Source organism: Mycobacterium sp. NGS63, from assembly GCF_059812295.1.
Window position 1 is genome coordinate 166,678 of record NZ_JCALCJ010000006.1, and the last position, 230,686, is coordinate 397,363.

At 70.3% G+C, this 230,686-nt stretch carries 196 protein-coding genes, 1 tRNA gene, 1 other RNA gene and 6 pseudogenes (2 of these 204 running past the window's edge); 135 read left to right on the top strand and 69 right to left on the bottom strand.

Annotated elements, in window-relative coordinates; genetic code table 11:
- The 5 genes in view from cobC to AC5Y4Z_RS17200 are tightly spaced (at most 5 nt apart) and all read left to right on the top strand, a layout consistent with a single transcriptional unit that may run on beyond the window.
- Nucleotides 1-702, top strand: the 3' portion of a protein-coding gene (gene cobC / locus AC5Y4Z_RS17180; protein WP_499965657.1) for an Rv2231c family histidinol phosphate aminotransferase CobC. It extends 330 nt beyond the left edge of the window; only the last 702 of its 1,032 coding nucleotides appear in the window; its start codon lies beyond the left edge, outside the window; it ends in the stop codon at nt 700-702.
- Nucleotides 699-1,838, top strand: a complete 1,140-nt coding sequence (locus AC5Y4Z_RS17185) for a Nif3-like dinuclear metal center hexameric protein (RefSeq protein WP_499965658.1) — start codon at nt 699-701, stop codon at nt 1,836-1,838. Before cobC ends, AC5Y4Z_RS17185 begins: the two co-directional genes overlap by 4 nt.
- Nucleotides 1,835-2,572, top strand: coding sequence for a zinc ribbon domain-containing protein (locus AC5Y4Z_RS17190; protein ID WP_499965659.1), 738 nt, complete (start codon nt 1,835-1,837; stop codon nt 2,570-2,572). The genes AC5Y4Z_RS17185 and AC5Y4Z_RS17190 overlap by 4 nt, the downstream gene beginning before the upstream one ends.
- Nucleotides 2,569-3,666, top strand: a complete 1,098-nt coding sequence (locus tag AC5Y4Z_RS17195; protein WP_499965660.1) for a bifunctional RNase H/acid phosphatase — start codon at nt 2,569-2,571, stop codon at nt 3,664-3,666. Before AC5Y4Z_RS17190 ends, AC5Y4Z_RS17195 begins: the two co-directional genes overlap by 4 nt.
- 5 nt (nt 3,667-3,671) lie before the next feature.
- Nucleotides 3,672-4,265: a TetR-like C-terminal domain-containing protein gene (locus AC5Y4Z_RS17200; protein WP_499965661.1), complete on the top strand. Its 594-nt coding sequence runs from the start codon at nt 3,672-3,674 to the stop codon at nt 4,263-4,265.
- A gap of 2 nt (nt 4,266-4,267) precedes the next feature.
- Here the strand turns inward: AC5Y4Z_RS17200 and AC5Y4Z_RS17205 are convergent, their stop codons facing one another.
- Nucleotides 4,268-6,220: an aconitate hydratase gene (locus AC5Y4Z_RS17205; protein WP_499965662.1), complete on the bottom strand. Its 1,953-nt coding sequence runs from the start codon at nt 6,218-6,220 to the stop codon at nt 4,268-4,270.
- 407 nt (nt 6,221-6,627) lie between these two features.
- On the opposite strand from AC5Y4Z_RS17205, the gene AC5Y4Z_RS17210 reads away from it, so the two are divergent.
- The gene (locus AC5Y4Z_RS17210; protein WP_499965663.1) at nt 6,628-7,638 is read left to right on the top strand and encodes a zinc-dependent alcohol dehydrogenase; all 1,011 of its coding nucleotides are present in this window, start codon (nt 6,628-6,630) and stop codon (nt 7,636-7,638) included.
- A 62-nt stretch (nt 7,639-7,700) separates the two neighbouring features.
- On the top strand, nt 7,701-9,107 hold the full coding sequence (locus AC5Y4Z_RS17215) for an MFS transporter (protein WP_499965664.1): 1,407 nt from the start codon (nt 7,701-7,703) through the stop codon (nt 9,105-9,107).
- Here AC5Y4Z_RS17215 and AC5Y4Z_RS17220 read toward each other — a convergent pair.
- The 3 genes from AC5Y4Z_RS17220 to AC5Y4Z_RS17230 are packed head-to-tail and all read right to left on the bottom strand — an operon-like array spanning nt 9,085 to nt 13,201.
- The gene (locus AC5Y4Z_RS17220) at nt 9,085-10,302 is read right to left on the bottom strand and encodes a cytochrome P450 (RefSeq protein WP_499965665.1); all 1,218 of its coding nucleotides are present in this window, start codon (nt 10,300-10,302) and stop codon (nt 9,085-9,087) included. The genes AC5Y4Z_RS17215 and AC5Y4Z_RS17220 overlap by 23 nt on opposite strands.
- A complete protein-coding gene (locus AC5Y4Z_RS17225) occupies nt 10,299-12,020 on the bottom strand; it encodes an N-acyl-D-amino-acid deacylase family protein (RefSeq protein ID WP_499965666.1) in 1,722 nt (573 codons plus the stop codon). The genes AC5Y4Z_RS17220 and AC5Y4Z_RS17225 overlap by 4 nt, the downstream gene beginning before the upstream one ends.
- Nucleotides 12,014-13,201, bottom strand: a complete 1,188-nt coding sequence (locus AC5Y4Z_RS17230; RefSeq protein WP_499965667.1) for an amidohydrolase family protein — start codon at nt 13,199-13,201, stop codon at nt 12,014-12,016. Before AC5Y4Z_RS17230 ends, AC5Y4Z_RS17225 begins: the two co-directional genes overlap by 7 nt.
- A 472-nt stretch (nt 13,202-13,673) precedes the next feature.
- Here AC5Y4Z_RS17230 and AC5Y4Z_RS17235 point away from each other — a divergent pair, with 472 nt between their 5' ends.
- The gene (locus AC5Y4Z_RS17235; protein WP_499965668.1) at nt 13,674-14,141 is read left to right on the top strand and encodes a CAP domain-containing protein; all 468 of its coding nucleotides are present in this window, start codon (nt 13,674-13,676) and stop codon (nt 14,139-14,141) included.
- 19 nt (nt 14,142-14,160) lie between these two features.
- Complete coding sequence (locus AC5Y4Z_RS17240) at nt 14,161-14,358, top strand: hypothetical protein (protein ID WP_499965669.1); 198 nt, start codon at nt 14,161-14,163, stop codon at nt 14,356-14,358.
- Here the strand turns inward: AC5Y4Z_RS17240 and AC5Y4Z_RS17245 are convergent.
- Nucleotides 14,355-15,854 carry a molybdopterin-dependent oxidoreductase gene (locus tag AC5Y4Z_RS17245; protein WP_499965955.1) on the bottom strand — a complete coding sequence of 500 codons (1,500 nt, stop codon included), beginning with the start codon at nt 15,852-15,854 and terminating at the stop codon, nt 14,355-14,357. The two genes, AC5Y4Z_RS17240 and AC5Y4Z_RS17245, sit on opposite strands and share 4 nt — an antisense overlap.
- Nucleotides 15,855-15,966: 112 nt before the next feature.
- On the opposite strand from AC5Y4Z_RS17245, the gene AC5Y4Z_RS17250 reads away from it, so the two are divergent.
- Nucleotides 15,967-16,254: a DUF2510 domain-containing protein gene (locus tag AC5Y4Z_RS17250; protein WP_499965670.1), complete on the top strand. Its 288-nt coding sequence runs from the start codon at nt 15,967-15,969 to the stop codon at nt 16,252-16,254.
- Here the strand turns inward: AC5Y4Z_RS17250 and AC5Y4Z_RS17255 are convergent.
- Nucleotides 16,251-17,750, bottom strand: a complete 1,500-nt coding sequence (locus AC5Y4Z_RS17255) for an aldehyde dehydrogenase family protein (protein ID WP_499965671.1) — start codon at nt 17,748-17,750, stop codon at nt 16,251-16,253. The two genes, AC5Y4Z_RS17250 and AC5Y4Z_RS17255, sit on opposite strands and share 4 nt — an antisense overlap.
- A 59-nt stretch (nt 17,751-17,809) precedes the next feature.
- On the opposite strand from AC5Y4Z_RS17255, the gene AC5Y4Z_RS17260 reads away from it, so the two are divergent.
- On the top strand, nt 17,810-18,892 hold the full coding sequence (locus AC5Y4Z_RS17260; RefSeq protein ID WP_499965672.1) for a Zn-dependent alcohol dehydrogenase: 1,083 nt from the start codon (nt 17,810-17,812) through the stop codon (nt 18,890-18,892).
- Nucleotides 18,893-18,895: 3 nt separating this feature from the next.
- Here the strand turns inward: AC5Y4Z_RS17260 and AC5Y4Z_RS17265 are convergent, their stop codons facing one another.
- Together AC5Y4Z_RS17265 and AC5Y4Z_RS17270 are read right to left on the bottom strand one after the other, a co-directional pair.
- Complete coding sequence (locus AC5Y4Z_RS17265) at nt 18,896-19,090, bottom strand: ferredoxin (RefSeq protein WP_499965673.1); 195 nt, start codon at nt 19,088-19,090, stop codon at nt 18,896-18,898.
- On the bottom strand, nt 19,087-20,256 hold the full coding sequence (locus tag AC5Y4Z_RS17270) for a cytochrome P450 (protein WP_499965674.1): 1,170 nt from the start codon (nt 20,254-20,256) through the stop codon (nt 19,087-19,089). The genes AC5Y4Z_RS17265 and AC5Y4Z_RS17270 overlap by 4 nt, the downstream gene beginning before the upstream one ends.
- 110 nt (nt 20,257-20,366) lie before the next feature.
- On the opposite strand from AC5Y4Z_RS17270, the gene rnpB reads away from it, so the two are divergent.
- Nucleotides 20,367-20,767: RNase P RNA component class A (gene rnpB, locus AC5Y4Z_RS17275), an RNA gene on the top strand.
- A 228-nt stretch (nt 20,768-20,995) separates the two neighbouring features.
- On the opposite strand, the gene AC5Y4Z_RS17280 is transcribed toward rnpB, so the two are convergent.
- Entirely contained in the window at nt 20,996-21,562 is a 567-nt protein-coding gene (locus AC5Y4Z_RS17280) for a TetR/AcrR family transcriptional regulator (protein ID WP_499965675.1), read from the bottom strand.
- A gap of 181 nt (nt 21,563-21,743) precedes the next feature.
- On the opposite strand from AC5Y4Z_RS17280, the gene AC5Y4Z_RS17285 reads away from it, so the two are divergent.
- The gene (locus AC5Y4Z_RS17285) at nt 21,744-22,508 is read left to right on the top strand and encodes a hypothetical protein (RefSeq protein WP_499965676.1); all 765 of its coding nucleotides are present in this window, start codon (nt 21,744-21,746) and stop codon (nt 22,506-22,508) included.
- A 114-nt stretch (nt 22,509-22,622) separates the two neighbouring features.
- On the opposite strand, the gene AC5Y4Z_RS17290 is transcribed toward AC5Y4Z_RS17285, so the two are convergent.
- The 3 genes from AC5Y4Z_RS17290 to panB form a co-directional block, all read right to left on the bottom strand.
- Nucleotides 22,623-24,107, bottom strand: coding sequence for a CYTH and CHAD domain-containing protein (locus tag AC5Y4Z_RS17290; RefSeq protein ID WP_499965677.1), 1,485 nt, complete (start codon nt 24,105-24,107; stop codon nt 22,623-22,625).
- Nucleotides 24,108-24,123: 16 nt separating this feature from the next.
- Nucleotides 24,124-25,281, bottom strand: a complete 1,158-nt coding sequence (locus AC5Y4Z_RS17295; RefSeq protein ID WP_499965957.1) for a cellulase family glycosylhydrolase — start codon at nt 25,279-25,281, stop codon at nt 24,124-24,126.
- 90 nt (nt 25,282-25,371) lie between these two features.
- On the bottom strand, nt 25,372-26,205 hold the full coding sequence (gene panB / locus AC5Y4Z_RS17300) for a 3-methyl-2-oxobutanoate hydroxymethyltransferase (RefSeq protein WP_499965678.1): 834 nt from the start codon (nt 26,203-26,205) through the stop codon (nt 25,372-25,374).
- Nucleotides 26,206-26,337: 132 nt separating this feature from the next.
- Here panB and AC5Y4Z_RS17305 point away from each other — a divergent pair, with 132 nt between their 5' ends.
- The 8 genes from AC5Y4Z_RS17305 to AC5Y4Z_RS17340 all read left to right on the top strand — a co-directional run bounded on the left by AC5Y4Z_RS17305 (nt 26,338) and on the right by AC5Y4Z_RS17340 (nt 37,219).
- Nucleotides 26,338-27,726, top strand: coding sequence for a WS/DGAT/MGAT family O-acyltransferase (locus AC5Y4Z_RS17305; RefSeq protein WP_499965679.1), 1,389 nt, complete (start codon nt 26,338-26,340; stop codon nt 27,724-27,726).
- Between the two features lie 39 nt (nt 27,727-27,765).
- Complete coding sequence (locus AC5Y4Z_RS17310; protein ID WP_499965680.1) at nt 27,766-29,331, top strand: alpha/beta hydrolase; 1,566 nt, start codon at nt 27,766-27,768, stop codon at nt 29,329-29,331.
- 168 nt (nt 29,332-29,499) lie between these two features.
- A complete protein-coding gene (locus AC5Y4Z_RS17315) occupies nt 29,500-31,056 on the top strand; it encodes an alpha/beta hydrolase (RefSeq protein WP_499965682.1) in 1,557 nt (518 codons plus the stop codon).
- Between the two features lie 69 nt (nt 31,057-31,125).
- Nucleotides 31,126-32,466 (top strand): type I glutamate--ammonia ligase, encoded by a 1,341-nt coding sequence (gene glnA, locus AC5Y4Z_RS17320; protein ID WP_499965683.1) that lies wholly within the window; start codon nt 31,126-31,128, stop codon nt 32,464-32,466.
- Between the two features lie 39 nt (nt 32,467-32,505).
- The gene (locus AC5Y4Z_RS17325) at nt 32,506-35,490 is read left to right on the top strand and encodes a bifunctional [glutamine synthetase] adenylyltransferase/[glutamine synthetase]-adenylyl-L-tyrosine phosphorylase (RefSeq protein WP_499965684.1); all 2,985 of its coding nucleotides are present in this window, start codon (nt 32,506-32,508) and stop codon (nt 35,488-35,490) included.
- The gene (locus AC5Y4Z_RS17330) at nt 35,487-36,134 is read left to right on the top strand and encodes a PaaI family thioesterase (protein ID WP_499965685.1); all 648 of its coding nucleotides are present in this window, start codon (nt 35,487-35,489) and stop codon (nt 36,132-36,134) included. The genes AC5Y4Z_RS17325 and AC5Y4Z_RS17330 overlap by 4 nt, the downstream gene beginning before the upstream one ends.
- Nucleotides 36,131-36,991 carry a TIGR03619 family F420-dependent LLM class oxidoreductase gene (locus AC5Y4Z_RS17335; protein ID WP_499965686.1) on the top strand — a complete coding sequence of 287 codons (861 nt, stop codon included), beginning with the start codon at nt 36,131-36,133 and terminating at the stop codon, nt 36,989-36,991. Before AC5Y4Z_RS17330 ends, AC5Y4Z_RS17335 begins: the two co-directional genes overlap by 4 nt.
- A gap of 9 nt (nt 36,992-37,000) precedes the next feature.
- Nucleotides 37,001-37,219 carry a hypothetical protein gene (locus AC5Y4Z_RS17340; RefSeq protein WP_499965687.1) on the top strand — a complete coding sequence of 73 codons (219 nt, stop codon included), beginning with the start codon at nt 37,001-37,003 and terminating at the stop codon, nt 37,217-37,219.
- Nucleotides 37,220-37,300: 81 nt separating this feature from the next.
- On the opposite strand, the gene glnA (AC5Y4Z_RS17345) is transcribed toward AC5Y4Z_RS17340, so the two are convergent.
- Entirely contained in the window at nt 37,301-38,737 is a 1,437-nt protein-coding gene (glnA, locus tag AC5Y4Z_RS17345; RefSeq protein ID WP_499965688.1) for a type I glutamate--ammonia ligase, read from the bottom strand.
- 212 nt (nt 38,738-38,949) lie between these two features.
- Between glnA (AC5Y4Z_RS17345) and AC5Y4Z_RS17350 the strand changes: the two genes are divergently transcribed.
- Nucleotides 38,950-39,369: an RDD family protein gene (locus AC5Y4Z_RS17350; RefSeq protein WP_499965958.1), complete on the top strand. Its 420-nt coding sequence runs from the start codon at nt 38,950-38,952 to the stop codon at nt 39,367-39,369.
- Between the two features lies 1 nt (nt 39,370).
- Here AC5Y4Z_RS17350 and AC5Y4Z_RS17355 read toward each other — a convergent pair whose 3' ends face one another.
- The 5 genes from AC5Y4Z_RS17355 to sucB all read right to left on the bottom strand — a co-directional run bounded on the left by AC5Y4Z_RS17355 (nt 39,371) and on the right by sucB (nt 44,609).
- A complete protein-coding gene (locus AC5Y4Z_RS17355; protein ID WP_499965689.1) occupies nt 39,371-40,123 on the bottom strand; it encodes a DUF4191 domain-containing protein in 753 nt (250 codons plus the stop codon).
- Nucleotides 40,124-40,154: 31 nt separating this feature from the next.
- Nucleotides 40,155-41,087, bottom strand: a complete 933-nt coding sequence (gene lipA / locus AC5Y4Z_RS17360; protein WP_499965690.1) for a lipoyl synthase — start codon at nt 41,085-41,087, stop codon at nt 40,155-40,157.
- The gene (gene lipB / locus AC5Y4Z_RS17365; protein WP_499965691.1) at nt 41,084-41,758 is read right to left on the bottom strand and encodes a lipoyl(octanoyl) transferase LipB; all 675 of its coding nucleotides are present in this window, start codon (nt 41,756-41,758) and stop codon (nt 41,084-41,086) included. Before lipB ends, lipA begins: the two co-directional genes overlap by 4 nt.
- Nucleotides 41,759-41,920: 162 nt before the next feature.
- Nucleotides 41,921-42,832: a TIGR01777 family oxidoreductase gene (locus AC5Y4Z_RS17370; RefSeq protein WP_499965693.1), complete on the bottom strand. Its 912-nt coding sequence runs from the start codon at nt 42,830-42,832 to the stop codon at nt 41,921-41,923.
- Nucleotides 42,833-42,848: 16 nt separating this feature from the next.
- On the bottom strand, nt 42,849-44,609 hold the full coding sequence (gene sucB, locus AC5Y4Z_RS17375; RefSeq protein ID WP_499965694.1) for a 2-oxoglutarate dehydrogenase, E2 component, dihydrolipoamide succinyltransferase: 1,761 nt from the start codon (nt 44,607-44,609) through the stop codon (nt 42,849-42,851).
- Between the two features lie 140 nt (nt 44,610-44,749).
- Between sucB and AC5Y4Z_RS17380 the strand changes: the two genes are divergently transcribed.
- Complete coding sequence (locus tag AC5Y4Z_RS17380; protein WP_499965695.1) at nt 44,750-46,522, top strand: SDR family oxidoreductase; 1,773 nt, start codon at nt 44,750-44,752, stop codon at nt 46,520-46,522.
- Nucleotides 46,523-46,606: 84 nt separating this feature from the next.
- Here the strand turns inward: AC5Y4Z_RS17380 and AC5Y4Z_RS17385 are convergent, their stop codons facing one another.
- Entirely contained in the window at nt 46,607-46,954 is a 348-nt protein-coding gene (locus tag AC5Y4Z_RS17385) for an aminopeptidase (RefSeq protein WP_499965697.1), read from the bottom strand.
- A 142-nt stretch (nt 46,955-47,096) separates the two neighbouring features.
- Between AC5Y4Z_RS17385 and AC5Y4Z_RS17390 the strand changes: the two genes are divergently transcribed.
- Both AC5Y4Z_RS17390 and AC5Y4Z_RS17395 read left to right on the top strand, forming a co-directional pair.
- Nucleotides 47,097-47,564: an SRPBCC family protein gene (locus AC5Y4Z_RS17390; protein WP_499965699.1), complete on the top strand. Its 468-nt coding sequence runs from the start codon at nt 47,097-47,099 to the stop codon at nt 47,562-47,564.
- Between the two features lie 3 nt (nt 47,565-47,567).
- Nucleotides 47,568-49,160 (top strand): phytoene desaturase family protein, encoded by a 1,593-nt coding sequence (locus tag AC5Y4Z_RS17395; RefSeq protein WP_499965700.1) that lies wholly within the window; start codon nt 47,568-47,570, stop codon nt 49,158-49,160.
- 3 nt (nt 49,161-49,163) lie between these two features.
- On the opposite strand, the gene AC5Y4Z_RS17400 is transcribed toward AC5Y4Z_RS17395, so the two are convergent.
- Both AC5Y4Z_RS17400 and AC5Y4Z_RS17405 read right to left on the bottom strand, forming a co-directional pair.
- Nucleotides 49,164-50,711 (bottom strand): leucyl aminopeptidase, encoded by a 1,548-nt coding sequence (locus AC5Y4Z_RS17400; RefSeq protein WP_499965701.1) that lies wholly within the window; start codon nt 50,709-50,711, stop codon nt 49,164-49,166.
- Between the two features lie 32 nt (nt 50,712-50,743).
- Complete coding sequence (locus AC5Y4Z_RS17405) at nt 50,744-51,847, bottom strand: adenylate/guanylate cyclase domain-containing protein (RefSeq protein ID WP_499965702.1); 1,104 nt, start codon at nt 51,845-51,847, stop codon at nt 50,744-50,746.
- Nucleotides 51,848-51,882: 35 nt separating this feature from the next.
- Here AC5Y4Z_RS17405 and gcvT point away from each other — a divergent pair, with 35 nt between their 5' ends.
- The 6 genes from gcvT to AC5Y4Z_RS17435 all read left to right on the top strand — a co-directional run bounded on the left by gcvT (nt 51,883) and on the right by AC5Y4Z_RS17435 (nt 60,323).
- Entirely contained in the window at nt 51,883-52,986 is a 1,104-nt protein-coding gene (gcvT, locus tag AC5Y4Z_RS17410) for a glycine cleavage system aminomethyltransferase GcvT (RefSeq protein ID WP_499965703.1), read from the top strand.
- Nucleotides 52,987-53,042: 56 nt separating this feature from the next.
- Nucleotides 53,043-54,149: a branched-chain amino acid aminotransferase gene (locus tag AC5Y4Z_RS17415; RefSeq protein ID WP_499965704.1), complete on the top strand. Its 1,107-nt coding sequence runs from the start codon at nt 53,043-53,045 to the stop codon at nt 54,147-54,149.
- Between the two features lie 63 nt (nt 54,150-54,212).
- Complete coding sequence (locus tag AC5Y4Z_RS17420; RefSeq protein WP_499965705.1) at nt 54,213-55,463, top strand: glycosyltransferase 87 family protein; 1,251 nt, start codon at nt 54,213-54,215, stop codon at nt 55,461-55,463.
- Nucleotides 55,464-55,530: 67 nt separating this feature from the next.
- A complete protein-coding gene (locus AC5Y4Z_RS17425) occupies nt 55,531-56,031 on the top strand; it encodes a hypothetical protein (protein WP_499965706.1) in 501 nt (166 codons plus the stop codon).
- A 6-nt stretch (nt 56,032-56,037) separates the two neighbouring features.
- The gene (locus AC5Y4Z_RS17430; protein WP_499965707.1) at nt 56,038-57,588 is read left to right on the top strand and encodes a neutral zinc metallopeptidase; all 1,551 of its coding nucleotides are present in this window, start codon (nt 56,038-56,040) and stop codon (nt 57,586-57,588) included.
- Nucleotides 57,585-60,323 (top strand): hypothetical protein, encoded by a 2,739-nt coding sequence (locus AC5Y4Z_RS17435; RefSeq protein ID WP_499965708.1) that lies wholly within the window; start codon nt 57,585-57,587, stop codon nt 60,321-60,323. Before AC5Y4Z_RS17430 ends, AC5Y4Z_RS17435 begins: the two co-directional genes overlap by 4 nt.
- Here AC5Y4Z_RS17435 and AC5Y4Z_RS17440 read toward each other — a convergent pair.
- Genes AC5Y4Z_RS17440 through AC5Y4Z_RS17450 form a run of 3 tightly spaced genes read right to left on the bottom strand, consistent with a single transcriptional unit; the run spans nt 60,320 to nt 62,011 of the window.
- The gene (locus AC5Y4Z_RS17440) at nt 60,320-60,784 is read right to left on the bottom strand and encodes a RyR domain-containing protein (protein ID WP_499965709.1); all 465 of its coding nucleotides are present in this window, start codon (nt 60,782-60,784) and stop codon (nt 60,320-60,322) included. The two genes, AC5Y4Z_RS17435 and AC5Y4Z_RS17440, sit on opposite strands and share 4 nt — an antisense overlap.
- A gap of 28 nt (nt 60,785-60,812) precedes the next feature.
- Nucleotides 60,813-61,373, bottom strand: coding sequence for a 5' nucleotidase, NT5C type (locus tag AC5Y4Z_RS17445; protein WP_499965711.1), 561 nt, complete (start codon nt 61,371-61,373; stop codon nt 60,813-60,815).
- Nucleotides 61,370-62,011: an AAA family ATPase gene (locus AC5Y4Z_RS17450; RefSeq protein WP_499965712.1), complete on the bottom strand. Its 642-nt coding sequence runs from the start codon at nt 62,009-62,011 to the stop codon at nt 61,370-61,372. The genes AC5Y4Z_RS17445 and AC5Y4Z_RS17450 overlap by 4 nt, the downstream gene beginning before the upstream one ends.
- Before the next feature lie 121 nt (nt 62,012-62,132).
- Between AC5Y4Z_RS17450 and AC5Y4Z_RS17455 the strand changes: the two genes are divergently transcribed.
- From AC5Y4Z_RS17455 to AC5Y4Z_RS17470, 4 genes are all read left to right on the top strand, one after another.
- Nucleotides 62,133-62,906: a hypothetical protein gene (locus AC5Y4Z_RS17455; protein WP_499965713.1), complete on the top strand. Its 774-nt coding sequence runs from the start codon at nt 62,133-62,135 to the stop codon at nt 62,904-62,906.
- A gap of 253 nt (nt 62,907-63,159) precedes the next feature.
- Nucleotides 63,160-64,770 (top strand): zinc ribbon domain-containing protein, encoded by a 1,611-nt coding sequence (locus tag AC5Y4Z_RS17460; protein ID WP_499965714.1) that lies wholly within the window; start codon nt 63,160-63,162, stop codon nt 64,768-64,770.
- Between the two features lie 186 nt (nt 64,771-64,956).
- Nucleotides 64,957-69,417, top strand: coding sequence for an nSTAND1 domain-containing NTPase (locus AC5Y4Z_RS17465; protein ID WP_499965715.1), 4,461 nt, complete (start codon nt 64,957-64,959; stop codon nt 69,415-69,417).
- Between the two features lie 2 nt (nt 69,418-69,419).
- Complete coding sequence (locus AC5Y4Z_RS17470; RefSeq protein ID WP_499965716.1) at nt 69,420-70,541, top strand: TIR domain-containing protein; 1,122 nt, start codon at nt 69,420-69,422, stop codon at nt 70,539-70,541.
- A gap of 4 nt (nt 70,542-70,545) precedes the next feature.
- Here AC5Y4Z_RS17470 and AC5Y4Z_RS17475 read toward each other — a convergent pair whose 3' ends face one another.
- From AC5Y4Z_RS17475 to AC5Y4Z_RS17490, 4 genes are read right to left on the bottom strand one after another with little or no spacing between them, the layout of a single operon-like run.
- Nucleotides 70,546-71,286: an adenosylcobinamide-GDP ribazoletransferase gene (locus AC5Y4Z_RS17475; RefSeq protein WP_499965717.1), complete on the bottom strand. Its 741-nt coding sequence runs from the start codon at nt 71,284-71,286 to the stop codon at nt 70,546-70,548.
- On the bottom strand, nt 71,283-72,335 hold the full coding sequence (gene cobT, locus AC5Y4Z_RS17480) for a nicotinate-nucleotide--dimethylbenzimidazole phosphoribosyltransferase (protein ID WP_499965718.1): 1,053 nt from the start codon (nt 72,333-72,335) through the stop codon (nt 71,283-71,285). The genes AC5Y4Z_RS17475 and cobT overlap by 4 nt, the downstream gene beginning before the upstream one ends.
- Nucleotides 72,332-72,868, bottom strand: a complete 537-nt coding sequence (locus AC5Y4Z_RS17485; RefSeq protein ID WP_499965719.1) for a bifunctional adenosylcobinamide kinase/adenosylcobinamide-phosphate guanylyltransferase — start codon at nt 72,866-72,868, stop codon at nt 72,332-72,334. The genes cobT and AC5Y4Z_RS17485 overlap by 4 nt, the downstream gene beginning before the upstream one ends.
- Nucleotides 72,869-72,895: 27 nt before the next feature.
- The gene (locus AC5Y4Z_RS17490) at nt 72,896-73,579 is read right to left on the bottom strand and encodes a DUF3043 domain-containing protein (RefSeq protein ID WP_499965720.1); all 684 of its coding nucleotides are present in this window, start codon (nt 73,577-73,579) and stop codon (nt 72,896-72,898) included.
- 191 nt (nt 73,580-73,770) lie between these two features.
- Between AC5Y4Z_RS17490 and AC5Y4Z_RS17495 the strand changes: the two genes are divergently transcribed.
- A complete protein-coding gene (locus AC5Y4Z_RS17495; protein ID WP_499965721.1) occupies nt 73,771-74,847 on the top strand; it encodes a glycerate kinase family protein in 1,077 nt (358 codons plus the stop codon).
- Nucleotides 74,848-74,903: 56 nt separating this feature from the next.
- Complete coding sequence (locus tag AC5Y4Z_RS17500) at nt 74,904-75,260, top strand: HesB/IscA family protein (RefSeq protein WP_499965723.1); 357 nt, start codon at nt 74,904-74,906, stop codon at nt 75,258-75,260.
- A 19-nt stretch (nt 75,261-75,279) separates the two neighbouring features.
- Here the strand turns inward: AC5Y4Z_RS17500 and AC5Y4Z_RS17505 are convergent, their stop codons facing one another.
- The gene (locus AC5Y4Z_RS17505; RefSeq protein ID WP_499965724.1) at nt 75,280-75,906 is read right to left on the bottom strand and encodes an Rv0361 family membrane protein; all 627 of its coding nucleotides are present in this window, start codon (nt 75,904-75,906) and stop codon (nt 75,280-75,282) included.
- Between the two features lie 155 nt (nt 75,907-76,061).
- Here AC5Y4Z_RS17505 and AC5Y4Z_RS17510 point away from each other — a divergent pair, with 155 nt between their 5' ends.
- Entirely contained in the window at nt 76,062-77,036 is a 975-nt protein-coding gene (locus tag AC5Y4Z_RS17510; RefSeq protein WP_499965725.1) for a carbohydrate kinase family protein, read from the top strand.
- A gap of 67 nt (nt 77,037-77,103) precedes the next feature.
- On the opposite strand, the gene asnB is transcribed toward AC5Y4Z_RS17510, so the two are convergent.
- Nucleotides 77,104-79,047, bottom strand: coding sequence for an asparagine synthase (glutamine-hydrolyzing) (gene asnB, locus AC5Y4Z_RS17515; RefSeq protein WP_499965726.1), 1,944 nt, complete (start codon nt 79,045-79,047; stop codon nt 77,104-77,106).
- A 178-nt stretch (nt 79,048-79,225) separates the two neighbouring features.
- Here asnB and ctaC point away from each other — a divergent pair, with 178 nt between their 5' ends.
- From ctaC to AC5Y4Z_RS17535, 4 genes are all read left to right on the top strand, one after another.
- Nucleotides 79,226-80,233 carry an aa3-type cytochrome oxidase subunit II gene (gene ctaC, locus AC5Y4Z_RS17520; RefSeq protein ID WP_499965959.1) on the top strand — a complete coding sequence of 336 codons (1,008 nt, stop codon included), beginning with the start codon at nt 79,226-79,228 and terminating at the stop codon, nt 80,231-80,233.
- 8 nt (nt 80,234-80,241) lie between these two features.
- Nucleotides 80,242-80,661: a cytochrome c oxidase subunit 4 gene (locus tag AC5Y4Z_RS17525; protein ID WP_499965727.1), complete on the top strand. Its 420-nt coding sequence runs from the start codon at nt 80,242-80,244 to the stop codon at nt 80,659-80,661.
- Nucleotides 80,662-80,843: 182 nt separating this feature from the next.
- A complete protein-coding gene (locus AC5Y4Z_RS17530) occupies nt 80,844-81,734 on the top strand; it encodes an MmpS family transport accessory protein (RefSeq protein ID WP_499965728.1) in 891 nt (296 codons plus the stop codon).
- Nucleotides 81,734-82,372: a DUF2561 family protein gene (locus AC5Y4Z_RS17535; RefSeq protein ID WP_499965729.1), complete on the top strand. Its 639-nt coding sequence runs from the start codon at nt 81,734-81,736 to the stop codon at nt 82,370-82,372. Before AC5Y4Z_RS17530 ends, AC5Y4Z_RS17535 begins: the two co-directional genes overlap by 1 nt.
- 14 nt (nt 82,373-82,386) lie before the next feature.
- Here the strand turns inward: AC5Y4Z_RS17535 and AC5Y4Z_RS17540 are convergent, their stop codons facing one another.
- Nucleotides 82,387-82,743 carry a winged helix-turn-helix transcriptional regulator gene (locus AC5Y4Z_RS17540; protein WP_499965730.1) on the bottom strand — a complete coding sequence of 119 codons (357 nt, stop codon included), beginning with the start codon at nt 82,741-82,743 and terminating at the stop codon, nt 82,387-82,389.
- Between the two features lie 105 nt (nt 82,744-82,848).
- Between AC5Y4Z_RS17540 and AC5Y4Z_RS17545 the strand changes: the two genes are divergently transcribed.
- Complete coding sequence (locus AC5Y4Z_RS17545; RefSeq protein ID WP_499965731.1) at nt 82,849-83,217, top strand: DoxX family protein; 369 nt, start codon at nt 82,849-82,851, stop codon at nt 83,215-83,217.
- A gap of 90 nt (nt 83,218-83,307) precedes the next feature.
- Here the strand turns inward: AC5Y4Z_RS17545 and qcrB are convergent, their stop codons facing one another.
- Genes qcrB through ctaE form a run of 4 tightly spaced genes read right to left on the bottom strand, consistent with a single transcriptional unit; the run spans nt 83,308 to nt 87,657 of the window.
- Complete coding sequence (gene qcrB / locus AC5Y4Z_RS17550) at nt 83,308-84,966, bottom strand: cytochrome bc1 complex cytochrome b subunit (RefSeq protein WP_499965732.1); 1,659 nt, start codon at nt 84,964-84,966, stop codon at nt 83,308-83,310.
- Entirely contained in the window at nt 84,963-86,168 is a 1,206-nt protein-coding gene (gene qcrA, locus AC5Y4Z_RS17555) for a cytochrome bc1 complex Rieske iron-sulfur subunit (RefSeq protein WP_499965734.1), read from the bottom strand. Before qcrA ends, qcrB begins: the two co-directional genes overlap by 4 nt.
- Nucleotides 86,165-87,013 (bottom strand): cytochrome bc1 complex diheme cytochrome c subunit, encoded by an 849-nt coding sequence (qcrC, locus tag AC5Y4Z_RS17560; protein WP_499965735.1) that lies wholly within the window; start codon nt 87,011-87,013, stop codon nt 86,165-86,167. Before qcrC ends, qcrA begins: the two co-directional genes overlap by 4 nt.
- Before the next feature lie 32 nt (nt 87,014-87,045).
- A complete protein-coding gene (ctaE, locus tag AC5Y4Z_RS17565; protein ID WP_499965736.1) occupies nt 87,046-87,657 on the bottom strand; it encodes an aa3-type cytochrome oxidase subunit III in 612 nt (203 codons plus the stop codon).
- A 120-nt stretch (nt 87,658-87,777) separates the two neighbouring features.
- Here ctaE and trpD point away from each other — a divergent pair, with 120 nt between their 5' ends.
- Nucleotides 87,778-88,869 carry an anthranilate phosphoribosyltransferase gene (gene trpD, locus AC5Y4Z_RS17570; RefSeq protein ID WP_499965737.1) on the top strand — a complete coding sequence of 364 codons (1,092 nt, stop codon included), beginning with the start codon at nt 87,778-87,780 and terminating at the stop codon, nt 88,867-88,869.
- Here the strand turns inward: trpD and AC5Y4Z_RS17575 are convergent.
- Nucleotides 88,807-90,648: pseudogene (locus AC5Y4Z_RS17575) on the bottom strand (DEDD exonuclease domain-containing protein); the annotation flags it as partial. The gene trpD and the pseudogene AC5Y4Z_RS17575 overlap by 63 nt on opposite strands.
- Nucleotides 90,649-90,773: 125 nt before the next feature.
- Between AC5Y4Z_RS17575 and AC5Y4Z_RS17580 the strand changes: the two are divergent.
- The 4 genes from AC5Y4Z_RS17580 (at nt 90,774) to pimB (ending at nt 94,392) form a co-directional block, all read left to right on the top strand.
- Nucleotides 90,774-91,010, top strand: coding sequence for a hypothetical protein (locus AC5Y4Z_RS17580; RefSeq protein WP_499965738.1), 237 nt, complete (start codon nt 90,774-90,776; stop codon nt 91,008-91,010).
- A gap of 197 nt (nt 91,011-91,207) precedes the next feature.
- The gene (gene ripC, locus AC5Y4Z_RS17585) at nt 91,208-92,374 is read left to right on the top strand and encodes a peptidoglycan hydrolase RipC (protein WP_499965739.1); all 1,167 of its coding nucleotides are present in this window, start codon (nt 91,208-91,210) and stop codon (nt 92,372-92,374) included.
- A gap of 43 nt (nt 92,375-92,417) precedes the next feature.
- On the top strand, nt 92,418-93,251 hold the full coding sequence (locus tag AC5Y4Z_RS17590) for a gluzincin family metallopeptidase (protein ID WP_499965960.1): 834 nt from the start codon (nt 92,418-92,420) through the stop codon (nt 93,249-93,251).
- Between the two features lie 10 nt (nt 93,252-93,261).
- Nucleotides 93,262-94,392, top strand: a complete 1,131-nt coding sequence (pimB, locus tag AC5Y4Z_RS17595; RefSeq protein ID WP_499965741.1) for a GDP-mannose-dependent alpha-(1-6)-phosphatidylinositol monomannoside mannosyltransferase — start codon at nt 93,262-93,264, stop codon at nt 94,390-94,392.
- Between the two features lie 107 nt (nt 94,393-94,499).
- Here pimB and AC5Y4Z_RS17600 read toward each other — a convergent pair whose 3' ends face one another.
- Nucleotides 94,500-96,305: an AMP-dependent synthetase/ligase gene (locus AC5Y4Z_RS17600; protein ID WP_499965743.1), complete on the bottom strand. Its 1,806-nt coding sequence runs from the start codon at nt 96,303-96,305 to the stop codon at nt 94,500-94,502.
- Between the two features lie 113 nt (nt 96,306-96,418).
- Between AC5Y4Z_RS17600 and AC5Y4Z_RS17605 the strand changes: the two genes are divergently transcribed.
- From AC5Y4Z_RS17605 to AC5Y4Z_RS17625, 5 genes are all read left to right on the top strand, one after another.
- On the top strand, nt 96,419-96,808 hold the full coding sequence (locus AC5Y4Z_RS17605) for a polyketide cyclase / dehydrase and lipid transport (protein WP_499965744.1): 390 nt from the start codon (nt 96,419-96,421) through the stop codon (nt 96,806-96,808).
- 125 nt (nt 96,809-96,933) lie between these two features.
- Nucleotides 96,934-97,368 (top strand): SRPBCC family protein, encoded by a 435-nt coding sequence (locus AC5Y4Z_RS17610; RefSeq protein WP_499965746.1) that lies wholly within the window; start codon nt 96,934-96,936, stop codon nt 97,366-97,368.
- Nucleotides 97,365-98,636 (top strand): ArsA family ATPase, encoded by a 1,272-nt coding sequence (locus AC5Y4Z_RS17615; RefSeq protein WP_499965961.1) that lies wholly within the window; start codon nt 97,365-97,367, stop codon nt 98,634-98,636. Before AC5Y4Z_RS17610 ends, AC5Y4Z_RS17615 begins: the two co-directional genes overlap by 4 nt.
- Complete coding sequence (locus AC5Y4Z_RS17620) at nt 98,633-99,010, top strand: hypothetical protein (protein ID WP_499965748.1); 378 nt, start codon at nt 98,633-98,635, stop codon at nt 99,008-99,010. The genes AC5Y4Z_RS17615 and AC5Y4Z_RS17620 overlap by 4 nt, the downstream gene beginning before the upstream one ends.
- An 80-nt stretch (nt 99,011-99,090) precedes the next feature.
- Nucleotides 99,091-99,828: a lysophospholipid acyltransferase family protein gene (locus AC5Y4Z_RS17625; RefSeq protein WP_499965749.1), complete on the top strand. Its 738-nt coding sequence runs from the start codon at nt 99,091-99,093 to the stop codon at nt 99,826-99,828.
- On the opposite strand, the gene AC5Y4Z_RS17630 is transcribed toward AC5Y4Z_RS17625, so the two are convergent.
- The gene (locus tag AC5Y4Z_RS17630) at nt 99,829-101,121 is read right to left on the bottom strand and encodes a glycosyltransferase 87 family protein (protein ID WP_499965750.1); all 1,293 of its coding nucleotides are present in this window, start codon (nt 101,119-101,121) and stop codon (nt 99,829-99,831) included. It abuts the gene before it with no gap.
- 90 nt (nt 101,122-101,211) lie between these two features.
- Between AC5Y4Z_RS17630 and AC5Y4Z_RS17635 the strand changes: the two genes are divergently transcribed.
- Genes AC5Y4Z_RS17635 through AC5Y4Z_RS17645 form a run of 3 tightly spaced genes read left to right on the top strand, consistent with a single transcriptional unit; the run spans nt 101,212 to nt 104,021 of the window.
- Nucleotides 101,212-102,102 (top strand): hypothetical protein, encoded by an 891-nt coding sequence (locus AC5Y4Z_RS17635; protein WP_499965752.1) that lies wholly within the window; start codon nt 101,212-101,214, stop codon nt 102,100-102,102.
- A 1-nt stretch (nt 102,103) separates the two neighbouring features.
- Nucleotides 102,104-102,598 carry a polyadenylate-specific 3'-exoribonuclease AS gene (locus tag AC5Y4Z_RS17640; protein ID WP_499965754.1) on the top strand — a complete coding sequence of 165 codons (495 nt, stop codon included), beginning with the start codon at nt 102,104-102,106 and terminating at the stop codon, nt 102,596-102,598.
- A gap of 34 nt (nt 102,599-102,632) precedes the next feature.
- On the top strand, nt 102,633-104,021 hold the full coding sequence (locus tag AC5Y4Z_RS17645) for a class II 3-deoxy-7-phosphoheptulonate synthase (RefSeq protein ID WP_499965755.1): 1,389 nt from the start codon (nt 102,633-102,635) through the stop codon (nt 104,019-104,021).
- A gap of 83 nt (nt 104,022-104,104) precedes the next feature.
- Here the strand turns inward: AC5Y4Z_RS17645 and AC5Y4Z_RS17650 are convergent, their stop codons facing one another.
- Nucleotides 104,105-105,310, bottom strand: a complete 1,206-nt coding sequence (locus tag AC5Y4Z_RS17650; RefSeq protein ID WP_499965756.1) for a protein kinase domain-containing protein — start codon at nt 105,308-105,310, stop codon at nt 104,105-104,107.
- A gap of 80 nt (nt 105,311-105,390) precedes the next feature.
- On the opposite strand from AC5Y4Z_RS17650, the gene AC5Y4Z_RS17655 reads away from it, so the two are divergent.
- Nucleotides 105,391-105,795: an Rv2175c family DNA-binding protein gene (locus AC5Y4Z_RS17655; RefSeq protein WP_499965758.1), complete on the top strand. Its 405-nt coding sequence runs from the start codon at nt 105,391-105,393 to the stop codon at nt 105,793-105,795.
- Here AC5Y4Z_RS17655 and AC5Y4Z_RS17660 read toward each other — a convergent pair.
- Nucleotides 105,782-107,323 carry an alpha-(1->6)-mannopyranosyltransferase A gene (locus tag AC5Y4Z_RS17660; RefSeq protein ID WP_499965760.1) on the bottom strand — a complete coding sequence of 514 codons (1,542 nt, stop codon included), beginning with the start codon at nt 107,321-107,323 and terminating at the stop codon, nt 105,782-105,784. The genes AC5Y4Z_RS17655 and AC5Y4Z_RS17660 overlap by 14 nt on opposite strands.
- A 4-nt stretch (nt 107,324-107,327) precedes the next feature.
- A complete protein-coding gene (gene idsA2 / locus AC5Y4Z_RS17665; RefSeq protein ID WP_499965962.1) occupies nt 107,328-108,377 on the bottom strand; it encodes a bifunctional (2E,6E)-farnesyl/geranyl diphosphate synthase in 1,050 nt (349 codons plus the stop codon).
- A gap of 182 nt (nt 108,378-108,559) precedes the next feature.
- Between idsA2 and AC5Y4Z_RS17670 the strand changes: the two genes are divergently transcribed.
- Nucleotides 108,560-109,447: a mycobacterial-type methylenetetrahydrofolate reductase gene (locus AC5Y4Z_RS17670; RefSeq protein WP_499965761.1), complete on the top strand. Its 888-nt coding sequence runs from the start codon at nt 108,560-108,562 to the stop codon at nt 109,445-109,447.
- On the opposite strand, the gene lppM is transcribed toward AC5Y4Z_RS17670, so the two are convergent.
- Complete coding sequence (gene lppM, locus AC5Y4Z_RS17675) at nt 109,444-110,091, bottom strand: lipoprotein LppM (protein WP_499965963.1); 648 nt, start codon at nt 110,089-110,091, stop codon at nt 109,444-109,446. The two genes, AC5Y4Z_RS17670 and lppM, sit on opposite strands and share 4 nt — an antisense overlap.
- Before the next feature lie 120 nt (nt 110,092-110,211).
- On the bottom strand, nt 110,212-110,832 hold the full coding sequence (locus tag AC5Y4Z_RS17680) for a GNAT family N-acetyltransferase (protein ID WP_499965763.1): 621 nt from the start codon (nt 110,830-110,832) through the stop codon (nt 110,212-110,214).
- 333 nt (nt 110,833-111,165) lie between these two features.
- On the opposite strand from AC5Y4Z_RS17680, the gene AC5Y4Z_RS17685 reads away from it, so the two are divergent.
- The 5 genes from AC5Y4Z_RS17685 (at nt 111,166) to AC5Y4Z_RS17705 (ending at nt 116,714) form a co-directional block, all read left to right on the top strand.
- Nucleotides 111,166-111,567, top strand: a complete 402-nt coding sequence (locus AC5Y4Z_RS17685; protein WP_499965764.1) for an SCO2097 family morphological protein — start codon at nt 111,166-111,168, stop codon at nt 111,565-111,567.
- A gap of 405 nt (nt 111,568-111,972) precedes the next feature.
- On the top strand, nt 111,973-112,404 hold the full coding sequence (gene mraZ, locus AC5Y4Z_RS17690; RefSeq protein ID WP_499965766.1) for a division/cell wall cluster transcriptional repressor MraZ: 432 nt from the start codon (nt 111,973-111,975) through the stop codon (nt 112,402-112,404).
- Entirely contained in the window at nt 112,379-113,548 is a 1,170-nt protein-coding gene (gene rsmH, locus AC5Y4Z_RS17695; RefSeq protein WP_499965767.1) for a 16S rRNA (cytosine(1402)-N(4))-methyltransferase RsmH, read from the top strand. Before mraZ ends, rsmH begins: the two co-directional genes overlap by 26 nt.
- Nucleotides 113,545-114,711 carry a cell division protein FtsL gene (ftsL, locus tag AC5Y4Z_RS17700; RefSeq protein WP_499965769.1) on the top strand — a complete coding sequence of 389 codons (1,167 nt, stop codon included), beginning with the start codon at nt 113,545-113,547 and terminating at the stop codon, nt 114,709-114,711. The genes rsmH and ftsL overlap by 4 nt, the downstream gene beginning before the upstream one ends.
- Nucleotides 114,708-116,714 (top strand): peptidoglycan D,D-transpeptidase FtsI family protein, encoded by a 2,007-nt coding sequence (locus AC5Y4Z_RS17705; protein ID WP_499965770.1) that lies wholly within the window; start codon nt 114,708-114,710, stop codon nt 116,712-116,714. The genes ftsL and AC5Y4Z_RS17705 overlap by 4 nt, the downstream gene beginning before the upstream one ends.
- A gap of 109 nt (nt 116,715-116,823) precedes the next feature.
- Here AC5Y4Z_RS17705 and AC5Y4Z_RS17710 read toward each other — a convergent pair whose 3' ends face one another.
- Together AC5Y4Z_RS17710 and AC5Y4Z_RS17715 are read right to left on the bottom strand one after the other, a co-directional pair.
- Nucleotides 116,824-117,270: a TA system VapC family ribonuclease toxin gene (locus tag AC5Y4Z_RS17710; RefSeq protein ID WP_499965772.1), complete on the bottom strand. Its 447-nt coding sequence runs from the start codon at nt 117,268-117,270 to the stop codon at nt 116,824-116,826.
- Nucleotides 117,254-117,544, bottom strand: a complete 291-nt coding sequence (locus AC5Y4Z_RS17715) for an antitoxin (RefSeq protein ID WP_499965773.1) — start codon at nt 117,542-117,544, stop codon at nt 117,254-117,256. Before AC5Y4Z_RS17715 ends, AC5Y4Z_RS17710 begins: the two co-directional genes overlap by 17 nt.
- An 87-nt stretch (nt 117,545-117,631) precedes the next feature.
- Here AC5Y4Z_RS17715 and AC5Y4Z_RS17720 point away from each other — a divergent pair, with 87 nt between their 5' ends.
- From AC5Y4Z_RS17720 to AC5Y4Z_RS17790, 15 genes and pseudogenes are all read left to right on the top strand, one after another.
- The gene (locus tag AC5Y4Z_RS17720; protein ID WP_499965774.1) at nt 117,632-119,215 is read left to right on the top strand and encodes a UDP-N-acetylmuramoyl-L-alanyl-D-glutamate--2,6-diaminopimelate ligase; all 1,584 of its coding nucleotides are present in this window, start codon (nt 117,632-117,634) and stop codon (nt 119,213-119,215) included.
- On the top strand, nt 119,212-120,735 hold the full coding sequence (locus tag AC5Y4Z_RS17725; protein ID WP_499965775.1) for a UDP-N-acetylmuramoyl-tripeptide--D-alanyl-D-alanine ligase: 1,524 nt from the start codon (nt 119,212-119,214) through the stop codon (nt 120,733-120,735). The genes AC5Y4Z_RS17720 and AC5Y4Z_RS17725 overlap by 4 nt, the downstream gene beginning before the upstream one ends.
- Entirely contained in the window at nt 120,732-121,811 is a 1,080-nt protein-coding gene (gene mraY / locus AC5Y4Z_RS17730; RefSeq protein WP_499965777.1) for a phospho-N-acetylmuramoyl-pentapeptide-transferase, read from the top strand. The genes AC5Y4Z_RS17725 and mraY overlap by 4 nt, the downstream gene beginning before the upstream one ends.
- A 1-nt stretch (nt 121,812) precedes the next feature.
- Nucleotides 121,813-123,273, top strand: coding sequence for a UDP-N-acetylmuramoyl-L-alanine--D-glutamate ligase (murD, locus tag AC5Y4Z_RS17735; RefSeq protein ID WP_499965778.1), 1,461 nt, complete (start codon nt 121,813-121,815; stop codon nt 123,271-123,273).
- Nucleotides 123,274-123,338: 65 nt separating this feature from the next.
- Nucleotides 123,339-124,869, top strand: a pseudogene (gene ftsW, locus AC5Y4Z_RS17740) (putative lipid II flippase FtsW); the annotation flags it as partial.
- Entirely contained in the window at nt 124,866-126,062 is a 1,197-nt protein-coding gene (gene murG / locus AC5Y4Z_RS17745) for an undecaprenyldiphospho-muramoylpentapeptide beta-N-acetylglucosaminyltransferase (protein ID WP_499965780.1), read from the top strand. The pseudogene ftsW and the gene murG, both read left to right, overlap by 4 nt.
- Before the next feature lie 47 nt (nt 126,063-126,109).
- On the top strand, nt 126,110-127,519 hold the full coding sequence (gene murC / locus AC5Y4Z_RS17750) for a UDP-N-acetylmuramate--L-alanine ligase (RefSeq protein ID WP_499965964.1): 1,410 nt from the start codon (nt 126,110-126,112) through the stop codon (nt 127,517-127,519).
- Nucleotides 127,516-128,460, top strand: a complete 945-nt coding sequence (locus tag AC5Y4Z_RS17755; protein ID WP_499965782.1) for a cell division protein FtsQ/DivIB — start codon at nt 127,516-127,518, stop codon at nt 128,458-128,460. The genes murC and AC5Y4Z_RS17755 overlap by 4 nt, the downstream gene beginning before the upstream one ends.
- A gap of 209 nt (nt 128,461-128,669) precedes the next feature.
- Nucleotides 128,670-129,818 carry a cell division protein FtsZ gene (gene ftsZ / locus AC5Y4Z_RS17760; protein ID WP_499965966.1) on the top strand — a complete coding sequence of 383 codons (1,149 nt, stop codon included), beginning with the start codon at nt 128,670-128,672 and terminating at the stop codon, nt 129,816-129,818.
- 91 nt (nt 129,819-129,909) lie between these two features.
- A complete protein-coding gene (gene pgeF, locus AC5Y4Z_RS17765) occupies nt 129,910-130,635 on the top strand; it encodes a peptidoglycan editing factor PgeF (protein ID WP_499965784.1) in 726 nt (241 codons plus the stop codon).
- A gap of 4 nt (nt 130,636-130,639) precedes the next feature.
- Nucleotides 130,640-131,434, top strand: coding sequence for a YggS family pyridoxal phosphate-dependent enzyme (locus tag AC5Y4Z_RS17770; RefSeq protein ID WP_499965786.1), 795 nt, complete (start codon nt 130,640-130,642; stop codon nt 131,432-131,434).
- Between the two features lie 66 nt (nt 131,435-131,500).
- Nucleotides 131,501-132,139, top strand: coding sequence for a cell division protein SepF (locus tag AC5Y4Z_RS17775; RefSeq protein ID WP_499965788.1), 639 nt, complete (start codon nt 131,501-131,503; stop codon nt 132,137-132,139).
- Nucleotides 132,140-132,265: 126 nt separating this feature from the next.
- Nucleotides 132,266-132,556: a YggT family protein gene (locus AC5Y4Z_RS17780; RefSeq protein ID WP_499965789.1), complete on the top strand. Its 291-nt coding sequence runs from the start codon at nt 132,266-132,268 to the stop codon at nt 132,554-132,556.
- 219 nt (nt 132,557-132,775) lie between these two features.
- The gene (gene wag31 / locus AC5Y4Z_RS17785) at nt 132,776-133,591 is read left to right on the top strand and encodes a DivIVA-like cell division protein Wag31 (RefSeq protein ID WP_499965790.1); all 816 of its coding nucleotides are present in this window, start codon (nt 132,776-132,778) and stop codon (nt 133,589-133,591) included.
- Between the two features lie 90 nt (nt 133,592-133,681).
- Entirely contained in the window at nt 133,682-133,990 is a 309-nt protein-coding gene (locus tag AC5Y4Z_RS17790; protein ID WP_499965791.1) for a hypothetical protein, read from the top strand.
- 3 nt (nt 133,991-133,993) lie between these two features.
- On the opposite strand, the pseudogene AC5Y4Z_RS17795 reads toward AC5Y4Z_RS17790, so the two are convergent.
- Both AC5Y4Z_RS17795 and AC5Y4Z_RS17800 read right to left on the bottom strand, forming a co-directional pair.
- A pseudogene (locus AC5Y4Z_RS17795) lies at nt 133,994-134,686 on the bottom strand (phosphoribosyltransferase); the annotation flags it as partial.
- 104 nt (nt 134,687-134,790) lie between these two features.
- Nucleotides 134,791-134,876, bottom strand: a tRNA-Leu gene (locus AC5Y4Z_RS17800).
- A gap of 105 nt (nt 134,877-134,981) precedes the next feature.
- Here AC5Y4Z_RS17800 and AC5Y4Z_RS17805 point away from each other — a divergent pair.
- Together AC5Y4Z_RS17805 and AC5Y4Z_RS17810 are read left to right on the top strand one after the other, a co-directional pair.
- A complete protein-coding gene (locus AC5Y4Z_RS17805) occupies nt 134,982-136,337 on the top strand; it encodes a M20/M25/M40 family metallo-hydrolase (RefSeq protein WP_499965793.1) in 1,356 nt (451 codons plus the stop codon).
- A 26-nt stretch (nt 136,338-136,363) separates the two neighbouring features.
- Nucleotides 136,364-136,894 (top strand): YbhB/YbcL family Raf kinase inhibitor-like protein, encoded by a 531-nt coding sequence (locus AC5Y4Z_RS17810; protein WP_499965794.1) that lies wholly within the window; start codon nt 136,364-136,366, stop codon nt 136,892-136,894.
- A gap of 80 nt (nt 136,895-136,974) precedes the next feature.
- On the opposite strand, the gene AC5Y4Z_RS17815 is transcribed toward AC5Y4Z_RS17810, so the two are convergent.
- From AC5Y4Z_RS17815 to AC5Y4Z_RS17825, 3 genes are read right to left on the bottom strand one after another with little or no spacing between them, the layout of a single operon-like run.
- Nucleotides 136,975-138,039 (bottom strand): quinone-dependent dihydroorotate dehydrogenase, encoded by a 1,065-nt coding sequence (locus AC5Y4Z_RS17815; RefSeq protein ID WP_499965967.1) that lies wholly within the window; start codon nt 138,037-138,039, stop codon nt 136,975-136,977.
- Nucleotides 138,040-138,041: 2 nt separating this feature from the next.
- Nucleotides 138,042-138,296 carry a DUF5703 family protein gene (locus tag AC5Y4Z_RS17820; RefSeq protein WP_499965795.1) on the bottom strand — a complete coding sequence of 85 codons (255 nt, stop codon included), beginning with the start codon at nt 138,294-138,296 and terminating at the stop codon, nt 138,042-138,044.
- The gene (locus tag AC5Y4Z_RS17825) at nt 138,293-139,348 is read right to left on the bottom strand and encodes a YncE family protein (RefSeq protein ID WP_499965796.1); all 1,056 of its coding nucleotides are present in this window, start codon (nt 139,346-139,348) and stop codon (nt 138,293-138,295) included. Before AC5Y4Z_RS17825 ends, AC5Y4Z_RS17820 begins: the two co-directional genes overlap by 4 nt.
- Nucleotides 139,349-139,457: 109 nt before the next feature.
- Here AC5Y4Z_RS17825 and AC5Y4Z_RS17830 point away from each other — a divergent pair, with 109 nt between their 5' ends.
- The 16 genes and pseudogenes from AC5Y4Z_RS17830 to AC5Y4Z_RS17905 all read left to right on the top strand — a co-directional run bounded on the left by AC5Y4Z_RS17830 (nt 139,458) and on the right by AC5Y4Z_RS17905 (nt 166,948).
- Entirely contained in the window at nt 139,458-139,760 is a 303-nt protein-coding gene (locus AC5Y4Z_RS17830; protein WP_499965797.1) for a hypothetical protein, read from the top strand.
- A gap of 33 nt (nt 139,761-139,793) precedes the next feature.
- Complete coding sequence (locus AC5Y4Z_RS17835; RefSeq protein ID WP_499965798.1) at nt 139,794-140,558, top strand: histidine phosphatase family protein; 765 nt, start codon at nt 139,794-139,796, stop codon at nt 140,556-140,558.
- 94 nt (nt 140,559-140,652) lie between these two features.
- Nucleotides 140,653-141,240 (top strand): DUF3090 domain-containing protein, encoded by a 588-nt coding sequence (locus AC5Y4Z_RS17840; RefSeq protein ID WP_499965799.1) that lies wholly within the window; start codon nt 140,653-140,655, stop codon nt 141,238-141,240.
- Nucleotides 141,224-142,048: an SCO1664 family protein gene (locus tag AC5Y4Z_RS17845; protein WP_499965800.1), complete on the top strand. Its 825-nt coding sequence runs from the start codon at nt 141,224-141,226 to the stop codon at nt 142,046-142,048. Before AC5Y4Z_RS17840 ends, AC5Y4Z_RS17845 begins: the two co-directional genes overlap by 17 nt.
- Nucleotides 142,049-142,079: 31 nt before the next feature.
- Nucleotides 142,080-142,868 carry a 3'(2'),5'-bisphosphate nucleotidase CysQ gene (locus AC5Y4Z_RS17850; RefSeq protein ID WP_499965801.1) on the top strand — a complete coding sequence of 263 codons (789 nt, stop codon included), beginning with the start codon at nt 142,080-142,082 and terminating at the stop codon, nt 142,866-142,868.
- Between the two features lie 26 nt (nt 142,869-142,894).
- Nucleotides 142,895-144,139 carry a cysteine--1-D-myo-inosityl 2-amino-2-deoxy-alpha-D-glucopyranoside ligase gene (gene mshC / locus AC5Y4Z_RS17855; protein WP_499965802.1) on the top strand — a complete coding sequence of 415 codons (1,245 nt, stop codon included), beginning with the start codon at nt 142,895-142,897 and terminating at the stop codon, nt 144,137-144,139.
- A gap of 664 nt (nt 144,140-144,803) precedes the next feature.
- Complete coding sequence (locus AC5Y4Z_RS17860) at nt 144,804-145,835, top strand: AAA family ATPase (RefSeq protein WP_499965803.1); 1,032 nt, start codon at nt 144,804-144,806, stop codon at nt 145,833-145,835.
- A 91-nt stretch (nt 145,836-145,926) separates the two neighbouring features.
- Nucleotides 145,927-148,548 (top strand): annotated as a pseudogene (locus AC5Y4Z_RS17865) (LuxR C-terminal-related transcriptional regulator); the annotation flags it as partial.
- 584 nt (nt 148,549-149,132) lie between these two features.
- Nucleotides 149,133-151,814 (top strand): LuxR C-terminal-related transcriptional regulator, encoded by a 2,682-nt coding sequence (locus AC5Y4Z_RS17870; protein ID WP_499965804.1) that lies wholly within the window; start codon nt 149,133-149,135, stop codon nt 151,812-151,814.
- Nucleotides 151,815-152,159: 345 nt separating this feature from the next.
- Nucleotides 152,160-153,527: pseudogene (locus tag AC5Y4Z_RS17875) on the top strand (acyltransferase domain-containing protein); the annotation flags it as partial.
- A 111-nt stretch (nt 153,528-153,638) separates the two neighbouring features.
- A complete protein-coding gene (locus tag AC5Y4Z_RS17880; RefSeq protein WP_499965805.1) occupies nt 153,639-155,768 on the top strand; it encodes a chorismate-binding protein in 2,130 nt (709 codons plus the stop codon).
- A 28-nt stretch (nt 155,769-155,796) separates the two neighbouring features.
- Entirely contained in the window at nt 155,797-156,117 is a 321-nt protein-coding gene (locus AC5Y4Z_RS17885) for a chorismate mutase (RefSeq protein ID WP_499965806.1), read from the top strand.
- Between the two features lie 396 nt (nt 156,118-156,513).
- Complete coding sequence (locus AC5Y4Z_RS17890) at nt 156,514-158,058, top strand: AMP-binding protein (protein ID WP_499965807.1); 1,545 nt, start codon at nt 156,514-156,516, stop codon at nt 158,056-158,058.
- A complete protein-coding gene (locus AC5Y4Z_RS17895) occupies nt 158,055-158,429 on the top strand; it encodes a phosphopantetheine-binding protein (RefSeq protein WP_499965808.1) in 375 nt (124 codons plus the stop codon). The genes AC5Y4Z_RS17890 and AC5Y4Z_RS17895 overlap by 4 nt, the downstream gene beginning before the upstream one ends.
- Before the next feature lies 1 nt (nt 158,430).
- A complete protein-coding gene (locus AC5Y4Z_RS17900) occupies nt 158,431-165,609 on the top strand; it encodes an amino acid adenylation domain-containing protein (protein ID WP_499965809.1) in 7,179 nt (2,392 codons plus the stop codon).
- A complete protein-coding gene (locus AC5Y4Z_RS17905) occupies nt 165,602-166,948 on the top strand; it encodes a cytochrome P450 (RefSeq protein ID WP_499965810.1) in 1,347 nt (448 codons plus the stop codon). The genes AC5Y4Z_RS17900 and AC5Y4Z_RS17905 overlap by 8 nt, the downstream gene beginning before the upstream one ends.
- A 10-nt stretch (nt 166,949-166,958) precedes the next feature.
- Here the strand turns inward: AC5Y4Z_RS17905 and AC5Y4Z_RS17910 are convergent, their stop codons facing one another.
- A complete protein-coding gene (locus AC5Y4Z_RS17910) occupies nt 166,959-169,844 on the bottom strand; it encodes an MMPL/RND family transporter (RefSeq protein ID WP_499965812.1) in 2,886 nt (961 codons plus the stop codon).
- Complete coding sequence (locus AC5Y4Z_RS17915) at nt 169,841-170,260, bottom strand: MmpS family transport accessory protein (protein ID WP_499965968.1); 420 nt, start codon at nt 170,258-170,260, stop codon at nt 169,841-169,843. The genes AC5Y4Z_RS17910 and AC5Y4Z_RS17915 overlap by 4 nt, the downstream gene beginning before the upstream one ends.
- 423 nt (nt 170,261-170,683) lie before the next feature.
- Between AC5Y4Z_RS17915 and AC5Y4Z_RS17920 the strand changes: the two genes are divergently transcribed.
- The 4 genes from AC5Y4Z_RS17920 to AC5Y4Z_RS17935 all read left to right on the top strand — a co-directional run bounded on the left by AC5Y4Z_RS17920 (nt 170,684) and on the right by AC5Y4Z_RS17935 (nt 175,702).
- Nucleotides 170,684-170,902, top strand: a complete 219-nt coding sequence (locus AC5Y4Z_RS17920; RefSeq protein WP_499965814.1) for an MbtH family protein — start codon at nt 170,684-170,686, stop codon at nt 170,900-170,902.
- 401 nt (nt 170,903-171,303) lie between these two features.
- Nucleotides 171,304-174,459 (top strand): MMPL/RND family transporter, encoded by a 3,156-nt coding sequence (locus AC5Y4Z_RS17925; RefSeq protein ID WP_499965816.1) that lies wholly within the window; start codon nt 171,304-171,306, stop codon nt 174,457-174,459.
- Between the two features lie 36 nt (nt 174,460-174,495).
- Nucleotides 174,496-174,753 (top strand): DUF3761 domain-containing protein, encoded by a 258-nt coding sequence (locus AC5Y4Z_RS17930; protein WP_499965818.1) that lies wholly within the window; start codon nt 174,496-174,498, stop codon nt 174,751-174,753.
- Nucleotides 174,754-174,802: 49 nt separating this feature from the next.
- Nucleotides 174,803-175,702: an SDR family oxidoreductase gene (locus tag AC5Y4Z_RS17935; RefSeq protein WP_499965819.1), complete on the top strand. Its 900-nt coding sequence runs from the start codon at nt 174,803-174,805 to the stop codon at nt 175,700-175,702.
- A gap of 15 nt (nt 175,703-175,717) precedes the next feature.
- Here the strand turns inward: AC5Y4Z_RS17935 and AC5Y4Z_RS17940 are convergent, their stop codons facing one another.
- On the bottom strand, nt 175,718-176,581 hold the full coding sequence (locus AC5Y4Z_RS17940) for a PAC2 family protein (protein ID WP_499965821.1): 864 nt from the start codon (nt 176,579-176,581) through the stop codon (nt 175,718-175,720).
- A 279-nt stretch (nt 176,582-176,860) separates the two neighbouring features.
- Here AC5Y4Z_RS17940 and metH point away from each other — a divergent pair, with 279 nt between their 5' ends.
- From metH to AC5Y4Z_RS17965, 5 genes are all read left to right on the top strand, one after another.
- Nucleotides 176,861-180,595: a methionine synthase gene (gene metH / locus AC5Y4Z_RS17945; protein WP_499965824.1), complete on the top strand. Its 3,735-nt coding sequence runs from the start codon at nt 176,861-176,863 to the stop codon at nt 180,593-180,595.
- 114 nt (nt 180,596-180,709) lie between these two features.
- Nucleotides 180,710-180,991 (top strand): phosphoribosyl-ATP diphosphatase, encoded by a 282-nt coding sequence (locus tag AC5Y4Z_RS17950; protein ID WP_499965825.1) that lies wholly within the window; start codon nt 180,710-180,712, stop codon nt 180,989-180,991.
- Between the two features lie 2 nt (nt 180,992-180,993).
- Entirely contained in the window at nt 180,994-181,851 is an 858-nt protein-coding gene (gene hisG, locus AC5Y4Z_RS17955; protein WP_499965827.1) for an ATP phosphoribosyltransferase, read from the top strand.
- A gap of 57 nt (nt 181,852-181,908) precedes the next feature.
- Entirely contained in the window at nt 181,909-182,418 is a 510-nt protein-coding gene (locus AC5Y4Z_RS17960) for a DUF4126 domain-containing protein (RefSeq protein ID WP_499965828.1), read from the top strand.
- Nucleotides 182,415-183,785 (top strand): FAD-containing oxidoreductase, encoded by a 1,371-nt coding sequence (locus tag AC5Y4Z_RS17965; RefSeq protein ID WP_499965830.1) that lies wholly within the window; start codon nt 182,415-182,417, stop codon nt 183,783-183,785. The genes AC5Y4Z_RS17960 and AC5Y4Z_RS17965 overlap by 4 nt, the downstream gene beginning before the upstream one ends.
- A gap of 5 nt (nt 183,786-183,790) precedes the next feature.
- On the opposite strand, the gene AC5Y4Z_RS17970 is transcribed toward AC5Y4Z_RS17965, so the two are convergent.
- Nucleotides 183,791-184,660 (bottom strand): RecB family exonuclease, encoded by an 870-nt coding sequence (locus tag AC5Y4Z_RS17970; RefSeq protein ID WP_499965832.1) that lies wholly within the window; start codon nt 184,658-184,660, stop codon nt 183,791-183,793.
- A 73-nt stretch (nt 184,661-184,733) separates the two neighbouring features.
- Here AC5Y4Z_RS17970 and trmI point away from each other — a divergent pair, with 73 nt between their 5' ends.
- Entirely contained in the window at nt 184,734-185,576 is an 843-nt protein-coding gene (trmI, locus tag AC5Y4Z_RS17975; RefSeq protein WP_499965834.1) for a tRNA (adenine(58)-N(1))-methyltransferase TrmI, read from the top strand.
- Here trmI and AC5Y4Z_RS17980 read toward each other — a convergent pair.
- Nucleotides 185,573-185,866, bottom strand: a complete 294-nt coding sequence (locus tag AC5Y4Z_RS17980; protein WP_499965835.1) for a DUF503 domain-containing protein — start codon at nt 185,864-185,866, stop codon at nt 185,573-185,575. The two genes, trmI and AC5Y4Z_RS17980, sit on opposite strands and share 4 nt — an antisense overlap.
- A 7-nt stretch (nt 185,867-185,873) precedes the next feature.
- Nucleotides 185,874-186,449, bottom strand: coding sequence for a lipoprotein LppK (gene lppK / locus AC5Y4Z_RS17985; protein WP_499965836.1), 576 nt, complete (start codon nt 186,447-186,449; stop codon nt 185,874-185,876).
- Nucleotides 186,450-186,710: 261 nt separating this feature from the next.
- Between lppK and arc the strand changes: the two genes are divergently transcribed.
- The gene (gene arc / locus AC5Y4Z_RS17990) at nt 186,711-188,540 is read left to right on the top strand and encodes a proteasome ATPase (protein WP_499965837.1); all 1,830 of its coding nucleotides are present in this window, start codon (nt 186,711-186,713) and stop codon (nt 188,538-188,540) included.
- Nucleotides 188,541-188,555: 15 nt separating this feature from the next.
- Here the strand turns inward: arc and AC5Y4Z_RS17995 are convergent, their stop codons facing one another.
- On the bottom strand, nt 188,556-189,161 hold the full coding sequence (locus AC5Y4Z_RS17995) for a hypothetical protein (RefSeq protein ID WP_499965838.1): 606 nt from the start codon (nt 189,159-189,161) through the stop codon (nt 188,556-188,558).
- Nucleotides 189,162-189,170: 9 nt separating this feature from the next.
- Complete coding sequence (locus AC5Y4Z_RS18000) at nt 189,171-190,337, bottom strand: hypothetical protein (RefSeq protein ID WP_499965839.1); 1,167 nt, start codon at nt 190,335-190,337, stop codon at nt 189,171-189,173.
- A gap of 67 nt (nt 190,338-190,404) precedes the next feature.
- Between AC5Y4Z_RS18000 and dop the strand changes: the two genes are divergently transcribed.
- From dop to prcA, 4 genes are all read left to right on the top strand, one after another.
- Nucleotides 190,405-191,913 carry a pup deamidase/depupylase gene (gene dop, locus AC5Y4Z_RS18005; RefSeq protein ID WP_499965840.1) on the top strand — a complete coding sequence of 503 codons (1,509 nt, stop codon included), beginning with the start codon at nt 190,405-190,407 and terminating at the stop codon, nt 191,911-191,913.
- 84 nt (nt 191,914-191,997) lie between these two features.
- Nucleotides 191,998-192,192 carry a ubiquitin-like protein Pup gene (locus AC5Y4Z_RS18010; protein ID WP_067114400.1) on the top strand — a complete coding sequence of 65 codons (195 nt, stop codon included), beginning with the start codon at nt 191,998-192,000 and terminating at the stop codon, nt 192,190-192,192.
- Nucleotides 192,189-193,076 carry a proteasome subunit beta gene (gene prcB / locus AC5Y4Z_RS18015; RefSeq protein ID WP_499965841.1) on the top strand — a complete coding sequence of 296 codons (888 nt, stop codon included), beginning with the start codon at nt 192,189-192,191 and terminating at the stop codon, nt 193,074-193,076. The genes AC5Y4Z_RS18010 and prcB overlap by 4 nt, the downstream gene beginning before the upstream one ends.
- The gene (gene prcA, locus AC5Y4Z_RS18020) at nt 193,073-193,873 is read left to right on the top strand and encodes a proteasome subunit alpha (RefSeq protein ID WP_499965842.1); all 801 of its coding nucleotides are present in this window, start codon (nt 193,073-193,075) and stop codon (nt 193,871-193,873) included. Before prcB ends, prcA begins: the two co-directional genes overlap by 4 nt.
- On the opposite strand, the gene AC5Y4Z_RS18025 is transcribed toward prcA, so the two are convergent.
- Nucleotides 193,870-195,408 (bottom strand): HNH endonuclease signature motif containing protein, encoded by a 1,539-nt coding sequence (locus AC5Y4Z_RS18025; protein ID WP_499965843.1) that lies wholly within the window; start codon nt 195,406-195,408, stop codon nt 193,870-193,872. The two genes, prcA and AC5Y4Z_RS18025, sit on opposite strands and share 4 nt — an antisense overlap.
- A gap of 107 nt (nt 195,409-195,515) precedes the next feature.
- On the opposite strand from AC5Y4Z_RS18025, the gene pafA reads away from it, so the two are divergent.
- The 7 genes from pafA (at nt 195,516) to AC5Y4Z_RS18060 (ending at nt 203,790) form a co-directional block, all read left to right on the top strand.
- A complete protein-coding gene (pafA, locus tag AC5Y4Z_RS18030; protein ID WP_499965969.1) occupies nt 195,516-196,874 on the top strand; it encodes a Pup--protein ligase in 1,359 nt (452 codons plus the stop codon).
- Between the two features lie 8 nt (nt 196,875-196,882).
- The gene (locus AC5Y4Z_RS18035) at nt 196,883-197,881 is read left to right on the top strand and encodes a helix-turn-helix transcriptional regulator (RefSeq protein ID WP_499965844.1); all 999 of its coding nucleotides are present in this window, start codon (nt 196,883-196,885) and stop codon (nt 197,879-197,881) included.
- Nucleotides 197,878-198,846: a helix-turn-helix transcriptional regulator gene (locus AC5Y4Z_RS18040; RefSeq protein ID WP_499965845.1), complete on the top strand. Its 969-nt coding sequence runs from the start codon at nt 197,878-197,880 to the stop codon at nt 198,844-198,846. Before AC5Y4Z_RS18035 ends, AC5Y4Z_RS18040 begins: the two co-directional genes overlap by 4 nt.
- A 50-nt stretch (nt 198,847-198,896) precedes the next feature.
- The gene (gene tatA, locus AC5Y4Z_RS18045) at nt 198,897-199,151 is read left to right on the top strand and encodes a Sec-independent protein translocase subunit TatA (RefSeq protein ID WP_499965847.1); all 255 of its coding nucleotides are present in this window, start codon (nt 198,897-198,899) and stop codon (nt 199,149-199,151) included.
- A gap of 36 nt (nt 199,152-199,187) precedes the next feature.
- On the top strand, nt 199,188-200,153 hold the full coding sequence (tatC, locus tag AC5Y4Z_RS18050; protein ID WP_499965848.1) for a twin-arginine translocase subunit TatC: 966 nt from the start codon (nt 199,188-199,190) through the stop codon (nt 200,151-200,153).
- 90 nt (nt 200,154-200,243) lie between these two features.
- Complete coding sequence (locus tag AC5Y4Z_RS18055; RefSeq protein WP_499965849.1) at nt 200,244-202,988, top strand: DEAD/DEAH box helicase; 2,745 nt, start codon at nt 200,244-200,246, stop codon at nt 202,986-202,988.
- A 55-nt stretch (nt 202,989-203,043) separates the two neighbouring features.
- Nucleotides 203,044-203,790, top strand: coding sequence for a DUF4333 domain-containing protein (locus AC5Y4Z_RS18060; RefSeq protein ID WP_499965850.1), 747 nt, complete (start codon nt 203,044-203,046; stop codon nt 203,788-203,790).
- A 6-nt stretch (nt 203,791-203,796) separates the two neighbouring features.
- On the opposite strand, the gene AC5Y4Z_RS18065 is transcribed toward AC5Y4Z_RS18060, so the two are convergent.
- Nucleotides 203,797-204,753 carry a 5'-3' exonuclease gene (locus AC5Y4Z_RS18065; protein ID WP_499965851.1) on the bottom strand — a complete coding sequence of 319 codons (957 nt, stop codon included), beginning with the start codon at nt 204,751-204,753 and terminating at the stop codon, nt 203,797-203,799.
- A 103-nt stretch (nt 204,754-204,856) separates the two neighbouring features.
- On the opposite strand from AC5Y4Z_RS18065, the gene AC5Y4Z_RS18070 reads away from it, so the two are divergent.
- The 5 genes from AC5Y4Z_RS18070 to AC5Y4Z_RS18090 are packed head-to-tail and all read left to right on the top strand — an operon-like array spanning nt 204,857 to nt 211,473.
- Entirely contained in the window at nt 204,857-205,981 is a 1,125-nt protein-coding gene (locus AC5Y4Z_RS18070) for a M24 family metallopeptidase (protein WP_499965852.1), read from the top strand.
- A 10-nt stretch (nt 205,982-205,991) separates the two neighbouring features.
- Entirely contained in the window at nt 205,992-208,265 is a 2,274-nt protein-coding gene (locus tag AC5Y4Z_RS18075; protein WP_499965853.1) for an alpha/beta hydrolase-fold protein, read from the top strand.
- A 37-nt stretch (nt 208,266-208,302) separates the two neighbouring features.
- Entirely contained in the window at nt 208,303-210,858 is a 2,556-nt protein-coding gene (locus AC5Y4Z_RS18080; RefSeq protein WP_499965855.1) for a WXG100-like domain-containing protein, read from the top strand.
- A gap of 11 nt (nt 210,859-210,869) precedes the next feature.
- Nucleotides 210,870-211,163: a hypothetical protein gene (locus AC5Y4Z_RS18085; RefSeq protein ID WP_499965857.1), complete on the top strand. Its 294-nt coding sequence runs from the start codon at nt 210,870-210,872 to the stop codon at nt 211,161-211,163.
- A 46-nt stretch (nt 211,164-211,209) separates the two neighbouring features.
- On the top strand, nt 211,210-211,473 hold the full coding sequence (locus tag AC5Y4Z_RS18090; protein WP_499965971.1) for a hypothetical protein: 264 nt from the start codon (nt 211,210-211,212) through the stop codon (nt 211,471-211,473).
- 42 nt (nt 211,474-211,515) lie between these two features.
- Here AC5Y4Z_RS18090 and AC5Y4Z_RS18095 read toward each other — a convergent pair whose 3' ends face one another.
- Nucleotides 211,516-211,926 carry a F420-dependent biliverdin reductase gene (locus tag AC5Y4Z_RS18095; protein WP_499965858.1) on the bottom strand — a complete coding sequence of 137 codons (411 nt, stop codon included), beginning with the start codon at nt 211,924-211,926 and terminating at the stop codon, nt 211,516-211,518.
- A 35-nt stretch (nt 211,927-211,961) separates the two neighbouring features.
- On the opposite strand from AC5Y4Z_RS18095, the gene dprE2 reads away from it, so the two are divergent.
- Genes dprE2 through AC5Y4Z_RS18115 form a run of 4 tightly spaced genes read left to right on the top strand, consistent with a single transcriptional unit; the run spans nt 211,962 to nt 215,401 of the window.
- Nucleotides 211,962-212,711, top strand: a complete 750-nt coding sequence (gene dprE2, locus AC5Y4Z_RS18100) for a decaprenylphospho-beta-D-erythro-pentofuranosid-2-ulose 2-reductase (RefSeq protein ID WP_499965859.1) — start codon at nt 211,962-211,964, stop codon at nt 212,709-212,711.
- A 49-nt stretch (nt 212,712-212,760) separates the two neighbouring features.
- Complete coding sequence (gene cbiE / locus AC5Y4Z_RS18105) at nt 212,761-213,924, top strand: precorrin-6y C5,15-methyltransferase (decarboxylating) subunit CbiE (RefSeq protein ID WP_499965860.1); 1,164 nt, start codon at nt 212,761-212,763, stop codon at nt 213,922-213,924.
- Nucleotides 213,921-214,676, top strand: a complete 756-nt coding sequence (cobM, locus tag AC5Y4Z_RS18110; protein ID WP_499965862.1) for a precorrin-4 C(11)-methyltransferase — start codon at nt 213,921-213,923, stop codon at nt 214,674-214,676. The genes cbiE and cobM overlap by 4 nt, the downstream gene beginning before the upstream one ends.
- Nucleotides 214,676-215,401, top strand: coding sequence for a cobalt-precorrin-6A reductase (locus tag AC5Y4Z_RS18115; protein WP_499965863.1), 726 nt, complete (start codon nt 214,676-214,678; stop codon nt 215,399-215,401). Before cobM ends, AC5Y4Z_RS18115 begins: the two co-directional genes overlap by 1 nt.
- A gap of 149 nt (nt 215,402-215,550) precedes the next feature.
- Here AC5Y4Z_RS18115 and sigC read toward each other — a convergent pair whose 3' ends face one another.
- Nucleotides 215,551-216,105: an RNA polymerase sigma factor SigC gene (sigC, locus tag AC5Y4Z_RS18120; protein WP_499965973.1), complete on the bottom strand. Its 555-nt coding sequence runs from the start codon at nt 216,103-216,105 to the stop codon at nt 215,551-215,553.
- A 177-nt stretch (nt 216,106-216,282) separates the two neighbouring features.
- Nucleotides 216,283-216,912 (bottom strand): annotated as a pseudogene (locus AC5Y4Z_RS18125) (DUF2275 domain-containing protein); the annotation flags it as partial.
- Between AC5Y4Z_RS18125 and AC5Y4Z_RS18130 the strand changes: the two are divergent.
- The 3 genes from AC5Y4Z_RS18130 to AC5Y4Z_RS18140 are packed head-to-tail and all read left to right on the top strand — an operon-like array spanning nt 216,808 to nt 219,217.
- Nucleotides 216,808-217,053: a hypothetical protein gene (locus tag AC5Y4Z_RS18130; protein WP_499965980.1), complete on the top strand. Its 246-nt coding sequence runs from the start codon at nt 216,808-216,810 to the stop codon at nt 217,051-217,053. The pseudogene AC5Y4Z_RS18125 and the gene AC5Y4Z_RS18130 overlap by 105 nt on opposite strands.
- A complete protein-coding gene (locus AC5Y4Z_RS18135; protein WP_499965864.1) occupies nt 217,050-218,555 on the top strand; it encodes a PPE family protein in 1,506 nt (501 codons plus the stop codon). Before AC5Y4Z_RS18130 ends, AC5Y4Z_RS18135 begins: the two co-directional genes overlap by 4 nt.
- A 41-nt stretch (nt 218,556-218,596) precedes the next feature.
- Entirely contained in the window at nt 218,597-219,217 is a 621-nt protein-coding gene (locus AC5Y4Z_RS18140) for a flavodoxin family protein (RefSeq protein ID WP_499965865.1), read from the top strand.
- Between the two features lie 5 nt (nt 219,218-219,222).
- Here the strand turns inward: AC5Y4Z_RS18140 and AC5Y4Z_RS18145 are convergent, their stop codons facing one another.
- The 3 genes from AC5Y4Z_RS18145 to cobG are packed head-to-tail and all read right to left on the bottom strand — an operon-like array spanning nt 219,223 to nt 222,434.
- Complete coding sequence (locus AC5Y4Z_RS18145; RefSeq protein WP_499965867.1) at nt 219,223-220,695, bottom strand: precorrin-2 C(20)-methyltransferase; 1,473 nt, start codon at nt 220,693-220,695, stop codon at nt 219,223-219,225.
- Nucleotides 220,692-221,318 carry a precorrin-8X methylmutase gene (locus AC5Y4Z_RS18150; RefSeq protein WP_499965868.1) on the bottom strand — a complete coding sequence of 209 codons (627 nt, stop codon included), beginning with the start codon at nt 221,316-221,318 and terminating at the stop codon, nt 220,692-220,694. The genes AC5Y4Z_RS18145 and AC5Y4Z_RS18150 overlap by 4 nt, the downstream gene beginning before the upstream one ends.
- Nucleotides 221,319-221,327: 9 nt before the next feature.
- Nucleotides 221,328-222,434, bottom strand: a complete 1,107-nt coding sequence (gene cobG / locus AC5Y4Z_RS18155; protein WP_499965869.1) for a precorrin-3B synthase — start codon at nt 222,432-222,434, stop codon at nt 221,328-221,330.
- 80 nt (nt 222,435-222,514) lie between these two features.
- Here cobG and AC5Y4Z_RS18160 point away from each other — a divergent pair, with 80 nt between their 5' ends.
- Together AC5Y4Z_RS18160 and cobN are read left to right on the top strand one after the other, a co-directional pair.
- Nucleotides 222,515-223,192 carry an alpha/beta hydrolase family protein gene (locus tag AC5Y4Z_RS18160; RefSeq protein ID WP_499965870.1) on the top strand — a complete coding sequence of 226 codons (678 nt, stop codon included), beginning with the start codon at nt 222,515-222,517 and terminating at the stop codon, nt 223,190-223,192.
- A 3-nt stretch (nt 223,193-223,195) separates the two neighbouring features.
- Nucleotides 223,196-226,771: a cobaltochelatase subunit CobN gene (cobN, locus tag AC5Y4Z_RS18165; protein ID WP_499965871.1), complete on the top strand. Its 3,576-nt coding sequence runs from the start codon at nt 223,196-223,198 to the stop codon at nt 226,769-226,771.
- Between the two features lie 60 nt (nt 226,772-226,831).
- Here cobN and AC5Y4Z_RS18170 read toward each other — a convergent pair whose 3' ends face one another.
- Together AC5Y4Z_RS18170 and AC5Y4Z_RS18175 are read right to left on the bottom strand one after the other, a co-directional pair.
- Complete coding sequence (locus tag AC5Y4Z_RS18170) at nt 226,832-227,635, bottom strand: SDR family NAD(P)-dependent oxidoreductase (protein ID WP_499965872.1); 804 nt, start codon at nt 227,633-227,635, stop codon at nt 226,832-226,834.
- A gap of 30 nt (nt 227,636-227,665) precedes the next feature.
- Nucleotides 227,666-228,349, bottom strand: coding sequence for a TetR/AcrR family transcriptional regulator (locus AC5Y4Z_RS18175; RefSeq protein ID WP_499965873.1), 684 nt, complete (start codon nt 228,347-228,349; stop codon nt 227,666-227,668).
- Between the two features lie 109 nt (nt 228,350-228,458).
- Here AC5Y4Z_RS18175 and AC5Y4Z_RS18180 point away from each other — a divergent pair, with 109 nt between their 5' ends.
- Nucleotides 228,459-228,845, top strand: coding sequence for a PPOX class F420-dependent oxidoreductase (locus AC5Y4Z_RS18180; RefSeq protein WP_499965874.1), 387 nt, complete (start codon nt 228,459-228,461; stop codon nt 228,843-228,845).
- Nucleotides 228,846-228,859: 14 nt separating this feature from the next.
- Nucleotides 228,860-229,714 carry a type 1 glutamine amidotransferase domain-containing protein gene (locus AC5Y4Z_RS18185; RefSeq protein WP_499965875.1) on the top strand — a complete coding sequence of 285 codons (855 nt, stop codon included), beginning with the start codon at nt 228,860-228,862 and terminating at the stop codon, nt 229,712-229,714.
- 6 nt (nt 229,715-229,720) lie between these two features.
- Here AC5Y4Z_RS18185 and AC5Y4Z_RS18190 read toward each other — a convergent pair whose 3' ends face one another.
- Nucleotides 229,721-230,422 (bottom strand): dienelactone hydrolase family protein, encoded by a 702-nt coding sequence (locus AC5Y4Z_RS18190; RefSeq protein WP_499965877.1) that lies wholly within the window; start codon nt 230,420-230,422, stop codon nt 229,721-229,723.
- Nucleotides 230,423-230,495: 73 nt separating this feature from the next.
- On the opposite strand from AC5Y4Z_RS18190, the gene AC5Y4Z_RS18195 reads away from it, so the two are divergent.
- Nucleotides 230,496-230,686 carry the start of an FxsA family protein gene (locus AC5Y4Z_RS18195; protein WP_499965879.1) on the top strand. The gene runs 316 nt beyond the window's last position, so only the first 191 of its 507 coding nucleotides appear in the window; it begins with the start codon at nt 230,496-230,498; its stop codon lies beyond the right edge, outside the window.

Here is a 230,686-nt window from a genome sequence, read left to right on the forward strand (position 1 = left end):
GTCGCGCTGGCCGCCGCGGGCGTGCCGGTGCAGCACGTCGTCCTCGCGCCGCCCTTCGGCTTGGAGGGCGCGCGCGTGCCCGACGACGCCGACCTCGTGGTGGTGGGCAACCCGACCAACCCCACCTCCGTGCTGCACACCCGGGAGCAGCTGCTCGCGTTGCGCCGCCCGGGCCGGATCCTGGTGGTCGACGAGGCGTTCGCGGATGCGGTGCCCGGCGAGCCGGAGTCGCTCGCCGGTGACTCGCTGCCCGACGTGCTGGTGTTGCGCAGCCTGACCAAGACGTGGGCGCTGGCCGGGTTGCGGGTCGGCTACGCGCTGGGCGCGCCGGAGCTGTTGGCGCGGCTGACCGCCCGGCGCCCGCACTGGCCGGTGGGGACCCTGCAGCTGACGGCGATGGCGGCCTGCTGCGAGCCGCGGGCGGTCGCCGAGGCGGCGGCCGGCGCGGCGCGGTTGGCGGCGCTGCGCGCGGAGATGGCCGCCGGGCTGGCGTCTGTGGGCGCCGAGGTGGTCGACGGGCGGGCCCCGTTCGTGCTGTTCCGGACGCCGGAGGCCGCGCGGTTGCGAGAAAGCCTGGGGCGCAAGGGGATCGCGATCCGCCGCTGCGACACGTTCGTGGGCCTGGACGAGGAATACCTGCGGGCGGCGGTGCGGCCCGAATGGCCGCTGCTGGCCGGCGCGATCGCCGGGGTGCCGCGGTGAGCGTGCGACTGGCCGACGTCATCGCGGCCCTGGACGAGGCGTACCCGCCGCGGCTCGCCCAGTCGTGGGATTCGGTCGGCCTGGTGTGCGGTGACCCCGACGACGCGCTGGAGTCGGTGACCGTCGCCGTCGACGCGACGCCGGCCGTCGTCGACGAGGTCCCCGAGGGCGGCCTGCTGCTGGCGCATCACCCGCTGCTGCTGCGCGGGGTCGACACCGTGGCGGCCAGCACCCCGAAGGGCGCGCTCGTGCACCGCCTGATCCGCACCGGGCGTTCGTTGTTCACCGCGCACACCAACGCCGACTCGGCGGCACCGGGGGTGTCCGACGCGCTCGCCGAGGCCCTCGGGCTGACCGTCGAGGCCGCGCTCGAACCGCTCCCGGCGGCGGGCGACCTCGACAAGTGGGTCATCTATGTTCCGCGCGAGAACGCGGAAGCCGTGCGGGAGGCCGTGTTCGGGGCCGGCGCCGGCCACATCGGCGACTATTCGCACTGCAGCTGGAGCGTCAGCGGCATCGGGCAGTTCCTGCCGCACGAGGGGGCCTCGCCCGCGGTGGGCAGCGTGGGCAGCGTCGAACGGGTGGCCGAGGACCGGTTCGAGGTCGTCGCCCCCGCGCGGGCCCGCGGCGCCGTGCTGGCGGCGATGCGCGCCGCCCACCCCTACGAGGAGCCCGCTTTCGACATCTTCGCGCTGGCGCCCCCGCCGGGCGACGCCGGCCTGGGCCGCATCGGCACGCTGCCGCACCCGGAACCGCTGCGCAGCTTCGTCTCCCGCGTCGGCGCCGCGTTGCCGCCGACGTCCTGGGGCGTGCGCGCGGCGGGGGATCCCGACGCGACGGTGTCGCGGGTCGCGGTGTGCGGCGGCGCGGGGGATTCGCTGCTGGCCGCCGCGGCGGGTGCGGGCGTGCAGGCCTACGTCACGGCCGACCTGCGCCACCATCCGGCCGACGAGCATCGCCGCGCCTCGGACGTCGCCCTGGTCGACGTGGCGCACTGGGCTAGCGAATTCCCCTGGTGCGAACAGGCCGCCGGCATCCTGCGGTCCCGTTTCGGGGAGGCCCTGCCCGTGCGGGTGTGCACGATCCGCACCGACCCTTGGGACCTGGGCCATGACTACGGGGGAGGTCGGCGATGAAAGCCGAAGTGGCACAGCAACTGTCGCTGCTCGAGTTGTCGAAGCTGGACGCGGAGCTATCCCGCATCGCCCACCGGGCCAGCCATCTGCCGCAGCGGGCCGACCTGGAGCGGATCCGGGCCGAACACACCGCCGCCACCGACCGGCTCGGCGCGCTGCGAATCGCGCTGGAAGACCTGGACTCCCAGGCGTCGCGATTCGAGTCGGAGATCGAGGCGGTGCGCCAGCGCGAGGACCGCGACCGCGCGATGCTGAAATCCGGTGCGACGGACGCCAAGCAACTGGCGGACCTGCAGCACGAGCTGGAGACCCTGATGCGGCGCCAGACCAGCCTGGAGGACTCCCTGCTGGAGGTCATGGAGCGCCGCGAGGAACTGCAGGCCGAGCTGACCTCCGAGCAGGGCGCGGTGGAGGCGCTGGAGTCCGAGCTGGAAGCCGCGCAGCGCGCCGTCGACGCCGCCGTCGCCGAGATCGACGAGGCCCGCCAGACCCATTCGTCACGACGCGACACGCTGAGCGCGGGATTGGATCCCGCGCTGTCCGCCCTCTACGAACGGCAGCGTTCCGGGGGCGGGCCGGGAGCGGGGCCGCTGCTCGGGCACCGGTGCGGGGCGTGCCGGATCGAGATCGGCCGCGGCGAGCTGTCCCGCATTTCGGCCGCACCCGAGGACGAGTTGGTGCGCTGCCCGGAGTGCGGCGCGATCCTGTTGCGCGTCAAGGGGTTCGAGCAGTGAAGGTCGTCATCGAGGCCGACGGCGGCTCGCGGGGCAACCCCGGGCCGGCCGGCTACGGCGCGGTGGTGCGCAGCGCGGACCGGTCGGCCGTGCTGGCCGAGAGCAAGCAGGCCATCGGTGTTGCGACCAACAACGTCGCCGAATACCGGGCTCTGATAGCGGGTCTGGACGAAGCCGTGAAAGCGGGCGCCACCGAGGCCGAGGTCTTCATGGACTCCAAACTGGTGGTCGAGCAGATGTGCGGGCGGTGGAAGGTCAAGCACCCCGACCTGATCGAGCTGCACGCGCAGGCCCGCAAGCTCGCGTCGCGTTTCGATCGGATCAGCTACGCGTGGGTTCCGCGGGCCCGCAACTCGCACGCCGACCGGTTGGCCAACGAGGCGATGGACGCCGCGGCGGGCATCGAGGATCCAGAACCGGCAAAGCCCGCGAAAGCCGTTGCGGCCCAAGCCCCCGCGGCGCCCGGTTGGACCGGCGCGCGGGGCACCCCGACGCGGCTGTTGCTGCTGCGGCACGGGCAGACGGAACTGTCGGCGCAGCGCCGCTATTCGGGGCGAGGCAATCCCGCGCTGACGGAGGTGGGGCGCCAGCAGGCCGGTGCGGCGGCGCGGTACGTGGCCGAGCGCGGCGGGATCGCCGCGGTGTATTCCTCGCCGCTGCAGCGGGCCTACGACACCGCGGCGGCCGCCGCCAAGCCGCTGGGCCTCGACGTCACGGTCGACGAGGACCTGATCGAGACCGACTTCGGCGCGTGGGAGGGGCTGACGTTCGGCGAAGCGGCCGAACGCGATCCGGAGCTGCATCGGCGCTGGCTGCGCGACACCGCCACGACGCCGCCCGGGGGCGAAAGTTTCGATGCGGTGCTGGATCGGGTGCTGCGGGTGCGCGACCGGATCGTCGGCGCGCACCAAGGCGAGACGGTGCTGGTGGTGTCGCACGTGACGCCGATCAAGATGCTGCTGCGGCTGGCGCTGGACGCCGGGCCCGGGATCCTGTACCGGCTGCACCTCGACCTGGCGTCGTTGAGCATCGCCGAGTTCTATTCCGACGGTGCGTCTTCGGTGCGGCTGGTGAATCAGACGGGTTATCTTTAGGGGGTATGGAGGGATCGATGCACCCGTCCCATCGACCGGATGAGTCCATCCCACCGGACATCCGGGCCCGGGTGATGCCGGCGGTGATCGACGAGTTGGCCCGCTGGGGCGTCGAACGTTTCAGCGTGGAGGCGCTGGCCGCGCGCCACCACCTCGACACCGCGATGGTCTACCGCTATTGGGGCGATCGGCAACACTTGATCGTCGACGCCGCCATCGCCGATGTCGAAACCCAGAGTGCGCTGGCCGACACCGGCTCGTTGCGCGGGGACCTGCTGGCGCTGGCCCAAGCCCTGACCGACCGGCTGAACACCGACGTCGGGCGCACCATGGTGCGCGCGGTGGCCATGGAACGTCCCGGGCATCACGACGAGGAAACGCGGAAGATGTTCTGGGCGGCACGTTTCCACGGGGTGCGGACGGTGATCGATCGGGCCAGGCAGCGAGGCGAGTTGCGCGACGGCGTCAACACGTTGGCCGCCGTGCTGATGGTCCTGGCGCCGCTGAACATTCGTGCCCTGTACTCCGACGAGCCCATCGACGACGAGTACTGCGCGGCCATCGCCGACATGGCCTGGCACGCGCTCGCCCGCAAATAGGATCAGTTTTCTTCCTCGGCGAGCCGCGGGATCAGGCCGCCGGCCAACACATCTTTGACCTGCCGCGGCGAAAGCCGGTGCCGCACATCGAAGGATGTCTCCTTGGTGACGTTGTCGACGTGCAGGGTGTCCGCTTTTGCGAGGGCATCCAGGTTTTGGATGCGAAGCGTGTCACCCTGGTCGACCTCGTCGTAGTCGCCCGGATTTTCGAACTCGAGCGCGAGAATCCCGAAGTTGGCCAGGTTCTGCCAGTGGATGCGCGCGAACGACTTGGCGATGACGACCCGAAGCCCCAGGTGACGCGGTGCGATCGCGGCGTGCTCGCGGGATGAGCCCTGGCCGTAGTTGTCGCCGCCCACGACGATGTGACCGGTTTCCGATGCCTGCTGGGCCCGCTCCGGGTAGGACTCGTCGATCTGGGTGAAGCTGAACATCGCCAGCTTGGGGATGTTGGAACGAAGCGGCAGCGCCCGCGCGCCGGCGGGCGAGATCTCGTCGGTGGAAATGTTGTCGCCCACTTTGAGCAGCACCGGCGCCTCGATCTCGTCGGGCAGCGGCGACAGCTCCGGCAAGCTGGAGATATTGGGGCCCTTCACCGGCTCCACCTTCAGCGCCTCCTCCTCGTCCAGCGGAGGCACCAACATCGCGGTGTTGATCGAATTGCGGTCGGGCAGGCCGAGTTTCGGGTATTCCATGCCCACGTCGGCGGCCCAGTCGCGCGGATCGGTGATCACCCCCGTCAACGCCGATGCCGCCGCGGTCTCGGGCGAGCACAACCACACCGCGTCCTCCTTGGTGCCCGACCGGCCGGGAAAATTGCGTGGCATGGTGCGCAGCGAGTTGCGACCCACGGCCGGTGCCTGGCCCATGCCGATGCACCCCAGGCACCCCGCCTGGTGGATGCGTGCGCCGGCCTCCACCAGATCCAGCGTCGCGCCCATCTTCGTCAGGTCGGCCAGGATCTCGCGCGACGTCGGGTTGATGTCGAAGCTGACCTGGGGAACCGTCTGCCGTCCGGCCACCATCGCGGCCGCGATGGCGAAATCGCGGAGTCCGGGGTTGGCGCTTGAGCCGATCACCGCCTGCGCGATCTCCTCGCCGGCCACCTCCCGCACCGGCACCACGTTGCCCGGCGAGGTGGGCTTGGCGATCAGCGGCTCGATGGCCGACAAGTCGATCGTGTCCTCGACGTCGTAGCCGGCGTCCTCGTCGGCCAACAACTCGACCCAGTCGTCCTCGCGTCCTTCGGCGCGCAGGAAGTCGCGAACGGCCCCGTCGCTGGGAAAGACCGTCGTCGTGGCCCCGAGTTCGGCCCCCATGTTGGCGATCACGTGCCGGTCCATCGCCGTCAGCGTCGCCAGGCCGGGGCCGTGATACTCGATGATCCGGTTCACGCCGCCCTTGACGTCGTGGCGGCGCAGCATCTCCAGGATCACGTCCTTGGCCGAGCACCACTGGGGCAGCTCGCCTTCCAGCCGCACACCCCACACCTCGGGCATGCGGATGTGCAACGGTCGCCCGGTGATCGCGAGCGCCACCTCGAGACCGCCCACGCCGATGGCGAGCATGCCCAGCGAACCGGCGGCCGGGGTGTGCGAGTCGGATCCCACCATCGTCTTGCCGGGGATGCCGAAGCGTTGCATGTGGGTCGGGTGTGAGACGCCGTTGCCGGGCTTGGAGAACCAGAGGCCGAACCGTTGGGCCGCGGTGCGCAGGTACTCGTGATCCTCGGCGTTCTTCTCGTCGCCCTGCAGCAGGTTGTGGTCCACGTACTGCACGCTCACCTCGGTGCGTGCGCGATCGAGCCCGAGCGCCTGCAGCTCCTGCATGACCAGCGTGCCGGTCGCATCCTGCGTCAGCGTCTGGTCGATGCGGATCGCGATCTCCTCGCCCGGTGTCATGTCCCCGGACTCCAGGTGCGAGCTGATCAGCTTGTGCGTGACGTTGGTGGACATACCGCGTTCCCTTCTGAGAGCGTCCGCGATGATCGCGCGGCGAAAGGGGGGTACCCAGTCCGGCTTGTTCTTGCGCACTCAGTCGGACGGCGGATTAATCGCCACCGTCCCCTCCGTCCGCGCCAGGTGCGTGCCCGGGCACAGGTGTGGGCCGCCGCCGAAGCTGAGGTGCGCGGTTTCTTGCGGGTGCGGACGAAGCGGTTAATTCTGTCCGCAGTTCGTAGTCAGTAACCAGGCCGGGGCGCGGTCACGAGTGTCCCAAACTCTCAACTTTGTGTCTCATCCGCTCATTACCGACTGGCTGCGCCATTCCTACCGTGAAGTGATACGAACCCGACCCCTGGTCAGGAACCGTGACGCCGCCGATGTCGTCTTCCGTAACAGCCTTAGCACGAAGGAGATTCGATATGCCTCAACCGCAGACCTTGTCTGTACGTTCCCAGATCTCCGGGCGCAGCAGCCACACGTCGTTCGTGACCACAGTGCCGAGCCAGATGCGCGCGGTTGTCAAACAAGGGACTTCGGTGCAGATGTCCCGAGTTCCGGTGCCGGAACCGGGCCCGCAGGACGTCCTCGTCCGCGTCGAGGTTGCGGGGCTGTGCCGCACCGACATCTACGCCGCGCAGGGCAAGCTTCGGTGCGCAGACCCGTTGATTCTCGGGCACGAGTTCGCCGGTGTTGTCGTCTCCGTTGGTCCCGACGTCGACGGGTTTACTCCCGGGGACCGGGTCACGGCGATGCCGGCAATCCCGTGCGGCAGTTGTGGTCGATGTGCTAGCGGCATGGCGGAATGCTGTGCACGGCCTCAGTTCCTCGGCGTCGACCGGCACGGAGCCTTCGCCGAGTACATTGCGGTGCCCGCCGGGGTGGTGTACCACCTGCCTCAGTCGCTGTCGTTCAAGGAAGGCGCTTACGCCGAGCCGGTGTGCGCCTCCCTTGCCGTGCTGAAAGCCGGCATCCAACCCGGCGAGCGCGGCCTTGTCTTGGGCGACAACCGGATTGCGGGGCTGACCAAACGTGTCTTGTCATCGGTGGGCTTTCCGGCGATCGAGATGCACCCGATGGCGGTGTCGGCGCTGCTGGAAACGGATGCCTACGACTTCGCCATCGAAACCGTGTCCACCCGCGAGGCTTTCGACGAGTTGATCCGGATCCTGCGCCCCGGCGGGCGGATCATCCTCAAGAGCCGACCCCCCGCCCCGGTGGCCATCGATCTCACGGCGGTCCTTCGCAAGGAGCTCCGCTTCGAGGCGGTGTCATACGCGAACTTCGGCGAATCCCTTGAGTTCTTGGCGCGCCATGAGGTAGCCGACCTGCTCGGCGACATCCACCCGTTGGGGGACTTCGCCGACGTGTTCGCCGCGGATGAGGTCGGTGAGCACCTCAAGACCTTTCTGTCTCCCGGCCGACAGCGGTGACAACCACCATCGGGCAGAGCTCGAAACACACTGCCGGCACTGGCAATAACTGGCTGGCGTTGGTGGTGCTGCTGGCCGGCGCGTTCATGGCGCTGCTGGACAGCACCATCGTCAACGTCGCGGTCCCGACCATCCGCACCAGCCTGGGGGCGTCGAATGCGACGCTGTCGTGGATCGTTTCCGGTTACGCGCTCGCATTCGGTCTGGCGTTGATCCCCGCCGGACGGATCGGTGACCGGATCGGGCACAAGTGGGTGTTTGTCGGCGGCCTGTCGTTGTTCACGCTCGCTAGCCTCGCGTGTGGGCTGGCCCACGATGACGCGCAGCTCATCACCGCCCGCGCCGTCCAGGGACTCGCCGGCGGCATGTTTTACACGCCGATCAACGCGCTGATCCAGCTGATGTTCGTTGATCGGCAACGGGGGCGGGCCTTCTCGATCAGGGCTGCGACGATCGGGGTTTCGATGGCTTCCGGCCCGCTGGCGGGCGGCCTGATCATCGGGGCCTTCGGCGCCCGTGCGGGGTGGCGGCTGATCTTCGCGATCAACATCCCGATCGGGGTGCTCGCCGTGGTCGCCGCGCTGGTGTTGCTTCCGGCGCGGGCCGAGAATCGCGATATCGCAGCGGACTGGCCGGGGCTCGGTTTGCTCTCGGCCGGGCTGGTCGCGTTGTTGACCGCCCTCATCGAGGGGCAGCAGCTCGGGTGGCCGATATGGACCTATCTGTCGATGGCCGCCGGGGCCGCCACCATCGTGTTGTTCGGGTGGTGGGAGCGTCGAGTCGAAAGCCTTGGCGGCAATCCGGTGGTGCCGCCGCGCTTGTTCAAACAACGATCGTTCGCCGGCGGCGTGCTTATCGGCTTGGTCGACTTCGCAGCCTTCATGAGCATCTTCTTCACCATCGCGATGTTGTGGCAGGCGGGGCTCGGTCGCAGCGCGTTGCAATCCGGTCTGGTGGTAATGCCTTTCGCGCTCGGCATCATCGTCGGCGCCGCCCGAAGCGCCACCTTCGCGGCCCGGCTCGGGCGTGTCGCGCTCGTCGTCGCGCTGGGCCTCGTCGCCGGTGGCATGAGCGCGGCGTGGCTGGTTCTGGCCGTGACCCCGGCCACCTCCTACAGCGGCTGGCAACTGATCGCGCCGCTGCTGGTCGCCGGTGTGGGAAATGGCGTATTCATCGCTGCGAACCTCGATTTCGTCGTCGCGACAGTCGAACCCGCCGACGCCGGTGCGGCCAGCGGGGTCATCTGCGCCACGCAGCGTGTGGGCAGCTCGATCGGCACCGCTATCGCCGGCACGGTGCTGTTCGGCACGCTTCGCTTCGACCGCCAATCCAACGGCGTCGCGTTGGCGTTCGGTCACAGCGCGACCCTGGCCATGGCGGTGAGCGCCGCCCTCAGCGTCGCGGCCTTCGGGTTGGTGTTCGCGCTTCCCGCCGACGGGCGCCCGGCTAAAGGGGTTGAGCGGCGGTGAACTCCACCGGCAGCGCCGCCGGCGAGCGGAACGCCACGCCGACGACGTGCGGCGGCGGCGCGCCGGGGTCCAGGCGCAGGTCGGGCAGCCGGTCGAGCAACGCGTTGATGGCCACCGCGCCCTCCATGCGCGCCAGGTGCATGCCCAGGCACAGGTGCGGGCCGCCGCCGAACGTCAGGTGCGCGATGTTCTTACGGGTGGGATCGAAGCGGTCCGGGTCGGGGTAGCGGGCCGGGTCGCGGTTGGCGGCCGCGACGCTGACGCTGACGTTGGTGGCGGCCGGGATCGCGACCCCGCCGAGCTCGCAGTCGCGCACCGCGCGTCGCACCACCGTGGTGATGGGCGGCTCCCAGCGCAGCGCCTCCTCGAAGGCGCCGCGCAGCAGGCCGCGATCGGCCCGCAGCGCGTCCAGCAGCGCGGGCTCGGTGAGCAGCGCGACCAGCAGGTTGCCCGAGGCGCGGTAGGTCGTCTCGACGCCGGCGGGCAGGATCAGCAGCAGGAACGCGAAGATCTCGTCGTCGGTGAGCCGGGCGCCGTCGATCTCCGACTCGGCCAGCGTGCTGATCAGGTCGTCCCGCGGGCGGCGTCGCCGCTCGGCGAGGATCTCGGCGAGGTAGGCCTTCAGCGCTTTGGATGCGGCGATGCCGCAGTCCCAGTCGTAGACGACGTTGAGCAGCTCGATCGACAGCCGCTGGAAGCGCAGGTAGTCCTGCCGCGGCAGGCCCATGATCCGCGCGATGACCTGGACGGGGAAGGCGAAGGTGAACTCGCGGGCCAGCTCCGCGCGCCCGCGCGGCGCGAACCGGTCGATGAGCTCGTGGACGACGACCTCCACCAGCTCGGCGCGCCAGCGCTCCAGCAGCGCCGTGCGGAACGACGGCGACACCAGTGCGCGGCTGGCCCGGTGCTCGGCCCCCTCGAGTTCCAGCAGGGTGCGGCCCATGACCGGGCCCATGATCTGGTCGTAGATCGACGACGAGAAGGTCTCGGGGTGGGTGAGCACCGTCTGGCACTCGTCGTAGCCGAGCACCGTCACGCCCAGTTCGCCGATGTGACTGGCGCGAACCTCGGCGAACGGGTTGCCCACCATCACACGGTGTTTCGCGCGCGCCTCGCGCAGCCGCTCGTGCACATTCTCGACCTGGACGAGCAGCCCGGTCTGCAGCTCGGACGGATCGAATTCGTCGATGCTCACGAGACCGACACCGTTTCGGTGTCGCGCCCCGAGCGCAGCACCGTGCCGGGCAGCGCGCCGGTGGCGGCGCCGTCGCGGCAGACCTCGACGCCGCCGACCCACACCGAGGTGATGCCGTAGGCGTCGGCGACCAACCGCGGCGCCCCCGACGGCAGGTCGTAGCGGGTGCGCTCGGGGCCGTGGCCGACGGTGGCCGGGTCGAACAGCACCAGGTCGGCGTGCCAGCCGGGGGTGATCCGGCCGCGTTCGGACAACCCGTAGAACCGGGCCGGCACGTCGGTGATCAGCCGGACGGCCTCCTCGAGGGTGACCACCCCGTGCTCGCGCACCCCGCGGCCCAGCAGCGACGTCGTGTAGATCGCGCCGCACATCATGTCGAGGTGGGCGCCCGCGTCCGAGCCGCCGATCACCGCGCCGGGGTGGCGCCACACCTCGGCGCGCATTCTCCAGTCGTCCGCGCTATCACCGGTGAGCGGGGGAGTGAGCCCGGTGCGCAGCTCGTCGGCGGTCACGATGTCGCACAGCGTGTCGAAGGGCTCGCCGCCGCGGGCGGCGGCGACCTCGCCGACGCTGCGGCCGGTGGCGTCGGCGTTCTGCGGCGCGAACGTCTCGGCCAGGATCAGCCGGTCCCATTGCGCCAGCCCGCGCAGCATGCCGGCCTCCTTGGAGGCGGCGCCCTCGGCGAGTCGGCGACGGATGTCGGGGTCGGCGAGCGCCTTGATTCGCTCGGGCACCGGCAGGTGCATGGTGTCCCGCCAGCCCGGCAGCCCGTCGAGCACGAAGCCAGACAGGAACGACAGCCGGATCTTCATGGCCTGCGGCAGGGTGAGCGCCACCACCCGGCCGCCGCGCTGGGCGGCAATTTCCGACGCGCGCAACTGCTTTCGGTGCCCATCGGGGTTGGCGGCCGACACGCCCAGCAGGTTCCAGTTCAGCGGGCGGTCGGCGGCCACCGACATACCGGTGAGCAGCGCGATGTCGTCGTCGGTGAAGCCCGACAGGCAGCCGGGGATGATCGCCTCCAGCGTGGTGCCCGGATGGTCGCGCAACCCGGCCGCCAGCGTTATCAGTTCGTCGCGCGACGCGCTGCGCGACGGCACCGGTTGGCCCGCCCCGTCGTTGTGGGTGGGCGACTGGCTGGTGGACAGCCCGAGCGCGCCGGCGTCGAGCGCGTCGTGCAAGACCGCGACCATGCGGTCGATCTGTTGCGGCGTGGCCTCGGCGCCGACCCCGTCGTCGCCCATCGCGGCCAGCCGCAGCGCCGAATGCCCGACCAGAAAGCCGGCGTTGACGGCGACGCGCCCCTCGAGGCGGTCGAGCCAGTCGCCGAACGAGGACCAGCCCCAGTCCAGGCCGGCCTTTAGCGCGTCCAGCGGCATGCCTTCCACCCGCGCCAGCATCCGGGTGAGGTAGTCGTGTTGCTCGGGCGCCGCGGGCGCCAGGGTGAAGCCGCAGTTGCCGCCGAACACCGTGGTGACCCCGTGCTGCACCGACGGGCTCGCGGTCGGGTCCCAGAACAGCTGCGCGTCGTAGTGGGTGTGCAGGTCGACGAATCCCGGCGCCAGCGTCTGCCCCTGCGCGTCAACGGTTTTCGTGGCGGGGTTGTCGACTTCGCCCACCGCCGTGATGCGTCCGTCCTTGACGCCGACGTCGCCGTGCCGGGCGGGCGCACCCGTCCCGTCGACGATCTGGGCGTCGCGAATGAGCAGGTCTAACATGCGAGCCAACTCTCGTCGGGCAGGGGGTGGCGGAACAGCTGTGCGGCGTTGAGGTGGGTGATCCGGGCCGCGTCGTCCTGCGAGAGCTTCGCGACGTTGCGCGCCACGACCTGTTGGGTGTCGGGCCAGGTGGAGTCGGCGTGCGGGTAGTCGCTTTCGACGAGGATGCGGTCGGCCCCGATGGCGTCGAGCGCGCCGAACGCGTGCGGGTCGTCGATGGAGCAGAACCAGAAGTTGCGCCGCAGCACCTCGCTGGGCAGCAGGTCGCCCTTCCACGCCCCGCCCTCGTGGCCCGAAGCGGAGTGCGCAAGGACGTAGTCGGCGCGGTCGCCGAGCATGGCCGCCCAGCCCAGCCCGCCTTCGGCCAGGGTGATGTCCAGCTTCGGATAGCGCACCGGGATGCCCGACCACAGCATGTCGGCGCAGGCGACGAGGCCGTTGACCGGGAACAGGGTGGTGATGGTCTCAAATGGCGTGTCGGGGGCGGGGATTGGCGCCCATTGTGCCGAGCCGGTGTGCAGGCACACCACGGTGCCGGTCTCCTCGCAGGCGGCGAAGAACGGGTCCCACGCGCCGCTGTGCAGGCTCGGAATCCCGCATTGTGCCGGCAATTCGGGGAAGCTCACCGCCTTGAAGCCGCGCGCGGCGTTGCGGCGGATCTCCTCGGGTGCGAGCGTCGGGTCGGCCAGCCAGGGCAGCTGCAGCGGGATGATCCGGTCCGGGTATTTGGCCGCCCACACCTCGAGATGCCAGTCGTTCCAGGCCTTTAGCGTGGCCAGCCCGAGCTCCAGGTCGTCGCTCTTCCAGAACACGGTGCCGGCGAACCCGGCGATCAGCGACGGGAAGTTCAGCGACGCCCAGATGCCGGCGAGGTCCATGTCGGCGATCCGCGCGTCGATATCCCAACACCCGCGCCGCATCTCGTCGAACCGGGCGGCCTCCATGCTCCATTCCTCGCGGGGCCGGCCGATCACCGCGTTGAGGCCGATGTTGGGGTACTCGCGGCCCTCGTAGCGCCACACCTGGCGCCGGTCGTCGGTCTCGATGACCTTGGGCGCCTTGTCGGCGAGCGCGGCGGGAAGCCGCCCGACGAACATGTCGGGCGGCTCGATGACATGGTCGTCGACCGAGATCACGACGTGCTGTCGCTGCCGGGGATCGGGGTCTGGCAGCAGCGCCATACCTGACGACTATGGTCCGTTTTCGGGCGGTGTCAATGCTTCGCGGTCACACCCGTCACACCAGCACCCGGAAGCGTCGGCATGACTGCTTGCGCAATGCGATAGCGCATGCGATATCAGTCTTCGCTTTTCGGCGCGTCGATATCGCATGCGCCATCGTGTTTAGGAAGGCGGTGCCCACGCGCTGAGGGTGCGGGAGTGGCTGGTGTGGCTGCGGTGGCGCCGGGTCCCGGCGAGTGTGCCGAGTCTGCGTCCAGAGCGCGATTTCGGATTTTGCGCCCTCAGCGCAGCCTCGATCGCCGTGAGCGCACACTCGATTGCGGAGCGTCGACGCCCTGCGCGGGTTCTTCGTGGCCACGCCCGAACCCGCCTGAGGAAGGGACGACATGACGCCCCCCGACCCTTGACTTTTGTCAGCCGAAGGTGGATAGCATTGATTTGCTAGACAGCAACGCGCGCGGCAAGAGGCAACATGACGAGGCAAGTCAGGATCGTCGCCATCCTCTCGATCGGCGCTGTCTTGATCATGGCCCCCGGTTTCGTTGCGCGCGCGGACGATTCGGGGACCGCGGTGTACAGCGGGGTCAGCCGGGTTCGCCAGACATGCGGGGCGCTTGGCGACGACTCGCGGCTGACGGCAGCGGCGCAGCGGCACGCCGACGACATGCTGAGGAACGGTGTGGACGGCCACATCGGTTCGGACGGCTCTTCACCGCAGGCCCGCATCGCGGATGCGGGCTACGCCAGGGCCAACCGCACCGGCGAGATCGTCTACTGGGCCATCGGACCCGCCGCAACCCCGAGCGCGGCGGTCGACGGGTGGATGGCGAGTCCTCCACACCGGGCGATCATCCTGAACTGCGCCTTCACGGCCGCCGGCTTCGCCACCGCCTCGGACGGCAAAAAGATGACCGCGGTCGGTGACTTCGCGGGTCCGTAAAGCGCTTAGCATCCCTGGGATGAGAAGGACTTTCGTCGTTACGTTCGCGCTCGGGGTGATCGTCGCGCTGTTCGGCCTGATCTGGGCGCTGCAGGGATTCGGGGTGCTCACCGGCAGCCCGATGAGCAACACCACGACCTGGTCGGTCATCGGCCCCATCACGGCGGTGATCGGCATCGCGATCGCCGCGTTCAGCTGGCGCAAACTTCGCGCCTAGACCACGGTGAAATCCACCCTGTGCCAGCCGGTGGCGCCGTCGGGGACGGGGCTGGCCTGATCCGCGGTTTGGACGGCCCCGGTGTTATCGGTCGCGCGCACGGTAATGCTGTGCGCCCCAGGGCTTTTCGCCTGCCACGGAAAGCTCCACAACCGCCAGGTCTCGTTGGAATAGCCCGCGCCCTGTTGCGCGGGCTGCCACCCGCCGTCGTCAATGCGGACCTCCACGGCCCGCACGCCGCGATTCTGCGCCCACGCCACCCCGCCGAACACCACCGGCCCCGTCGGCACCTTTTGGCCGGCTTTGGGCACGTCGATGCGCGATTCGGTCTTGATGGGGGCGCGCGGGGCCCAGCCCTGCCGCGTCCAGTACGCCGCCGCCCTGTCGAAGCGCGTCAGCTCCAGGTCGACGACCCACTTGGTGGCCGACACGTAGCCGTAGAGCCCGGGCACCACCAGCCGGGCGGGGTAGCCGTGCTCGATCGGCAGCGGCTGACCGTTGAGCCCCACCGCCAGGAGCGCGTCGCGGCCATCGGTGAGCGCCTGCACCGGCGTGCCGGCGGTGAACCCGTCGACCGACGTCGACAGCACCATGTCGGCGTCGGCGTGCACGCCCGCGACGGCCAGCAGGTCGGCGACCCGGTAGCCGGTCCAGATTCCGGTCGAAATCAGGTCGCCGCCAACCGGATTCGACACACACGTCAAGGTGGTCGCCTTCTCGACGACGTCGAACCGGGCGAGGTCGTCGAAGCCGTAGGTGGCCTCGTGGTCGACCATGCCGTGGATGCGCAGCCGCCACTCGCCGCGGCTGAGTTGGGGAACGACCAGTGCCGTGTCCACCCGGTAGAAGTCGGCGCTGGGGGTGATAAAGCTCGGCAGCGCAACGCCTTTTGGCTGCACCTCGGCGGGTATCGGCGGCGCGGGCGTGCGCGGCCTGGGAAACGCGAAGCTGTTGCGGTCGGCGGCCACCGAATGCACCAGCCGGGTGATGACCAACCCCGCCACGCCGCTCGCCACTCCGAATCCCAGCAACCCCAACACGACCAGCCTGCGCCTGCCGGCGTCCGGCTCGTCGTCGGCCCCGTCTTCCGCGTCTTTCGCGCGGCGGGTGAGCACCCGCAGGGTCGCCACACCGCACGCGGCGCCCGCGACGGTGGGGATCGCGTCGAGTGCCGTCGCACCGTGCCGCGACAGCACGGCCAGGCAGCCGAGGACGCCCGCCGCGGCGATCACGGCGCTGCCGAGCGGGCGGCGGCGCGTTTCCAGGGTGCCGGCGATCGCGGCGATCGTCGCGATCGCCACCAGCACCACGATGCCCAGGAAGAGTTTGTCCAGGGAGCCCAGGGTCTGAATCGCCCATTCTTTGATGGGCCCCGGTGTCAGGTCGACGGCCACCGCGCCGATCGCCGAACGCGCGTCGGCCCGCGCACCGAAGGGGATGCCCACCAGCGCGGCCACTCCGAGCGAGACGGCCGCCGCGGTGACCCCGGCGATCATCCGATCATTGGAGGTGGCGGCCACCGGACTACTCTACGCCGCGTCCCCTTGGGGGCCTTGTCATTTCATCGTTCTCGCAGCCGCAATCGCGAAATGCGATAGCGTAGAAAACATGACTCAACCAGCGCCTGACTGGTACCCGGATCCCACCGGCAAGCCCGGTCTGATGTATTGGGACGGTCGGCAATGGCGCGAAGAGATGACGGCCGCTTCCCCGCCGCCGAAGCAGGCGCGAGGACGGGGACCAACGCTGCCGGTGGGTTTGTCGCTGATCGGGCTGGGAATCGTCGCCATCGCCGTGGGATTCCTGTTCCGCGTTCCCCTCGCATGGACCCTGGGGGTTCTCCTGTTCGTCATCGGCTTGGTAGTGACGATCGTTGGGCTGGTCACGCGGCGCTAGCCCGGCACCGGATGCCGCACGAACGCCCGCGGCTGGGTGAAGGCCCGAATCCCGTCGACGCCGAGCTCGCGGCCCAGGCCGGACTGCCCGCAGCCGCCGAACGGCAGCCTGGGGTCCTGGGCGGCCATGCCATGGCAGTTGACGCTGACCGTGCCCGCCACCAGTTGGGCCGTGACCCGATCGGCGAGCGCTTCGTCGCCGGTCCACACAGACGCGGTGAGGCCGAATTCCGTTGTATTGGCGGCGGTTACGGCGTCGTCGATCGACTCGTAGCCGAAGATCGGCAGCACCGGACCGAACTGCTCCTCGGTGGCCAGCCGTGAGTCCGGGGACAGCCCGGTGACGACGGTCGGCAACACGAAGTACCCGCCGGCGTCTTCGTCTTCCGCGCGGATGCGCCCCGCGGTGCGCACCGACGCCCCCTGAGCCTCGGCGTCGGCGACCAGCGCGGTGACCCGGTTGCGCCCGGCGGCGGTGTGCAGCGGCCCGAACGTCGTCTCCTCGGCGAGCCCGTCGCCGACCACCTCCCGCCCGCAGCGCGCGAGCACCGCGTCGGCCAGCTCGCCGGCCCGCCCGGCGGGCGCATACAGCCGCTTGATCGCCATGCAGACCTGACCGCCGGTGGTGTAGGTCGCCGTGACCAGCCGGTCGACCAGCTCGTCGGTGATCGCGATGTCCGGGGCGACGATCGCGGCGTCGTTGCCGCCGAGCTCCAGCAGCACCGGGGTGAGGCGCGCCGCGGCGGCCGCCATGACCGCGCGCCCGGTGGCCACGCCGCCGGTCAGCGAGATGAGGTCGATGCCCGGATGGGTGACCAGCGCCTGGGCGAGCTCGCTGCCGGGACCGGACAGCACGTTGACCACGCCCGGCGGCAGCGCGGTGGCCAGCGCGCCGGCGAGTTGCAGCGCCGCCAGCGGACAGGTCGGGGGCACCTTGACGACGGCGGTGTTGCCGGCGGTCAGCGCCGACGCCAGCTTGGTCATCGTCAGCGCGAGCGGCCAGTTGAACGGCAGCACGAGCGCGGCCACGCCGAACGGTTCGCGGTGCAGCTGCGGGTAGGTCGAGGCCGGGTCGATCTGCTCGGGCGCCACCGCGGCCTCGGCCATCGACCCGATCAGCGCGGCCAGGCTGGGGCCGGTGGCGATCTCGAACGTGGCCTCGCTAAGCACCTTGCCGTGTTCGCGGGTGTACAGCCGAGCCCCGTCGCGCGTGGTCAGGCGCTCGGCGGCGGTGGCCGCGGCGGTTGAGACCGCGGCGACACGCTCGGCGACGCCCAGCGCCCGCCATCCCGGCGCCGCCCGCCTCGCCGCGGCCACCGCGGCGTCGAGCTGGGCGCGGTCGGCCGCGGGCGCGTGGCCCACGATCTCCGACGGCCGGGCGGGGTTGTGCACGGGATAGGTTCCGGCGGCGCCGGGCTGCGGCGCGCCACCGATGGTCAGCACCGCCTGCTCGTCGGCGGCTTGGGCTTCCCGCGTGATCGTCGTTGATCCCGACATGACCGTCTCCCTTGACCCGGTGCGGTTGCCCCGCCATCGTAAGTCGATAGGAGGGCCTTATGAGGGCTGTAGTGCTGCGCGAGGTCGGCCAACCCACGGCGGTGGAGGACCTCGCGCTGCGACCCGTCGCCGACCACGAGGTCCGGGTGCGCCTGCGCGCCAGCGGCGTCTGCCACAGCGATCTGTCGTTGCGCGACGGGTCCATCCCGACGCTCCTGCCGTCGACCCTGGGCCACGAGGGCGCCGGGATCGTCGCCGAGGTCGGCGCCGGCGTCACCACGGTCAGCCCCGGCGACCACGTCGTGCTGACCTGGAACGTGCCGTGCCGGTCCTGCCCGCCGTGCCTGCGCGGCGAGGCCCAGCTGTGCGACCGCGGTTACGACCACGCCTACGGGGCGCCCTACGCGGAGGGCGCCGGCGGCCCGGTGTGGCCCGGGATGGGCGTCGCGTCGCTGGCGGAGGAGACGCTGCTGCCGGCCGCGGCGGTGGTGCCCGTCGACGAGTCGCTGCCGTTCGACCTCGCCGCGTTGCTGGGCTGCGGTGTCACCACCGGGGTGGGCGCGGTGATGCGCACGGCGGCCGTGCGGCCGGGGGAGAGCGTACTCGTGATCGGTTGCGGCGGAGTGGGTCTGGCCGCGATCCAGGGTGCCCGGCTGGCCGGCGCGGGGTGGATCATCGCCGCCGACCGGGCCGCCGGCCAACTGCCCGCCGCGGTGACCAACGGCGCGACCGACACCGTCGACGCCGGCCAGGTCGACCTCGTCGCCGCCGTCAAGGACCTCACCGGGGGCGCGGGGGTCGATCACGGGATCGAGGTGGTCGGCAAACCCGCCACCATGCGCGCCGCCTACGAGGCCACCCGCCGCGGCGGCAAGGTCACGTTGGTGGGCGCCGCCGGGATCGCCGACGAGGTGGCCTTTCCCGCGCTGTCGTTGATGGCCGACGGCAAGACGATCCAGGGCAGCGTCTACGGCGCCAGCGACCCGGCCCGCGACATCCCGGTGCTCGCGGGGCTCGCCCGAAGCGGCCGGCTCGACCTCGAGGCTCTGGTGACGCGGCGGATCGGCATCGACGACGTCGAGACGGCGTTTGCGGACATGACCGCCGGACGCGGCGCGCGCAGCGTGGTCTGCTTCCCGTAATCCTCAGCGGGACAGGGTGATTGCGCCTTCGGGGCAGTTCTGTTCGCCGATGACGGCCTGCGCCTCGAGTTCGCCCGAGACGTCCTCGACGAGCACCACGCAGTGACCCACCTCGTCGGCGTCGTAGACGCCGGGCGCCAGCGTGTAGCAGCGGCCGTGCCCGGTGCAGCGCTCAGCGTCGACAGCCACGCGCGTCATGACACCGGGAACACCAGCGGCAGCGACTCCACCGACCGCAGCGCCGCGGTGTAGGTCAGCTGGGTGCCGGGCTTGATCTCGTAATCCGGTATGCGCCGATGGAATTCGCGCAGCGCGACCCGCAGCTCCATGCGGGCGAGGTGGGACCCGAGGCAGCGGTGCGGCCCGCCGCCGAACGCGCGGTGCCGGTTGGGGCTGCGGGCGAAGTCCACCAGGTCGGGGTCGGGGAACTCGGCGGGATCGGTGTTGGCCGCGCCGAGCAGCGGGCTGACGCGTTCGCCCTTGCTGATCGGGCAGCCACCCACCTCGGTGTCCTGCAGGCAGACGCGGGCCACGCCGGGCACCGGCGTCTCCCAGCGCAACAACTCCTCGATGGCGCCGGGCAGGATGTCGGGCTGCTCGATGAGCTGGTGCCGGTGTTCGGGATGGCGCGCCAGGTAGACGAAGAAGCAGTCCAGCGAGTCGGTGACCGTGTCCAGTCCGGCGATGAGGAACAGGAAGCAGATGTCGAGCAGCTCCTCGCGCGACAACGGTTGGCCCTCGATGGTCGCCGCGATCATGGCGGACAGCACGTCGTCGCGCGGGGTGGCGATGTGGTCGTCGATGGCGCGGTCGAAGTAGTCGTAGATCTGTTGCGCCACACCCGCGGAGGACTCGTGGCGGCGGTCGTAGCCGGAGTCGCCCTCGGGGCGGATCACCCCGTCCTTCCAGACCAGGAACTGGTCGAGGTCCTCCAGCGGCAGCCCGAGCAGCTGCAAGAAGACGGTGCAGGGCAGCGGCACGGCGAACTCCTCGTGGAAGTCGCATTCGCCGCGGCCGGCGAACCGGTCGATCATCTCGTTGACCAGTTCGGCGACGCGGGGTTCGCGCCGGGCCATCTCGCGCGGGGTGAACAGCGGGTCGAGGATGCGGCGGTACTTCGCGTGCTCGGGCGGGTCGATCTGCAACGGGATTAGGGGACGCACGTTGCCGAGGTCGACGGCGTCCATGTTCGATGAGAACAGCTCGGTGTGCTTGAGCGCCATCTCGATGTCGGCCAGGCGGCTGAGCACCACGGCCTGCGGCGACCGGAACACAGGGGTGGTTTCGCGCAGCGCCTTGTACATCGGCTGCGGCTCGGCGAGCCCCATCATCGCCTGGTCGACAAAGCCTTCCGTTTCTGTCATGCGGTCAGCGTCGCACCAACATGTTTATTTAGCAATGATTAGTTAATTGCTGGAGAGCCAAATGCCGCTGGTCAGCAGCTAGCGCGGCGGGTACCGTGGACCGTCGCGGACGAGTTGGCCGGGCGGCCGCGGACCGTCGCGAGGCGGTTCGAGGAAAGTCCGGACTTCACAGAGCAGGGTGATTGTTAACGGCAATCCGAGGTGACTCGCGGGAAAGTGCCACAGAAAACAAACCGCCACCCTCGCGGTGGTAAGGGTGAAACGGTGCGGTAAGAGCGCACCAGCATTCTGGGTGACCGGAGTGGCTAGGCAAACCCCACCCGAAGCAAGGCCAAGAAGGCCGCACCCGGTGCGGCCGCGCAGGCGCTCGAGGGTTGCTCGCCCGAGCCTGCGGGTAGGCCGCTCGAGGCACCCGGCAACGGTGTGTCCAGATGGATGGTCGCCGCTCCGCCGCCGTTGCTTATGCCGCGGCGGCGGGGAACAGAATCCGGCTTACAGGCCAACTCGCCCGCCCCAGCCAGTTGACCAGCGCGTGCGCCGAGTCGATCGCGTCCCGCGTCCGGCCCCGTCAGAGTCCGGCCACAGATGGCTGCCGGGTGATCTCGCTGACGTCCCGCCGCAGGTCGCAGCAGAGTGGACAAAGCGCGGATTCGCCGAATCCGCTGAGCTATAAGCAGACCCAGAGCCCGAGCCAGAGGAGCGCGCTAGATCGAGAGGTAGAGGTGGCGGTGAGATCCGGTCAGCGATGCGCGTTGATCAGATCGGCAACCGCTTTCTGGGCGTCCTCGGTGGCCAGAGGGGGCGTGGCGAACATCTCGGCGATCATCATCGCGACTGGTGTCGTCCACAGCAGCATGCCTAACGCGACGGCGTGTTCACGATCGGCGCCGGTATTCAAACGGGCAAGCAGGGCCGCAAGGGCCGCGCCGAGACGTTTCAGGTGCCGCTTATCAAGCCCGATTCGCAACTCCTTGGATGCGATGAGAATCTCCAACCCTGCCATAGCTTTCGGGTTCGCTAATGCCTCCCACGTCGCCCGTACCAACTCCTCTGTGTCCGTGAATTGCGTGGGATCGGCCAACACCGCAAGTGATGCGACGAGACGGTCGACGGCATCTTCGATCACCGCAGTCAGCAGCCCATCGCGGTCTCCGAAGTGGTGCTGGATGACACCCCAACTCACCCCGGCGCGCTCAATGATGTGACGAGCACTAGCCGCCGAGAAGCCTTCCTCGCGAATGCACCGAACCGTCTCGTCGATGAGTAGGTCGCGGGTCCGGTCCCCCCGCTCCTGTCGCCCGGTCACCGGACGACGGGGGGCGGTGCGTCTGTGCCCCGTCATCTCCGCAATCCCCCCTGCGCGTTGTGTCGCCTCATCCACGACACCCTAAGTCAGCACCCTTGCCACGAAAACATGGCGTGTGCCATGCTCATGGCGTGTGCCATGCTTCGGTCATGCGGATAGCCGTTCGCCGAAGGCCCGGATCATGACCGACACACTCAACGCCACCGACAACGAGCAGATTTCACCGGCCAGTCGCGGACTCTCGTCACTGCAGAAATCGTTGTTGGGCGTCTTGGCGTTCTTCTTCGGCATCCACATCGTGTTCTGGTACCTCGAATTTCACGCCGGGGTGTCCCACGTCGCCGCGTCCACCACGCTGGTCGCCTTCGTCGTGGGCTGCTTCGTGGCCGCACTCGCGCTGCCGTGGCTTCCACTTCCAGGCCAGCGTGACTGGACCAAGTCGGAGCGATTGAGCGCGATGGTCATCGTGTGGGTCTTCATCGCCCTGATCCCACGATTCATCTGGGAACTACCGTGGCTGTTGTTCTTCGATCAGATCAGGAACGGCGTCCAGCACGGAGCGCTGTGGACATACATGTGGTCGCCGATCCTGCTCGGAGGCGACGCCCGTTACCTCAACGGCGACCCGCTGATCGTCGTCCTTGAGTGGATCGCCTTCTTCATTGGAGTTTTCGAGGCGTATGCGATGGTGCAGTTCTTCCGGAATGGCAAGCGGTTCACCAGCACTCAGCTCTCCTTCATCATGGGCGGGATGATTGTGGAGGTCACGCTGCCGGCGGTCTACTTCGGCGTAGAAATCGCGAACAACTTGCACAGTATGACGAGTCCCGTCGAGATGTGGGTCAAGTTCGTTGTCCTGAACCTGTTGTGGTGCACCATGCCGTTCGTCACCTACTTCTGGGGCGTTCGCAGGTTGACTCGCCAGGACCTTGCGGTGAAGTTCTAGCATCGCCGGTCATGGAAGCGCCAACTCGCCCGACCCGACCCCGGTCACGCGAGCAGACGCAAATTCGCACTGTTCGGTCCCCGAACGTGCGAATTTGCGTCTGCTCGCCAGTAGTCAGCGAACAGCCTTCGCCAGCAGGCGCAGGGCGTCGTCGAGCTGGCGGCGGCACCGCTCGGCCAGGTCGGCCTCCTGCTGGTAGAGCAGGCCGTAGGTGAAGGTGTCCTCGCCGGCGCCGCGCGCGGCGTCGGCCTGGTGGATCAGGTGTTCGCGGCTGACCACGCTGTCCTGGTGGTCGCCGAGCAGCGTCTGCACGGCCTTGGCCTGCTCGGCCGCGGCCGTCGCGCCGGTGGCCGCCGCGGTGTAGCGAAGCCGCTTGGCGCGCTTGCGGATTCGGTGCAGCGCCACGTCGCGTTCGTGCTCGGCATCCGGTTCCAGCTGGGCGGCGGCCCGCACGGCCTTGCGCACCTTGCGGTAGGCGGCCTGAATGGTGACCGGCGCGGCCTGCTCGCCCGACACGGAACTGCCGGCCACCCACGCGTCGAGCGCGTCGAGCAGGCGAAGGTAGCGCTGCGAGCGCATCGCGATCAACGACCGGCGCAGCCCGGTCCGGTAGCGGCGCCGCGCGCCCTCGACGAGGCGTTCGCGGATGCGGCCGCGCACCAGCTCGGGCGGCAGCGCGTCGAGCGCCTGCTGATAGCGCTCGGCGAGCACCTCGGCGTCGCGCGCCGCGCCGAGTATGTTGGCCAGCTCGCGCAGCTCGTCGAGGAGCCAGTCGGTCTCGGGTGCGCCGGAAGAGGCCTCGGCCACCAGGCTGCGGATCTTGCGGATGGTCACCCGCATCTGGTGCACCGCGTCGTCGGCGTCGGCGCGGACGGCCCGGTCCCACCCCAACAGCTCGGCGGCCTGCTCGGCCACCGCGCGGTGTACCGGGTCGTCGGGCGGGCGCGTCCCGTTGGGCGCAACCTGCGCGCCGAGCACGCGCGCCAGCTTGGAGGCGTGCCCGGCGGGCGCCGCACCGGCGTCGAGCAGCCGATTGCTGAGCCGGCCCAGCAGTTCGGTGTCGGCCGTCCCGTTGCTGAGCTCGAGTTCCCACTCGCGCCATTGTTGTTCGGTCTCGGCGTCCCCGGCGGCCCACGCGGTGACGCGGTCGTTGCTGAACTCCGCCAGCGCCGCCCCGTCGGCGCCGTAGAGCACCTGCGTTTCGCGGTCGGTGCTGATGCGCGCGACGGGTTCGAGCGGGCGGTCGCGGACGATCGCCAGCACGACGTCGCGCAGTTCGTCGGGCACGCTGTCCTGCGCCCCGTGCTTCGCGGTGTCCAGGGGTGCGCGGACCTCGGTGCGCGCGTCGGGCCCGGCCGGCAGCTTCAGGTGCCAGCCCGCGTCGTGGCCGCCGGTGCGGCGCCGCAGCGTGATCTTGTTGCGCGCCAGGTCCTGCGCCGGGGTGTCGTAATAGGTCGCGTCCAGCGACTCGATCGGCGCGTTCTCCACGTGACTGACCGCGGCGATGCCCTCGAACGACGGTGAAACCGTCGACTCCAGGACGTCGAACTTGCGCTCCACCTCCAGGTGACGGGAGGTCTTCGGCGCCTTCACAGGCATAGCCTGCCACACCCCCTTAAGGAGCCGGGTTGAGGTGCATCGCCACGCCCGTCAGCTGGCTGATCGTCTGGGTTTCGCTGTCCCGGAAGGGGCGACCGTCGGGCCCCAGCAGGTCGTGGAACCACACGTCGGGTGGCCTCGGGTAGGGGTGGTCCCACGAGTCCCACGGGAAGTACGTCTGCGTCTTGCCCGCGACCAACCCCCAGTTGAGGGCACCGACGTTATGCGCCTTGGCAATTGGCAGGATGCCCTCGACGGTGCTGCCCAGCGTGCGGGCCAGGTACTCGGTGCACAGGATCGGCCGCCCGTGCGGCTCCAGCTGGGCGATGCGGTCCTCGAAGCCGGCGGGCTCTTCGTAGGAGTGGAACGTGACGATGTCGGAGTTGTCGAGCTGGATGCCGCTGATCGTGTCGCGCAGGTCGGAATCCGCCCCGTCGCCGTCCCACACGCCGCTCGTCAGGGGCTGGCGGGGGCCGACGGACCGCGCCCACGCGAACACCTGCGGGAGCAGGTCCGCGACCAGGTTGAGCTTGTCGGGCCGCTCGACCGAGCGGTAGTGGTGCGACGGGTTGTCGGGCTCGTTCCACAGGTCCCAGCCCAAAACGCGGTCGTCGTCGCGGAATTGGGTCAGCACCGCGGTGACGTAGCCGCGCAGGGTGCGGGTGTAGGCGGGGTCACCGAGGCGCTCGGCGCCCGGGCTCTGCACCCAGCCGGAGTTGTGCACGCCGGGCCGCGGTTCGCGCTGCCTGCCCGCGCGGGGGAACGGGTCCCAGCACGAGTCGAAGAAGACGAACAGCGGCTTGATGCCGTGGCGCGCCGCGATGTCGACGAACTGGCCCAGACGGTCGTGGAACCCGCGGGGATCCTCGACCCACAGCTGATCGTGCAGAAAGACCCGCACCGTGTTGAAGCCATGCAGTTGGGCCCAGCCCAGCTCGGTGTCGATGCGCCGGGGGTCGTAGGTCTCGGGCTGGAACATCTCCAGCTGGTTGATGGCGTTGGACGTGATGTAGTTCGCGCCGACGAGCCAGCCCTGCGCTTGATACCACCGGTTGGCGCGCTCGGGTGACCATCGGCTCGACTCCGGGGTCCCGGCGGCGGCTCGGGGTGCCCGTGCGAGCGCGGCGCCTCCCGCCACGAGCAGCGGCAGCTTCAGGACGGTCCGGCGCCGCACGGGGTGCATGAAGCCACCCCCGATCACGATTCACGATTGTCTACAGGAACAATCGTACCACCATGGCACACAACGGTTTTCAGCAAACGATCAGAAGCAGTGCTCCTCGGCGGGGAAGGTGCCGCCGGCCACCTCTTCGGCGTATTGCACTGCGGCCCGGCGCAACTCGGCGCCCACGTCGGCGAACCGCTTGACGAAGCGGGCGGGCTTGCCGGCGCTCAGGCCGGCCATGTCCTGCCAGACCAGCACCTGGGCGTCGCAGCTGGGGCCGGCCCCGATCCCGATGGTCGGGATGGTGAGCTTGCCGGTGATCTGGGTGGCCAATTCGGCCGGCACCATCTCCATCACGACGGAGAACGCCCCGGCTTCGGCGACGGCGATCGCGTCGTGCACGGTCTGTTCGGCGGCGTCGCCGCGGCCCTGCACCCGGAAGCCGCCGAGGCTGTTGACGCTCTGCGGGGTGAAGCCGATGTGCGCCATGACGGGGATGCCCGCCGCGGTGAGGCAGGCGATCTGGTCGGCGACCCGCTCACCGCCCTCGAGCTTGACCGCGTGCGCCCCGCCCTCCTTCATGAACCGGGTGGCGGCGGCCAGCGCGGCGGCCGGGCCCGCCTCGTAGCTGCCGAACGGCAGGTCGGCGACGACCATCGCGTGCTCGGCGCCCCGCACCACGCCGCGCACCAGCGGGATGAGTTCGTCGATCGAGACGGGCACGGTGGTGTCGTAGCCGTACACGACGTTGGCGGCCGAGTCACCGACCAGCAGCACCGGGATTCCGGCCTCGTCGAAAATCCGGGCGGTGGAATAGTCGTAGGCCGTGAGCATGCCCCACTTGTGGCCCTCGGCCTTCATCTTCTGTAGGTGATGGGTGCGAATCTTGGTCGGCTTGGACGGGTTGGCACCGTAGACAGTCTGCTCAGACATCATTGTCCCTGGTAGTGGTCGGGTCGATCCTCGTGGCCCTGGCGGGTCCCCGGGTTCGTCTGACTCGAGCCATTCTGCCATCTGTTCTGCGCAATTGCACCGCGGTGTGGCGCGAGACATAGCATTTTGCCCATGCAGCGGCTCAGCGGACTCGACGCCAGCTTCCTCTACCTGGAGAACTCCGAACAACCGATGCACGTCTGCTCGATCATCGAGGTGGACACGTCGACGATGCCGGGCGGCTACACGTTCGACCGGTTGCGCGACGCGTTGTCGCTGCGGCTGCGGGCGATGCCGCAGTTCCGCGAAAAGCTCGCCGACAACCCGCTGAACCTGGACCACCCGGTGTGGGTGGACGACGAGTCCTTCCACGTCGACCGGCACGTGCACCGCATCGGGTTGCCTCCGCCGGGCGGGCGCAGCGAACTGTCGGAGATCTGCGGCCACATCGCCTCGCTGCCGCTGGACCGTCGCCGGCCGCTCTGGGAGATGTGGGTCATCGAGGGGGTGGCGGGGACCGACAGCCGCGACGGGCGGCTGGCGGTGATGACCAAGGTGCACCACGCCGGGGTGGACGGGGTGACCGGCGCCAACCTGATGTCGCAGCTGTGCGCCACCGAAGCCGACGCGCCCGCACCGGATCCGGTGGCCGGCGTCGGCGGCGCCAGCGGGTGGCAGATCGCCGCGGGCGGCCTGTTCCGCTTCGCCACCCGGCCGCTGCAGCTGACCAACGTGGTGCCCCAGACCGTGTCCTCGGCGGTCGCGACGGTGCGCAAGGCGCTCGAGGGCCAGGCCATGGCGCGCCCGTTCGCCGCGCCGCGGACCGCCTTCAACGCCAAGATCACCGGCCGGCGCAACATCGCCTACGCGCAGCTGGACCTCGAGGACGTCAAGCGGGTGAAGAACCGGTTCGGGGTCAAGGTCAACGACGTGGTGATGGCCCTGGTCTCGGGGGTCCTTCGCCAATACCTGGCCGAGCGCGACGCGCTGCCCGAGGCGTCGCTGGTGGCCTCGGTGCCGGTGTCGGTGCACGGCAAGTCGGATCGCCCCGGCCGCAACCAGGTTTCGGCGATGTTCTCTTCCCTGCACACCCAGGTCGCCGATCCCGCGGAGCGGCTGAAGGCGATCGCCGAAGCGAATTCGGTTGCCAAGGAACATAGTTCGGCCATCGGGGCGTCGCTGCTGCAGGACTGGTCGCAGTTCGCCGCGCCGGCGGTGTACAGCGTCGCGATGCGGCTGTATGCCAGCACGCGGTTGACCACGAGCATGCCGGTGCACAACCTGGTGATCTCCAACGTGCCGGGCCCGCAGGTGCCGCTGTACCTGCTGGGGTGCGAGGTCAAGGCCATGTATCCGCTGGGGCCGATCTTCCACGGCTCGGGGCTCAACGTCACCGTGATGTCGCTGTGCGGCACGTTGGACGTCGGGCTGATCTCGTGCCCGGAGTTGCTGCCGGACCTGTGGGCGATGGCCGACGACTTTCCGGTGGCGATGGAGGAACTGCTGGCGGCGGCCGGTTAGCCCGTTAATCAGAATCTCAGGATCGCTCTGGCAGCATAGGTGGGCATGGGGTCGTCTCGCCGCGGTACTTTCGCGCGCACGCTGCTGATCTGGACCGTGATCACCGCCGTGGCGCTGCTGGTGGGCGGCTGCCTGCGCGTCGTCAACGGACGCGCCGTCATGAAGGGGCCCAAGCTGGGGCAGGCGATCGAATGGACCCCGTGCCGCTCGTCCAACCCCAAGGCCAAGATCCCCGGCGGCGCGATGTGCGCCAAGCTGGCGGTGCCCGTCGACTACGACCACCTCGACAACGGCGAGGTGGCGGCGCTGGCGATGATTCGCTTTCCCGCGACGGGCGACAAGATCGGCTCGCTGGTGATCAACCCCGGCGGGCCCGGCGAGTCGGGCATCGACGCCGCGCTGAGCGTCGTGCAGAGCCTGCCCAAACGCATCCGCGACCGGTTCGACCTGGTCGGCTTCGACCCCCGCGGGGTGGGCTCGTCGCGCCCGGCCATCTGGTGCAACTCGGATGCCGACAACGACCGCCTGCGCACCGAGCCGAACGTCGACTACAGCCCCGCGGGTGTGGCCCACATGGAGGACGAGACCAAGCAGTTCGTCGACCGCTGCGTGGCGAAGATGGGCAAGAACTTCCTGGCGAACGCGGGCACGGTCAACGTCGCGCGGGACCTCGACGCCATCCGCGCGGCGCTGGGCGACGACAAGCTGACCTACCTCGGCTACTCGTACGGCACCCGCATCGGCGCCGCCTACGCGGAGGCCTACCCGACCAAGGTGCGGGCGATGATCCTCGACGGCGCGGTCGACCCCAACGCCGACCAGGTTGAGGCGGACCTGCGGCAGGCCAAGGGATTTCAGGACGCGTTCGATCACTACGCGGCGGACTGCGCCAAGCAGCCGACGTGTCCGCTGGGCACCGACCCGGCCAAGGCCGTCGACGTCTACCACAGCCTGGTCGACCCTCTCGTCGACCCCAACAACACGATGGTCGGCCGGCCGATGCCCACGAAGGATCCGCGCGGGCTGAGCTACAGCGACGCGATCGTCGGCACCATCATGGCGCTGTATTCGCCGTCGCTGTGGCACCACCTGACCGACGGGCTGTCCGAGATGGTCGACCACCACGGCGATACCATGCTCGCGCTGGCCGACATGTACATGCGCCGCGATCCGAAGGGCCACTACACCAACGCCACCGACGCGCGGGTGGCGATCAATTGCGTTGACCAGCCGCCGATTACGGACCGCGCCAAGGTGATCGACGAAGACCGCCGGTCGCGCGAGATCGCGCCGTTCATGAGCTACGGGCAGTTCACCGGCGACGCGCCGCTGGGCACCTGCGCGTTCTGGCCGGTCCCGCCGTCCAGCAAGCCGCACCCGATCTCGGCGCCGGGCCTGGCGCCGACGGTGGTGGTGTCGACCACGCACGACCCGGCGACCCCGTACAAGGCCGGCGTCGACCTGGCGCAGGAGCTGCGCGGTTCGCTGCTGACCTTCGACGGGACCCAGCACACGGTCGTCTTCCAGGGCGACAGCTGCATCGACGACTACGTGACGGAGTACCTGATCGGCGGCGACACGCCGCCGAGCGGCGCCAAGTGCTAGGGGCGTTTCGCCGAACCCTTTCGCCGAACCCTTTCGCCGAGCGTGCACTGGTGGCGAGATTTCGGCTGATTTCGCCGATTTTTTCGCCGTGGTTGCACGCTCGGCGAGCCGGGCCGAGACCAAGGCGTGACCATTTCGCGCTGTCACGGGTATGCGCGGCTGCAAACATTGACAGCCATGTCGCGCCGCAGATCGTTGAGCTCGGCGCTGGTTTCGTTTGGGCTGTTGATCACCGCGCAACCCCCCGTCGCCGCCGCGACGCCGGAGCCCGGCGCCGGCCAGACCCCGAGTCCGGCCCCGCCGGCCGCCGCGGCCCGGCCGCAGAACTGGGGCGGTTGCGACCAGTTCCTGACCGACACCAGCGACGTCCCCACCGCACAGTGCACCACCGTGTCCGTGCCCGTCGACTACGCCAATCCCGCTGGCGCGCAAGCCAAGCTGGCGGTCATCCGGGTGCCCGCGAGCGGGCGGAGGATGGGATCGCTGTTCATCAACCCGGGCGGGCCGGGCGCGTCGGCGGTGGACATGGTCGCCGGCATGGCACCGGACCTGGAAGACACCGACATCGGCCGCAACTTCGACCTCGTCGGGTTCGATCCGCGCGGGGTGGGCCACTCGACCCCGCAGGTGCGGTGCCGCACCGACGCCGAATTCGACGCGTTCCGGCGCGAGCCGATGGTCGACTACAGCCCGGCCGGCGTCGCCCACATCGAGCAGCTCTACCAGCAGCTGGCCCAGCAGTGCGCCACCCGGATGGGCAACGGGTTTTTGGCCAACGTCGGCACCGTCTCGGCCGCGCACGACATGGACATGGTCCGCCAGGCGCTGGGCGACGAGCAGATCAACTACCTCGGCTACAGCTACGGCACCGAGCTGGGCACCGCCTACCTCGAGGGGTTCGGCCCCCACGTGCGTTCGATGGTGCTCGACGGCGCCATCGACCCGACCGTGGACCCGGTCACCGAGAACATCAACCAAATGGCCGGATTCCAAACGGCTTTCAACGACTACGCCACCGACTGCGCCCGCTCGGCGGGCTGCCCGCTGGGCACCGACCCGGCGCAGTTCGTCAACCGCTACCACGCCCTGGTCGACCCGTTGGTCACCAGGCCGGGCCGCACGTCGGATCCGCGCGGGCTGAGCTACGCCGACGCGACCACCGGCACCATCAACGCGCTCTACACCCCGGCGCACTGGAAGTACCTGACCAGCGGCCTGCTCGGGCTGGCGCGCGGCACCGGCGCCGACGACCTGCTGTTGCTGGCCGACGATTACGAAGACCGTGATAAAAACGGGCACTACGGCAACGACCAGGACGCGTTCAACGCCGTGCGATGCGTCGACGCGCCGACGCCGACGGATGCGGCGACGTGGGTCGCCGCGGACCAAAAGATGCGCCAGGTGGCCCCGTTCCTGAGCTACGGCCCGTTCACCGGCCACGCCCCCCGCGACCTGTGCGCGTTGTGGCCGGTGCCCGCCACGTCGAAACCGCACGCCGCGCCGCCCGCCCCGCCGGGCAAGGCCGTCGTCGTCTCCACCACGCACGACCCGGCCACCCCGTACCAGGCCGGCGTGAACTTGGCCCGCCAGCTGGGCGCCCCGCTGATCACCTACGACGGCACCCAGCACACCGCGGTGTTCAACGGCGACCAGTGCGTGGACACCGCGGTGGTGCGCTACTTCGTCGCCGGGGCGCTGCCGCCCGCGCTGCGGTGCCGTTCCTGAGCCGGAGCGCAACGCGTCTGACCGGGAGTCGGTAACACGGATTTAACAGGCGTTGCCTAGTGTCGGGTCATGGATCGACAGAAGGAATTCGTCCTGCGCACCCTCGAGGAGCGGGACATCCACTTCGTTCGGCTGTGGTTCACCGACGTGCTCGGCTACCTCAAATCGGTCGCCATCGCCCCGGCCGAGCTCGAAGGGGCCTTCGAGGAGGGCATCGGCTTCGACGGATCGTCGATCGAGGGCTTCGCCCGGGTCTCGGAATCCGACACCGTGGCCAACCCGGACCCCTCGACCTTCCAGGTGCTGCCCTGGGCCACCCCCAACGGCCACCACCACTCCGCGCGGATGTTCTGCGACATCACCATGCCCGACGGCTCGCCGTCGTGGGCGGACCCGCGGCACGTGCTGCGCCGCCAGCTGCAGAAGGCCAACGACCTCGGCTTCTCCTGCTACGTGCACCCCGAGATCGAATTCTTTCTGCTCAAGCCCGGTCCCGACGACGGGTCGCGGCCCGTGCCGGTCGACAGCGCCGGCTATTTCGACCAGGCCGTGCACGACTCGGCGTCCAACTTTCGCCGCCACGCGATCGAATCGCTGGAATCCATGGGCATCTCGGTCGAGTTCAGCCATCACGAGGGCGCGCCCGGCCAGCAGGAGATCGACCTGCGCTTCGCCGACGCGCTGTCGATGGCCGACAACGTGATGACGTTCCGGTACGTCATCAAGGAGGTCGCGATCGAGAACGGCGCGCGGGCGTCGTTCATGCCCAAGCCGTTCGCCGAGCACCCCGGCTCGGCCATGCACACCCACATGAGCCTGTTCGAGGGCGACGTCAACGCCTTCCACAGCGCCGACGACCCGCTGCAGCTCTCCGATGTGGGCAAGTCGTTCATCGCCGGGATCCTCGAGCACGCCTCGGAGATCAGCGCCGTCACCAACCAATGGGTCAACTCCTACAAGCGGCTGGTGCAGGGCGGCGAGGCGCCGACGGCGGCGTCGTGGGGCGCGGCCAACCGGTCGGCGTTGGTGCGGGTGCCGATGTACACCCCGCACAAGACGTCGTCGCGGCGCATCGAGGTGCGCAGCCCCGACTCGGCGTGCAACCCGTACCTGACGTTCGCCGTGCTCCTCGCCGCCGGGCTGCGCGGGGTGGAGAAGGGCTACGTGCTGGGCCCGCAGGCCGAAGACAACGTCTGGGACCTCACACCCGAGGAACGCCTCACGATGGGCTACCGCGAACTGCCCACCAGCCTGGACAGCGCGCTCAAGGCCATGGAGGCCTCCGAGCTCGTCGCGGAAACGTTGGGGGAGCACGTGTTTGACTTCTTCCTGCGCAACAAGCGCGCGGAGTGGGCGAACTACCGCAGCCACGTCACGCCCTACGAGCTGAGCACCTACCTGTCGCTGTAGCGCACGCGGCCTGACGGGTCGGCCGGTTGCGCTACGGTCGTGGACGTGACCAAACCCGTGACGGAACGCCCCCGGCTGCCCAGCGTGGGCCGGCTCGGGTTGGTCGATCCCACGGCCGGGGAGTGGCTGACGCGGCTGGGATGGTACGAACGCGACGATGCCGAATACGTCGACCGGTTGTGGTCGTTGTCGCGCGCGCCCGACCCCGACGCCGCGCTGCGGGGCATGGTCCGGCTGTCGGAGGCCCTCGACGCGGGATGGGACGAGCTCAGCGCGGCGCTGCTGACCGAACGGGACCTGCGCGGCCGGTTGTTCGCGGTGCTGGGCTCGTCGCTGGCGCTGGGCGATCACCTGGCCGCCAACCCGCAGTCCTGGAAGTTGTTGCGCGGCAAGGCCCATCTGCCGTCGCGCGATGAGCTGCTCGCGACGTTCACCCGGTGCGCCGACGAGGCGGGCCCGGGTTCGGCTCCGGCGCAGGTGCGGCTGCGCACCCTCTACCGCGACCAGTTGCTGGTGCTGGCGGCGCTGGATGTGGCCGCGACGGTCGAGGACGAGCCGGTGTTGCCGTTCACCGTGGTGGCCGCGCAGCTGTCGGACCTGGCCGACGCCGCGCTGGCGGCCGCGCTGCGGGTGGCCGAGGCCGGCGTGTGCGGCGACAAGACGCCCCCGCGGCTGGCGGTCATCGCGATGGGCAAATGCGGTGCGCGCGAACTGAATTACGTCAGCGACGTCGACGTCATCTTCGTCGCCGAGCGCGCCGACGCGACCAGCGCCCGGGTGGCCGGCGAGATGATGAAGTTCGCCTCGGACGCCTTCTTTCAGGTGGACGCGGGGCTGCGGCCCGAGGGCCGCAGCGGGGAGCTGGTGCGCACCCTCGAGTCGCACATCGCCTACTACCAGCGCTGGGCCAAGACGTGGGAGTTCCAGGCGCTGCTGAAGGCGCGGGCGGCCGTCGGCGACGCCGAACTCGGCGAGCGCTACCTGGCCGCGCTGATGCCGATGGTCTGGGTCGCCTGCGAGCGCGAGGATTTCGTCGTCGAGGTCCAGGCCATGCGCCGGCGGGTGGAGCAGCTGGTGCCCGCGGAGGTCCGCGGCCGCGAACTCAAACTGGGCAGCGGCGGGCTGCGCGACGTGGAGTTCGCGGTGCAGCTGCTGCAGCTGGTGCACGGCCGCGGCGACGACTCGCTGCACGTGGCCTCCACGGTGGACGCGCTGGCCGCGCTGGGCGAGGGCGGCTACATCGGGCGGGAGGACGCGGCGAACCTGACCGCCTCGTACGAGTTCCTCCGGCTGCTCGAACACCGCCTGCAGCTGCAGCGGCTCAAGCGCACCCACCTGCTGCCCGAGGCCGACGACGAGGAGGCGGTGCGCTGGTTGGCGCGCGCGGCGCACGTCCGCCCGGACGGCCGGCACGACGCGGCCGGCGTGCTGCGCGAGGAGCTCCGGCACCAAAACGTGCGGGTCTCCCAGCTGCACGCCAAGCTCTTCTACCAGCCGCTGCTGGAGTCGATCGGGCCCGCCGGCCTCGAGATCTCGCACGGCATGACCTCGGAGGCCGCCGAGCGGCAGCTGGCCGCGCTGGGCTACGAGGGGCCGCAGACCGCGCTGAAGCACATGTCGGCGTTGGTCAACCAGAGCGGGCGGCGCGGCCGCGTGCAGTCGGTGCTGCTGCCGCGGCTGCTGAACTGGATGTCGTATGCGCCCGACCCCGACGGCGGGCTGCTGGCCTACCGGCGGCTGTCCGAGGCGCTCGGCGGCGAGAACTGGTATTTGTCCACGCTGCGCGACAAGCCCGCGGTGGCGAGGCGGCTCATGCACGTGCTGGGGACCTCCACCTACGTGCCCGACCTGCTGATGCGCGCGCCCCGGGTGATCCAGGACTACAGCGACGGCCCGGGCGGCCCCAAGCTGCTCGAGACCGAGCCGGCCGCGGTGGCCCGGGCGCTGGTCGCCGCGGCGGCCCGCTACCCCGACCCGGTGCGCGCGATCGCCGGTGCGCGCACGCTGCGCCGCCGCGAGCTGGCCCGCATCGGCTCGGCCGACCTGCTCGGCTTTCTGGAGGTCCGGGACGTCTGCCACGCGCTGACGTCGGTGTGGGTGGCCGTGCTGCAGGCGGCCCTGGACGCGATGATCCGGGCCAACCTGCCCGCGGGCGGCCGGGCGCCGGCGGCGATCGCGGTCATCGGCATGGGCCGGCTGGGCGGCGCCGAACTGGGCTACGGGTCCGACGCCGACGTCATGTTCGTGTGCGAGCCCGCCGCCGGCGTGGAGGATTCGCAGGCGGTGCGGTGGGCGACGACCGTCGCCGAACAGATCCGGACGCTGCTGGGCACCCCCAGCGTCGACCCGCCGCTGGAGGTCGACGCCAACCTGCGGCCCGAGGGCCGCAACGGCCCGCTGGTGCGCACCCTGGCGTCGTACGCCGCCTACTACGAGCAGTGGGCCCAGCCGTGGGAGATCCAGGCCCTGCTGCGCGCGCACGCGGTCGCCGGCGACGCCGAGCTGGGCCAGCGGTTCCTGCTGATGGCCGACAAGACCCGCTACCCGCCCGACGGGGTGTCGGCCGAGGCGGTGCGGGAGATCCGCCGCATCAAGGCCCGCGTCGAGTCCGAGCGGCTGCCGCGCGGCGCCGACCCCAACACCCACACCAAGCTGGGCCGCGGGGGACTGGCCGACATCGAATGGACCGTGCAGCTGATGCAGCTGCGGCACGCCCACGAGATCGAAGCCCTGCACAACACCTCGACGCTGGAATCCCTGGACGCGATCGCGGCGGCCGGCCTGGTGGACGCCGAGGAGGTCGACCTGCTGCGGCAGGCCTGGCTGACCGCCACCCGGGCCCGCAACGCGCTGGTGCTGGTGCGCGGCAAGCCCACCGACCAGCTGCCCGGGCCCGGGCGACAGCTGAACGCGGTCGCGGTGGCCGCGGGATGGCCGACCGACGACGGCAGCGAGTTCCTGGACAACTATCTTCGGGTGACGCGGCGCGCGAAGGCCGTCGTGCGGAAGGTATTCGGGAGTTGAGTCAGGAGGCCGGCGCGTTGGATGCCATTTTCGAGGTGCTCAGCGCGGACGAGGCGCAACGGGCGACGGCGCGGTATACGCCGCTCGCCGACGCCGTCCGGGACCTCATCGACGCCACCATCCGCACCGAGGCCGACGACGACGTCGTCGCCGACGCCCGATCCGCGATCGAGGCGGTCACCGCGTCGTTGCGGCAACGCACCCGGCCGGTCGGGGTGAGCTACCGCGTCGACGGCGCGCGGCCGTTGACGCTGGGCAACGCCGCGATCGGGTTGGGCAATCCGATCGCGCCGCCCGTCATCGTCCACCACGACGGCGGCGGGCGGTGCTGGAGCGAGTTCGTGCTCGGCGTGGCCTACGAGGGCCCGCCGAAGCTGGTGCACGGCGGGGTCAGCGCGCTGGTGCTCGACCACATGCTGGGCGAGGCGGCCAGCGAGGGGCTGTCCAAGCCGCGCTTCACCGGAACCATCACCGTGCGCTACCTGCGCGGCACCCCGCTGGGCCCGCTTCGCTCGGAGGCGTGGATCGACCGCAAGGAGGGTGTGAAAGTCTTTGCGCGCGGGACGATTTCGGACGCCGCCGGGGTCACCGTCGAGGCCGAGGGCGTGTTCATCGAGCCGTCCTGGGCGCGGGAACCGCAATGAAGTTCTACGTCAGCAGCGCCTTTTTGAACACCAGGGAGATCGTCGAGATCGCCAAGGCCGCCGACGATCTCGGCTACGACGGGATCGGGATCCCCGATCACGTCGTCAACCTCGAAAGCCTGGACACGCCGTACCCGTACACCAAGGACGGCCAGCGGCGCTGGCAGCCGTTCACCGACTGGCCCGACCCCTGGGTGCTCGTCGGGGCGCTGGCCCAGGTCAGCACCCGGCTGCGGTTCGTCACCACCGTCTACATCCCCGCCATGCGTAACCCGTACTCGGCGGCGAAAGCCATTGGCACCGCGGCGGTTTTGGCGTCGGGCCGCGTGGAGCTCGGCATCGGTGTCGGCTGGTGCCGCGAGGAGTTCGCCTTGATGGGCGAGCGGTTCGACGCCCGCGGCAAGCGCACCGACGAGATCATCGAGTTAATGCGGGCGCTGTGGCAGCCCGGGTGGACGGAATTCGACGGCGAGTTCTATGCGGCGCCGCGCCTCGAGATGCAGCCCACCCCGCCGCCCATCCCGGTGTACGTCGGCGGCCTCAGCGACGTCGCGCTGCGCCGCGCCGCCCGCAACGACGGGTGGATCGGCGACCTGATCAAGACCGACCGGGCCATCGAGGCGGTGGGCCGGCTGACCGAGCTGCGGGCCGAAAACGGTTTGTCGATGGACGATTTCACCGTCCTGACACCCCTGACCGACGCGTTCACGGTTGCCGACTACCAGCGCGCCGCCGACGCCGGCATCACCGGCATCATCACCATGCCGTGGATGTTCTACGCCGGACCGGACGCTTCCCTGGCCGACAAGATCGACGGCATGCAGCGCTTCCGCAAGGACCTGGCGCTCGACGGTTAGACTCTGCGCGTGGCGTTTACGGTGGTTTTCAGCAACGGCGAACCGCGCGACTACGGTGCCTTCGACAGCTACGAGGTCACCGACGCGGGGGTGTTGGTCATCCACATGCACCGCGAGGACGTCGAGCGGCACTTCATCGCTCCCGGCGGCTGGCTGGAGGTCGTGGAAATGGCCGAGGGGCAACCGGTCCGGATGTCACGCGGGATCCTGGGCCGCCGGCCCAGCTGATCGCGTTACTGCCGAGAAGACGCAGAATCGCACTCAAACCCAAGGTTTGGTGCGATTCTGCGTCTTCTCGCGGCGGTCCGGTTACACGTCGTAGTAGAGCGCGAACTCGTACGGGTGCGGCCGCACCTGCACCGGCAGGATCTCGTTCTCGCGCTTGAAGCTGATCCACGTCTCGATGAGGTCGGGCGTGAAAACGCCTCCCTCGGTGAGGTATTCGTGGTCGGCCTCGAGCCGGTCGATCACCGCGGACAGCTGGGTGGGCGCCTGCGGGATGTTCGCGGCCTCCTCGGGCGGCAGCTCGTAGAGGTCCTTGTCGACCGGGGCCTGCGGCTCGATCTTGTTCTTGATGCCGTCCAGGCCGGCCATCAGCATGGCCGAGAACGCCAGGTACGGGTTGCCCGACGAGTCGGGGCAGCGGAACTCCAGCCGCTTGGCCTTCGGGTTGCTGCCGGTGATCGGGATGCGCACGCACGCCGACCGGTTCCGCTGGCTGTAGACCAGGTTGATCGGGGCCTCGAAGCCCGGGACCAGGCGCTTGTAGGAGTTCACCGTCGGGTTGGTGAACGCCAGCAGCGACGGCGCGTGGTGCAGCAGGCCGCCGATGTAGTGGCGCGCGGTGTCCGACAGGCCGGCGTAGCCGGTCTCGTCGTACATCAGCGGGCCACCGTCCTTCCACAGCGACTGGTGGGTGTGCATCCCGGAACCGTTGTCGCCGAACAGCGGCTTGGGCATGAAGGTGACGGTCTTGCCGGCCTGCCACGCGGTGTTCTTGACGATGTACTTGTACAGCTGCATGTCGTCGGCTGCGTGCAGCAGGGTGTTGAACTTGTAGTTGATCTCGGCCTGCCCGCCGGTGCCCACCTCGTGGTGGCCCTTCTCCAGGCTGAAGCCCGATGCGATCAGGTTCGACAGCATCTTGTCGCGCAGGTCGACGTAGTGGTCGACGGGCGCGACCGGGAAGTAGCCGCCCTTGGGGCGGACCTTGTAACCGCGGTTGGGGCTGCCGTCGCTCTCGTTCGGCTCGCCGGTGTTCCACCAGCCGGAGATCGCGTCGACCTCGTAGAAGGAGCCGTTGGTGCGCGAGTCGAAGCTCACGGAGTCGAAGATGTAGAACTCGGCCTCGGCGCCGAAGTACGCGGTGTCGGCGACCCCGGTGCTGATGAGGTAGTTCTCGGCCTTGCGGGCGATGTTGCGCGGGTCGCGCGAGTACGGCTCGAGGGTGAACGGGTCGTGCACGAAGAAGTTCATGTTCAGCGTCTTGGCTTCGCGGAACAGGTCGATGCGCGCGGTGTCCGGGTCGGGCAGCAGGAGCATGTCGGACTCGTGAATGGACTGGAACCCGCGAATCGACGAGCCGTCGAAGGCCAATCCGTCCTCAAAGATGCTCTCGTCGAAAAACGAGATCGGAATCGTGAAGTGCTGCATGATGCCTGGCAAGTCACAGAACCGGACGTCGACAAATTCGACGTTCTCGTCCTTGGCGAGTTTGAAGACGTCGTCGGGCGTCATTTCCGTCACAGAATGCTCCTTTACTTGTGATCCGCGGCCTGACGCTAGGGAGCAGATGTTGCCCGTTAGTCAACCCTATGTTGCGCAGAGGTTACGTGACCAGGCTGCGCGCCCGATCGCGCGCTGCCGGGCGGGTTCTATTGTGAGGCCATGGACCGCAGAATCGTATCTGGTCCGCTGCACGGACGCACTGTTTGGGGACGCGGCCGGTGACGGGGGATTTGCCGGACTCGCGATCGGCCTACCCGGGCGAGAGCCTGGGCCTGCCGGCGACCGGGCCGGGGTCGCTGGCGCCGATGGGCCGGCGGCTGGCGGCGCTGATGATCGACTGGCTGATCGCCTACGGGCTGGCGGCGCTGGCCATGGCGCTGGGCGCGTTCTCCCAACAGATGCTGGCGACGGCGGTGCTGGTCGTCTGGTGGCTGCTCGGTGTGGTGGCGGTGCGGCTGTTCAGCTTCACCCCGGGTCAGCTGGCGCTGGGTCTGCAGGTGGCGTCGATGGACGGCCGCGTGCCCGTCGGGCTCGGCCGGTTGGCGGTGCGCGGGCTGCTCGTCGCGGCGGTCGTGCCGGCGTTGTTCACCGACGCCGACGGCCGCGGACTGCACGATCGGGTGAGCGCGACGGCGCTGGTGCGGCGCTGAGTTACTTGCGGCGCACCGTGCGCTGCATACCGCGCATCTTGCCGGCGTTGGGTAGCGGCCCCTTCGGCATGACGGCGGCGCCGGCGCGTGATCCCAGCGCGGCCAGCCGCGATTCCAGCGTGTCGATCTGCTTGACGGTGATGTTGTTCGGCAGCCGGGTGAGGTGGCGCTCCAGCTTGCCCAGCGCAACCTCGTCGTCCCCGTTGCCGACGACGATGTCGTAGATCGGCACGTCGCCGACCAGCCGGGCGGTGCGCTTCTTCTCCTGGGCCAGCAGCGGTTTGACCCGCGCCGCCGACCCCTCGCCGACCAGGATGACGCCGGGCCGGCCGAGCACCCGGTGCACGGCGTCGAGGTGGCCGGTCGCGGCGACGCCGGGGGTCACCCGCCACTTGCCGCGCAGGTTGTCCAGCACCCACGCGGCGGCGCCCGCCTGACCTTCGGCTTTGCTGTAGATCGACCGCTGGGCGCGGCGGCCGAAGATGATGAACATGACCAGCCCGCCCAGCACCACGCCGAGCGGGATCAACGTGATCATCGTCAGCCCGCCGGCCCACAGGCCGACGGCGACCGAGGCGCCCACGATCAGCACGAAGGCGCCGATCATGTACGGCAGCAGGCGCTTGTCCTCCTTGCGCTGCATGTTGAACGCCTGCCAGAGCTGGCCGCGGCGCTCCCGCGTGGCGGCCTTCCGGGCGGCGGCGGCCTGCGCCCTGGCGGCCTTGTTCTCAGCGGCGGTGCGGGGTTTAGCCATAGTCACCAAGGATACGGACGCGCCGAATCCGCTAGGGGGCCGAGGCGCGGCTGCGGGCGGCCTGCTCGTAGAGCCGCCCGGCGCGGTAGGACGATCGCACCAGCGGTCCGGCCAGCACCCCCGAAAAGCCCAGCGCTTCGGCGTGCGCGGCGAACTCGACGAACTCCTCGGGCCGCACCCAGCGCTCGACCGGGTGGTGACGCGCCGACGGCCGCAGGTATTGGGTGATGGTCACGATGTCGCAGCCGGCGTCACGCAGGTCGGCCAGCGCGGCGCGTACCTCCTCGGCGGTCTCGCCCAGCCCGAGGATGAGGTTGCTCTTGGTGACCAGGCCGGCCCCGCGGGCCGCGGTCAGCACGCCCAGGCTGCGCCGGTAGGTGAAGGCGGGCCGGATCCGCTTGAAGATGCGCGGCACCGTTTCGACGTTGTGCGCCAACACTTCCGGGCGCGACTCGAAGACCTCCGCCAGCCGCGCGGGGACGCCGTTGAAGTCGGGGATCAGCAGTTCGACGCCGGCCGACGGGTTGAGTTCCTTGATGGCGCGCACCGTCTCGGCGTACAGCCACGCCCCGCCGTCGGGCAGGTCGTCGCGCGCGACGCCGGTGACGGTCGCGTAGCGCAGGCCCATCGCCCGCACGCTGTCGGCCACGCGGCGGGGCTCGTCGCGGTCGAGCGGGGCGGGTTTTCCGGTGTCGATCTGGCAGAAGTCGCAGCGCCGGGTGCACTGGTCGCCGCCGATCAGGAACGTGGCCTCGCGGTCCTCCCAGCATTCGAAGATGTTGGGGCAGCCGGCCTCCTCGCAGACCGTGTGCAGACCCTCCCGGCGGACCAGGCCCTTGAGCTGGGTGTACTCCGGCCCCATCCGAGCCCTGACCTTGATCCACGGCGGCTTGCGCTCGACGGGGGTCTGCGCGTTGCGCGCCTCGAGGCGCAGCAATTTGCGGCCTTCGGGAGCGACAGTCACGTCGTCGATGCTACGCGGGCGACCCCGTCGAGCGCGTCACAGACGGCCGCGGCGACCGCCGCGCGGACCTCGTCGACGGTCACGGCGCGCCCCAGCTCGACCGACAGCGACGTCACCCCGGCGTCGCTGATGCCGCACGGCACGATCGCGCCGAACGCGCCCAGGTCGCAGTCGCAGTTGAGCGCGAAGCCGTGCATGGTGGTCGCGCGCGACACCCGCACGCCGATGGCGGCGACCTTGCGCGCCGGCCTGCCGGGACCGGGCGGCACCCAAACACCCGACCGCCCGTCCACCCGCACGGTGTCCAGGCCCAGGCCGGCGCACACCGTCATCAGCGAATCCTCAAGGCGCCGAACGTATTTGACCACGTCGAGGGGCTCGGCCAGCCCGATGATCGGGTAGCCGACCAGCTGCCCGGGACCGTGCCAGGTGATCTTGCCGCCGCGGTCGGTGTCGACCACCGGGGTGCCGTCGGCCGGGCGTTCGTGGGCTTCGGTGCGCCGCCCGGCGGTGTAGACGGGCGGGTGCTCGAGCAGCAGCAGCGTGTCGGGGCCGCCGGCGACGCGGGCGTCGACCAGGTCGCGCTGCAGCTGCCAGGCGGTGCCGTAGTCGACGGTCCCCAGCTGGCGGACGTCGATCGCGCCCGCGCTCGCCCGGATCGAATCGCTCACCCCGCCGACGCTACCCGGCGCAGTCGTACTCGGCTTGGCAATGCCCTCGTAGCGAGTGTGAATCCATGGCTTTCGCTGTGAGCGCAGGGCGGAAAAGCGGCCCGAATCCCGCCCTACACGCACACTCGAAGCCCTCAGTTCACGCGCGATCCGGCGGCGTGCCTAGTCGTGGTCGCGGCGGGCGGTGGCGTAGGCCAGCGCTTCGCCAATGGTGTTGTGGTGGAACTGGAAACCGGCGCGCTCGAGCGCCGACGGGATGGCACGCTGGCCGATCAGCAGCCCCTCGTCGGCGAACTCGCCGAGCGCGACCCGCACCGCGAAGCCGGGCAGCATCAACGGCGTCGGGCGATTGACCGCGCGCCCCAACGCGGTGGTGAACTCGGCATTGGTCACCGGCGCGGGCCCGGTCATGTTCACCGGCCCCGACAGCGACGGGTGGGAGATGGCGAACAGCAGCGCGCGCACCTCGTCTTCGAGGGTGATCCACGACATGTATTGCCGCCCACTGCCCAACCGCGCGCCCAGGCCCGTCGAGAACAGCGGCCGCAAGCGCCGCAGCGCGCCGCCCGACCGCGACATCACCAGCCCGGTGCGGGCCAGCACCACCCGGACGCCCGCGTATTGGGCCGGCAGCGTGGCGGCTTCCCAGTCCTGGCACAGCTGGGCCAGGAAACCTCGTCCCGCCCGGGCGTTTTCGTCGACCACGCGGTCCTGGGTGTTTCCGTAGTAGCCGACGGCGCTGGCGTTGATCAGCGTCTCGACCCCGGCGTCGGCGACGGCGTTGGCCAGCACTTCGGTGGGGGCGATGCGGCTGTCGCGCAGGCTCTGCTTGAAGGCGCCCGACCACCGGCGCTGCCCGACGTTGACCCCGCACAGGTTGACCACCGCGTCGACGTCGGCCAGCGCGTCGGGATCGAAGTCGCCGCTTTCCGGATTCCAGTGCAGCTCTTCGGAATTCGCCGGCGTCCGGCGCACGATGCGCAGCACCGGGTGGTCGGCGGCGCGCAATGCGGCGGCCAGCGCCGAGCCGATCAGGCCGGACGAACCCGCTATCGCGATGACGGGTTTGGGCACGGTTGGAAAGCCCCCCTCACAGACCCAAGTCGGCCTCGAACGCTCCCTCTTCGAGCCGGTGCTTGATCGTGGTGAGGAAGCGTCCGGCGTCGGCGCCGTCGATCAACCGGTGGTCGTAGGTCAGCGGGAGGTAGCACACCGAGCGGACCCCGATCGACTCGTTGCCGTTGTCGTCGACGACCACCCGCGGCCGCTTGACGATCGCGCCGGTGCCCAGCATGGCGGCCTGCGGCGGCACCAGGATCGGGGTGTCGAACAACGCGCCCTGGCTGCCGATGTTGGTGATGGTGAAGGTGCCGCCGGACAACTCGTCGGGCTTGAGCTTGTTCGAGCGGGCGCGCGCCGCGATGTCGGCGATCGCCCGGGCCAGCCCGGCCAGTGACAGGTCGCCGGCGTTGTGCACGACGGGGGAGAGCAGGCCCTGGTCGGTGTCGACGGCGAAGCCGAGGTGCTCGGCGTCGTAGTAGGTGATCTCCTTGGTTTCCTCGTTGTAGCTGGCGTTGATGTTGGGGTGGATCTTCAGCGCGTCGATCACGGCCCGGGCGATGAACGGCAGGAACGTCAGGTTCACCCCCTCGCGCTCGGCGAAGGCCGACTTGGCCCGCGCCCGCAAACCCACGATCTTGGTCATGTCGACCTCGTGGGTCTGGGTGAGCTGGGCGGTGGCCTGCAGGGATTCGCGGGTCTTGGCCGCGGTGAGCTGACGGATCCGGCTGGCCTTCTGCGTGGTGCCGCGCAGGTGCGCGAGCGCGGGCGCGGGGGACGGCGCGGCCGGGGCCGCCTTGCCGGCGTCGGCGGCCGGCGCGGCCGCGGGGGCCTGGGCGGGCGCGGGCTGGGGCTGCTGCTTCTTCTCCGCGGCGGCCAGCACGTCCTGCTTGCGGATGCGTCCGCCGACGCCCGTGCCGGTGACCTCGCCGAGGTCGATGTTGTTCTCGCTGGCCAGCTTTCGCACCAGCGGGGTCACGTACGGCGCGCCGTCGGTGGACGGGCGGCTCTCGGCGGCGGCGGGCGCGGGCGGCGCCTGGGGCGCGGGCTCGGGCCTCGACACCGGCTCGGGCTGGGGCTCGGGCTTGGGTTCCGGCTTGGGCACGGGTTTCGGTTCGGGCTTCGGCGCGGGCGGTGCGGGCGGGGCCGCCGGGGCGCCGGCGTCGGCTGACTCCACGCTCGAGCCGATGCGCGCCAGCTCGCCGCCGACGGGGACCGTCGCGTCCTCCTCGGCGGTGATGCTGACCAGCACGCCGGCCACCGGTGACGGGATCTCGGTGTCCACCTTGTCGGTGGACACCTCCACCAGCGCCTCGTCGACCTGGACCGAATCGCCCACCTGCTTCAGCCAGCGGGTCACGGTGCCCTCGGCGACCGACTCGCCGAGCTCGGGCATCAGCACCGGCTTGGTGTCACCGGTGGCGCCGGACGGCTGCGCCGGGGCCGCGGCTTGCGGCTCGGGCTCGGGCTGGGTCTCGGCGGCCGGTTCCGGCTGCGGCTCGGGTTCCGGTTCGGGCTGGCTGGGCGCCGCGGGCCGGCTCTGCGGCGCCTCGCCCGCGTCGCCGATGACGGCCAGCTCGCCGCCGACCTCGACGGTGTCGTCCTCCTGGGCGACGATCTTGGTCAGCACGCCCGCCGCCGGCGACGGGATCTCGGTGTCCACCTTGTCGGTCGACACCTCGACGAGCGGCTCGTCGAGTTCAACCGTGTCGCCTTCCTGCTTGAGCCAGCGTGTGACCGTCCCCTCGGTGACGCTCTCACCGAGTGCGGGCATCTGGACGGAGAAGGCCATCTCGTTTGACTCCTCGATCGCTCGTGGGTCGGGTGGGTCGAATCCAAAACTATCCTGTCACTGCGCCTGCGTCCGCACATATCCAGGGCTGACCGCGCGGTTGCTACGGTGTGGCCACGTAGTCAGAGCGGGGAGGTCCGATGCCGGCGCTACAGCAAGTACCCCAGCAGTTCGTCGACAGCACCGACGGCGTGCGCATCGCCGTCTACGAGGAGGGCAACCGCGAGGGCCCGACCGTCGTGCTGGTGCACGGGTTCCCCGACTCGCACGTGCTGTGGGACGGCGTCGTGCCGCTGCTGGCCGAGCGGTTCCGCGTCATCCGCTACGACAACCGCGGCGTCGGCATGTCCTCGGCGCCCAAGGCCGTCTCCGCCTACACCATGGCCCGGTTCGCCGACGACTTCGCCGCCGTGATCGGTGAGCTCAGCCCCGGGCGGCCGGTGCACGTCCTGGCCCACGACTGGGGTTCGGTCGGCATGTGGGAATACCTGACCCGCCCGGGCGCCGAGGACCGGGTCGCCTCGTTCACGTCGGTGTCCGGGCCCAGCCAGGACCAGCTCGTCGACTACATCTTCCGCGGCCTGCGCCAGCCCTGGCGCCCGCGGCGGTTCCTGCGCTCGGTCAGCCAGGCCCTGCGGTTCACCTACATGGCGCTGTTCTCGATCCCGCTGCTGGCGCCGCTGTTCCTTCGGCTGGCGCTGTCGGTCCCGGCGCTGCGGCGCCGGGCGGTCGACAACATCCCCGACGAGAAGATCCACCACTCCGCCCAGCTGGCCGGCGACGCGGCCCGCTCGATAAAGACCTATCCCGCCAACTACTTTCGGTCGTTCGCGCTGAGGCGTCCGGTCCCCGTCATCGACGTGCCGGTGCAGCTCGTCGTCAACACCCGGGACAAGTACGTCCGGCCGTACGGGTACGACGAAGCCGCCCGCTGGGTGCCGCGGCTGTGGCGCCGCGACATCAAGGCCGGCCACTTCTCGCCGATGTCGCACCCGCAGGTGCTGGCCGCCGCGGTGCACGACTTCGCCGACCTCGCCGAGGGCAAGCAGCCCAGCCGCGGGATGCTGCGCGCGCAGGTCGGGCGTCCCCGCGACTACTTCGGCGACACCCTGGTGTCGGTCACCGGGGCGGGCAGCGGCATCGGGCGCGAGACCGCGTTCGCCTTCGCCCGCGAGGGCGCCGAGCTGGTGGTCAGCGACGTCGACGAGGCCACGGTCAAGGAGACCGCCGCCGAAATCGTCGCGCGCGGGGGAGTCGCGCACGCCTACGTGCTCGACGTGTCCGACGCCGACGCCGTGGAGGCGTTCGCCGAGCGGGTCAGCGCCGAGCACGGCCTGCCCGACATCGTCGTCAACAACGCCGGCATCGGGGCGGCGGGAGACTTCCTGAACACCCCGGCCGAGGAGTTCGACCGGGTGCTCGACATCAACCTCGGTGGCGTGGTCAACGGCTGCCGCTCGTTCGGCCGGCGCCTGGTCGAGCGCGGCACCGGCGGCTACATCGTCAACGTGGCGTCGATGGCAGCCTTCGCGCCGCTGGGGTCGCTGAGCGCCTACTGCACGTCGAAGGCCGCGACCTACATGTTCTCCGACTGCCTGCGCGCCGAGCTCGACGCCGCCGACGTCATGCTGACCACCGTCTGCCCCGGCGTCATCAACACCAACATCATCAGCACCACCCGCTTCAGCGCTGCCGTGGGCAAGGACGAGGCCGTCGACGACCGGCGGGGCCAGATCGGCAAGATGTTCGCGCTGCGCCACTACGGGCCGGAGAAGGTCGCCAACGCGATCCTGTCGTCGGTCAAGAAGAGCAAGCCGATCCGCCCGGTCGCGCCGGAAGCCTATGCCTTGTACGGCCTTTCCCGCCTGGCGCCCCAGGCGTTGCGCAGCACCGCCCGGTTCCGCGTGATCTAGCGGGCGCCGCGGGCATCGAGCCTGCGCTCAGATCGCGATTTCGGACCGAAATGCGCTCTGGTCGCAGTCTCGGCGGTAGGGGCGCTAGACCCCGGGCCGCGGCGCGCCCTGGCGGCGGCCCACCAGCACCGCACCGCCGATCCCGACGATCCCGATGACCGCCAGCGGGATGGTCCAGCTCCGCCGGCCGTTCACCGCCGAGTTGCACTGGGCCACGTAGTCGGTGTGCGGGAGCACCTGGTTCAGGATCGGGATGTTGGCGCCGTTCTTGTCGTTGGCGTTGCGCGCGGCGGACATGTCCGCGGCGATGCCGTTCCCGCACGAGATCGAATTGCCGCTGCCGTCCGATACCGACACCGGCACGAGCAGCCCGATGATGCCGGCCAGCAAGAGCGCGGCGCCCACCGCGATGATCAAACGTCGCACAGTCACTATTGGTCTCCCGTCAAACGCGAGTGTTGTACCGCCTTTAGTAACCACTGGCCGCGCCCGCTAAACGCGGGTGGGCTCGCGCATGGTTTCGCCGCCCCCGGGTACCCGTGGGGATCACTGCCGGTGCGAAAGGAAATCTTCAATGATGGCGACCCGAGAGATGGCCGCGACCCGGGACGTGCGGGCGACCCGCCAGCAGATTTGGGACGCGATGGCCGACGGATGGACGTATTCGCAATGGGTGGTGGGCAACAGCCGGACCCGCGCGGTCGACCCGCACTGGCCGGAGCCCGGCTCGGCGATCAAACACTCGATCGGGGTGTGGCCGTTGGTGATCAGCGACTCGACCGTGGTCGAAAGCTGCACGCCCGGTGAGGAGCTCGTGCTCCACGCCGGCCTCGGACGACTTGGCGGTGCCCGAATCACGCTGCGGCTCAGCGACATCCCGGACGGCGGGTGCCGGATCGAGATGATCGAGGTCCCCGCTTCCGGGCCGATCAAGATCATCCCCGACCAGCTGGCGCTGGCCGCGGTCTACCCGCGCAACCGCGAGTGCCTGCTGCGGCTGACGGCGCTCGCCGAACGTCTCGAGCCGAGCCAGGTCAAGTAGGGCATGGCCGGCGAGACGGCCGACGCCGTCGTGATCGGGGCCGGACACCACGGGCTGGTCGCCGCGGCGATGCTGGCCGACGCGGGTTGGGACGTGCTGGTGCTCGAGGCGCAGCCCGAGCCGGGCGGCGCGGTGCGCAGCGCGGAGCTGACCCCCGGCTACATCACCGACCTGTTCAGTTCCTTCTATCCGATGACGGTGGCATCGCCGGCGATGGCGGCGCTGGGCCTCGAGGACCACGGGCTGCGGTGGTCGCACGCGCCGGCGGTGGTGGGCCATCCGCGCAGCGGGGCCGACGACGACCCGCCCGTCATCTACCGCGACCCGGCGCGCACCGCAACGGAATTGGCGCGGCGCGAGCCATCCGACGGCGACAACTGGTGGCGCGTCGTGCAGCTGTGGGAGAAGATCAAATCCCCGCTGCTGGACGCGATGCTGGCGCCGTTCCCGCCGGTGCGCCCCATGATTCGGCTGCTGCTGAAACTGGGCACGGCCGAGGCCGTGCGGCTCGCCGGCCTGATGGTCCAGCCCGCCAACACCATGGTGGACCGGCTGTTCGACGGGGAGGCGCCACGAATCCTGTTGCTGGGCAACGCGATGCACGCCGACGCGCCCCCGGACGCGCCGATCAGCGGCGCCATGGGCTTGCTGATGACGATGCTCGCCCAGGACGGCGGCTGGCCGGTTCCCGTCGGGGGTTCGGGGCAACTGACGGCGGCGCTGGTGAACCGCGCCCGCTCGGCGGGCGCGCGAATCGAGTGCAACCAGAACGTCTCCCGCATCCAGGTGCGCGGCGGCCGGGCGGTCGGGGTGACGACCAAGGGCGGGCGGACGGTCCGGGTGCGCCGGGCCGTCGTGGCCGACGTGACCGCGCCGCGGCTGTTCTGCGAGATGTTGCCCGCGGACGCGGTGCCGGCCGGCCTGCGCCGCGAACTCGAGCACTTCGTCTGGGATCCGCCGGTGGTGAAGGTCAACTACGCGCTCGACGGACCCATCCCGTGGCGCGCGAAAAGCCTGCGTGACACCGGCACCGTGCACCTGGGGGCCGACGGCGACGGGCTGGTGCGCTGGATGGCCGACCTGAACACCCGGGTGGTGCCCGAGCACCCCTTCATGCTGCTGGGCCAGACCACCACCGCCGACCCGACCCGGTCGCCGCCGGGCACCGAAAGCGTCTGGGCCTACACGCATTTGCCGCGCAACGTCGCCGACGACGCCTCGGCCGAGCGCCTCGCCGAAGCCGTCGACGCGGTCATCGAGGAGCACGCGCCCGGCTTCGGTTCGGCGGTGATCGACCGGTTCGTGCAGCGCCCGTCGGACCTGGAGGCCGCCGATGCGAACCTGCACCTGGGCGCCCTCAACGGGGGCAGCGCGCAGCTGCCGCAGATGCTGATCTTTCGTCCCGCACCGGGGATGGGGCGCGCCGAAACCCCCATCGAAGGCCTGTATCTGGGCAGCGCGTCGGCCACCCCGGGCGGATCCGTGCACGGGGCCTGCGGGCGCAACGCGGCCAACGCCGCGCTGGCCGCGTCCCGCGTGACCGGCTGGCCGCGACGCAAGCTGGGCCGCGCCGTCCTCACGCGCCTGACCAGGTAGCCCCTAACCGTTCTCGGCGATGTCCTCCAGCATCGCGAACAGCGTGCGGGTCGGCACGCCGGTGGCGCCCTTGGGCGTGTAGCCCCACGGGCTGCCGGTGTTGTAGGCGGGGCCCGCCACGTCGATGTGCGCCCAGGCGACGCCGTCGGCGACGAACTCGCGCAGGAACACCCCGGCCACCAGCATGCCGGCGAAGCGCTGCCCGCTGATGTTGGACAGGTCGGCAATGGTGGACTTCAAATCGTCCTTGAGCTCGTCGGGCAGCGGCATCGGCCAGCCGTTCTCGCCCACCCGCTGCGACATCGCGGCGACGCGGTCGCGGAACTCGTCGCTGCCCATCACCCCGGGGATCCGGGCGCCCAGCGCGACCGTCTGCGCCCCGGTCAGGGTGGAGGTCTCCATCAGGTAGTCCGGCTGGTCCTCGCAGGCGCGGACGATCGCGTCGGCCAGGATGAGCCGGCCCTCGGCGTCGGTGTTCTGCACCTCGACCGTGGTCCCGCCGTACTGGGTCAGCACGTCGCCGGGGCGCTGTGCGGTCGCCGACGGCATGTTCTCGGCCATCGGCACCGTGGCGATCACGTCGATGGGCAGCTTCCGCTGCGCGGCCAGCGCGACGGTCGCGATGACCGCGGCGGCGCCGCCCATGTCCGAGGTCATGTAGTGCATGGACGCGGCCGGCTTGATCGAGATCCCGCCGGTGTCGAACGTGATGCCCTTGCCGACCAGCGCCACCCGCTTGGCCTGCTTGGGTTTTTTGGCCAGCTTGGAGCCGCGGTGGGTCAGCCGCACCAGCCGCGGCGGGCGCGACGAGCCCTGCCCGACGCCGATCACCCCGCCGTAGCCGCCCTTCGCCAGCGCCTTGTCGTCGAGCACCTCCACCTCGAGGCCGACGGCTTCGCCCAAAGCCTTTGCGCGCTTGGCGAATTCGGCGGGAAACAGGTGGCTCGGCGGGGTATTGACGAAGTCCCGGGCGGTGGCCACGGCCGTCGCCACGGCCGCTCCGTGCGCGCTTTGGTCCTTGGCGTCCTTCGCGGTGGACAGCACGGTGACACTGCGCAGCCCGTTGTCTTTGGGCGCGGTCTTGTCGCTGCGGAACTCGGTGAACCGGTAGCTGCCCAGGATCAGCCCCTCCACGGCCGCCGAGCACACGTCATCGCCCGGCAGCCCGGCCAGGGTGGTGAGCACCGCCTCGGCGCGGCCCAGCGAGCGCGCCGCGACCCCCGCGGCGCGCCGGATCGTGTCGGCCGGCCACTCGGAGCGCGGCTTGCCCAGCCCGATCGTCAGCACGCTGGCCACCGGCAGCGACGCCACCACCAGGCGGTGCACCTGTTCGCCGGCGCCGGTGGCCTCCAGCGCCCGCAGGCCGGCCTCGATCTCGGCGACGGCGTCGGAGCTCAGGAACGGGCCGGTCGCGGAGACGACGGTGCCCGGCTTGTCCTCGTCGCCGGTCGAGACGACCGGCACCAGCAAGACCGCGGAACCTACGCCGCGTCTGGGCAGTGTTGCAGCGACGGTAACGGTGGGGGCGTGGTAGCCCGGTTCGGTGCTCACGGCAAACCACCCTAATCGCCGCGCGTGTAGCCCTACCCCGCCGCGTCCCCGCCGTGCAGGTCGAAGGCGGTGACCGGGCCGTCAAAACCCTTGAGCGCCAACGGGTCCTGCGCGACCGCGGGCCAGCCCGGCAACTCGTCGCGCAAATCGGCCGCGGCCAGGATCTGCCCCGGCGCCGCCGCCGCCACGAGGCGCGCGGCCAGGTTGACCGGGATGCCGAAGTAGTCGCCGTTGATGGCCAGCGCCGTGCCGTAGGCCAGGCCGGCGCGCACCTGCAGGCCCTCCTCGCGCGCCCGCGGATGGTCGACGAGGTCGATCGCGGCGCGCGCCAGCCCCTCGGGCGACGAGCACACCCACATCACGGCGTCGCCGATGAACTTCACCACCCGGCCGCCGTCGCCGTGCACCACGTCGGCCACGGTGCCCCCGAACTCAGTGAGCAGGGCCGACAACTGCGCCGGCGTGAGCGTCTGGGTCAGCGCGGTGAAGCCGGACAGGTCGGCGAAACCGATGCCGCACACGACGCTGGCCGACGTGTCGCGAAGGACACCCTCGAAGTAGGTGCGGGCGCTGGTCAGATGGTGCCGGTGCACGACGTCGATCAGCTTCCCGATTCGCGGCACGAACTCGGCGACCGAGCGGTACGCCTGCGCCGTGGCCAGCTCGTCGTGCGTGTACTCCATCTGGATGTCGGGCGTCCCGGCGCGGATCACCGTCGACTCGGCCTCGGCAAGCCGGGCCATGGCGGCGCCGAGCACCCGCAGCATCCCGAACGCGCCCTCCTCGCCCACCACCGCCTTGACCGCGAGCCAGGTGCCCAGGGCGTCCACGTCGGCCTGGCTGAGCGCCGGAACGTCGGGACCGGCGACGGTCAGCCCGAGCAACGCCCACGCGTGCGCCACGTCACCGGCCGAAATGCCCAGTTGCTCGGCGGCGCTCTGCAGCGTGTGGATCGGCCGTCCCGACCCGGCCACGACGTCGCCGGCCAGCCCGAACAGGCGGCCGCGGCGCTCGGCGGCGACCATCTCGTCGACCGTGAAGCCCAGCCCGTCGAGGTACTTGATCAGGTCGGCCCGCTCGCGGGCGTTGGCGATTCCCGCGGCCTCGAGCTCTCCGAAATCCAAGGAGTCGGCCACCTACCACAGTGTGCCAGCCGGGCCGCCGATTAGGGTTGGTCGCCGTGACCGAGCTATTCAAGGGGCCCCTCGCCGACCGCCATCGCGAGCTGGGCGCCACCTTCGCGGAGTTCGGCGGCTGGATGATGCCGGTGTCGTATGCCGGCACGGTCAGCGAACACAACGCCACCCGCAACGCGGTCGGCCTGTTCGACGTCAGCCACCTCGGCAAGGCGTCGGTCCGCGGGCCGGGCGCCGCCCAATTCGTCAACTCCGCGCTCACCAACGACCTGGATCGCATCGGGCCCGGCAAGGCCCAATACACGTTGTGCTGCACCGAATCCGGCGGTGTCGTCGACGATTTGATCGCCTACTACGTCGCCGACGACGACATCTTCCTGGTGCCCAACGCCGCCAACACCGCCGCGGTGGTCGCGGCGCTGCGCGCCGCCGCCCCGCGAGGCGTGACCATCACCAACGAGCACCGCTCCTACGCGGTGCTGGCCGTACAGGGCCCGCGATCGGCCGACGTGCTGAACGAGCTGGGCCTGCCGGCCGACATGGACTACATGGGCTACGCCGACGCGACCTACTCGGGCGTGCCGGTGCGCGTGTGCCGCACCGGCTACACCGGCGAGCACGGCTACGAGTTGCTGCCGCCCTGGGACTCCGCGGGCGTGGTGTTCGACGCGCTGATCGCGGCGGTGAGCGCCGCCGGGGGAGAGCCCGCCGGGCTGGGCGCCCGCGACACGCTGCGCACCGAGATGGGTTATCCGCTGCACGGACACGAGCTTTCCCTCGACATCTCGCCGCTGCAGGCCCGCTGTGGCTGGGCCGTCGGCTGGAAGAAGGACGCGTTCTTCGGCCGCGACGCGCTGCTGGCCGAGAAGGCGGCGGGCCCGCGCCGGCTGCTGCGCGGGCTGCGGATGGTCGGCCGCGGGGTGTTGCGGCCCGGGCTGACGGTCCTGGCCGGCGAAAAACCGGTCGGGATCACCACATCCGGGACGTTCTCCCCGACGCTGCAGGCCGGCATCGGGCTGGCGCTGATCGACACCGATGCGGGCATCGAGGACGGCCGGCGGATCACCGTCGACGTCCGTGGCCGCGCCGTCGAGTGCGAGGTGGTCCGCCCGCCCTTCGTCACCGCGAAAACGCGCTAGCCGCCGGGGGTTAACGTGGCAAAAAACCAGTGGCGCGCGGATATAGAATCGGCCGCATGACCAGCGACTCACTCGAGTTCACGGTTCTGCGCGCGGATAACCCCGCGACCGACGCAGAGCGCGAATCAGTCCTGGCCGAGCCGGGTTTCGGCAAATACTTCACCGACCACATGGTGTCGATCGACTACGACGAGGGCCGGGGTTGGCACGACGCGCGCGTCATCCCGTACGGCCCGATCGAACTGGACCCCTCGGCGCTGGTGCTGCACTACGCGCAGGAAGTCTTCGAAGGGCTCAAGGCGTACCGCTGGGCGGACGGCTCGATCGTGTCGTTTCGCGCGGAGGCCAACGCGGCCCGGTTGCGCTCGTCGGCGCGGCGGCTGGCGATTCCCGAGCTGCCCGAAAGCGTGTTCGTCGAATCCCTGCGCCAGCTCATCGCCGTCGACGAGGCCTGGGTGCCGCGGGCGGGCGGCGAAGAGGCGCTGTATCTGCGGCCGTTCGTCTTCGCCACCGAGTCCGGGCTGGGCGTGCGGCCCGCCAAGCGGTACCGCTACCTGGTGATCGCCTCGCCGGCCGGCGCGTACTTCAAGGGCGGCATCAGCCCCGTCACCGTCTGGGTGTCGACGGAATACGTGCGGGCCAGCCCGGGCGGCACCGGCGCGGCCAAGTTCGGCGGGAACTACGCGGCCTCGCTGCTGGCCCAGGCCGAGGCCGCCGAAAACGACTGCGACCAGGTGGTGTGGCTGGACGCGGTCGAACGCCGCTACGTCGAGGAGATGGGCGGCATGAACATCTTCTTCGTGCTCGGCAGCGGCGGATCGGCGCGGCTGGTCACCCCCGAGTTGTCCGGCTCGCTGCTGCCCGGCATCACGCGAGATTCGTTGCTGCAGTTGGCGATCGACGCCGGGTTCGCGGTGGAGGAACGCAAGATCGATATCGACGAGTGGCAGAAGAAGGCCGCCGCCGGCGAGATCACCGAGGTGTTCGCCTGCGGCACCGCCGCGGTCATCACCCCGATCGCGCGGGTGAAGCACGGCGAATCCGAGTTCACCATCGCCGACGGGCAACCGGGCGAGGTCACGATGGCGCTGCGCGACACGCTGACCGGCATCCAGCGGGGCACCTTCGCCGACACCCACGGCTGGATGTCCCGGCTGGGCTGACACATCGATGACGTAGCGGTCTCCGAACGCCCGAGCCCGGAGCGGACGGGCGCGCCGCGCTGGGTGCCGGCGGCGATCCTGGCGGCGACCGCCGCGGCCTGGGCGGCGGCGTTCTGTGTGGTCCAGCTGATCCGGGTGCGCAGCGGCGAGCCCGGATACATCGACGCGCTGGTGTACCGCGCCGGAGGCCACGCGCTGCTCGCGGGCAACCCGCTGTACGCCGCCGACTTCGGGACCGTCAACCAGTCGCCGGGCGGGCTGCCGTTCACCTATCCGCCGTTCGCCGCGCTGGCGTTCGTCCCGCTGGCGATCGTGCCCGCCGGCGCCGCGATCGCGGCGATGGTCGTCCTCAACGCCGCCGCCTGCGCGGGCCTGCTTAGCGTCCTGCTCGCCACCGTGCACGACGGGTGGGACCGCCTGCGCGGGCTGCGCTGGCTGACCGCGCCCCTGTCGACCCGCACCGCGACCGCCACGCTGGCCGCGGCGCTCGTCTTCGTGCTGAGCACCCCGGTCCAGGGCAACTTCACCTACGGCCAGCTGGACCTGATCCTGGCCGCCGCGGTGGCGCTCGACGTGCTGGCGCCCGCGGTGCCGTGGCCCCGCGGGCTGCTGGTCGGGCTCGCCGCGGCGATCAAGCTGGCCCCCGCGGTGTTCATCGGATATTTCCTGGTGACCCGGCAGTGGCGCCCCCTGGCCGTGTCTCTGGGGACCGCCGCGGCCGCGCTCGTGGCGGGCTGGCTGGCGGCCCCCTCGGACACCGTCCGCTACTTGTCCGCGACCGCCTTCGACCCCGCGCGGATCGGCCAGCTGCGGTTCGCGTCCAACCAGTCGCTGCGCGGGGTCATCGAGCGCGTCCCCGCCCTCGACCCGTGGCGCGGCGCCGTCGCGGTGGGCGCGACGCTGGCGGTGCTGGTGCTGGCCGTCGCCGCCATCGAGGTGAGCCGGCGTGCCGGGGACAGGGTCGCGGCGCTGCTGTCCGCCGCGTTCATCGGCCTGCTCTGCTCGCCGGTGGCGTGGGGCCATCACTGGTTGTGGCTGTCGGCGACGGCCGCCTACCTCCTGCTGCGCTGGGCGGCGGTCGGCGGCGCGGCAAACCTGGCCGCGGGGCTGGCCGTGGCCGTGGTGGCCCTGGTGCCGCCGTGGCTGTTCCTGCCGCACGACAACGGGCGGGAGCGGCTGTGGAACGGCTTCGAGCACCTGATGGGCGGCGCGTGGGCGCTCACCGCGCTCGCGCTGCTGGCGTGGTTCGCGACGCCGCGCCGGGGACGGCCGAATCCGGAAAAACCACCGCGCGCTGCCGAACCGGCGAGCTAACCTACCTTCGTCCTGGGCTGTTCCCGTTGTGGGGCGGCCCCCTACACGGAGACGCGGAAGTCCGACGATGGTGGCTTTCCTGACGAGCGCTTCGACGCGGTCGCGAAATCTCCTGGCGGACCGCGCCGCTGGACTCGGTGCCGTCGTGGTGGCGGTGGCCGGCGTGCTGGCCGCGCCGCAACCGATGGCGAACGCGCAAGTCCCCCTTGCCGATTGGATCTCGCACGTCGCGCCCCACGTCGAAGACATCCACAAGGCGGAGAACGGCGCGTTCGCCATCATCCAGACCCCCGGTCCGATCGACGGCGACAAGCTGCAAGCGAACTGCACACAGCTGCGCGACGCCAACGAGGGCCTGCGCAACGGGATGCCCACCCCGGACCCCAAACTGACCGTCGAGGTCCAGCAGGCGATCGACAACTTCGACAGCGCCTCGCAAGCCTGCATGGAGTCGATCGCCAAGCGCAGCATGGTCAAGCTCGACGATTTCGTGTCCTTTCTGCGCACCGCCGAACAACATTTCTCCAGCGCCGACACCATTTTGGTCGCGCTGGCCCCGGCCGGGTGACCAGCGATGCCACGCGCCGGCCGCCGGACCACATTCAGCCGCCTCCTGGGCGCCGCGGCGTGCGTGACCGTGCTGGTCGCCGGTTGCACGCACCACCCCCCGGGCCCGCCCGAGTTTCGGCCCCCCATCCCGGAGGCGCCCAACCCGTCGCAGGTGGCGGGCGCGCCCGTCGTCAACGGAACCTCCGGGCTGCGGCCCGGCGCCCCCGGGCCGACGCGCCCGATCGAGGACGGCGACGGCGGTGACATCGACAACCTTGCCGCCATGGCGGTTTCGGACATCGAGCAGTTCTGGGGCGGCGCCTACGCCGCGCCGTTGAAGGGCAAGTTCACCCCCGTCAACGCCGTGTTCTCGTGGGACTCCCGGTACAAGAACGGGTCGTTCTGCGGCGAGGCGACCCACGAGACCGTCAACGCGATGTGGTGCGGCAGCACCGAACCGCGCGACCAGAACTGCCCCGACGACCGGCCCAGCCCACCGGCGCTGTGCACCCCGTCGTACAACACCATCGGCTGGGATCGGGGCGTGCTGATGCCCCAGCAGCGCGACACCGGCGGCGAGATGGGCGCGGTGGTCGTGCTCGCCCACGAGTACGGCCACGCGATCCAGCACATGGCCGAGCTGGTCGAGGTCAAAAACGTCGCCACCGCGACGGTGGCCGAACAGCAGGCCGACTGCTTCGCGGGCGCCTACATGCGCTGGGTGGCCGACGGCAAATCCGCCCGCTTCACGCTGAGCACCGGCGACGGCCTGGCCAAGCTGCTGATGGTCATGATCGGGATTCGCGACCCGCTGTTGACCGCCGGCAATCCCGTGGAACGACGCCTGGTGCACGGCTCGGCGTTCGAACGGGTGACGGCGTTCCAATTCGGTTTCGACGGCGGCATTTCCACCTGCGCGGGCATCGACGAGAAGGAGATCGAGCAGCGGCGCAGCAGCCTGCCCAAGGAACTGCTGGAGCACGGCACCACGGGCGAGACGCTGATCAACGCCGACACCGCGAAGTCGGTGACCGAGGCGCTGAACAAGCTGTTCTCCCCGCAGCCGCCGCCTCAACTCGCGTTCGAACCGCCCCCTTGCCCCGATGCCCGCCCGAGCCCGCCGGCGTGGTACTGCCCGGCCAGCAACACGATCGTCGTTGACATGCCCCGGCTCGTCCTGCTGGGCACGAGCCTGGCCCGCGGTTCGCCCGTCGACATGATGGGGCCGCTGTTCGGTGACTACACGGCCTATTCGGTGTTGGTGTCGCGGTTCATGCTGGCCGTGCAGAAGCAGCACGGGGGACTCGCCCTCGACAACACCAACGCGGGGCTGCGGACGGCGTGCCTGACCGGCGTCGCGACGGCCAAACTGTCCAAGCCCGTGACGGTGTCGGGCGGCGACACGATCGGGCTCAGCGGCGGCGACGTCGACGAGGCCGTGTCCGGGCTGCTCACCAACGGCCGGGCCGCCGGCGACGTCAACGGCGAGTCGGCGCCGTCGGTGTTCGCCCGGGTGGCGGCCTTCCGCGTGGGCGTGCTCGGTGACGAAGACGGTTGCCTCAAGCGCTGGCCATGACGCTGCACCCGGGCGCGCATCTCTCGACCAAACGCCAACGGCGCGAGGAGGATTCGGCCGGTGGCCCGGTGTTGCGGATCGCCCAGGTCGTGCTGCTGGTCGTCACGGTCGGCCTCGTCGCCTGCCTGGCACTGCCGGCGATTGACCCGAACCGGCGGTGGCCCCGTTGGTGGGCGTGGCTGGCGCTGGGCGCCAACTGGGTGCCGGTCGTGCTCGTCGCGGTCGTCATCGCGCTGCTGTGCGCGCTCACCTACCGGTTGCGGCGCAATCGCTCGTCGGCGGCGGCGCCGGTCATGATCGTCATCGGCCTGACGGCGATCACGCTCCTGTTGGGGCTCAGCTCGTTCTGGCGCTGCACCAACGCCGACCATCCGACGTTCATCGGCCCGCTGCTGTGGACGGTGTCGCTGGTCAAGGGGGGCATCGGCGACGAGGCGCTCGACGGCACCGGGCTGTGCCCCAAGCCGACGCCGGCCGCGCTGGAGGTCGCGCGGCTGGCGATCGTCGCGGCGATCTTCATCAGCCTGGTGGGGGTGGCGGCCGCGGCGTTCCGCGCGCAGTCCGACCGGCTGCGCGCCGCGTGGGCGCGCTGGGTCACGGTGGTGGTGGATCTCGACGACGACTCGGCGTCGATGATCGGCCCCATCGCGCACACGCTGCGGCCCGGCGGCGCCTTGGTGCTCATGGCCGACACCCTCGACAAGGCCTGCGTGGCCGAGGCCCGCAGGCAGGGCGCGTGCGTCGTGCAGGTCGGCTTCGACCGGCCGGGAGCGCTTGTGGCGCAGCGGTTCTGGCGCCGCCTAAGTGGGCTGTACCTGCTGTCGGCCGACCCGTCGACCAACCTGCTGCGGCTGTCGACCATCAGCCAACGGCTGGCGCCCGTCGCCACCAAGCGACGCATCCCCCTGATCGTGCGGGTCGACGACCCGTGGCTGGCCGAGGCGTGGCGGGCCCAGCAGTTCGGCCACCACGCCGGCGACTCCGACCACCTGTGGGCCGCGGACACGGTCTCGAAGTACGAGGCGACCGCCCGGCGGCTGATCGACCAGGTCCTGGCCAACAAATCGGTGCGGCGGATCATCGTCTGCGGCACTTCGCAATTGACCCTCGCGCTGTGCGCCGAGATGGCGATGCGGCACACCGAACGCTGCTTCCACACGCCGGCTGGCGAGCCCGAGCTGCCCGCGCTGACGCTCGTCGCGCCCGACGCCGACGAGTTCGTCCGGGACCACGAGGCACGCCAGCAGCGCAAGGGATTCCGCGGCGAGCCGCTACCCGTTGACCGGGTCGCCGCCGCGCCGTCCGCCGCGGTGGTCGGGCGGGTCGTCGAGCAGACCGAGGGCGTGGACTCCACCAAGGCGGTCATCGTGGCCGACTCGGCCGCGGCCGCCGACCCGATCCTGGGGACGCGGCTGGCGGCGAGCCATCCCACCATGCCGATCTACATGTGCGATCCGGCGGCCCGGATCAACGCCGAACGCATACCGGTCGCCTGCGAGCTGCGCACCTACCGCCTCGGGATGCAACTGCCGGATGGCCACGCCCACGACAACTTCGAGCGCGCCGCCATGTTGATCCACGAGCGATACGCGGCGACGCAATCCGACCGCACCAAGCCGTCGGCGCAGCCCTGGGAGGAACTCAGCGACTTCTATCGGGGCTCCAATCGCCGCCAGCTGCAAAACGCGCTGTGGATGGTCGAAAAGATCGCGGGTCACACCTGGAACACCGCGGACGCGTCCGACGATCGCGTCTCCCCGGAGAGCCTGCAGGGGTTTGACGGGGTCACCGACGGCCAACCCGCCGACGCCGCCGACGCCGCCGTCAAATCCCTGCAACCGCTGGGGTTCTCCGAAGACGCCGTCTACGCCATGGCACGGGCGGAATGGGAACGCTGGAGTCGCTATCTGCGCGACCGCGGCTGGAGCTGGGGCCCCCGGCGCGACGTCGCGGACAGGCAACACGAGCGGCTGGTGGACGACTGGGAGGCCACGCTCGCCGACCCCGAATTGAAAGCCGCCGCGCTGAAAAGCTTTGCGGACTCCCAGATCGCGCTGGCCAAGTTGCAGCGGCTGGGATTCAGCGAAGACACCGCCTGCGCGATGGCGCAGGCGGAATGGGAGGACTGGAGCCGCTACCTCAAAAAGCACGGGTGGTCGCTGGGGGACAAGCGCGACGAAACCCGCAAGCGCCACGAGAAATTGGTGGACAGCTGGGAAGCCACCGTAGTCGACCCGGAGTTGAAGGCCGCCGCGCTGAAAAGCCTGGCCGGCACGCTGATCGAGCTGATGAAACTCGGCTACCGCTCGCAGCCGATGTGGGACACCTACGAGCGGGTCGGGACGGTGACGGCGACTCGCCGCCGCCGGCGATGGACGTGGACCACCGCGTCGGGCCAGCCGGCGCGCGGTGCGGGCGGCGACTGGGAAGTGCGCGACGGCGTCAACAGCTGGTCGGTGCGCGACGACATCTTCCGCGCGTCGCACCGGCACCGGCACGGAAACCAGTGGGAGCGCGGGGGAACGGTGCTCGCCCGCCCGGCGCGGCCCGGCGAGACCGTCCACACGCTCGAAGGCCCGGTCATCGCGGAGGAGGGCGACTTCGTGATCCAGGGCGATCGCGGCGAGCAATGGCCGGTGCCCGGCGACGAGTTTCGCCGCCGCTACCGGGGACCCGTTCCGGTCTACAACGGGCCGAAAGTGGCGGCGACGGAACAGGAGACGGCCGGCGTCTAACCCGGGGTGCGGACGACGCGCAGCCCCACCGATGCCAGCAACCGGGGGATCTCCCTGACGAAGTTGCGGTCGTATTCCGCGATGTCGGTGGGCAACTCGTCGAAGGACATCAGGTACGGCGTCGTCTTCCGCGCGGCGTCCTTGTCGCCGGCGGTCCAGCCGTCCGCGACGCGTTCGCGCACCCAGCGGGCGTGTTCGGCGGCCGCCAGCGTCTCGACTTCCTCGCCGGTGAACGCGAAATTCGCTGCGGCCGCGCCGGTGTCGCCGTCGCGCAGCGGGGCGAGCTCGCAGCCGACGGCGCGCAGCTTGGCCGGGATGTCGCGCGCCTGGGCGCGATTGGACTCCTTGCGCGAGTCGTCGAGCTCGCGCCAGGACGGCGCGGGCCTGCCCGCCGCGATCTGGTCGCTGCGCCATCGCTCGTGGATGGCCCGCGCAATCGGCTCGACCGACCCGCCCCACATCGGCATCACGATACTGCGGGCCGCGCCGTCAGCGCGCGGCTTCCAGCGTGTCTTCCAGGAGCGGGTCGTCCCAGCCGCGGATCCGCAGCCCCGCGCCCGAGTGCGCGTTGTAGGGGCGGTCGAACACGATGTGGCGCCAGGTGGCCCGGCCGTCGCCGGTGTCGACGTCCGGGCGGTCGTCGATCAGGGCCAGGGCGTCGTAGCGGTACTTCTCCCGGTCGATGATCGCCTCGCTGACCACGATTTCGCCGAACCGGGGCACGAAGTGCCGCCGCAGCCACGCCAGCTTGGTCGGCGCCGACCGTTTGTTTCGCGACAGCGGCGCCGAGCATACCCGCGGGTGGTACCCGGCGTCGATGAGCCGTTGCCATCCCCGCAGCGCGTTGTCGACCAACGGCAGGTTCAGGAAGAAGTCCGGATGGCTGGTGATGTGCTGCACGTCCGCGACGTGGCGCGGATAGTCCTCGGCGATGTAGAAGTTTTTCCGTGCCACGCGCGCGATCCGGGGCGGGAGCTGATCCAGCACGGCGGCGTCGAAATCGGCCAGCACTCCGTCCATGTCGACCAGCACGACGTTGTCGAATCTCATTGCGCCACCCGGCCGGAAACCGTGCGCCGCCAGAATTCCCGCGCCTCGTCGAGCACGGCGTCGGTGGTCTTGGCGGTCGTGTCGACCACGAGGGCGGGGACGCCCGCGAAGGCCGCCACCGCCGGCGCGCCCGCGTCCACCGCTTCGCAGAACCGGGATGTCTGCCGGTGCTGTTCGGTGATGAAGTCGAGGGTCTCGTACTTGTCGGCGTTTTCGTCGGCGGCGATGCGCGCGAAGGCGACCCGCGGCTCGGCGGTGAGGTAGACGATCGCCGTGGGGCGTTCGAGTTCCGCCGTGCGCAGCAGCTTGTCGGTCGCCTCGTAGCTGACGCCCTGCACCGCCCCGAAGACGAAATTGTCCATCCAGCCCCGCTGGGACAGCAGCAGCGGGTGCGCGCGGCGCCATTGCCGGATCAGGGTGTTGGTCAGTCGGGCGTCCGTGGCGAACAGCAGGCGGTCGGTGTGGATGTCACCGAATGCCGACCCGTCCCCCGACAGGTCCAGGTACTGCCGCACGAACCCGTGATAGGGCAACCGGAATGCGAACCCGCCCAGCTCCTCCGCCAAGGCCCGCACCAACGTCGTCTTGCCCGAGCCGTCCAGCCCGGTGATCGTGATCCAGGGAGCATCCGCTGCCATCAGCTGTCATTGTGAGCCACCGACCCGCCACCCCGCGCGATTCCGGGGAATCCGCTGCAGCCCGGGCCGCGGCGCGGATAGGTTCGGTCGTGACTCGGTCGTGATACGGACGGGAGGCCGCATGTCCGCTGGGGACGGGGCGCACCCGACGGCTGGGCCCGGCGACTACCGGTTGGCTTGGGCCGCAACCGAATCGGACTCCGCGCGGGTGGTGCACGTCGGCGCGGCGCGCCAATTGGGCCCGGCGCTGGCCGCGCTGGGACTGCACCCGCCGCGACCGGCCGTGGTGGTCGTCGGCGGCGCCGCCGGCTTGTCCGACGACCGCATGGACCGGCTGCGTCCGCTGTTCGCCGACGTCATCGCGCCGGCGATGGAGACGCACGCGGCCGTCGGTGTGGACGGCGGCACCCGGTTCGGCGTCATGCGCCTGTTCGGTGAAACCCGCGCGGCCCGTGGCGCCACGTTCCCGCTCGTCGGCGTGGTGGCCGCCGGGCCGCTGCGGCGCCCCTCCCGTCGCGGCGAGAGCGTCCTGGAACCCCACCACACCCACTTCGTCGTGGTCCCGGGCGAGAACTGGGGCGCCGAGGCGCCGTGGATCGCCCGCACCGCAACCGCCGTCGCCGGTCCGGCGCGCTCGGTCACGGTGCTGATCAACGGCGGGCAGATCGCCTACTCCGACGTCCGGCACAGCCTCGAAGCGAACCGCCCGGTCATCGTGATCGCCGGGTCGGGCGGCACCGCCGACGTGTTCGCCGCCGCGCTGGCCGGCGCCGCGGCCGGCCGCCGAGTGGCGGCGCAGGCCGGCTCGGGGCGCGTGCACGCGGTGGGCATCGATGAGCCGGCGGCACTGGCCGACTCGCTGGACGCGGCGCTGCGCGCGCCGGCGTCCACCTGATGCCGAAGAGCGCGAAGCAAAAGGCGTTTGGCGAGCAAAAAGAACTGCTCGCCTCGCGGCGTGAATGGTCGTAAACTCATCTCGCGCATTTTCGCCTTTTTAGGCCTGCTTACGCGACGGAGCGGCTATGTCGACCGGTTGGGCTGGTTGGATGGGTGGCTTCGCCTCGGCCTGTTCCGCGCCGGCACGGCGAGAAGTTGGAAGGTAATTCCCCCGCGGTCAGCATTCTGCCGAAATCCTGGAGGTAGGTAAAATGGCCAGCCCGAACAATCCCGCATCCGGGGCGACCCGCCGCCCGGTGGCGCTGATGGGGACGCTGATGCCGCACATGGCGGAGCGGCGACATCACCTGTACCGCAACGTGACCGCGCTGGCGCTGCTGGCGGCGCTGATCGCGGCCGGGCTGGGGTCGTTGCCGGTGGCGCTGGTGCTGGCGGCGGTGGCGTTGCCGGCGGCGGTGCTGGTTTACGTCCACGACCACCGGTTGTGGCACGACGAGCCAATCAAGTTGATAGCCGTGGCTTTTGGGCTTCCGCTGCTGCTCGGAATCGGCGTGGGTCTGCTGGAGACGTATTTCATCGACTCGATCCTGGTGACGGGCGGGACGGCGTATCACCTACCGCCGGCCGCCCGGATCGTGCAACTGGGCTTGGTGGTGCCCGCCGTCGCGTTCGTGGCGGTCCTCATCGCGCCGCTGCTGATCAGCGTTCGCACGGCGTTTCGCCATCCGATGGACGTGGTGGTGGCGTGCTCGCTCGGCGGCGCCGCGCTGTCGCTGGGGCTCAGCGTCGTGGTGCAGCACGGGGCGTTCAGCCACATCCAGGCGACCGCCGGGGACCCGGCGCACGTGGCGTTCATCGCGCTGACGCTGGGGTTTTTGCAGCCGATCGTGCTGGCGACCGCCGCGATGCTGGGTGTGCTGGGCCTGCGCGTCCCGGGGGTCAACCCGTTGGTGGGCGTGCTCGAAGGGCTGGCGCTGGTGGTGGCCTACGAGCTGGCGACGACGCTGCTGCAGCCCTACGGCACGCGCGGGATCGTGCTCACGGCGATGGTCGCGTTCGTGCTGGCGGGGGCCGGGATGCTGGCCGCCCGCAACGGGTTGCACGCGGCGATGGCCGCCGACACGGGCGAGCAGACCGAAACCGCCGAGGCGATCGAGCATCGGATGCGCGCGGCCGCGGTGGCCGCGATCGTCGTCGCGGTGGTGGTGGTCGCCGCGGCGATCAGCGTGATGGTGGTCGAAAGCGGCAACGCCCCGCGTCCCACGCCGCCCACGCCGGGGCACGGCGGCGGCATCGCCCCGCACAGCGCCGGCGCGGTCGGCGCCCTGCGGCCGGCCAGCGGGCGGCCCGGCGACGCGCGGTTGGGCGACATGCGGCTGGCGTCGGTCGCCACGCCACTGGCGCTGCAGTCCGGCCCCATCGACCTGGATGGCCGGGTCAGCGTGGCACCCGCCGCGGGGTGGACGATCTACGATCAGGGCCCGTCGTGGGTCTCGCTCGTCAACCGTGCCCGCAACGCGACGGTGTACGCGGCGGCCGGCAAGGCGAACACCCAAGACATCCTGAGCGAGGCGACATTACTGGTCAACCAGAGCATCCGGGCCCAGGGCTACACCAACGTCCAGGAGAACCCGGGGCAGCCACAGACCATACAGGGCAACAACTTTCAGCAGCTGTTCGAGGTCGACTTCACCGCCGACGTCCAGAACAACCAGGGCACGACGCAAATCTGGGGCGGCTGGATCACGCTGTACAACTCCGCGACCGGGCGGTCGGGCTTCTATCAATTGATGGGCAACAGCCAGCAGGCGTTCCAGGCCGCCTTGCCCGACGGCGGCGGCATGCTGCTCTCGATGGAGTAGCGCCGCGCCGCGAACAGATCCCTTGCGGCCTCGCCGATTCCGTCACCGCACCGCAGGGCAGCGGCCGGGCGCATCCGCCGCGCGTGGGGGATGCCCGCAAAACTCCTCCAAAACCCCGGCGACCTGGCAAACTTGGCGGCCAATCGCGCTTTACGCCCCTCGGAGTCTGGCATGTTACGTATCTTCATGAGCCATTCCAGCCGTAACAACCGGGAGGCCGTGGCCCTGCGACAGTGGCTGACCGAGCGCCGCCCCGAGCTCGCCACCGAGATCTTCCTCGACATCGACGACAAGACGGGCCTGCAGCTCGGCCGCCAGTGGAAGGAAGAGCTGCTGCTGCGCAACACCGGCTGCGAATGGCTGCTCTGTCTGGTATCACGCGACTGGATCGCCTCCAAGGAATGCCTGATCGAGTACGAGCTGGCGGACCGGACGGGCAAGGGGATTGTGATCGCACGGCTGGAGGAGTTGGGCGACGCCGACTGGCGTCAGGCCGGCGAACCCAAGGGTGACATCACTTCCCACTGGCAGCGCTGCGACCTGTTCCGCGACGGCCCGATGACCGAGGTCGAGGTGGTCGCCGACCCGCCGACGGTGCCCGACGGGCCGCCGGTGTCGTTCAATACCGCTGCGCTGCACAAGATCCGCCGCCTGATCGAAGGGCCGGGGATTGGGCCGGACTCGTTTTTGTGGCCACCCCGCAGCGACCCCGAGCGGGCGCCCTACCGCGGCTGGGAACCGTTCGAGGACATCGACGCGGGGGTCTTCTTCGGCCGCGACGCGGCCATCGCGGCGGGGCGGGCTGCGCTGCGCAACATGCGTTTTCCCGCGCCGGACCGGTTCCCGGGCCCCGAGTCGATGTTCGTGGTGCTCGGGCCTTCGGGGAGTGGCAAGTCGTCGTTTCTGCGGGCGGGCCTGATCCCGCGGCTGCAGCGCGACGACCGCAACTTCGCCGTTCTCGGGCTGGTCCGGGCCGGCCATGCGCTGACCGGCGAGCAGGGCCTGGTCGCCGCCGTCGAGCAGGGACGGCGCGCTTTGGGGGTGACCGCCGCGTCGGTGGACGACATCGAGGACGCGTGCCGACGGGGCGACGCGGGCCGCCTCTGCGAGTTGTTCGGGCGGATGCGCGACGCGGCGGCGGCGCGCCACGACCCGGCCGACCCGATCGACACCGCCAAGACGGTCGTGCTGCGCATCGGCGACGGGATCCGCCGCGCCGGGGTCTCCCGCGACGAACGCGCGCTGACCGCTCCCACGCTGGTCCTGGCGCTGGATCAGGCCGAGGAGCTGATTCCCGCCCGACCGGGCACCGAGGCCGCGCGGTTCCTCGAACTCGTCGCGCAGTTGCTCACCCGCATGAACACCGCCGACGTCGGGCTGATCGTGGCCGCCACCATCCGCACCGACCGCTACGAGCGGATGCAGACCTATCCGGCGCTGCGCGACATCGGCGCCGTGCTGTTCAACGACCTCAAACCGATGCCGGCCAGTGAGCACAAGGAAGTCATCACCGGGCCGGCGCGGCGCGTCAGCGAGAAGACCCCGCTGACCTTCGACCCGGACCTGGTGGCGCAGCTGATGACCGACGCCGAAGGCGACGACACCCTGCCGCTGCTGGCGCTGACCCTCGACCGGCTGTATCGGCGCTACCACCGCAATGGCCGGTTCACGCTGGAGAACTACCGCCGCATGGGCGGCATGCGCGACGTGGTCAACAACGAGGTTCGGCAGGTCCTGCCGGCCGACGGCCAGGAACGCCAGCGGGCCATGGCGCTGCTGCGCGCGGCCTTCATCCCGTGCCTGGTGAACATCAACCCCGAGAACAACCGGCCGATGCGCCGCGTGGCGCCCGAGTCCGAGCTCCCCGAGGCGGCCCTGCCGCTGATCGACAAGATGGTGCAGCGGCGGCTGCTGGTCCGCGACCGCGACGAGCGCGGGCGGGTGGTCGTCGAGGTCGCGCTGGAAAGCCTGTTCCAGCACTGGGACGACCTGCGCGGCTGGCTGGACCAGCAGCGCGAGGATCTCAAGAACGTGCACGACATCGAGCGCAGCGCGGCCGGGTGGCACGCCCACCGCAACCCGGACTGGCTGCTGACCCGCACCCGGCTGGCCGACGCCGAAAGGCTGGCCGAGTCAACGCAATTCGGTGCGCGGCTGGCCGGCGTGCGGGAATTCCTGGCGGCCTCGCGGCAGGCCGAGGACCAGCGGACCGCCGACGCGGTGCGCATCGAGCGCGAACGCCGGGAGGCCGCCGAGGCGCTCGCCGAGGAGGAGCGGGCACACTCGCGAAAGCTGCGGCGGGCGATCGCGGTCATCGGCGTCATCGCCACCGTCGCGGTCCTGAGCCTCGGCTTCGCGGTCCAAGCCCAGATTCAGGCCGACCACGACCGCAACGAGGCCCGCAAGGGCTTCCTGCAGGCCACCGCCGAGAAGGTGGGCGCCGACGCGCTGAGCATCCTCAACCGGGACCGGCCCGGCAGTGATGCCCGGGCGATCCAGGAAATGCTTGCCGCGACGATGCTTTCGCCGGAAACGACCGCCGACTATGCCGTCGCGGCCGCGGTCAAGCTGTCGTGGGCCAGCAAGCTGATCTCCCCGGGCCTCACCTCGACGGCGGCCTACAGCGCCGACGGCCGGCGCATCGCCTCCGGCGGGTTCGACTACGCGGTGCGGATCTGGAACGCCGACTCCGGAGCCGAGATTGGCCGCCCGCTGCTGGGTCACCACAGCCCCATCACCGGCGCGGCGTTCAGCCCCGACGGAACCCGCCTGGTGTCGGCGAGCGAGGACGGCGAGCTGCGGCTGTGGGACGTGGACAAGGGTGAGCTGATCACCTGCACCACGAGCGTGGGATCCGCGTGTCGCCCCAAGCCCGACCCGGCCAACACCAATCCCGGAATCGAGTCGCTGGCCTACAGCCCCGACGGCAACCACCTCGCGACCGGCGAGAACGACGGCAGCGTGCAGCTGTGGGACCCGCGGACGCTGCGGCCCAGCATGCCCGCGCTGAAGGGGCAGGGCGGGGGCGTGTACAGCGTGGCGTTCAGCCCGGACAGCCACCGGCTCGCGTCGGGCAGCACCGACGAGACCATTTGGCTGCGGAACCCCGATAGCGGTGCGGCCCTTGGTGATCCGTTGAAGGGACAGTCCGGCACCATCCTGTCCCTCGCGTTCAGCCCGGACGGCCGCCGGCTGGCCTCGGGCAGCTTCGACCAATCGATCTGGATATGGAACGGGATGGACACCGGCCGGCCGGTGGGCGCCGAACTGAGGGACAAGGGCAAGCCGCACACCGTGCACACCGCGCCCGTCAATGCGGTCACGTTCACCCCCAGGGGCGGCATCCTGATGTCGGGCAGCCAGGACGGCACCATCCGGTGGTGGGACGTCGGTGAGGGCTCGTCGACCTACGGGTTCAGCCTGTTGCTGCCCTCGACCCGCCGCGGCGACCCGGTGCAGACCGTCGCGTTCAACCCCGTGTCCTGGTGCGACCCGAACGAAAGCTGCGAGCGGGGCACGCTGGGCGCCATGTCCAGCAGCCCGGCGGGCGGGATCCAGGTGTGGAACAACGTGTCCAAAGCCATTCCGCTGGACGGCCACAAAGCCCGGGTGAACGTCGTGGCGTTCGATCCCGCCGTGCCGGGGGTGTTCGCGTCGGGCGGCAAGGACGGGCACGTGATGGTGTGGAGACCCGGCACCGACTACCGGCCCATCCGCGACATGTCCCCGTGCGCGGACCGGCCCGACTGCACGCCCGCCGGGGTGGGCTGGCTCGCCTTCAGCCCCGACGGCCGGCAGATCGCCTCGGCCAGCTGGGACGGCAAGCTCTACATCTGGGACGTGCGCGCCGGCAAGTTGGCGAATCCCGGTGCCATCCCGACGGCCATGACCTCGCTGGCCGCGGTGGCCTACAGCCTCGACGGGCAGCGCATCGTCGTCGCGGGAAACGACGACAAAGCCAAGCAATGGGCCGTGCAGAGCTTCGACGCGCACACGGGCGCCCCGATCGGATCGGCGCTCACCGGGCAGGGGCCCCCGCTGGAGACCGTGGCCGTCAGCCCCGACGGGACGGTCATCGCCGCGGGCGGAGACGACAGCACCATCCGGCTGTGGGACGCCGGCAGCGGCCGGCTCAAGGGCCAGCTGTCCGGCCACGCCGACCTGGTGTACAGCGTCACGTTCAGCCCGGACGGCCGCATGCTGATCTCCGGCAGCTTCGACGGCACCGTGCGGCGGTGGGATGTGGCGCGGCTCAACCAGATCGGGACACCGCTGACCGGTCACACGGGCAAGGTCGACGTGGTGGCGATCTCGCCCGACGGGCACTACATCGCGTCCTCCGGCGAGGACGGAACCGTGCGGCTGTGGAACTCCCAAACCGGCCGTCCCGTCGGCGCGCCGCTGACGGCCAGCGCCGACCCCGTGTTGGGTGTGGCCTTCAGCCCGGAGGGAAACGCGCTGCTCGCCGGGGGCGTCGACCGGTACCTGCACACCTGGCCGTTTCCGTTCAACGCGCAAAACGCCCTGTGCGAGAAGATCGCCACCAACATGAGCCACCGGCAGTGGCGCGAATGGATCTCACCGACGATCGACTACCGGCTGCAGTGTCCCGGCAAGCCCGTGGCGCCCGACGCGCAGGGCGGCTGACCGTGCCCAAGGTGTTCATCTGCGGCGCCCCGGACGACCATCCCGGCGTGCGCCAGCTGGTCGAGCAGCTACACGCGCGCCACTACCAGGCCTCGGTTCACGGCGCGTCGCCCGTCGACCGGGAATCGTGGGACCGGGCCATGCGCGCCGTCGCCGAGGCCGACGTGTTCGTCCCGGTCATCACGCCGGCCGCGCTGCAATCGCCAAGCTGCACAAGGCAATTCGACTGGGCGCAGCGGCTGGCCAAACCGGTGCTGCCGGTGTTGGCCGAGCCGCCCACCACCGCATTGCCGCCGCGGTTCCTGGCGCACCGGATGGTCGACTATTCCCATTCGGCCCCGCCCGATCAGTCGTCCGCGGCGCTGGACGCCGCGCTGGCATCGCTGCAACCCGCGCCGCCGCTGCCGGTTCCGCTGCCGCGGCCGCCGCGGGCGCCGCGTTCGGCCGACGCGCTGCGGCGCATCGGGGTCCGCGCCGCCGCGGCGCTGGCCGTCGTCACGGTGGCCGGTTTGGTGGTCTGGCTGTGCGTCGACATCAGGACCGCCCACGCGAACGCGATCAAGGTCTTCCCGAGCACCGACGGCGTCTTCGTGGGCAGCGCGCGCGCCGGCAGCACGATCGACGTGTTCACCGACCCCCTTTGTGACCCGTGCACGCGCCTGACCAAGGCCTCGGCGGGTGATATCCGTAAGGCGTTGCGTGACAGGAAGATAGCCGTGCGCTATCACCTGCTCGACGAGTTCGACAACGTATCCGCCAGCGGCGACTACTCGACGCGCGCCGTGGCCGCGAGTTTCTGTGTGGCCGAATCCGGGGATCCCGACCGCTATCAGGACTTCTACGCGGCGCTGTTCGCGCGAGACTTCCAGCCGAAGCAGAAAACCGACGCCCCCACCGATCGCAGCAACGCCGATCTGGCTCAGCTGGCGCAGAAAACCGGAGCGCCGCAGCCGGTCGGCGACTGCATCAGCAGCGGTCAGCGGGCCAAGGCCGCCAAGACCCAGGCGACCAATGCCCGAGACTCGCTGAAGCGGCTGTCGGGCATGGGTCTGCTGCCGATGATCTACCTCGGCACCCGGGAGGTCGACTACGACGCCGCGGGCTGGATCGACAACCTTCGCTAGGCGCCTAGAAGCGCACCAGGCCCGCCAGCGCCACCGCGCACACCGTCGCGGTCAGCTCGATCGCGGCGCCCAACACGTCACCGGTGATGCCGCCCAACCTCCGCACGCAGTGCGCGACCAGGACCGCGCCGGCGCCCACCGCCACCAGCACCGCCGCCGGCCCCTGCCACGGCCGCGGGCCGGCCAGCAGCGAAACCGCCAGCAGCGCAACCAGCCACGCGCCCACCACCGGGGCGGGCTGGCTGCCGGCGACGCGCGCGCCCAGCGCGCTGCCCTCGGCCGCCGGCACCGAGCGGCGACAGGCCAACACCGCGCCCACCCGGCCGGCGAAGACCGCCAGCGCGACGCCGGCCGGCGGCAGCGCCGAGAAGGCCAGCCCCTGCAGCAGGATCACCAGCACAACCGCCGCCGCCCCGAACGGCCCGGTCGAGCCGTCGCGCATCACCGCCAGCGCGCGCTGCGGCGGGCCGTAGCAGCCCAGCCCGTCGGCGGTGTCGGCGACGCCGTCGATGTGCAGCCCGCGGGTTGCCAAGAGCAGCGCCGCCACCGCGAGCAGGCCGGGCAGCGGGCTGGACGCGCCGAAAGCCCACGCGCCACACCAGGTGACACCAGCGGCCAGCGCGCCTAGCGCCGCGCCCACCACGGGCAGCGCGGTCATCGCGCCGCGACCCATCGGCGCGCCCAGCGCCCCCGGCACCGGCAGCACCGTGCCAAACGCGAAAGCCGTTGCCACCGAACGCATCACGGGGGTGGGGCGGGTCCGGTTACCCCCGCGTCGGTGAAGGTCGCCATCGACGCCAGCGCGGCCACCGCGGCGCGCAGCACCGGCAGCGCCACCGCGGCGCCGGTGCCCTCGCCCAGCCGCATCCGCAGGTCCAGGATCGGTTCCAGCTCGAGGGCGGCCAGCGCCAGCTGATGGCCCGGCTCGGTGGACCGGTGACCGGCCTGCCACCACGCCCGGGCGCCGGGCGCCAGGCGCTCGGCGACCAGCGCCGCGGCGGTCACGGCCATGCCGTCGAGCAGCAGTGGGGTGCGCCGCACCGCGGCCTGCGCGCAAAAGCCCGCCATCGCGGCCAGATCCGCGCCGCCGCAGCAGCGCAGCAGCCCGACCGGATCGGGCAGCACGGCGCGCGCCCGGAACAGGGCGTCGCGCACCGCGGCGGTCTTGCGCGCCCAGCCCGCGTCGTCGATCCCGGTGCCGAAGCCGACCACCGTGACCGGCTCGGCGTTGGTCAGCGCCGCCACCAAAACCGCTGCGGGGGTGGTGTTCCCGATCCCCATGTCGCCCGCGATGAGCAGGTCGGCGCCGCCGTCGACCTCCTCGTCGGCGATGGCCCGCCCCGCTGCGATCGCGGCGGCCGCCTCGTCGTCGGACAGCGCGTCGCCCATCGTGATGTCGCCGCTGCCGCGCCGCACCTTGTGCGCGCCGATGCGCTCCGAGGCCGCCTCGGCGTCGACGGCCAGGTCCGCCGGCCGCACCGTCGCCCCGGCGAGGCCGGCCAGCACGTTGATCGCCGCGCCGCCGGCGTCGATGTTGGCGACCATCTGGGCCGTGACCTCCGGCGGGTAGGCCGACACTCCCGACCGCGCGACGCCGTGGTCGCCCGCGAACACCACCACCCGGGCACGCTCGAATTGGGTTGGCGGGCAACGGCCTTGGCACGACGCGACCCACACCGACAGGTCCTCGAGGCGGCCCAGCGCGCCGCGCGGCTTGGTCAGCGTTTCCTGGCGGGCGCGCGCGGCGGCCGCGGCGGCCGCGTCGGGCGGCGATACCGGTGCGAATTCCATCACGCCCCCGCCGGTTTGATCTGCATGGCCTGCCCGGCCACCACCAGCACCACCCGATCGCACAGCGCGGCGAGGCGCTGGTTGAGGCTGCCCAGTTCGTCGGCGAAGCGGCGCCCGGACGCGGTGGCCGGCACCACGGTCAGCCCGACCTCCGGGCTGACCAGCACCAGGGTGGAGCCGAATTCGCCGATGGCGGCCACGATCTCATCGACGGGCGCGGCCACCGACCCGCCGTCCCACCCGTGGTTGCGGTCCAGCGTTCCGGTCAGCCAGCCCCCGAGGTCGTCGACGAGCGTCGGGGTACCCGGCGACTGCCGCAGTTGCGCTGTGACGTCGTCGGTTTCGACCGTCGACCAATGCGCGGGCCGGCGGTCGCGGTGCCGCGCGATCCGCTCCGCCCACGCTGTATCCTTCCCGCCGGCCGGCGCGGGCGCCAGGTAGCGGACGGGCTGGCCGGGTGGCAGCGACGTGGCGATGGCCTCCTCGGCCCAGCGGGACTTGCCCGACCTGATCCCCCCGAGCACCAGGGTGCGCACCGGGATCAGGCGGCTTTCGGGTGCCGGTCAGCCGACACTGTTGCCGCGCTCGACTTGGGGCCGGGGCGCCCGCATGCGGCGCAGTTGCGACGCCCGGCCCGCGGCGTAAAGGCCCAGCTTCCAACGGCTTTCGGTGTTGTCCGGGAACTTCGCGTCCACCAGCCTGCTGACCTTGCGGCCCAGGACCAGCCCGTCGATGCTCATGAGCAGCATCAGCACCAGCATCGCCGGGGACGCGTACAGCTGCAGCTGCGGGACCCCGAACGACATGAACAACAGCAACAGCGTCGCCGGCATGAACAGACCCAGGACGTTGCGCCGGGAGTCCACCACGTCGCGCACGTAGCGCCGGATGGGTCCCTGATCGCGCGGCAACAGGTACGCCTCGTCGCCGGCCAGCATGCGCTCGCGGCGATCCGTCATCCGCGTGCGGCTGGCCGCGCGCTCGGCCCGGCGTTCCTCGCGGCTGAGCTTGGGACCGGCCAGCGATTTGCGCCGGGCCCGGGCCTCGGACGCGGTCATCGGGGCCGGCGCGACCGGGCCCTTTTTGGCGTTGCGCCGGGCTTCGCTGCGCTTGGGGGTGGGCCGGCCCTTCGGGCCGGTCCGGACCGAGCCGCGCGGCGCACCGTCGGCGCCGGCTTCCGCCGTCGTCTCGTCGAGGCCGGTCTGCGGGTCGTCCTCCTGGCCTCTCTTGCGGCCCATTAGCTTCACAGTGGCCAGGTTACTTCGGCCGAACACCACCCGGTAACGGCCCCGGAAGGCATTGTTATTAGCCATGCGCCAGCCCGGCGCTTGGACCTACGCTTGATTGTGATGAACGGCTACCTGTGATGGACGACGGCACGATGGCATCGGATGACGCTGCCGATGTCCTTGCGCCCGGGCGCCTTCGGCTGCCGGCCATGCAGGTTCTGGTTGCCCCGGACTGCTACGGGGACAGCCTGTCCGCCGTGGAGGCCGCCGCCGCCATCGCGACCGGCTGGACCCGATCACGCCCCGGCGACCGGTTCACTGTCGCCCCCCAGTCCGACGGCGGCCCCGGGTTCGTCGAGGTGCTGGCGACGCGGCTGGGGGAGAAGCGGCGACTGCGGGTGTGCGGGCCGCTGGAAGGCACGGTGGAGGCCGACTGGGTGTTCGACCCCGCCTCGTCGACCGCGTACCTGGAATGCGCACAGGCCTGCGGCCTGAGCCTGCTCGGCGGCCCACCCACCCCCGAAACCGCGCTGGCCGCCGACAGCAGCGGCGTGGGGCAGCTCATCTACGAGGCGCTGCGGGTGGGGGCGACGCGGATCGTGGTCGGGCTCGGCGGCAGCGCGTGCACCGACGGCGGGAAGGGCATGATCACCCAGCTGGGCGGCCTGCAGGAGGCCCGCCACCGCATGACCAACGTCGACCTGATCGCAGCGTCGGACACCGAATATCCGCTGATCGGCCCGTGGGGCGCGGCGCGGGTGTTCGGGCCGCAGAAGGGCGCGGACACCGCCGCCGTCGCCGCGCTGGAGGTTCGCCTCGAGGCCTGGGCGCTGGAACTGGAAGCGGCGGCCGGGCGGGACGTCTGCGCCGAGCCCGGCGCGGGCGCCGCCGGGGGCATCGGGGCCGGGCTGCTCGCGCTGGGCGGCCGGTGCGAGTCGGGCGCGGCGATCATCGCCGAGCACACGCATTTGGCCGAGGATCTCGAGGTCGCGGACATGATCGTCACGGGCGAGGGCCGGTTCGACGAGCAGTCCCTGTTCGGCAAGGTGGTCGGCTTCATCGCGGACTCTGCCCGGCCGCTGGGGATCCCGGTGATCGTGCTCGCCGGCCAGGTCGGGCTGGAGAACTCCGCGGTGCGCTCGTCGGGCATCATGTCGGCGCTGTCCATCGCCGATTACGCCGGTTCGGTGCGGTTGGCGCAGGCCGACGCGGCCAACCAGCTGATGGGTTTGGCATCCGAGGTGGCGGCGCGGCTCGGGAATAGCGGTCCAGCAAGGTACCGTTGAGGAAGTGGACTCTGGGCGAGTAGCCCCACCTGACGATGAGGCATGTAGGAGAAGCAATGACGGTGCAAAACGAGTCGAGCGCCAAGACTCACGGCGTGGTCCTGACCGATTCCGCCGCTGCCAAGGCGAAGTCCCTGCTGGACCAGGAGGGCCGTGACGACCTGGCGCTGCGTATCGCGGTCCAGCCGGGCGGGTGCGCCGGCCTGCGCTACAACCTCTTCTTCGACGACCGGACGCTGGACGGCGACCTGACCGCGGAGTTCGGCGGCGTGACCCTGACCGTGGACCGGATGAGCGCGCCCTACGTCGAGGGCGCGTCCATCGACTTCGTCGACACCATCGAGAAGCAGGGCTTCACCATCGACAACCCGAACGCCAGCGGTTCCTGCGCCTGCGGGGACTCGTTCAACTGAGCTGAGAGCGCGGGGCGCGTCAGTACGCGCCCCCGGTGCGCAGCACGTACGAGCACACCTCGATCTGGCCGCGCTGGAAAAGCAGCTGCGCCACGCCCTGCACCTCGCCGCGCAGGGGCCCGCCCGTCGGGGGTGACACTTTCATCGTGAACAGCGCCTGCGCCTGGTATTGGGACAGGTAGACGATCTTGTCGATCGACGTCAGCTGCACCTCGGAGAACTGCTTGCGGAACGCGTCGCTGCTCATCTTGGCCAGCGCCTGGTCGGAGCGTTTATCGCGCACGCCGTCGTACATGCCGCACAGCGCGTTGCGGACGATGACGTCGATGTCGCGGTGGTCGAGGGCGTCCAGGTAGTCCTGGATGGCCGCCTTGGCCGCGCCCTCGGACAGCGACGTGCCGGTATTGGCGCCGTTGGTGCGGACCCCGTAGGTGATCGCCAGCGTCAGCGCCGCCACCAACGCGAGCGCCACCAGCGCGCCGACGACCAACCGCCGCCGGGACCGTCGCGCCGGATACGGCACCGGCGGAGGCTGTTGCCCGGGATAGCCGGGCTGGCCGGGCTGCTGGGGGAACGCGGGCGGCGGAGACTGGGGCGTGGGTCCGGCGGCGCCGACAGTCTGGTTCGGCGGGTGCGGACCTGCCATCGGTTCTCCTACGGTGGTGGACGGAATCGTGAGCGGGCTGGGCCCGAGACTTTCCCTTGGCAGGCTAGCGCACGACTTCGCTTCGACCGCGCAGCGAGGAGGGTTGCTGCGGCTGAGTAAGCTAGGCGACCTTACTAACGAAGGATGGAGATTTCGTGACGATCGCGGTGACAGGTTCGATTGCGACCGACAATCTGATGCGGTTTCCCGGCCGATTTTCCGAGCACCTGCTGGCCGAGCACCTGCAGAAGGTGTCGCTCAGCTTCCTGGTCGACGACCTGGTGATCCACCGCGGCGGCGTGGCCGGCAACATCGCGTTCGCCATCGGCGTCCTGGGCGGTGACGTCGCCCTGGTGGGCGCGGCCGGCGACGACTTCGACGACTACCGCGGGTGGCTGCAGTCCCACGGCGTCAACTGCGACCACGTGCTGATCTCCGAAACCGCGCACACCGCGCGGTTCGTCTGCACCACCGACCTCGACATGGCCCAGATCGCGTCGTTCTACCCGGGCGCGATGTCGGAGGCCCGCAACATCAAGCTGGCCGACCTGGTGTCGTCGCTCGGCAAACCCGACCTGGTCATCATCGGCGCCAACGACCCCGACGCGATGGTGGTGCACACCGAGGAGTGCCGCAAGCTCGGCCTGCCCTTCGCCGCCGACCCGTCCCAGCAGCTGCCGCGGCTGTCGGGGGAGGAGATCGACAAGCTCGTCGACCGCGCGGCCTACCTGTTCACCAACGACTACGAGTGGGAGCTGTTGCTGTCCAAGACCGGCTGGTCGGAGGCCGACGTGTTGGGCAAGGTCGACCTGCGGGTGACGACGCTGGGCGCCAAGGGCGTCGACATCGTGCAGCGCGACGGCACCACCACCCACGTCGACGTGGTGCCCGAGACCAGCCAGACCGACCCCACCGGCGTCGGCGACGCGTTCCGGGCCGGTTTCCTCACCGGGCACAGCGCCGGCCTGAGCCTGGAGCGTTCGGCGCAGCTGGGTTCGCTGGTCGCGGTGCTGGTGCTGGAGTCGACCGGCACCCAGGAGTGGGCGTGGGACCGCGAGGCCGCCAAGGCGCGGCTGGCCGACGCCTACGGCGACGCCGCCGCCGCCGAGATCGCCGCGGTGCTGGCCTAAGCTGCGCCACCAGACGCAAAAGCCCCCGAAAACCGCTTGTTTCGGGGGTTTTTGCGTCTGCTCGCGGTCATAACTGGACCGGGTAGACGGGCTCGCTGATCTGCGGCACCACGGTGTGCTCGACGAAGATCGCGTGCCACAGCATGAAAATCAGCACCGTCCACAGCCGGCGGCTGTGATCGCTTGCGCCGGTTCGGTGTTCGTCGAGCATGCGGCGCACCGCCGCCGGGTCGACCAGGGGAGCGGCCTGTGACGAGTCCACCGTCGCATACGCCCACTCCAGCAGCTCGCCGGCGCGCAGCCAGTGCCGGATCGGCACCGGAAACCCGAGCTTGGGCCGGTGCAGCACGTGCGCGGGAACGATCGGCTCCAGCGCCCGGCGCAGCGCGTACTTGGTGGTGGTCCGGGTGATCTTGGCCTCCACGGGCAGCCGGGAGGCCACGGCGAACACCTCGGGATCCAGGAACGGCACCCGCAGCTCCAGCGAGTTGGCCATCGTCATCTTGTCGGCCTTGACCAGGATGTCGCCACGCAGCCAGGTGAACAGGTCGACGTGCTGCATGCGCGCCACCGGGTCCCAGCCCGCCGACTCGGCGTACACCGACGCCGTCACGTCGGTGTGGGTCCACTCGTCGCGGAACCCCGGCAGCACGTCGCGCAGCTGCGCGTCGGAGAAGCTGCGGGCGTTGCCGTAGTAGCGCTCCTCGAGCGTCAGCGATCCGCGGTGCAGCAGGCTCTTGCCGCGCATGCCCTCCGGCAGCGGCCTGGACACCTTGCCCATCGACTGCCGCAGCGGCCGCGGCAGATACTCGAAGGGCTTGAGCGACAACGGTTCCCGGTAGATCGTGTAGCCGCCGAACAGTTCGTCGGCCCCTTCACCGGACAGCACCACCTTGACGTGCTTGCGGGCCTCGCGCGCGACGAAGAACAGCGGCACCAGCGCCGGGTCGGCGACCGGCTCGTCGAGGTACCAGACGATCTCGGGCAGCGCGGCGACGAACTCCTCGGGGCTGACCACCTTGGCGATGTGCCGCGCGCCGATCGCCTCGGCCGAGGCCACCGCCACGTCGATCTCGGAGAAGCCCTCCCGCTCGAAGCCGGTGGTGAACGTGATCAGCCGGGGGTTGTGCCGGATGGCCAGCGCCGCGATCGCGGTGGAGTCGATGCCGCCGGACAGGAAGGCGCCGACGGTGACGTCGGCGCGCATGTGCTTGGCCACCGAGTCCTCGAGCACCGCGGTGATCTCGTCGTAGCGGGCCCGCTCGGTGTCGCGGGTGATCGGCGTGGCGGTGAACCGCGGCGCGAAGTACCGGGTGGTCTCCGGCGGCAGCCCGGGCCGGATGCGGGCGTAGCAGCCCGATTCCAGCCTGCGCACCCCGCGGTGCAGCGTCTCGGGCTCGGGCACGTACTGCAGGACGGTGTAGTGCTGCACGGCCCGTTCGTCGATGCGGGTGTCGAACCCGACCAGCTCGGCCAGGTCCATCAGGCATTTCTTCTCGCTGGCCACCGCGGTGCCGCCGGTGCCGGTGGCGATGAACAGCGGTTTGATCCCGAACGGGTCGCGGGCGCAGATCAATTCGCCGGTGACGGTGTCCCACAGCGCGAACGCGAACATGCCCCGCAGCCGGGTCAGCACGTCGGTGCCCCAGTGGTGGTAGCCGGCGACGATCGGCTCGCCGTCGCCGTCGGTGGCGAACACCACGCCGTGGGTGCGGACGAGTTCGTCGCGCAGCTCGAGGTAGTTGTAGATCTCGCCGTTGAACACCAGCACGTAGCGGTCCGGCGCCTCGGGCGGGCCCCACCGCAGCGGCTGATGGGAATGGGCGATGTCGATGATCGACAGCCGGTTGAAACCGAAGACGACGGAGCCCGCCGCGTCGGCCCACGTGCCCGGCTCGTCGGGCCCGCGGTGGCGCATCAGGTGCGACGCGCGGGCGATCGCGGCAGAGCGGTCGTCGGCCCCGCCCTCGGCGGCCCCCGGGGCCGCGACGAACGCCAGCAGACCACACACGGCGCCCCAGTATGCCGCACTCGGCCCGCGCTTGCGGAGGCCACACACCAGAGGGTCGGGGCTTCGTCACCGCGGCGAGCGGCGTGGTCTACGCTGCGTAGTATTCGATGTCCGAGCAGGAGGCGCCAAGGTGACACCTCGCGAGCAGATCCGTTCCCGCCGGGGTCTGTCCCGTCGGATGCGGCCGCTGGCCCTGGCCGCGGCGCTGGGCGTGCTGGCGGTGACGCTGAGCGGATGCAGCTGGTCCGAGGCTCTGGCCATGGGCTGGCCGAGGGGCATCACCCCGGAGGCCGACCTCAACCGGCAGCTGTGGATCGGGGCGGTGATCGCGTCCCTGGTGGTCGGGGTCCTCGTGTGGGGGCTCATCTTCTGGTCGGCGGCGTTTCACCGCAAGAAGGCGACCGACACCGAGTTGCCCCGCCAGTTCGGCTACAACATGCCGCTGGAGCTCGGCCTGACCGTGACGCCGTTCCTCATCATCTCGGTGCTGTTCTACTTCACCGTGGTGGTGCAGGAGAAAGTCCTGCACCTGGCCAAGGACCCCGAGGTCGTCGTCGACATCACGTCCTTCCAGTGGAACTGGAAGTTCGGCTACCAAAAGGTCGACTTCAAAGACGGCACCCTGACCTACGACGGCGCCGACCCGGCACGCAAGCACGCGATGGTCTCCAAGCCGGAGGGCAAGGACGCCCACGGCGAGGAGCGCGTCGGCGCGATCCGCGGGCTCAATCCCGCCGACCGCACCTACCTGAACTTCGACAAGGTCGAGACCCTGGGAACCGCCACCGAGATCCCGGTGCTGGTGCTGCCCGCCGGCAAGCGCATCGAATTCCAGATGGCCTCCGCCGACGTCGTGCACGCGTTCTGGGTGCCGGAATTCCTGTTCAAGCGTGACGTGATTCCCAACCCCGAAGCCAACAACAGCGTCAACAAGTTCCAGGTGCAGGAGATCACCAAGACCGGCGCGTTCGTCGGGCACTGCGCCGAGTTCTGTGGCACCTATCACTCGATGATGAACTTCGAGGTTCGGGTGGTGGCCCCCAACGACTTCAAGGCCTACTTGCAACAACGGATCGCCGGGAAGACCAACGCCGAGGCGTTGCAGGCGATCGCCCAGTCGCCGGTCGCGGTGACCACCCATCCGTTCGACACCCGCCGCGGCGAGATGACCGCAAGCCAAGGTTAGGACGCTCAATGCACATCGAAGCCAGGCTGTTCGAATTCATCGCCGCGTTCTTCATCGTGGCGTCGGTGCTGTACGGGGTGCTGACCGCGCTGTTCGCCACGGGCGGCGAGGAGTGGGCGGGCACCACCGCGCTGGCGCTGACGGCCGGCCTGGCGTTGATCACGGCGACGTTTTTCCGGTTCGTCGCGCGCCGGCTGGACACCCGGCCCGAGGACTACGAGGGCGCCGAGATCAGCGACGGCGCAGGCGAATTGGGCTTCTTCGCCCCGCACAGCTGGTGGCCGATCCTGATCGCGCTCGCCGGCTCGGTGACGGCGACCGGCATCGCGCTGTGGCTGCCCTGGCTGATCGTCGCCGGGGTGGTGTTCGTGCTCGCGTCGGCGGCCGGGTTGGTCTTCGAGTACTACATGGGCCCCGAGAAGCACTGATTTGCGACTCGAAGGTCACAATCAGGGCATCAGTTGACCCGTGGCCCCTTTGCCAAGACTTCTTTGCTTTGTTCGGTTCGGTAGGGTTGCCCCGGCACTATGAGAAATTCCCCAGCGCGCGCGCAACGAGGTAGCGGCACAGCCCCGCGCGCTGGTGACGCGGTTGGACAGGGCAGGGAGCTATGAGCGGGCCGAAGCCTCCGGGATGGGAACCTGGCGACCCGGATTCTGAAAGCGACGCCGTCGGCGAACCGGCGCATGAGTCCCCGCCCGAGATCGAGCCGTTCGACGACAGCGCCGAGCTGCCCGCCGCGGAACAGACCGGCCAGACGGATGCGTACTCGCGGGCGTACTCGGCGCCGGAATCCGAGCATTTCCTCAGCGGCCCGTACCTCCCGGCCGACCTGAGGCTGTACGACTACGACAGCTACGACGAGTCCGCCGACGCCGACGACGGACACCACGCGCCGCGCTGGCCGTGGGTGGTCGGCATCGCCGCCATCGTCGCGGCGATCGCGCTGGTGGTGTCGGTGTCGCTGCTCGTCACGCGCACCGACACCAACAAGCTCGCCAACCCCGCCACCACGACGCCGTCGCCGCCGCCGATGCAGGACGAGATCACCACGACCAAGCCGCCGCCCCCGCCGCCCCCACCGCCGCCGCCACCACCTCCGCCGTCCACCGAGACCCAGACCGTCACGGTGACGCCCTCGCCGCCGCCACCGCCGCCCGCGCCTGCCCCGGCACCGCCCCCGGCCACCTCCACCGCGGCGGCGCCGCCCCCGACCACCACCCCGACGGGTCCGCGGCAGGTGACCTATTCGGTGACGGGCACCAAGGCGCCGGGCGACATCATCTCGGTGACCTACGTCGACGCCTCGGGCCGGTCGCGCACCCAGCACAACGTGTACATCCCGTGGTCGATGACGGTGACGCCGATCTCCACGTCCGACGTCGGCTCGGTCCAGGCGTCCAGCCTGTTCCGGGTCAGCAGGCTCAACTGCTCGATCACCACCAGCGACGGGACGGTGCTGTCGTCGAACAACAGCGACGCACCGCAGACGAGCTGCTGATGGTCAGCAGATATTCCGCCTATCGGCGGGGTCCGGACACCATCCCGCCGGACGTCATCGATCGCATCCTGGTCGGCGCGTGCGCCGCCATCTGGCTGGTGCTGCTGGGCGTGAGCGTCGCGGCCGCGGTCGCGCTGGTGGATCTGGGCCGCGGCTTTCACAAGGTGGCCGGCAGCTCGCACACCCCGTGGGTGCTGTACGCCGTCATCATCGTTTCCGCGCTGATCATCGCCGGGGCCATCCCGGTGCTGCTGCGGGCCCGCCGCATGGGCCTGATCGAGCCGGCGGCGCGGACGGCGGCGGGACCGGCGCGCGGGCAGAACCGGCCGCCGGTGCGCCTGATGGCCCCCAAGCCGCGCACGCCGGCCGAGCGGGCGCGCCAGCAGCGGATGCAGGCCGCGCAGCCGGCGGCCGAGTGGTCGGGCGCGGCCGTGGACCGGGTTTGGTTGCGCGGCACCGTGATTCTGGCCGGCACGATGGGCGCCGCGCTGATCGCGGTCGCCGCCGCGACCTACCTGATGGCCGTCGGCCACGACGCCGCGTCGTGGGTGGCCTACGGGCTGGCCGGTGTGATCACGGCGGCGATGCCGGCCGTCGAATGGCTACACGTTCGGCAGCTGCGCCGCCTGGTCCATTAGCGTTAGCGGTGCGGCTACCGTGACGTGCGGTTGGCGTTGATCTCGTCGCGGTGTGCCATGGCCCACTCGGCCAGCGACATCACCAGCGGTAGCAATGTCCGCCCGAGGTCGGTCAATTCGTACTCGACCCGCGGGGGCACCTCGGCGTAGGCCGTGCGGTCGACCAGGCCATCCTCGACGAGATGCTTGAGCGTCAGGGTGAGCATCCGCTGCGAGATGCCTTCCACCGTCGCCTCCAGCCCGCCGAACCGCATCGGCCCGTCGCGGAGCGTCCCGATGACCAGCAGACTCCACTTGTCGCCGATGCGATCGAGCACCTCCCGGACCGCGCCGCCCGCGGGTATCCGCGACTTCTTTGTGATGTGCGTCATAGCAAAGTCTTCTTCCTGGATACACACAGCGATGTGCCTTTTGTCGATGCCCCAGCGCTGACACACGATGTGGCTACGCACAAATGGTAAGGATTGGGGACTGCCGTGAACATCGCATTGTGGGCGGTGCAGGGCCTGCTCGCGTTCGTCTACCTCGCCGCGGGTGGACTGAAGGTCATTCGACCGCGCGAGCAACTCGTGGCAACGGGCCGGCTCGACTGGATGAAGGACCACTCGGACGCGGCCGTGAAAGCCGTTGGCGCGGTCGAGATCCTCGGCGCGCTCGGCGTGATCCTCCCCGAGGCGACCGGCATCGCCCGCATCCTGACCCCGATCGCCGCGCTCGGCCTGGTCATCGTGCAGATCGGCGCGCTGCGGGTGCACCTGACCCGCAACGAGCGGCAGCCGTTGCCCGTCAACGTGATTCTTCTGCTGCTCGCGGCCTTCGGCGCGATCGGCCGATTCGTCGGCTGAGGCCGCGAGAGTGCTCGAGAGTGCAGTGGCCGAGGCATCGCCCGAGTGCGGGTGTCGGTAGTTGCACTCTGGCTGTGGGCAGCCGCCGGGCTAGTGCTCGGCGTGCTCGCCGTTGGGGGAGCCGACGATGCTGTCCTGGTGCTCGCGCAGCGCGGTGAGCGCGCGTTGCTCGGCGGAGTGCGCGGCCTCGCGCAGCGCGGCGTCCTCGGCGGCCGGGTCGGCGAACAGGAAGCTGCCGGCGCCCGGCGAGCCCGCCGAGCCCAGCTTGTTCATCCGTTTGGGAATGGCCGCACCCTGGTACGCGAGCGGGAGCGGGTGGCCGTGGCTGTCGACGGGCCCCAGCGGCTGATGCAGCTCGATGTAGGCGCCGTGCGGCAGCCGCTTGATGATGCCGGTCTCGACGCCGTGCTCGAGCACGTCGCGGTCGCTGCGCTGCAGCCCGATGCACCACCGGTAGGTGATGAAGTACACGAACGGGGGCAGGATCACCATCCCGATGCGCCCGATCCACGTCGTCGCGTTCAGCGAGATATGGAACTTGAACGCGATGATGTCGTTCATCGCCGCCAGGGTGAGGATCATGTAGAAGGCGATCGCCATGGCCCCGATCGCGGTGCGCACCGGGACGTCACGCGGCCGCTGCAGCAAATTGTGGTGCGCGTAGTCGCCGGAGAACCGCTTCTCCAGGAACGGGTAGATGATCAGCAGGATGAAGACCAGGCCCATGATCAGCGCGACCCAGACCGGGGCGGGAATCGTGTGGTGCCAGAAGTAGAACTCCCACGGCGGCCAGATGCGCGCCAGGCCCTCGGTCCACATCATGTAGAAGTCGGGCTGCGAGCCGGCCGACACCTGAGATGGCTTGTAGGGACCCAGGTTCCAGATCGGGTTGATCTGCAGCAGGCCGCCCATCAGGCCCAGCACGCCGACGATGGCGGCGAAGAAAGCGCCGGACTTGACCGCGAACAGCGGCATCACCCGCACGCCGACGACGTTGTGCTCGGTACGGCCGGGGCCGGGGAACTGGGTGTGCTTCTGGAACCACACCATCGCCAGGTGCAGCCCGATCAGCGCCAGGATGATGCCCGGCAGCAGCAAAATGTGCAGCGCGTACAGGCGGGGGATCAGGATGGTGCCGGGGAAGTCGCCGCCGAACAGCGCCCAGTGCAGCCAGGTGCCCATCACCGGCATCCCCAGCGTGATCGACGACAGCGCGGCCCGCAGGCCGATGCCCGAGAGCAGGTCGTCGGGCAGCGAGTAGCCGAAGTAGCCCTCGAACATCGACAGGATCAGCAGCAGCGACCCGACAACCCAGTTCGCCTCGCGAGGCCGGCGGAACGCGCCGGTGAAGAAGATGCGCGCCAGGTGCACCATGATCGACGCGGAGAACATCAGCGCGGCCCAGTGGTGGATCTGCCGGACGAACAGGCCGCCGCGGATCTCGAAGGAGATGTTCAGCGCCGTCTCGTAGGCGCGCGACATCTCGACGCCGCGCAGCGGCTGGTAGACGCCGTTGTAGGTGACCTCGGTCATCGACGGGTCGAAGAACAGCGTCAGGTACACGCCGGTGATCAGCAGGACGATGAAGCTGTACATCGCGATCTCACCCAGCAGGAACGACCAGTGGGTGGGGAAGACCTTGTTGAGCTGCCTGCGCACCGCCGCCGACGGGTGATAGCGCGTATCGATGTCCTCGCCTTGGCGGGCCAGGACGTCACCGATCTTCGGGGGACTCAGTTTCGGACTCATGATGTCGTCCTCTCCCAGAATGCCGGACCGACGGGCTCGACGAAGTCGCCGTTGGCGACCAGGTACCCGTTGGAGTCGATGGTGATCGGCAGTTGCGCCAACGCGCGCGCCGCCGGGCCGAAGATCGGCTTGGCGAAATGCAGCGCGTCGAACTGCGACTGGTGACACGGGCACAGGATCCGGTAGGTCTGCTCCTCGTACAGCGACGACGGGCAGCCCAGGTGCGAGCAGACCTTGGTGTAGGCGAAGAACTCGCCGAAGTTGAAGCTCTCCTGGCCCTGGCGCTTGACCACCCGGGGCATGTCGCTGGGCCGGACGCGGATCAGCATCACGGGGTTGCGGATGCCCATCTTGATGGTGGTCAGCTTTTCGTGCGACTCGGCGGTGGTGCCGTCGCCGTCGGACTCGCGCCACGGGAAGACGGTCTCCATGCCCCCGGCGTCCATGTCCTCGGGGCGCATCTTGACGAACGGCGCCCCGGAGTGCGAGCCGGTGGCCCGCGCCAGGTAGATGGTTTCGCCGTGGTAGCGCGGGGTCCAGCCCGACGTCCACAGCTCGGCCTTCATGCCGTCGGCGGTCGGCACGACCGGCTTCCACGGGTTCTTGATCAGGCCGCCGGCAAACGCGACCAGGGTGCCCAGCCCGAACGCGCCCAGGCCCACGCCCAGCGACATCCCGACCAGCTTGCGCCGCCCGATCGTCGAACCCTCATACGCGTCGGTCAGGTTCGCCACCACCGTCTTGCGGTCCACCTCGCGGGAGGCGCCGTCGTGGCGGTCCTGAATCGAAAGCTCTTCCGGGATAAACCTTTTCTGGTACAGCACGGCGCCGACGGCGATGCACAGGATGGACGCCCCGAAGGTCAGCCCGTACAGCGGGGTGGCCAGCGAGTACAGGAAGTTGCCCGACTCCTCCTTGGACTTGTACTCCCAGGGCCAGAACAAGAAGATCACCAGCAGCGCCAGCCCGAAACCACCGCCCAGCAAAAGCCACCGGGCCACCGAGCGCTCGGCGCGCTTCTCGGCCTTGGTGCCCTCGACGGGCCAGCGGGGCTCCTTGAACACGGTTTCGACGCCGTCGAGCTTGCCGCCCAGCGCCACCAGTTCCTGCTGCGACATCGTGGCCAGCGCGGCCTCGTCGGGCTCGTGTGGCGCCCCCGGTCCCTTGTCGGTGTCCGAGCCGCGCACGTCGTCGTGAGTCATGATGCTCGCGCCCCAATCCACAGTGCCAGCCCGATGGCGGCCACCATCCCGATGATCCACATGGCCATGCCCTCGGGCGCGGGCCCGAATCCGCCGAGGCCGTAGCCGCCCGGCTGGCGCTCTTCGGAGACGGCCTTGACGTAGCCGATGATGTCCTTCTTGGCGTCGAAGGACAGCTGACGGTCGGAGAACTTCGGCATGTTCTGCGGGCCGGTCAGCATCGCGGCCAGGATCTGCTGCTCGTTGGCCGGGCCCAGGTCGGGCGCGTACTTACCGGACGACAGCGCCCCGCCCTTGCCGGTGAAGTTGTGGCACGACGCGCAGTTGAGCCGGAACAGGTCGCCGCCGCGGCCCAGGTCGTTGCCGCGCAGCGAACCCATGGCCAGGCTGCCGTCGGGGTTGCGCACGACGGTCGGGCCGCCGCCGTTGGCCTGCACGTAGGCGCCGATCGCGTCGATCTGGGACTCGTCGAAGATCGGCTCCTTGCGCGGCGCCTGCGCCTCGCCGCGCATGGCGGGCATCCGGCCGGTGGACACCTGGAAGTAGACGGCCGCCTCGCCGACGCCGATCAGGCTCGGCCCGTGGTCGGGCACGCCCTGCAGGTTGGCGCCGTGGCAGGACACGCAGGACGTGTCGAACAGCTGCTTGCCGGTGCGCAGCAGCGCCGACGACGACTCGTCGGCGACGGCCACCTGCGGGGTGGGGGTAAGAACTGCTGCCAGCCCGCCGGCGATGACCAGCGCGATCAGCAGCAGCAGGCCGCCAGACAGCCGGCGACGCAGCCGCCGTCGCGCGCGCTCACGGCGCTGACCGCCTGATTTGCGGGTAGACCCCAGTTTCTTCAACCGAGCACTCCTGTTCCGTCCAGCGCCGGCCCTCATCGGATGAAATAGATCACGGTGAACAGCGCGATCCACACGATGTCGACGAAATGCCAGTAGTAGGAGACGACGATGCTGGCCGTTGCCTGCGCCGGCGTGAATTTACTCATCGCGGTGCGGGCCAGCAGGAAGATGAACGCGATCAGGCCGCCGGTGACGTGCAGGCCGTGGAACCCGGTCGCGAGGTAGAACACGGTGCCGTAGGCGCTGCCGGGGATGGTCGTCCCGTGCGTCATCAGGTGGTAGTACTCGTAGGCCTGGCCGAGGATGAAGAACAGCCCCATCAAAAACGTGATCACGTACCAGCGGCGCAGCCCGAACACATCGCCGCGTTCGGCCGCGAACACGCCCATCTGGCACGTGAACGACGAGGCGATCAGCACGAGCGTCACCGGCACGGCCTGATAGAGATTCAGCTCGGTCGGTGGCGGCGGCCACTTCCCGCCGGCCTGCGCCCGCGCGGTGAAATACATCGCGAACAGGCCAGCAAAGAACATGAGTTCGCTGGACAGCCAAACTATGGTGCCGACACTGACCATGTTGGGCCGATTGAGCGAATGAACTCGCGACGTGATCGCGGTACCGGAGGTCCCCACAGCGCTGGTCACATCCGCAAGTATGACGCTTTGTAGTTGTCGAGCTCTACCCGGGTCGGAAAAAACCGCGATCGGCGTTTCGCGTGGCGGCGGCGATTGGGGGGCCGCCGGTTCTCGTGGGACCATCGGCGCGTGGCCGCGTCGTCTGAAGCCTTCCCGCCCGGACCGGCGTCCGGGCCGGATTCGTCGTGGCCGGAGGTGCTCGGCCGGCTGACCGGCGGCCGGGAACTGGCGCGGGGCCAGGCCGGCTGGGCCATGGACCAGATCATGACCGGCGGCGCGAGCCCGGCCCAGATCGCCGCCTTCGCAGTGGCGATCACCATGAAGGCCCCCACCGCGGCCGAGGTGAGCGAGCTGGCCGACGTCATGCTGGGCCACGCCCTGCCGTTGCCCGCCGGTCAGATCCCCGACGACGCCGTCGACATCGTCGGCACCGGGGGCGACGGCGTCAACACGGTCAACCTGTCCACGATGGCGTCGATCGTGGTCGCGGCCGCCGGGGTTCCGGTGGTCAAGCACGGCAACCGGGCGGCGTCGTCGCTGTCCGGCGGCGCGGACACGCTCGAGGCGCTGGGGGTGCGCATCGACCTGGGGCCCGAGCAGGTCGCGCGCAGCCTGGCCGACGTGGGGATCGGGTTCTGCTTCGCGCCGCTGTTCCACCCCTCGTACCGGCACGCGGCCGCGATGCGCCGCGAGGTCGGGGTGCCGACGGTGTTCAATCTCCTTGGGCCGCTTACCAATCCGGCGCGGCCGCGGGCGGGTTTGATCGGCTGCGCGTTCGCCGACCTGGCCGAGGTGATGGCCGGGGTGTTCGCGGCGCGCCGGTCCAGCGTGCTGGTGGTGCACGGCGACGACGGGCTCGACGAGCTGACCACCACGACCACCAGCACGATCTGGCGGGTGCAGGCCGGCACCGTGGACCGGCTGACGTTCGACCCGGCCGGATTCGGGTTCGCCCGCGCCGAGCTGCACGAGCTGCTGGGCGGCGACGCGCAGGCCAACGCGGCGGAGGCGCGCGCGGTGCTGGCCGGCGCCGGCGGCCCGGTCCGCGACGCCGTGGTGCTCAACGCCGCCGGCGCGATCGTCGCGCACGCCGGGCTATCCAGCCGCGCTGAATGGCTGCCGGCCTGGGAGGACGGGTTGGCCCGAGCCAGCGCCGCCATCGACTCGGGCGCGGCCGAACAGCTGCTCGCGCGGTGGGTGCGGTTCGGCCAGCAGGCCTGAGTCGCCGACCTGCTCGCCGGCCAGCCGCGCCGAGCGCGCCAGCGCCGCCCACGCCGCGAGGGCCCCGGCCGACCGCCACGGCGAGGCCCACCCGTCATCCGAGCCGTCCGAGTCGTTTGCGACCCGCACGATGCGCACCCCGGGGGCGGCCAGCCAGCGGGCGATGAGGGCGGTCTCCTCGAGCAGCGCGCCGCCGAGCGGGGCCGCCGTCCGCAGGATCGCCTGTGCGCCAGCGTGAATGGCGTCGACCACCGGCATCGGGGGCACCCCGCGGCGGGCGGTGCCGGCCGCGGCGAGTTGGCCGTGCCGGACGACGGCGAGGTGGTAGCCGCCCTGGCCGTCCGGTGCGGCGGCGATCAATTCACCCACCGCGGCCAGCGCCCGCAGCCGCTGGGCGCGCCACAGCGTCTCGATGGCGGTCGCGGCGCGGTCACGCAGCCGCCCGGCGCTCTCGAAGTGACGTTGCTCGGCAAGCGCGGCGACGCGGCGCACGGCGGCGGCCAGGGCGTCGTTGTCGGCGCCGTCGATCAGGGCCGCGGCGCGGGCCACGGCCGCCGCGTACTGGGTGGCCGTGACGCCGCGGGCGGCCGGGCAGGGCGCGATCTCGGCCTCGCGGCAGGCCGGGCCGTGCAGGGCCGAGCGGCCCAGCCGGGTGGTGCAGGTGCGCAGCCCGGTGAACCGGGCGAGCAGCTCGGCGGTGTCGGCGGCGTCGGCGCGGGACCGGAACGGGCCGACGGCGCGGTCGTGCCGCGGCGCCCGCACGGCGGCGAGCCGCGGAAACGCCTCGTCGGTGAGCGCCAGCCACCACCACCGCTGCGGAAACCGCGACCGCCGGTTGTAGGGCGGGGCGTGCGCGGCCAGCATCCGCAGCTCGCGCACGCCGGCCTCCAGCGGGTGCGCGCACTCGACGTGGTCGACGGCGACGGCCAGCGTGACCATCTCCTTCATCCGGCCGCGGGGATCCGCGCCGGTGAAGTACTGGCCCACCCGTCGCCGCAGGTCGACGGCGGTCCCGACGTAGAGCACCTCGCCGGCCGGCCCGCGGAACAGGTAGACCCCCGGCCGGCGCGGCAATCCCTCGGCGAGCACCTTTTTGCGGCGCTGGGCCGGCGTCACGCCGGGCAGGTAGGAGCGCAGGTCGGCGTAGGTGTGCACGCCCTGGTTGCCCACCCGCTCGATGAGCGCGTGCAGCACGTCGACGGTCGCTCGCGCGTCGTCGAGGGCGCGGTGGGTGGGCTGGGCGGCGACGGCGAACAGCCGCGCCAGGGCGGCCAGGCGCACGCTGGGGGCTTCCTCCCGGGTGAGCACGCGCCGGGCCAGGCGGACCGTGCACAGCACCTGCGGGCGGCCCCAGGCGATCCCGCAGCGCTGCGCGGCGGCGCGCAGGAACCCGATGTCGAACCCGGCGTTGTGGGCGACGAGCACCGCGTCACCGGCGAACTCGAGGAACATCGGCAGCACGGCGTCGATAGTCGGGGCGTCGCACACCATCGCCGTGGTGATGCCGGTGAGCTGGACGATCTGCGGCGGGATGCTGCGCTGCGGGTCGACGAGCGTGGCGAACTCGCCGAGCACCACGCCGCCGCGGACCTTGACCGCCCCGATCTCGGTGATGGCGTCGCACGGCGTCTCGTCGGTGCCCTTGGTGCGCCCGCCGGTGGTCTCCAGGTCCACCACGACGAAAGTGGTTTCGCGCAAGGGGATTTCGTCGATCGGGGAGGCGCCCGGGTCCCAGCCCACGTCGGCGAAGCTCAGCTGAGCCGCCCCGGTCGCACCCATGGCCGTGACGTTAGGCAGATCCACCGACAGCCGCCGGCTCCCACGCCGATGTCGGTGGGCGCGGTTAGCGTGCGGGCAAGCGCGCGAACGCGGCGTTGGCAAGGCATACCGAGAGGACGGCCCAGATGGTACGAAGCGACGGCACGGGCGACACGGCGCTCGCACCGGTGGTGATCGACTGCGACGACTGCGCGGTGCGCGGGCTGCGCTGCCGCGACTGCGTGGTCAGCGTGCTGCTCGGGGTGCCGGGAACGCTGCTGGAGGACGAGCGGGCCGCGCTCGAGGTGCTCGCCGACGCCGGGTTGGCACCGCGGTTGCGTCTCGTGCCGATTCGTCGCGATCGAGGGTCCGGTGTAGCCTAATTGCCTTGTGCGCCAAAACCGCTCGGACTTCTTAGGGGATCGCCATCATTCACAAAGTAATGACAGAAATCTTCCTATTTTCTTAACGAACCGCTTTGGACAAACGCCGATATCATTCCGTAACCTATTTGAGACCTAAACTAGCTCGACGGCGCACCGGGAGTGCCCCGGCCGTGCCGTTCCCAGGCCGTTTAAGGATGCAAATCTTGAGCTTCGTCCGTCTATACCCGTGTGCGCGTGTGCTTACACGTTCTGTCCTCGGGACGTTAGCGGGCCTGACCATCTTCTCGGGTGTTGTTGCCGCGAATAGCGGCTTTTCCGTGGCCGACCCGGCCGAGGATGCGCTGGCGAAGCTGAACCAGCTGTCGCGCCAGGCCGAGCAGACCACCGAGGCGATGCACAGCGCGCAACTCGACCTGAACGACAAGCTGGCCGCCCAGCGTGCCGCGGAGAAGAAGCACGCCGACGACCAGGCCGCCGCCGACAACGCCAAGGCGCGCCTGGCCGCCTTCCAGGGGGCGGTCAACAAGCTCGCCGCCGCGCAGTACATGGGTGGCCGCGTCGACGGCATGGAGGCCATGCTGACCGCGGCCTCGCCGCAGGGCCTGATCGACAAGCTGGCGGTGCAGCGGCTCATGGCGACCCAGATGCGCACGCAGATGGCGAGCTACCGGGTCGCCGGCGAGCAGGCCGCCAGGGCCGAGCAGGCCTCCGCCAAGTCCGCCGCCGACGCCAAGAGCGCGGCCGAGCAGGCCGCCGCCGTCCGCGCGAGCCTGCAGTCCAAGCAGAGCCAGCTGCAGGTGCAGATCGCGGTCGTCAAGTCGCAATACGTGGCCCTGACGCCACAGCAGCGCACCGCGCTCGCCGACCCCGGGCAGCTCCCGGCCGGCGCCCCGGCTCCGGGTACGCCGGCGCCGGACGCGTTGCCACCCGGCGCGCCGCCGCCCGGCGGACAGGCGCCCGGCGGCGCTCCGCCTCCCTTCGGCCTGCCCGGCGCGCCCGGCGGCGTGGGCGGCGGCGACCGTGGGACCGTCGTGCAGGCCGCGCTGACCCAGGTCGGCTCGCCCTACGTGTGGGGCGGCGCCGCGCCCGGCGGCTTCGACTGCTCCGGGCTGGTCATGTGGGCCTTCCAGCAGGCCGGCATCTCGCTGCCGCACTCCAGCCAGGCGCAGGCGCAGGGCGGCCAGCCGGTCGCGATGTCGGACCTGCAGCCGGGTGACGTGGTCACGTTCTATAACGACGCGTCACACAGCGGCATCTACGTCGGTGACGGCATGGTGATCCATTCCTCCACCTACGGCCAGCCGGTGCGCGTGGTGCCGATGAATGCCGCAGGCCCGGTCCACGACGCCCGCCGCTACTGACCGTCCCGGCCGGCGGCGCCGGCTGTCGATCCTGCTGGCCTGGGTGTTCGCCCTCGAACTGATCGTCGCCGCGGCCGTGCCGTTCGACGCTGCCGGCGACACCCGCTCCCGGCACGCGCAGCTCGTCACGCCCGCGCGCGGCCACGTCGGCGCGGCGTCGAAGTCCCTGGTCGTCGGTGACCGCACCGTCCGGCTCGTCGGCCTCGGTGGCGTGGCCGGCGACCGGCTGCTGTCGCGGGTGGCATCCAACATCGGCGCCGCGATCGGCGCCGTGGACGCCTTCTGGGGCGCTGACTGGCCGCGCGAGATCACGGTGCTCGCCGCCGGCTCCGCCGAACAGTTTCGCGCCGCCGCCGGCGGGGGACCGGCGTCGCAGTGGGCCGACATCGCGGCGGTGACGGTCGCCGACCGCGTCGACCCCGCCCGTCGGGTGGCCGTCGGCCAGCGGATCGTGTTTGCGCCCGGCGCCGCCAACATGAACGAGCCCGCGTTGCGAATTGTCTTGACCCACGAGCTTTTTCACTACGCCACCCGCGCCTACACGGCAGCCGACGCGCCCGCGTGGCTCACCGAAGGGGTGGCCGATTTCGTCGCCCGGCCGCCCACCCCGGTGTCCGCCGACGCGCTGCCGGTCCCGCTGACACTGCCCACCGACGACGACCTGAACGCGCCGGGCCCGCAACGCTCGGCGGCCTACGACCGCGCCTGGTGGTTCGCCCGCTTCGTCGCCGACACCTACGGCGCGCCCAAGCTGCGCGAGCTGTATTCGGCCGGCTGCGGCGTCGGCCACGTCGACGTGCCCACCGCCGTCCACGACGTCCTCGGCGTCGACACGGCGGGGCTGCTGGTGCGCTGGCATCAGTGGCCGGGCCGCTAGCCTGTCGTCAGTGAGCCGGGTCCTGCTGGTAACCAACGACTTTCCGCCCCGCCCGGGCGGCATCCAGTCCTACCTGGGCGAGTTCGTCGGCCGGCTGGCCGGCGCCGGCGCGCATTCCGTGACGGTGTACGCGCCGCAATGGAAGGGCGCCGAGGCTTTCGACCGGGCTGCCGCCTATCGGGTGGTGCGCCACCCGGGCACGCTGATGCTGCCCGGCCCCGCGGTGGACGCGCGGATGCGCCGGCTGATCGGCGAGCACGGCATCGACACCGTCTGGTTCGGCGCGGCAGCGCCGCTGGCGCTGCTGGCGCCGCGCGCGCGGCAGGCCGGCGCGACCCGGGTGCTGGCCAGCACGCACGGCCACGAGGTGGGCTGGTCGATGCTGCCGGTCGCGCGGTCGGTGCTGCGCCGCATCGGCGACCACACCGACGCGGTGACGTTCGTCAGCCGCTACACGCGGTCGCGCTTCGCGTCGGCCTTCGGGCGCGCGGCGCGGCTGGAGTACCTGCCACCGGGCGTGGACACCGACCGGTTCCGGCCGGACCCGGCCGCGCGGGCCGAGCTGCGCGACCGCTACCGGCTCGGCGAGCGGCCGACCGTGGTGTGCGTGTCGCGGCTGGTGCCGCGCAAGGGCCAGGACACGTTGATCAAGGCGCTGCCGTCGATCCGGCGCCGCGTCGACGGGGCGGCGCTGGTCATCGTCGGCGGCGGCCCCTACTCCGACGCGCTGCGCAAGCTGGCCCACGAGTGCGGGGTTGCCGAGCACGTCACCTTCACCGGCGGCGTGCCCGCCGGTGAACTGCCCACCCATCACGCCATGGCCGACGTGTTCGCGATGCCGTGTCGCACCCGCGGCGCCGGCATGGACGTGGAGGGCCTGGGCATCGTCTTTTTGGAGGCCTCGGCGACGGGCGTGCCGGTGATCGCCGGGCTATCGGGCGGGGCGCCGGAAACGGTGCGGCACAACGCAACCGGGCTGGTGGTCGACGGCCGCTCGGTGGACAAGGTCGCCGACGCCGTCGCCGGGTTGCTGGCCGATCGTGACCGGGCCGCCGCGATGGGCGCGGCCGGGCGCGAGTGGGTGACGTCGCAGTGGCGCTGGGACGCGCTGGCCGCCCGCCTGGGCGACCTGCTGGACTAGTGGTGCCGAGCTGGGGGTCCCCCCACGAAGTAGGGGGAACGCAAAAGCACCCGCACGCCCGGCGTGTCGGGTGCTTTTGCGTCTGCTCGCGGAGGGTGCCGCGCCGCTCAGTCCTTGGCGTAGATCGACTCGATGTCGGCGGCGAACTTCTCGGCCACCACGTTGCGCTTGACCTTCATCGTCGGCGTCAGCTCGCCGGTGTCCTCGGTGAAGTCGACGGGCAGGATGCGGAACTTGCGGATCGACTCGGCATGCGACACGGCCAGATTCGCGTTCTTGACGGCCGCGTCCACCTCGGCGAACAGGTCGGGGTCGGTGGCCAGATCGGCGACCGACGCGTCGGCGGGCTTGTGGTTGCGCTCCTTCCAGGCGCCGATCGCCTCGGGGTCGATGGTGATCAGCGCGCCGATGAACGGCTTGGCGTCGCCCACCACCATGGCCTGGCTGATTAGCGGGTGCGCCCGCAGCTGGTCCTCGAGCACCGCGGGGGCGACGTTCTTGCCGCCGGCGGTGACGATGATCTCCTTCTTGCGGCCGGTGATCGTCAAGAAGCCGTCCTCGTCGAGCGCGCCCAGGTCCCCGGTCTTGAACCAGCCGTCGGTGAACGCGTCGGCGGTGGCCTGCTCGTTGCGCCAGTAGCCGCCGAACACCACGCCGCCGCGGACCAGCAGCTCGCCGTCGGCGGCGATGCGCATGCTGTTGCCGGGCAACAACGTTCCGACGGTGCCGATCTTGACGTTGCCCACCTGGTTGACCGTGATGGCCGAGCTGGTTTCGGTCAGGCCGTAGCCCTCGTGGATGGTCAGGCCCACGCCGCGGTAGAAGTGGCCCAGCCGCGCGCCCAGCGGCGCGCCGCCCGAGACGGACGCGTGACACTCGCCGCCCAGCGCCGCGCGCAGCTTGTGGTAGACGAGGCGGTCGAACAGCGTGTGGCGGGCGCGCAGCAGCAGGCCGGGCCGGCGGCCGTGGTCGTGGGCCTGGCTCCAGTCGACGGCGGTCTGCACGGCCATCGCGAAGATGCGCCCCTTGCCGTCGGTGGCGGCGTTTTGTTCGGCGGTGTTGTACACCTTCTCGAACACCCGCGGCACCGACACCACCACCGTCGGCTTGAACACCGCCAGCATCGGCAGCAGGTTCTTGATGTCGCTGGTGAACCCGACCGTCACCTTGTTGGCGAACGCGGACAGGGTCAGCGACCGGGCCAGCACGTGGGCCAGCGGCAGAAAGACCAGCAGCCGCTGCCCCTCGTCGAGCAGCGTGGGCAGGGATTCCTTGGCGCCCCGGCTCTCGTAGAGCAGGTTGGAATGGGTGAGCTGGCACCCCTTGGGCCGCCCGGTGGTGCCCGAGGTGTAGATCAGCGTCGCCGGGTCGTCGGCGCGCAGCGCCTCGAGGCGGGCGGTCAGCTCGGCGGGCTCCACGCCGGCACCGGCCTCGGCGAGCTGGTCGAGCGCCTTGGGGCCCGCCCCGTCGATGTGCAGCACCCGGCGCAGGCTGGGCAGCTCGGCGGTGAGCTCGGTGACCGTCGCGGCGTGCGCATCGGTCTCGGCGAAGGCCAGCACGGCCTCGGAGTCCTGCAGCACCCAGCGCACCTGTTCGGCCGAGGACGTCTCGTAGATCGGCACGGTGACCGCGCCGACCGACAGGATCGCGAGGTCCAGGATCGCCCACTCGTAGCGGGTGGCCGAGAAGACGCACACCCGGTCACCGGCCTGCACCCCCAGGGAGATCAGGCCCAGCGCCGCCGCGCGAACCTGGGTGGCCGCCTCGGCGCACGTGACGTCGGTCCACGCGCCGTCGACCTGACGGCGGAAGATGACGAAGCCGGGGTCGTTGCGTTCGTGCTCGAACACCATGGCCGCGACGTTTTCGCGCTCGCCGACGGTAAACCGGGCGGGGACACTGTACTCACGCACTGTGATGACCTCGATCGAAGTAGTGACGTTGCGCGACCCGCTTCGGGTCGGTTTGCTGCCGCCCAGCCTAATCCGCGGACTCGCGCTTTAGGCCGGTGTGTGAAGCTGGGGCGATGAACAGCATCCAGATCGCCGACCAGACGTTCGTCGCCGCCGACGGCGCGCGGGTGGGTGCCGCGGTCAGCGACCCGTCGTGCTGGCGTCGGTGGTGGCCGGACCTGCGGCTGCAGGTCGTGGAGGAGCGCGCCGAAAAGGGCATCCGGTGGGCGGTCACGGGCGCGTTGACCGGCACCATGGAGATCTGGCTGGAGCCCTCGCTGGACGGGGTGGTGCTGCACTATTTCCTGCACGCCGAGCCCACCGGGGTGGCGGCCTGGCAGCTGGCCAAGCTCAACCTGGCGAAGATGACACACCGCCGCCGGGTGGCCGGCAAGAAAATGGCCTTCGAGGTCAAAAGGACGGTGGAACGGTCGCGTCCGGTCGGCGTTTCTCCGGTAGTTTGACTTCGATCGAGGTATGCCGGTAGGAGTACCGTTTCGGCGCGGCGGTCGGGGTAGTCCTATATATCGCGGACACGCGCGGCGATGCGCGGGGCACCACCCGCGGCGGGAGAGAGGGCAGCAGCCAGGTGGCGGAGAAGACGACGCAGACCATCCACATCGAAGCCGATCCGAACACGGTGCTCGATGTCATCGCCGACATCGACTCCTACCCGGAGTGGATCTCGGAGTACAAGGAAGCCGAGGTGCAGGAGCGCGGCGCCGACGGCTACCCGAAGGTCGTGCGGTTCGTGATGGACGCCGGCGTCATCAAAGACACCATGGTCATGTCCTACCAGTGGCCAAAAGACCGCCAGTCGCTGAGCTGGACCCTGGTCTCCAGCTCGCTGCTGCGATCCCTCGAGGGCTCATATCGGTTGGCCGCCAAGGGATCTGGCACCGACGTCACCTATGAACTCTCGGTCGACCTCGCCGTCCCGATGATCGGCTTGCTCAAGCGCAAAGCCGAGCGCAGGCTGACCGACACCGCGTTGAAAGATCTGAAGAAACGAGTCGAGGGCTGAGTGAGACCACCGAGTCCAGCGCGCCCGTCCCAGCCCGGATCAGTCTTTTCGTCGGTAAGGGTGGGGTAGGCAAGTCCACGCTGGCATCCGCCACCGCGGTCTGCGACGCGGGCGCGGGACGACGGGTGCTGGTGGTCTCCACCGACCAGGCGCACTCGCTGGGCGACGTGCTGGGCGTCGCGGTACCGCCGACCGGCCAGGGCGAACTGGTCCGGGTGCTCGCCGATGACGCCGAGGCCGGCGGCGGCTTCCTCGACGCCCTGGCGCTGGACACCCTGGCCCTGCTCGAGGCCCGGTGGCGCGGCGTGGTCAACACCCTGGACCGCCGGTTTGCCGACTCCGAGCTGAGTACCATTGCGCCCGAAGAGCTTTCGGCCTTGCCGGGCGTTCAGGAGGTGTTGGGCCTGCACGCCGTCGGCGAGCTCGCCGCCTGCGGGCGATGGGACCGCATCGTCGTCGACTGCGCCTCGACCGCCGACGCGCTGCGCATGCTGACCCTGCCCGCCACCTTCGGGCTCTACGTGGAGCGCGCGTGGCCGCGCCATCGCAGGCTGTCCATCGCCGCCGACGACGCCCGCTCGGCCGCGGTCGTGGAGCTGCTGGAGCGGATCAGCGCCAGCGTCGAGCGCCTGGGCGCGCTGCTGACCGACGGCGAGCTGGTCACCGCGCACCTGGTGCTGACGCCCGAGCGGGTGGTGGCCGCCGAGGCGGTGCGGACGCTGGGGTCGCTGGCGCTGATGGGCGTGCGGGTCGAGGAGCTGATCGTCAACCAGGTGCTCACCGAGGACGAGTCCTACGAGTACCACAACCTGCCCGAGCACCCGGCGTTCTACTGGTACGCCGAACGCATCGCCGAACAACGCGTCGTCCTCGACGAACTCGACGCCGCCATCGGCGACGTGGCGCTGGTGCTGACCCCGCACCTGTCCGGCGAGCCGATCGGCCCCAAGGCGCTGGCCTCGCTGATCGACGGCGCCCGCCGGCGCGGCGGCGCGCCGCCGCCCGGACCGCTGCGCCCCGTCGTCGACCTGGAATCCGGGTCGGGGCTTGGGTCGATCTACCGGATGCGGCTAACGTTGCCCCAGCTCGATCCTTCGGGGCTGGCGTTGGGCCGTGTCGACGACGACCTGATCATCAGCGCCGGAGGGTTGCGGCGCCGGGTCCGGTTGGCGTCCGTCCTGCGGCGCTGCACGGTGCTCGACGCGCACCTGCGGGGGACCGAGCTGACAGTCCGCTTTCGACCGGATCCGGAGGTGTGGCCGAAATGAACGGGTCTCATCCCGAAATCGGTCCCGAGCTGCGCCGGCTCGCCCAGGCGATCCTGGACGGCATCGACCCGGCGGTACGGGCGGCGGCCGCGCTGACGGCGGGGGCCGGCGCCGGAACCGGCAAGTGCCAACAGGTGTGGTGCCCGGTGTGCGCGCTGGCCGCGCTGGCGACGGGTGAGCAACACCCGTTGCTCACCGTGATCGCCAACCACAGCGTGGCTTTGCTGGAGGTGATCCGCGGCATCGTCAACGACGTCAACGACATCGACCTCTCGCCGCAACCGCCCCCGGACGGCCCGGGCGGGCAGACCCCCGCGGCGGACGGCGCGGTGCAGACCCGCTACCAGCCGATCCCGGTCACCGTCGAGGAGTGACCCGACGGCCGAAGGTGGTCGGTTGGGCCGCGGGTCGGTACAGTTGGCCAGAACAACGGGGGCGGGCGAGAGGGAGGGCCATGTGGTACTGGCTATTCAAGTACATCCTGCTCGGCCCGTTGCTCTCCCTGCTCGGTCGGCCGAAAGTCGAAGGCCTGGAACATGTTCCGACTTCGGGGCCGGCGATATTGGCCAGTAATCACCTGGCGGTGATGGACAGTTTCTTCCTGCCGCTGGTGGTCCGGCGGCGCATCACGTTTCTCGCGAAGTCCGAATATTTCACCGGCACCGGGCTGAAGGGCTGGTTCAGCCGGTGGTTCTTCACCGCCGTCGGGCAGGTGCCGATCGACCGCACCGACGCCGACGCCGCCCAGGCCGCGCTGACCACGGCCGAGCAGGTGCTGGGGCAGGGCAAGCTGCTGGGCATGTATCCCGAGGGCACGCGCTCGCCCGACGGCCGGCTCTACAAGGGCAAGACCGGCCTGGCCCGGCTGGCGTTGCAGACCGGGGTCCCGGTGATTCCGGTGGCGATGATCGGCACCAACGTGGTCAACCCGCCGGGCACGACGATGCTGCGCTTCGGGCGGGTCACCGTCCGCTTCGGCGAGCCGATGGACTTCTCCCGCTTCGACGGCCTGGCCGGCAACCGCTTCATCGAGCGGGCCGTCACCGACGAGGTCATCTACGAGCTGATGGGGCTCTCCGGCCAGGAGTACGTCGACATCTATGCCGCCAGCGTCAAGGAACGCGGCCCGGAAGCGGCCGGCGACCACCCGACGGGCGAGGCCGCCCGGATCCCCGAGACGGCCGTCGGCTAATCAGTCGGATCCGCTGGCGGCCGGCACCGGCGCCGGCGACGCCGTCGCCGTACCCTCCGGCGTGGCCCGCGCGGTCACGGTCCATCCGGCCGCGGCGATGACGGCCAGGGCCCACCACACATAGGACGCCCCGACCAGTTGGTGCCACAGGTTCGCCGTGGTCTCGTGATGCTTGGGCAGCAGGTCGATCGGCGACCACCTCATCAACGCCACCCCGGCGGCGGCGAGCGCGGCCAGGGCCAGGTTGCGGCGCCGCCACGCCACCGCCGCCGTCACCAGCACCGTCGGCAGCGCCCACACCCAATGGTGTGACCAGGACACGGGCGAGACCACCAACCCGAACAGGGCGACACAGATCACCGCCACGATGGGCTCGCCGGCCCGCAGCACCCGCCGCATCGCCCAGACCGTCAACGCCAGCACCAGCAGGCACGCGACGACCCACAGCCCGAAGCGCTGGTGCTCGTCGAGCCCGAACCGGGCCAGCGTGCCCGCGATGTTCTGGTCGGTGTTCAGCGCGGCCTCACCGATGCGGTCGGTGTGGTGGACGGTATGCGTCCAGTACTCCCACGAGTCGCCGGGCGCCAGCGCGAAGCCCAGCAGGGTGGCCCCCGCGAACGACGCGAGCGCGGTCAGCGCCGCGCGGTTGTCGCGGCGCAGCAGGAAGTACAGCAGGAACACCGCCGGGGTGAGCTTCAGCGCGATCCCCAGGCCCAGCAGCAGCCCGCGCGGCCAGGGCAGCCGGCGCGGCACGCAGTCGGCGAGCACGAGCGTCATCAGCACGACGTTGATCTGGCCGAACGCGAAATTCGAGACGATCGGTTCCATCCACAGCGTCGCCGCCGCGGTGACCAGCACGGCCAACCACAGCCGGCGCAGCCACGCGGGGCCGGGCAGCGCGGCCGACGTGTCCCACACGCCCAGGCCGGTTAGCACGATCGTCGTCGAGACGATCAGCAAGACCAACGTCAACACCGTGATCGCGACGCTGGCCGCCGGCATGTGCAGCCAGGAGAACGGGCAGAACACGATGGCCGCCAGCGGGGGATAAGTGAACGGCAGGTTCAGCCCGATGGGGGTGTGGAACAACACGTTGCCCCGATAGAGCGGACGCCCGTCCAGCCAGGCCTGCCCGCCCATCTGATAGATGTCGATGTCGATGCGGTAGGGCGTGTGCCCGAACAGCTGCCCGGCCACGTAATACAGCGCCGCGGCGGCCAGCAGCCACAGCACGCACCACAGCAGAACGCGCCCGGGTTGACTGCCCGCGCCGGGCGCCCGCCATGTACTCATGTCCAGAACAGCGTAATCGGTGCCCACGCGCGCCCCGTGTCGCAGCGCGGCTCACGCGCTGCGTTGCCAGGCAGGCGTAGGTTTTCAAGGGTGTTCCACTGGTTCGTGTACGGGGTTTCCCACTGGTTCGCCCATGACATCCACCAGGGCGGCCGGCTGCCCCTGCTGTGCTGCCTGGTCGCGTTCATCCTGACGTTCTTCGTCACCCGCAGTTTCGTGCGCGTGATCCGCCACCGCGCCCAGACGGGGCGCCCGACGCGGTGGTGGCACCCGCGCAATGTCCACATCGGTGGGGTGCACATCCACCACGTGACGTTCGGGGTGCTGCTGGTGCTGGTCTCCGGGCTGACGCTGGTGACCCTGTCGGTCGACGGGCACGAGCCCGAATTCATTTTAGTGGCAACGCTTTTCGGTATCGGTGCCGCGCTGGTGCTCGACGAGTACGCGTTGATTCTGCACCTGTCCGACGTCTACTGGTCCGAGGACGGGCGCACCTCGGTGGACGCGGTCTTCGCCGCGGTGGCGGTGGCCGGCCTGTTGATGCTGGGCCTGCACCCGCTGATGTTCTTCCTGCCGGTCTGGCACGGCGCCGATTCATGGGCGCTGCGCGCCGGCGTGGGCGGCGCTCTGGCACTGGCGCTGCCGCTGGCGGTGGTGGTGGTGCTCAAGGGCAAGGTGTGGACGGGTTTGCTGGGCATGTTCGTCGTCGTCCTGCTGGTCGTCGGGGCGATCCGGCTGTCGCGCCCCCATGCGCCGTGGGCGCGGTGGCGCTACACCGACCAGCCCGACAAGATGCGCCGCGCGCTGCAGCGGGAGCGCAGGCTGCGCCGCCCGGTGGTGCGCGCCAAGCTGTGGGTGCAGTGCGCGATCGCGGGCACCCCGCGCCTGCCCGACAGCCGCGCCGTCGACGCCCGGCTCGACCAGGACGTGCACCCGGCGCCCGCGCCCACCGGGCCGATCCTCATCGGCAAACGGGCCTGAGGTGCGCTACTTCTACGACACCGAATTCATCGAGGACGGCCGCACCATCGAACTGATCTCGATCGGGGTGGCCGCCGAGGACGGCCGCGAGTACTACGCGGTGTCCACCGAATTCGATCCCGAGCGCGCCGGGAGCTGGGTCCGCGCCAACGTGCTGCCCAAGCTGCCGTCCCCGTCGTCGCAGCTATGGCGCTCGCGCAAGCAGATCCGCACGGATCTCGAGGAGTTCTTCGGGGTCGAGACCGGCGAGCCGATCGAGCTGTGGGCGTGGGTGGGGGCGTACGACCACGTCGCCCTGTGCCAGCTCTGGGGCGCGATGCCGGCCCTGCCGGCGGCGATACCCCGCTTCACCAGGGAATTGCGGCAGTTGTGGGAGGAGCGGGGATCCCCGCGGATGCCGCCACGGTCGCGCGACGCCCACGACGCCCTGGTCGACGCCCGCGATCAGCTGCGCCGGTTCCGGTTGATCGCGTCGGGGGAGCCGCGTTCGCCCTGATCAAGCAGCGCCGCGGCTTGGTTACCATAGACGGGTGAACTGGACCGTCGACATCCCGATCGACCAGCTGCCGTCGCTGCCGCCGCTGTCGACCGAACTTCGCGCGCGGCTGGACGCCGCGCTGGCCAAGCCGGCCGCGCAGCAGCCCAGCTGGCCCGCCGAGCAGGCCGCGGCGATGCGCACGGTCCTGGAGAGCGTGCCGCCGGTGACGGTGCCGTCGGAGATCGTCCGGCTGCAGGAGCAGCTGGCCCAGGTCGCGCGCGGTGAGGCCTTCCTGCTGCAGGGCGGCGACTGCGCGGAGACGTTCGTCGACAACACCGAACCCCACATCCGCGGCAACATCCGCACCCTGCTGCAGATGGCCGTCGTCTTGACCTACGGCTCGAGCATGCCGGTGGTCAAGGTGGCCCGCATCGCGGGCCAGTACGCCAAGCCCCGGTCGGCCGACGTCGACGCGCTGGGGCTGCGGTCCTACCGCGGCGACATGATCAACGGCTTCGCCCCGGACGCCGCCGCGCGCGAGCACGACCCGTCGCGGCTGGTGCGCGCCTACGCCAACGCCAGCGCGGCGATGAACCTGGTGCGGGCGCTGACGTCGTCGGGGCTGGCGTCGCTGCACCTGGTGCACGACTGGAACCGGGAGTTCGTCCGGACCTCCCCGGCCGGCGCGCGGTACGAGGCGCTGGCCACGGAGATCGACCGGGGCCTGCGGTTCATGAGCGCCTGCGGGGTGGCCGACCGCAACCTGCAGACCGCCGAGATCTACGCCAGCCACGAGGCTTTGGTGCTCGACTACGAGCGGGCCATGCTGCGGCTGTCCGACGTCGAGGGCGGGGAGCCGCAGCTGTACGACCTGTCGGCGCACACCGTGTGGATCGGCGAGCGCACCCGCCAGCTCGACGGCGCGCACGTCGCGTTCGCCGAGGTGATCGCCAACCCGATCGGGGTCAAGATCGGCGCGACGATGACCCCGGAGCTGGCCGTCGAGTACGTCGAGCGGCTCGACCCGCACAACAAGCCCGGGCGGCTGACGCTGGTGAGCAGGCTGGGCAACAACAAGGTGCGCGACCTGCTGCCGCCCATCGTGGAGAAGGTCCAGGCCACCGGGCACCAGGTGATCTGGCAGTGCGATCCGATGCACGGCAACACCCACGAGTCGTCCAACGGCTACAAGACCCGGCATTTCGACCGCATCGTCGACGAGGTGCAGGGGTTCTTCGAGGTGCATCGCGCGCTGGGCACCCACCCCGGCGGCATCCACGTGGAGATCACCGGCGAGAATGTCACCGAGTGTCTCGGTGGGGCGCAAGACATTTCCGACCTGGACCTGGCCGGGCGCTACGAGACGGCGTGCGACCCGCGGCTGAACACCCAGCAGTCGCTGGAGCTGGCCTTCCTGGTCGCCGAGATGCTGCGCGACTAGCTCTCGTCGGATGCCGAGCGCCCGTGTCTGTACAGTGACACGCCGGCGCGGCCGTGCATTTGCGGACGCTCGCGGGAGAAAAGTCAGAGCAGCCCGCTGAGGTTGCTGCCGATCGTCCAGGCCACCGTCGCGGCCAGGCCGGTGAGCGCCAGCACGACGGCCACCCACACCAGCACCATGCGCCGGGCGTGCTGGCGGGCCCACACGAATTCGCTGATCGGGATTCCGGCGAATTCGCCTGAGACCGGCTGGTATTCGTATTCGTCGGGCTCGGGGACGGGGTCGGCCGGGCGCGCCGGTTCGGCCCAGTCCCCGCGGGTCAGCTGGCGGGTGGGCTGGCGGACCGGCTGCCGAGGGCGCTGGCTCATCCGGCTGTGGTGCAGCGCCGCCGAGCGGTGCTGGGCGGAGTTGCGCGGCGCCGGCACCCGGAAGTCCGGCAGGGCCAGTTCCGCGGCGATCGCATCCAGATCGGCGCCCATCTCCATTGCGTCGGCGTATCGCTCGGCGGGGTCGCGCGCGGTGGCTCGCTCGATCAGCTCGTCGAATTGCGTTGGCACACCGTCGATCACCGCGCCGGCCGGCGGCACGTCGGCGTCCAGCCGCCGGTAGGCGATCGACAACGCCGAGTCTCCGGTGAACGGCGTGCGCCCGGTCAGCAGCTCATAGGTGAGGATCCCGACGGAGTAGACGTCGCTGCGCGGGCCGGCGTTGCCGTCGCGCACCTGCTCGGGCGACAGGTAGGCCGCGGTGCCCAGAATGACGCTGGTGGAGGTGATTCCGGCGGCCGCGACGGCGCGCACCAGCCCGAAATCGGCGATCTTGACGTCGCCGTCGTCGGAGATCAGCACGTTCTCCGGCTTGACGTCGCGATGCACCAGCCCGGCCCGGTGCGCGGCGGCCAGCCCGCCCAGCACCGGGCGCAGCACCGCTGCCACGGCGTGCGGCGGCATCGGGCCGCGCTCGGCCAGCAGCTCGCGCAGCGTCCCGCCCTCGATGAGCTCCATCACCAAAAACGGGTGCCGGGCGTCGGTGCCTTGGTCGTAAACCGCGACCAGGCCAGGGTTTTTCAGCCGGGCGACCGTGCGGGCTTCGAGCCGGAAGCGGGTCAGGAACTGGTCGTCGCCGGCGTAGCGCGAGTCCATGATCTTCACCGCGACCGGGCGGTCGAGCCGGACGTCGAGGCCGCGGTACACCGTCGAGGTGCCGCCGCTGGCGATCCTGGACTCGACGCGGTAGCGGCCGTCCAGCAACGTGCCCTCCAAGGGGTCTCCCGTCCCGGTTGCGGCCACGGGGCCATCGTAGGTGTGGCTGTGCAATCCGGCGCGCAACCTGGGTCCCAATGCGCCGAGCAGGGCCTACACTTGCGCTGATGAGCAGTATTCCGGCCGGCGACGACGTACTGGATCCCGACGAGCCAACCTACGATTTGGCGCGGGTCGCCGAGTTGCTCGGCGTGGCGGTCAGCAAGGTGCAGCAGCAACTGCGGGAGGGGCACCTGGTCGCGGTGCGGCGCGGCGGCGGTGTGGTGGTGCCGCAGGTGTTCTTCACCAACTCCGGCGAGGTGGTCAAGAGCCTGCCGGGGTTGCTGACGATCCTGCACGACGGCGGCTACCGCGACACCGAGATCGTGCGCTGGCTGTTCACCCCCGACCCGTCGCTGACGATCACCCGCGACGGCACCCGCGATGCGGTCAGCAACGCCCGCCCCGTCGACGCGCTGCACGCGCACCAGGCGCGCGAGGTCGTGCGCCGCGCGCAGGCTATGGCGTACTGACGGCCTGCGGCGCGCGAGGTTCCGGGGGCTCCGGCTGCTTTGGCGTCCGGTACAGCGCGTAGCCGGCCGCAAGCGCACAGGCTGCCGCCAGCGCGACGTGCAGCCACGAGTACATGCCGTGCGACCCATCGGGTTTGAAGATCACCATGACCCAGGTCGACAGGCCGGCGACGACGGCGACCGCGCGCCGCGACTGGGCCAGCGGCGCCACCACCGCCAGCGGCCAGGAGTAGTACCACGGCAGGGCGGCGGGGACGAACAGCACCACGACGAGCATCGACGCCGCGATCCCGGTCAGCGCGGCGCGGTCGTCGCGCCGGAACCGCCACCACAACAGCGGCAACGACACCGCGATGATGCCGATGCCGACGAGGCGGGTGATGCGCAGCGTGGCATAGAAGTTCACCGGGAACAGCCCGCTGCCGACGGCGTGGATCAGGTTGGCGATCGCGGTCGGCACGGTCAGCCAGTTGATGATCTTCACCGACCCCGCCAGCGCGGTCAGCCACCCCAGCCCGACCCCGGCCACGGCGGACAGCGCCGCGAACACGACGGCGAAGATCGCCAGCGACGCGGCGGTGGCCGCCAGGAACGCCGGGACGGGCCGATACCCGCGGCGCTCGCGCAGATGCCGCGCCCACACCCACACCAGGAACGGCAGGGAGATCCCGGCGGTCGCCTTGACCGCGATCGCCACGGTGATCGACACGATGCCGAGGATGTGGCGCCCGGCGAAGGTGAGTGCGATCCCGGCGGCCATCAAACCCACCATCAGCATCTCGTTGTGCACCCCGCCCATCAAATGGATGAGCACGAGCGGGTTGAGGACGCAGATCCACAGCGCCAGTGCGCCGTTGTTGCCCAGGTGGCGGGCCAGGCGCGGGGTGGCCCACATCAGCAGCGCCAGGCCGGGCAGCATGCACAGGCGCAGCAGCATCGTCCCGGCGATGACGTGATTGCCGACGGCCATCGTGACCAGCCGCGCGATCAGGATGAACGCCGGCCCGTAGGGCGCGGTGGTGATCGTCCAGATGGGACTCACGTTGTCCAGCAACGGGTTTGGGTTGGCCACCGGGCCCACGGCGTAGGGGTCGAAGCCGTCGCGCAGCAGCGCGCCCTGCGCCAGATACGAGTAGGTGTCGCGGCTGAAGACGGGTACGGACAGCAGCAGCGGCGCCAGCCAGAAGGCGGTGGTCGCTCGCATGGTGAACTCGGTCGCGTTCCCGGCCAGCGCGTGGCGGCCCAGGCGCACCCACGCGATCAGCATGAGGCCCACGCCCGTCCACAACACGATCGACGACAGCACCAGCCCGTGGCCGAAGCGCAGCCAGGACAGGTGCAGCGCTTCCAGCAGGGGGTCGTGCGGCTTGGTGCTGCCCGCCCCCAGACCGCCCGCGGTGATCAGCACCGAGCCCACAAAGCCCAGCCGCGCCGGCCTCGCCTCCGGTGTCGTCCAGAACGCGGCGAGCTGCGAAAGATGCTGGGCCACAGGACGTTTTGTCAGGGGCGGATCGGCGGAGGTCGTCATCGGCTCACGCGGACCGGTTGGTGGCCATCCCGGCCAGCTGGGCCAGCCCCGTCTTGGCCGCGGCGTTGATGGGCGCGGCGTCCAGCGTGGCCAGCGCCCGTTCGGTCAGCGCGGCGATGCGTTGCTCGGCCGCGGCCAGCGCGCCCACCGACTCGATGACGTCGCGAAGCTTCCCCACCTGCGCGTCGGTCAGCTCCGCGCCGATCGAGCTGCGTAACAGGTTGGCAGCCAACGGATCCGATTTGTCGGCCAGCTCCACCGCCTCGGCCAGCAGCACGGTCCGCTTGCCGGACCTCAGGTCGTCGCCGGACGGCTTGCCGGTCACCGCCGGGTCCCCGAACACGCCGAGCACGTCGTCGCGCAGCTGGAACGCCACGCCCAGGTCGGTGCCGAATTCGGCGAACACGGACTGCACGTCGGGCCGGTCGGCGGCGGCGGCCGCGCCGAGTTGCAGCGGTCGCGCCACGGTGTAGCAGGCGGTCTTGAAGGTGTCGACTTTCATCGCCGACGCGATCGACTCGGCGGCGCTGGCCTCGGCGACGATGTCGAGGTACTGCCCGCCCAGCACCTCGGTGCGGATGTCGGCCCACACGCGCCGCACCCGCCGCTGGGCCTCGGCGGGGACGCCCAGCCCGAAAACGATGTCGTCGGCCCAGGCCAGCGCGAGGTCGCCGAGCAGGATGGCCGCCGACATCCCGAACCGTTCGGGTGATCCGCGCCACCGCCGGTCGCGGTGCAGCGCCGCGAAGCGGACGTGGGTCGTCGGGCGGCCGCGGCGGGTGGCGGAGTCGTCGATCACGTCGTCGTGCACCAGCGCGCAGGCGTGCAGCAGCTCCAGCGCGGAAAACAGCAGCAGCGCTTCGGGATCGGGCTCGCCGTCGGCCACCGACCGCCAGCCCCAATAGGCGAAGGCCGGCCGCAGCCGCTTGCCGCCGCCCAGCACGAAGTCTTCGAGCGCGGCGATCAGGGCGTCGTAGTCGGCGCCGATGTGGGCGCTCTGGGCGCGCCGCTGGTGCAGATACCGCCGAAGTTGTTCGGTGATGGCTCCGGTCAGCTCGACGGTGGCCGCCGCTGCTGCGGCTTTTGGGCTCAGCGCGGCGCCCCTTTCTGCTCGATAGGTCCCTGGGTCGACAGTGTATGTCGCCGAGGCCGCCCCCAGTTGCTTCGAGTACCTCACTATCCTGCCCCTATGCTGTCGGGGGTTGTCTGGCAGTTGTCCCGCTGGAGAGGAGCCGCGTGACGCTCAACACCATCGCGCTCGAGTTGGTGCCCCCCAATGTGGAAGACGGGCGGGAGCGCGCGCTCGAGGACGCGCGAAAAGTGGTGCGCTACTCCGCCGAAGCCGGACTCGACGGCCGCATCCGGCACGTCATGATCCCCGGAATGATCGCCGAGGACGACGACCGTCCCGTCGCGATGAAGCAGAAACTGGACGTGCTCGACTTCTGGTCGATCATCAAGCCGGAGCTGCCCGGGTTGCGCGGCCTGTGCACGCAGGTGACCGCGTTCATGGACGAGGCGTCGCTGCGCCAACGGCTCACCGACCTGTGCGGCGCCGGAATGGAGGGCGTGGTCTTCGTGGGCGTCCCGCGCACCATGAACGACGGCGAGGGCTCCGGCGTCGCGCCGACCGACGCCCTGTCGATCTATCGCGAGCTGGTGACCAACCGCGGCGTCATCGTCATCCCCACCCGCGACGGCGAGCAGGGCCGGCTCAACTTCAAGTGCAACCAGGGCGCGACGTACGGCATGACGCAGCTGCTGTACTCCGACGCGATCGTGGGCTTTTTGTCCGACTTCGCCAAAAACACCGATCATCGGCCCGAGATCCTGCTGTCCTTCGGGTTCGTGCCGAAGGTCGAGACCCGCGTCGGCCTGATCAACTGGCTGATCCAGGACCCGGGCAACTCCGCGGTGGCCGACGAGCAGGCGTTCGTCCAGCAGTTGGCCGCGGCCGAACCGGACCAGAAGCGCCGCCTGATGGTCGACCTCTACAAGCGGGTGATCGACGGTGTCGGCGAGCTCGGCTTCCCGCTGAGCATCCATTTCGAGGCGACCTACGGGGTTTCCGGGCCGGCTTTCCAGACCTTCGCGGAGATGCTGGCCTACTGGTCGCCGGCCTAGCCGGGCGGTTGGTCGCGCGGTCCGGTGAGCCGCGGGGAGCGGTCGCGGCTGACCCAGGCCAGCACCGCAACCACGCCGGCCGCCGCGAACGACGCGATGCCCAGCCACACGCCCGCGCCGGTGAAGTTGCGGGTGTTGGGGTCGGTGTAGCGGGCGTTGGCGGTCATGGTGCTCACCACGCCCGGCTTGAGCTTCCACGAGACGACGTCGGGTTCGACGCGGTCGCCGTTGGTGGAGGTCACCACGCCGGGGAAGGCGACGGTCAGCTCGACGTCGGCGTCGGAGTCGGTCACCGACGTCAGGTCCGCGCGCCCCTCCAGGATCACCAGGTTGCCGTTGCGGCGCAGCGACAGGTTCACGCCCTGGGCGTCGGAGTTCATGTTCGCCAGCTGCGGCATCTCGGCGAAGGTCAGATCGGAGAACACCGCCTGCGACCCCACGTAGCCGTCGCTGTCGTAGGTCGACACGGCCACCTTCTGGCCGAACGGCAGATTGCTGCTTTCCAGCTGGGGGCCGGTGTCCTTGGGGGTCTTCGGTTTGGCCGCGGCGATGATCTCCCCGGACACCAGGTCGTCGGGCGAGATGGTGAGCGACGCCCGCACGCGCAGGCACCCGCTGGCCAGGGGCACGATCAGCAGCAGCATCGCGATGGCCAGCGCGCGCCGGCGCCGGGGCGTGAACAACGTCGTCCGGTGGGCGCGGGCCCGGGGAGCGCTGGCGTGCACGACGTCATCGTGCCAGATCCGGTGCTACCCCTATAGGGCCTATAGGGGTAGCGCGCGGCCCAGAATCGCGAACGCGCGTGGGTCCCCGGCGAAGTGGTGGCGCCGGATGACGTCGGTGAAGCCCAGCCGCCGGTAGAGCCGCCACGCGCGGTTGGGCTCGCCGTTGGTCTCCGGGGTGGAAAGCAGGACGTTGTCCTCGGCGCGCCCGGCGAGCAGGCGGCGGGTCAACGCCTCGCCCAGACCGCGGCCCTGCGCGCGGGGGTGAATGTGCAGCTCGGTGAGCTCGAAGTAGCTGTCCATCAGCCGCGCGATCTCCTGGGGCGGCAGCCCGCCGCGCTGCAGGCCCAGGACCACCTGCTGCTGCCACCACTGCCCGGGCGCGCCGGGGTAGCCGTAGGCCACGCCGAGCAGCGGCGCGCTGCTCAGTTCCGCGGCCGGCGGCGGTGGGGCGGTCCCGAGGGCCCCGGTCGCTTCGGCTTCCCCCACTTCGACGACGGCCGCGCCCTGCCAGCCGCGTCGCCGGATGTGCTCCAGCCACATGGCGGCGCGCTGATTCTCGGTGCCGCGCGGGTACCGCATCGCTTCGACATACACCCCGAGGGCGTCACCGAGACGGCGCTCCATATCTGCCGGCGGCAAATCGATGAGGAATATCGCCAACTCGCGGTGTCCTCCTCATCCGGTGGCTTTATATCGGTCGGCGCGTGCCGTGCCGCCATTATCCGACGCTTCGCGGCCGGAGCGCCGGGCGGTCGCGGCGGGGCCGCCAGGGGCGGCCGGTGGCGTCGATCAAACGCGTCGTATCGGCAAGCGGGTTGCCGCGCAGCGTCGTTGCGGGCGGTACGCGTGTGGCGACCGGGGGCGGGATACAATCGCTGCCGAACCAGTGGTACGGCGCAGATCGACCTCGTATCATTTGGGTTAGTTGCCTTTACAACGGGCATCCGCGTGCTATCGATAGTTACGTGCCAAACTGTCGGCAAGGAGGGACGAATGCCACTCTCCGATCATGAACAGCGGATGCTCGATCAGATCGAGAGCGCACTCTACGCCGAAGACCCCAAATTCGCGTCGAGCGTCCGTGGCGGAGGGTTCCGCGCGCCTACCGCGCGGCGGCGCCTGCAGGGCGCGGCATTGTTCGTCATCGGCCTCGCGATGCTGGTTTCCGGCGTGGCGTTCCGCGCCACCTGGGTTGGAACCATCCCGATTCTCAGCATTTTCGGCTTCATCGTGATGTTCGGCGGCGTCGTGTATGCGATCACCGGCCCGCGGTTGTCCGGCCGGCCGGACCGTTCCGGTTCCGCGCCCGGATCGGCGCGCCAGCGTCGCAACAAGGGCGGCGGCTCCTTCACCAGTCGCATGGAGGATCGGTTCCGCCGCCGCTTCGACGAGTAGCCGAACGCAAGCCAGAACGGGGTAGCCAGGGCGGCTGCCCCGTTTTTGTCTGCGCGTCATCGTCGCAGGGTTAGGCACGAAGGCGACCCGCGCGCGGCCGTCGAATCCGATCCGACTCCCGATCGTGCCCGAACCGAGTCCCCGGTACCGGTCCCGCCCCACCCGGCCCCACCCGGAGGCCCCACTGCGCCCCACTCGCCCGCTTGACGCCTTTGACGTGCGGCTTTGTCCGGCCGAAGTGCGATGGCGCACCGGCCCCGACGGCCCGCCGACGTCCCGCGTCCCGCGATCGGTGGCGGATAACCCGCAAAACATCGCAACGACACCCCAACAATGGGGCAAAGTGGGGGATCGTGGGGTATGGTGGCTGAAGTGTTTGGGTGACCCATCGCGGGAGGTGAGCCGGTGTTTCTCGGCACCTACACGCCCAAACTCGACGACAAGGGGCGGCTGACGTTGCCCGCCAAGTTCCGCGACACGTTGGCAGGGGGGTTGATGGTCACCAAGAGCCAAGACCACAGCCTGGCCGTCTACCCGCGGACGGAATTCGAGCAGCTGGCGCGGCGGGCGAGCAAGACCTCGCGCAGCAACCCCGAAGCCCGGGCGTTCCTGCGCAACCTGGCCGCCGGCACCGACGAGCAGCATCCCGACGCCCAGGGGCGGATCACGTTGTCGGCCGACCACCGCCGCTACGCGAACCTGTCCAAGGACTGTGTGGTGATCGGCGCGGTCGACTACCTCGAGATCTGGGATGCGCAGGCCTGGCACGACTATCAGCAGTCCCACGAAGAGAACTTCTCCGCGGCCAGCGATGAAGCACTCGGCGACATCATCTGAGGCGCGTGCCCGTGCATCGTGGCCTCTGCCCGAACCGACCCTGGCGTACTTCCCCAACGCCAGGTTCGTACCTTCGGACAGAGACCCGGGTGCAGGGGCCGCCCGCCAGGCCCGGGGAGGCGTTGCGGTGGCTGAGAATTCGAGCGATTTCGGGCACGTGCCCGTCCTGCTGCACCGCTGCGTCGAGCTGCTTTCCCCCGCCCTGACGCGCTCGGACCCAGACGGGTCGGGCGCCGTTCTGGTCGACGCGACGCTGGGCGCCGGCGGTCACGCGGAGCGATTTTTGACCGAGCTGCCCGGGCTGCGGCTGATCGGACTCGACCGCGATCCGGCGGCGCTGGGCATCGCCGGGCAACGGCTGGCCACCTTCGGCGACCGCGTCACCCTGGTGCGCACCCGGTACGACGGGCTCGGTGCCGCCCTGACCGAATCCGGTTACCCCGCAAGCGAATCCGTTGATGCGGTGCTGTTCGACCTCGGCGTCTCCTCGATGCAGCTGGACCGCGCCGAACGGGGCTTCGCCTACGCCCAGGACGCGCCGCTGGACATGCGGATGGACCCGGCGTCGCCGCTGACCGCGGCCGACATCCTCAACACCTACGACCAGGCGGCGCTGGCCGACATCCTGCACCGCTACGGCGAGGAGCGGTTCGCCCGCCGGATCGCCGCGCAGATCGTGCGGCAGCGCGGCCGCACCCCGTTCACCTCGACCGCGCAGTTGGTGGCCCTGCTCTACGAAGCGATTCCGGCGGCCACCCGGCGCACCGGCGGGCACCCGGCCAAGCGCACCTTCCAGGCCCTGCGGGTCGCCGTCAACGACGAACTGGCCTCGCTGCGCGCCGCCCTTCCCGCCGCGCTGGGCGCGCTGGCCGGTGGCGGGCGCATCGCGGTGTTGGCCTACCAGTCGCTGGAAGACCGGATCGTCAAACGCGTGTTCGCCGAGGCGGTGACGTCGCGGACGCCGGTGGACCTGCCGGTCGAGCTTCCCGGCCACGAGCCGCTGTTCCGGTCGCTGACACGCGGCGCCGAACGCGCGGACGCCGCCGAGATCGAACGCAATCCGCGCAGCGCCGCGGTGCGACTACGGGCGCTGCAACGGCTGGAACCCACGGCCAAACCCCAACGGGCGAAAGGCGACGCATGAAGGTAAAGCGCGAGACGCCGAAGCGTCGCGGCGGCGGCGACCGTCGCGACGGGTCGGCCCGCAAGGGCGGGCGCGCCGCGGCCGAACCGCGCCGCACCCGGCCGGGCTCGGCGAACACCCGCGAAAGCCGGGCGCCGCGGTCGGGGCCGCAAACCAGCCCGATCGCCCGGCCCGTCGAGCGGTCGGGGCGGCCCAAGAACACCAGCCAGGCCAAGGCGCGTGCCAAGGCCCGGAAGGCCAAGGCGCCCAAGGCCATCCGGCCCCGGCTGACCGAGCGGCTGGCGATCCGGCTCACCTCGATCGACCTGCGCCCCCGCACACTGGCGCGCAAGGTGCCGTTCGTGGTCCTGGTCATCGGCGCGCTGGGTCTCGGGCTGGGGCTGACGCTGTGGCTGTCCACGGCCTCGGCCGAGCGCTCCTATCAGTTGAGCCACGCCCGCGAGAAGAACCGGATGCTGCTGCAGCAGAAGGAGGCGCTGGAACGCGATGTGCGCCAGGCGGAGTCGGCGCCGGCGCTGGCCGAGGCGGCCCGCAAGCAGGGCATGATCCCGACCAGGGACACCGCGCATCTGGTCCAGGACCCGACCGGCAACTGGGTGGTCGTCGGCAGCCCGAAGCCGGCGGACGGCGTCCCGCCGCCACCGCTGAACACCAAGCTGTCCGACGCGCCTCCACCGCCCCCGCCACCGCCGGCGCTCCCGCCCGAGGTTCCGGTCCGGGTGCAACCGGCGCCGGGCGGCCCGGTGGTGCCGGGCAGGCCGGGACCCGAGGCGCTGCTGCGCGCCCCGGACGGCGCGTCGACCGTGGGCGGCCAGCACCTGCCGGCTCAGCCCGCTGCGCCCGCGGCGCCACTGCCGGGGATGCCCGGCGGGCCGGCCACCGGACAGTTCCACGGGCTGCTTCCGACGCCAGGGCTGCCGGGGCCGGTGGCACCGGCGTCGCCGCCGGGACCCGCCGAAGTCTCGATTCCCCTGGGCGGGTTGCCGATTCCGGCCCCCGTGCCGGCGCCCGCCCCGCTGCCCGCGGAGGTTCCGGTGCCGGTGTCGCCGGGGGCGTCGGTGCCGGCGGCGCCGCATCCGCCCCAGGCCCCGCAGGCCGGGGTCCCGCTCGTCCCCGGGCCGGCGGTGCCGCCCGCCGCTGCGACGCCGGGTGCCCCGAGGTGAGCCGCGGAGACGACAGGCGGACCCGCCGCTCGCAGCCGGCGCGTGGCCCCCGTAAACCGCAGCAGCCCAAGGACCTTCGGCAACCCAAGCGCGCCCGCAAGCCAAAGCAGGCCAAGCAGACCCGCGCGGTCGAACGGCCCGTCGGCGCCGGCCACTCGGCGCGCCAGCGGCGCACCCGCCAGATCCTGGAAACGGGGTCCCGGGGCGCGTCGTTCGTTTTCCGGCACCGGGCCGGCAACGCGGTGATCCTGGTGATGATCCTGGTGGCGGCCGCGCAGCTGTTCGTCCTGCAGGTGACCGACGCCCCCACGCTGCGGGCGCAGGCGGCCGGGCAGCTCAAGGTCACCGACGTCGAAAAGGCGGTGCGCGGCAGCATCGTCGACCGCAACAACGAACAGCTCGCGTTCACCATCGAGTCGCGCGCGCTGACGTTCCAGCCCAAGCGGATTCGCCAGCAACTCGAAGAGGCGAAGAAGAAGAACTCGGCCGCCCCGGATCCGCAGGAGCGGCTGCGGGACATCGCCAAGGAGGTCTCGGCGCGGCTGAACAACAAGCCGGACTTCGAGACGGTGCTGAAGAAGCTGCGCAGCAACGACAACTTCGTCTACCTGGCGCGCGCCGTCGACCCCGCCGTCGCCAGCGCGATCTCCGACAAGTTCCCCGAAGTGGGTTCCGAACGGCAGGACCTGCGCCAGTACCCGGGCGGGTCGCTGGCGGCCAACATCGTCGGGGGCATCGACTGGGACGGGCACGGGCTGCTGGGGCTGGAGGACTCCCTGGACTCCGCGCTGTCGGGAACCGACGGCTCGGTCACCTATGACCGCGGCTCCGACGGCGTCGTCATCCCCGGCAGCTACCGCAACCGGCACCGGGCGGTCAACGGCTCCACCGTGCAGTTGACCATCGACGACGACATCCAGTTCTACGTGCAGCAGCAGGTCCAGCAGGCCAAGAATCTGTCTGGGGCGCACAACGTTTCGGCCGTGGTGCTGGACTCCAAGACCGGCGAGGTGCTGGCGATGGCCAACGACAACACGTTTGACCCGTCGCAGGACATCGGGCGCCAGGGCGACCGGCAGCTGGGCAACCTGGCGGTGTCCTCGCCGTTCGAGCCGGGGTCGGTGAACAAGGTGATCACCGCGTCCTCGGTGATCGAGTACGGGCTGTCCAATCCCGACGAGGTGCTGCAGGTCCCGGGCTCGATCCAGATGGGTGGCGTCAGCGTGCACGACGCCTGGGAGCACGGCGTGATGCCCTACACCACCACCGGTGTCTTCGGGAAGTCGTCGAACGTCGGCACTTTGATGCTGGCGCAGCGCGTCGGCCCGGAACGCTTCTACGACATGGTGCGCAAGTTCGGGCTCGGTCAGCGCACCAACGTCGGGCTACCGGGGGAGAGCGCGGGGCTGGTGCCGCCGATCGACCAGTGGTCGGGCAGCACGTTTTCCAACCTGCCTATCGGCCAAGGCCTTTCGATGACCCTGCTGCAGATGACCGACATGTACCAGACGATCGCCAACGACGGGCTGCGGATACCGCCCCGGATCATCAAGGCCACCATCGCTCCCGACGGCACCCGCACCGAGGAGCCGCGCCCGGAAGGCATCCGGGTGGTGTCGCCGCAGACCGCGCAGACCGTGCGGGGCATGTTGCGCGCCGTCGTGCAGCGCGACCCGATGGGCTACCAGCAGGGCACCGGGCCGGCGGCCGCGGTGGCCGGCTACCAGATCGCCGGCAAGACGGGCACCGCCCAGCAGATCAACCCCGGATGCGGGTGCTACTTCGACGACGTCTACTGGATCACCTTCGCCGGCATGGCCACCGTCGACAACCCGCGCTACGTCATCGGCATCATGATGGACAACCCGCACCAGAATGCCGACGGCACGCCCGGGCACTCCGCGGCCCCGCTGTTCCACAACATCGCCGGCTGGCTGATGCAGCGCGAGAACGTGCCGCTGTCACCGGATCCCGGGCCGCCGCTGACCCTGCAGGCCACCTAGGCCGACGCCGTCAGCCGGGGCACCTGCGCGCCGAGCGTGAAACTGTTGCGACTTTCGGCGCGATTTTTCGCAATGGCTGCACATTCGGCGTACGGCCCGAGGCCGCTATTCATGGATGGGTGAGCAGCCGGAGATCGACACCGCGGTACTGCCGAAAATCCGCGTCCGTGGTCACCAACGCGAATCCGGCCGTGAACGCGAACGCCGCCAGATAAGCATCCATCCAGACCTTGGGCGACGGCGACCGGCGAATGGCAAACGATTTCCATTGGGCCTCAAGGCCAATGGGTTCCCGATCGGCCATCGCGATGCGATCGTCGGCGAGCAAGGCGTCATACAGGGACCACGCTTCGGCATTGCTCAACGCGTCGTTGCCATACGCGCCGAGGACCGCCGGGGTGGTCATCAGCCGGAGAAATGACTGCTGCGTGGCGCGGCAGAGGTGGACGGCCTCCGGTTCAACGATCGTGTCCAACCAAGCACGCGCGACTTGGTGGTGTACGTGTTTCGAAAGCGTCAGCGCCAGCCAGACGTTGGTGTCACAGAGCAGCGGCATCGTCGTGCCCGGATGTCCAGGCCGCCTCTTGGCCCAGCAGGGTGGCGGCGACACGGTCCGGCGTCATCTCACGATCGGGGTGGGCCGGGTGTGCGCACCGCACCAGCGGGAGCTCGACCCGCCGGGTGGCCGAGACCATCGGCGCGCTGCCCGCTTGGGACAGGCCGCTCCTCAGCAGTTCGGCCACGACGTCCTTGATCTTGCGATCCTGTTGCGCCGCGCGGACCTTGATGGCGCGCATCAGTTCGTCGGGCAGGTCCAGCGTGGTTTTCATTGTCCCCAGATTACCAGCTTACTGGTTATATGGCTGGGAGTAGGTGCGCGCGGGTCGATCGCCGAGTCGCCGCTTCTCGGTAGGGTCATGGCCGATCATGGGGGACGGAGGTGCGAGGTGTCGGTGACGGCTGTGCTGCGACCGAGGGTCGCCTCGGGCGCGCGGTTGCCGGCGCTGGCGGCCCAGATCGGCGCGGTGATGGCCGACGGCGTCACTGTTCCCGACGTGCCCGTCACCGGCGTGACGCTGCGCGCCCAGGACGTCCGGCCCGGCGACCTGTTCGCCGCGTTGCCCGGCTCGACCACGCACGGCGCCCGGTATGCCGGCGACGCGATCGCCCGCGGCGCCGTCGCGGTGCTCACCGACGCCGCCGGGGTCACCGAGATGGTTGCCCGGCCCGTCCCAAACGCCCAAGTGCCCACCCTCGTGCATCCGGCGCCGCGCTCGGTGCTCGGCGGCCTGGCCGCCACGGTCTACGGAAACCCGTCCGAGAGGGTCGCGGTCATCGGGATCACCGGAACCTCGGGCAAGACCACCACCACGTACCTGGTCGAGTCCGGCCTGCGCGCCGGCGGGCGCACGGCCGGGCTCATCGGCACCATCGGCATCCGCATCGACGGCGCCGACATCCCCAGCGCCCTGACCACGCCCGAGGCCCCCGCGCTGCAGGCGATGCTCGCGGCGATGGCCGAACGCGGCGTGGACACCGTGGTGATGGAGGCCTCCAGCCACGCGCTGACACTGGGCCGCGTCGACGGCACCGGATTCGCGGTGGGTGCCTTCACCAACCTGTCCCGCGACCACCTCGACTTCCACCCCACGATGGCCGACTACTTCGAGGCCAAGGCGGTGCTGTTCGACCCCGGGTCGCCGCTGCGCGCGCGCACCGCGATCGTGTGCATCGACGACGACGCGGGACGCGCGATGGCCGCCCGCGCCGGTGACGCGATCACCGTCAGCGCCACCGGGCGGCCGGCGCACTGGAGCGCCACCGAGGTGACGCCGCTGGGCGCCGGCAGCGAGTTCACCGCCGTCGACCCCGCCGGCGTGCACCACCGGGTCGGCATCCGGCTGCCGGGCCACTATAACGTCGCCAATTCCCTTGTCGCGCTTGCGATTCTGGACGCCGTGGGGGTCTCGCCGGAGCAGGCGGCCCCCGGCCTACTGCACACGCGGGTGCCGGGCCGGCTGGAAGAAATCGACCGCGGCCAGGATTTCCTGGCGCTGGTCGACTACGCCCACAAGCCGGGCGCGCTGCGCGCGGTGCTGACCGCCCTGGCCCCGCCGCAGGGGCGGGTGGCGGTGGTCTTCGGCGCCGGCGGCGAACGCGACCCGGGCAAGCGGGCGCCGATGGGCGAGATCGCCGCGGAGCTGGCCGACTTGGTCGTCGTCACCGACGACAACCCGCGCGGTGAGGACCCCGCGGCCATCCGCCGCGAGATCCTGGCCGGCGCCACCGGTGCCGGCAGGGCCCGGCTCGGGGAGATCGTCGAGATCGCCGACCGCCGCGCCGCGATCGAACACGCGGTGGCCTGGGCCGGACCCGGCGACGTCGTCCTGGTCGCCGGCAAGGGCCACGAGACCGGCCAGCGCACCGGCGCCGAGGTCCGCCCGTTCGACGACCGGGTGGAGCTGGCCCGCGCGCTCGAGGCCCGCGGGAACCCCCGGTGATCGACCTGACCATCGCCCAGATCGCCGAAATCGTCGGCGGCACACTGGCCGACATCTCACCGCAGGCCGCGGCGGAACTTCGCGTCACCGGCTCCGTCGAGTTCGACTCACGCGCCGTCGGGCCCGGTGGGCTGTTCCTCGCGCTGCCGGGGGCGCGCTCCGACGGCCATGACCACGCGGCCTCGGCTGTGGACGCCGGCGCGGTCGCCGTGCTGGCGGCCCGCCCGGTCGGGGTGCCGGCCATCGTCGTCGAGCCCCGCGCGGCGAGAGCCGGGGGCGGGCTGGCCGAGGTGCTCGAACACGACGCCGACGGCTCCGGTGCCGCCGTGCTGGCCGCGCTGGCCAGGCTGGCCAGCGCGGTGGCCGCCGAGCTGCTGGCGGGCGGGCTGACGATCGTCGGGATCACCGGCTCGTCGGGCAAGACCTCCACCAAGGACCTCGTGGCCGCCGTGCTGCAACCCCTGGGCGAGGTGGTGGCCCCGCCCGGGTCGTTCAACAACGAGCTGGGCCACCCCTGGACGGTGCTGCAGGCGATGCCGAGCACCGACTACCTCGTCCTGGAGATGTCGGCGCGCCATCCCGGCAACATCGCCGCGCTGGCCGAGATCGCCCCACCCTCGATCGGGGTGGTCCTCAACGTCGGCACCGCCCACCTGGGCGAGTTCGGCTCCCGGGACGCCATCGCCCGCACCAAAGCCGAACTGCCCCAAGCGGTTCCGTCGTCCGGCGTGGTCATCCTCAACGCCGACGATCCGGCGGTGGCGGCGATGGCCGGCGTCACCGCGGCCCGGGTGGTCCGGGTCAGCCGCGCGGCCCGCACCGATTCCGGGCCCAGCGACGTGTGGGCCGAGGGAGTGTCGCTGGACGAATTCGCCAGGCCGCGCTTTACCCTGCACGCGATGGACAGCGCGACGGAAGTGCGGCTCGGCGTGTTCGGCGACCACCAGGTCGGCAACGCGCTGTGCGCCGCCGCGGTCGCGCTGCAGTGCGGCGCCTCGACCGAACAGGTGGCCGCCGCGCTGGCCGCGGCGGGCCCGGTGTCGCGGCACCGCATGCAGGTGACCACCCGCGCCGACGGGGTCACGGTGATCGACGACGCCTACAACGCCAATCCCGACTCGATGCGGGCCGGGCTGCAGGCACTGGCCTGGATTGCGCACGGCGGCGGGGCCGAAACCGCCGAAAAGCGCAGAAGCTGGGCGGTGTTGGGCGAGATGGCCGAGCTCGGTGACGATGCGATTGCCGAGCATGACCGCATCGGCCGGCTCGCGGTGCGCTTAGATGTGTCTCGACTCGTTGTCGTCGGAAGCGGGAGGTCGATGAGCGCCATGCATCACGGGGCCGTGATGGAGGGCTCGTGGGGCGCGGAAGCCGTCAGCGTGCCCGACGGCGACGCCGCCCTGGCCCTGCTGCGCTCGGAGCTGCGGCCCGGCGACGTGGTCCTGGTCAAGGCCTCCAACGCCGCCGGGCTCGGGGCGCTCGCCGAAGCGCTGGCCACAGAAGCCGGGGCGCGCCCGTGAGGCAGATCCTCATCGCGGTCGCCATCGCGCTGACCGTGTCGATTCTGCTGACCCCGGCGCTGATCCGGCTGTTCACCCGCCAGGGGTTCGGCCACCACATCCGCGAGGACGGCCCGCCGACCCACCACGCCAAGCGCGGCACCCCGTCGATGGGCGGCGTGGCGATCCTGGCCGGCATCTGGGCGGGCTATCTGGGCACGCACCTGGCGGGGCTGGCCTTCGACGGCGAGGGCATCTCCGCCTCGGGCCTGCTGGTGCTGGGGCTGGCCACGGTGCTGGGCTGCGTCGGCTTCGTCGACGACCTGATCAAGATCCGCCGGTCGCGCAACCTCGGGCTGAACAAGACCGCAAAGACGGTCGGCCAGCTCATCGCCGCGGTGCTGTTCGGCGTGCTGGTCCTGGGCTTCCGCAACGCCAACGGCCTGACCCCGGCCAGCGCGAACCTGTCCTACGTGCGCGAAATCGCCACCGTCACACTGGCTCCCGGGCTGTTCGTGCTGTTCTGCGTCGTCATCGTCAGCGCCTGGTCCAACGCGGTCAACTTCACCGACGGCCTGGACGGGCTGGCCGCCGGGTGCATGGCGATGGTCACCGCCGCGTACGTGCTGATCACCTTCTGGCAGTACCGCAACGCCTGCGTCACCGCGCCCGGGCTGGGCTGCTACAACGTGCGCGACCCACTGGACCTGGCGCTCATCGCGGCCGCCACCGCCGGCGCCTGCATCGGCTTTTTGTGGTGGAACGCCGCGCCGGCCAAGATCTTCATGGGCGACACCGGCTCGCTCGCGCTGGGCGGCATCATCGCCGGCCTGTCGGTCACCAGCCGCACCGAGATCCTCGCCGTCGTGCTGGGCGCGCTGTTCGTCGCCGAGGTCAGCTCCGTGGTGGCGCAGATCCTCGCGTTCCGCACCACCGGGCGCCGGGTGTTCCGGATGGCGCCGTTCCACCACCACTTCGAATTGGGCGGCTGGGCCGAGACGACGGTGATCATTCGCTTCTGGCTGCTCACCGCTATCACCTGCGGTTTGGGCGTCGCCCTGTTCTACGGTGAGTGGCTGGCCACGATCGGTGCCTGACGTGCTCGACCCCCTCGTCGCCGGCGCGCCGGTGCTGGTGGCCGGCGGCCGGGTCACGGGCCGGGCGGTGGCTGCCGCGCTGACGCGCTTCGGCGCGGCGCCGACGGTGTGCGACGACGACCCCGACATGCTGCGTCCCTACGCCGAGCGCGGGATCGCGACGGTGGACCCCGCCGGCGCGATCGAGCGCATCGCCGACTATGCGCTGGTGGTCACCAGCCCCGGCTTCTCGCCCGACACGCCGCTGCTGGTCGCCGCGGTGGGGGCGGGCGTGCCCATCTGGGGCGACGTGGAATTGGCCTGGCGGCTCGACGCCGCGGGCCACTACGGCCCGCCGCGCCGCTGGCTGGCCGTCACCGGGACCAACGGCAAGACCACGACGACCTCGATGCTGCACGCGATGCTGACCGCCGCGGGACGCGACGCCGTGCTGTGCGGCAACATCGGCAGCCCCGTGCTCGACGTGCTGGACGGGCCGGCCGAGCTGCTGGCCGTCGAGCTGTCCAGCTTCCAGCTGCACTGGGCGCCGTCGCTGCGGCCCGAGGCCGGCGTCGTCCTCAACATCGCCGAGGACCACCTGGACTGGCACGTCACGATGGCCGCCTACGCCGCGGCCAAGGCCCGGGTGCTGGACGGGCGGGTGGCCGTGGCCGGGCTCGACGACGCCCGGGCCGCCGCGCTGCTGGACACCGCGGCCGCGCCGGTGAAGGCCGGCTTCCGGCTCGGCGAGCCGTCGCGCGGCGAGCTCGGCGTGCGCGGCGGCCAGCTCGTCGACCGCGCGTTCGCCGAGGACCTGGCCCTGCTGCCGGCCGACACGATCCCGGTGCCCGGCCCCGTCGGCGTGCTCGACGCCCTGGCCGCGGCGGCGCTGGCCCGCGCCGTCGGGGTGCCCCCCGAGGCCATCAGAGCGGCCATCGCGTCGTTTCGGGTGGGCCGGCACCGCGCCGAGGTCGTGGCCCGACCGGAAGAAGCCGACGGGATCACCTACGTCGACGACTCCAAGGCCACCAACGCGCACGCCGCCGAGGCGTCGGTGCTGGCCTACCCGCGCGTGGTGTGGATCGCCGGCGGTCTGCTCAAGGGCGCGTCCGTCGACGCCGAGGTCGCCAGGATCGCGTCGCACCTGGTCGGGGCGGTGCTCATCGGCCGAGATCGCGCGGAGGTTGCCGAGGCGTTATCGCGACACGCGCCGGATGTCCCCGTCGTCCAGGTTGTGACAGGCGAGGATGCTGATATGCATGCGACTGCTGTGGTTTCTGGTACTGATGTGACAGAAGTGAGATCTGGAGGCGGGGACCTCGGCGCTCGCGTCATGACCGCGGCCGTGGCCGCCGCCCGCGACCTCGCCAAGGCGGGGGACACGGTGCTGCTGGCGCCGGCCGGCGCGTCATTCGACCAGTTCGCGGGGTATGCCGCCCGCGGCGACGCCTTCGCGGCCGCCGTCCGCGCGGCGATCCGGTAGGTGGGCGTGGGTATCGGGCTCAGCCGGCTCCGCGGCAGGGGCAAGGGCGAGGCGGCGACGTCGGACGACTCGAGCGCCGAGGCGCCGACGGACGCGATCCAGACCCCCGAGGCGCCGGCGGCCGTGAAGGCCAGGTTCCTGGGGCTGCCCGCCGGCCTGCGCGGGCGGTTCGGCGCCTGGCTGGGCCGGCCGATGACGTCGTTTCACCTGATCATCGCGGTCGCCGGGTTGCTGACGACGCTCGGTCTGATCATGGTGCTGTCCGCCTCGGGCGTGCGCTCCTACGGCGCCGACGGCTCGGCGTGGGTGATCTTCGGCAAGCAGGTCCTGTGGACGGTCATCGGGCTCGTCGGGGCCTACCTGGCGATGCGCGTGTCGGTGGGGTTCATCCGGCGCGTCGCGTTCACCGGCTACCTCGTCACGATCATCCTGCTGGTGCTCGTGCTCGTTCCCGGGATCGGCAACCTGGCCAACGGCTCGCGCAAGTGGTTCGTGATCGCCGGCTTCTCGATGCAGCCCTCCGAGCTGGCGAAGATCGCGTTCGCCATCTGGGGCGCGCACCTGCTGGCGGCGCGGCGCCTGGAGCGGGCCTCGCTGCGCGAGATGCTGATCCCGCTGGTCCCGGCCGCGGTCATCGCGCTGGCGCTGATCGTGGCCCAGCCCGACCTCGGTCAGACGGTGTCGCTGGGCATCATCCTGCTGGCCCTGCTGTGGTACGCCGGGCTGCCGCTGCGCGTGTTCGTCACGTCGCTGATGGCCGTTTTCGTCGCGGGCGCGATCCTGGCGATGTCGGCCGGTTACCGGTCCGAGCGGGTGCGGTCCTGGATGAACCCCGAGACCGACCCGCAGGACACCGGCTACCAGGCCCGCCAGGCCAAGTTCGCGCTGGCTCACGGCGGCATCTTCGGTGACGGCCTGGGCCAGGGCGTCGCCAAGTGGAATTACCTGCCCAACGCCCACAACGACTTCATCTTCGCGATCATCGGCGAGGAGCTGGGCTTCATAGGGGCGTTCGGGCTGCTGGCCCTGTTCGGGCTGTTCGCCTACACCGGGATGCGCATCGCCCGCCGCTCGGCCGACCCGTTCCTGCGATTGCTGACCGCCACCACGACGATGTGGATCCTTGGCCAGGCGTTCATCAACATCGGCTACGTGATCGGGGTGCTGCCGGTCACCGGCATCCAGCTGCCGCTCATATCGGCCGGCGGAACATCCACGGCCGCAACGCTTTTCATGATCGGCATGATGGCCAACGCGGCCCGTCACGAGCCTGAGGCGGTGGCGGCGCTGCGCGCCGGGCGCGACGACAAGATGAACCGGCTGCTGCGGCTGCCCCGGCCGCGGCCGTATGCGCCCAGCCGTCTCGAGTCGTTCCGCGACCGCAAGCGGGTGGACCCGGCCCGCAAGGCTCCCAAGCCGGCGGCCCGCAAGGCCCCCAAGCAGGCTGGGCGCAAAGCCGACGCCCCGCCGCGGCCGGCGGCCGGCCGAAAGGCCGCCCGGTCTGGGGGCAACCCCCGGGTGCGGGGAGGGCATCATGGATCTGGCCAGCGCCCGGCACGGCGGGCTCGCGCATTGGAAGGTCAGCGTTACGGGTGAACGACACGATCAGACAGCCGGCCGGCGGGCTGGGGGCTAGCCCCTCGCCCGCCGGTGCCGCATCGTCGGCCGATGCGGGCCCGTCGGTGGTGCTCGCAGGCGGCGGCACGGCCGGCCACGTGGAGCCCGCCATGGCCGTCGCCGACGCGCTGTCCGCGCTGGATCCGAGCGTCCGCATCACAGCGCTGGGCACCGCGCGGGGGCTCGAGACCAGGCTGGTGCCCGAGCGCGGCTATCGCCTCGAGCTGATCACGCCGGTGCCGCTGCCGCGCAAACCCAGCGGTGACCTGGCCCGGCTGCCGCCGCGGGTGTGGCGGGCCGTCCGGGAGACCCGCGCCGTGCTCGACGCCGTCGACGCCGACGTGGTGATCGGTTTCGGAGGGTACGTCGCGGTGCCGGCCTACCTCGCCGCCCGCGGCCTGCGCAGGCGGCGCCGCGTGCCGGTGGTGATCCACGAGGCCAACGCCCGCGCCGGGCTGGCCAACCGCGTCGGCGCGCGCACCGCGGACCGGGTGCTCTCGGCGGTCGCCGACTGCGGGCTGCCGCGCGCCGAGGTGGTCGGGGTGCCGGTCCGGGAGGCCATCACCGCACTCGACCGCGCGGCGCTGCGCGCCGAGGCGCGCCGGCACTTCGGGTTCGCCGACGACGCCCGGGTGCTGCTGGTCTTCGGCGGCTCGCAGGGCGCGGTCTCGCTGAACCGGGCCGTCTCCGGGGCGGCGGCCGGCCTGGCCGCCGCGGGGGTGGCCGTGCTGCACGCGCACGGACCCAAGAACACCCTCGAGCTGCGCGAGCCCGCGCCGGGCGACCCGCCGTACGTGGCGGTGCCCTACCTCGACCGGATGGACCTGGCCTACGCCGCGGCCGACCTGGCGATCTGCCGGTCCGGGGCGATGACGGTCGCCGAGGTCTCGGCGGTCGGCCTGCCGGCCATCTACGTGCCGCTGCCGATCGGCAACGGCGAGCAGCGGCTCAACGCGCTGCCGGTGGTCGACGCCGGCGGCGGCATGGTCGTCGCCGACGCCGCCCTGACGCCGGACCTGGTCGCCCGCGAGGTGTCCGGCCTGCTCACCGACCCGCCGCGGTTGGCGGCGATGACGGCCGCCGCCGCGCGGGTGGGTCACCCCGACGCCGCGCGCCAGGTGGCCCAGGCGGCGCTGGACATCGCCCGTCAAGCGGCCAGGGGGACCCAGTGAACTCCGCGCACGCCGAGCAGCTGCCCCCCGAGTTGCGAAGGGTCCACATGGTGGGCATCGGGGGAGCCGGGATGTCGGGCATCGCACGCATCCTGCTCGACCGGGGCGGGCTGGTATCCGGATCCGACGCCAAGGAGTCGCGCGGCATCCACGCGCTGCGGGCCCGCGGCGCGCTGATCCGCATCGGCCACGACGCCTCGTCACTGGACCAACTGCCCGGCGGCGTCACCGCCGTCGTCACCACCCACGCGGCCATCCCGAAGACCAATCCCGAGCTCGTCGAGGCGCGGCGGCGCGGCATCCCGGTGGTGCTGCGGCCGGTCGTGCTGGCCAAGCTGATGGCCGGGCGCACCACGCTGATGGTCACCGGCACGCACGGCAAGACGACGACGACGTCGATGCTGATCGTCGCCCTGCAGCACTGCGGGCGGGACCCGTCGTTCGCGGTCGGCGGGGAACTCGGGGAGGCGGGCACCAACGCCCACCACGGCAGCGGCGACTGCTTCGTCGCCGAGGCCGACGAGAGCGACGGCTCGCTGCTGGAGTACACGCCCGACGTCGCGGTGGTCACCAACATCGAGACCGACCACCTGGACTTCTACGGCAGCGCGGACGCCTACGTCGAGGTGTTCGACGCGTTCGTGGAGCGGCTCGTGCCCGGGGGAGCGCTGGTGGTGTGCACCGACGACCCGGGGGCCGCCGCGCTGGCCGAACGCAGCGCCGAGCTGGGCATCCGGGTGCTGCGCTACGGCTCCGCACCGGGCTCCGACCACGCCGCGACCCTGTTGTCGTGGGACCAGCAGGGCACCGAGGCGGTCGCACACATCCAGCTCGCGGGTGAATCGCAACCGCGGGTGATGCGGCTGTCGGTGCCCGGACGACACATGGCGCTCAACGCGCTGGGTGCGCTGCTGGCCGCGATCGAGATCGGCGCCCCCGCCGACGACGTGCTCGACGGGCTGGCCGGGTTCGAGGGCGTGCGCCGCCGCTTCGAGCTGGTCGGCAGCGCCGGCACGGTGCGGGTGTTCGACGACTACGCCCATCACCCCACCGAGATCGCCGCGACGCTGGCCGCGGTCCGCACGGTCCTCGAGCAGAGCGGTGACGGGCGCTGCATCGCGGTCTTCCAGCCCCACTTGTATTCGCGCACAAAGGCTTTCGCCGCCGAGTTCGGACGCGCGCTGGACGCCGCCGACCAGGTGTTCGTCCTCGACGTCTACGGCGCGCGCGAGCAACCGCTCACCGGCGTGAGCGGGGCCATCGTCGCCGAGCACGTCAGCGTGCCGGTGCGCTACCTGCCGGATTTCTCCGCGGTCACCGAGGAGGTCGCCGCGGCCGCCGGGCCCGGCGACGTCGTCGTCACGATGGGCGCCGGCGACGTGACCTTGCTGGGACCGGAGATCGTGACCGCGCTGCGGGCGAGGGCCAACCGCGGCACGCCGGGGGTGCTGCAATGACCGAGCCGAACCAGAACATCGGGGCCCCGGCCGACCCGACCGCCCCGGACGCCGACTCCGCCGACACGATCACCGAACCGCTGGTGGCGGGCGCGCAGGAGGCGCCGCCGCCGGATCAGGGCGACTTCGAGGGGCCGCGCCGGCGCGCCCGCCGCGAGCGGGCCGAACGGCGCGCCGCGCAGGCGCGCGCCCGGGCCATCGAGGACGCCCGCCGCGAGGCCAAGCGCCAGGCCAGCGGGCGCATCGTCAACCAGCCCAAACGTCCCGCGCGCGGCGTCGTCCGGGGCCTGAAGATGCTGCTGGTCAGCGTGATCGTCGCCATCGTCGGGGTCGGGCTGGGCCTGGTCCTGTACTTCACGCCGGCGATGTCGGCGCGCAGCATCGTCGTCACCGGGACCGGGACGGTGACGCGCGAGGAGGTGCTCGAGGCCGCGCGGGTGCGGCCCGGGACGCCGCTGCTGCAGATCAACACCAACCAGGTCGCCGAGCGGGTGGCGGCGATCCGGCGGGTGGCCAGCGCCCGCGTGCAGCGCCAGTATCCGTCGGCCCTGCGCATCACCATCGTCGAGCGGGTCCCGTTGGTGGTCAAGGACTTTCCCGACGGGCCCCACCTGTTCGACCGCGACGGCGTCGACTTCGCCACCGCGCCGCCGCCACCGGCGCTGCCCTACATCGACGTGGCCGACCCCGGCCCGAGCGACCCGGCGACCAAGGCCGCGTTGCAGGTGCTGATCGCGCTGCGCCCCGAGGTCTCGGGCCAGGTGGGGCGGATCGCGGCCCCGTCGGTCGCGTCGATCACGCTCACGCTGAACGACGGCCGGGTGGTGATCTGGGGGACCACCGACCGCACCGAGGAGAAGGCCGAGAAGCTGGCCGCGCTACTGACCCAGCCGGGCAAGACCTACGACGTGTCCAGCCCCGACCTGCCGACGGTCAAGTAGCCGTCCCCGCCGAGTGACGTTCCACACGAAAAAATTTGCGCGCCGCGCGTCGGCGCGCCTGCCGGATTAGGGCGCGCGGTGCCCCTACCGTTCTGGTTGCGCGGAACTACTTGACATAACTCTAACTCTATGGTTGAGGTTGAGGGTTTGCAGGGAATGCTCAAGGGGCCCGCCACGAGAGCCGACCCCACCAGGGAGGAAGACGAATGATGACCCCCCCGCACAACTACCTCGCCGTCATCAAGGTCGTGGGTATCGGTGGCGGCGGCGTCAACGCCGTCAACCGGATGATCGAGCAGGGCCTCAAGGGCGTGGAGTTCATCGCCATCAACACCGACGCCCAGGCGCTGTTGATGAGCGACGCCGACGTCAAACTCGACGTCGGCCGCGACTCCACCCGCGGCCTGGGCGCCGGCGCCGACCCCGAGGTCGGACGGCGGGCCGCCGAGGACGCCAAGGACGAGATCGAGGAGCTGCTGCGCGGGGCGGACATGGTGTTCGTCACCGCCGGCGAGGGCGGCGGGACCGGCACCGGCGGGGCGCCCGTCGTGGCCAGCATCGCCCGGAAGCTGGGCGCGCTGACCGTCGGCGTGGTCACCCGGCCGTTCTCGTTCGAGGGCAAGCGGCGCGGCAACCAGGCCGAAAGCGGTATCGCGGCGCTGCGGGAGAGCTGCGACACCCTCATCGTGATCCCCAACGATCGGCTGCTGCAGATGGGCGACGCGGCGGTGTCGCTGATGGACGCGTTCCGCAGCGCCGACGAGGTGCTGCTCAACGGCGTGCAGGGCATCACCGACCTGATCACCACCCCGGGGCTGATCAACGTCGACTTCGCCGACGTCAAGGGCATCATGTCCGGCGCCGGCACCGCGCTGATGGGCATCGGCTCGGCGCGCGGCGAGGGCCGCTCGCTCAAGGCCGCCGAGATCGCCATCAACTCCCCGCTGCTGGAGGCCTCGATGGAGGGCGCGCAGGGCGTGCTGATGTCGATCGCCGGCGGCAGCGACCTGGGCCTGTTCGAGATCAACGAGGCCGCCTCGCTGGTCCAGGATGCCGCGCACCAGGACGCCAACATCATCTTCGGCACCGTCATCGACGACTCGCTGGGCGACGAGGTGCGCGTCACGGTCATCGCGGCGGGCTTCGAGGCCACCGGGCCCGGCCGCAAGCCGGTCGTCGGCGGCTCCGCCGAAAAGACCGGCGCGCACCGGATCGAGTCGGCGAAGGCCGGCAAGCTCTCCTCGACGCTGTTCGAACCCGTCGACGCCGTGAGCGTGCCGGTGCACACCAACGGTTCGACGTTGAACATCGGCGGCGACGACGACGACGTCGACGTGCCGCCGTTCATGCGCCGCTAAGGGTCTCGATTTGCTTGCCAGTGCGCGACAAACCGGCCGCGCCCGACCGTCGCTGCCGCCTGGCCCACAACGGAATCCGGATACTGGCCGTGTGAGCCTTCGCATCCGGCGGGTGACCACCACCCGGGCGGGCGGTGTGTCCAAACCGCCGTTCGACACTTTCAACCTGGGCGACCACGTCGGCGACGACCCGGCGGCGGTGGCCGCCAACCGCGACCGGCTGGCCAAGGCGCTCGGTCTGAAGGAAAAGGCGGGCGCCGACCGGGTGGTGTGGATGAACCAGGTCCACGGCGATCGGGTCGAGGTGGTCAGAGGACCACAGCGCGCCGCGGCCGCGGTCGACAACACCGACGCGTTGGTGACCACGACCCCGCGGCTGGCGCTGGCGGTGGTGACCGCTGACTGCGTGCCGGTGCTGCTGGCCGACGCGCGCGCGGGCGTCGTCGCCGCCGTGCACGCCGGTCGCGTCGGCGCCCAGCGCGGCGTGGTGGCCCGCGCGCTGGAGGCGATGCTCGCGCTGGGCGCGCAGGCCGACGACGTCTCGGCGCTGCTCGGGCCGGCGGTCAGTGGTCGCAACTACGAGGTGCCCGCCGCGATGGCCGACGAGGTCGAGGCGGCGTTGCCCGGCAGCCGCACCACCACCGCGGCCGGCACCCCCGGGATCGACCTGCGCGCCGGAATCGCTTGCCAGCTGCGCGATTTGGGCGTCACGGCGATCGACGTCGACCCCCGCTGCACGGTGGCCGACCCGGCGCTGTTCAGTCATCGCCGCGCCGCCCCGACGGGGCGGCTGGCCTCGCTGATCTGGATGGAGTGATCGCATGGCGGGGGACGCGCCGGGCCTTCGAGCCCAGGCGGAGCAGGGCGAGCGCGAATCGGAATTGACCCACGCGCTGGCCGCCGTGCGATCGCGGCTTGCGGCGGCCGCCGAAGCGGCGGGCCGCAATGTCAGCGAAATTGAACTTCTCCCTATTACCAAATTCTTTCCAGCAACCGATGTTGCGATTTTGTCTCGATTGGGTTGTCGATGCGTCGGCGAATCCCGGGACCAGGAAGCCACCGCCAAGGCCGCCGAAGTCGCCCGCCTCGCCGCCAGTTCTCAGCGGCCGGACTTGCGGAATATGCACTGGCACATGGTGGGCAGGATTCAGCGCAACAAGGCGCGGTCGCTGGCGCGCTGGGCGCACACCGCGCACTCGGTCGACAGCACGCGGCTGGTCACCGCGCTCGACAAGGCGGTCTCGGCGGCCCTGGCCGACGACCACCGCCAGGACCCGCTGCGCGTCTACGTCGAGGTCAGCCTCGACGGCGACGTGTCGCGCGGCGGCGTCGACATCACCGAGTCCGGCGCCCTCGATCAGGTCTGCGCCCGGGTCGAGGAGTCCAAAAGCCTGCGACTGCTCGGGCTGATGGGCATCCCGCCGCTGCAGTGGGAGCCCGAGCAGGCCTTCGACCTGCTGCGATCCGAGCACCACCGGGTGCTCGAGTCGCACCCGGACGCGGTTGGGCTGTCCGCGGGCATGTCCAACGATCTGGAAATCGCCGTCAAACATGGTTCGACGTGTGTGCGTGTCGGTACCGCGCTATTGGGTCCGCGCCGGTTACCGTCACCGTGAGTAGTCACTGTAGTAACACCTTCATCACAGACACCACTACTCCCAGGGGCTAGAAGGGTTTACGCGATGAGCACACTGCACAAGGTCAAGGCCTACTTCGGTATGGCTCCGATGGAGGACTACGACGACGAGTACTACGACGACCGCGCTCCCTCCCGCGGCTTCCCCCGCCCGCGGTTCGACGACGGTTACGGCCGTTACGAGGGACGCGACTACGACGACCGGGAGCCCGCCGACTACCCGCCGCCCGGCGGCTACCGCGGCGGCTACGCCGAGGAGCCCCGCTACGGTTCGGTGCATCCGCGCGAGTTCGACCGGCCCGACATGAACCGCCCGCGGTTCGGGTCGTGGCTGCGCAATTCCACGCGCGGGGCGCTGGCGATGGACCCGCGCCGGATGGCGATGCTGTTCGAGGAGGGCAGCCCGCTGTCGAAGATCACGACGTTGCGGCCCAAGGACTACAGCGAGGCGCGCACCATCGGCGAGCGCTTCCGGGACGGCACCCCGGTCATCATGGACCTGGTGTCGATGGACAACGCCGACGCCAAGCGGCTCGTCGACTTCGCGGCCGGGCTGGCCTTCGCGCTGCGCGGTTCGTTCGACAAGGTGGCGACCAAGGTGTTCCTGCTGTCGCCCGCCGACGTCGACGTCTCACCCGAGGAGCGCCGCCGGATCGCCGAAACCGGCTTCTACGCTTACCAATAGGTCACCCCGCCGGGCCGCACCACGTGAGGTGCGTGGCCGCACCCCGGAGTCGGTACGCTAGCGGATGCCGCCCGCAGGTCGGCGGCTGACATTCGCGTCATCCTCATCGGTAAGGTCGGGGCTTCTTTGGTGGTGTTCTTTCAGATCCTTGGGTTTGCGCTGTTCGTCTTCTGGCTGCTGCTCATCGCCCGGGTCGTCGTCGAGTTCATCCGCTCGTTCAGCCGTGACTGGCACCCGACCGGCATCACCGTGGTGGTGCTGGAGATCATCATGTCGATCACCGACCCGCCGGTGAAACTGCTGCGCCGGCTGATCCCCCAGCTCACCATCGGAGCGGTGCGTTTCGACCTGTCGATCATGGTGCTGCTGCTGGTCGCGTTCATCGGGATGCAGCTGGCGTTCAGCGCGGCGGCGTGAGACGGTTCGGCCACGCTTTAGTGTCGGTTCGGCGGCCGCGATTTAAAAATTTTAAGGGTTTGGAATTTATTGGTCTTAGTGTGTGAAATTGGTTCTTATTTATTGGCCTAATCGGCTACCGCCGGGTCTGGTGTGACAGGATGGACGGCAGTTGCACGACGGCAACCACTCCGTTCTACACTTTCCAGATCGTTTGACAGGAACTCGAGGGGACGAACAATGCCGCTTACACCAGCCGACGTCCACAATGTGGCGTTCAGTAAGCCGCCGATCGGCAAGCGCGGTTACAACGAAGACGAGGTCGACGCCTTCCTCGACCTGGTGGAAAACGAGCTGACGCGGCTCATCGAGGAGAACTCCGATCTGCGCCAGCGGATCGAGGAGCTGGACCGCGAGCTGGCCGCCGGTGGGGGCGGCGGCGCCGCCACGCCCACCCAGGCGATCCCCGCCTTCGAGCGCGAGCCCGAACCCGAGCCGGTCAAGCAGGCGCCGGCGCCGGCCGCGGCGCCCGCCGCTCCCGCGGCCGCCCAGGGCACCAACGAGGAGCAGGCCATGAAGGCCGCCCGCGTGCTGAGCCTGGCCCAGGACACCGCCGACCGGCTCACCAGCACCGCCAAGGCCGAGTCCGACAAGATGCTCGCCGACGCCCGCGCCAATGCCGACCAGATCCTCAGCGAGGCCCGGCACACCGCCGAGACCACGGTCGCCGACGCCCGGCAGCGCGCCGACACCATGCTGGCCGACGCCCAGACCCGCTCGGAGACCCAGCTGCGCCAGGCGCAGGAGAAGGCCGACGCCCTGCAGGCCGACGCCGAACGCAAGCACTCCGAGATCATGGGAACCATCAACCAGCAGCGCACCGTGCTGGAGGGCCGCCTCGAGCAGCTCCGCACCTTCGAGCGCGAGTACCGCACCCGCCTGAAGACCTACCTGGAATCCCAGCTCGAGGAACTCGGGCAGCGTGGCTCGGCGGCACCCGTCGACTCGAGCGCCGACGCCGGTGGGTTCGACCAGTTCAACCGGGGGAACAACTAGCCGGGCACGTGCCGCGTATCGCCAAGCGTCGATCGGCACACTAACCTGCACTAGACCTGGCAGCCCCGCTCGTCGCCTGGAGGATGACCGATGCTGATCATTGCGCTGGTACTCGCCCTCATCGGGCTGATCGCGTTGGTGTTCGCGGTCGTCACCAGCAACGAGCTCGTCGCCTGGGTGTGCATCGCCGCCAGCGTGCTGGGCGTCGTGCTGTTGATCATCGACGCGTTGCGGGAGCGCCAGCGCCGTGACATAGGGGACGTCGAAACCGACGATGCCGCTGAGGCCGACGAAGCAGCCGCGGACGCCGCGGTCGAATACCCCGAAGAGGTCCCCGACGAGGGCGAGCCGCAGGCCGAGCCCGACGACGAGCCGGCCGTCGACGACCGGACCAAATAGCCGTCAGCCGGTCGGCGTTGCCAGCATCTCGCGCACCTCGTCGTCGCTGACCTGGTGAAAGTCGGCATAGACCTGGCCGACGGCCTCGAACCCGGGCGGCATGGTGGCGCACACCACGTCGTCGGCCTCCTGCCCCAGGTCGCGGCACGTCGACGGCGGTCCGACCGGGACCGCGACGACGATCCACCGCGGGCCGGTCGCGCGCAGGGCGCGGACGGCGGCCAGCATGCTGGCGCCGGTGGCGATGCCGTCGTCGACCAGGATCACCGTCTTGCCGCTCGGGTCAGGGAAGGGGCGCCCGCCGCGGTACGCCTGCTCGCGGCGGGCGAGCTCGGCCGTCTCGCCGGCGATCACCTCGCGGATCTGCTCGTCGGTGATCTGCAGGCTGGAAACCACGTTGTCGTTCATCACCACCCCGCCGCCGCTGGCCAGGGCGCCCATCGCGAGCTCCGACCAGCGCGGCACCCCGAGCTTGCGGACCAGGAACACGTCCATCGGGGCGTGCAGCGCGGCGGCGACCTCCCACGCCACCGGGACCCCGCCGCGCGCCAGCCCGAGCACCAGCACACCGTCCTTGTCGCGGTAGGGGGCCAGCTCCTCGGCGAGCACGCGGCCGGCCTCACGACGGTCGCGGAACGTGCGCATCGCCGTTCGCCGGAGGAAGCCGCTCGGTGGGTTCATGGGTCGCATTCCAGGCTACGACCCCGCAAGAACCCCCGCCATAGCCGTCGAACGTCGAGTTGTTGCGCGTGAATCGCCCAGATGCCGCAACAAGTCGACGCTCGGCACCAATCTTGTTGTGTCCGAGGGGGGACTTGAACCCCCACGCCCATTAGTAGGGCACTAGCACCTCAAGCTAGCGCGTCTGCCATTCCGCCACTCGGACAAGACCAAACCACGTGGGCTGGCGCTTAAGGCTATCGGATCGCCGCGCGCGGACCCAACCCAGCTGCCCGACGACCCGAACCCCGCAGTGGTAGGAAAGGTGGTTGTGACCACCGAGAGCGGGACGAGCGCGGCGCCGACCAATCCCAGCGACGACGTGGTCGAGGTCGTCAGCCGGTTGATCCGGTTCGACACCACCAACACCGGCGAGCCCGAGACCACGAAGGGCGAGGCCGAGTGCGCGCAGTGGGTCGCCGAGCAGCTCTCGCACGTCGGCTACCTTCCCCAGTACGTCGAATCCGGCGCGCCCGGCCGGGGCAACGTGTTCGCCCGGCTCGAGGGCGCGGACAGCTCGCGCGGCGCCCTGCTCATCCACGGGCATCTCGACGTGGTGCCGGCCGAGCCCGCCGAGTGGACCGTGCACCCGTTCTCTGGGGCGATCCAGGACGGCTTCGTGTGGGGCCGCGGCGCGGTCGACATGAAGGACATGGTCGGCATGATGATCGTGGTCGCGCGGCAGCTGAAGCAGGCCGGCATCGTGCCGCCCCGCGACCTGGTGTTCGCGTTCCTCGCCGACGAGGAGCACGGCGGCCACTACGGGGGACAGTGGCTCATCGACAACCGCCCCGACCTGTTCGACGGCATCACCGAGGCGATCGGCGAGGTGGGCGGGTTCTCGCTGACCGTGCCGCGGCGCGACGGCGGCGAGAAGCGGCTCTATCTGATCGAGACGGCGGAGAAGGGGCTGTCGTGGATGCGGCTGACCGCCCGCGGGCCGGCCGGGCACGGGTCGATGGTGCACGAGCGCAACGCCGTCACGGCCGTCGCCGAGGCGGTCGCCCGCCTGGGCCGCCACCAGTTCCCGCTCGTGGTGACCGACACCGTCGCGCAGTTCCTCGCCGCCGTCAGCGAGGAGACCGGGCTCACGTTCGACACCGAGTCCGGCGACCTGGCGGGAACCATCGAAAAGCTCGGCCCGGCGGCCCGCATGCTCAAGGCCGTGCTGCACGACACCGCCAACCCGACCATGCTCAAGGCCGGCTACAAGGCCAACGTCATCCCCGGCACGGCCGAGGCGGTGATCGACTGCCGCATCCTGCCGGGCCGCAAGGCCGCGTTCGAGGCCGAGGTCGACGAACTCCTCGGGCCCGACGTCACCCGCGAGTGGATCAAGGACTTCTCGTCGTATGAGACCGGTTTCGACGGCGACCTGGTCGACGCCATGAACGCCGCCGTGCTGGCGATCGACCCGGACGGCCGGACGGTGCCCTACATGCTTTCCGGCGGGACCGACGCGAAAGCCTTCGCGCGCTTGGGGATTCGCTGCTTCGGCTTCAGCCCGCTGCGGCTGCCGCCGGACCTGGATTTCAGCGCGCTGTTCCACGGCGTCGACGAACGGGTACCCATCGACGCGCTGAGGTTCGGCACCGACGTGCTCACGCACTTCCTGACACACTGCTAGCGGAAAACGACACGAGAGGATCGCCCATGAGTCTGCCGTCCGACCCGTACGACGCGCTGCCCAAGCTTCCGTTGTTCAGCGTGACCTCGAACTCGATCACCAACGGCCAGCCGCTGGCGACCCCGCAGATCAGCGGGATCATGGGCGCCGGCGGCGAGGACGTCAGCCCGCAGCTGAGCTGGTCGGGCTTCCCGGAGGAGACCCGCAGCTTCGCGGTCACCGTCTACGACCCCGACGCCCCGACGCTGTCGGGGTTCTGGCACTGGGCGGTGGCCAACCTGCCCGCCGACGTCACCGAGTTGCCCGACAACGCCGGCGACGGCAGCGACCTGCCGGGCGGCGCGCTGACGTTGGTCAACGACGCCGGGATGCGCCGCTACGTCGGCGCCGCGCCGCCACCGGGCCACGGCCCGCACCGCTACTATGTCGCGGTGCACGCCGTGGACGTCGACAAGCTCGACCTGCCCGAGGACGCCAGTCCGGCGTTTTTGGGGTTCAACCTCTTCCAGCACGCGATCGCGCGGGCCTACATCCACGGCACCTACGAGCAGAGCTAGCGCCTGTCGTTTGCCGAGGGTGCAGCTGTCGACACATCGCCCGAGTGGGGGTCTCGATAGCTGCACTTTCGCGGCGGGAATTACCGCCGCGCCGCCGACCCGACCGCGTCGCCGAGCGAGGCGAACCCGCCGTCGCGCAGGCGGCGGGCGATGCCGTCGTGAATGTGCTTGGGCCACAAGCCTCCCCCGTAGATGAAGCCGGTGTAGCCCTGCAGCAGCGACGCACCGGCGGTGATCCGCTCCCACGCGTCGTCGGCGTTCTCGATGCCCCCCACGCTGATCAGCACCAGGCGGTCACCGACGCGGGCGTACAGCCGGCGCAGCACCTCGACCGCGCGGCGCGCCACCGGCGGCCCGGAGATGCCGCCGTCACCCAGCTCGTCGACGCCCGGCGTGCGCAGGCCCGCGCGCGCCACCGTGGTGTTGGTGGCGACGATGCCGGCCAGGCCGAGTTCGACGGCCAGGTCGGCGATGTCGTCGACGTCGGAATCGGACAGGTCGGGGGCGATCTTCACCAGCACCGGCGCCGACACCTCGGCCACCACGGCCGCCAGGATCGGCCGCAGCGACTCCACCGCCTGCAGGTCGCGCAGGCCCGGCGTGTTGGGGGAGCTGACGTTGACCACCAGATACGACGCCAGCGGGCCGACCAGCCGGGCGCTGGCGCGGTAGTCGGCGACGGCCTCGGCGGCCGGGGCCGCCTTCGTCTTGCCGATGTTGACCCCGATCGGCACCTCGGGCCGGTGGCGCGCCAGCCGGATGGCCAGCTCCCCGGCGCCGTGATTGTTGAACCCCATCCGGTTGAGCAGGGCCCGGTCGGCGGGCAGCCGGAACAGGCGCGGGGCGGGGTTGCCGGGCTGCGGGCGCGCCGTGACGGTGCCCACCTCGGCGTAGCCGAAACCCAGTGCGCCCCAGGCGAGCAGCCCCGCGCCGTCCTTATCGAAGCCGGCGGCCAGCCCCAGCGGTCCGGGGAAACGCACCCCGAACACCGTGCTGGCCAGCACCGGATCGGTGGGGGCCAGCGCCCGCCGCAGCAACCGCCGACCCCACGGCGTCGCCGTCGCGCCGCGCAGCAGCGCGAAGACCACGGTGTGAATGCGCTCGGCCGGCACCACGAAAAGCAGCCGGCGCGCCAAGCCGTACAACGTCACAGTTCCGGCTGGTCGGGCCGCCGGCTGTCCAGACGGGACTTCTTGCGGCGCAACAGGACCCGCCTGCTGCCGTCGGTGTAGAGCCGCACCCGGGTCAGCTCCCAGCCGCGGTACTCGGCCTCGATCGACAGCCGGGTGGACGCGCTGAGCCGGGTCACCTCCGGAGGCAGGCGCAACGGTATCCACTCGTATTCGTCGGACATGTCGGCGTCCCAGCCGGCCGGCAGCCGGCTCCACCGCGCCGCGGTCACGGGGCGCCCGCCGCGTGCTCGATGACCTGCACGCCCGCACCCGACCCCGACACCACGTACAGGGTGCCCGACGCTTCGTCGAAAGCCAGGGAGTTGGGTTGCTGCACGGTTGGGTATCGCACCCTTTCGACGGGGATTCCGGTTGACAGATCGTAACCAATGACGACGTTCGAGGCGGTCTGGGACACCCAGGCGAGCGCGCGGGATCCGGCCAGCCCGTAGGGGGCCTGCCGCACCGGGTAGGCCTGACGCAGGATCAGCGGGTCGACGCCGTACACCAGCAGCTGGCCGCCGCGGGTGTCGGCGACCAGTACCCGGCCCAGCGCGTCGGCGGCCAGGGTGGTCGCGCCCTGCCCGGCCCGCAGCGACTGCTGCACATGGCCGTCGGCACCGATCGTCGTCACCGAGGTCTGGCCGCGGTCCAGAACCACCGTCGTATTCCCTTGTGCGGCAAGGGCATCGACGCGCGCGAAGATCTTGTTGCGGCTGGCGACGGTCCCGTCGGGCGCGGGGGCCGCCAGGGTGTAGACGGCGCCGTCGGCGCTGCCCAGCACCAGCCTGCCGTCCGCGCGCCGGGCGATCGCGGTGAAGTCGGCCTGCTCGGCGCCGGTGACGCCGACGCGCGCGGCGTGGCCGGTCGACAGGTCGACGGAGAAGTAGCCGCCGCGCGTCGACAGGTAGGCGGTGCCGCGGCCGTCGCCGGTCAACGCGGTCGCCGGCCCCGGCAGGGCCACGACGCGCGGGGCGGCGTGCGGGTCCCCGAACTCGGTGAGGGTGGCGGGCGCCGCGGGATGGTCGCCGAAAGCGAGGACGGCCAGTTGGCGGGTGCGCTCGTCGAAGATTGCCGCGGCGGCGGGGCCGCTCGCGGGCCGCACGGTGCCGGCCGGTGGCTGGGACACCGGCGGCGAGGTGGCCGCCCGGGCCGGTGCGATGGTCGGCGGCGCGCCCTGGAGCGGATTGTTCGAGCAGCCGACGCCGGCCGCGCCCAGCGCCAGCAAAACCAGCCAACCGACAAAACGGCGTACAGCCGGGCCTCTATGCCGTCGCAGCAATTATTTTCCCTCGCGTCAGGAACCGAAGATCAAATTTTAGGGAACGGTTTCGCATCCAATGTGGCCATGTTGCCTGCGTCGGCTCGGACTGGAGAGGTATCGTCGCGTCATGACCGTCATCGTGGATCGTCATACCCCGCAAAACGAGTTTGCTGTCGAGGACATATCGACAGGTATTTTCGCCAGCGGATACGGACAAGTTGGTGATGGACGCAGTTTTTCCTTCCACATTGAGCACCGGTCGCTCGTCGTCGAAGTTTACCGGCCGCGCCTGGCCGGGCCGGTGCCGCAGGCCGAGGACGTGGTGGCCAGGGCCGTCCGCGGCCTGGTCGACATCGATCTCACCGACGAGCGCAGCCTGACCGCCGCGGTGCGCGACGCCGTCGCCCACGCGGTCCCCACAAGCCGCTAATCGCGGTCACCCCCGGCGGGTACGGTCGTCGTCGTGACCGTCATCCTGCTGCGGCACGGCCGCTCGACCTCCAACACGGCCGGAGTCCTGGCCGGGCGCGCCGACGGCGTCGACCTCGACGACAAGGGGCGCGAGCAGGCCGCCGGGCTGATCGACCGGATCGGTGACCTGCCGATCCGCGCGATCGTGACGTCGCCGCTGCTGCGCTGCCGGCGCACGGTCGCGCCGCTCGCCGAGGCGCTGTGCCTCGAGCCGCTGATCGACGACCAGCTCGCCGAGGTCGACTACGGCGACTGGACCGGCCGCAAGATCGGCGAGCTCACCAAGGAGCCGCTGTGGCGGGTGGTTCAGGCCCATGCCAGCGCGGCGGTGTTCCCCGGCGGCGAGGGCCTGGCGCAGGTGCAGGCGCGCGCGGTCGCGGCCGTCCGCGCCCACGACCGCCGCCTGGCCGAGCAGCACGGCGGCGACGCGCTGTGGGCGGCCTGCACGCACGGCGACGTCATCAAGGCCGTCGTCGCCGACGCCTACGGCATGCACCTGGACGCGTTCCAGCGTGTCACCGCCGACCCGGGCTCGGTGAGCGTGATCAGCTACACCCCGCTGCGGCCGTTCGTGTTGCACGTCAACCACACCGGTGCGCGGCTGGCCGCCGCGTTGCGCGCCGGACCCAAGCCCAAGGACCCAGAGGGCGCCTCCAAACCCGATGAGGCTCAGCCAGAGTCGAACGGCGAGGCGCCGGCCGAATCGGCGGAAGCCGCACCGTCGAGCGACGCGGTGGTCGGCGGCTCCCCGGATTGATCGCGGGTGATTCCGCTTGAAACCCGCTTGAAACGGGCGGAGCGGGGCAATCGAATCGCACGGCGACGGCGACAGCCGGTATTTTGGAGGTGCCATGGCCCGCGCAATTCACGTCTTCCGCACGCCCGACCGCTTCGTGGCCGGGACCGTTGGCCAGCCCGGCAATCGCACGTTTTACATCCAGGCCGTGGGTGATTCGCGAGTCGTGTCGGTGGTGTTGGAGAAGCAACAGGTCGCCGTCCTCGCGGAGCGCATCGGCGCCCTGCTGCTCGAAGTGAACCGCCGTTTCGGCACGCCGGTGCCGCCGGAGCCCGCCGAGATCGACGACCTGAACCCGTTGATCACACCGGTCGACGCGGAGTTCCGGGTGGGGACGATGGGCCTCGGCTGGGATTCGGAGGCGCAGACCGTGGTGGTCGAGTTGCTGGCCGTCACCGACGCCGAGTTCGACGCCTCGGTGGTGCTCGACGACACCGACGAGGGTCCCGACGCGGTGCGGGTGTTCTTGACGCCCGAGTCGGCGCGCCAGTTCGCCACCCGCTCCACCCGCGTCATCTCGGCCGGACGTCCGCCGTGCCCGCTGTGCGACGAACCGTTGGACCCCGACGGGCACATCTGCGCGCGCACCAACGGCTACAAGCGCAGCGCGCTGCTCGGGCCGGACGATGACCTCACCGAATAGCGAGGACTACAAGCGTGAGGTGTTGCGGGAGGGCGAGCTGACGGTCCTCGGGCGCATCCGCTCGGCCAGCAACGCCACCTTCTTGTGCGAGTCGACGCTCGGTGAGTCCAGCGTGCACTGCGTCTACAAGCCGATCTCGGGCGAGGCGCCGCTGTGGGATTTTCCCGACGGGACCCTGGCCGGCCGCGAGCTGGGCGCCTACCTGGTGTCGACACAGCTGGGCTGGAACCTGGTGCCCTACACGGTGATTCGGCACGGGCCGGCCGGCCCGGGCATGCTGCAGCTGTGGGTGGAGCAGCCCGGCGACGCCGCCGGTTCCGATCCCCGGCCGGGCCCGGACCTGGTCGACCTGTTTCCCGCGCATGACGCGCAGGCGGGTTACCTGCCGGTGCTACGGGCCTACGACTACGCCGGCGACGAGGTCATCCTGATGCACGCCGACGACATCCGGTTGTGGCGGATGGCGGTTTTCGACGTGCTGATCAACAACGCCGACCGCAAGGGCGGCCACGTGCTGCGCGACGTCGACGGCCACATCTACGGCGTCGACCACGGCGTGAGCCTGCACGTCGAGAACAAGCTGCGTACGGTGCTGTGGGGTTGGGCCGGCAAGCCGGTCGACGAGAGGATGCTCGAGGCCGTGGCCGCGCTCGCCGAGGCCCTCACGGGCGCGCTCGGCGACGAGCTGGCCGGGCACATCACCCGGGCCGAGGTCGCGGCGCTGCGCGGGCGCGCGCTCGCGCTGCTGGACAACCCGGTCATGCCGGGACCCAACCGGCATCGCCCCATTCCCTGGCCGGCCTTCTAGCTCCCGGATCGCGGTCGGCGATACTGATGCGGTGACGCCGGCCGCGAACGAGATCAGCGACGCCGCACTGGCCGCCGATCTCGCCGCCGACGCGGGGGAGTTGCTGCTCAAGGTGCGCGAGGAGGTCGGTTTCGGCCACCCCTGGGCGCTCGGCGACGCCGGTGACGCGCTGGCGAACCAGTTGATCCTGCGGCGGTTGCGCGCGGAACGGCCCGCCGACGCGGTGCTCAGCGAGGAGGCCTACGACGATTTATCGCGGGTGAACCACGACCGGGTGTGGATCATCGACCCCCTGGACGGCACCCGCGAGTTCTCCACGCCCGGCCGCGACGACTGGGCGGTCCACATCGCCTTGTGGCAGCGCCCCACCGACGGGCAGCGCGAGATCACCGACGCCGCCGTGTCCCTGCCCGCCCGCGGCAACACGGTGTACCGCAGCGACACCGTCACCGCCGATGCCGCCCGCTCCGGCATCCCGACGACGATCCGGATCGCCGTCAGCGCCACCCGCCCGCCCGCGGTCCTGTACCGCATGCGCCAGACGCTGCACATCCAGCCGGTGGCGATCGGCTCGGCGGGCGCCAAGGCGATGGCCGTCATCGACGGCGACGCCGACGCCTACGTGCACGCGGGGGGCCAGTGGGAATGGGACTCGGCGGCGCCGGCGGGGGTGATCATGGCCGCCGGCATGCACGCGTCGCGGCTGGACGGCTCGCCGCTGCGCTACAACCAGCTCGACCCGTACCTGCCCGACTTCGTCATGTGCCGCGCCGAGCTGGCGCCGATTCTGCTCGGCGCGATCCGGCAGGAATTTCCCTGATCCCGCGCGCGTTTAGAGTCGACGATATGCAGGCGTGGTCTTCCGCACAGGTCCCGGTCGTGCCGGGACGCGGCCCGGAGCTTCGGCTGTACGACACCTCCGATCGGCAGGTGCGTCCGGTGGCCGCCGGTTCCAAGGCGACCATGTATGTCTGCGGCATCACCCCCTACGACGCCACCCACCTGGGCCACGCGGCCACCTATCTGGCATTCGACCTGGTGCACCGGCAGTGGCTGGACCTCGGCCACGACGTGCACTACGTGCAGAACGTCACCGACATCGACGATCCCCTGCTGGAGCGCGCGGAGCGCGACGGCGTCGACTGGCGGGAGCTGGGCGACGGCGAGGTCGCCCTGTTCCGCGAGGACATGGCGGCGCTGCGGATCCTGCCGCCGCACGAGTACGTCGGGGCGACCGAGGCGATCCCCGAGGTGGTCGAGCTCGTCGAGAAGATGCTGGCGTCCGGCGCCGCGTACGTCGTGGAGGGCCCCGACGGCGAGTATCCCGACATCTACTACCGCGCCGACGCCACGCCGCAGTTCGGCTACGAGTCCGGCTACGACCGGGACACCATGCTGCGGCTGTTCGCCGAGCGCGGCGGTGACCCGCGCCGCCCCGGCAAGACCGACGAGCTCGACGCGTTGCTGTGGCGGGCCGAGCGGCCCGGTGAGCCCAGCTGGCCGGCGCCGTTCGGCGCCGGGCGGCCGGGCTGGCACGTCGAGTGCGCCGCGATCGCGCTCAGCCGCATCGGCAGCGGCCTGGACATCCAGGGCGGGGGCAGCGATCTGATCTTTCCCCACCACGAGTTCACCGCCGCCCATGCCGAGTGTGTGCGCGGCGAGCGGCGGTTCGCTCGGCACTACGTGCACGCCGGGATGATCGGCTGGGACGGGCACAAGATGTCCAAGAGCCGCGGCAACCTGGTGCTGGTGTCGGCGTTGCGCGCGCGGGGCGTGGAGGCGGCGGCCATCCGGCTGGGCCTGCTGGCCGGGCACTACCGCGCGGACCGGTTTTGGAGCGACGACGTGCTCGACGAGGCGACCGCGCGGCTGGGGCGCTGGCGCACGGCGACCTCGCTGCCCGCCGCCCCGGACGCCGCCGACGTCGTCGCCCGCGTGCGCCGGTATCTGGCCGACGACCTGGACACCCCGAAAGCCCTTGCCGCGGTGGATGGTTGGGTCACCGACGCGCTGGAGTACGGCGGCTACGACGCCGGGGCTCCGGGGCTGGTGGCGAACGCGGTCGACGCGCTGCTCGGGTTGGACCTTTAGAGACATTGTCGCGCAGGCACTTTCGCTGGTGCCGGAAGGCCTTGGCGCGAAACTTGCTAAACCGCAATGCCTGAATCGCAATTGCCTGAAAATGACTGTTTTCGCCGGACCATAAATCCACGCTGCCGCGGTCGCTTTTTATTGCGCTGCAAGGAAATTAGCGGGTCAAACCACCGAAGCAGTTGCCGCGCTTCATGGTTGGCGGCCACGCCGCCCGAGCAGGGCGGACGCGACATGGCGGGCCGTGGGGCCGGCGCCGACGGCCGTTTGCGCGCTATCCGGAAAAGGGTGCCGGGGGAGATAGTTGTTTCACGCAATCATTTCGCTAATAAATTGCACATTCGTCAAAATGAATTGTACATCCGTCAAAGAGCAGTCGAAAAGTAGCAATTTCTGCCCAGCAGCCTGCCGCATCTTCATAGTGGCGCGCTTAGCAATACCAGGAGTATGCTTATGGAGTTATTGCTGAATTACGGTTGGAACGACACTCAAGCTTCGGGCCTTTTGGGGGTCGCCCGACACGGCGTTGTTTGCTGAACGTCTTCGCTGAGACGCTGGGCTCACGTGTAAAGCCTTGCGCAATAGTCAAATAATTATACGCGCGTTGAGTCACTACGGAGCATAATGCTTTTGCTGCATCCGGGGCACCCCGGTATATTAATAAATGGGCTCGGGAGAACGGCGTCGGGTGCAGACATTGAGTAAGTCGGCGTGGCCGTTGGTGGGCCGTGACCATGAGCTTGGCCAAGCGCTGGGGGCGCTCGAGGACAATGCGAAATTGCACGGCGTCCTTTTCGTGGGCGATTCCGGGATCGGCAAAACGACCCTCGCTCGCGCCTTGGCCGAGGACCTCGAGTCACGCGGGTACACGGCCCGGTGGGCCCGCGCCACCGATACCGGAAAGACGGTGCCGCTGGGCGCCTTCTACTGGTTGCTGAGGCCAGGCACGGGCCATACCCCCGCCGCGATGCTGACCGCCGCGAAAGGGGCCCTGGAACGCGAAAAAAACCTCGTTCTCGTCGTCGACGATGCGCAGTGGCTCGATCCGTTGTCGGCGACTTTGGTTCACGAACTCGCGGCGCGACGCGGTACCCGGCTGATCGTGACGGTTCGGGCGGGCGACGCCATGCCGGGGCCAATTGCGGCCCTGGCGAAGGACGGGGGCCTGCTTCGTCTGCGTCTCGACCCCTTTTCCTGTGAGCAGACGGCGGAACTCGTCCGGGTCACCCTCGGCGACGCCGTCGACGGTCGCCTCGTCGACGAATTGCAGAGTCGCAGCGCCGGCAACCCGCTGTTGATCCGCGGCCTGTTGGACGCGGGCCGGCAAAGCGGCGCGCTGGTGCGGGCGGACGACGGCTGGCAGCTTCGGGGCGAGCTGCGGCTGGACCGCCACCTCTACGACCTGCTGGAGTTCCGGCTGCAATCCCTGGCGCCCGAAGAGCAGGAGGCCGTGGAAATCCTCGCCGCCGTCGAGGGTCTGGCCTGGGCGGTCATCCGGGACCTGTGCGACGCCGAGGCGGTCGTACAACTCCAGCGCGGCGGCGTCATCCAAGTGGTCGCGCAGCAAACGCACACCGTGGCCCGGTTGACCCACCCGATCATGGCCGAGGCCGCGATCCGGCGCGCGGGCGGGGTGCGGGCACGGCAGCTCAACAGCCGCCTGGCCCAGGCTCTGCGAAAGCATGCGCAGACATGACCGCCGCCGGCCCCGCCCGGCGGGGGCACTCGCGGAGCGCCTGATGCAGCCCCGCAAAGACCTGGAAGGACGCCACCCCGTGCGGCGGGAAATGGGTTGCCCGTGGCCCATCGTGGCGCGCGACGCGGAGTTCCGCCGGGCGCTGGCGGCCCTCGACGACGGCGAGTTTCAGGGGGTCGCGCTGGTCGGCGACAGCGGGGTGGGCAAGTCGACGCTGGCCCGCATGCTCGCCCAGGCGGCCGAGTCGGCCGGGCGGACCGTGCGTTTCGCCCTGGGCACCCAAACGGGTTGCGCGGTGCCCCTGGGGGCGTTTTCCCGCGCGGTGACGTTGGACGTGGCGCACGAGCCGGCCATCATGCTGGCCGCCGCGCACAAGACGCTGGGCCAGGACGGGCGCCTCGTGGTGGTGGTCGACGACGCGCAGCTGCTCGATCCGCTGTCGGCCACGCTGGTCAACCAGCTCGCGGCCAGCCGCAGCGCACGGCTGATCCTGACGATCAGGCTGGGCGAACCGGTGCTCGACGCGGTGACCGCCCTGATGAAGGAGCGGTTGTTATTGACCGTTCACATCGACCCGTTCACGCGCCAGCAGACCGGGGTACTGGCGAGCGCCGTCCTGGGCGGCGCCGTCGACCCGGCAGTGGTCGACGAGTTGCACGAGCGCAGCGCCGGAAACCTGCTGCTGCTGCGGGGCTTGCTGAGCGCGAGCCGGGAAAAGGGCGTCCTGGTCCACACCGAAGACGGGTGGCGGCTGCGCGGCACGTTGCACGCGGATCGCGAACTTTACGACCTGCTGGAGTTCCGGTTGCGCTCCCTGCCCCCCGAGGAGTTGGAGGTCGTCGAGGTTTTGGCCACCGCTGAGGTGCTGGAATGGGAAATCCTGCGGCAGATCTGCGATCCCGACGCGGCGGCGAACCTGGAGCGCCGTGGCCTGATCCAGTTGGTCGCCGACGGATCGCACACCCTGGCGCAGCTGAACCATCCGGTGCTCGGTGAGGTGGCGACCCGGCGTGCCGGGGTGGTGCGTTCGCGGCAACTCAACGGGATGCTGGCCCAGGCGTTCGGCAACCACTTCGAGGTGCGCGAGCGGGGCGCGGGCCCGCCCGACGTGCGCGGCCGTATTCGACTGGCCCGCTTGATGATCCGAAGCGACCTGACGCCGGACCTCGATGTGGTCATCGAAGCGGCGGCGGACGCGGTGGCGATGTCGAACGTCGCCCTCGGCGAGGAGCTGGCGAGGTTCGCCGTCGATCGCGGGGGCGGTGTGCGAGCGGCCCTGGTTCTGGGCGAGGCGGTGAGCTGGCAGGGGCGCGGCGACGAAGCCGAGGCGGCGTTCGTCGATGCCGACCTCGACGGCGCCACCGATTGGCTCATCGCTCAGTGGGGCTGCATGCGCGCGGCGAATCTGTTCTGGGTTTGCGGGCGCGTCGACGCGGCCCGACGCGTGCTGGCCGACGTCCGGAGCCGCGTCGCGTCCGCGGCGTGCGGCCGCCTCGTCGACGCCCTGGAGCTGTCCATCGGGTTCTTCTGCGGCGACGTCGCGTCGACGCTGGAGACCGGGCCGGGCCTGTGCGCGGCCGGGCCGGGGCCGATCGCCACGGTGTGGGCGGCCGCGCCGACCGCCTGCGCACTGGCGCTCTCCGGCCGGTATGCCGACGTTCGCCGCATCGTCCAGCCGGCGTTGCGCGCGGGCGTGCCCCGCGGCCTGGGGCTGCAGCGGTTTTCCATCGGGATGGCCGAGATCATGGGCGCGACGGCCGCCGGCGAATTCCTGGAGGCGGAACGGATCTGCGAGCGTTACGCCGTCATCGCCGAGGGCATGCCGCTGGCGAAGGCGATGGCGCACGCGATGTGGGGGTTCGCGCGGCTCGCGCGCGGCGAGCTGCCGTCCGCGAGCGCCGCGTTCAAGGAGTCGGAACTCGTGTTGCGGCAAGGCTTTCCGCCGCCCTGGTCGGTCCTGGTCGGTGCCCAGCATGCCCAGACCGAGGGTGCGCGCGGAGATAGCGCGGCGGCGGCTGCCGCGTTGCGCACTGCGGAGGACGCGTACGGATCCCACGTGGCGGTGTTCCTGCCGGAACTCGAGCTGGCCCGGGCCTGGCAGCGGGCCGCGGCGGGCGAGATCCAGGCGGCCACAGCGCATGCGAGACAGGCCGCACAGCTCGCGCAAGAGGCCGGGATGCACGCCGTGGAGATGCGCGCCCTGCATACGGCCGTCCGCTTCGACGATCGTTCGCACACCGCGCGGCTCGAGGAGCTCGCCGGCATCGTGAAAACCCCGCTGGCGCAGGCGATCGCAGCCCATGCGCGCGGCCTGGCCACGCACGACGCCGGCCTGCTCGACGCCGCGGCGGGTCAATTCGCCGACCTGGGCGCGCTGGCTCTCGCCGCCGACGCGGCGGCGCAGGCCGCCGGCGCGCACGCCCGCAACGGCGACCGCGGCAGCAAGTTCGAATCGTCTACCCGGGCATGCACGCTGGCCGGCCAATGCGGAATGCGCACACCGGCGGTCGAGGCCGAAGCGCGACCCCTACCCCTGAGCGGCCGCGAGCGCGAGATCGTGATGCTGGTCGGATCCGGTTTGTCCAACCGACAGATCGCGGACAAATTGGTGGTGTCGGTGCGCACCGTGGAGGGGCACCTTTATCGCCTCTTCGGCAAACTCGGCATCAACAGTCGCGACCAACTCATCGAACTCGTCAGGCGGCATCCGTCGGGGCGAAGCATCCTGCCGGGACGCTGGGATCGGGCGCTGCGCGACGAGTTCGACGACGGACTGGCCGACCGGCTGGTGGCGGGCGACCCTCGCCCGAGCTGGGGCCCACACGCCACCCGCGAGCAAAGCGACTGAGCAACCACGCGAGCATTTGCCAAGCCGCTACTCGATGTGCGCTTGCCGACCACTCCACTTGCGTAGATTCCGTCGATGGACGCTCGAGAGGACCATACGCTCCGGCGCATGGCATTTAATCGGGGCACAATGCCGGTCCGCACGGAAATAGGTCATGGCGTCGGGCCGGCCGGATTCACAACAGGAATACGGCCGGTGAACTCTTGGAAAACCGGCGGCGAACGCCCGCGTGCGCTTCCCGGTGGACCAGGGCGTTGGCGCCGTTCGGTTTTCTCCAGCTTCGTATAGCTGGGCAAAGTCGATGGTCCTTCTCATGGGACGGCGGCACTGGGTTGCGACGGAATGTCGGGTGGCGCAATGGGTCTGGTTTCCAGCGCCCGTGGTATCCCGGCGACAGTGGGGAGGTACGTCATCCGGTGCAGCGAGAAAACGGTTGGACATGGCCCATAGTGGCGCGCGACGCGGAATTCCGGCGGGCGCTGGCGGCACTTAACGGCGGCGAGTTTCAAGGCGTCGCGCTGGTCGGCGACAGCGGGGTGGGCAAGTCGACGCTGGCCCGCATGCTGGCAAAGACCGCGGAGTCCGCCGGGCGCACCGTGCGCTTCGCGCTCGGCACCCATACGGGACGCGCCGTTCCGCTCGGCGCGTTCTCGCGCGCGGTGACCCTGGGCGTCGACCATGAGCCGGCCATCATGCTGGCCGCCGCGCACAAAACCCTGGGTCAGGACGAGAACCTGGTCGTCGTGGTCGACGACGCGCAGCTACTCGATCCGCTGTCGGCGACACTCGTCAACCAGCTCGCGACCAGCCGCAGCGCACGCCTGATCGTGACGATCGGGCTGGGCGGCCCGGTCCTCGACGCGGTGACCGCACTGATCAAGGAGCGGTTGCTGCTGAACGTTCACATCGACCCGTTCACGCGCGAGCAGACCGAGGCACTCGCCAGCGCCGTCCTCGGCGGCACGGTCCAGCCCCGATTGGTCGACGAGCTCTACGAACGGAGTTCGGGGAACCTGCTGGTGCTGCGCGGTTTGCTCAGCACCGGTCGCGAGAACGGCGCCCTGGTCTGCACCGAAGACGGGTGGCAACTGCGGGGCCAGCTGCTGGCGGGCCGCGAGCTCCACGATCTCATCAAGTTCCGGCTGCGCTCGCTGGCGCCCGAGGAGTTGGAGGTCGTCGAGGTCCTGGCCACGGCGGAGCTGCTGGAGTGGGAGGTCCTGCGCGAGATCTGCGACGCGGGCGCGGCGGCAAGCCTCGAACGTCGCGGCATGATCCAGCTGTTCGCCGACCGGTCACAGACGATGGCACAGCTGAACGACCCCTTCATCGGCGAAGTGGCGCTTCGGCAGGCCGGTGTGGTCCGGTCGCGGCAACTCAACGGCATCTTGGCGCGCGCCATCCGAACATATCTGCAGGCCGAGCGGCGGCTCCTGCGTTCCCCCGACCTGCGTGGCCGGATCCGGTTGGCGCACTTCATGATGCGCAGCGACCTGGAGCCCGATCTCGATCTGGTCATCAAGGCGGCGGCGGACGCGATAGCGCTGTCGAACGTCGAATTGGGAGAGGAACTGGCCCGATTCGCCGTCGATCGCGGCGGCGGTCTGCGGGCGGCGCTCGAGCTTGCCGAGGCGGTGAGCTGGCAGGGTCGTGGCGACGAGGCCGAAGCGGTCTGCCTCGACGCCGACCTCGACGACGCCGACAAGTGGCTGGTCGCGCGGTGGGGCTGCCTGCGCGCGGCGAACCTGTGCTGGGTCTGCGGGCGCATCGACGCGGCCCGGGAGGTGCTGACCGACGTGCGAGGCCGGGTCGGGTCCGAGGCGGACATCGGTCTGGTCCTCGACGCCCTGGAACTGTCGATCGCACACTTCGGTGGCGATATCGCGACGGCGTTGCGCGACGGGCCGGGCCTGTGCGCGCCGGGCGTGCCCTCGACCGCCACCGTGTGGGCGGCCGCCCCGACCGTGAGCGCGATGGTCGCCGCGGGGCGGTTCGACAACGTTCAGCGCATCGCCGACGCCGGATTGCGCGCGGTGGCGCTGTGCAAAGCGGGCCCCCAGAAATTCGCCATCGGGATGGCCGAAGTCGCGGTCGCGACGGCGGTCGGGGACTACCCGGCCGCGGAGCGGATCTGCGAGCGTTACGCCGCGATGGCCGCGGGCGTGCCCACGGCGGAGGCGATGGTCGAAGCGATGCTCGGGCTCACCCAGCTTGCCCGCGGCAACCTGTCGGACGCCTGCACGGCGTTCGCCCACTCGATCTCGGAGCTGTCCTCCCGAGGCTTTCCCTCGCCGTGGATGGTCCTGGTGGCCGCGCGGCACGCCCAGGCCGAGGGGGCACGGGGCGACAGTCAGGCCGCCGCCGCCGCGTTGCGCATCGCCGAGGAAGGCTACGGGTCCCAGGTCGCGGTGTTCCTGCCGGAGCTACACCTTGCCCGGGCCTGGGAACGAGCCTCGGCCGGTGAGCTTGCGGCCGCTTCGGCGCACGCGACGCAGGCGGCGCAGATCGCGCAAGCGGCCGGGATGAGCGCCGTGGAAACGCGCGCTTTGCACACCGCCGTCCGCTTCGGCGAACGCGCCCACGCGGCGCGGCTGGAGGAGCTCGCGGGAACGCTGAACAGCCCGTTGGCGGAAGTGGTCGCCGCGCACGCCCGCGGCCTGGCCCGCCATGACGGCGGTCTGCTCGACGCCGCCGCGCGCAGGTTCGCCGATCTGGGCGCGTGCGCCCTGGCCGCCGACGCGGCGGCGCAGGCGGCCGGCGAGCACGCGCGGCGCGGCGACCGGGGCAAGGAAGTCGAATCGTCGTCCTGGGCCTACCGGCTGGCCAGCCAATGTGGTTTGCGCACACCGGCGCTCGCGGCCGCGGCGCGCCCCTTGCCGTTCAGCGGCCGGGAGCGCCAGATCGTGATGCTGGTGGTGGCCGGATTGTCCAACCGTCAGATCGCCGATCGCCTGGTCATCTCGGTGCGGACCGTGGAGGGGCACCTGTATCGCATCTTCACCAAACTCGGCATCAACCACCGCGACCAACTGGTCCAGCTAATAAGCCGGGATTCGCCCGAACGCGACGCGTTGTCGACCGATGCCGACGGCGCGCACGACAACGGGCCGCACGACCATCCCGCGGCCGGCTGAAGCCGTTTTCCCCGTCACCGGCGCCAAAAGGGCGGCCGGTCAAAGCCATTGGCGAGCGCAATGGAAACATTGCCGCGGCATTCGTGCGAAATGTGCTCCCGCGCCGAGTCACACGCGACCACCGGGCACCCACTACTCTATGTGGGCGCGTTCACCACTCGAGTCCGATCAATCGCGGCACGAGGCCCATCGCGCGCGCCATACCCTCTTGCGCATGATGTTCATCAGGGAGGGAATGGCGCGTTGGGGGATTTCGGCCGTGGCTATTCCGGCAAACCCCGCCGCGCACACCAGAAGCGTTTCTCAAGTTGGTGTTTGGCGATTCGGTTCACGGGCCGAATTTGAGCGTTTGGGGACGGCGGCATGACGGAATACCCTCGCGAGGCACCGGTGGTGGGGTCCGAGCCGGCTCCGCCGGTGAACACGTTGGTGCTCTTCGGCAGGACGCCCGAGCGCATCGCGTCGCTGGCCGCGCTGATGGCGGAATGGATGATGGACAAGGGCGCCGGGGTGCCATTGGCCGACGTCGCCCACACCCTCAACCATCACCGGGCCTGGCATTCCCACTTTGCCACGGTGTGTGCGCGTGACCCCGCCCAGGCGATCGCCGGCCTGGCGGCGTTGGCCCAGGGCAAGTCGGCCCCCGGCGTGGTGGGCCCGCACGAGGGAGCATGCGCACCCGGGACGGTGTTCGTGTATTCCGGCCAGGGCTCGCAGTGGGCCGGGATGGGCCGGCAACTGCTCGCCGACGAACCGGATTTCGCGGCGGCCGTGGCCGAGTTGGAGCCGGTTTTCGTTGAGCAGGCGGGATTTTCGTTGCGGCATGCGCTGGCCTCCGGGGAACGGGTGGTCGGGGAGGCCCGGGTGCAGCCGGTGTTGATGGGCCTGCAGCTGGCCCTCACCGAGCTGTGGCGCCGCTATGGGACGATCCCGGATGCGGTAGTCGGGGACTCGATGGGTGAGGTGACCGCCGCGGTGGTGTCGGGGGCCCTGAGCGTCGCCGACGGCCTGCGGGTCATCGCAGTGCGGTCGCGGCTGATGGCCCGGCTGGCGGGCCAGGGAGCGATGGCCGCCCTGAGGCTCGATGTCGCGAGGACCGCCCGGTTGATCGCCGACTACCGCGGAGTTGCCGTGGCGGGCCTGCGCTCACCGCACCAGACCGTGGTCGCGGGACCGCCGGCGCAAGTCGATGCCGTGATCGCCGCGGCGCGGCGCCGGAACTGCTCCGCGCGACGGCTGAACCTGGACGTGGCGTCGCACTGCGCGCTGATGGACCCGATCGTGCCCGAATTCCGCGCGGCGCTGGCCGATCTGGCGCCGGGGAAGCGGGTGGTGCCGCACATCTCCACGGTGACGGGCGGCGCCGTCACGTCGGCGCTGGACGCCGAGCACTGGGTGGCGAATCTGCGCGAGCCCGCGCGGTTGCGCGCCGCGATCGCCGCCGCGGCAACGGATAACGCCACCTTCATCGAGATCAGCCCGCACCCGATGCTGACGCGCGCCATCACCGAAACGCTCGCCGGCGCCCATCACCACTGCGTCGGCACCCTCTGGCGCGGCGGCGACGACACGCGCAGCTTCCACACCAATGTCAATGCCACGCACGGTGTTTACCCGCCCGAGACGCCGCACCCGCCCGAGCCGCACCCGGCGCTGCCCACCATGGACCTGCAGTGCACCCGGTTCTGGATCGGCGCCGCGCGGGCGCGGCGGCGCGAGAAAGAACTGCCGCCGGCGGTGCGGTCGTCGGTACGCAGCGGCAAGGGCTGAGATCATGCCCCTTGACATCCCTGCCCGCAACGACCGTCCGGGGGGAACACGGCTGTGTCCATAGTCATCATCGACAATTATGATTCGTTCACGTACAACCTATTTCAGCTTGTCTCGGCAGTTGCCACGAGCCAGGTCGAGGTGGTCCGCAACGATGACTATGCGACGTGGCACTCGCTCGATCCCGACGGCATCGAGGCGTTGATCATCTCGCCCGGCCCAGGAAGCCCCGAATTCGAAACCGACTTCGGCATCAGTCGCCTCGCGCTCGCCTACGACGTTCCCCTGCTCGGAGTCTGCCTGGGGCACCAGGGCCTGTGTCACCGCGAGGGGGGCGCCGTGGCGACGGCGCCGGAGCCGTGCCACGGCCGGACGAGCGTCATCCAGCACGACGGCAGCGGCATATTCGCCGGAATACCGTCACCGTTCCTGGCCGCCCGCTACCACTCCCTCATGGTGACCGGCGTGCCGGACACCCTGCGCGTCACCGCCTGCACGTTCGATATCTCCGGACAAAAGGTGATCATGGGGGTGGAGCATCGCACCCGCGCGCAATGGGGAGTGCAGTTCCACCCGGAGTCGATCGCAACCCAATACGGTCGCGCACTGATCGACAATTTCCTGCAGCTGGCTCGGGTCCGATCGCGGCGACGCAACGCGATCGAGCCGTCGCGCGCGCACCCGCGCCCGCCGTGCCCGGGCCGGCAGGACGCAAGCCGGTTGCCGGCCAGGCGGTTTCGCTTGATCAGCCGTCACCTGAACCGCGAACCCGACGCCGAACAGGCGTACCGGCGGCTGTTCGCCAACCGGGAGGGCGCATTTTGGTTGGACAGCTCACGGGTCACCGAAGACTGCTCTCGCTTCTCCATCCTCGGCGGAAGCGGACCGCACGGCGAATGGGTCACCGCGGACGCCAACCGCGGCGTGCGGGTCCGCCACAGCGACGGCACCGTCACGCGGCTGGCGCAGAGCATCTTCGACTATCTCGAACAGCAAACCGCCGAGCGCGCGGTGATCGAGTTCGACGGTGACTGCGGCTTCGCGCTCGGCTACGTCGGCTACCTGGGATACGAAATGAAGGCCGAATGCGGGGGCGACGCCGTTCACCGATCCGATCTCCCCGACGCCGGATTCGTCTTCTGCGATCGCGCGGTGGTGATCGATCACAAACTCGGGGAAACGTGGCTTTTGGCCCTCGCGTGCCAAGACGGCCGGGACGAGGCTGAGGCGACGTCGTGGCTCGACCGCGCCGAACGGGCGGTTTACGCGTCGCTCAACACCGAGCGCGGCGACCGCGAATGTGGGTTGCCGACGGCATATTTGGCGGTGGACCAACGGGAATCCACGGCCGAATACGCCGACAACATCGGGCAGTGCAGCAAGGAGATCCGCGCGGGGGAAACCTACGGGGTCTGCCTGGCGACGACGGTGACCGCGACGGCCATCGTCGACACGCTCGAAACGTATCGCGATCTGCGCCGGCGCAATCCGGTGCCCTACGGTGCGCTCTTGCAGTTTCCCGGCGTCGACGTCCTCTGCGGGTCCCCGGAGAGGTTCGTCAAGATCTCCGCCCAGCGCATGGTCGAGGCCAAGCCCGCCAACGGGACTCGTCGTCGTGGCCGCACGCCCGAGGAAGACACGATGCTGGCCGTCGACCTGCGCACCGCGGCCAGGGACCGCGCCGAGAATCTCATCGCCCTCGATGTGCTGCGCAGCGATCTGGGCCAGGTCGCCGTGGTGGGTTCCGTACACGTGACGCGAATGTTCGAGGTCGAGACGTACGCCGCGAATCACCAACTGGTCAGCGCGATCCGAGCCAGGTTGAGGGACGATGTCACCGCGGCGCAGTGCGTGCGTGCCGTCTTTCCGGGCGGGTCCGTCACTGGCGCGCCCAAGCGGCGGACGATGCAGATCATCGACCGGCTCGAGGGCGGGCCGCGTGGCATCTATTCGGGGGCCATCGGGTACTTCTCGCTGTCCGGCGCGGTCGACCTCAACATCGCGGTACGGACTCTGGTGGTCCGCGGCGACCGGGTCACCGTCGGCACCGGTGGCGCAATAGTCGCCCTGTCCGACGTCGAGCACGAGCTCGCGGAGGTGCGTTGGACGGCGCACGCGCTCTTGGAATCTCTACGGGCGACGGCCCCGCTGAGGCCCCCCGCCCGCGCGCGGGTCGCGCGTTGACATCATCCGACCGGAACGGAGAGTCACGATGACCAAAGAGCCGGCGGCGGGCGATATCGGCTCCGCGATAGACAAGCATCGCGAGCGCCTCGACCGAATCGACACCGCCCTGATGGCGGTACTCGGCGAGCGCATGCGATTGTGCGCCGAAATCGCGAAGCTCAAGCGCATCGGCGGTATCCCGCTGGCACAACCGCAGCGGGAGCAGCACGTTCTCGCCAAGTGCGTGAGAGAGGGCCGGCTGGTGGGCCTCGGGCACGACTTCGTCGAGCGGCTCATGGACCTGGTAACCGAGGAATCCCACCGCGTGGAACGCCTGATCATCGGCGACGAGAGGACCACACCGTAGGACGGCCGATCGTGACCGGAGCGGCCGCCGGCCCGCGCGCCGGCGTCGAAAAGGTGCACGCGGCCCGTACATTTCGGGAATACGTCGCCCGATCGCGCCCAGAGTGGCGCGGCTTAACGTTAGCGGTACTCATTGTGCCCCAGGGAAACTGACGTCCTGGGAAGCGGTGAACGCGCGCGTCCTGAAAGGCCTAGGCACCCGCAGGCACCCGCCTGCCGAGCAGCGAAATTGCGCCCGCCCCCCACGCCGAATGCCCGGATACTCGACCTGCGCGCAATAACTACTCTACCGAAGTCAAATCGTCGGTCCGCAGTTGAAAGAACCATAGGCTCCTGCGCAACAAGCAATCTCAGCTTGCCGGCTCAACGTTAATCAGCCCAGGACGAGGAGTGCGTAATGGAATCAGGCAGCGCAGCGCTGTTGTCGGACAACGACATCGACGTAATTCCGGTATTTCATGATATTTGTGAACGGATCGAGGGTAGATCGACGCCGATCCCGGTTTTCCGCGCCGGCGAGACGCTGGACGCCAGAAACCTGGTCGCGGTCGCGCGGATTACGGCCGCTGCCGCCCCGCACCTCGCCGGGAGCGTCGTCCCGATCTTGGTCGACCGGCCACAGGACGTGTTGACCGGGGTTTTCGCCATAGCGCTCGCCGGCGGGGTGCCGCTGGTTCTCAACGGGCCGCGACCATACGAGTCCACGGACTCGGTGCAGAACCGGGTCAACGAGGTCATCGAGTCGGTCAACGCCCGCTTCGTCTACGTTCGCGGGACGTGGCATCAGGTTTCCGACCGGCCGGTGCCCGAATCCGCCGCCCACCAAGACGTTGCCTATCTACAGTTCAGCTCCGGCAGTGTGGGCAATCCGCGGCCCTTGCGGATATCCAACCGCGCCATCCGCGCACAACTGAACATCATTGCCGACGCCGTGCGGGTCGGGCCGGACTCAGTGGGTGGGTCGTGGCTGCCCCTGTCACACGACATGGGCCTCATCAGCACGATGCTGGCCCTGTGGGTCGGCTTCCCCCTGGTGCTGTGGGCCCCCGAAGAGTTCTTGATCGCGCCGGGTGAATGGGTCGGCCAGATGGCCGAGCATCGGGTCGAATTCTGGCCGGTCATTCCCGCCGGGTTGCACATCGCGACCAAAGCCCTGCAAACGCGCGGTCTGCGTCTCCATGCGCTGCGGTCCGTCCTGGTCGGCGCGGACGTCATACGCCCAAAGGTGTTGTCCGCCTTCGAATCGGTTGCCGGATCCGGCCCGGGGGTGGTGCGGCCGTGCTATGGCCTCGCGGACGCGACGCTGATGGTTACCTGCGCCCCGGGGGATCGGCGCTGGCGCACCGTCGAGGCTCCGGGTGCCTCCGGGCGGCACGGCCGTCCCACCGAGCTGATGTCGGTGGGTCCGGCCGCTCTCGACACCGAAGTGTGGATCGAGGTCGAGGGCGAACCGGTGGGGGAGCGCGTCATCGGCGACGTGATGGTGCGTTCGGCGTCTCGTTGTTCGGGGCCGTATGGGGGCGAGGCCGTTCCGCCGTCGGCCCCCGTGCGCACCGGCGACCTCGGATTCATGGCCGACGGCGAACTGGTCTTCACCGGCCGGACGGCTGAGGTGGTACGGGTGGCCGGCGAGGACTTCCTGCCCGCTGAGGTGGAGGAGTTCATGATCCGCAGCGGGTTTGCCAAAGCGGGCCACGTCGCGGTGGTCGGGATCGACCAGGAGGCCATGACGCAGATGGTCGCCGTGATCGAAAGCGATTCGGCCGTCAACGATGCCGACGCGGCGTCGACCTGTCGCCGTGATGTGTTGCGCGCCGCTCGGGCGGCCGCGCTGCCGTTGACCAGCGTCCGATTCGTACCGAACAACTCATTGAGCAGGACCACAAGCGGAAAGTTACGCAGGCGCCGAATCGCCGCGGATCTGATGGAGGAAAGCAGATGACCAGCCCGGTAGCCCTGTCGCGGACCGACGAACTAGGCATACGCGCATTTACGGGGGGGTTTTCTGTTGCCCCGGCACCGACCCTTCCCGTGGCGACCCAGCCGTTGACCCGCGACCGCGTGGTCGCCGAGATCATCAACGCGGCGCGCGCGATGCGCCGGTCCTTCTCGGAGCGCGAGTTGACGGGCAACTCGAACCTCGCTCTGGACCTGGGGCTCGAATCGGCGTCCCGGGTGGAGCTTCTGCTGGAGGTGCAACGCGCCCTCGACACCGCGCTAGATGTCGGGGTCGCCGTGATGTTCGCCGAGCTGACGATCGCGCAACTCGCCGAGCTCATCGTCGCGCTCCCGGAATGCAGTGTGGGTTGGTGAGATGACCGGTTCCATTGGAGTGTCCGCGGCGCAGGAGGCCGTTTGGTTCGCCCAGCAGCTGGCCCCGGATGTGCCCAACAACATCTGCGGCCACCTCGAGATACACGGTCCGGTGGACGCGCAGGTGATGGCCGCCGCGCTGCGGCACGTCTGTCGTGAGACCCAGACGCTGCATGTCACGTTCACCGACGGCGAAGACGGGCTGCGCCAAACACCGCGTGACCCGGGGACGTGGGAGCCGGATTTCTTCGACGTCAGCCACGCCGGCAGCCCGGCCGCCGCCGCCGGCGGCCTGATCGCCGAAATGACGCGCCGCGCTTTCGATCTCGGCAACGACATCCCGTACCGGGCCGGGCTGATCAGACAAGACGCGGCGCGGCACTCCTTGTTCGTCGTCGCGCACCACATCGTGTGCGACGGGTTCGGGGTGCTCATCGCCGTGCGCCGCATCGCCGAGGTCTACACCGCCCTGAAGGCGGGCCTCGAGCCGTCACGATCCAAATTCGCCTGTCCCGATGCGATCGTCAGGGAGGACCTCGGCTATCGAGCCTCCCCGAGCTTTGTCGCCGACCGGCAGTTCTGGCAGAGCTACACCCGCGCATGGCCGGAGCCGCCGGCGATCTCCGACCTCCCTACTTCGCCGCGCGCCGCGACATTGCACCACAGCCTGACCCTCGCGGGAGCGGACGCGGCGAATCTGGGTAAGGCGGCGTCCGACATCGGCGTGTCCTTTCCCCGATTCCTGACCGCCGCGTTGGCCGGGTGCTTCGCCCGCGCCTCCGGCGCGTTGGAATTCCCCTTCCGGCTGTCGTCGGCCGGCCGGATCGGTGTCGCCTGGAGCACGCCGTGCCTGCTGGCCAACGGAGTTCCGGTGCGCGTCAACGTGTCACCGGGCATGGGATTCCGGGACTTCGCCAAGGCACTCGATCACGAGATCGGCACCGTGCTCACCCATGCCCGCTACCACGTCTCCGAAATCCAGCGCGATATGGGCATGCAGAAAAGGCAACGAAACCGATTCGGCCCGATCCTCAATATCGTGCCACTCTTCGGAAGCATGGACTTCGCGGAAGTTGGTGCGTCGTTCCAGGGCGCGTCCTTCGGCGCCTGCGACGACCTCGCCGTCTCGGTGTACTACGACGCGCGGGCAGCCGACAACGGGGACGCTTGTGACGTCCTCGTCCAGATCGACGCGAACGGGCTCCTGTACACCGACCGGGATCTGGCCCGCTTGGGGCACCACCTGGAGTCGTTCCTGCGTGCGGTCATCGCCGACCCGCACCGGCGAATCGACCTGATCGAGGTGATCGAGCCGGCCGAACGCGCGCTGGTCGTAGACGAGTGGAACGACACCGCCACGCCGATGCCGGACGCCACCATACCCGAGCTGTTCGCCGCGCGGGCCGCGTGGACCCCCGACGCGGTAGCGGTCGAAGACGAGCGCGAGGCGCTGACCTACCGCGAACTCGACGCGCGCGCAAGCGATCTGGCCGACCGCCTGAGACGGCGCGGGGCCGGGCCGGAAACGGTCGTCGCCGTCGCGTTGCCGCGTTCGGTTCAGTTGGTGACCGCGCTGCTGGCGATCTCCAAGTCCGGTTCCGCGTATTTGCCGATCGACCCGAACTATCCGAGCGAGCGCACGGCCTACATTTTGAGCGATGCCGCCGCGCGGGTGCTCGTCACCGACACCGCGACCGCGCCGCTGGTGCCCGAGACCGGCGCCGAGTTGCTGATCCTGGACGCGGAAGATCCCGAGGGCATCGGATTGCCGCGGTGGTATGCGGCATTCGACGCCATGGTGGGCGGACGGGCCGACCTGTCGCCGCGGCCGGACGACCTCGCCTACGTCATGTACACCTCGGGGTCTACCGGACGGCCGAAAGCGGTTGCGATCACGCACCGCAACGTCGTGGCGCTCTTCGCGGGCCTCGACCGGTGGTGCCATTTCACCCACACCGACGTGTGGTCGTGGTGCCACTCGCCGGCCTTCGACTTCTCGGTGTGGGAGTTGTGGGGGGCGCTGCTGCACGGCGCGCGCGTGGTGGTGGTGCCGTGGGAGACCGTGCGATCGCCGGGCAAGCTGTGGCAACTCATCCTGGACAAGCGCATCACGGTGCTGAGCCAGACCCCGTCGGCGTTCTACGAGCTGACCCGCGTGGAGCGCGAATGCCAGGCTGCCGCCGATGATCTCGCGCTGCGCATGGTGGTGTTCGGCGGCGAGGCGCTGGATCCGTCCCGGTTGCGGGGCTGGTACCCGGGCGAGCGGCCGCACGCGCCGTCCCTGATCAACATGTACGGCATCACCGAAGCCACCGTGCATACGACGCACCTCGAACTGACTTCCGAGCACGCCGGACGGGGCGCATCCCCGATCGGGACCCCGCTGGGCAATTGGCGGTTGTTCGTCCTCGACGGGGGGTTGGGCCCAGTGCCGGTGGGCATGACCGGCGAGCTGTACATCGCGGGCGCCGGCGTGGCGCGAGGGTATCGGGGCCGGCCGGGGTTGACCGCGGCGCGCTTCGTCGCGTGCCCGTTCGGCCCGCCCGGGGCTCGGATGTACCGCACCGGCGATGTCGTCCGGTGGGCGGCGGACGGCTCGCTCGAGTACGTGGGCCGCGCCGACCAACAGGTCAAGATCCGCGGCTATCGCATCGAGCCGGGGGAGGTGGAGGCCGCCCTGGCGGCCCACCCGCGGGTCGCCCAGGCGGCGGTCGTCGCCCACACCGCGCCGGGCAGCGGCGACAAGCAACTGGTGGGCTACGTCGTGGCGGACGCCTCCGCTACCGATGAATTGACCACCGAGATAAGGCGCTTCGCGGCCGCCCGGCTCCCGGAGTTCATGGTGCCGGCCGCGGTCATGGTGCTGCCGGCGTTCCCGCTGACGGTGAACGGCAAGGTCGATCGGCGCGCGCTGCCGGCCCCGGAGTTCGTCAGCGGGGTGCCGTACCGGGCCCCGCGCGACTCCCGGGAGGTGAGGCTGGCCGCACTGTTCGCCGAGGTGCTCGAGTTGCCGCGGGCCGGGATCGACGACGGGTTCTTCGACCTGGGTGGTCACTCCCTGTCGGCGACCCGGCTGGTGGGCCGCATTCGGTCCGAACTCGGTGTGGAGGTGCCGATCCGGGTGATTTTCGACGCCCCCACCGTCGCCCAACTGAGCGAATGGATGACCACACACGACGGCGAGCGCGTCCGTGCGCCCCTGCTGCCGCGGCAGCGGCCGCGGCGAATGCCGTTGTCGTTCGCGCAGACTCGGCTGTGGTTCATCTACAAGTTCCAGGGGCCGGCCCCGACCTACAACATCCCGTTGGCGATGCGGCTGACCGGCACCCTCGACTCGCGGGCGTTGACCGCGGCGATCGCCGATGTGATAGCCCGCCACGAAAGCCTCCGCACGGTGTTCGCCGAGGACGACGGAACGCCGTGGCAACGGATCCTGCCGGCCGAGGCCGTGGAGCTGCCCGTGCAGATCAGCGCGGTATCCGGCGAGCGGGATCTGGCCGCGGAGGTGGCCGAGGCCGCCCAGTACCCGTTCGACCTGGCCACCCAGATTCCGCTGCGCGCCAGCCTGTTACGGGTCTCGGCGACCGAGCACGTGCTCGTCTTGGTGCTGCACCACATAGCCGCCGACGGCGCGTCGCTGATGCCGCTGGCGCGGGACCTGGTCACCGCGTACGCCGCGCGGCGCGCCGGGCACCGGCCGGGCTGGTCACCGCTGCCGGTCCAGTACGCCGACTACACGCTGTGGCAGCAGGAGGTGCTCGGGCGCGACGACGACCCCGACAGCGTGCTGTCGCGCCAGCTGGAGTACTGGCGCGGCGAACTGGCCGGGACCCCGGAACGGATCGCGTTGCCGTTCGACCGGCAGCGGCCGCCGGAGCAGTCGTTCGGCGGTGAGCTGGTGCCCTTCACCATCACCCCGCAGCTGCGGGGACGGATCGAGCAGCGGGCCCGCGAAACGGGGACCACCACGTCGATGGTGCTGCAGGCGGCGCTGGCCGTCCTGCTCCGAAAGCTCGGCGCCGGCGACGATTTGGCGATCGGGGGACCGATCGCCGGCCGCACGGACGAGGCGCTGACCGACCTCATCGGGTTGTTCGTCAACACCTGGGTGCTGCGGGTCGACACCGCGGGCAATCCCCGCTTCGCCGAACTTCTCGAGCAGGTTTCCGGGAAGGCGCTGGCCGCCTACGAAAACCAGGACGCCCCGTTCGAGCGCCTCGTGGAGCTGCTCAACCTGTCGCGATCCACGTCGCACAGTCCGCTGTTTCAGGTGTCGCTGGCGCTGCTGAACAACTCGCTGCCCGAGGTCGACTTCGCCGGGCTGAGCATCGACACGCTGCCGGTGCACACCCACACCGCGAAGTTCGACCTGTCCATCAGCCTCATCGAGCTGCCGCCGGCCGACGGGCAGGTGCAACCGCTGCCGGGGACCATCGAGTACGCCACCGACCTGTTCGACCACGACACCGTCGAGAAGATCGCCCGCCACTACCTCCACATCCTCGAGGCGGTCACGGCCGACGTGGATCGGCGGATCGATGCGATCGAGATCATCGACCCGGCCGAACGCGAACTGGTGCTGGCCCGGTGGAACGACACCGCCCGGCCGATCCCGGACGCGACCATTCCGGAGCTGTTCGCCGCGCAGGTCGCCCGCACCCCGGCCCTGACGGCGGTCGAGGACGAGAAGCAAGCGCTGACCTTCCGCGAACTGGACGCGCGCGCAAGCGCTTTGGCCGCCGAGCTGACGGCCAGGGGCGCCGGCCCGGAAAGCATCGTCGCGGTCGCGCTGCCGCGCTCGGCCGAACTGGTCACCGCGTTGTTGGCGATCCTCAAGAGCGGGGCCGCGTACCTGCCGATCGACCCCAACTACACAGGGGAGCGCACCGCCTACATCCTGGCCGACGCCGCCCCACGCCTCCTGATCACCGACGCCGCCAGCGTCGCTGGGCTGCCCGGCACCAAGGTGCCGAAGCTGATGATCGACGCCACCGACTGCACGACGGCGCCGGCCAAGCATCCCGCGCCCTGCCTGCGGCCGGAGAACCTGGCCTACGTCATGTACACCTCGGGTTCGACGGGGAAGCCGAAAGGCGTTGCGGTCACCCACCGCGGTGTGATCAACATGGCGCTGCACCACTGGCCGGAAGACCATGCGCGCGACCGGATCTCGGTGACCGCTTCGCCGGGATTCGACGGCTCGGTGTCGGAAACGTGGCCGGCGCTGCTGCGTGGTGGCACCCTGGTGGTATCGGAGGGCCCGGTCAGTATGGCGGCCTTCCAGAAACTCGTCGGCCGGCGCGGCGTGACGTCGGTGTTCATGCCGACCGCCCTGTTCCACCAACTGGCCGAGGACGACTTCGACGGCCTCGACGGGGTGGAGTTGCTGGAGACCGCCGGCGACGCGCTGTCGCCCGTCGCGGTGGACAGGTTCCGGGCGGTCCACCCCGAGCCGGCGCTGATGAACGCCTACGGTCCCGCCGAGGCCACCGTCTGGTCGACGACGTACTACGTTCCCGCGGGGCGAGGATTCGAGGGCGCTTCGGTGCCGATCGGCGTCCCGCTGGCCAACGTGCGGGCCTACGTGCTCGACGCCGGGTTGTGCCCCGCGCCGGTGGGAGTGCCGGGTGACCTGTACCTCGCCGGCGCGGGCGTGGCCCGGGGCTACCGGGCCCGGCCGGGGCTGACCGCAGCGCGGTTCGTCGCGTGTCCGTTCGGCCCGGCCGGGGAACGGATGTACCGCACCGGCGACGTGGTGCGCTGGACCGCGGCGGGCGCGCTCGACTACGTGGGCCGCGCCGACGAGCAGGTCAAGATTCGCGGGTTCCGCGTGGAGCTGGGCGAGGTCGAGGCGGCGCTGGCAGCTCATCCGTCGGTCGCCGACGCGGTGGTCACGGCGCACGCCGGCACCGGGGGCGGCGACAAGCAGCTGGTGGGCTACGTCGTCGCGAAGCCGGAGGCGGGCACCGACCCCGAAACCGGGGTCGCCCAGTTGCCGGTGCAACTGCGGCGGTTCGCGGCCGAGCGGCTGCCGGAGTTCATGGTTCCGGCGGCGGTCATGGTGCTCGACAAGTTGCCGCTGACGGTGAACGGCAAAGTCGACCGCCGCGCGCTGCCCGCGCCCGAGTTCGTCAGCGCGGTGGCGTATCGGGCGCCGCGCAATCCGCGCGAAGGGGTGCTGGCGGCGCTGTTCGCCGAGGTGCTCGACGTGCCGCGGGTCGGCATCGACGACGGGTTCTTCGACCTGGGCGGCCATTCGCTGTCCGCCACCCGGCTGGCGGCCCGCATCCGCGCGGAGCTCGGGGTCGACGTGCCCATCCGGGCGGTGTTCGACGCGCCCACGGTTTGCCAACTGGCCGAATGGCTTTCGGAAGAACACGCGTCCGACTTCGTGGACCCGTTCGCCACGGTCCTGCCGCTGCGGATGGAGGGGTCCAAGCCGCCGGTGTGGTGCGTGCACCCCGCCGGCGGGGTCGCGTGGGGTTATCGGGGGCTGGTCAAGCACCTCGACGACCGGCCCGTCTACGGGCTTCAGGCACGCGGCGTCGACGGCGCGGCGCCGTTCGCCGCCTCGATCCCGGCCATGGTGACCGACTACCTCGAGCAGATCTTCGCCATCCAGCCCGAGGGGCCGTACATCCTGCTGGGGTGGTCCTTCGGCGGGGTGGTGGCCCACGCGATGGCGGTGGAGCTGGCCCGCCGCGGCCACGACATCCAGCTGCTGGGCCTGATCGCCAGCGTCCCCAGATACGAGGACGATCCGGTGCTGATGACCCAGTTCTTCGAGGCCGACACCCGAAAGCTGATCAACGCCTGGGCGACCGAGCGCTACGGCATTTCCATCGACGATCCCGAATACAAGTCGTTGGCGGACACCGCGATCGCGTTGACCGGCAACAGCGTCGAAATCTTGCAGGACTTCATATCGCCCGTCTACGAGGGTCGTTCGCTGCTGTTCATCCCGACGATCGAGGAACCGAGAACGCCGGGTGAGTACGTCGCGGCGTGGGCGCGGCACCTGCGGGGTCCCGTCGGGGTGCACGAGATCGGGATCCGGCATTCGGATATGGACATGCCCGAACCGATGGCGTTGATGGCTGAGGTGCTCGAACGCGAGCTCAACGAGAGCGACCCGGGGCTGACCATGCCCTCGACATGTGCGGAGGTGAGCCATGGTTGACACGGCGCACGCGGTACGCGACACCGCGCCGGCCGGGCCGGGGATCGGCCAAATGCTCAGGCTCGCATGGCGTCTGCAACACCGCGGAGACTCGGCGTTCGACGAGGTGTTCGACCGCTACGGCGACGTCGTGTGGTTGTCGCTGCCCCCCGTGGTGTCGCGATTGCTCACCGCCGCCGGGTCCCGCATCGCGCTGGTGCGGGATCCCAAGCTGATCAAGCCGCTGCTGATGGCGCCCGCCGAGGTCGTCAACGCGACCGAGCCCCATCGGATGCTGGAGGCGTTGTGGGGGGATCGGTCCCTGTTCATCATGGACGGGCCCGCGCACCACCGAATGCGAAAAGTCATGCTGCCGCGACTGCGGGGCGACGCGCTGGCGCAGTGGCGCGAGTTCATTGCGGCGAAGGTCGAGGGCGAGGTCCCCTGGTGGATCGGCCAGCCGGCGGTCGCCATGCATCCCTGGATGCACGACCTGTCGCTGGAGCTGATCTTGAAGATGCTGCTGTCGGTGCCGGACGACGTGATGCCGCAGTGGAAGTCGGCGTGGCGGGACCTGCTCGGGACGGTGACGTCGGGACAGATCGCGGTGCGGTCGGCGCTGCGGTCGGTGGGCGCGATGCGGTTGTGGCCGCGGTACCGGCGCGAGTTGCAGCGTTGCGAGCAATTGCTGTTCGACGAGATCGCCCGCCGCCGAAGCCATCCCGAGCAGGAGCACAACGACGTCGTCGACCTGCTGCTGCGCGCCGACGGTGAACCAGTGTCGGACAAGGACATTCGCGACCAGGTCTTCGCGATCATGATCGGCGGCTACGATCCCCCGGCCGCGCTGGGCAGCTGGGTGTTCGAACGACTGGTCCGTCATCCGGACGCGCTGGCCGCCGCGACCGCGGAGGCGCGCGACGGCGAGGGACGGACGGCGTACCTGGACGCGGTGGTGCACGAGACGCTGCGCCTGCGCCCGCCGTTCATGTTCGTAGCCAGGCTCATTCGCGAGCCGCTCACCCTGGAGGGACATCGCTTCCCCGCCGGCACGATGCTCATGGTGGTCATGTCGGCCGTGCATCGCAAGCCGGACCTCTACCCGGACCCGGGATCGTTCCGGCCGGAACGCTTCCTGCAGCAGCGCCCCACCTTCTACGGGCACATCCCCTTCGGCGGCGGCGAGCACCGCTGCCTCGGCGACCGGGTGGCGGTCTTCCAGGTCACCCACGCGGTGGCCGCGGTGTTGCGTCTCGTCGACGTCGCCGCGGTGGATCCCGACGACGAACCGGCCCGCCTCGAATCCGGTGTCCGCGTCCCGGCCAAGGGCGGCGTCGTGCGCGCCACGTGGGCCGGCTAACCGGCCATACTCACCGCGTGGTTCCGGACAACAGGGAACGCACCAGCGGCCGGGGCCCGTAGGGCCGCAGCATGGAGCTAGCGGGGCGCGGTCGCACGACTTGCGGCCACCAGAACCAGCGTCCGAGCAGCGCGGCGATCGACGGGGTCATGAAGGAGCGCACAACCAGGGTGTCGAACATCAGGCCCAGCCCGATGGTGGTGCCGACCTGGCCGATGATCCGCAGGTCGCTGACCACCATGGACGCCATCGTGAAGGCGAACACCAGGCCCGCCGAGGTCACCACCTTGCCGGTGCCGCCCATCGCGCGGATGATGCCGGTGTTGATGCCGGACCCCAGTTCCTCCCTGAACCGCGAAACCAGCAGCAGGTTGTAGTCGGAGCCGACGGCCAGCAGGATGATCACCGACATCGCCAGCACCTCCCAGTGCAGATCGATGCCGAGCAGGTACTGCCACAAGGCCACGGACAGCCCGACGGACGCGCCGAGCGACAGCGCCACCGTGCCCACGATGACCAGCGACGCGATGAAGCTGCGCGTGACGATGAGCATGATGACGAAGACCAGGCACAGCGCGGCGACACCGGCGATCATCAGGTCGTATTTGGAGCCGTCCCACAGGTCTTTCACCGTCGCCGCGGTGCCCGTGACGTAGATCTTGGCGTCCGACAGGGACGTCCCCTTGAGCGCCTCTTCCGCCGCGGTCTTGATGCCGTTGATGTGCGAGACACCCTCGAGGCTCATGGGATCGCCCCGGTGCGAAATGATCATCCGCACCGCCTTGCCGTCCGGGGACAAAAAGAGGTTTTCGGCGCGCTGAAAGTCCTTGTTCTCGAACACCTCTGGCGGAAGGTAGAACGAGTCGTCGTTCTTCGACGCGTCGAAGGCCTTGCCCATGGCGGTGGCGTTCGCACCCACCTCGTCCATCTCACCCAGCAGGCCGGACGTGGTGCTGTACATGGACAGCATCATGGTGCGCATGCTCTCCATCGAGTTGATGAAGGCCGGGAACTGGGCGATCAGTTGCGGGAACAACACGTCGATCTGATCGAGATCCTTGACCAGGGCATGGAATTGGTCGCCGATCGAGTCGATGCCGTCCAGCGCGTCGAAGATGGACCTGAACGACCAGCAGATGGGGATGTCGTAGCAATGCTTCTCCCAATAGAAATAGCTGCGGATCGGTCGCCAGAAGTCGTCGAAGTTGGCGATGTTGTCGCGCAGCTGATCCGTGATGACTTCCAGGTCTTTGGTTTTCCCGATGATGCTGTGGGTGCTCCTGTTGAGGGCCTGCATCAACTCGTACATGCGCCGCATCGACTTGATCGTGTCGGCCATGTTGTCGGCCTGCTTGAGCAGGTCGTTCATCCGCAGCTTCTGCAGCTGCATGTTCTGCACCTGCCCGGCGTTCTGCATGCTGAGCAGAAACGGTATCGACGTGTGCTCGATCGGGGTGCCCTCGGGCCGAGTTATGGTCTGCACCATGGCAATTCCCGGAACGGCGAAGACCGCCTTGGCCACCCGGTTCAAGACGAGAAAGTCGGTCGGGTTGCGCATGTCGTGGTCGGTCTCGAGCAGCAGCACCTCGGGCTGCATCCGCGACTCGGGGAAATGCCGCGCCGCGGCGGCATACCCCTGATTGGCGGGCAGCGACCTGGGGATGGAAAGCCGGTCGTTCAGGCTGACCTTGTAGCCGGGCAGGGCAAGCACACCGATCAGGGCGATGGCTAACGAGGCGATGAGAATGGGAAGCGGCCAGCGCACGACCGCGGTGCCCAGCCGCCGCCATCGACCGACCCTGATCCGCCGCTTGGGGTCGAAAATGCCGACGCGACCGCCGACGGCGATCACCGCCGGCACCAGCGTCAGCGCCACCGCGATGGCGACCAGCATGGCGATCGCGCAGGGCAGCCCCATGGGTTTGAAGACCGGCAACCGGGCGAACGTCAGGCAGTAGACGGCCCCGGCGATGGTCAGACCGGATGCCAAGACGACGTGCGCGACGCCGCGGTAGGTCGTGTAGAACGCCGTCTCCCGATCTTCGCCGGCCTGGCGGGCCTCCTGGTACCGGCCGATGAAGAAGATCCCGTAGTCGGTTCCGGCGGCGATCCCCAGGGACACCAGCAAGTTGACGGTGTACGTGGTCAGGCCGACCAGCCCGTGGTCGCCCAGGAACGCGACCGTCCCGCGGGCGACCAGCAACTCGACCCCGACCATCAGCAGCAGCAGAATCACCGTGGTGACCGAGCGATAGACGAGCAGCAGCGTCACGAAGATCACCGACAGCGTCACGATCGTGATCTTGGCGACCGTCTTGTCGCCGCTGTGCGACATGTCGGCGGTGAGCGCCGCGGGACCGGTGACGTACGCCTTGACCCCCGGCGGCGCCGGGGTGCGGTCCACGATCTTGCGGACGGCTTCGGCCGATTCGTTGGCCAGCGCCTGGCCCACGTTGCCGGCGAGGTTCACCTGGACGTAGGCGGCCTTGCCGTCCGCGCTCTGCGCGCCCGCCGCCGTGAGGGGATCCCCCCAGAAGTTCTGGATGTGCTGCACATGCTTGCGGTCCTCTTGCAGCTCACGGATCAACCGGTCGTAGTACTTGTGGGCGGCCTCGCGCAGGGGTTCCTGGCCTTCGAGCACGATGAGCGCCACACTGTCGGAATCGGATTGGTGAAAATCCGCGGCCATCCGTTTGGCCGCCTTCACCGACGGTGCGTCGTTCGCGGTCAGCGACAGCGCGTGGTCCCGTTCGACCTGCTCCAGCGACGGAACGGCAACGGTCAGCACGACGGTGAGGGCCAACCAGGCCAGGATGACCAGCACCGAGAACCGCCGGATCGTCCGCGCCACCCGCGGCGGCCTGGTGGCTGGCGAATCCACGTTCGGGTCGCTCATGCGGCCTTCAACAGGCAATAGGTGAGGGCGCTGGCCTGGTGCGTGACCTTCTCGGCCTTGACCATGCCGTTGACCACGATGCGGCAGCCGATGACGTCGCTGTCACCCTGTGCGACAACGTTTCCCACCACCGACAGGGACGCGGTCTTGAATTTCAGCGACCACGGCAGCCTGGCCGCCTGGACGAGCTGCGGGTCACCGTTGGCGTCGAAGTAGCTGATGTTCGCCACCGTCCCCGGCGCGCCGAAGACCTCGTACGTCAGCTCCTTGGGGTCGACGGGCGCGGGGTCGGCGATCTTGCTGTCGGCGTAGGAGGGGCGCTTCTCGGAGCCGAAGACGCCGTGCAGCCGTGAGACGGTCAGTGCCGCAACGACGATCACGGCGAGGATCACCAGCGGAATCCAGAGCCTGCGCATGACCCCCGAAGGGGCACCGCGCCGACGCCCGCCACCCGGCGTCCCCGCGTCCCCGGTCGAACGGGCGGACACCCGCTCGTCGCGGGCGGCCGACGTCTCGAACAAGGGGAATGTCGCGGGCCAGAACATGCGTCGCTCACCTCACGCGAGCCGCGCCGCGCTCAGCGCCCGGGTCGGATGATTAACCACGCAGAGGCCCCCTAATCGGCGATTCGACAGCGCCTGCTTGCCGATTCGATACGCGATGGTAAATCGCGCCGAGTAGCTCGACGGGCCGCTTAGTAGGAGGAAAGGTAGGCGGCCCAGTCGAATCGAGTGTTGCCGCGCCCCAAATCGAGTAGTGCCCGTCCGCCGTTGCCGGTTCCGCGGCCCGGCGCAGCCGGTATGGTCCCGCTTGTCTCGACTAGACCGTATGGAGAACCGATGAGCATCAATCCGTTCGACGATGAGAAGGGCACCTTTTTCGTCCTGGTCAACGACGAGGATCAACACAGCCTGTGGCCCGCGTTCGCCGGGGTCCCGGACGGCTGGCGGGTGGCTTACGGCGACGCGGACCGGGCTGCGTGTATGGACTACATCGAACAGAACTGGTCCGATATCCGCCCGAGGGTCCTCCGCGAGCAGCTGGCAGCCGATAGCTAAAGAGTTGTGCGGCAGCCACTTTGGCTGTCGGCCGCCCTCCGGGCCGGTGGAGCCGAGCCCCGGGCGTTAAGGCTTCGGCGGCCGCGCGCCGCGCCTACTCGATCTCGGCGCGACCGCTACTCTACTTGTGCCAAATCTGCCGCCACCGGATCACGCGGTCATAGGCTCCGGCGCATGACGGCCAGTCGGGAAGATGCAAACCGCCGCACTCTGCGGTGTGACGTTACAAGCGGAATCTGATCGCGGGTTGAACGAGAAGTGAAAGTTCCGTGAGGGCTGAGTCTTCGCCGAGGCGGCGGCGCCGACTGTTTGCAGTCGGCCCGGGCAGGCGTCGCCGGGCAGAGACGACGGGCGCGTCAGCCCAGGGCCGAACCGTATTCGATTGGCTCGGCATCGTTGTGGTGCGCTGGCCGGTCGCCATCGTCGGGGCTTGGGTCGCGCTGGCAATCGGCCTGGCCCTAGGGTTTCCGTCGCTGAGCCACATGGTTCGCGAACATCCGGTCGCGATGGTGCCGTCCGCTGCGCCGGCGATGGTCGCGGCTCAACACATGAAAGAGGCGTTCCACGAGTCCGGCGCCGACAACCTGATGCTGGCGGTCCTCACCGACGACCAGGGACTCGGACCCGCCGATGAGGACGTTTACCGCGCACTGGTCGACAAGCTGCGCGAGGACACCCGCGACGTCGTGATGTTCCAGGACTTCATCAGCGCACCACCTTTGCGCGAGGTGATGACAAGTGCGGACCACAAGGCTTGGTTCCTGCCGATCGGCCTGGCGGGCGGGCTGGGCACACCCCAGGCCCTCGATGCGTACGCCCGGGTCGCCGATACCGTCAAACAGACCACTTCCGGATCCGGGCTGACCGCCAACCTGGCCGGGCCGGCGGCCACCATCTCGGATGTCAGCTACATCGGCGAGCGAGATATGCGGGTGATCGAGATCGCGACCGCGGTGATGGTGCTCGCCATACTGCTGATGGTCTACCGAAACCCGGTGACCATTCTCTTGCCGTTGATCATGATCGGCGTATCGCTGACAACGGCGCAACGGATCGTGGCCGAACTCGCAAACCTGGGCCTGGGCATGTCCCAAATAACCATCGTCTTCATGACCGCGTTGATGGCAGGCGCCGGAACGGACTACGCCGTGTTTCTCATCGGTCGCTATCACGACTGCCTGCGGCGAGGGCTGGATTCCGATCAGGCGGTGTGTGGCGCCTTGGTGTCGATTGGCAAGGTCATCGCCGCATCGGCCGCGACCGTGGCGGTCACGTTCATGTGCATGACCTTCGCCCGATTGGGCATGCTCTCGACGAGCGGGCCGGCGCTGGCGATATCGATCACCGTGGCATTTCTCGCCGCCATGACGCTGCTGCCGGCGATCTTGGTGCTTGCGGGGCGGCGCGGTTGGGTTGCCCCCAAACGCGACCTCACCACTCGTCTCTGGCGGCGCTCCGGGATCCGAATTGTGCAGCGGCCCGGCGCACATCTGCTCGCCAGCCTGGTCGTGCTGGCCGTGCTCGCGGGCTGCGGGAGTTTGGTCCGATTCAATTGGGACCAAAGCAAAACCTTGCCGGATGACGCCGAGAGTAGCCGCGGCTATGCCGCGCTACGCGGTCATTTTCCCTTGAGCACGACCGTTCCGCAGTATCTGTTGATCCAGTCGCCACACGACCTGGCGACCCCCAGGGGCCTCGCCGACCTGGAGCAGATGGCACGGCGGGTAAGTCAGTTGCCCGGTATCACGACGGTGCGGGGGATCACCCGGCCGAACGGCGAACCACCGGAAAAGGCCAGCGTGGCGTATCAGGCGGGCGAAGTCGGCGGCAAGCTGCAGGACGCGTCGAACGTGATCACCGACAGCAGCGGCGACCTCGATCGGCTGACCGACGGCGCCGACAATCTGGCCGGCACCCTCACCGGCGTCAGCAACAGGGTCAGGCAGGCCGTCTCCAGTGCGACCAACGTCGTTGAGGCGCTGAATGATCCGCGTATCGAGAATTCGCGGGTTGTGTTGCAGCAGCTCGCGCACAGCGGAACCCTCGACGAGATAGCGCAACTCGCTCGAGAGTTGCCTCCGACGCCGGAGACGCAGACGATCCAGTCGACGGTGAGCGGCTTGCGTCAGACACTCACGAACGCCACCGCCGACCTGCGATCGCTGGGCATCGACCGTCCTGCCAATGCCCGGGCGCAACTCACCTCGATGCAACAGGGCGCGGAGGCTCTCGCCGCCGGGGGCCAACGATTGGCCGATGGTGTGCACCGCTTGGTCGACCAGACCAGGCGGATCGGGTCGGGTCTTCGCGAGGCGTCGGTGTTCCTGTTGGCCTTGAAGCAGGACGCGGCGTCGAATCCGGCGATGGGGGGGTTCTACATTCCCCCGGAAGTGCTGAGCGGCAACGATTTCAAGAAGGCGGCCACGGTTTTCCTGTCACCCGACGGGCACGTGGCACGGTACTTGATCCAGACGGCGCTGCAGCCCTTCAGCACCGACGCCATGGACCAGGTCAATGCGATCACCGAAACCGCTCACATGGCCCAGCCGAATACCACTCTGGCGGACGCGTCGGTTTCCATGGTGGGTTTCCCTTCGGTGAATCGGGACCTGCGCGACTTCTACCACCACGACCTCAGTTTCGTCATGCTCGCGACGATGGGCATTGTCCTGCTGATCTTGATTGTGATGCTGCGCGCGCTCATTGCACCGGTGTATCTCATCTGTTCGGTGGCGATCTCGTACTTGTCGGCACTGGGCATCGGCGTGATCGTGTTCCAATTCATGCTGGGTCAAGAGTTTTCCTGGCACGTGCCGGGTATGGCCTTCATCGTCCTGGTCGCCGTGGGCGCGGATTACAACATGCTGCTCATCTCCGAAATCCGAAACGAGTCCGCGCGCCACGGCATACGTTCTGGCGTCATCCGCACCGTGGGCTCGACGGGCGGCGTCATCACTTCGGCCGGATTCATTTTCGCCGCTTCAATGTTCGGGCTTTTGTTCGGCAATCTGCTCGGCCTGGTTGAGGCCGGTCTGGTCATCGGAGCCGGGTTACTACTCGACACCTTCGTCGTGCGAACCATCACGGTGCCGGCGCTGGCGGTCTTGGTCGGCAAGGCGAACTGGTGGCCGATCCTCTGGGGACGGCCGGCGCGGCAGTCACGCTCGGCTGAGCAAGCCGAATCCCCGGTGGCGTCCGGAAATAGCCGAAGCACGCCCGCGCCGGTCGCGGGCAACGGTAAACCCGCTCCCACTGCCTCGGTCAACGAGTTGGGCGTCATCACCTTCCGGGTGGAACGCTCCGGCATCCGCGAGTGCACCAGCACACCCGCCATCAGCGTCACCTATGAGCTTGACCGGTTGCGCCGAGCGACGCCCTACGCGAGGGTGCCGCGCGAGCCGGGCGTCGGCGGACACGGCGCTCGCCCGAACACCGACGGGCACAACGGGGTTTCGGCGGTGCACCCGCGCCGGTCGGCCCAACCCCAGGTAATAGAGCAGTCGATCTACGCGGGCTTGCATCGGCGGGAGGATCGCCTGCCGGCACGGTCGCAATAAGTCAGTCCCTTGTCAAGCAGAGAAAGTGGGGCCCACATGTTAATTCGCGCAACTCTCGCCGCCGCGACGGTGGCGGTGGCCGCCACCGGCTTGGCTCCGCCGGCCAACTCGGCACCGTGCCCAGCGGGACAGTACCGAGAGTGGATCGGCCACGTCTGCGTCCCTCGCGCAACCACGGCCCCCACACCACCCCCGGGCGCCCGTGCGTTGTGTAACGACGGTGACTACTCATTCGATGAACACCGCTTTGGTGTGTGTACGGGCCATGGCGGCGTCAAGGACTGGTTGTCGTAAAGAATCCGGGCGCGGCCGCGCAACACACTTCCGCGGTAGTTTGGCGGCCATGGAGTCGCTGTACGGCAAGGTTGTCTTCATCACCGGGGGTGCCAGGGGAATCGGTGCCGAGGTCGCCCGCCGGCTGCGCAACAGGGGCGCCAAGCTCGTGCTCACCGACCTCGACGAGGACCAGCTGGCGGCGATCGCGGGCGAGCTCGGCGAAGACCGGGTGCTCACCGCGGTCGCCGACGTCCGCGACCTGGCGGCCATGCGGCGGGCGGCCGCCGCGGCCGTCGAACGCTTCGGCGGCATCGACGTCGTGGTGGCCAACGCCGGCATCGCCAGCTACGGGTCGGTGCTGCAGGTCGATCCCGAGGCGTTCAAACGGGTGCTGGACGTCAACGTGCTCGGCGTCTTTCACACCGTGCGGGCCACGCTGCCGGCCGTGACCGACCGCCGCGGCTACGTCCTGATCGTCTCGTCGCTGGCCGCGTACACGGCGGCCCCGGGGTGGGCGGCCTACAACGCTTCGAAGGCCGGGGTCGAGATCCTCGCCAACGCGCTGCGGCTGGAGGTCGGCCACCTGGGCGTCGGGGTCGGCTCGGCACACATGTCCTGGATCGACACCGCCCTGGTCCGCGACGCCAAGGCCGACACGCCCGCGTTCGGCGAACTGCTGGGCAGGTTTCCGTGGCCGCTGAACAAGACCACCACCGTCGAGCGGTGCGCGGACGCGTTCGTCAAGGGCATCACGCGCCGCGCCGACCGCGTCTACTGCCCGCGGTGGGTAGGCGCATTCCGCTGGATCAAGCCGCTGCTGTCCACCCCGATCGGCGAGCTGCCCATCCGGGCGGCCACCGCAGAGCTGCTGCCGCGCATCGATGCCGAGGCCGCCGCGCTCGGCCGCTCGCTGTCGGCGTCCAACGTCGAGTTGTTGCGCCGGACGCGCGACGTTCCCCGCAACTAGTCGACGCTCGGCGGGTTACTTGCGCCGCCGCCGCAGGTAGCGCTCGAACTCCGCGGCCAGCGCGTCGCCGTCGATCTTGCCCAGCGCCTCGTTCATGTCGACCTCGGCGTCGCCGCGCTGCTCCAGCGAGGCGACGTACTCGGCCAGGTCCTCGTCCTCGGCGGCCATCTCGGTGATCGCCTGCTCCCACTCCTCGGCCTGCGCCGGCAGATCACCGAGCGGAACCTCGATGTCCAGCACGTCCTCGACGCGCCGCAGCAGCGCCACCGTGGCCTTGGGATTCGGCGGGCTGGACACGTAGTGCGGCACCGCGGCCCAGAACGTCACCGCGGGGATCCCGGCGGCCACGCAGGCGTCCTGGAACACCCCGGCGATCCCGGTCGGGCCCTCGTAGCGGGTCTCCTCGAGGCCGAAGCGTTTCGCCGACTCGGGGGAGTAGGCCGCGCCCGATACCGGCACCGGGCGGGTGTGCGGGGTGTCGGCCAGCAGGGCCCCGAGGATGACGACGGTGTCGACGTTCAGCTTGTCGGCGATGGCCAGCAACTCGGCGCAGAACGTGCGCCAGCGCATGTTCGGCTCCACGCCGTGCATCAACACCACGTCGCGGTCGCTGCCCGGCGGCCGGCAGTGGGTGATCCGCATCGCGGGCCACACCAGCTCCCGGGTCACCCCGTCGATCTGCCGGATGACCGGGCGGTTCACCTGGTAGTCGTAGTACGCCTCGTCGTCGATCTCGACGATCGGGTCGGCCTCCCAGATGGCGTCGAGGTGCTCGAGCGCGTCGCTGGCCGCGTCGCCGGCGTCGTTCCAGCCCTCGAACGCCGCCACGACGATGGTGTTGTGCAGCTCGGGCAGGGCGCTGCCGTCAGGCAAAGTCACGCCAATCAGCGTACGGCCTTTCGCGGGCCGCCTGCGCGGATGTGCGGGGTCCCTGTCAGACACCTGAAAGTGCCGGGGCACTTTGCATAGGCCGACTATCCTCGTGGGTGACACGCCGCCGACAGGATCCGCGAGCTGTCGATAGCGGCGACGAGTTGGGCGTCCAGCGTCGATCGGGTGACGACGTAGACTGCTCTGGTCGAGAGGCGTTGCAACGGATACGGGTATCCGCCACGCTCGGCAGAGTCAAGGACGCCTTCCGCTACGGAAGGAACGTACGTGAACGGCTTTGAGCCCGATATCCGCCCCGACTGCACCGACGAACTGACGGCGGCTCTGCGTCAGCGGATCATGGTGATCGACGGCGCGATGGGCACGGCGATCCAGCGCGACCGGCCGGACGAGGCCGGCTACCGCGGCGACCGGTTCACCGAGTGGCCGACCGCCCTGCAGGGCAACAACGACCTGCTCACCCTGACCCAGCCGCAGATCATCGAGGGGATCCACCGCGAGTACCTCGAGGCGGGCGCCGACATCCTGGAGACCAACACGTTCAACGCGAACGCGATCTCGCTCTCCGACTACGACATGGCGGACCTGAGCTATGAGCTCAACTACGCCGGCGCCGCCCTGGCCCGCAAGGCCGCCGACGAATACAGCACGCCGGACAAGCCCCGCTACGTCGCGGGCGCCATCGGGCCGACGACGCGCACCGCGTCGATCTCGCCGGACGTCAACGACCCCGGGGCCCGCAACGTCTCCTACGACCAGCTGGTCGCCGCCTACCTCGAATCCGCCAACGGCCTCGTCGACGGCGGTGCCGACCTGCTCATCATCGAGACGATCTTCGACTCGCTGAACGCCAAGGCCGCGGTGTTCGCGGTCGAGACGCTGTTCGAGGAGCGCGGACGCCGCTGGCCGGTCATCATCTCGGGCACCATCACCGACGCGTCCGGGCGGACGTTGTCCGGTCAGGTCACCGAGGCGTTCTGGAACGCGATCCGGCACGCCAAACCGATCGCGGTGGGCCTCAACTGCGCCCTGGGCGCGCCGGAGATGAGGCCCTACATCGCCGAGATGTCGCGGATCGCGGACACCTTCGTCTCCTGCTACCCGAACGCCGGCCTGCCCAACGCCTTCGGCGAGTACGACGAGACCCCGGAGCGTCAGGCCGGCTACATCGCCGACTTCGCCGACGCCGGCCTGGTCAACATCGTCGGCGGCTGCTGCGGGACCGCGCCGCCCCACATCGCCGAGATCGCCAAGGTCGTCGAGGGCAAGTCGCCGCGCGCGCTGCCCCAGATTCCGGTGGCCACGCGGCTCTCGGGCCTGGAACCGCTCAACATCACCGACGACTCCCTGTTCGTGAACATCGGTGAGCGCACCAACATCACCGGCTCCGCCCGGTTCCGCAACCTGATCAAGGCCGAGGACTACGACACCGCGCTGTCGGTCGCCCTGCAGCAGGTCGAGGTCGGTGCGCAGGTCATCGACATCAACATGGACGAGGGCATGATCGACGGCGTCGCCGCGATGGACCGGTTCACCAAACTCGTCGCGGCCGAGCCGGACATCAGCCGCGTCCCGGTGATGATCGACTCCTCCAAATGGGAGGTCATCGAGGCGGGCCTGAAGAACGTGCAGGGCAAGCCGATCGTCAACTCGATCTCCATGAAGGAGGGCGAGGAGAAGTTCATCCGCGAGGCACGGCTGTGCCGCAAGTACGGCGCCGCCGTCGTCGTGATGGCCTTCGACGAGCAGGGTCAGGCCGACAACCTGGAGCGCCGCAAGGAGATCTGCGGGCGCGCCTACCGGATCCTGACCGAAGAGGTCGGCTTCCCGCCCGAGGACATCATCTTCGACCCGAACTGCTTCGCGCTGGCGACCGGCATCGAGGAGCACGCGACGTACGGCATCGACTTCATCGAGGCCTGCGCCTGGATCAAGGAGAACCTGCCGGGGGTGCACCTCTCCGGCGGCATCTCCAACGTGTCGTTCTCGTTCCGCGGCAACAACCCCGTCCGCGAGGCGATCCACGCGGTGTTCCTGTTCCACGCCATCAAGGCCGGCCTCGACATGGGCATCGTCAACGCCGGTGCGCTGGTGCCCTACGACTCGATCGACCCCGAGTTGCGGGAGCGCATCGAGGACGTCGTGCTGAACCGTCGCGAAGACGCGGCCGAACGGCTCCTGGAGATCGCCGAGCGGTTCAACAGCAAGGAGAAGGGCGAGGACCCGGTTGCCCAAGAGTGGCGCGGCCTGCCGGTCCGCGAGCGGATCACGCACGCCCTGGTCAAGGGCATCGACGCCCACGTCGACGACGACACCGAGGAGTTGCGGGCCGAGATCGCCGCCGCGGGTGGCCGCCCGATCGAGGTGATCGAGGGCCCCCTGATGGACGGCATGAACGTCGTCGGTGACCTCTTCGGCTCGGGCAAGATGTTCCTGCCCCAGGTGGTGAAGTCGGCCCGGGTGATGAAGAAGGCCGTGGCGTACCTGCTGCCGTTCATCGAGGCGGAGAAGGAGCAGAACGGCACCGCCGATTCCAAGGACACCAACGGCACGATCGTGATGGCGACGGTGAAGGGCGACGTCCACGACATCGGCAAGAACATCGTCGGGGTCGTGTTGCAGTGCAACAACTTCGAAGTGATCGACCTCGGGGTGATGGTGCCGGCCCAGAAGATCCTGGACGCGGCCAAGGAGCACGACGCCGACATCATCGGGCTGTCCGGGCTGATCACCCCGTCGCTGGACGAGATGGCCAACTTCGCCGTCGAGATGGAACGCGAGGGCCTGGAGATCCCGCTGCTCATCGGCGGCGCGACCACCTCGCGCGCGCACACGGCCGTCAAGATCTCGCCGCGTCGCAGCGGTCCGGTGGTCTGGGTCAAGGACGCGTCCCGCTCGGTGCCGGTCGCCGCCGCGCTGCTCGACGACAAGCAGCGTCCGGCGCTGCTGGAGGCCACCGAGAAGGACTACGCATCGCTGCGCGAACGGCACGCCCAGAAGAACGAGCGGCCGATGCTGACACTGGAGAAGGCCCGCGCCAACCGGACGCCGATCGACTGGGACGGCTACACGCCCCCGGTGCCCGCGCAGGGCCTCGGCGTGCGGGACTTTCACGACTACGACCTCGCCGAGCTGCGCGAGTACATCGACTGGCAGCCGTTCTTCAACGCCTGGGAGATGAAGGGCCGCTTCCCCGACATCCTCAACAACCCGGCCACGGGCGAGGCCGCCCGCAAGCTCTACGACGACGCCCAGGAGATGCTCGACACCCTGATCAAGGAGAAGTGGCTGACGGCCAACGGGGTGATCGGGTTCTTCCCGGCGAACGCGGTCGGTGACGACATCGAGGTGTACACCGACGACACCCGCAGCGAGGTGCTGACCACTCTGCACAACCTGCGCCAGCAGGGCGAGCACCGGGCGGGCATCCCCAACCGCTCGCTGGGCGACTACATCGCCCCCAAAGAAACCGGTCTGGCCGACTACGTCGGCGCCTTCGCCGTCACCGCGGGGCTCGGCAGCCAGGAGAAGATCGCGGAGTTCAAGGCGGCCCTCGACGACTACAGCGCGATCCTGCTGGAGTCGGTCGCCGACCGGCTGGCCGAGGCTTTCGCCGAACGGATGCACCAGCGGGTCCGCAAGGAGTTCTGGGGATTCCAGCCGGACGAGCAGCTGGACAACGACGCCCTCATCGACGAGAAGTACCAGGGGATCCGCCCCGCGCCCGGCTACCCGGCCTGCCCGGAGCACACCGAGAAGGCGACGCTGTGGAAGTTGCTGGACGTTACGGAGCGCACCGGCATCGAGCTGACCGAGTCGATGGCGATGTGGCCCGGCGCCGCCGTCAGCGGCTGGTATTTCTCGCACCCGCAGTCGCAGTACTTCGTGGTCGGCCGGATGGCTCAGGATCAGGTCGCCGACTACGCCAGGCGCAAGGGCTGGACCCTGGCCGAAGCCGAGCGCTGGCTGAGCTCCAACCTCGGCTACAACCCGGAAGACTAGCTTTTCTCCCGCGAGCGCCCGCGTCTGTACGCCGACACGCCGCGTCTGGCGTACCGATGGGGACGCTCGCTTGCGGGGGATCGGCGAAACCGAGATGACTTCGCTCGCCGGCACGTGAAACAATCGCTGGCCGTGAAGACGTTCGAGGATCTGTTCGCCGAGCTCGGCGAGCGCGCCCGCACCCGCCCGCCCGGCAGCGGCACCGTCGCCGCGCTGGACGGCGGCGTCCATGGGCTGGGCAAGAAGATCCTCGAGGAGGCCGGCGAGGTCTGGCTGGCCGCCGAACACGAACCCGACGAGGCGCTGGCCGAGGAGATCAGCCAGTTGCTGTACTGGACGCAGGTGCTGATGATCGCGCGCGGGCTGTCCCTCGACGACGTCTACCGGAAGCTCTGAGCATGCTGCGGGTTGCGGTTCCCAACAAGGGCACGCTCAGCGAGCCGGCCACCGAGATCCTCGCCGAGGCCGGCTACCGCCGGCGCACCGACTCCAAGGACCTGACCGTCATCGACCCCGTCAACCAGGTCGAGTTCTTTTTCTTGCGGCCCAAGGACATTGCCATCTACGTGGGCTCGGGCGAGCTGGACTTCGGCATCACCGGGCGGGACCTGGTGCGCGATTCCGACGCCCCGGTGCGCGAACGGCTGGCGCTGGGTTTCGGGTCGTCGAGCTTCCGCTACGCCGGCCCGGCCGGGTCCGAGTGGACGACGGCGGATTTGGCCGGCAAGCGGATCGCCACCGCCTACCCGAACCTGGTCCGAAAGGACCTGGCCGACAAGGGGATTGAGGCCACCGTCATCAGGCTCGACGGCGCGGTGGAGATCTCGGTCCAGCTCGGTGTGGCCGACGCGATCGCCGACGTGGTCGGCTCCGGGCGCACCCTGAGCCTGCACGACCTGGTGGCCTTCGGGGAGCCGATCTGCGATTCGGAGGCGGTGCTGATCGAGCGCACCGACCACGGCGGCCACGACGAAACCCGGGCCGCGCGCGATCAACTCGTCGCGCGCATCCAGGGTGTGGTGTTCGGCCAGCAATACCTGATGCTCGACTACGACTGCCCGCGTTCGGTCCTGGACAAGGCGACGTCGATCACGCCGGGGCTGGAGTCGCCGACCATCGCCCCGCTCGCCGACCCCGACTGGGTGGCCATCCGCGCCCTGGTGCCCCGCCGGGGCGTCAACGAGATCATGGACGAGCTGGCCGCCATCGGGGCCAAGGCGATCCTGGCTTCCGACATCCGGTTCTGCCGGTTCTGATCACGGCGCCGAGGCGCCGGCTGTGTTAGCGTCCGCCCTGAGACGGAGGAGATCGCCGTGACCCATGCACTGCTTTTGCTGCTGGCCTTGCTGATCGGTGTCGTCGCCGGGTTGCGGTCGCTGACCGCTCCCGCCGTGGTCGCCTGGGCCGCCTATATCGGGTGGATCGACCTGCACGGCACGTGGGCCTCCTGGGTGGGCAACATCATCACGGCGATCGTTCTCACCGTTCTCGCCGTCGGCGAACTGGTCAACGACAAGCTGCCCAAGACGCCGGCCCGCACGGCGCCACCGATCTTCGCCGCCCGGTTCATCACGGGCGGGTTCGCGGGCGCGGTGCTGGGCGCCTGGCCGCATTGGACCTTTTCCGCGCTCGGCGCGGGCGTCATCGGGGCGGTGCTCGGCACCCTCGGCGGCTATCAGGCCCGCAAGCGTCTGGCCGCCGCGGCCGGTAGGGACCTGCCGATCGCGCTGCTCGAGGACGCGATCGCGATCCTGGGCGGGTTCGCCATCCTCGCGATCACGGGCCACGTGCTGACGGAATACGTGTTGTCGGCGGTCAAGTGACGCAGCGTTTCGACGCGATCGTCGTCGGCGCGGGGCAGGCCGGACCTCCGCTCGCGGGCCGGCTGACAGCGGCCGGGCAGCGCGTCGCGGTGGTCGAGCGCAACCTGATCGGCGGCACCTGCGTCAACACCGGATGCATCCCGACCAAGACGCTGGTGGCCAGCGCGCACGCCGCCCACCTGGCCCGCCGCGGCGCGGAGTACGGCGTCGGGACCGGCCCGGTCAGCGTGGACATGGCAAAGGTCAAGGCGCGCAAGGACGACATCATGCTCGCCGATCGCCGCGGAGTCGAGAGCTGGCTCGAGGGCATGGACGGCTGCACCGTCGTTCGCGGCCATGCCCGCTTCGAGGACCCGCACACCGTCAGCGTGAACGGCGAGGCGCTGAGCGCCGACCGGATCTTTCTCAACGTCGGCGGCCGCGCGGTGGTGCCCGACGTCCCGGGCCTGTCCGACGTCGAGTTCCTCACCAACGTGTCGATCCTCGAACTCGACACGCTGCCAACGCATCTCGTCATCCTCGGCGGCAGCTACATCGCGCTGGAGTTCGCGCAGATGTACCGGCGCTTCGGGGCCCGGGTGACGGTGGTCGAGCGGGGACCGCGGCTGGCCTCCCGCGAGGACGACGACGTCTCCGCCACCGTCCGGGAGATCATGGAGGCCGAGGGTGTCGATGTCGTCGTCGGCGCCGACGATGTGCGAATCGCCAAGACGGGCAACGGATTCGAACTCACGCCCCGCGCCGGCGCCGCGCCGATCGCCGGGAGTCACTTGCTGGTGGCCGTGGGCCGGCGCCCCAACACCGACGACCTGAACCTAACGGCGGCCGGGGTGCGCACCGACGCCCGCGGCTTCATCGAGGTCGACGACGGGCTCAAGACCAGCGTCGACCACATCTGGGCGATGGGCGACTGCAACGGCAGGGGCGCCTTCACCCACACGTCGTACAACGACTTCGAGATCGTCGCCGCCAACCTCCTCGACGACGACCCCCGCCGGGTCAGCGACCGCATCACCACCTACGCGCTCTACATCGACCCGCCGCTCGGGCGGGCCGGGCTGACCGTCGGGCAGGTCCGCGCCTCCGGGCGCCGGGCGCTGGTCGGCAAGCGGCCGATGACCCGCGTCGGCAGGGCCGTGGAAAAGGGTGAGACGCAAGGCTTTATGAAGATCGTGGTGGACGCCGACACCGACGAGATCCTGGGCGCCGCGATCCTCGGCGTCGGCGGCGACGAGGCGATTCACGCGATCCTGGACGTCATGTCGGCCAAGGCGCCGTACACCACGCTGTCGCGCACCATGCACATCCACCCCACGGTCAGCGAGCTCATTCCCACGATGCTGCAGGAGATGTCGCCGCTGAGCTGAGCCGACTACGCCGCCGGTTCGGTCGGCTGCGAAATCGCTTCCGGCGCCGCGTGATCCGGCCATCCGGGGTAGGGCGGCGGCGTTCCGCCGAACGCCGGGCAGAGCTGCTGGTGGGGGCACCAGTCGCACAGCCGCGAGGGGCTGGGCCGGAAGTCGCCCGTCGGGGCGGCGGCCTGGATCGCCCGCCACATCGCCATCAGCGTCTTCTCGAAGCGCAACAGCTCGTCATGGTCGGGCGTGTAGTCCAGCACCTGGCCGTCGGCCAGATAGATGATCCGCAGCCGGGTGGCCAGCACACCGCGCGACCGCAGCAGCGCCACCGCGTAGAACTTCATCTGGAACATCGCCTTGAACTCGGCCAGCGCCCGCGCCTCCGGCGGCGCCTTGCCCGTCTTGTAGTCGACCACCCGCAGTTCCCCGGTGGCGGCGACGTCGATGCGGTCGACGAAGCCGCGCAGCAGCGTGCCGTCGGCGAGCTCGACCTCCACCCGCTCCTCGCAGCATTGCGGGTCGAAGCGGGTCGGGTCCTCCAGCCGGTAGTAGCCCGACAGCAGCGCGCGGGCCTCGTCGAGCAGTTGCGCCTTCTGGTCGGGGTCCAGCGCGCCGGCCAGGTCGGGTTCGGCCGCGATCACCCGGTCCCAGGCGGGCTCCACCAGCGCGCTCGCGGTGTCCGGGACGCGTTCTCCCGCGGGCAGGCCGTAGAGCTGCTCGAGGGCGGCGTGCACCAACGACCCCCGCAGCTGCGCCGTCGACGGCGCCTCCGGCAGCCGGTCGATCGCCCGGAACCGATACAGCAACGGGCACTGCTTGAAGTCGGCCGCCCGCGACGGCGACAGCGCCGGTCGCGGCCTGAGTGATTCCGGCTGGACGGTCATACTCGCAGCCTAGAACCGGGCGCCGACAACCCCGGGCAGCTTTCGTGGCGAGTCGGCTGGCACGCTGGACGGCGTGTCCGGAACCGGCCCACTCACCGCTGGTGAACGCGTCCAGCTCACCGACGCCAAGGGTCGGCACTACACGATGACGCTCACCCCCGGCGCCGAGTTTCACACCCATCGCGGCGCCATCGCGCACGACGCGGTGATCGGGCTGGAGCAGGGCAGCGTGGTCAAGTCCAGCAACGGCGCCCTGTTCCTGGTGCTGCGCCCGCTGCTGGTCGACTACGTGATGTCGATGCCCCGTGGGCCCCAGGTGATCTACCCCAAGGACGCCGCCCAGATCGTGCACGAGGGCGACATCGGCCCGGGGGCGCGCGTGCTGGAGGCCGGCGCGGGATCCGGCGCGCTGACCTGCTCGCTGCTGCGCGCCGTCGGACCCGGCGGCCGGGTGGTCTCCTACGAGCAGCGCGCCGACCACGCCGAGCACGCCCGCCGCAGCGTGGCCAACTTCTTCGACGGCGAGCCCGACAACTGGCGGCTGATCGTCGACGACCTGAAGGACTCCGACCTGCCCGACGGGTCGTTCGACCGCGCCGTGCTCGACATGCTCGCGCCGTGGGAGGTGCTCGACGCGGCGGCGCGGCTGCTGGCCCCCGGCGGCGTGCTGATGATCTACGTGGCCACCGTGACCCAGCTGTCGCGGGCGGTGGAGGCCCTGCGGGCCCAGCAATGCTGGACCGAACCGCGGTCGTGGGAGACGCTGCAGCGCGGCTGGAACGTCGTCGGGCTGGCCGTTCGGCCGCAGCATTCGATGCGGGGGCACACCGCGTTCCTGATCTTCACCCGGCGACTGGCGCCCGGCGTCGTCGCCCCCGCGCCGCTGGGCCGCAAGCGGGAGGGACGCGACGGCTAATCGTCGCTGCGGACCAGCGAACGTCGCACCGACAGCAGCTCGAACTCGGGATGGGCGGCCACCAGGCGCTCGGCGGCGTCCAGCACGTCGACGGCGTGGTTGCGCTCGCCGGACACCACGGCCACGCCGATGCCCGCGCGCCGGTAGAGATCCTGGGCGCCGGTCTCGGCGGCCGAGACGCTGAACTTGCGCCGCAGCTCGGCGACGACGGGGCGGATCACCGACCGCTTCTGTTTGAGTGATCGCACGTCGCCGAGCAGCACGTCGAACTCGAGCCAGCCGATCCACACGGCGAACTCAGCCGGGAGGGGTCGGCGACGGGGCCGGCGGTGGCGGCGGCGCGGGAGGTGTGCTTCCCGTCGCCGAGTTGCCCAGGGCCAGCAGCATTTCCGCGGTCCGGCGGGACAGCTGCCAGCCCCCCTCGAAGGGCGTGAACTCCATCGGGAAGGTGAAGGTGCCGTTGTTCGCCTGGGCGGTGTTGACGGTGACGGTCGCCGTCACGTGGGACGGGTTCTTGTCCGACCAGGCGAGGTCCTTTGCCACGAACGTCATCGGGAGGTACCCGTTGTCGCGCAGCGCTTTGGTGAACTTGTCCAGGGTGCCCGCGTTGTCGGGGCTCGCGCCCTCGACGAGGTTCACCTTGTTGATGCCGGGCACGTTGGGGTCGGCGAGCCGGTTCAGCACGTCGATTAGGGCCTCGGGGGCGGGCAGGGGAGCGGTGGGCGGCGCGGCGACGACGACCGGGGTCGAGGCGGCCGGCGCCGCCGACGAGGGCGACGACACGACCTTGGGCCCGGCGTGCGAGCACCCGGCGAGCGCGACCGCCGCCACCGCCGTGGCGGCGCCCAGCGAAACGGACAGGCCTAGCCGCATCCAGGGCGCATCCACGGGCCAACGGGTGCAATGGATGTCACACCGGGCGTCGGCGCGGCGAAAAAGACGGCGCCGGCGGAGCCTGTGGCAAGGCCATTTAGGGCCATTGGCTGTCCTTTCGATCGGCGCGATTCGTGCCAGAGATTACCAGTGCAGCCAAAGTCTTAGCTTTTCGTGAGTATTTGACTGCCCACATCAACGGGCAATCGCCGGTAGCGTTGAAGTATCCACCGCACACTCGGGGCGGGAAAGGAGCGCAACATGGGTGACTCAGAGCGTTCTGAAGCCTTCGGTAACGCACGTGAAACTGGCATGTCCAGCGGCGACGCTGCCGAGTTGGAACAGCTACGCCGTGAGGCAGCGGTGCTGCGCGAGCAACTGGACCACGCGGTGGGATCCCACGGCAGCGCCCGCTCCGCGCGCGACGTGCATCAGCTCGAGGCCCGTATCGACTCCCTTGCCGCCCGCAATTCCAAGCTGATGGAAACCCTCAAAGAGGCCCGCCAGCAACTGCTGGCCCTGCGCGAAGAGGTCGACCGGCTGGGTCAGCCGCCCAGCGGCTACGGCGTTTTGCTGGCCGCGCACGAGGACGACACCGTCGACGTGTTCACCTCGGGCCGCAAGATGCGCCTGACCTGCTCGCCCAACATCGAGGTCGCGGCGCTGCGCAAGGGCCAGACGGTCCGGCTTAACGAGGCCCTGACCGTCGTCGAGGCCGGCACGTTCGAATCGGTCGGCGAGATCTCCACCCTGCGCGAGGTGCTGAACGACGGGCACCGCGCCCTCGTCGTCGGCCACGCCGACGAGGAGCGCATCGTGTGGCTGGCCGAGCCGCTGGTCGCCGAGGACCTGCCCGACGGCGTGCCCGACGCCCTCAACGACGACACCAAGCCCCGCAAGCTGCGCCCGGGCGACTCGCTGCTGGTCGACACCAAGGCCGGCTACGCCTTCGAGCGCATCCCCAAGGCCGAGGTCGAGGACCTGGTGCTGGAGGAGGTGCCCGACGTCAGCTACCAGGACATCGGGGGCCTGACGCGGCAGATCGAGCAGATCCGCGACGCCGTCGAGCTGCCGTTCCTGCACAAGGAGCTCTACCGCGAGTACGCGCTGCGCCCGCCCAAGGGTGTGCTGCTCTACGGCCCGCCCGGCTGCGGTAAGACGTTGATCGCCAAGGCCGTCGCCAACTCGCTGGCCAAGAAGATGGCCGAGGTGCGCGGCGACGACGCCCGCGAGGCCAAGTCCTACTTCCTGAACATCAAGGGCCCCGAGCTGCTGAACAAGTTCGTCGGCGAGACCGAGCGGCACATCCGGCTGATCTTCCAGCGGGCCCGCGAGAAGGCGTCGGAGGGGACGCCGGTGATCGTGTTCTTCGACGAGATGGATTCGATCTTCCGCACCCGCGGCACCGGGGTCTCCTCGGACGTCGAGACCACCGTGGTTCCGCAGCTGCTCAGCGAGATCGACGGCGTCGAGGGCCTGGAGAACGTCATCGTGATCGGCGCCTCCAACCGCGAGGACATGATCGACCCGGCGATCCTGCGGCCCGGTCGCCTCGACGTGAAGATCAAGATCGAGCGCCCGGATGCCGAAGCGGCGCAAGACATCTTCTCGAAGTACCTGACCGAGGCGCTGCCGGTGCACGCCGACGACCTGGCCGAGTTCGACGGCGACCGCACCGCCTGCATCAAGGCGATGATCGAAAAGGTCGTCGACCGGATGTACGCCGAGATCGACGACAACCGGTTCCTGGAGGTCACCTACGCCAACGGCGACAAGGAAGTCATGTACTTCAAGGACTTCAACTCCGGGGCGATGATCCAGAACGTCGTCGACCGCGCGAAGAAGAACGCGATCAAGTCGGTGCTGGAGACCGGCCAGCCGGGCCTGCGCATCCAGCACCTGCTCGACTCGATCGTCGACGAGTTCGCCGAGAACGAGGACCTGCCCAACACCACCAACCCCGATGACTGGGCGCGGATTTCGGGCAAGAAGGGCGAGCGGATCGTCTACATCCGCACGCTGGTCACCGGCAAGAGCTCGAGCGCGTCGCGGGCCATCGACACCGAGTCGAACCTGGGCCAGTACCTGTAGCGCCCGCCGTTGGCGTCAGCCCGTCTCCAGCGAGTAGCTGTTGGTCAGGTTGTCCTGCAGCACCTCGGCGGCCTGGGTCCGGGTGTCCACCCGCAGTTCGTCGGTGAGCACGCGCGGCTGGTAGCTCCACCCGCTGGGCAGGTCGAGCCGGCCGGCCAGCCCGGGGAGGTCTTCCCGCTTCAGGTCGGGGTCGGCGACCTGGCTCCACGTCTGCATGACCCAGCGCCGGCCCTGGGGGTCGATGAGTTCGTAGACCTCTTCGCCGGCGTTGAACACGAAGACGGTGTGGCGGCTGACCTTGTTGACGGTGAACGGCGCGGGGTTCATCGACGACAGCAGCACCGTGGCCTGCAGAATCATCTCGATCCCGCCGAAGCTCTTGGTGATCTGCGGGCCCTGCGGCTCCTTTTCGATGGCGTTCATCAGCCAATAGCGGGGGCCGTTGAGCAGGGCTGCGGCCGCGCCGTTTTCGGTCGCGATGGCGTGGGGGTCCAGCGCCGACCACAGCTCGGCGGGACAGTCGTTGAGCGGAAAGCTGTTGTAGACCGTGGCCTGTGGGCCGGCCTCGCCGGGTGTTACGAGAAGTACTTCGCCATAACGTTTCCCGGCCAAATCAGTCACCCTGTGAAATTAATCACTGCCCTGGTTGGCGTCAACTTCACACGCGGGGACCGCCGTCGCGCCGCGGTAGCGGTTGCGCGCGATCAGGGTGGTCTGGAGGTCGTCGATCAACGGGTCGAGGAAGGTGGCGCGGTATTCGGCGTCGCCGGCCGCGCGGGCGCTGATGTACATGAACGTCAGCGCGCCCAGGAACAGGGTCATGTGGATCAGCGAATCGGGCACCGGCAGCGTGAATCCCAGCACCGTCGCGGTGCTCGTGTACGTGTGGGTCCATTCGTTCAGCAGCGACGGGCTGAGCACGATCAGCCCCAGAATCAGGTAGATGGTGGCGGTGACCACCGCGACCACCACGATTTGCGCCAGCTGCGAGGCGGCCAGCACGAAGACCACGTTGAGGCGCTCGGCCCGCTTCAGCGGCGCGCAGTCGGGGGTGTCCGGCATGGTCGCGAACGGCGTGTCGGCAAGGCGCGCAGCGCTTTTCGGCTCCGTCGACGACACGGCCGCCGATCGCAACATCGGCCGGACCCGTTCGCTCGTGGCCGAGACGACGAAGACCGCGGCGATGGAAAGCAGAAACGCCATCGCCAGCGCCAGCCGGTCGCCGCTGATCGTCGTCGCCATGATCCACACGTAGCTGTTGAAGAACACCAGGGCGGTCAGCAACACCACCGGCAGGGCTCGCACCGCGAGCGCGCCCACCGTCGCGAGGTGCGACAGCATCATGCGCACCGCCCATCCGAGGACCGACCCGACGCCGCAGCCGGTCAGGATCAGCACCGCCGCGACGACGACGGCGTCCTGGGCCAGCTCGGCGGGTCCGCCCACGATCGTGCCCACGCATGCCACGACGATCACCGCGACGGTCGCGGTCACCGCGCGGGTCCGGCCGCTGCGCGCTCGCGAGGCCAGCCACCCGACGACGGCCATGAGGGGAAGGGCGAGCCCGACGATGGTCAGCACGACCACTTCGGAGGCGGTCGGCTCGCCGCTGATCTCGACGTCGTGGCCGCCGGTGATCAGGTAGAGCGCCAGCGCGCACGCCTGCAGCGCCGCATACGCCGCCAGCGCGGGGGCCGACCGTGGCCACAGCCGCCGCCATCGGGACCCGCCCGTCAGGACCGACGGCAAACCCCGCTCCAGGAACCAGCTTTCGGCGGCCGCGCTGGAAAGCCCCATGCGGGCTCACCCTAGTGGTTTGCGCCCCATGTCACCCCGCATCGCGGGCACGCCTAGTCTTTGAGTCATGCAACGGATCATCGGGACGGAGGTCGAGTACGGCATATCCTCGCCGTCCGACCCGACCGCCAACCCGATCCTCACCTCCACGCAGGCGGTCCTGGCGTATGCGGCCGCCGCCGGCATCCAGCGCGCCAAGCGCACCCGCTGGGACTACGAGGTGGAATCGCCGCTGCGCGACGCCCGCGGGTTCGACCTGAGCCGCTCGGCCGGACCCCCGCCGGTGGTCGACGCCGACGAGGTCGGCGCGGCCAACATGATCCTGACCAACGGCGCGCGACTCTACGTCGACCACGCCCACCCGGAGTACTCCGCGCCGGAGTGCACCGACCCGCTGGACGCGGTGATCTGGGACAAGGCCGGCGAGCGCGTGATGGAGGCCGCGGCGCGGCACGTCGCCAGCGTGCCCGGGGCCGCCAAGTTGCAGCTCTACAAGAACAATGTCGACGGCAAGGGCGCCTCCTACGGGTCGCACGAGAACTACCTGATGAGCCGGCAGACGCCGTTCTCGGCGATCATCGCGGGACTGACGCCCTTTCTGGTGTCCCGGCAGGTCGTCACGGGCTCCGGGCGGGTCGGCATCGGGCCCGCGGGCGACGAGCCGGGCTTCCAGCTGTCCCAGCGCTCCGACTACATCGAGGTCGAGGTCGGGCTGGAGACCACGCTCAAACGCGGCATCATCAACACCCGCGACGAACCGCACGCCGATGCCGACAGGTATCGGCGGCTGCATGTCATCATCGGCGACGCCAACCTCGCCGAGACCTCGACGTACCTGAAGCTGGGCACGACGGCGCTGGTGCTGGATCTGATCGAAGAGGGCCCCGCGCACGGGATCGACCTCAGCGACCTGGCATTGGCGCGGCCGGTGCACGCCGTGCACGCCATCAGCCGCGACCCGTCGCTGCGGGTGGCGGTGGCCCTGGCCGACGGCCGCGAACTGACCGGCCTTGCGCTGCAACGGGTCTATCTCGACCGGGTGGCAAAGCTGGTGGACAGCCGCGACCCCGACCCCCGCGCGGCCGACGTCGTCGAGACCTGGGCGGACGTGCTCGACAAGCTCGAGCGCGACCCGATGGACTGCGCCGAGTTGCTGGACTGGCCGGCCAAGCTGCGCCTGCTCGACGGCTTCCGGCAGCGCGAGAACCTGAGCTGGTCGGCGCCGCGGCTGCACCTGGTCGACCTGCAATATTCCGACGTCCGGCTGGACAAGGGCCTGTACAACCGGCTGGTCGCGCGCGGCTCGATGAAGCGCCTGGTCACCGAGCATCAGGTGCTCGATGCCGTCGACAACCCGCCGACGGACACGCGCGCGTATTTCCGCGGCGAATGCCTGCGCAGGTTCGGCGCCGACATCGCCGCGGCCAGCTGGGACTCGGTGATCTTCGACCTCGGCGGCGATTCGCTGGTGCGCATCCCCACACTCGAGCCGCTGCGCGGCAGCAAGGCGCACGTCGGGGCCCTGTTGGACTCGGTGGACAGCGCCGTCGAACTGGTGGAACAACTGACCAGCTAAAACCCGTTAGACCGGTAAACCGGGGATCGACCGGTATTGACCGGTAATGTAGGGAAACAGGCCCAGACCAAGCAGGAGGCGGCGATGGCTCAGGAGCAGACCAAGCGTGGTGGTGGCGGCGGCGACGATGACGACTTCGCCGACGGCACGGCCGCGGGCCAGGAGCGTCGCGAGAAGTTGGCCGAGGAAACCGACGATCTGCTCGACGAGATTGACGACGTCCTTGAGGAAAACGCCGAGGACTTCGTCCGCGCGTACGTCCAAAAGGGCGGACAGTGACCTGGCCGTTCTCCGATCGCCTGTCCACTAATTCCGCACTTCCGCCGAGCCCGGCCGTAGACCTGTCGTCGTTTGCTGACTTCCTTCGCCGCCAGGCGCCCGAGTTGCTGCCGGCCAGTTTCGGGGGAGCCGCGCAGCCCAGCGGCGCCGGGAGCCAGTTGCCGCACGGGACCACGATCGTCGCGCTGAAATACCCGGGCGGCGTCGTCATCGCCGGCGACCGGCGCTCGACGCAGGGCAACATGATCGCCGGGCGCGACGTGAAAAAGGTGTACATCACCGACGACTACACCGCGACCGGCATCGCCGGCACCGCGGCGATCGCCGTGGAGTTCGCCCGCCTTTACGCCGTGGAACTCGAGCACTACGAGAAGCTCGAGGGCGTGCCGCTGACCTTCGCCGGCAAGGTCAACCGGCTCGCGATCATGGTGCGCGGCAACCTGGCCGCCGCGATGCAAGGGCTGGTGGCGCTGCCGCTGCTGGCGGGCTACGACATCCACGCACCGGACCCCGAAAGCGCGGGCCGCATCGTCTCGTTCGACGCCGCCGGCGGCTGGAACATCGAGGAAGAGGGCTACCAGGCGGTGGGGTCTGGCTCGATCTTCGCCAAGTCGTCGATGAAGAAGCTGTATTCGCAAGTCACCGACGTCAATTCGGCGGTGCGGGTGGCCGTCGAGTCGCTCTACGACGCCGCCGACGACGACTCCGCCACCGGGGGACCGGACCTGGTCCGGGGCATCTACCCCACGGCGGTCACCATCGGCGCCGAGGGCGCGGCCGACGTGCCGGAGAGCCGCATCGCCGAACTGGCCCGCGAAGTCATCGAAAGCCGCTCGCGCGCAGACACTTTCGGTCCCGACGCCGAGCCGCGAGGTGACAAGTGAGCTTTCCGTATTTCATCTCGCCCGAGCAGGCGATGCGCGAGCGCAGCGAGCTCGCGCGCAAGGGCATCGCGCGGGGCCGCAGCGTGGTCGCGCTGGCCTACGCCGGTGGCGTGCTGTTCGTCGCGGAGAACCCGTCGCGGTCCCTGCAGAAGATCAGCGAACTCTACGACCGCGTCGGGTTCGCGGCCGCAGGCAAGTTCAACGAGTTCGACAACCTGCGCCGCGGCGGAATTCAGTTCGCCGACACGCGCGGCTACGCCTACGACCGCCGCGACGTCACCGGCCGGCAGCTGGCCAACGTCTACGCGCAGACGCTGGGCACCATCTTCACCGAGCAGGCCAAGCCCTACGAGGTGGAGTTGTGCGTCGCCGAGGTCGCCCACTTCGGGGAGACCAAACCGCCTGAGCTGTACCGGATTACCTACGACGGGTCGATCGCCGACGAGCCGCACTTCGTCGTGATGGGCGGGACCACCGAGCCGATCACCACCGCGCTGAAGGAGTCGTACGCCGAAAACGCGGACCTCACCGACGCCGTGCGGATCGCGGTCGACGCATTGCGCGCCGGCAGCGCGAACGGCGGCTCGAGCGATCAGCCCCCACTGGACGTGTCCAACCTGGAGGTGGCCATCCTCGACGCCAACCGGCCGCGGCGGGCGTTTCGGAGGATCAGCGGAGCCGCGCTGGAAACCCTGCTGCAGAAGGCGAATGCCAAGGATTCCAAGGGGGCCAAGCCCGCCAAGGATGACAAGGACGCTTCGAAGGACGCCAAGGCCGACGAAAAGTCGTCGGACTAGAAGGGCGGCGGCCGGTTTCGTTCGGCGACATGCGCGTCGTTGAGGGCGCGTTCGCATTTGATGCGCTGGGCCACGTCGGCGGCGCGGGTGCGTCGTCGCCGCGGCATCATCACTCCCCGGTCACCCAGAGGTGCTGTGGGGGTTGGCATGTCGGGTAGATCGGCGGTGGTGGTGTTCCACGTGGGAAAGAAGATGCGGCTGCCGGGATGGGTGGTGTAGGTGTGCCCGTCGGGCGCGGTCCAGATCACCGTGCCGTCGGGCAGCTGCACGTCGTGCCAGGCCAACCAGAAGGTTTTCAGCAGGTGGTGTTTTTTGCACTCGCACTTGAGGTTTGACGCATGGGTGGGTCCGGCGGGCCAGGGTACCGTGTGGTCGATTTCGCAGAATTCGGCGGGCACGTCACAGCCGGGGAAGCGGCAGGTCATGTCGCGGATGCGGACGAATTCGGCCAGCTTGGCCGAGGGCCGGTAGTGCGGCTCGGGTGGCAGGTCGCCGGGATGGCGGACCTGGCTGAGTTGGGCGCCGCGCCGGATCAATTCGGCCACCAGCGGCCCGGGCACCACGCCGCCACCGGTGATCACCGCGGGCGCTGTCGGGGTTGGCGGCGGGTCCGGTTCGGGTTCGGGGTCGCGGGCCAGGATCTCGGCCAGGGTCATGCCGGCGATGGGCCGCCCGGGGGGCGCCTCGCCCGACAGGTGCGGGTCGGGCTGGGCCTGCAGCGCCGGGGCTTGGCCGATCAGGTGCAGGACCACGCCGCCGGCGCGCTCGTCGGTGCCGGCACTGCACGGGCACTCGGGGCTGCCGCAGGCGCAGGCGAGGTGGTCGGCGCCGGCGGCCAGTGCTCCCAGCGCGTCGGCTCGGCGCTGGGCGATGGTGCGGGGATCGTCGCCGCACACCTCGTGGGCCATCTGCGCCAGCCGCCGATCCAGTCTGGCGGCGTCGCTGGAGTAGAGCCGGCCCCACAGCGACGCGGTGGCGGTGTCGTCATCGGCGTGGCCGATGCACACGTCGCGGCCGCGGGCCGAGGTGCGGGTGCGCCGCAGCGCGCCGGGGTCGTGGCGGTCGATCCACCAGTCGATGGCCTGCTCGAGCTTGGTGACCGACAACGGCCCCCACTTGCCGGCGTGCTGCGCCAATGCCGCGTCGATGAGGGTCAGCGCCTCGGGGTCGCGCACCAGGTGGGTGCGCCAGGCGATGACCGACATCAGCCGCGAGCTCAGCCGCCCCGACATATACAGGCCCGCCACGGCCGGTAGCCGATCCAGAGCCAGGCTCAACCGCATCTGCGCCGAGGCGCCGCGGTGGCTCAGCCCCAGCGCGGCCGCGACTTCGGCGGCCGCACAATCCCATTCGTCACACGCCCAGTCGGCGTGCTCGTCGCTACTCGTGCGCCGGCGCGTCAGCTCGGCGATCGCGCTCAACCGCCGCGCGCCGGCCGCCGCCTCGGCGCGAGCACACTCCCGGATCGCATCCACCAAGGCGGCGTCGTCGGCTCGGCGCAGCTCGGCCGGGTCCGGCAGCGACTGTTCGAACATACGTTCGATCATACACGACCTCGCCGACGCGATCGGTTGGCGGGACTGTCCACCAATGGGCGCGGCTTGCCCACCGCGGCATCGTGACAACCAGTACCCTCAATTACGTGCAGCGGCGAATCATGGGAATCGAGACCGAGTTCGGTGTTACCTGCACGTTCCACGGCCATCGCCGCCTGTCTCCGGACGAGGTCGCCCGCTACCTGTTCCGCCGGGTCGTGTCGTGGGGCCGCAGCTCCAACGTTTTCCTGCGCAACGGCGCCCGCCTTTATCTCGACGTCGGCAGCCACCCCGAGTACGCCACCGCCGAATGCGACAGCCTCGTCCAGCTGGTCACGCACGACCGGGCCGGCGAATGGGTGCTCGAAGACCTGCTCGTCGACGCCGAGCAGCGCCTGGCCGACGAGGGCATCGGCGGCGACATCTACCTGTTCAAGAACAACACCGACTCGGCCGGCAACTCCTACGGGTGCCACGAGAACTACCTGATCGTGCGCGCCGGCGAGTTCTCCCGGATCTCCGACGTGCTGCTGCCGTTCCTGGTCACCCGCCAGCTGATCTGCGGGGCCGGCAAGGTGCTGCAGACGCCCAAGGCCGCGACGTTCTGCCTGTCCCAACGCGCCGAGCACATATGGGAGGGCGTCTCCAGCGCGACGACCCGATCACGCCCGATCATCAATACCCGCGACGAGCCGCACGCCGACGCCGAGAAGTACCGCCGCCTGCACGTCATCGTCGGCGACTCCAACATGTGCGAGACGACCACCATGCTCAAGGTGGGCACCGCCGCGCTGGTGCTGGAGATGATCGAGGCCGGCGTTCCCTTCCGCGACTTCTCGTTGGACAACCCGATCCGCGCCATCCGCGAGGTCAGCCACGACATCACCGGCCGGCGGCCGGTGCGCCTGGCCGGCGGGCGTCAGGCCAGCGCGCTGGACATCCAGCGCGAGTACTACAGCCGCGCCGTCGAGCACCTTCAGACCCGGGAGCCCAACGCGCAGATCGAGCAGGTCGTCGACCTGTGGGGCCGCCAGCTCGACGCCGTCGAGAGCCAGGATTTCGCCAAGGTGGACACCGAGATCGACTGGGTGATCAAGCGCAAGCTGTTCCAGCGCTACCAGGACCGCTACGACATGGAGCTGTCCGACCCGAAGATCGCCCAGCTGGACCTGGCCTACCACGACATCAAGCGCGGTCGCGGCGTCTTCGACCTGCTGCAGCGCAAGGGCCTGGCCGCGCGCGTCACGACCGACGAGGACATCGCCGAGGCCGTCGACCACCCGCCGCAGACCACCCGCGCGCGGCTGCGCGGCGAGTTCATCAGCGCCGCGCAGGCCGCGGGCCGCGACTTCACCGTGGACTGGGTGCACCTCAAGCTCAACGACCAGGCCCAGCGCACGGTGCTGTGTAAGGACCCGTTCCGTGCCGTCGACGAGCGGGTCAAGCGGCTGATCGCGAGCATGTAGCCGGACGAATGGCGATCTCGAAAGTCGAGCGGCTGGTCAACCTCGTCATCGCTCTGCTGTCCACCCGCGGCTACATCACGGCCGAAAAGATCAGGTCCAGCGTCGCCGGCTATTCCGACAGCCCGTCCGCCGAGGCGTTCTCGCGGATGTTCGAACGCGACAAGAACGAGTTGCGCGACCTCGGCATCCCCCTCGAGGTCGGCCGGGTCTCGGTCACCGACCCCACCGAGGGCTACCGGATCAACCGCGACGCCTACGCGCTGCCGCCGGTCGAGCTGACCCCGGACGAGGCGGCCGCGGTGGCCGTCGCCACGCAGCTGTGGGAGTCACCCGAGCTGATCACCGCCACCCAGGGCGCGTTGCTCAAGCTGCGCGCCGCCGGCGTGGACGTCGACGCCCTCGACACGGGCGCCCCGGTGGCCATCGCGTCCCCGGCCGGGGTGCCGGGCCTGCGCGGGTCGGAGGACGTTCTCGAAATCCTGTTGTCCGCCATCGATTCTCGTCATGCCGTGCGCTTCCCGCACCGGCCCTCGCGGGCCGAGCCGTACGCCGTGCGCACCGTCGAGCCGTGGGGCGTCGTCACCGAGAAGGGCCGCTGGTATCTGGTGGGCCACGACCGCGACCGCCAGGCCACCCGCACGTTCCGGCTGTCGCGCATCGGATCCGAAGTGACGACGATCGGTTCGCCCGGCGAGGTCACCGTGCCCGACGGCGTGGACCTGCGCAGGATCGTCGCCCAGACGGTCAACGAGGTTTCGGCGGCGCCGACGGGCGGGCCGGCCCGGGTGTGGGTCGCCGACGGGCGGGCGACCGCGCTGCGCCGCGCCGGAAGGCCAACGGCCGCACGGCAACTCGGCGGCCGCGACGGCGACGTGATCGAACTCGACGTCGGATTCGCCGACCAGCTCGCGCGCGACATCGCCGGCTACGGCGCCGACGCCGTCGTGCTCGAGCCGGAATCCCTGCGCGACGACGTGCTGGCCCGCCTGAAAGCCCAGGCGCAATGACCCCGATCTCCACCCGGCTGGTCCGGCTGCTCAACATGGTGCCGTATTTCCAGGCCAACCCGAGGGTCACGCGGGCCAAGGCCGCCGCCGATTTGGGGGTGTCCGCCAAGCAGCTCGAAGACGACCTCAACCAGCTGTGGATCTGCGGCCTGCCCGGCTATTACCCGGGCGACCTCATCGACTTCGAGTTCTCCGGCGACACCATCGAGGTGACGTTCTCGGCGGGCATCGACCGGCCCCTCAAGCTCACGTCGCCGGAGGCGACGGGCCTGCTGGTGGCGCTGCGGGCGCTCGCCGACATCCCGGGCGTGGTCGACCCGCAGGCGGCGCGCAGCGCGATCGCCAAGATCGAGGCGGCCGCCGGCGCCGTCGGACAGGACGGAACCGCGGCCGTCGACGAGCGAGCGCCCGCCGAAAGCCGGGCCGCGGCCGCGGTGCGCACGGCGGTGCAGTACCAGCGCGCACTGGCCATCGACTACTACTCCGCCTCCCACGACACCCTGACCAGCCGCGTCGTCGACCCCATCCGCGTCCTGCTGATCGGCGGCCACAGCTACCTGGAGGCCTGGTCGCGGGAGGCCGAAGGGGTTCGGCTGTTCCGCTTCGACCGGATCGTGGAGGCCCGCGAGCTGGGGGAGCCGGCCGCGGCGCCCGAACCGGCGCTGCACGCGCCGCCGGACACGTCGCTGTTCGAGGGTGACCCGTCCCTGCCGTCGGCCCGGCTGCGGGTGGCGCCCTCGGCCTCGTGGATGTTCGAGTACTACCCGATGCGCGACGTGCGGGAGCTGCCCGACGGATCGTGCGAGGCGGTCATGACCTATGCCTCCGAGGACTGGATGACGCGCCTGGTGCTGGGCTTCGGGTCGGCCGTGCGGGTGCTGGAACCCGCCTCGCTGGCCCAGCGGGTGCGGGAGGCCGCCGCGGCGGCCCTGCGGTCCTACCAGGTCGCGGCGCGCTCACAGTAGGTCCGGCCCTTGCTGCGGTAGCATCGGGTGGACGTCTGGAGGTAATCAAAGTGGGCAGTCTTAGTCCGTGGCACTGGGCGATCCTCGCGGTCGTCATCGTCCTGCTGTTCGGTGCCAAGAAGCTCCCCGATGCGGCGCGCTCGCTGGGCAAGTCGATGCGCATCTTCAAGTCCGAGATCCGTGAGATGCAGACCGAAGGCAAGCCCGAGGCGCCGTCGATCGAGAACCCCCAGCCAGTGCAGTCGCAGCGGGTCGACCCGCCGGCGGCCACCGAGCAGGGGCACACCGAAGCGCGCCCGGCGTAGCCGCGTCGCCGCGGTGCCCGAGCGCGACTGAACGTCGTGAAAGGTCTCAAGGTTTCAGCGCGCACCGCCGGCCTGTTGAAACGGCTCAATCCGCGCAATAGGCGCAGCCGCACCAACCCCGATGCGACGATGTCGCTGGTCGATCACCTGACCGAGCTGCGCACCCGGCTGCTGATCGCGCTGGGCGCGATCCTGGTCACCACGATCTTCGGGTTCGTCTGGTACTCGCATTCGATCTTCGGGCTGGAAAGCCTCGGCGAATGGTTGCGCCACCCCTACTGTTCGCTGCCGCAGTCGGCGCGGGCGAGCATCAGCGCCGACGGGCAGTGCCGGCTGCTGGCCACCGCGCCGTTCGACCAGTTCATGCTGCGGCTCAAGGTCGGGCTGACGGCCGGGGTCGTGCTGGCCTGCCCGGTGTGGTTCTACCAGCTGTGGGCGTTCATCACGCCCGGCCTGTACCAGAAGGAGCGCCGCTTCGCGGTCGGGTTCGTGATCCCGGCGGTGGTGCTGTTCCTGGCCGGCGCGGTGCTGGCGTACTTCGTGCTGTCCAAGGCGCTGGGCTTTTTGCTGACCGTCGGCAGCGACGTGCAGGTCACGGCGCTGTCGGGGGACCGGTATTTCGGCTTCCTGATCAACCTGCTGGTGGTCTTCGGCGTCAGCTTCGAGTTCCCGCTGCTGATCGTCATGCTCAACATGACCGGCGTGCTCCCGTACCAGCGGCTCAAGGCGTGGCGGCGCGGGCTGATCTTCGCCATGTTCGTCTTCGCCGCGGTGTTCACGCCGGGGTCCGACCCGTTCTCGATGACGGCGCTGGGGATGGCGCTGTCGGTGCTCCTCGAGTTCGCCATTCAGATCGCGCGACTGCACGACAGGCGCAAAGCCAAGCGCGAAGCCCAGGCCGCGATTCCCGACGACGAAGCCTCGGTCATCGAGCCGCCCGAGCCGATACGGGACCCGACACCGGAGCCGTCGTTCACCGGACAGCATGAAGACGTCACGTAAGCCCCGCCCCCCTCGCGAGCGCGCGTGTTGGTACGGCGACACGCCGCATTTCATGTACATCTGCGGACGCTCGCGCCATTGGGCGACGGCGTGACCGAGCTCGCCGAGTTGGACCGGTTCGCCGCCGAACTGAGCTTTACCCTCGACGACTTCCAGCAGCGGGCCTGCGCGGCGCTGGAACGCGGCCACGGCGTGCTGGTGTGCGCGCCGACCGGGGCCGGCAAGACGGTGGTCGGCGAATTCGCCGTGCACCTGGCGCTGGCGTCCGGCGGCAAGTGCTTCTACACCACACCGCTGAAGGCCCTGAGCAACCAGAAGCACACCGACCTGACCGCGCGCTACGGCCGCGACCGGATCGGGCTGCTCACCGGCGACCTGTCGGTGAACGGCGACGCGCCCGTCGTGGTGATGACCACCGAAGTGCTGCGCAACATGCTGTATGCGAATTCGCCCGCGCTGCAAGGGCTTTCCTACGTGGTGATGGACGAGGTGCACTTCCTGGCCGACCGGATGCGGGGCCCGGTGTGGGAGGAGGTGATCCTGCACCTGCCCGACGAGGTGCGGCTGGTCAGCCTCTCGGCGACGGTGAGCAACGCCGAGGAGTTCGGCGGCTGGATCCAGACCGTCCGTGGGGACACCACCGTCGTCGTCGACGAGCATCGGCCCGTCCCGCTGTGGCAGCACGTCCTGGTGGGCAAGCGCCTGTTCGACCTGTTCGACTACGACGGTGAAGCCTCCCGCGTCGACCCGGACCTGGTGCGCCACATCGCCCATCGCCGCGAGGCGGACCGGATGTCGGACTGGCATAGTCCCCGCCGGGGCAGGGGCTCCGGCGCCGGCCGGCCGCGCTTCTACCGGCCGCCGGCGCGGCCGGACGTGCTCGCGATCCTGGACTCCCAAGGGCTGCTGCCGGCGATCACCTTCGTGTTCTCGCGCGCCGGCTGCGACGCCGCGGTGCAGCAATGCCTGCGGTCGCCGCTGCGGCTGACCACCGAGGAGGAGCGCGCACAGATCGCCGAGGTGATCGACCACCGCTGCGGCGACCTAGCCGACTCCGACCTGGCGGTGCTGGGCTACTACGAGTGGCGCGAGGGGCTGCTGCGTGGCCTGGCGGCCCACCACGCCGGGATGCTGCCGGCGTTCCGGCACACGGTCGAGGAGCTGTTCACCGCCGGGCTGGTCAAGGCGGTGTTCGCTACCGAGACGCTGGCGCTCGGCATCAACATGCCCGCACGCACGGTGGTGCTCGAGCGGCTGGTGAAGTTCAACGGCGAGCAGCACCTGCCGCTGACACCGGGGGAGTACACGCAGCTGACCGGCCGCGCCGGCAGGCGCGGCATCGACGTCGAGGGCCACGCGGTGGTGCTGTGGAACCCGAGCGAGGAGACCACCGAACCCGCCGCGGTGGCCGGGCTGGCCTCCACCCGCACCTTCCCGCTGCGCAGTTCGTTCGCCCCGTCGTACAACATGACGATCAACCTGGTGCAGCACATGGGCCCCGAGCAGGCGCACGAGCTGCTCGAGCAGTCGTTCGCCCAGTATCAGGCCGACCGCTCCGTCGTCGGGCTGGTCCGCGGCATCGAGCGCGGCAAGCTGATGCTCGACGAGATCGCCGCCGAGCTCGGCGGGCACGACGCGCCGATCTTCGAATACGCCCGGCTGCGCGCGCGCATCTCCGACATGGAGCGGGCGCAGTCCCGCGCGTCGCGACTGCAGCGGCGGCAGGCGGCCAGCGACGCGCTGGCCGCGCTGCGTCGCGGCGACATCATCAACATCACCCACGGCCGCCGCGGCGGCCTGGCGGTGGTGTTGGAGTCCGCGCGCGACACCGCCGACCCGCGACCGCTGGTGCTCACCGAAAACCGTTGGGCGGGAAGGATTTCCTCGGCGGACTACACGGGCGCGTCGGCGCCGGTCGGGTCGATGTCCCTGCCCAAGCGGGTCGAGCACCGCCAGCCGCGGGTCCGCCGAGACCTCGCCTCGGCGCTGCGCTCGGCCGTCCAGGGGCTGGACCTGCCGGCCGCCCGCCGCAGCGGCCGCGGCGACACCGACGGGTTTCACGATCCGGAGCTCTCGTCGCTGCGGGAGCAGCTGCGCCGCCATCCCGCGCACAACGGTCCGGGCCTCGAGTCCCGGATGCGTCAGGCCGAGCGTTACCTGCGCATCGAACGCGACAACGCCCAGCTGCAGAAGAAGGTGGGCGCGGCCACCAACTCGCTGGCCCGCACGTTCGACCGGATCGTTGGGCTGCTCACCGAACGCGCTTTCATCGAGGGCCCGGCCGCGGACCCGCGCATCACCGACGACGGGCGGCTGCTGGCCCGCATCTACAGCGAGAGCGACCTGTTGGTGGCCGAATGCCTGCGCTCCGGCGCGTGGGCGGGGCTGAAACCGGCCGAGCTGGCCGCGGTGGTGTCGGCGGTGCTGTACGAGTCCCGGGGTGACGGCGGCGGCGCCGTGTTGGCCGCGGAGGTGCCCACGCAACGCCTGCGTCAGGCACTGCAGCAGACGTCGCGGCTGTCGACCGCGTTGCGCGCCGACGAGCAGGCGCACCGGATCGCCCCGAGCCGCGAGCCCGACGACGGATTCGTCCACGTCATCTACCGGTGGGCCCGGACGGGCGATCTGACCGCGGCGCTGGCCGCCGCCGACGCCCACCCGTCGGGCGGTGCGGGTGCCCCGCTCTCGGCGGGGGACTTCGTGCGATGGTGCCGCCAGGTGCTCGACCTGCTGGACCAGGTCCGCAACGCCGCACCGGATGCCGAGCTGCGGGCCACCGCCAAGCGCGCCATCAACGACGTTCGGCGCGGCGTCGTCGCAGTTGACGCCGGGTAGGCTGGGCGCGAGCTACCGTGGCAGGGCCGGGAAAACGAGGGAATTGAGGAGAACGATGAGCGGACCGCAGGGATCGGATCCGGGTCAGCAGTGGCAACCGCCCGGTCAGGCCGGCGATCATTCATCGGATCCCACCCAGGTGGGATCGCCCTGGCAGCAACAGCCGGGGCAGGACGCGACGTGGCAGGCCCCGGCCTACACCCCGCCCGCTTCGCCCGCGGATTACCCGCAGTACCAGCAGCCGACCGAGCAGGCGTACCCGCAGCAGTACGGCCAGCAGCCCGGCTACGGCCAGCCCACGCAGTACGCCGCGCAGCCCACCCAGTACGCCCAGCCCGGGCAGTACGGCCAGCCCGGCCAGTACCCGCCGCCGGGCCAGTACCCCCAGCCCGGCCAATACGGCCAGTACCCTGCGCCCGGCCAGTACCCGCAGCAGTACCCGCCGTACGAGCAGCCGGGCAAGAAGCGTTCGACCGCGGTGATCGGGGGCGTGGCCGCCGCGATCGCGCTGCTGGTCATCGCGGTGGTGCTGGTGCTCGGCTTCTGGCAGCCCGGCTTCTTCGTCACCACCAAGCTGGATGTCAACAAGGCCCAGGCGGGCGTCCAGCAGGTGCTCAGCGACGAGACCAACGGCTACGGCGCCAAGAACGTCAAGGACGTCTCGTGCAACCACGGCCAGGACCCCGTGGTCAAGAAGGGGCAAACCTTCGACTGCGACGTCAGCATCGACGGGGCCAAGAAGCGCGTGACGGTGACGTTCCAGGACAACAAGGGCACCTACGAGGTCGGCCGACCCCAGTAGGGGCCGTCACCCGGGCAGCGCGTCGAGCGCTTTCTGCAGGCGCGCGATCGGGGATCCGACACCCAGTTCGGTCGCCAGCTTGGCGGTCCGCCGCGGGTGCGCCGCCACCAGTGGCAGGGCGTCGGTGGGCGTCGACAGTCTGACGGGCGCGTCGGTGGCCACCCGCACCACCCCGCCGGCGGCCTCGATGTAGTCGGTGGCGCCGAGCAGCTTCGCGCGTAAACCCTTGGCCATCTTGGATTTTGGGTCGTGGGCGGCGGCCAGGATCCGCTCCAGCGAACCATGCTGTGCCAGCAGGGTGGCCGCCGTCTTCTCGCCGACGCCCGGCACCCCGGGCAGCCCGTCGGACGGGTCGCCGCGCAGCAGCGCCAGCTCGGCGTAGGCGGCGCCCGCCCGCTCGCGCGGCACGCCGTAGTGTTCGGCGACTTCGGCCGGCCCGAACAACGTGGCCTTGGTCAGCCCGCGGCCCAGGTAGAGGACCCGGACCGGGACGGGATCGTCGGCGACGACCTGCAGCAGGTCGCGGTCGCCGCTGACCACCACGACCGGGTCGGTGCGTTCGGCGGCCGCCAGCGTGCCCAGCACGTCGTCGGCCTCGAAGCCGTCGGCGCCGGCCGTCGGGATCCCGAAGGCGTCCAGCAGCTCCATGATCATGTCGATCTGCGGCGTCAGGTCGTCGGGCACTTCCTCGACGTCGGGCTCGCCCGCCGGCTCGGGTTCGGCGACCCGGTGCGCCTTGTACGACGGGATGAGGTCCACCCGGAACTGCGGCCGCCAGTCCAGGTCCAGGCACACCACCAGCCGGGCGGGCCGCTGCTGGGTGATCACCACGGCCATCGAGTCGAGAAATCCGCGCACGGCGTTGACCGGCCGGCCGTCGGGGGCCTTGATCGACGACGGCACCCCGAAATACGAGCGGAACCACATGCTGGCGCCGTCGAGGAGGACAAGGGGTGCGGGCATGACGGCTATCTTGTCATGGCCCCCAGCGTCGAGTTGTTGTCGACTATCTCGCGAAATCAGCGCCACAAGTCGACGTTCGGCCGTTCAGGTTAGCCTGGCTGGCATGGATTCCCACCGATTCGACGCGGGGGTGTATGCGCGTCGGCTGGGCGCGGCGGCCTCGGCCACCGCGGACGCCGGCCTGACCGGCCTGGTGATCACGCCGGGCTACGACCTGGCGTACCTCGTCGGGTCGCGCGCCCAGACCCACGAGCGGCTCACCGCGCTGGTGTTGCCGGCCGCCGGCGACCCGACCGTCGTGGTGCCGCGGCTGGAGCTGGCGTCGTTCAAGGAGTCGGCCATCGCGGAATTGGGCCTGGCCGTGCGGGATTGGGTCGACGGGGAGGACCCGTATGAGTTGGTGTGCGCGTCCCTGGGCGGCGCGCCGGCGACGGCCGCCGTGACCGATGCCATGCCCGCGCTGCACCTGGTGCCGCTGGCCGGCGTGCTCGGCGTGCCGCCGGTGCTGGCCACCGGCGTGCTGCGCGGGTTGCGGATGGTCAAGGAGGAGTGCGAGATCGACGCGCTGCGCAAGGCGGGCGCGGCCATCGACCGCGTGCACGCCCGAGTGCCGGAGTTCCTGCGGCCCGGCCGCACCGAGGCAGATGTCGCCGCCGACATTGCCGAAGCGATTGTCGCCGAAGGGCATTCGGAGGTGGCGTTCATCATCGTCGGCTCCGGGCCGCACGCCGCCGACCCGCATCACGTCTATTCGGATCGGGAACTGCGGGTGGGCGACGTCGTCGTTGTCGACATCGGCGGCGCCTACGAACCCGGCTACCATTCCGACTCCACCCGCACCTACAGCATCGGCGACCCTGAACCCTCAGTGGCGCAACAATATTCGGCGCTACAGCGGGCCCAGCGCGCGGCGCTCGACGCGGTCCGCCCCGGCGTCACCGCCGAGGAGGTCGACGCCGCCGCGCGCGACGTGCTGGCCGAGGCCGGTCTCGCCGAGTCGTTCGTGCACCGCACCGGGCACGGCATCGGCCTGGCGGTGCACGAGGAGCCGTACATCGTCACCGGCAACGACATGCCGCTGGCCGCGGGCATGGCGTTCTCCGTCGAGCCCGGCATCTACTTTCCCGGCCGGTGGGGCGCCCGCATCGAGGACATCGTCGTCGTCACCGGGACCGGCGCCGAGGCCGTGAACAACCGGCCGCACGACCTGATCGTGGTTCCCGCGTAGGTTGGGCGGGGTGTCAGTTTTCGACCTCCCGCTGCTTCCGATCCGCATCGCGCGCCACCTCGCCGACGCGCTGCTGCACCCCAGCACGCCGGCCCCCGCATCACCGGCGCCGCCCGGCGAGCTCGTCGTCGTCGACGGGATGCCCGAGGGCGTGCCGCCGGCCGCGCGCCGCCCCGAGCCACCGTTGCCCACGCCGCCGAATTGGCCGTTCGGCGAGGAGTTTCCGCGCACCTGCGGTGCGGGGCGGCTGGCCGGTGGTGCGCTGTTCTGGACCGACTTCCTCTACGACGACCACGGCGCGACGGGCCTGCCGGTCGGCGACCTGAAAATCCAGGCGCCCCCGCGCGGCACCTACGTCTATCCGGATGGGCCCGCGGCCGGCAACGGCGCCGACATCTTCCGCGTCGCGATCGGCCTCACCGAGACCCACACCTGGTGGCGGGTCGATTGGAACACATTGCTCGACGCCTCGGTGCCCGTCGCGCTGTTCACCTTCGACACCGGACCCTCCCGGACGGCCCCCGCGGACTGGCCGGCCGGGGCGGGCGTGCGCTCGGACGGCATCGACATGGCCCTGCTGGTGTCGGCGCGTGCCGCCAGCTTGATCGACCTGACCACCGGTAAGTCGACAACCGTCGAGCACAGCGTCGACATGCAGTCGCGGTCGTTCGTGGCGCAGGTTCCGCGGTCGCTGCTGGAACCGAGCGGAAGCTGGACGGTTCGGCTGGCCGCCGGGCTGGCCAACGCGGCGGGGGACGGGTTCGCCGACGTGCCCGCCGTGCACGGGGCGCTGCCCGGGCAGCCCAACGTCTACAACGTCGCCTTCCGCACCAACGCGCAGGAGCCGCCGCACCTGAACTTCTGGTCCGACGCCGCCCAAGCCGCCGCGCTGACCAAACACGACGTCTCCGTGTTCTCGGTGACCGTGCCGTGGGCCCGGCTCGCGGCCCGCGAAACCGAGGACGAGCCGCTCATCACCGGGCCGTCGACGCGCTGGTACGTGTCCTCCGTCGAGCTCGGTCAGGGTCTGGAACAGGGCTGGGCCGCCAACGACATCTTGAGCACCAAGCCGCAATTCCTCGGCCGTGTCCAGCCCTATTCGATCTGCCTGCCGTCCGGCTACGAGCCGGGCCGCGCGCTGCCGCTGACGCTGTTGCTGCACTCGCTGTCGCTGGGGCAGAGCCAGTTCGCCGCGATCGATCCGCACCTATTGCACGAGGTCTGCGACGGCCGCGACTCCGTGGTGGTCACCCCGCTCGCCCGCGGCCCGTCGACCTGGTATTTCGACACCGGCGAACTCGACGTCTGGGAAGTGTGGGCGCGGGTCGCCGAGCAGCTGGGCACCGACCCCAATCGCACTGTCATCTCGGGCTATTCGATGGGCGGGTATGCCGCCTACAAGTTGGGGCTGAGCTACCCGCAGGTGTTCTCGCAGGCGGTGGTGCTCGCCGGGCCGCCGGCGTGCGGGGTGCGGCTTTTTCCCGGCGTCGAGATCCCGGCCGACCTGGACCTCGACTCGCATTGCGCGCGCGAGGGGGACACCTGGAAGCTGCTGGTGAACGCCCGGTGGTTGCCGTACGTCATCGCCCACGGGCTGGTCGACGAGCTGGTGCCGTTCCCGTCGGCCGCCGAGCAGGCGCTCGAACTCGACCGGCTGGGTTACCGCCACCGGTTCACCGTGTATCCGCTCGAGGATCACCTCGCCTGGGTGCTGCAGGACAAGTTCGAGGATCCGATCTCGCACATGAAAACGTCGCTGCGCCAAGCCGATCCGGGACACATCACGTTCGCGTGGTACCCGCAGTTGGTGCGGCCCGACTTGGGGATCGGACCGCACCAGGCGTGGTGGCTGTCGGAGCTGACCGCCGATCCGTCGGTGACGGCGCGGCGCGGGGCCGTGGCCGAAGTCGACGCACGCTCGTATGCCCGGCCCGACCCGACGCACACGATTCGGCACCGTCGCGGCGTGATCTGGAACTTCGAGCCGAGCCCCGGGCTCTACAGCGAGCTGGACTGGCAGGTGGGGCGGCGGGCCACGCCGCTGCCGTATTTGACGCTGCGCCTCAGAGGCGTCGCCAGTCTCAGCGTCGACGTGGCGCGCGCCGGGTTGGCCGCGCTGGCGTCGTCGACGATCGCGGTGGCCACCGACACCGCCACCCGGATCACCCTCGGCGGCCTGCCCGCCGGGTTCCAGGTGCAACTCGACGGTCACCCCGTCGCGTCGGCGGTGCCGGTGCCGGTGCCGTCCGGGCGTCACCGCATCACGTTGCGCGCGATCGGGTGAATAGCGGCGCGCGACGACCTGGACGAGAATTCCGCGCGTGGTTCCCCCGCTGGTTGTCGATCCGGAGGCGTTGTTCGCGGCGGGCAGCGCCGTGGTCGCCGCCGGCGAGGGGCTGGCCGCGAACCTGACCGTGCTGACCTCTGGTTTTGCCGCCCACAGCGGCCTGGATGCGGCCGGGACGTTGTTCGGCCTGGGGTATCAGGACGCGGCCGAGTCGCTGTTGAAGGCCGTGGCGGCCGGGATCAACGCGTGCCGGCAATGCGGGGCCCTGATCCAGCAGGGCGCGGCGAATTATTCGAAGGCCGAAGCGGACTCGACGCTCGGCGGCGGCGGCCACGTGTTGCAGGCGCCGCCCGCGCCGGCCAAGATCTCGGCGCCCGGGCCGCCGGGGACGTGGGGCAAAGGGGAGCCGCCGCCGCTGCTGTGGGCGGTGGTGCAGTCGTTCGTCGACGACCTATGGCCGGACGGCGATGTGGCCGGGATACGTGCGGCCGCGACTCGCTGGCGCGGCTTCGGCGCGGCGGCGGGCGGGATGCGGGGCGCGCTCAACGCCGCCAAGTCCCTGCTGGATGCGCAACAGATCCCCGAGGCCGCGAAGATCGACGATGCTATGTCGCAAATCGGCGACTGCATGGGCAAAATAGGCGACGCGTCAGGAAAGCTGGCCAGCTCCCTCGACAATTTCGCCAACGAGGTGGACCAGGCCCACCAACACATCCGGGACCTGTTGCACCGGCTCGGCTCACTGACCGACCTCGGGCACGACCTGATGTTGATCATCAAGGGCGACGCCCTCGAGGAGATCAAAAAGATCGCCCAGGACATCAGCGGCGTCCTGCACGACCTCGGGCGGGAAGCCCGGGCCGCCGAACAGGAAATGAAGCTCGGCATGAATGTCGTGGACGGCCTCATCGTCAAATTCGAGAAGTGGACGCGGGGCGAGTTGACCCAGTTTTTGGGTGAGAAGGTCGGAAACTCGGTCGCGACGCAGCTCGACATTCTGGTGAACGTGGACGAGGGAATCGTCAAGGGTTTCTTCGGTACCGTGCTGGCCCTCGACGATCTCAACCCGGCATGGTTTGCCCTCGATCCCCAGGGTGCCGCGGCCACCTGGTCGGACCTGGGCAAGACCACGTGGAAGGGAAGCCTGATCAATGCCTTCCTCAATCCGCAGGAGGCCACGGACGCCAACATCCAGATGTTCAAATCCCTTCTGCACCTGGATGATTGGAGTACCGCCCGGCCAGGATTGGGGTTTGGTGAGAATCTCTTCGACGTCGCAACATTGTTCATTCCCGGAGCTGGGGAAGCCGGCGCGGCCGCCGACGGTGCCGGGGCGGCGGCGCGTGGGGGAGCCGAGGCCGCGGAAGCCGCGGGGAAGGCAGAGGGCGCATTCGGGAAGGTTGCGGGCGTTCTCGGGGACGCTCGTGGCGCGTTGGCCGACCTCGCCGGGACCGGTGGCGATCTGACCAAGGGCCTCGAAGACGTCAGCGCCGACCTGCCCAAGATCGAAGCGCCGCTCGGCGGGCGACCGGTGGAGCTGCCGGCGCCCAAGCCGCTGGACCAGCCCGTCGAGGCGGCGCCTCGCCCACCGGATGCCGTGCCCGGTGAACCGCACGGACCGACAGCTGAGCCGCGCGAGCCCGCGAACGCCGCCCCCGCTGGCGGTCCGCATGAGCCCGTCGGTGCTCCGCATGAGCCGGTTGGTGCTCAGCATGCGCCCGTGTCAGCGCCCGTGGGCGCTCCCCGCGAACCGGTGTCGATGCCCACGCCCGGTGCGCCGACGGCATCCGTGCCCACCGCTGTTGCGCCCTCCGCCGTCCCGCAATTGGTCGAGCATGCACCGGCGCCGGTAGCTCCGAGCGGATCCATCGCGCACCCGACACCCATGGCCGCGCATCCAGTGCCGGCGCCGTCGTTCGCGGCTCCGACGCCGCACCTCACTGCTCCGGCGGCCCGCCCGCCTGACCTGCCCGCGGCGGGTGGCGGCTGGCACCCGCCGGGAGACGGGAGTGCTCTCGGCGGTCGGCCGCACGGGAAGCCGCATGGCGGGGATCCAACTGGCGGTCATCCGAGCGGACGGGAAGGCGATCTGCCGGACGAGAACCGAAGCCGACACGCGCACGATGGCATCAGTTCCGAGATGCCCCCGGGGAACGACTTTGTCGGACCGTATCCGTTGCCGGCTCCGGAACTTGTGACCCCGCCCCCGAACGGAGCCTTCTTCTGGTCCGGAAGGACTTCCGAGGGGATTGGGATCGGGCCTACGTCTGCCGGTGGCAACGGCGCGGCGGATTCGTTCGCAGCGTCGCACACCGGAACGACCTTGGAGGGGTTGTTGGAGCGGAACGGTGTAACGCCTCCTAAGTGGAGCTTCGATGACGCCGCCGCCCAAGAATGGTGGTCGCGGGTCTCCGGAATGTATGCCGAGAATGTCGACGGCGAGGTGCACGCAGTTATTGGGTCCCGTCTTCGTCCCGGTAGTGTTTGGGATACCGTCGAACTTCCGAGGCTCATGGACAATCCAAACGTAAGTAAAATTGTAATAATTGACCCCGAGACGGGTTCCGAGACCACGATCTTCGAGCGCTGAGGAGCAGGCGGATGGATTGCGACACGCTGAATGCAGCAATCATAGCGGCTATCAAAGACACTGCAATTCCACATATCGACAATGGGAAGATTTCTGAAACGTTCGGATCAGATCGGGTGGAGACACTGAGCAACCAGATCTCCGCTCTGGTCCGCGAGGCGGTTGGAATGCCGATCGAATGGGGCAGCATGACGTTGCAGGAAGGGGTCGAGGATATCCTGCGGCGGTTCCACAAAAAGCACCCTGAGTTGTCCCAGGAAGCGTTGCACGAGATTGGTCGATGCGTGGGGTGGAACCTTCGTTGACTAGCTCGCCAAGTGATAGGGGAACGGATGGACGTTCCGGATGGAGATGAAGTTCGAAGACACCTACGTCGCGAGAGACGACCGATACTCGATTGGCATTGAATCTGCATCGGGCCGCTACTATGTGTCGATACCGGTAAGTAACGGTTTCGTCGATTATGAAGAATACTACGAGCTTAGAGAGGAGCTATATCGCAAATTCCTGCGAGACAGTAGCGCCGCAATTCAATTCATCGAAGCTTGTCGCAGGCACGAGCACGATGACCTGCTCTTGCAACGACCGGGCAAGAACCGCGGAACTCCGGTGTAGGGGTAGTTCCGACAGATCGCGGGAAAGTCATTCGGCCCTGAACTACGCGCCCCGGTCCAACAGATCCGACGACCCCAGCACCCGCTCCACCTGCACCTCGATGACCACGCGTCGCGGGTTGGGACGCGGGGTGCGATACCGCTGGGCGTAGCGCAACTCGGCGTCGCGCACGGCGTCGGCATCGCTGTTCACCTTCGACCGGCCTTCCAGCGAAAGCCACCGTGCGCCGTCGACCTGGCTGAGAACCGCCAGCCCGGCGCGATCGGCGTTCACTGCCTTCTGGGAGCCGCCGGTGGTGATGACGCGAGCGATGTGGGTCTTGGGATCGAAGGTGAAACCGACGGCGACCACATGCGGGGAATTGTCGGCCCGCAGCGTGGTGAGCATGGCCAGGTGACGTTCCGACAGGAAGGCCAGCGCATCATCCGTGAGCCGCGTAGTGGTATTCGCCATCACCGCTCACGCTAGCGCAGGTAATAATCGCAGCCGTGGACGACACGGGCGCAGGTCCGGTACTAATCCTGGGCGGTCGCAGCGAGATCGGCATCGAGCTGGCGCGGCGACTGGCCCCCGGGGCGACGGTAGTGCTGGCCGCCCGCAGGGCCGAGCAGCTCGCCGACGAAGTTGCGGCCCTCAAAGACGCCGGCGCGGCGGCGGTGCATACCAGGGAGTTCGACGCCGACGACCTGGCCTCGCACGGCCCGCTGGTCGCCTCGATCGTCGCCGAGCACGGACCCATCGGCACCGCGGTGCTGGCCTTCGGGATCCTCGGCGACCAGGCCCGTGCCGAGAATGACGCCGCCCACGCGGTCGCCGTCGTGCACACCGACTACGTCGCCCAGGTCAGCATGCTCACCCACCTGGCCACCGCCATGCGCAAGGCGGACCGGGGCTCGCTGGTGGTGTTCTCCTCGATCGCCGGCGCGCGCGTGCGCCGCGCCAACTACGTCTACGGATCGGCGAAGGCCGGCCTGGACGGATTCGCCAGCGGGCTGGCCGACGCGCTGCACGGGACCGGCGTGCACCTGCTCATCGTGCGGCCGGGGTTCGTCATCGGCCGCATGACGCAGGGCATGACGCCGGCGCCGCTGTCCAGCACGCCCGCGCAGGTGGCCGCCGCGACCGCGCGGGCCCTGGCGAAAGGTCGGCGCACGGTATGGATCCCGTGGGCCCTGGGACCTGCGGCCGCCGTGATGCGGATGCTGCCGCAGTTCATGTGGCGCAGGATGCCGCGATGATCCGCGCCGGCGACGATGCAGAACGAAGCGATGAGAAGGAGCGGCGCACATGATCATCGTTGTCGGCATCGGCGCCGACGGCCTGGCGGGACTGGCCGAAACATCGCGCACCGAACTTCGCAGGGCCACAGTCATTTACGGCTCAAAAAGGCAACTCGACCTGCTCGACGACACGGTGCCCGCGGCCCGCCGCGAGTGGCCGTCACCGCTGCTGCCCGCTCTAGAAAAGCTGCCAACCGACGACGACATCCATGTCGTCGCCAGCGGCGACCCGCTGCTACATGGCATCGGCGGCACGCTGATCCGGTTGCACGGCGCCGAGAACGTCAGGGTCTTGCCACACGTGTCGTCGGTGGCGCTCGCGTGCGCCCGGATGGGCTGGAACGCGCACGACACCGAGGTGATCAGCCTGGTCACCGCGCAGCCGCACACCGCGGTGCGCCGCGGCGGCCAAGCGATCGTGCTGTCGAAAAACCGGTCCACACCCAAGGAGCTGGCCGCGCTGCTCGACGCCCACGGCCGCGGCGAGTCCGAGCTCAGCGTGCTCGAAAACCTCGGCGGCCCAACGGAACGCCGCCGCGACGGCACCGCGCGGCGGTGGGCCGACGCCCCACCCGACGTCGACGATCTCAACGTGGTCGCCGTGCGCTACCTGCCCGACGAACGCGTGTCGCCCTATCCCGACGACGCTTTCGCCCACGACGGCCAGATCACCAAACACGGGGTCCGCGCGGTGACGCTGGCGGCGCTGGCGCCGCGCCCGGGTGAGCGGCTGTGGGACGTCGGCGCCGGATCGGGCAGCATCGGCGTCCAGTGGTGCCTGGCCTGGCGCGGGTGCAGCGCGGTGGCGTTCGAGCGCGACGAGCGGCGCCGCCGCAACATTGGGTCCAACGCCGCGGCCTTCGGCGTCAGCATCGACGTCCGGGGCGCCGCCCCGGAGGCGTTCGACGGCGCCGAGGCACCCTCGGCAATCTTCGTCGGCGGCGGCCTGACACAGGCCGGCCTGCTGGACGCCTGCCTCGACCAGTTGCCGAAAGGCGGACGCCTGGTCGCCAACGCCGTCACTGCTGAGTCGGAAGCGATTCTCGTACAGTCGTATTCACGACTCGGCGGGCAGCTGCAGCGCCTCCAGCACTACCGCGGCGAGCCGCTCGGGGGCTTCACGGGATGGCGCCCGCAGCGGCCGGTCGCCCAGTGGGTGGTGACCAGGTGACGGTGTATTTCATCGGGGCGGGCCCCGGCGCCGCCGACCTCATCACGGTTCGTGGCCAACGGTTGCTGCAATCATGCCCGACGTGCCTGTACGCCGGCTCGATCATGCCCTACGACCTGCTGGCGCTATGCCCGCCCGGCGCGAAAATCATCGACACCGGCCCCCTCACGCTGGAGCAGATCGTCACCGCTATCGCCGACGCCGACTCCGCCGGCCACGACGTGGCGCGGCTGCACTCCGGGGACCCGTCGCTATACAGCGCGGTGGCCGAGCAGTGCCGCCGGCTCGACGCGCTGGGCATCGACTACGAAATCGTGCCGGGCGTACCGGCTTTCGCCGCGGCGGCTGCCGCGTTGAAGCGCGAGCTCACCGTCCCCGGCGTGGCGCAGACGGTGACGCTGACCCGCGTGGCCACCCTGTCCACGCCGCTGCCGCCGGGGGAGGAGCTGACCAGCCTCGCCCAATCGCAAGCCACCCTGGTCCTGCACCTGGCCGCCGCCCAGATCGACGCCATCGTCCCGCAGCTGCTCGAGGGCGGCTACGCGCCCGAAACCCCCACGGCGGTGGTGGCTTTCGCCAGCTGGCCGCGGCAGGCCGTGCTGCGCGGCACGCTGGCCACCATCGCCAATCAAATGCACGACGCCGACATCACCAAGACCGCCGTGATCATCGTCGGCGACGTGCTGGCCGCCGAGGGATTCGCCGACAGCTACCTGTATTCCGCCGGCCGGGCGCGGGGGAGCCGGCACTGATGCGGGTTCTGCTGCTCGGCGGCACCGCCGAGGCCCGCGCGCTGGCCAAAACGCTGCACCCGCGGGTCGACATCATCAGCTCGCTGGCCGGGCGGGTTCCCGATCCCGCCCTGCCCGTCGGGCCGGTGCGCGTCGGCGGTTTCGGCGGGGTCGACGGGCTGCGGCGCTGGCTGGAAGACGAACACGTCGACGCCGTCGTCGACGCCACCCACCCGTTCGCGGCGACCATGACCGCGCACGCCGCCGAAGCGTGCGCCGAACTCCGCATTCCTCATTTGGTTTTGGCCCGCCCGGCGTGGCAGCCGGGCGCCGCAACCGTCGTCGCATCCGACAGCGAAGCGGCGGAAACCGTTGCAGGGCAACGCTATGAGCGGGTGTTCCTCACCACCGGCCGCTCGGGCGCCAAAGCGTTCACCGGCAGCGACGCATGGTTTCTGATCCGCGCGGTCACCGCGCCCGACGAGGCCTCGCTGCCGCGCCACCACCACATCCTGCTGTCGCGCGGGCCTTACCGCTACGACGACGAACTCGCCATCATGCGTGAGCACCGCGTCGACGCGCTGGTCACCAAGAACAGCGGCGGCGACATGACCCGCGCCAAGCTGGATGCCGCTGCGGCGCTGGACGTTCCGGTCGTGATGGTCGCGCGACCGCCACTTCCGGCCAACGTGACGAGCGTCGGCACGGTACAAGAGGCCGCCGAATGGATTGCGCGGCTGGGCTGACGTCCCGAACGTGGGGGCTATGTACGGAATTCTCAAATTTTCGTACATACCCCCCACGGTCGGCGGAAGGATCGGTGGGAGGCCACGGTGGGTGGATGTACACGGTCGGCGGAAGGATTGGCTCCCACCGATGAACGGCTGCGGGGCGGTTAGCCGGTCAGGTCCTCGCGCTCGACACCGGCCAGCAGCGCATCGCGGGCCCGCGCGACGCGCGAGCGGATGGTGCCCACCGGGCATCCGCACACCGCGGCGGCGTCGGCGTAGGGCAGCCCGAGCAGCTGGGTGAGCAGCAGGGCTTCCCGCTGCTCGGCGGTCAGGTCGGCGATCATCGTCGTCACCTCGACCAGGTCTTCGAATCCGCGGGCATGGCGATCGCCACGCAGGTAGTGGTCGGGATCGGCGCCGGATGCGGTGCGCGGCCGTGATCGGGCGTGGCGGATGTGATCGGCCACGACCCGCCGCGCGATGGACAGCAGCCAGGTGCGGGCGCTGGATCGTCCGGAGAACCGCTCGATCGCGCCGATCGCGCGCAGGAAGGTCTCTTGCGTCAGGTCGTCGGCGGTGCCCGCGTCGGACAGGTAGGTGACGAACCGCCAAACGTCCTGCTGGGTGGCCTTGATGAACGCCTCGAGCGCTCGCGCGTTGCCCCGTGCGGCGGCCAGGGCCAGCTCGGTAACGGCCTCGTCGTCGCTGGACGCGGTCATGGCCAGGCACCTTAGTTGCGCGGGCAGGGTAAGTCTACGACGGGTCGTCGTAGACGGGGCCGAGCGGTTGATCGGCCAGAGGTGTCGGTGCCGCCGGCCACGCGGTGGCTCCGACGTCCAGGCCCCGTACTCGCCGGAGGCGTCGGACGCGCGGGCCCGTCCCGAACCCCCCACGCGTTCGCGCGCCACCAGCAGCGCGAACACCAGCCCCAACAGCAGCGGCATGTGGCTGGCGATGCGGGCCGCGGTCACCTCTCCAGCGAAGGCGTCGACGATCACGTAACCCAACAGCGCGACGGAATACACGCCGGTAATCGCCGCCACCCCAATCGCGGTGACGGGCCAGACGCCCGCGGCGATCATGGCCAGGCCCAGCGCCAGCAACCACGCGGTCGACTCGTGCATCAGGTGCTCTCCCGACATGGCGCCGTGCATGTGGCCCGCCACCATCCCGAAGTCCATCCCGCCGACCTGCGCGGCCGCGATCGCCACCTGGAACACGCCGACGGCGATCAACCCCCAGCGCCGGTAGCGCGCCCGCAGCCAGCGCATCGACCGATGGTACGCGGGGGACTGCTGGTCGATCCTCGCCATGATTTTGTCGACCAGGTCCGGGCCCTCGCCCGGCTCGATCGACGCCAGCCGCCGGGTCTGCACCGCCGCGCCGATCAGCCAGGCGCGGCAACGGCGGCACGATTCCAGATGGGCGTCGACCTGTTGCGCGAGCACCTGCGGACGCTCGCCGTCCAATCGCGCAGAAAGCGCCTCACGCGCAACGTCACACCGCATCCCTGCATCGTTGCGCATGGCCCCGCGACGCGCAAAGCCCGCAAAAAACAAAGCGCGGGAACCAAACCGCTCGGCAAACCGACCACTACAGGCAAGCCCATCGCGACGACATCGACCGAAGAGGAATTCGTGCCCCTACCCGAAGGCCGCCGACGATGACCGCCCCGATCTGGATCGCCTTGCCGCCCGAGGTGCACTCCACATTGCTCAGCAGCGGTCCGGGGTCCGGGCCGCTGCTGGCCGCTGCGGAGGCGTGGTCGTCGATGGGCGCGGAATACACCGCCGCCGCAGACGAACTCACCGGACTGCTCGGCGCGGCGCAGGGCGCCTGGGACGGCCCCACCGCGGAACGCTATGTGGCCGCCCACGCGCCCTACCTGACCTGGCTACTGGAGGGCGCGACCAAGAGCACTGTCGCCGCCTCGCTGCATCAGACGGCGGCCGCGGCCTACACCAGCGCCCTGGCCACCATGCCCACGCTGGCCGAACTCGCCGCAAACCACGCCGTGCACGCGGCGCTGGTGGCCACCAACTTCTTCGGCATCAACACCATCCCCATCGCCGTCAACGAAGCCGACTACGCGCGCATGTGGGTGCAGGCCGCCGAGACGATGACCACCTACCAGGTCGTCACCGACACGGCCCTGGCGTCCGTCCCGGCGACCACGCCCGCGCCGCGGATCGTCGCCCCGGGCGGCGAGGCGACCACCGCCGCCGCACACACCGACGCGGCGCCGGCGCCCGCCGCCACGTCCTGGCAGGACCAGCTCACGTACTACCTGCAGCAATACACCAGAAACTTCGCGTGGCCGGTATCCAAGGACCTCAATCCCGCCGGCTGGCCCATTCCCGCGGTCCCGTTCGTCAACTCGATCACCGGCCCCCTGATGCAGATCCCGGGGATGACGCCGGCGCTTGCCACCGCGATCGGCTGGGCCACCTTCCACACGCTGATGATCTTCTGGCCGTTCGGGCAGCAGGCGATTCAGCTGGCCGTGTCGCTCGCCCCGGCCTTGCTGGCCGTTCCGGTCGCCGGCGCCGCGGGCGTGGCCGCGGGAGGAGCGGCCGCCGGCATCGCCGTCCCGGTCGCCGTGGCCACACCGTTGGCAACCGCCGCCGCGGCCCCGGCGCCCGCGGGCCTGCCGGCCCCCGCGGCGGCGGGCACCACTCCGGTGAGTACGAGCAGCGGGCCCGCCATTCCCGGCCCCGCCGCCCCGAGCCCGGCCCCGGCGATCGGCGGGGGACCCGCCGGGGCCGGGCCCGTGGCGGGCTTCGGTCCGACCGTGACCGACGGAATTGGCGCGAGCCTGTCCGACGTCCTGTACGCCGTCGGCCTGTCGGGGCTGTCGGCGCGCAGCAGCGCCAGCGGTCGCGCGCGCCGTAAGTCCGAGGAACCGGCCGACGATGACGCCCACGCTCCGGCGCCCGCCCCGGCAGCTGCCGGCCGGCAGCGCAGCCGTCGCCGGCTTCGGGCGACGGCCCAGGACCGCGCTCACCGCTACGAATACCTGGACACCGAGGCGAGCCCCGTCGGCGCGGGTCCGCTCGGATTCGCCGGGGCGGCAGTCAAATCCGGCGCCGGCGAGGCGACGGGCCTGGCGACGCTGGCCGGCGACGGGCCGGCCCTGCCGATGCTGCCGAGCACCTGGGGCGGCGAGTAGTTGCGTCGTTTTGCCGGCGCGGCACCGGGGTATGCGCGGGCATGACCTCGACACCACAGCAGCGCGCCCTGGCCCTGATCTGCACGTTGAAGAAGAGCCCCGCCCCGTCGAGCAGCGAGCTGCTGGCCGATCAGGTGCTCGAGCAGCTACGCAAGGCCGGCGCCGACGGCGAAAAGGTCCGCTGCGTCGACTTGAACCTGTTGCCCGGCACCGAGGCGGACATGGGGCCGGGCGACGAGTGGCCCGGGCTACTCGAAAAGATCAGGGCCGCAGACATTCTCGTGATTTCCACGCCCACCTGGGTGGGTCACATGTCCAGCGTCGCGCAGCGTGTGCTGGAGCGCCTCGACGCCGAGCTGTCCGAAAAGGACGACGCCGGACGGCCGAAGACGCTCGGCAAGGTGGCGCTGGCCGCGGCCGTCGGCAACGAGGACGGCGCCCACAAGATCGTCGCCGACCTTTTCCAGGCGCTCAACGACGTCGGGTTCTCCATCCCGGCGCAGGGCTGTACGTACTGGAACGGCGAGGCCATGCAGGGCGGCGATTTCAAAGACCTCGACGAGGTGCCGGAGGTCGTCGCGAGCACCACCGCGTCCGCGGCGCGCAACGCGGTGCACCTGGCCGGGGTGCTGCGCGAAAACCCCTATCCGTCCTACGAGTAGAGCCTTCAGGCGGGATACCGGCGCGGGGTGAACACGCGGTCGCCGAAATCGTCGGTGTACCACTGGGTTTGCGAGGAGCCGACGATCAGCAGGCAGCGCATGTCGACGTCGCTCGGATCGAGGTCGGCCAGCCGCACCACGCGGACCTCCTCGTCGGGTCCGGAGACGTTGCGGCCGATCACCACCGGGGTGCCGGGCTCGCGATGGGCCAGCAGCACGTCGCGCATCGCGCCCACCTGCCAGGTCCGCGCCTTGGACGCGGGGTTGTAGATGGCCAGCACCAGGTCGGCGGCGGCCGCAGCCTGAAGCCGCCCGGAAATCACCTCCCAGGGCTTGAGCCGGTCCGACAGCGAGATCACCGCGTAGTCGTGACCCAGCGGGGCGCCGACCCGACTGGCGACCGCCTGCGCCGCCGTCATCGCCGGAACCACGCGGATCCGCACCCCAGGCCATTGCTTGGCCTCCTCCAAAACCGCTGTCGCCATGGCGAACACGCCCGGGTCGCCCGACGACACCACCGCGACCGACCGGCCCTGCTCGGCCAGCGCGCACGCCAGCCGCGCCCGCGCGGGCTCGTCGGTGTTGTCGCTGGGGTGGCGCCGCTGCCCGTCGCGCGCCGGGACGCGATCCAGGTAGCCCCCGTACCCGATCAGGTCGGTCGCTGCGGCCAGCTCGCGTCGGCTCTGCGGCGTCATCCAATCGAGGGCGCCGGGTCCCAGGCCCACCACCGCGACGGTGCCGCCGGTCGATTCGCGCCGCCGGCCACCGGGCAGCATGGCCAGCGAAAAGTACGGCACGCCGGCCGCTTCGACGTCCGCGGCGGGCAGGATCCGCTGGCCCTGCGTGCTCGCCCGCTCGACGTAGAACGCGTCGTCGAGTTGCCCCGTCGCCGAAAGCGCTTCCCGCACATTGTGATACGAGCGGCCCAGCTTGAGCACCACCGCGGCGTCGGCATCGGCGAGCCGGCGCGTCAGCTCGGCGACCGGCAGGGTGCCCGGCAGCACCGATAGCACCTCGTCGCCGGCCACCAGCGGGGTCGCGATGGCCGCCGAGGCGGCGCTCACCGACGTGACCCCCGGCACGATGACGGCGTTGAACCGCTCGGTGAGCCGGGTGTGCAGATGCATGTACGAGCTGTAGAACAGCGGGTCGCCCTCGGCGAGCAGCGCCACGTCGCGGCCGGCGTCCAAATGCGCGGCGATCCGCCCGGTCGCCTCGGTGTAGAAGTCCTCGAGCGCACCGGCGTAGCCGCCGGGGTGATCGGTCGTCTCCGTGGTCACCGGGTAGACCAGGTGCTCCTCGATCTGGCCGGGCCGCAGGTACGGTTCGGCGATCCCGCGGGCGATGCTGCGACCGTGCCGGGCGCTGTGGTAGGCCACCACGTCAGCCTCGCCGATCACCCGGGCGGCCTTGACCGTCACCAACTCCGGGTCGCCGGGCCCCAGTCCGACCCCCCAGAGCGTGCCCCGCCCGCTCATTCGGTGTCGCTCGCGATCGCGTTGACGGCGGCCGCGGCCATCGCGCTGCCGCCGCGGCGGCCCCGCACCACCAGGTACGCCATCCCGCGCGGACGCTCGATGAGTTCCTGCTTGGACTGCGCCGACCCGACGAACCCCACCGGTCCGCCGAGCACCGCGGCCGGTGGGGCGGCGCCCTCGTCGATCAGCTCCAGCAGCCGGAACAGCGCGGTGGGGGCGTTGCCGATCGCGAGCACCGCGCCCGCCAGCCGGTCGGTCCACAGCTCGACGCCGGCCGCCGATCGGGTGGTGTGCCGGCGTGCGGCCAGCTCGGCCGCGCGGGGATCGGCCACCAGCGAGACGACTCGGTTGCCGGCGGGGAGCCGCGCGGTGGTGATCCCCGCGGCCACCATCGACGAGTCGCACAACACGGGGGCGCCGCCGCGCAGGGCCTCGCCGGCGCGGGCGACGACGTCGTCGGTGTAGGCGACGTGCTCGGCGACGTCGACCTGCCCGCAGGTGTGGATCAGCCGGACCACCACCCGGGCGACGTCGTCGGGGAACCTGGTCAGGTCGGCTTCGGCGCGGATGGCCGCGAACGACTGGCGATAGATCTCGGCCGCGTCGCGGATGTAGTCCAGCACCCGCTCACCTTAGGTGTTTGCGCGCAGCAGCCGATATCCCTGTCCGCTGGCGACCAGGACCTGACCCGCCGCCGGGCTGCCGCAGGCGCGTTCGCAGCCGACGAAGTGGCGGTGCACGCCCGAATCGGCGTCCAGCGACGCGGCCGCGTCGGCCCGCACGTCGGCGGCGGACTGCGCGCATCCGGGGCTGCCGGTGCAGGCGCTGACGTTCAGCCAGGGGGAGTTCTCGTCGAAGACGAGGCCCAGCGGCGCCAGCACGCGCAGCGCGGCGTCGGCCACATCTTCGGTGAGGTCGCACACCAACACCGAGCGCCACGGGGTGATCACCACCGGGGCGTCGATCACCGCCAGATAGTCCGCGACCCGCGCGGGCAGCACACCCAGCGGCACCGCGGCGCCCAACATGACCCGGCCGTCGTCCTGGCCGATCCACCCCACCGGCGCCCTGGTCACGGGCGGGAAGGACGCGTCGCCCAGCGCCGCGCCGGGCAGCAGTTGCCGAATGTCGGCCAATTCGCTGACACGCCAAGCCTTTCCGCGTACCTCGACGAACCGCAGCGCGAGCTCGACCAGCGACCGCGCCACGTCGCCGACGGCCAGCCGCACGCCGGTGTCGTGCCCCGCCACCAACAGCGCGACACCGTCGTCGAGCACGTGCACGCCGACGTCGGCGCCGAGCCCGGACACGTCGGCGCGGCCGTCGTCGAGGCCGAACCAGAAGCGGCCGCCCAGCTCCGCGAGCCGGGGCTCGGCGCAGATCGCCGCGTCCAGCTCCTGCACCCAGGCCCGCACGTCGGCGCGCCCGCCGACGCGGCCGGACAGCGGCGACGCGACGATGTTGCGGACCCGCTCGTGCGTCGCCGACGGCAACAGCCCCGCGGCGGCGATGGCGTCGGCGACGGCCGTCACGTCGGTGATCCCGCGCACCTGCAAATTGCCCCGGGCGGTCAGCTCGAGCGCCGCGGAGCCGAACCCGTTCGCGACGCCGGCCAGCGTCGCCAGCTGGGCCGGGGTGATCATGCCGCCGGGCAGCCGGACCCGCACCAGCGCGCCGTCGGCGGCCTGGTGCACCTGCAGCGCACCGGGGCACGCGTCGGTCTGGCGGGTTCGGACCACCCAATTACGGTACGACTCCGCGGCTTTTGGGGGCACCGATTCGGGGTTGGATGCGCGCTACCCGGGGCACACTCGTCCCCGTGGAAACCGTCGAGTACGCCCCGGGACGCAAGGTCGACGTGTTCGGCGATTCGACGCAACCCGCGGTCCTGCTGTGGCACGGCATGCAGACCGATGCCCGCGCGGCCGTGCGCCCGCTGGCCGGCATGCTCGCCGGGCACGGCGCCGCGGTGGTGGCGCCGGATTGGAACTCCCACGCCGGCGACGGCGGACGCGCGGACCTCTTGGGCTCGCTGGACTTCGCCCGCAACTTTGCCGCCGACCCCGACGGGATGGTGCTCGTCGGGTGGTCCATGGGCGGGTGCGCCGCGGCCGCCCTGACCCTCGACGCGCCGCGCTTCGGGGTCACCCTGGCGCACACGGTGTGTCTGGCGGGCGCGTTCATGGTCCCCGACCCGATCTCCGGCCGGCCGCCGGCCGACGCGCTGCCCACCGACCGCGTCGGGTCGCCGTTCACCCTGTTGCACGGCCTGGCCGACGACGCCGTGCCCGTGACCGCCAGCAGGGAGTTCGCCGCCGCCCTCGGGCGGGCGGGCTGGCCGGTGGAGCTGGTGGAGCTGGCGGCCGACCACGGGTCGATCGCCGGCGCCGACTACGACCCCGTCGCAGACCGCTACGAGCCCGGGACGAGCCGGGAGGCGCAACGGGTCGCCAACGAGGTCGCCGCCCGCATCGCGACCATGCTGGGGTACGAATGACGGGTGGCTGAGCCGACCATCCTGCTGCTGTCGACGTCCGACACCGACCTGATCAGCGCCCGTTCCAGCGGCAAGAACTACCGGTGGGCCAACCCGTCGCGGCTGTCCGAGGACGTGCTGCCGGAGCTGCTGGCCGGTGCCTCGATCGCGGTGGTGCGCATCCTCGGCGGTTACCGCGCCTGGCAGGACGGCATCGACGCGCTGATCGCCAGCGGTGTCCCGACGGTGCTGGTCAGCGGCGAACAGGCCGCCGACGCTGAGCTGACCGGCCTGTCCACGCTCGCGGCCGGCATCGCGGTGCAGGCGCACATCTACCTGGCCCACGGCGGCGTGGAGAACCTGCGCCAGCTGCACGCCTTCCTCTCGGACACCGTGCTGATGACCGGGTTCGGGTTCAGCGCGCCCGTGGTGACCCCCACCTGGGGCGAGCTATCGCGGCCGCATGCCAGGGAGACCGGCGGCCCGACGATCGCGGTCCTGTACTACCGCGCCCAGCAGCTGGCCGGCAACACCGCCTACATCGAGTCGCTGTGTGCGGCCATCGAGGACGCCGGAGGCCGACCGCTGCCCGTCTACTGCGCCTCGCTGCGCACCGCCGAACCCGAACTGCTGCAACGGCTTTCCGGCGCCGACGCCATGGTGGTCACCGTGCTGGCCGCCGGCGGCCTGCGACCCGCGACGGCGGCGGCCGGCGGCGAGGACGACAGCTGGAACGTCGAACACCTTGCGGCCCTGGATATTCCGATCCTGCAGGGCCTGTGCCTGACCAGCCCCCGCGAGCACTGGCGCGACAACGACGACGGTCTGTCCCCACTCGACGTGGCCAGCCAGGTGGCGGTCCCCGAATTCGACGGCCGCATCATCACGGTGCCCTTCTCGTTCAAGGAGATCGACGGCGACGGGCTCATCTCCTATGTCGCCGACCCCGAGCGCTGCGCGCGCGTCTCGGGCCTGGCCATCCGGCACGCGCGGCTACGCCACGTCCCTCCCGCCGAAAAGCGTGTCGCCGTGGTGTTTTCGGCCTACCCCACCAAACACGCCCGCATCGGCAACGCGGTGGGACTGGACACCCCGGCCAGCGCGGTGGCGCTGCTGCGGGCGATGCGCGAGCACGGCTACCGGGTGGGCGAACTGCCCGGTGTCGACGCCGGCGACGGCGACGCACTGATCCACGCGCTGATCGAACGCGGCGGGCAGGACCCCGACTGGCTCACCGACGGCCAGCTGGCCGGCAACCCGATCCGGGTGTCCGCCAAGGACTATCGGGCCTGGTTCGCGACCCTGCCGGCCGAACTCACCGATGCCGTCGTCCGGCATTGGGGCCCCCCACCCGGGGACCTGTTCGTCGACCGCGGCGCCGACCCCGACGGCGAGATCGTCGTCGCCGCCCTGCGGGCGGGCAACCTGGTCCTGATGGTCCAGCCGCCCCGGGGCTTCGGGGAGAACCCCGTGGCCATCTATCACGACCCCGACCTGCCGCCCAGCCACCACTACCTGGCCGCCTACCACTGGCTGGACGCGGGGTTTGGCGCCCACGCCGTCGTGCACCTGGGCAAGCACGGCAACCTGGAGTGGCTGCCCGGTAAGACGCTGGGCATGTCGGCGGCCTGCGGGCCCGACGCGGCGCTGGGCAACCTGCCGATGATCTACCCGTTCCTGGTCAACGACCCCGGCGAGGGCACCCAGGCCAAGCGCCGCGCCCACGCCGTGCTGGTCGACCACCTCATCCCGCCGATGGCCCGCGCCGAAACCTACGGCGACATTGCCCGTTTGGAGCAGCTGCTCGACGAGCACGCCACCGTCGCCGCGCTGGACCCCGGCAAGCTGCCCGCCATCCGCCAGCAGATCTGGACACTGATCCGCGCCGCCAGGATGGACCACGACCTGGGGCTGACCGAGCGGCCGGAAGAGGATGCGTTCGACGACATGATCCTGCATGTCGACGGGTGGCTGTGCGAGATCAAGGACGCCCAGATCAGGGACGGCCTGCACGTGCTGGGTCAAAAGCCAACGGGGGAGGCCGAACTCGACCTGGTGCTGGCCATCCTGCGCGCGCGTCAGCTATTCGGCGGCGAGCACGTCCTGCCCGGTTTGCGGGAGGCCCTGGGGTTGGCCGAGGACGGCACCGACGAGCGCGCCGCCGTGGATGCCGCCGAGACCGCGGCCCGCGAGTTGGTCGCGGCGTTGCAGGCCACCGGTTGGGACCCCGACGCCGCCGGCCGGCTCACCGACAATCCCGGCGTCGCGGCGGTGCTGCGGTTCGCGGCCACCGAGGTGGTGCCGCGGCTGGCCGGCAGCGCCGCCGAGATCGACCAGGTGCTGCGGGCTTTGGACGGGCGGTTCATTCCCGCCGGGCCGTCGGGGTCACCGCTGCGCGGGCTGGTCAACGTCCTGCCCACCGGGCGCAACTTCTACTCGGTGGACCCCAAGGCGATCCCGTCGCGGCTGGCCTGGGAAGCCGGTGTGGCGCTGGCGGATTCGCTGCTGACCAGGTATCGCACCGATCACGGGCGTTGGCCGCAATCGGTCGGACTGTCGGTGTGGGGGACCTCGGCGATGCGCACGGCCGGCGACGACATCGCCGAAGTCCTTGCGCTGCTGGGCGTTCGGCCGGTCTGGGACGACGCGTCGCGGCGCGTCGTCGGCCTGGACGCGATCCCGCTGCCCGAGCTCGGCCGCCCGCGCATCGACGTGACCGTGCGGATCTCCGGGTTCTTCCGCGACGCGTTCCCACACGTCGTGACCATGCTCGACGACGCAGTGCGGCTGGTCGCCGACCTCGACGAGCCCGCCGAGGACAATTATGTGCGGGCGCACGCCCAGGCCGACCTGGCCCAGCACGGCGATCAGCGGCGCGCCACCACAAGGATTTTCGGGTCCAAGCCCGGCACCTACGGCGCCGGCCTGCTGCAGCTGATCGACAGCCGCAACTGGCGCGACGACGCCGATCTCGCTCAGGTCTACACCGCCTGGGGGGGATTCGCCTACGGGCGCGGGTTGGAAGGCCGACCCGCCACTGAGGATATGAACCTTCAGTACCGGCGCATCGCGGTGGCCGCCAAGAACACCGACACCCGCGAACACGACATCGCCGACTCCGACGACTACTTCCAATACCACGGCGGCATGGTCGCCACGGTGCGCGCGCTGACCGGGCAGGCGCCGGCGGCCTACATCGGCGACAACACCCGGCCCGACGCGATCCGCACCCGCACCCTGTCGGAGGAGACCACCCGCGTTTTCCGCGCCCGCGTGGTCAACCCGCGCTGGATCGCGGCGATGCGCCGGCACGGCTACAAGGGCGCGTTCGAGATGGCCGCGACCGTCGACTACCTGTTCGGCTACGACGCCACCGCGGGCGTGATGGCCGACTGGATGTACGAACAACTCACCGAGCGCTACGTGCTGGACGCCGAAAACCGCAAGTTCATGGCGGAATCCAATCCCTGGGCGCTGCACGGCATGGCCGAGCGGCTGCTCGAGGCCGCGGGGCGCGGCATGTGGGCCGACCCGCAACCGGAAACGCTCGACGGGCTGCGCCAGGCGCTGCTGGAAACCGAGGGCACCTTAGAAGGGTGAGCAGACGCAAAAGCACCTATTTCCACGGCGTGTCGGGTGCTTTTGCGTCTGCTCGGCCTACTAAATGAAGTCGGACCCGCCGTCCACGTTCACCGTGGCGCCGGTGACATACCCGTTGCGCCGCGACGCCAGGTAGGCGGTAATGGACGCGACCTCCTCGGGAAGTCCGGCGCGACCGAGGTCGCAGGGCTGGTGAAAGTTGTTGTCGATCCAGGTCATGACGTCGACCGGATCGGTGGCATCGAGGCCGTCGGCGGCGAGGATCCCCTTGAGCACTTCGGTGAAGCTCGCAGTCACGATGGTGCCTGGGCACACGCAATTGACCAGGATACCCTCCCCGGCAAGGCTTTTCGACAGGTTCTTGGTGACGCTGGCCAGCGCCGCCTTCGACGCCGTATAGGCGACGATGCGCGGGTTCTGCCGCTGAATCGAGTGCGCTGACAGCGTCACGATGCGGGCCCAATCCGCCGATCGCAGCAGCGGCAACGCGGCGCGGATCGATCGCACGGCCGACATCGTGCCGAGCGTGAACGCTTCGTCCCATTGGGTATCGTCCAGCTGCTCGAAGTAGCCGTCGCCCGGCCCGATCGTGTGGACGAGGCTGTTGAGTTGCCCCCAACGGTCGGCGACCGCGGCGAAGCCATCGGCGATGGAGTCGGCGTCAGCCATATCCACGCTGATCCCCACGGCATCGGGAGCGCCCGCGTCGCGCAGCGTTGTCACGGCGGCGTCGAGCGCCCCCTGGCCTCTGGCCATCACCGCCACGCGTGCTCCCTCGGCCGCAAGGGTTTCGGCGATCGCCAGACCCATGCCCTTGCTGCCGCCCGTGACCACGGCCGTCGAGCCCGCGAAACCCAGATCCATCGACGTCTCCTTCTCAGATGGTGTGCGTTGCTAACAGTGGACTATCTCTTCCGCCGGCACGCCGAGGCCGCCCAAGCAGAAACGAAGCGCGCCTTGCCGAACGGTGTCGCGGTCACATTCGCCGGTCCGCCATTGCCGCTCGATGCTCGCCCACACCACGGCGTGGATGGCTTGGGCGCCGGTCACGGGATCGATGTGACGGAACACTCCGCTTTGCACGCCGCGGTGCAGAACTTCGGCCAGGGGCTTCAGCAGCAGTTCGTACGCGGGCTGGACCAGGCCGGGGGAGGCGAACATCTGCGATTGGGCCTCCAGCGACGCGCGGCGCAAACCGGATTTGGTGGTCTCGTCGAATGCCAGGTCCAGCCGGCCGTCGATCCACGTCGCGACCGCGTCGATTTCGGTGGCAGCGGCCGCCATTCGGCGTCGCAGTCGCCGCTCCTCCACCCGGGCCATGTCCAGGAACAGCGCGGTCACCAGCTCGTCCTTGGAGCCGAAATGTCGATAGAACGCGCGGGTGCCCAACCCGGTCCGGTCAAGTACCGCGCCGACGCTGAGCGCCCGCATTCCCCGCTCCCGCAGCGTCGCCGACGCGGCGGCCAGGATTTCGCGGCGCACCGTCGGGTCGGGACTCAGTTTGTCGCGCCGCCGCGTACGACGGGCACCCAGGGCGCCGGGCCGTCCCGTCGCATGCGGCTTCTTCGGGTCTCCCACGCCTTCCCGCTTCGCTTAAATGAAAATTAGGTTTTCGTTTAACGCCTGACGACTATCGCAGCCAAGCGATGCGAATGTCAACGTTGCGTCGGCGGGGTAGGTTGACACCGTGACGCCGACGTTCGCCGACCTCGCCAAGGCGCGGTACATCCTGCTGACCACCTTCACCAAGGACGGCCGGCCCAAGCCGGTTCCGATCTGGGCCGCGGCCGACGGGGACCGGCTGCTCGTCATCACCGAGGCAAAGTCGTGGAAGGTCAAGCGGATCCGCAACACGCCCCGCGTGACGCTGGCCACCTGCACCATGGGCGGTCGCCCGACGAGCGAGCCCGTCGAGGGCACGGCGGCGATACTCGACAAGTCGGAGACGGCCGCCGTGTACGACGCGATCGGCCGGCGCTACGGCATCGTGGGCAAGGTGTTCAATTTCGTCAGCAAGCTGCGCGGCGGCATGCAGAACAACGTCGGACTCGAGCTCAAAGTCGCGCCGGGCTAGGGCATTCAGGCCAAATGGGCACCGTCGTCATCCCGATTCCGGACCGTGACTTCGACCCGACCGAGGTCGCGGTGAGCTGGCGGGTGCTGACGCGCGACGGCCACCGCGTGGTCTTCGCCACCGAGACGGGCGCGCCCGGGGCGGCCGACGGCATCATGGTGACCGGCCGCGGCCTGGACGCCTGGTCCGCCCTACCGGTGCTGGGACGGGTTCGGCTCGTCGGGCTGGCGCTGCGGGCCAACGCCGACGGTCGCGGCGCGTACCGGGACATGCTGCAATCAGCGGAGTTTCAGCATCCCGTCGCCTGGGCGCAGGCGTCCCTGGACGGCGTCGACGCGCTGCTGTTGCCCGGGGGACACCGCGCGCGCGGCATGCGCAACTACATCGAGAGCGACATCCTGCAGCGGCTCGTCGTCGATGCCTTCGCCCGCGGGCTGATCGTGGCCGCGATCTGTCACGGCGTGCTGCTCGCCGCGCGCAGCGTCGACCCGACCACCGGCCGCTCGGTGCTGCACGGGCGCAAGACCACGGCGCTGACCTGGGCGATGGAGCGCCTGGCCTGGCGGCTCACCCGCATCACGCGCTTCTGGGACCGCGACTACTACCGGACGTATACCGAGGAGCCCGGTCAGCCGGGCGGCTACATGTCCGTGCAGGCGGAAGTGACTCGCGCCCTTGCGGATCCGGCGGACTTCCGCGACGTGGCCCGCGGCTCGCCGCACTGGCGGCTGAAGTCCTCCGGGATGATGCGCGACGCCGCCACCGACTCGCGGCCGGCGTTCGTCGTCGACGACGGCGACTACGTGTCCGCGCGCTGGCCCGGCGACACGCACACCTTCGCGTCCGTCGTGTCGCGAAAACTCAAGTGATGCAGACTACGTCGTCGCCGCCAGGTGCTCGCCGAAGAACGCGAAGATCCGGCTCCACGCGTCCTCGGTGGCGGCGTGGTCGTAGCCGAAACCCGCGACGCGAAGCAGCGGCTGGGCCGGCAGCGTGTTGGCGAAACTGTGCCCGGCGCCGGGGTACACCTTGATGTCGGTGGTCACCTGCTTGGCCTCGGCCGCTTCGCGAAATTTCTCCGGCGCACCCTTCCCGAGGGGGTCGCGGCCGCCGAAGCTGGCGACGATCGGGCACGCGCCGTCGAGGACCTCGTCGAGCTGGCGCGGCAGGGGTGTGCCGTAGAACGGCGCCGAGGCCCCAAAACCCTTGGGCGACATGAGGATGGCGAACTGCCCGCCCATGCAGAACCCCGCGATGCCCACCTGCCCGGAGCATTCGGGCATCGCCTTGAGGTGGTCGCGGGCCGCCAGGATGTCGTCGAGGGCGCGCCCGCGCTGCGTCTGCAGCTCCTTCATGACCCGGGTGATGCAGCGGATGCGGCCACCGCGCGCGTACATGTTCGGGGTGAGCGCCACGTAGCCGGCGCGCGCGATGCGTTCGTTGGTCGATTTCTTGTCGCGGCCGTAGCCGAACGCGTCGTGGATCACCACCACACCGGGCCACGGGCCCTGTCCCTCGGGAACGTTGAGCAGCGCGTCGATCGGTCCGTCGGGCGTGTCGATCTGAATCGTCGTCATACCGTCATCTAACTGCAGCCTGGATCGCCACCACCAGGGGAACTCGGCGGCGCCCCGCGGGCGTTGGCATGACATGGTGTCGCGGCTGTTGTTGATCTACGCCGTCGCCGAGCTGGCGGCGGTCATCGCGCTGGTGTCTATCGTCGGATGGGGCTGGACGCTGCTGGTCCTGGCGGGAACCTTCGTGCTCGGCTGGGGCCTGCTGGCGCCGATGGCGGGCTCGCACCTCGTCCGGCAGATCGGGCACTTGCGCTCCGGGCTGAC

Excerpts from the sequence above, each read along its gene's own strand:
- AC5Y4Z_RS18145 (WP_499965867.1), bottom strand. The coding sequence starts at position 220,695 with ATGAGCGGGCGGGGCACGCTCTGGGGGGTCGGACTGGGGCCCGGCGAC.
- AC5Y4Z_RS17910 (WP_499965812.1), bottom strand. The coding sequence starts at position 169,844 with ATGAGCGACCCGAACGTGGATTCGCCAGCCACCAGGCCGCCGCGGGTG.
- AC5Y4Z_RS17720 (WP_499965774.1), top strand. The coding sequence starts at position 117,632 with ATGGCCGATCATGGGGGACGGAGGTGCGAGGTGTCGGTGACGGCTGTG.
- AC5Y4Z_RS17715 (WP_499965773.1), bottom strand. The coding sequence starts at position 117,544 with ATGAAAACCACGCTGGACCTGCCCGACGAACTGATGCGCGCCATCAAG.
- AC5Y4Z_RS18040 (WP_499965845.1), top strand. The coding sequence starts at position 197,878 with ATGACCCCGATCTCCACCCGGCTGGTCCGGCTGCTCAACATGGTGCCG.
- AC5Y4Z_RS17535 (WP_499965729.1), top strand. The coding sequence starts at position 81,734 with ATGGTCAGCAGATATTCCGCCTATCGGCGGGGTCCGGACACCATCCCG.
- AC5Y4Z_RS17905 (WP_499965810.1), top strand. The coding sequence starts at position 165,602 with ATGGTTGACACGGCGCACGCGGTACGCGACACCGCGCCGGCCGGGCCG.
- AC5Y4Z_RS17530 (WP_499965728.1), top strand. The coding sequence starts at position 80,844 with ATGAGCGGGCCGAAGCCTCCGGGATGGGAACCTGGCGACCCGGATTCT.
- lppM (WP_499965963.1), bottom strand. The coding sequence starts at position 110,091 with ATGCTGCTGCTGATCGTGCCCCTGGCCAGCGGGTGCCTGCGCGTGCGG.
- AC5Y4Z_RS17240 (WP_499965669.1), top strand. The coding sequence starts at position 14,161 with ATGAGAAGGACTTTCGTCGTTACGTTCGCGCTCGGGGTGATCGTCGCG.
- lppK (WP_499965836.1), bottom strand. The coding sequence starts at position 186,449 with ATGCGGCTAGGCCTGTCCGTTTCGCTGGGCGCCGCCACGGCGGTGGCG.
- qcrA (WP_499965734.1), bottom strand. The coding sequence starts at position 86,168 with ATGACTCACGACGACGTGCGCGGCTCGGACACCGACAAGGGACCGGGG.
- AC5Y4Z_RS18060 (WP_499965850.1), top strand. The coding sequence starts at position 203,044 with ATGAGCGGACCGCAGGGATCGGATCCGGGTCAGCAGTGGCAACCGCCC.
- AC5Y4Z_RS17460 (WP_499965714.1), top strand. The coding sequence starts at position 63,160 with ATGGCCAGCCCGAACAATCCCGCATCCGGGGCGACCCGCCGCCCGGTG.
- AC5Y4Z_RS17890 (WP_499965807.1), top strand. The coding sequence starts at position 156,514 with ATGGAATCAGGCAGCGCAGCGCTGTTGTCGGACAACGACATCGACGTA.
- rsmH (WP_499965767.1), top strand. The coding sequence starts at position 112,379 with ATGAAGCACTCGGCGACATCATCTGAGGCGCGTGCCCGTGCATCGTGG.
- AC5Y4Z_RS17770 (WP_499965786.1), top strand. The coding sequence starts at position 130,640 with ATGGCGGGGGACGCGCCGGGCCTTCGAGCCCAGGCGGAGCAGGGCGAG.
- AC5Y4Z_RS17250 (WP_499965670.1), top strand. The coding sequence starts at position 15,967 with ATGACTCAACCAGCGCCTGACTGGTACCCGGATCCCACCGGCAAGCCC.
- AC5Y4Z_RS18010 (WP_067114400.1), top strand. The coding sequence starts at position 191,998 with ATGGCTCAGGAGCAGACCAAGCGTGGTGGTGGCGGCGGCGACGATGAC.
- AC5Y4Z_RS17450 (WP_499965712.1), bottom strand. The coding sequence starts at position 62,011 with ATGGCAGCGGATGCTCCCTGGATCACGATCACCGGGCTGGACGGCTCG.
- arc (WP_499965837.1), top strand. The coding sequence starts at position 186,711 with ATGGGTGACTCAGAGCGTTCTGAAGCCTTCGGTAACGCACGTGAAACT.
- AC5Y4Z_RS17685 (WP_499965764.1), top strand. The coding sequence starts at position 111,166 with ATGCCACTCTCCGATCATGAACAGCGGATGCTCGATCAGATCGAGAGC.
- AC5Y4Z_RS17225 (WP_499965666.1), bottom strand. The coding sequence starts at position 12,020 with ATGTTAGACCTGCTCATTCGCGACGCCCAGATCGTCGACGGGACGGGT.
- AC5Y4Z_RS17465 (WP_499965715.1), top strand. The coding sequence starts at position 64,957 with ATGAGCCATTCCAGCCGTAACAACCGGGAGGCCGTGGCCCTGCGACAG.
- AC5Y4Z_RS17900 (WP_499965809.1), top strand. The coding sequence starts at position 158,431 with ATGACCGGTTCCATTGGAGTGTCCGCGGCGCAGGAGGCCGTTTGGTTC.
- AC5Y4Z_RS18000 (WP_499965839.1), bottom strand. The coding sequence starts at position 190,337 with ATGGGGCTTTCCAGCGCGGCCGCCGAAAGCTGGTTCCTGGAGCGGGGT.
- AC5Y4Z_RS17235 (WP_499965668.1), top strand. The coding sequence starts at position 13,674 with ATGACGAGGCAAGTCAGGATCGTCGCCATCCTCTCGATCGGCGCTGTC.
- AC5Y4Z_RS17435 (WP_499965708.1), top strand. The coding sequence starts at position 57,585 with ATGACGCTGCACCCGGGCGCGCATCTCTCGACCAAACGCCAACGGCGC.
- AC5Y4Z_RS17505 (WP_499965724.1), bottom strand. The coding sequence starts at position 75,906 with ATGGCAGGTCCGCACCCGCCGAACCAGACTGTCGGCGCCGCCGGACCC.
- AC5Y4Z_RS17895 (WP_499965808.1), top strand. The coding sequence starts at position 158,055 with ATGACCAGCCCGGTAGCCCTGTCGCGGACCGACGAACTAGGCATACGC.
- AC5Y4Z_RS17380 (WP_499965695.1), top strand. The coding sequence starts at position 44,750 with ATGCCGGCGCTACAGCAAGTACCCCAGCAGTTCGTCGACAGCACCGAC.
- AC5Y4Z_RS17885 (WP_499965806.1), top strand. The coding sequence starts at position 155,797 with ATGACCAAAGAGCCGGCGGCGGGCGATATCGGCTCCGCGATAGACAAG.
- AC5Y4Z_RS17390 (WP_499965699.1), top strand. The coding sequence starts at position 47,097 with ATGATGGCGACCCGAGAGATGGCCGCGACCCGGGACGTGCGGGCGACC.
- AC5Y4Z_RS17210 (WP_499965663.1), top strand. The coding sequence starts at position 6,628 with ATGCCTCAACCGCAGACCTTGTCTGTACGTTCCCAGATCTCCGGGCGC.
- AC5Y4Z_RS17355 (WP_499965689.1), bottom strand. The coding sequence starts at position 40,123 with ATGGCTAAACCCCGCACCGCCGCTGAGAACAAGGCCGCCAGGGCGCAG.
- AC5Y4Z_RS17810 (WP_499965794.1), top strand. The coding sequence starts at position 136,364 with ATGAGTCTGCCGTCCGACCCGTACGACGCGCTGCCCAAGCTTCCGTTG.
- AC5Y4Z_RS17290 (WP_499965677.1), bottom strand. The coding sequence starts at position 24,107 with ATGCCTGTGAAGGCGCCGAAGACCTCCCGTCACCTGGAGGTGGAGCGC.
- AC5Y4Z_RS17495 (WP_499965721.1), top strand. The coding sequence starts at position 73,771 with ATGCAGGTTCTGGTTGCCCCGGACTGCTACGGGGACAGCCTGTCCGCC.
- AC5Y4Z_RS18135 (WP_499965864.1), top strand. The coding sequence starts at position 217,050 with ATGACCGCCCCGATCTGGATCGCCTTGCCGCCCGAGGTGCACTCCACA.
- AC5Y4Z_RS17920 (WP_499965814.1), top strand. The coding sequence starts at position 170,684 with ATGAGCATCAATCCGTTCGACGATGAGAAGGGCACCTTTTTCGTCCTG.
- AC5Y4Z_RS17775 (WP_499965788.1), top strand. The coding sequence starts at position 131,501 with ATGAGCACACTGCACAAGGTCAAGGCCTACTTCGGTATGGCTCCGATG.
- AC5Y4Z_RS17625 (WP_499965749.1), top strand. The coding sequence starts at position 99,091 with ATGTGGTACTGGCTATTCAAGTACATCCTGCTCGGCCCGTTGCTCTCC.
- AC5Y4Z_RS17630 (WP_499965750.1), bottom strand. The coding sequence starts at position 101,121 with ATGAGTACATGGCGGGCGCCCGGCGCGGGCAGTCAACCCGGGCGCGTT.
- AC5Y4Z_RS17830 (WP_499965797.1), top strand. The coding sequence starts at position 139,458 with ATGACCGTCATCGTGGATCGTCATACCCCGCAAAACGAGTTTGCTGTC.
- AC5Y4Z_RS17970 (WP_499965832.1), bottom strand. The coding sequence starts at position 184,660 with ATGACCGTCCAGCCGGAATCACTCAGGCCGCGACCGGCGCTGTCGCCG.
- AC5Y4Z_RS17440 (WP_499965709.1), bottom strand. The coding sequence starts at position 60,784 with ATGTGGGGCGGGTCGGTCGAGCCGATTGCGCGGGCCATCCACGAGCGA.
- AC5Y4Z_RS17790 (WP_499965791.1), top strand. The coding sequence starts at position 133,682 with ATGCTGATCATTGCGCTGGTACTCGCCCTCATCGGGCTGATCGCGTTG.
- AC5Y4Z_RS17660 (WP_499965760.1), bottom strand. The coding sequence starts at position 107,323 with ATGACGACCTCCGCCGATCCGCCCCTGACAAAACGTCCTGTGGCCCAG.
- AC5Y4Z_RS18115 (WP_499965863.1), top strand. The coding sequence starts at position 214,676 with ATGCGGGTTCTGCTGCTCGGCGGCACCGCCGAGGCCCGCGCGCTGGCC.
- AC5Y4Z_RS17840 (WP_499965799.1), top strand. The coding sequence starts at position 140,653 with ATGGCCCGCGCAATTCACGTCTTCCGCACGCCCGACCGCTTCGTGGCC.
- hisG (WP_499965827.1), top strand. The coding sequence starts at position 180,994 with ATGCTGCGGGTTGCGGTTCCCAACAAGGGCACGCTCAGCGAGCCGGCC.
- murC (WP_499965964.1), top strand. The coding sequence starts at position 126,110 with ATGGTGGGCATCGGGGGAGCCGGGATGTCGGGCATCGCACGCATCCTG.
- glnA (WP_499965683.1), top strand. The coding sequence starts at position 31,126 with ATGGATCGACAGAAGGAATTCGTCCTGCGCACCCTCGAGGAGCGGGAC.
- AC5Y4Z_RS17915 (WP_499965968.1), bottom strand. The coding sequence starts at position 170,260 with ATGCGCAGGCTCTGGATTCCGCTGGTGATCCTCGCCGTGATCGTCGTT.
- AC5Y4Z_RS17395 (WP_499965700.1), top strand. The coding sequence starts at position 47,568 with ATGGCCGGCGAGACGGCCGACGCCGTCGTGATCGGGGCCGGACACCAC.
- cbiE (WP_499965860.1), top strand. The coding sequence starts at position 212,761 with ATGATCATCGTTGTCGGCATCGGCGCCGACGGCCTGGCGGGACTGGCC.
- AC5Y4Z_RS17430 (WP_499965707.1), top strand. The coding sequence starts at position 56,038 with ATGCCACGCGCCGGCCGCCGGACCACATTCAGCCGCCTCCTGGGCGCC.
- AC5Y4Z_RS17620 (WP_499965748.1), top strand. The coding sequence starts at position 98,633 with ATGAACGGGTCTCATCCCGAAATCGGTCCCGAGCTGCGCCGGCTCGCC.
- AC5Y4Z_RS17200 (WP_499965661.1), top strand. The coding sequence starts at position 3,672 with ATGGAGGGATCGATGCACCCGTCCCATCGACCGGATGAGTCCATCCCA.
- AC5Y4Z_RS17525 (WP_499965727.1), top strand. The coding sequence starts at position 80,242 with ATGCACATCGAAGCCAGGCTGTTCGAATTCATCGCCGCGTTCTTCATC.
- AC5Y4Z_RS18170 (WP_499965872.1), bottom strand. The coding sequence starts at position 227,635 with ATGGATCTGGGTTTCGCGGGCTCGACGGCCGTGGTCACGGGCGGCAGC.
- AC5Y4Z_RS17245 (WP_499965955.1), bottom strand. The coding sequence starts at position 15,854 with ATGATCGCCGGGGTCACCGCGGCGGCCGTCTCGCTCGGAGTGGCCGCG.
- sucB (WP_499965694.1), bottom strand. The coding sequence starts at position 44,609 with ATGGCCTTCTCCGTCCAGATGCCCGCACTCGGTGAGAGCGTCACCGAG.
- AC5Y4Z_RS18025 (WP_499965843.1), bottom strand. The coding sequence starts at position 195,408 with ATGTTCGAACAGTCGCTGCCGGACCCGGCCGAGCTGCGCCGAGCCGAC.
- AC5Y4Z_RS18190 (WP_499965877.1), bottom strand. The coding sequence starts at position 230,422 with ATGACGACGATTCAGATCGACACGCCCGACGGACCGATCGACGCGCTG.
- wag31 (WP_499965790.1), top strand. The coding sequence starts at position 132,776 with ATGCCGCTTACACCAGCCGACGTCCACAATGTGGCGTTCAGTAAGCCG.
- AC5Y4Z_RS18065 (WP_499965851.1), bottom strand. The coding sequence starts at position 204,753 with ATGCCCGCACCCCTTGTCCTCCTCGACGGCGCCAGCATGTGGTTCCGC.
- sigC (WP_499965973.1), bottom strand. The coding sequence starts at position 216,105 with ATGACCGCGTCCAGCGACGACGAGGCCGTTACCGAGCTGGCCCTGGCC.
- AC5Y4Z_RS17265 (WP_499965673.1), bottom strand. The coding sequence starts at position 19,090 with ATGACGCGCGTGGCTGTCGACGCTGAGCGCTGCACCGGGCACGGCCGC.
- AC5Y4Z_RS17540 (WP_499965730.1), bottom strand. The coding sequence starts at position 82,743 with ATGACGCACATCACAAAGAAGTCGCGGATACCCGCGGGCGGCGCGGTC.
- AC5Y4Z_RS18185 (WP_499965875.1), top strand. The coding sequence starts at position 228,860 with ATGGGCACCGTCGTCATCCCGATTCCGGACCGTGACTTCGACCCGACC.
- AC5Y4Z_RS17655 (WP_499965758.1), top strand. The coding sequence starts at position 105,391 with ATGAGCAGTATTCCGGCCGGCGACGACGTACTGGATCCCGACGAGCCA.
- AC5Y4Z_RS18035 (WP_499965844.1), top strand. The coding sequence starts at position 196,883 with ATGGCGATCTCGAAAGTCGAGCGGCTGGTCAACCTCGTCATCGCTCTG.
- AC5Y4Z_RS17285 (WP_499965676.1), top strand. The coding sequence starts at position 21,744 with ATGACCGACACACTCAACGCCACCGACAACGAGCAGATTTCACCGGCC.
- ctaC (WP_499965959.1), top strand. The coding sequence starts at position 79,226 with ATGCGGCCGCTGGCCCTGGCCGCGGCGCTGGGCGTGCTGGCGGTGACG.
- AC5Y4Z_RS17255 (WP_499965671.1), bottom strand. The coding sequence starts at position 17,750 with ATGTCGGGATCAACGACGATCACGCGGGAAGCCCAAGCCGCCGACGAG.
- AC5Y4Z_RS17335 (WP_499965686.1), top strand. The coding sequence starts at position 36,131 with ATGAAGTTCTACGTCAGCAGCGCCTTTTTGAACACCAGGGAGATCGTC.
- dop (WP_499965840.1), top strand. The coding sequence starts at position 190,405 with ATGCAACGGATCATCGGGACGGAGGTCGAGTACGGCATATCCTCGCCG.
- AC5Y4Z_RS17445 (WP_499965711.1), bottom strand. The coding sequence starts at position 61,373 with ATGAGATTCGACAACGTCGTGCTGGTCGACATGGACGGAGTGCTGGCC.
- AC5Y4Z_RS17605 (WP_499965744.1), top strand. The coding sequence starts at position 96,419 with ATGAACAGCATCCAGATCGCCGACCAGACGTTCGTCGCCGCCGACGGC.
- AC5Y4Z_RS18130 (WP_499965980.1), top strand. The coding sequence starts at position 216,808 with ATGGGCGTCGACCTGTTGCGCGAGCACCTGCGGACGCTCGCCGTCCAA.
- ftsZ (WP_499965966.1), top strand. The coding sequence starts at position 128,670 with ATGACCCCCCCGCACAACTACCTCGCCGTCATCAAGGTCGTGGGTATC.
- AC5Y4Z_RS17935 (WP_499965819.1), top strand. The coding sequence starts at position 174,803 with ATGGAGTCGCTGTACGGCAAGGTTGTCTTCATCACCGGGGGTGCCAGG.
- AC5Y4Z_RS17305 (WP_499965679.1), top strand. The coding sequence starts at position 26,338 with ATGCAGCGGCTCAGCGGACTCGACGCCAGCTTCCTCTACCTGGAGAAC.
- qcrB (WP_499965732.1), bottom strand. The coding sequence starts at position 84,966 with ATGAGTCCGAAACTGAGTCCCCCGAAGATCGGTGACGTCCTGGCCCGC.
- AC5Y4Z_RS17415 (WP_499965704.1), top strand. The coding sequence starts at position 53,043 with ATGACCAGCGACTCACTCGAGTTCACGGTTCTGCGCGCGGATAACCCC.
- AC5Y4Z_RS17455 (WP_499965713.1), top strand. The coding sequence starts at position 62,133 with ATGTCCGCTGGGGACGGGGCGCACCCGACGGCTGGGCCCGGCGACTAC.
- AC5Y4Z_RS17260 (WP_499965672.1), top strand. The coding sequence starts at position 17,810 with ATGAGGGCTGTAGTGCTGCGCGAGGTCGGCCAACCCACGGCGGTGGAG.
- mshC (WP_499965802.1), top strand. The coding sequence starts at position 142,895 with ATGCAGGCGTGGTCTTCCGCACAGGTCCCGGTCGTGCCGGGACGCGGC.
- AC5Y4Z_RS17710 (WP_499965772.1), bottom strand. The coding sequence starts at position 117,270 with ATGCCGCTGCTCTGTGACACCAACGTCTGGCTGGCGCTGACGCTTTCG.
- AC5Y4Z_RS18140 (WP_499965865.1), top strand. The coding sequence starts at position 218,597 with ATGACCTCGACACCACAGCAGCGCGCCCTGGCCCTGATCTGCACGTTG.
- AC5Y4Z_RS17425 (WP_499965706.1), top strand. The coding sequence starts at position 55,531 with ATGGTGGCTTTCCTGACGAGCGCTTCGACGCGGTCGCGAAATCTCCTG.
- AC5Y4Z_RS18095 (WP_499965858.1), bottom strand. The coding sequence starts at position 211,926 with ATGGCGAATACCACTACGCGGCTCACGGATGATGCGCTGGCCTTCCTG.
- AC5Y4Z_RS17230 (WP_499965667.1), bottom strand. The coding sequence starts at position 13,201 with ATGGCGCTGCTGCCAGACCCCGATCCCCGGCAGCGACAGCACGTCGTG.
- AC5Y4Z_RS17860 (WP_499965803.1), top strand. The coding sequence starts at position 144,804 with ATGGGCTCGGGAGAACGGCGTCGGGTGCAGACATTGAGTAAGTCGGCG.
- AC5Y4Z_RS18085 (WP_499965857.1), top strand. The coding sequence starts at position 210,870 with ATGGATTGCGACACGCTGAATGCAGCAATCATAGCGGCTATCAAAGAC.
- panB (WP_499965678.1), bottom strand. The coding sequence starts at position 26,205 with ATGTCTGAGCAGACTGTCTACGGTGCCAACCCGTCCAAGCCGACCAAG.
- AC5Y4Z_RS17930 (WP_499965818.1), top strand. The coding sequence starts at position 174,496 with ATGTTAATTCGCGCAACTCTCGCCGCCGCGACGGTGGCGGTGGCCGCC.
- AC5Y4Z_RS17580 (WP_499965738.1), top strand. The coding sequence starts at position 90,774 with ATGGTACGAAGCGACGGCACGGGCGACACGGCGCTCGCACCGGTGGTG.
- AC5Y4Z_RS17270 (WP_499965674.1), bottom strand. The coding sequence starts at position 20,256 with ATGACAGAAACGGAAGGCTTTGTCGACCAGGCGATGATGGGGCTCGCC.
- ripC (WP_499965739.1), top strand. The coding sequence starts at position 91,208 with ATGCAAATCTTGAGCTTCGTCCGTCTATACCCGTGTGCGCGTGTGCTT.
- AC5Y4Z_RS18090 (WP_499965971.1), top strand. The coding sequence starts at position 211,210 with ATGAAGTTCGAAGACACCTACGTCGCGAGAGACGACCGATACTCGATT.
- AC5Y4Z_RS18070 (WP_499965852.1), top strand. The coding sequence starts at position 204,857 with ATGGATTCCCACCGATTCGACGCGGGGGTGTATGCGCGTCGGCTGGGC.
- AC5Y4Z_RS17190 (WP_499965659.1), top strand. The coding sequence starts at position 1,835 with ATGAAAGCCGAAGTGGCACAGCAACTGTCGCTGCTCGAGTTGTCGAAG.
- AC5Y4Z_RS17205 (WP_499965662.1), bottom strand. The coding sequence starts at position 6,220 with ATGTCCACCAACGTCACGCACAAGCTGATCAGCTCGCACCTGGAGTCC.
- AC5Y4Z_RS17755 (WP_499965782.1), top strand. The coding sequence starts at position 127,516 with ATGACCGAGCCGAACCAGAACATCGGGGCCCCGGCCGACCCGACCGCC.
- ftsL (WP_499965769.1), top strand. The coding sequence starts at position 113,545 with ATGAAGGTAAAGCGCGAGACGCCGAAGCGTCGCGGCGGCGGCGACCGT.
- AC5Y4Z_RS17500 (WP_499965723.1), top strand. The coding sequence starts at position 74,904 with ATGACGGTGCAAAACGAGTCGAGCGCCAAGACTCACGGCGTGGTCCTG.
- AC5Y4Z_RS17845 (WP_499965800.1), top strand. The coding sequence starts at position 141,224 with ATGACCTCACCGAATAGCGAGGACTACAAGCGTGAGGTGTTGCGGGAG.